Annotated in this window: 240 protein-coding genes, 1 tRNA gene, 3 pseudogenes and 1 riboswitch (1 of these 245 cut by a window edge); of the genes and pseudogenes, 178 read left to right on the forward strand and 66 right to left on the reverse strand. The window is 37.0% G+C overall.

The window, feature by feature from the left end:
* Window positions 1-368 carry the 3' portion of a molybdopterin-guanine dinucleotide biosynthesis protein B gene (mobB, locus tag R4Z10_RS05180; RefSeq protein WP_338472142.1) on the forward strand. Its footprint begins 142 nt before the window's first position, so 368 of the gene's 510 nt are visible here — the last part of the coding sequence; its start codon lies off the left edge, out of view; it ends in the stop codon at window positions 366-368.
* Between the two features lie 39 nt (window positions 369-407).
* Here mobB and R4Z10_RS05185 read toward each other — a convergent pair whose 3' ends face one another.
* Entirely contained in the window at window positions 408-1,103 is a 696-nt protein-coding gene (locus R4Z10_RS05185) for a Crp/Fnr family transcriptional regulator (protein WP_338472143.1), read from the reverse strand.
* 306 nt (window positions 1,104-1,409) lie between these two features.
* On the opposite strand from R4Z10_RS05185, the gene argC reads away from it, so the two are divergent.
* From argC to clpB, 9 genes are all read left to right on the forward strand, one after another.
* A complete protein-coding gene (gene argC, locus R4Z10_RS05190; RefSeq protein ID WP_338472144.1) occupies window positions 1,410-2,444 on the forward strand; it encodes an N-acetyl-gamma-glutamyl-phosphate reductase in 1,035 nt (344 codons plus the stop codon).
* Between the two features lie 45 nt (window positions 2,445-2,489).
* Window positions 2,490-3,713 (forward strand): bifunctional ornithine acetyltransferase/N-acetylglutamate synthase, encoded by a 1,224-nt coding sequence (gene argJ / locus R4Z10_RS05195; protein ID WP_338472145.1) that lies wholly within the window; start codon window positions 2,490-2,492, stop codon window positions 3,711-3,713.
* 11 nt (window positions 3,714-3,724) lie between these two features.
* Window positions 3,725-4,486, forward strand: coding sequence for an acetylglutamate kinase (argB, locus tag R4Z10_RS05200; protein ID WP_338472146.1), 762 nt, complete (start codon window positions 3,725-3,727; stop codon window positions 4,484-4,486).
* A 7-nt stretch (window positions 4,487-4,493) separates the two neighbouring features.
* Complete coding sequence (locus R4Z10_RS05205) at window positions 4,494-5,639, forward strand: acetylornithine transaminase (protein ID WP_338472147.1); 1,146 nt, start codon at window positions 4,494-4,496, stop codon at window positions 5,637-5,639.
* Window positions 5,640-5,729: 90 nt separating this feature from the next.
* The gene (locus R4Z10_RS05210; RefSeq protein ID WP_338472148.1) at window positions 5,730-6,809 is read left to right on the forward strand and encodes a carbamoyl phosphate synthase small subunit; all 1,080 of its coding nucleotides are present in this window, start codon (window positions 5,730-5,732) and stop codon (window positions 6,807-6,809) included.
* Entirely contained in the window at window positions 6,802-9,924 is a 3,123-nt protein-coding gene (locus tag R4Z10_RS05215; RefSeq protein ID WP_338472149.1) for a carbamoyl phosphate synthase large subunit, read from the forward strand. Before R4Z10_RS05210 ends, R4Z10_RS05215 begins: the two co-directional genes overlap by 8 nt.
* A complete protein-coding gene (gene argF / locus R4Z10_RS05220) occupies window positions 9,921-10,883 on the forward strand; it encodes an ornithine carbamoyltransferase (protein WP_338473164.1) in 963 nt (320 codons plus the stop codon). The genes R4Z10_RS05215 and argF overlap by 4 nt, the downstream gene beginning before the upstream one ends.
* 80 nt (window positions 10,884-10,963) lie before the next feature.
* The gene (locus tag R4Z10_RS05225; protein ID WP_338472150.1) at window positions 10,964-11,143 is read left to right on the forward strand and encodes a YjzC family protein; all 180 of its coding nucleotides are present in this window, start codon (window positions 10,964-10,966) and stop codon (window positions 11,141-11,143) included.
* 132 nt (window positions 11,144-11,275) lie between these two features.
* A complete protein-coding gene (gene clpB / locus R4Z10_RS05230) occupies window positions 11,276-13,873 on the forward strand; it encodes an ATP-dependent chaperone ClpB (protein WP_338472151.1) in 2,598 nt (865 codons plus the stop codon).
* A 74-nt stretch (window positions 13,874-13,947) separates the two neighbouring features.
* Here the strand turns inward: clpB and R4Z10_RS05235 are convergent, their stop codons facing one another.
* Entirely contained in the window at window positions 13,948-14,124 is a 177-nt protein-coding gene (locus tag R4Z10_RS05235) for a YjzD family protein (RefSeq protein ID WP_338473165.1), read from the reverse strand.
* A 241-nt stretch (window positions 14,125-14,365) separates the two neighbouring features.
* Here R4Z10_RS05235 and R4Z10_RS05240 point away from each other — a divergent pair, with 241 nt between their 5' ends.
* The 3 genes from R4Z10_RS05240 (at window position 14,366) to R4Z10_RS05250 (ending at window position 17,038) form a co-directional block, all read left to right on the forward strand.
* Window positions 14,366-15,103, forward strand: coding sequence for a hydrolase (locus R4Z10_RS05240; protein ID WP_338472152.1), 738 nt, complete (start codon window positions 14,366-14,368; stop codon window positions 15,101-15,103).
* A gap of 86 nt (window positions 15,104-15,189) precedes the next feature.
* Window positions 15,190-15,963, forward strand: a complete 774-nt coding sequence (locus R4Z10_RS05245) for a hypothetical protein (RefSeq protein WP_338472153.1) — start codon at window positions 15,190-15,192, stop codon at window positions 15,961-15,963.
* 106 nt (window positions 15,964-16,069) lie between these two features.
* Window positions 16,070-17,038 (forward strand): BMP family ABC transporter substrate-binding protein, encoded by a 969-nt coding sequence (locus R4Z10_RS05250; RefSeq protein WP_338472154.1) that lies wholly within the window; start codon window positions 16,070-16,072, stop codon window positions 17,036-17,038.
* A 29-nt stretch (window positions 17,039-17,067) separates the two neighbouring features.
* Here R4Z10_RS05250 and R4Z10_RS05255 read toward each other — a convergent pair whose 3' ends face one another.
* Window positions 17,068-17,391 carry a hypothetical protein gene (locus R4Z10_RS05255; RefSeq protein ID WP_338472155.1) on the reverse strand — a complete coding sequence of 108 codons (324 nt, stop codon included), beginning with the start codon at window positions 17,389-17,391 and terminating at the stop codon, window positions 17,068-17,070.
* A 319-nt stretch (window positions 17,392-17,710) separates the two neighbouring features.
* On the opposite strand from R4Z10_RS05255, the gene R4Z10_RS05260 reads away from it, so the two are divergent.
* The 5 genes from R4Z10_RS05260 (at window position 17,711) to R4Z10_RS05280 (ending at window position 22,274) form a co-directional block, all read left to right on the forward strand.
* Window positions 17,711-18,643 (forward strand): beta-ketoacyl-ACP synthase III, encoded by a 933-nt coding sequence (locus tag R4Z10_RS05260; protein WP_338472156.1) that lies wholly within the window; start codon window positions 17,711-17,713, stop codon window positions 18,641-18,643.
* A gap of 36 nt (window positions 18,644-18,679) precedes the next feature.
* Complete coding sequence (gene fabF / locus R4Z10_RS05265; RefSeq protein ID WP_338472157.1) at window positions 18,680-19,918, forward strand: beta-ketoacyl-ACP synthase II; 1,239 nt, start codon at window positions 18,680-18,682, stop codon at window positions 19,916-19,918.
* Between the two features lie 183 nt (window positions 19,919-20,101).
* Window positions 20,102-20,533, forward strand: coding sequence for a Fur family transcriptional regulator (locus R4Z10_RS05270; protein WP_338472158.1), 432 nt, complete (start codon window positions 20,102-20,104; stop codon window positions 20,531-20,533).
* Window positions 20,534-20,629: 96 nt separating this feature from the next.
* The gene (locus R4Z10_RS05275) at window positions 20,630-21,391 is read left to right on the forward strand and encodes a DUF2268 domain-containing putative Zn-dependent protease (protein WP_338472159.1); all 762 of its coding nucleotides are present in this window, start codon (window positions 20,630-20,632) and stop codon (window positions 21,389-21,391) included.
* A 133-nt stretch (window positions 21,392-21,524) separates the two neighbouring features.
* Window positions 21,525-22,274, forward strand: a complete 750-nt coding sequence (locus R4Z10_RS05280) for a YjbA family protein (RefSeq protein WP_338472160.1) — start codon at window positions 21,525-21,527, stop codon at window positions 22,272-22,274.
* A 59-nt stretch (window positions 22,275-22,333) separates the two neighbouring features.
* On the opposite strand, the gene trpS is transcribed toward R4Z10_RS05280, so the two are convergent.
* Entirely contained in the window at window positions 22,334-23,323 is a 990-nt protein-coding gene (gene trpS, locus R4Z10_RS05285) for a tryptophan--tRNA ligase (RefSeq protein WP_338472161.1), read from the reverse strand.
* A 547-nt stretch (window positions 23,324-23,870) separates the two neighbouring features.
* Between trpS and R4Z10_RS05290 the strand changes: the two genes are divergently transcribed.
* From R4Z10_RS05290 to R4Z10_RS05310, 5 genes are all read left to right on the forward strand, one after another.
* Window positions 23,871-25,487 (forward strand): peptide ABC transporter substrate-binding protein, encoded by a 1,617-nt coding sequence (locus R4Z10_RS05290; protein WP_338472162.1) that lies wholly within the window; start codon window positions 23,871-23,873, stop codon window positions 25,485-25,487.
* Window positions 25,488-25,632: 145 nt separating this feature from the next.
* Window positions 25,633-26,568, forward strand: coding sequence for an ABC transporter permease (locus R4Z10_RS05295; RefSeq protein ID WP_338472163.1), 936 nt, complete (start codon window positions 25,633-25,635; stop codon window positions 26,566-26,568).
* A 3-nt stretch (window positions 26,569-26,571) separates the two neighbouring features.
* The gene (locus R4Z10_RS05300; protein WP_338472164.1) at window positions 26,572-27,480 is read left to right on the forward strand and encodes an ABC transporter permease; all 909 of its coding nucleotides are present in this window, start codon (window positions 26,572-26,574) and stop codon (window positions 27,478-27,480) included.
* 10 nt (window positions 27,481-27,490) lie between these two features.
* Entirely contained in the window at window positions 27,491-28,558 is a 1,068-nt protein-coding gene (locus tag R4Z10_RS05305; RefSeq protein ID WP_338472165.1) for an ABC transporter ATP-binding protein, read from the forward strand.
* Entirely contained in the window at window positions 28,559-29,494 is a 936-nt protein-coding gene (locus R4Z10_RS05310; protein ID WP_338472166.1) for an ATP-binding cassette domain-containing protein, read from the forward strand. It abuts the gene before it with no gap.
* A gap of 89 nt (window positions 29,495-29,583) precedes the next feature.
* Here R4Z10_RS05310 and R4Z10_RS05315 read toward each other — a convergent pair whose 3' ends face one another.
* Complete coding sequence (locus R4Z10_RS05315) at window positions 29,584-29,769, reverse strand: hypothetical protein (RefSeq protein WP_338472167.1); 186 nt, start codon at window positions 29,767-29,769, stop codon at window positions 29,584-29,586.
* A gap of 564 nt (window positions 29,770-30,333) precedes the next feature.
* Here R4Z10_RS05315 and spxA point away from each other — a divergent pair.
* The 3 genes from spxA (at window position 30,334) to R4Z10_RS05330 (ending at window position 31,362) form a co-directional block, all read left to right on the forward strand.
* Complete coding sequence (gene spxA, locus R4Z10_RS05320) at window positions 30,334-30,729, forward strand: transcriptional regulator SpxA (RefSeq protein WP_338472168.1); 396 nt, start codon at window positions 30,334-30,336, stop codon at window positions 30,727-30,729.
* Between the two features lie 86 nt (window positions 30,730-30,815).
* Complete coding sequence (locus tag R4Z10_RS05325; protein WP_338472169.1) at window positions 30,816-31,088, forward strand: ubiquitin-like small modifier protein 1; 273 nt, start codon at window positions 30,816-30,818, stop codon at window positions 31,086-31,088.
* 1 nt (window position 31,089) lies between these two features.
* Window positions 31,090-31,362: a hypothetical protein gene (locus R4Z10_RS05330; RefSeq protein WP_338472170.1), complete on the forward strand. Its 273-nt coding sequence runs from the start codon at window positions 31,090-31,092 to the stop codon at window positions 31,360-31,362.
* 97 nt (window positions 31,363-31,459) lie between these two features.
* Here R4Z10_RS05330 and R4Z10_RS05335 read toward each other — a convergent pair whose 3' ends face one another.
* Window positions 31,460-33,268, reverse strand: a complete 1,809-nt coding sequence (locus R4Z10_RS05335) for an aldehyde ferredoxin oxidoreductase family protein (protein ID WP_338472171.1) — start codon at window positions 33,266-33,268, stop codon at window positions 31,460-31,462.
* A 167-nt stretch (window positions 33,269-33,435) separates the two neighbouring features.
* Here R4Z10_RS05335 and R4Z10_RS05340 point away from each other — a divergent pair, with 167 nt between their 5' ends.
* The 5 genes from R4Z10_RS05340 to pepF all read left to right on the forward strand — a co-directional run bounded on the left by R4Z10_RS05340 (window position 33,436) and on the right by pepF (window position 40,585).
* A complete protein-coding gene (locus tag R4Z10_RS05340; protein WP_338472172.1) occupies window positions 33,436-34,467 on the forward strand; it encodes a ThiF family adenylyltransferase in 1,032 nt (343 codons plus the stop codon).
* Window positions 34,468-34,763: 296 nt separating this feature from the next.
* Window positions 34,764-35,426 carry an adaptor protein MecA gene (gene mecA, locus R4Z10_RS05345; RefSeq protein ID WP_338472173.1) on the forward strand — a complete coding sequence of 221 codons (663 nt, stop codon included), beginning with the start codon at window positions 34,764-34,766 and terminating at the stop codon, window positions 35,424-35,426.
* Between the two features lie 96 nt (window positions 35,427-35,522).
* Window positions 35,523-37,037 (forward strand): cardiolipin synthase, encoded by a 1,515-nt coding sequence (gene cls / locus R4Z10_RS05350; protein ID WP_338472174.1) that lies wholly within the window; start codon window positions 35,523-35,525, stop codon window positions 37,035-37,037.
* A 273-nt stretch (window positions 37,038-37,310) separates the two neighbouring features.
* Window positions 37,311-38,507 carry a competence protein CoiA family protein gene (locus R4Z10_RS05355; protein ID WP_338472175.1) on the forward strand — a complete coding sequence of 399 codons (1,197 nt, stop codon included), beginning with the start codon at window positions 37,311-37,313 and terminating at the stop codon, window positions 38,505-38,507.
* 266 nt (window positions 38,508-38,773) lie between these two features.
* Window positions 38,774-40,585, forward strand: coding sequence for an oligoendopeptidase F (gene pepF, locus R4Z10_RS05360; protein WP_338472176.1), 1,812 nt, complete (start codon window positions 38,774-38,776; stop codon window positions 40,583-40,585).
* 522 nt (window positions 40,586-41,107) lie between these two features.
* Here pepF and R4Z10_RS05365 read toward each other — a convergent pair.
* The 4 genes from R4Z10_RS05365 to R4Z10_RS05380 all read right to left on the reverse strand — a co-directional run bounded on the left by R4Z10_RS05365 (window position 41,108) and on the right by R4Z10_RS05380 (window position 43,787).
* Window positions 41,108-41,986 (reverse strand): ClpXP adapter SpxH family protein, encoded by an 879-nt coding sequence (locus R4Z10_RS05365; RefSeq protein ID WP_338472177.1) that lies wholly within the window; start codon window positions 41,984-41,986, stop codon window positions 41,108-41,110.
* The gene (locus R4Z10_RS05370) at window positions 41,983-42,390 is read right to left on the reverse strand and encodes a globin (RefSeq protein WP_338472178.1); all 408 of its coding nucleotides are present in this window, start codon (window positions 42,388-42,390) and stop codon (window positions 41,983-41,985) included. The genes R4Z10_RS05365 and R4Z10_RS05370 overlap by 4 nt, the downstream gene beginning before the upstream one ends.
* A gap of 176 nt (window positions 42,391-42,566) precedes the next feature.
* Complete coding sequence (locus R4Z10_RS05375) at window positions 42,567-43,175, reverse strand: lytic transglycosylase domain-containing protein (RefSeq protein ID WP_338472179.1); 609 nt, start codon at window positions 43,173-43,175, stop codon at window positions 42,567-42,569.
* Between the two features lie 3 nt (window positions 43,176-43,178).
* Window positions 43,179-43,787: a CYTH domain-containing protein gene (locus tag R4Z10_RS05380; RefSeq protein WP_338472180.1), complete on the reverse strand. Its 609-nt coding sequence runs from the start codon at window positions 43,785-43,787 to the stop codon at window positions 43,179-43,181.
* Between the two features lie 127 nt (window positions 43,788-43,914).
* Between R4Z10_RS05380 and R4Z10_RS05385 the strand changes: the two genes are divergently transcribed.
* The 4 genes from R4Z10_RS05385 to R4Z10_RS05400 are packed head-to-tail and all read left to right on the forward strand — an operon-like array spanning window position 43,915 to window position 46,680.
* Window positions 43,915-44,286 (forward strand): hypothetical protein, encoded by a 372-nt coding sequence (locus tag R4Z10_RS05385; protein WP_338472181.1) that lies wholly within the window; start codon window positions 43,915-43,917, stop codon window positions 44,284-44,286.
* A gap of 12 nt (window positions 44,287-44,298) precedes the next feature.
* Window positions 44,299-44,940: a GTP pyrophosphokinase family protein gene (locus tag R4Z10_RS05390; RefSeq protein ID WP_338472182.1), complete on the forward strand. Its 642-nt coding sequence runs from the start codon at window positions 44,299-44,301 to the stop codon at window positions 44,938-44,940.
* A 21-nt stretch (window positions 44,941-44,961) separates the two neighbouring features.
* Window positions 44,962-45,759 (forward strand): NAD kinase, encoded by a 798-nt coding sequence (locus tag R4Z10_RS05395; protein ID WP_338472183.1) that lies wholly within the window; start codon window positions 44,962-44,964, stop codon window positions 45,757-45,759.
* A gap of 30 nt (window positions 45,760-45,789) precedes the next feature.
* Window positions 45,790-46,680, forward strand: coding sequence for an RluA family pseudouridine synthase (locus R4Z10_RS05400; protein ID WP_338472184.1), 891 nt, complete (start codon window positions 45,790-45,792; stop codon window positions 46,678-46,680).
* Between the two features lie 61 nt (window positions 46,681-46,741).
* Here the strand turns inward: R4Z10_RS05400 and prpE are convergent, their stop codons facing one another.
* The gene (prpE, locus tag R4Z10_RS05405) at window positions 46,742-47,470 is read right to left on the reverse strand and encodes a bis(5'-nucleosyl)-tetraphosphatase PrpE (protein WP_338472185.1); all 729 of its coding nucleotides are present in this window, start codon (window positions 47,468-47,470) and stop codon (window positions 46,742-46,744) included.
* Between the two features lie 67 nt (window positions 47,471-47,537).
* Here prpE and R4Z10_RS05410 point away from each other — a divergent pair.
* The 3 genes and pseudogenes from R4Z10_RS05410 (at window position 47,538) to R4Z10_RS05420 (ending at window position 51,397) form a co-directional block, all read left to right on the forward strand.
* Window positions 47,538-49,404 (forward strand): annotated as a pseudogene (locus R4Z10_RS05410) (monovalent cation:proton antiporter family protein).
* 375 nt (window positions 49,405-49,779) lie between these two features.
* A complete protein-coding gene (fabI, locus tag R4Z10_RS05415; protein ID WP_338472186.1) occupies window positions 49,780-50,556 on the forward strand; it encodes an enoyl-ACP reductase FabI in 777 nt (258 codons plus the stop codon).
* 121 nt (window positions 50,557-50,677) lie between these two features.
* Window positions 50,678-51,397 carry a CotO family spore coat protein gene (locus R4Z10_RS05420; RefSeq protein WP_338472187.1) on the forward strand — a complete coding sequence of 240 codons (720 nt, stop codon included), beginning with the start codon at window positions 50,678-50,680 and terminating at the stop codon, window positions 51,395-51,397.
* Window positions 51,398-51,431: 34 nt separating this feature from the next.
* Here R4Z10_RS05420 and R4Z10_RS05425 read toward each other — a convergent pair whose 3' ends face one another.
* Window positions 51,432-51,959, reverse strand: coding sequence for a CotY/CotZ family spore coat protein (locus R4Z10_RS05425; RefSeq protein ID WP_338472188.1), 528 nt, complete (start codon window positions 51,957-51,959; stop codon window positions 51,432-51,434).
* Between the two features lie 156 nt (window positions 51,960-52,115).
* On the opposite strand from R4Z10_RS05425, the gene R4Z10_RS05430 reads away from it, so the two are divergent.
* The 7 genes from R4Z10_RS05430 (at window position 52,116) to R4Z10_RS05460 (ending at window position 55,888) form a co-directional block, all read left to right on the forward strand.
* Window positions 52,116-52,466 (forward strand): DUF1360 domain-containing protein, encoded by a 351-nt coding sequence (locus tag R4Z10_RS05430; protein WP_338472189.1) that lies wholly within the window; start codon window positions 52,116-52,118, stop codon window positions 52,464-52,466.
* Window positions 52,467-52,860: 394 nt separating this feature from the next.
* Complete coding sequence (locus R4Z10_RS05435; RefSeq protein ID WP_338472190.1) at window positions 52,861-53,340, forward strand: sporulation protein; 480 nt, start codon at window positions 52,861-52,863, stop codon at window positions 53,338-53,340.
* A 16-nt stretch (window positions 53,341-53,356) separates the two neighbouring features.
* Window positions 53,357-53,830, forward strand: a complete 474-nt coding sequence (spoVAC, locus tag R4Z10_RS05440; protein WP_338472191.1) for a stage V sporulation protein AC — start codon at window positions 53,357-53,359, stop codon at window positions 53,828-53,830.
* Window positions 53,830-54,840 carry a stage V sporulation protein AD gene (gene spoVAD, locus R4Z10_RS05445; RefSeq protein ID WP_338472192.1) on the forward strand — a complete coding sequence of 337 codons (1,011 nt, stop codon included), beginning with the start codon at window positions 53,830-53,832 and terminating at the stop codon, window positions 54,838-54,840. Before spoVAC ends, spoVAD begins: the two co-directional genes overlap by 1 nt.
* 29 nt (window positions 54,841-54,869) lie before the next feature.
* Window positions 54,870-55,226 (forward strand): stage V sporulation protein AE, encoded by a 357-nt coding sequence (spoVAE, locus tag R4Z10_RS05450; RefSeq protein WP_338472193.1) that lies wholly within the window; start codon window positions 54,870-54,872, stop codon window positions 55,224-55,226.
* Window positions 55,227-55,347: 121 nt separating this feature from the next.
* A complete protein-coding gene (locus R4Z10_RS05455; protein WP_338472194.1) occupies window positions 55,348-55,479 on the forward strand; it encodes a YjcZ family sporulation protein in 132 nt (43 codons plus the stop codon).
* A gap of 154 nt (window positions 55,480-55,633) precedes the next feature.
* On the forward strand, window positions 55,634-55,888 hold the full coding sequence (locus tag R4Z10_RS05460; protein WP_338472195.1) for a stage VI sporulation protein F: 255 nt from the start codon (window positions 55,634-55,636) through the stop codon (window positions 55,886-55,888).
* Window positions 55,889-55,930: 42 nt separating this feature from the next.
* On the opposite strand, the gene R4Z10_RS05465 is transcribed toward R4Z10_RS05460, so the two are convergent.
* Both R4Z10_RS05465 and R4Z10_RS05470 read right to left on the reverse strand, forming a co-directional pair.
* Window positions 55,931-58,216 (reverse strand): ATP-dependent helicase, encoded by a 2,286-nt coding sequence (locus R4Z10_RS05465; protein ID WP_338473166.1) that lies wholly within the window; start codon window positions 58,214-58,216, stop codon window positions 55,931-55,933.
* A 166-nt stretch (window positions 58,217-58,382) separates the two neighbouring features.
* Complete coding sequence (locus R4Z10_RS05470) at window positions 58,383-58,805, reverse strand: GNAT family N-acetyltransferase (RefSeq protein WP_338473167.1); 423 nt, start codon at window positions 58,803-58,805, stop codon at window positions 58,383-58,385.
* Window positions 58,806-59,037: 232 nt separating this feature from the next.
* On the opposite strand from R4Z10_RS05470, the gene R4Z10_RS05475 reads away from it, so the two are divergent.
* The 5 genes from R4Z10_RS05475 to R4Z10_RS05495 all read left to right on the forward strand — a co-directional run bounded on the left by R4Z10_RS05475 (window position 59,038) and on the right by R4Z10_RS05495 (window position 64,398).
* The gene (locus R4Z10_RS05475) at window positions 59,038-60,027 is read left to right on the forward strand and encodes a TAXI family TRAP transporter solute-binding subunit (RefSeq protein WP_338472196.1); all 990 of its coding nucleotides are present in this window, start codon (window positions 59,038-59,040) and stop codon (window positions 60,025-60,027) included.
* 83 nt (window positions 60,028-60,110) lie between these two features.
* Entirely contained in the window at window positions 60,111-60,632 is a 522-nt protein-coding gene (locus R4Z10_RS05480; RefSeq protein ID WP_338472197.1) for a DUF1850 domain-containing protein, read from the forward strand.
* Window positions 60,625-62,580 carry a TRAP transporter permease gene (locus tag R4Z10_RS05485; RefSeq protein ID WP_338472198.1) on the forward strand — a complete coding sequence of 652 codons (1,956 nt, stop codon included), beginning with the start codon at window positions 60,625-60,627 and terminating at the stop codon, window positions 62,578-62,580. The genes R4Z10_RS05480 and R4Z10_RS05485 overlap by 8 nt, the downstream gene beginning before the upstream one ends.
* 198 nt (window positions 62,581-62,778) lie before the next feature.
* Window positions 62,779-64,113, forward strand: a complete 1,335-nt coding sequence (locus tag R4Z10_RS05490; protein ID WP_338472199.1) for a hypothetical protein — start codon at window positions 62,779-62,781, stop codon at window positions 64,111-64,113.
* 66 nt (window positions 64,114-64,179) lie between these two features.
* Window positions 64,180-64,398 (forward strand): hypothetical protein, encoded by a 219-nt coding sequence (locus tag R4Z10_RS05495; protein WP_338472200.1) that lies wholly within the window; start codon window positions 64,180-64,182, stop codon window positions 64,396-64,398.
* Window positions 64,399-64,430: 32 nt separating this feature from the next.
* Here R4Z10_RS05495 and R4Z10_RS05500 read toward each other — a convergent pair whose 3' ends face one another.
* From R4Z10_RS05500 to R4Z10_RS05510, 3 genes are all read right to left on the reverse strand, one after another.
* Window positions 64,431-64,568 carry a hypothetical protein gene (locus R4Z10_RS05500; protein WP_338472201.1) on the reverse strand — a complete coding sequence of 46 codons (138 nt, stop codon included), beginning with the start codon at window positions 64,566-64,568 and terminating at the stop codon, window positions 64,431-64,433.
* Window positions 64,569-64,829: 261 nt separating this feature from the next.
* Window positions 64,830-65,117 carry a hypothetical protein gene (locus R4Z10_RS05505; protein ID WP_338472202.1) on the reverse strand — a complete coding sequence of 96 codons (288 nt, stop codon included), beginning with the start codon at window positions 65,115-65,117 and terminating at the stop codon, window positions 64,830-64,832.
* Between the two features lie 18 nt (window positions 65,118-65,135).
* Entirely contained in the window at window positions 65,136-66,368 is a 1,233-nt protein-coding gene (locus R4Z10_RS05510; protein ID WP_338473168.1) for an MFS transporter, read from the reverse strand.
* A gap of 225 nt (window positions 66,369-66,593) precedes the next feature.
* On the opposite strand from R4Z10_RS05510, the gene R4Z10_RS05515 reads away from it, so the two are divergent.
* Window positions 66,594-67,364 carry a phosphosulfolactate synthase gene (locus R4Z10_RS05515; RefSeq protein WP_338472203.1) on the forward strand — a complete coding sequence of 257 codons (771 nt, stop codon included), beginning with the start codon at window positions 66,594-66,596 and terminating at the stop codon, window positions 67,362-67,364.
* On the forward strand, window positions 67,346-67,891 hold the full coding sequence (locus tag R4Z10_RS05520) for a histidine phosphatase family protein (RefSeq protein WP_338472204.1): 546 nt from the start codon (window positions 67,346-67,348) through the stop codon (window positions 67,889-67,891). The genes R4Z10_RS05515 and R4Z10_RS05520 overlap by 19 nt, the downstream gene beginning before the upstream one ends.
* Before the next feature lie 44 nt (window positions 67,892-67,935).
* Here the strand turns inward: R4Z10_RS05520 and R4Z10_RS05525 are convergent, their stop codons facing one another.
* Together R4Z10_RS05525 and R4Z10_RS05530 are read right to left on the reverse strand one after the other, a co-directional pair.
* Window positions 67,936-69,402 (reverse strand): spore germination protein, encoded by a 1,467-nt coding sequence (locus tag R4Z10_RS05525; RefSeq protein ID WP_338472205.1) that lies wholly within the window; start codon window positions 69,400-69,402, stop codon window positions 67,936-67,938.
* Between the two features lie 178 nt (window positions 69,403-69,580).
* Window positions 69,581-70,195: a YitT family protein gene (locus tag R4Z10_RS05530; RefSeq protein WP_338472206.1), complete on the reverse strand. Its 615-nt coding sequence runs from the start codon at window positions 70,193-70,195 to the stop codon at window positions 69,581-69,583.
* Between the two features lie 276 nt (window positions 70,196-70,471).
* Here R4Z10_RS05530 and R4Z10_RS05535 point away from each other — a divergent pair.
* The 3 genes from R4Z10_RS05535 (at window position 70,472) to R4Z10_RS05545 (ending at window position 73,104) form a co-directional block, all read left to right on the forward strand.
* Window positions 70,472-70,543: transfer RNA gene (locus tag R4Z10_RS05535), tRNA-Val, on the forward strand.
* A gap of 166 nt (window positions 70,544-70,709) precedes the next feature.
* The gene (gene norA / locus R4Z10_RS05540; protein ID WP_338472207.1) at window positions 70,710-71,918 is read left to right on the forward strand and encodes a multidrug efflux MFS transporter NorA; all 1,209 of its coding nucleotides are present in this window, start codon (window positions 70,710-70,712) and stop codon (window positions 71,916-71,918) included.
* A 322-nt stretch (window positions 71,919-72,240) separates the two neighbouring features.
* Window positions 72,241-73,104, forward strand: coding sequence for a fumarylacetoacetate hydrolase family protein (locus R4Z10_RS05545; protein ID WP_338472208.1), 864 nt, complete (start codon window positions 72,241-72,243; stop codon window positions 73,102-73,104).
* A gap of 108 nt (window positions 73,105-73,212) precedes the next feature.
* On the opposite strand, the gene R4Z10_RS05550 is transcribed toward R4Z10_RS05545, so the two are convergent.
* From R4Z10_RS05550 to pxpB, 3 genes are read right to left on the reverse strand one after another with little or no spacing between them, the layout of a single operon-like run.
* A complete protein-coding gene (locus R4Z10_RS05550; RefSeq protein WP_338472209.1) occupies window positions 73,213-73,977 on the reverse strand; it encodes a 5-oxoprolinase subunit PxpA in 765 nt (254 codons plus the stop codon).
* Window positions 73,978-73,979: 2 nt separating this feature from the next.
* Window positions 73,980-74,990, reverse strand: coding sequence for a biotin-dependent carboxyltransferase family protein (locus tag R4Z10_RS05555; protein ID WP_338472210.1), 1,011 nt, complete (start codon window positions 74,988-74,990; stop codon window positions 73,980-73,982).
* Entirely contained in the window at window positions 74,987-75,703 is a 717-nt protein-coding gene (pxpB, locus tag R4Z10_RS05560) for a 5-oxoprolinase subunit PxpB (RefSeq protein WP_338472211.1), read from the reverse strand. Before pxpB ends, R4Z10_RS05555 begins: the two co-directional genes overlap by 4 nt.
* Before the next feature lie 387 nt (window positions 75,704-76,090).
* On the opposite strand from pxpB, the gene fabF (R4Z10_RS05565) reads away from it, so the two are divergent.
* The 4 genes from fabF (R4Z10_RS05565) to R4Z10_RS05580 all read left to right on the forward strand — a co-directional run bounded on the left by fabF (R4Z10_RS05565) (window position 76,091) and on the right by R4Z10_RS05580 (window position 80,068).
* Complete coding sequence (gene fabF / locus R4Z10_RS05565; RefSeq protein WP_338472212.1) at window positions 76,091-77,332, forward strand: beta-ketoacyl-ACP synthase II; 1,242 nt, start codon at window positions 76,091-76,093, stop codon at window positions 77,330-77,332.
* A gap of 210 nt (window positions 77,333-77,542) precedes the next feature.
* On the forward strand, window positions 77,543-78,325 hold the full coding sequence (locus R4Z10_RS05570) for an ABC transporter ATP-binding protein (RefSeq protein ID WP_338472213.1): 783 nt from the start codon (window positions 77,543-77,545) through the stop codon (window positions 78,323-78,325).
* Between the two features lie 13 nt (window positions 78,326-78,338).
* Window positions 78,339-79,295 (forward strand): ABC transporter substrate-binding protein, encoded by a 957-nt coding sequence (locus tag R4Z10_RS05575; RefSeq protein WP_338472214.1) that lies wholly within the window; start codon window positions 78,339-78,341, stop codon window positions 79,293-79,295.
* Between the two features lie 2 nt (window positions 79,296-79,297).
* Window positions 79,298-80,068, forward strand: a complete 771-nt coding sequence (locus R4Z10_RS05580; RefSeq protein WP_338472215.1) for an ABC transporter permease — start codon at window positions 79,298-79,300, stop codon at window positions 80,066-80,068.
* A gap of 12 nt (window positions 80,069-80,080) precedes the next feature.
* Here R4Z10_RS05580 and R4Z10_RS05585 read toward each other — a convergent pair whose 3' ends face one another.
* A complete protein-coding gene (locus R4Z10_RS05585; protein WP_338472216.1) occupies window positions 80,081-80,530 on the reverse strand; it encodes a helix-turn-helix domain-containing protein in 450 nt (149 codons plus the stop codon).
* A gap of 139 nt (window positions 80,531-80,669) precedes the next feature.
* Here R4Z10_RS05585 and R4Z10_RS05590 point away from each other — a divergent pair, with 139 nt between their 5' ends.
* The 6 genes from R4Z10_RS05590 (at window position 80,670) to R4Z10_RS05615 (ending at window position 86,661) form a co-directional block, all read left to right on the forward strand.
* On the forward strand, window positions 80,670-81,200 hold the full coding sequence (locus R4Z10_RS05590; protein ID WP_338472217.1) for a DUF4242 domain-containing protein: 531 nt from the start codon (window positions 80,670-80,672) through the stop codon (window positions 81,198-81,200).
* 230 nt (window positions 81,201-81,430) lie between these two features.
* Entirely contained in the window at window positions 81,431-82,480 is a 1,050-nt protein-coding gene (locus tag R4Z10_RS05595; protein ID WP_338473169.1) for an acyl-CoA dehydrogenase family protein, read from the forward strand.
* Window positions 82,481-82,636: 156 nt separating this feature from the next.
* A complete protein-coding gene (gene htpG / locus R4Z10_RS05600) occupies window positions 82,637-84,517 on the forward strand; it encodes a molecular chaperone HtpG (RefSeq protein ID WP_338472218.1) in 1,881 nt (626 codons plus the stop codon).
* A 140-nt stretch (window positions 84,518-84,657) separates the two neighbouring features.
* On the forward strand, window positions 84,658-84,987 hold the full coding sequence (gene ytxJ / locus R4Z10_RS05605) for a bacillithiol system redox-active protein YtxJ (protein WP_338472219.1): 330 nt from the start codon (window positions 84,658-84,660) through the stop codon (window positions 84,985-84,987).
* The gene (locus tag R4Z10_RS05610) at window positions 84,980-85,219 is read left to right on the forward strand and encodes a glutaredoxin family protein (RefSeq protein ID WP_338472220.1); all 240 of its coding nucleotides are present in this window, start codon (window positions 84,980-84,982) and stop codon (window positions 85,217-85,219) included. Before ytxJ ends, R4Z10_RS05610 begins: the two co-directional genes overlap by 8 nt.
* A 176-nt stretch (window positions 85,220-85,395) precedes the next feature.
* On the forward strand, window positions 85,396-86,661 hold the full coding sequence (locus R4Z10_RS05615; RefSeq protein WP_338472221.1) for an MFS transporter: 1,266 nt from the start codon (window positions 85,396-85,398) through the stop codon (window positions 86,659-86,661).
* Between the two features lie 98 nt (window positions 86,662-86,759).
* Here the strand turns inward: R4Z10_RS05615 and cysK are convergent, their stop codons facing one another.
* Complete coding sequence (cysK, locus tag R4Z10_RS05620; RefSeq protein ID WP_338472222.1) at window positions 86,760-87,683, reverse strand: cysteine synthase A; 924 nt, start codon at window positions 87,681-87,683, stop codon at window positions 86,760-86,762.
* Window positions 87,684-88,140: 457 nt separating this feature from the next.
* On the opposite strand from cysK, the gene R4Z10_RS05625 reads away from it, so the two are divergent.
* The 4 genes from R4Z10_RS05625 (at window position 88,141) to R4Z10_RS05640 (ending at window position 91,422) form a co-directional block, all read left to right on the forward strand.
* Window positions 88,141-88,926: an ABC transporter ATP-binding protein gene (locus R4Z10_RS05625; RefSeq protein WP_338472223.1), complete on the forward strand. Its 786-nt coding sequence runs from the start codon at window positions 88,141-88,143 to the stop codon at window positions 88,924-88,926.
* Entirely contained in the window at window positions 88,910-89,677 is a 768-nt protein-coding gene (locus R4Z10_RS05630; RefSeq protein ID WP_338472224.1) for an ABC transporter permease, read from the forward strand. Before R4Z10_RS05625 ends, R4Z10_RS05630 begins: the two co-directional genes overlap by 17 nt.
* 19 nt (window positions 89,678-89,696) lie before the next feature.
* A complete protein-coding gene (locus tag R4Z10_RS05635; protein WP_338472225.1) occupies window positions 89,697-90,695 on the forward strand; it encodes an ABC transporter substrate-binding protein in 999 nt (332 codons plus the stop codon).
* 121 nt (window positions 90,696-90,816) lie between these two features.
* The gene (locus R4Z10_RS05640) at window positions 90,817-91,422 is read left to right on the forward strand and encodes a class I SAM-dependent methyltransferase (protein WP_338472226.1); all 606 of its coding nucleotides are present in this window, start codon (window positions 90,817-90,819) and stop codon (window positions 91,420-91,422) included.
* Between the two features lie 48 nt (window positions 91,423-91,470).
* Here the strand turns inward: R4Z10_RS05640 and R4Z10_RS05645 are convergent, their stop codons facing one another.
* Together R4Z10_RS05645 and R4Z10_RS05650 are read right to left on the reverse strand one after the other, a co-directional pair.
* On the reverse strand, window positions 91,471-91,758 hold the full coding sequence (locus R4Z10_RS05645) for a YxcD family protein (protein ID WP_338472227.1): 288 nt from the start codon (window positions 91,756-91,758) through the stop codon (window positions 91,471-91,473).
* Window positions 91,746-92,192 (reverse strand): hypothetical protein, encoded by a 447-nt coding sequence (locus tag R4Z10_RS05650; RefSeq protein ID WP_338472228.1) that lies wholly within the window; start codon window positions 92,190-92,192, stop codon window positions 91,746-91,748. Before R4Z10_RS05650 ends, R4Z10_RS05645 begins: the two co-directional genes overlap by 13 nt.
* Window positions 92,193-92,387: 195 nt before the next feature.
* Here R4Z10_RS05650 and R4Z10_RS05655 point away from each other — a divergent pair, with 195 nt between their 5' ends.
* Both R4Z10_RS05655 and R4Z10_RS05660 read left to right on the forward strand, forming a co-directional pair.
* Window positions 92,388-94,433 (forward strand): molybdopterin oxidoreductase family protein, encoded by a 2,046-nt coding sequence (locus tag R4Z10_RS05655; RefSeq protein WP_338472229.1) that lies wholly within the window; start codon window positions 92,388-92,390, stop codon window positions 94,431-94,433.
* A 277-nt stretch (window positions 94,434-94,710) separates the two neighbouring features.
* Window positions 94,711-94,875, forward strand: a complete 165-nt coding sequence (locus R4Z10_RS05660; protein WP_338472230.1) for a hypothetical protein — start codon at window positions 94,711-94,713, stop codon at window positions 94,873-94,875.
* 70 nt (window positions 94,876-94,945) lie between these two features.
* On the opposite strand, the gene R4Z10_RS05665 is transcribed toward R4Z10_RS05660, so the two are convergent.
* A complete protein-coding gene (locus tag R4Z10_RS05665; RefSeq protein WP_338472231.1) occupies window positions 94,946-95,821 on the reverse strand; it encodes a LysR family transcriptional regulator in 876 nt (291 codons plus the stop codon).
* A 254-nt stretch (window positions 95,822-96,075) separates the two neighbouring features.
* On the opposite strand from R4Z10_RS05665, the gene R4Z10_RS05670 reads away from it, so the two are divergent.
* The 4 genes from R4Z10_RS05670 to R4Z10_RS05685 all read left to right on the forward strand — a co-directional run bounded on the left by R4Z10_RS05670 (window position 96,076) and on the right by R4Z10_RS05685 (window position 101,836).
* Entirely contained in the window at window positions 96,076-97,920 is a 1,845-nt protein-coding gene (locus tag R4Z10_RS05670; protein ID WP_338472232.1) for an assimilatory sulfite reductase (NADPH) flavoprotein subunit, read from the forward strand.
* Window positions 97,921-97,954: 34 nt separating this feature from the next.
* On the forward strand, window positions 97,955-99,667 hold the full coding sequence (gene cysI, locus R4Z10_RS05675) for an assimilatory sulfite reductase (NADPH) hemoprotein subunit (RefSeq protein WP_338472233.1): 1,713 nt from the start codon (window positions 97,955-97,957) through the stop codon (window positions 99,665-99,667).
* 150 nt (window positions 99,668-99,817) lie between these two features.
* Window positions 99,818-100,603: an HAD family hydrolase gene (locus R4Z10_RS05680; RefSeq protein ID WP_338472234.1), complete on the forward strand. Its 786-nt coding sequence runs from the start codon at window positions 99,818-99,820 to the stop codon at window positions 100,601-100,603.
* 339 nt (window positions 100,604-100,942) lie between these two features.
* A complete protein-coding gene (locus R4Z10_RS05685) occupies window positions 100,943-101,836 on the forward strand; it encodes a sulfite exporter TauE/SafE family protein (RefSeq protein ID WP_338472235.1) in 894 nt (297 codons plus the stop codon).
* A 114-nt stretch (window positions 101,837-101,950) separates the two neighbouring features.
* Here the strand turns inward: R4Z10_RS05685 and R4Z10_RS05690 are convergent, their stop codons facing one another.
* The gene (locus R4Z10_RS05690; RefSeq protein ID WP_338472236.1) at window positions 101,951-102,577 is read right to left on the reverse strand and encodes a metal-dependent hydrolase; all 627 of its coding nucleotides are present in this window, start codon (window positions 102,575-102,577) and stop codon (window positions 101,951-101,953) included.
* Window positions 102,578-102,781: 204 nt separating this feature from the next.
* A riboswitch (Lysine riboswitch) is annotated at window positions 102,782-102,967 on the forward strand.
* A 144-nt stretch (window positions 102,968-103,111) separates the two neighbouring features.
* Here R4Z10_RS05690 and R4Z10_RS05695 point away from each other — a divergent pair.
* The 7 genes from R4Z10_RS05695 to R4Z10_RS05725 all read left to right on the forward strand — a co-directional run bounded on the left by R4Z10_RS05695 (window position 103,112) and on the right by R4Z10_RS05725 (window position 111,113).
* Window positions 103,112-103,957: a transporter substrate-binding domain-containing protein gene (locus R4Z10_RS05695; RefSeq protein WP_338472237.1), complete on the forward strand. Its 846-nt coding sequence runs from the start codon at window positions 103,112-103,114 to the stop codon at window positions 103,955-103,957.
* Between the two features lie 97 nt (window positions 103,958-104,054).
* Window positions 104,055-104,831, forward strand: a complete 777-nt coding sequence (locus R4Z10_RS05700; RefSeq protein WP_338472238.1) for an amino acid ABC transporter permease — start codon at window positions 104,055-104,057, stop codon at window positions 104,829-104,831.
* 17 nt (window positions 104,832-104,848) lie between these two features.
* The gene (locus R4Z10_RS05705) at window positions 104,849-105,589 is read left to right on the forward strand and encodes an amino acid ABC transporter ATP-binding protein (RefSeq protein WP_338472239.1); all 741 of its coding nucleotides are present in this window, start codon (window positions 104,849-104,851) and stop codon (window positions 105,587-105,589) included.
* A gap of 115 nt (window positions 105,590-105,704) precedes the next feature.
* On the forward strand, window positions 105,705-106,895 hold the full coding sequence (locus R4Z10_RS05710) for a MalY/PatB family protein (protein WP_338472240.1): 1,191 nt from the start codon (window positions 105,705-105,707) through the stop codon (window positions 106,893-106,895).
* Between the two features lie 635 nt (window positions 106,896-107,530).
* Window positions 107,531-109,051, forward strand: coding sequence for a DHA2 family efflux MFS transporter permease subunit (locus R4Z10_RS05715; RefSeq protein ID WP_338472241.1), 1,521 nt, complete (start codon window positions 107,531-107,533; stop codon window positions 109,049-109,051).
* Between the two features lie 136 nt (window positions 109,052-109,187).
* Window positions 109,188-110,531 (forward strand): S8 family peptidase, encoded by a 1,344-nt coding sequence (locus R4Z10_RS05720; RefSeq protein ID WP_338472242.1) that lies wholly within the window; start codon window positions 109,188-109,190, stop codon window positions 110,529-110,531.
* A 270-nt stretch (window positions 110,532-110,801) separates the two neighbouring features.
* Window positions 110,802-111,113: a hypothetical protein gene (locus tag R4Z10_RS05725; protein ID WP_338472243.1), complete on the forward strand. Its 312-nt coding sequence runs from the start codon at window positions 110,802-110,804 to the stop codon at window positions 111,111-111,113.
* 444 nt (window positions 111,114-111,557) lie between these two features.
* Here R4Z10_RS05725 and R4Z10_RS05730 read toward each other — a convergent pair whose 3' ends face one another.
* Window positions 111,558-111,902 carry a hypothetical protein gene (locus R4Z10_RS05730; protein ID WP_338472244.1) on the reverse strand — a complete coding sequence of 115 codons (345 nt, stop codon included), beginning with the start codon at window positions 111,900-111,902 and terminating at the stop codon, window positions 111,558-111,560.
* A gap of 724 nt (window positions 111,903-112,626) precedes the next feature.
* On the opposite strand from R4Z10_RS05730, the gene ftsZ reads away from it, so the two are divergent.
* Window positions 112,627-113,781, forward strand: coding sequence for a cell division protein FtsZ (ftsZ, locus tag R4Z10_RS05735; RefSeq protein WP_338472245.1), 1,155 nt, complete (start codon window positions 112,627-112,629; stop codon window positions 113,779-113,781).
* Window positions 113,782-113,855: 74 nt separating this feature from the next.
* Here the strand turns inward: ftsZ and R4Z10_RS05740 are convergent, their stop codons facing one another.
* The gene (locus R4Z10_RS05740) at window positions 113,856-114,461 is read right to left on the reverse strand and encodes a hypothetical protein (RefSeq protein ID WP_338472246.1); all 606 of its coding nucleotides are present in this window, start codon (window positions 114,459-114,461) and stop codon (window positions 113,856-113,858) included.
* Window positions 114,462-114,637: 176 nt separating this feature from the next.
* Between R4Z10_RS05740 and R4Z10_RS05745 the strand changes: the two genes are divergently transcribed.
* From R4Z10_RS05745 to R4Z10_RS05755, 3 genes are all read left to right on the forward strand, one after another.
* Window positions 114,638-115,171, forward strand: coding sequence for a hypothetical protein (locus tag R4Z10_RS05745; protein ID WP_338472247.1), 534 nt, complete (start codon window positions 114,638-114,640; stop codon window positions 115,169-115,171).
* A gap of 119 nt (window positions 115,172-115,290) precedes the next feature.
* Window positions 115,291-115,509 carry a DUF2187 family protein gene (locus R4Z10_RS05750; RefSeq protein WP_338472248.1) on the forward strand — a complete coding sequence of 73 codons (219 nt, stop codon included), beginning with the start codon at window positions 115,291-115,293 and terminating at the stop codon, window positions 115,507-115,509.
* 214 nt (window positions 115,510-115,723) lie between these two features.
* Window positions 115,724-115,924, forward strand: coding sequence for a cold-shock protein (locus R4Z10_RS05755; protein WP_338472249.1), 201 nt, complete (start codon window positions 115,724-115,726; stop codon window positions 115,922-115,924).
* A 46-nt stretch (window positions 115,925-115,970) separates the two neighbouring features.
* On the opposite strand, the gene R4Z10_RS05760 is transcribed toward R4Z10_RS05755, so the two are convergent.
* Entirely contained in the window at window positions 115,971-116,948 is a 978-nt protein-coding gene (locus R4Z10_RS05760; protein ID WP_338472250.1) for a PHB depolymerase family esterase, read from the reverse strand.
* A 258-nt stretch (window positions 116,949-117,206) separates the two neighbouring features.
* On the opposite strand from R4Z10_RS05760, the gene R4Z10_RS05765 reads away from it, so the two are divergent.
* On the forward strand, window positions 117,207-118,130 hold the full coding sequence (locus R4Z10_RS05765; protein ID WP_338472251.1) for a hydroxymethylglutaryl-CoA lyase: 924 nt from the start codon (window positions 117,207-117,209) through the stop codon (window positions 118,128-118,130).
* A 95-nt stretch (window positions 118,131-118,225) separates the two neighbouring features.
* Here R4Z10_RS05765 and R4Z10_RS05770 read toward each other — a convergent pair whose 3' ends face one another.
* The 3 genes from R4Z10_RS05770 to R4Z10_RS05780 all read right to left on the reverse strand — a co-directional run bounded on the left by R4Z10_RS05770 (window position 118,226) and on the right by R4Z10_RS05780 (window position 119,291).
* The gene (locus tag R4Z10_RS05770; protein WP_338472252.1) at window positions 118,226-118,402 is read right to left on the reverse strand and encodes a hypothetical protein; all 177 of its coding nucleotides are present in this window, start codon (window positions 118,400-118,402) and stop codon (window positions 118,226-118,228) included.
* A gap of 255 nt (window positions 118,403-118,657) precedes the next feature.
* Window positions 118,658-118,783 (reverse strand): DUF4023 domain-containing protein, encoded by a 126-nt coding sequence (locus tag R4Z10_RS05775; RefSeq protein ID WP_338472253.1) that lies wholly within the window; start codon window positions 118,781-118,783, stop codon window positions 118,658-118,660.
* A 79-nt stretch (window positions 118,784-118,862) separates the two neighbouring features.
* Window positions 118,863-119,291, reverse strand: coding sequence for a PaaI family thioesterase (locus R4Z10_RS05780; RefSeq protein ID WP_338472254.1), 429 nt, complete (start codon window positions 119,289-119,291; stop codon window positions 118,863-118,865).
* A 408-nt stretch (window positions 119,292-119,699) separates the two neighbouring features.
* Between R4Z10_RS05780 and R4Z10_RS05785 the strand changes: the two genes are divergently transcribed.
* On the forward strand, window positions 119,700-120,659 hold the full coding sequence (locus tag R4Z10_RS05785; protein WP_338472255.1) for a bile acid:sodium symporter family protein: 960 nt from the start codon (window positions 119,700-119,702) through the stop codon (window positions 120,657-120,659).
* Window positions 120,660-120,766: 107 nt separating this feature from the next.
* Window positions 120,767-121,180, forward strand: a complete 414-nt coding sequence (locus R4Z10_RS05790) for a hypothetical protein (protein ID WP_338472256.1) — start codon at window positions 120,767-120,769, stop codon at window positions 121,178-121,180.
* A gap of 59 nt (window positions 121,181-121,239) precedes the next feature.
* Here R4Z10_RS05790 and R4Z10_RS05795 read toward each other — a convergent pair whose 3' ends face one another.
* The 3 genes from R4Z10_RS05795 to R4Z10_RS05805 all read right to left on the reverse strand — a co-directional run bounded on the left by R4Z10_RS05795 (window position 121,240) and on the right by R4Z10_RS05805 (window position 124,112).
* A complete protein-coding gene (locus tag R4Z10_RS05795; RefSeq protein WP_338472257.1) occupies window positions 121,240-122,037 on the reverse strand; it encodes a Cof-type HAD-IIB family hydrolase in 798 nt (265 codons plus the stop codon).
* Between the two features lie 56 nt (window positions 122,038-122,093).
* Entirely contained in the window at window positions 122,094-122,837 is a 744-nt protein-coding gene (locus tag R4Z10_RS05800) for an NADPH-dependent oxidoreductase (RefSeq protein ID WP_338472258.1), read from the reverse strand.
* A gap of 138 nt (window positions 122,838-122,975) precedes the next feature.
* Entirely contained in the window at window positions 122,976-124,112 is a 1,137-nt protein-coding gene (locus R4Z10_RS05805; protein ID WP_338472259.1) for a CapA family protein, read from the reverse strand.
* Window positions 124,113-124,372: 260 nt separating this feature from the next.
* Between R4Z10_RS05805 and R4Z10_RS05810 the strand changes: the two genes are divergently transcribed.
* From R4Z10_RS05810 to R4Z10_RS05825, 4 genes are all read left to right on the forward strand, one after another.
* Window positions 124,373-124,822 (forward strand): winged helix DNA-binding protein, encoded by a 450-nt coding sequence (locus R4Z10_RS05810; RefSeq protein WP_338472260.1) that lies wholly within the window; start codon window positions 124,373-124,375, stop codon window positions 124,820-124,822.
* A 121-nt stretch (window positions 124,823-124,943) separates the two neighbouring features.
* Entirely contained in the window at window positions 124,944-126,302 is a 1,359-nt protein-coding gene (locus tag R4Z10_RS05815; protein ID WP_338472261.1) for a citrate/2-methylcitrate synthase, read from the forward strand.
* A gap of 182 nt (window positions 126,303-126,484) precedes the next feature.
* Window positions 126,485-127,669, forward strand: coding sequence for a CapA family protein (locus R4Z10_RS05820; RefSeq protein ID WP_338472262.1), 1,185 nt, complete (start codon window positions 126,485-126,487; stop codon window positions 127,667-127,669).
* Between the two features lie 171 nt (window positions 127,670-127,840).
* A complete protein-coding gene (locus tag R4Z10_RS05825) occupies window positions 127,841-128,464 on the forward strand; it encodes a hypothetical protein (RefSeq protein WP_338472263.1) in 624 nt (207 codons plus the stop codon).
* 71 nt (window positions 128,465-128,535) lie between these two features.
* Here R4Z10_RS05825 and R4Z10_RS05830 read toward each other — a convergent pair whose 3' ends face one another.
* Both R4Z10_RS05830 and R4Z10_RS05835 read right to left on the reverse strand, forming a co-directional pair.
* Window positions 128,536-129,111 (reverse strand): hypothetical protein, encoded by a 576-nt coding sequence (locus tag R4Z10_RS05830; RefSeq protein WP_338472264.1) that lies wholly within the window; start codon window positions 129,109-129,111, stop codon window positions 128,536-128,538.
* Window positions 129,112-129,527: 416 nt separating this feature from the next.
* Complete coding sequence (locus R4Z10_RS05835; protein ID WP_338472265.1) at window positions 129,528-130,898, reverse strand: S8 family peptidase; 1,371 nt, start codon at window positions 130,896-130,898, stop codon at window positions 129,528-129,530.
* Between the two features lie 204 nt (window positions 130,899-131,102).
* Here R4Z10_RS05835 and R4Z10_RS05840 point away from each other — a divergent pair, with 204 nt between their 5' ends.
* On the forward strand, window positions 131,103-131,375 hold the full coding sequence (locus R4Z10_RS05840) for a hypothetical protein (RefSeq protein WP_338472266.1): 273 nt from the start codon (window positions 131,103-131,105) through the stop codon (window positions 131,373-131,375).
* A gap of 51 nt (window positions 131,376-131,426) precedes the next feature.
* Here the strand turns inward: R4Z10_RS05840 and R4Z10_RS05845 are convergent, their stop codons facing one another.
* Together R4Z10_RS05845 and R4Z10_RS05850 are read right to left on the reverse strand one after the other, a co-directional pair.
* Window positions 131,427-131,600: an asparagine synthase gene (locus R4Z10_RS05845; protein WP_338472267.1), complete on the reverse strand. Its 174-nt coding sequence runs from the start codon at window positions 131,598-131,600 to the stop codon at window positions 131,427-131,429.
* Window positions 131,601-131,681: 81 nt separating this feature from the next.
* Window positions 131,682-132,302: an RraA family protein gene (locus R4Z10_RS05850; protein WP_338472268.1), complete on the reverse strand. Its 621-nt coding sequence runs from the start codon at window positions 132,300-132,302 to the stop codon at window positions 131,682-131,684.
* 269 nt (window positions 132,303-132,571) lie between these two features.
* Between R4Z10_RS05850 and R4Z10_RS05855 the strand changes: the two genes are divergently transcribed.
* Together R4Z10_RS05855 and R4Z10_RS05860 are read left to right on the forward strand one after the other, a co-directional pair.
* Window positions 132,572-132,739, forward strand: a complete 168-nt coding sequence (locus tag R4Z10_RS05855) for a hypothetical protein (protein ID WP_338472269.1) — start codon at window positions 132,572-132,574, stop codon at window positions 132,737-132,739.
* 22 nt (window positions 132,740-132,761) lie between these two features.
* A complete protein-coding gene (locus R4Z10_RS05860) occupies window positions 132,762-132,908 on the forward strand; it encodes a hypothetical protein (RefSeq protein WP_338472270.1) in 147 nt (48 codons plus the stop codon).
* Between the two features lie 456 nt (window positions 132,909-133,364).
* Here R4Z10_RS05860 and R4Z10_RS05865 read toward each other — a convergent pair whose 3' ends face one another.
* On the reverse strand, window positions 133,365-133,544 hold the full coding sequence (locus R4Z10_RS05865; RefSeq protein WP_338472271.1) for a small acid-soluble spore protein H: 180 nt from the start codon (window positions 133,542-133,544) through the stop codon (window positions 133,365-133,367).
* A gap of 398 nt (window positions 133,545-133,942) precedes the next feature.
* Between R4Z10_RS05865 and R4Z10_RS05870 the strand changes: the two genes are divergently transcribed.
* Window positions 133,943-135,163 (forward strand): ATP-binding protein, encoded by a 1,221-nt coding sequence (locus tag R4Z10_RS05870; RefSeq protein ID WP_338472272.1) that lies wholly within the window; start codon window positions 133,943-133,945, stop codon window positions 135,161-135,163.
* Window positions 135,164-135,299: 136 nt separating this feature from the next.
* Window positions 135,300-135,425: pseudogene (locus R4Z10_RS05875) on the forward strand (DUF421 domain-containing protein); the annotation flags it as partial.
* Window positions 135,426-135,759: 334 nt separating this feature from the next.
* On the opposite strand, the gene R4Z10_RS05880 reads toward R4Z10_RS05875, so the two are convergent.
* Window positions 135,760-135,933 (reverse strand): hypothetical protein, encoded by a 174-nt coding sequence (locus tag R4Z10_RS05880; RefSeq protein ID WP_338472273.1) that lies wholly within the window; start codon window positions 135,931-135,933, stop codon window positions 135,760-135,762.
* 95 nt (window positions 135,934-136,028) lie between these two features.
* On the reverse strand, window positions 136,029-136,190 hold the full coding sequence (locus R4Z10_RS05885) for a hypothetical protein (protein WP_338472274.1): 162 nt from the start codon (window positions 136,188-136,190) through the stop codon (window positions 136,029-136,031).
* Window positions 136,191-136,429: 239 nt separating this feature from the next.
* On the opposite strand from R4Z10_RS05885, the gene R4Z10_RS05890 reads away from it, so the two are divergent.
* Window positions 136,430-137,149 (forward strand): AzlC family ABC transporter permease, encoded by a 720-nt coding sequence (locus R4Z10_RS05890; protein WP_338472275.1) that lies wholly within the window; start codon window positions 136,430-136,432, stop codon window positions 137,147-137,149.
* On the forward strand, window positions 137,139-137,444 hold the full coding sequence (locus R4Z10_RS05895; protein WP_338472276.1) for an AzlD domain-containing protein: 306 nt from the start codon (window positions 137,139-137,141) through the stop codon (window positions 137,442-137,444). Before R4Z10_RS05890 ends, R4Z10_RS05895 begins: the two co-directional genes overlap by 11 nt.
* Before the next feature lie 66 nt (window positions 137,445-137,510).
* Here R4Z10_RS05895 and R4Z10_RS05900 read toward each other — a convergent pair whose 3' ends face one another.
* Both R4Z10_RS05900 and R4Z10_RS05905 read right to left on the reverse strand, forming a co-directional pair.
* A complete protein-coding gene (locus R4Z10_RS05900; protein WP_338472277.1) occupies window positions 137,511-137,888 on the reverse strand; it encodes a VOC family protein in 378 nt (125 codons plus the stop codon).
* Between the two features lie 159 nt (window positions 137,889-138,047).
* Window positions 138,048-138,338 (reverse strand): HesB/YadR/YfhF family protein, encoded by a 291-nt coding sequence (locus tag R4Z10_RS05905; RefSeq protein ID WP_338472278.1) that lies wholly within the window; start codon window positions 138,336-138,338, stop codon window positions 138,048-138,050.
* Window positions 138,339-138,571: 233 nt separating this feature from the next.
* Between R4Z10_RS05905 and R4Z10_RS05910 the strand changes: the two genes are divergently transcribed.
* Together R4Z10_RS05910 and R4Z10_RS05915 are read left to right on the forward strand one after the other, a co-directional pair.
* Window positions 138,572-139,630, forward strand: a complete 1,059-nt coding sequence (locus tag R4Z10_RS05910; protein WP_338472279.1) for an LLM class flavin-dependent oxidoreductase — start codon at window positions 138,572-138,574, stop codon at window positions 139,628-139,630.
* Between the two features lie 449 nt (window positions 139,631-140,079).
* Window positions 140,080-141,540, forward strand: a complete 1,461-nt coding sequence (locus R4Z10_RS05915; protein ID WP_338472280.1) for a DHA2 family efflux MFS transporter permease subunit — start codon at window positions 140,080-140,082, stop codon at window positions 141,538-141,540.
* Window positions 141,541-141,610: 70 nt separating this feature from the next.
* On the opposite strand, the gene R4Z10_RS05920 is transcribed toward R4Z10_RS05915, so the two are convergent.
* The gene (locus tag R4Z10_RS05920; RefSeq protein ID WP_338472281.1) at window positions 141,611-142,090 is read right to left on the reverse strand and encodes a CBS domain-containing protein; all 480 of its coding nucleotides are present in this window, start codon (window positions 142,088-142,090) and stop codon (window positions 141,611-141,613) included.
* Between the two features lie 185 nt (window positions 142,091-142,275).
* Between R4Z10_RS05920 and R4Z10_RS05925 the strand changes: the two genes are divergently transcribed.
* Window positions 142,276-143,442: a DUF4317 domain-containing protein gene (locus R4Z10_RS05925; protein WP_338472282.1), complete on the forward strand. Its 1,167-nt coding sequence runs from the start codon at window positions 142,276-142,278 to the stop codon at window positions 143,440-143,442.
* 395 nt (window positions 143,443-143,837) lie between these two features.
* On the opposite strand, the gene R4Z10_RS05930 is transcribed toward R4Z10_RS05925, so the two are convergent.
* The gene (locus tag R4Z10_RS05930) at window positions 143,838-144,044 is read right to left on the reverse strand and encodes a hypothetical protein (protein ID WP_338472283.1); all 207 of its coding nucleotides are present in this window, start codon (window positions 144,042-144,044) and stop codon (window positions 143,838-143,840) included.
* Between the two features lie 267 nt (window positions 144,045-144,311).
* Here R4Z10_RS05930 and R4Z10_RS05935 point away from each other — a divergent pair, with 267 nt between their 5' ends.
* Window positions 144,312-144,467, forward strand: coding sequence for a hypothetical protein (locus tag R4Z10_RS05935; protein WP_338472284.1), 156 nt, complete (start codon window positions 144,312-144,314; stop codon window positions 144,465-144,467).
* Between the two features lie 63 nt (window positions 144,468-144,530).
* Here the strand turns inward: R4Z10_RS05935 and fabI (R4Z10_RS05940) are convergent, their stop codons facing one another.
* On the reverse strand, window positions 144,531-145,310 hold the full coding sequence (gene fabI, locus R4Z10_RS05940; protein ID WP_338472285.1) for an enoyl-ACP reductase FabI: 780 nt from the start codon (window positions 145,308-145,310) through the stop codon (window positions 144,531-144,533).
* Window positions 145,311-145,467: 157 nt separating this feature from the next.
* Here fabI (R4Z10_RS05940) and R4Z10_RS05945 point away from each other — a divergent pair, with 157 nt between their 5' ends.
* The 7 genes from R4Z10_RS05945 (at window position 145,468) to spx (ending at window position 150,132) form a co-directional block, all read left to right on the forward strand.
* Entirely contained in the window at window positions 145,468-147,276 is a 1,809-nt protein-coding gene (locus R4Z10_RS05945; protein ID WP_338472286.1) for a M3 family oligoendopeptidase, read from the forward strand.
* Between the two features lie 182 nt (window positions 147,277-147,458).
* Complete coding sequence (locus R4Z10_RS05950) at window positions 147,459-147,719, forward strand: hypothetical protein (protein ID WP_338472287.1); 261 nt, start codon at window positions 147,459-147,461, stop codon at window positions 147,717-147,719.
* Between the two features lie 186 nt (window positions 147,720-147,905).
* Complete coding sequence (locus tag R4Z10_RS05955) at window positions 147,906-148,088, forward strand: Fur-regulated basic protein FbpA (RefSeq protein WP_338472288.1); 183 nt, start codon at window positions 147,906-147,908, stop codon at window positions 148,086-148,088.
* A 179-nt stretch (window positions 148,089-148,267) separates the two neighbouring features.
* Complete coding sequence (locus R4Z10_RS05960; protein ID WP_338473170.1) at window positions 148,268-148,474, forward strand: Fur-regulated basic protein FbpA; 207 nt, start codon at window positions 148,268-148,270, stop codon at window positions 148,472-148,474.
* Window positions 148,475-148,595: 121 nt separating this feature from the next.
* On the forward strand, window positions 148,596-148,862 hold the full coding sequence (locus R4Z10_RS05965; RefSeq protein WP_338472289.1) for a DUF1292 domain-containing protein: 267 nt from the start codon (window positions 148,596-148,598) through the stop codon (window positions 148,860-148,862).
* A gap of 170 nt (window positions 148,863-149,032) precedes the next feature.
* Entirely contained in the window at window positions 149,033-149,665 is a 633-nt protein-coding gene (locus R4Z10_RS05970) for a TetR family transcriptional regulator (RefSeq protein ID WP_338472290.1), read from the forward strand.
* Window positions 149,666-149,718: 53 nt separating this feature from the next.
* Window positions 149,719-150,132 carry a transcriptional regulator Spx gene (spx, locus tag R4Z10_RS05975; protein ID WP_338472291.1) on the forward strand — a complete coding sequence of 138 codons (414 nt, stop codon included), beginning with the start codon at window positions 149,719-149,721 and terminating at the stop codon, window positions 150,130-150,132.
* A 51-nt stretch (window positions 150,133-150,183) separates the two neighbouring features.
* Here spx and R4Z10_RS05980 read toward each other — a convergent pair whose 3' ends face one another.
* Window positions 150,184-150,495 carry an antibiotic biosynthesis monooxygenase gene (locus R4Z10_RS05980; RefSeq protein WP_338472292.1) on the reverse strand — a complete coding sequence of 104 codons (312 nt, stop codon included), beginning with the start codon at window positions 150,493-150,495 and terminating at the stop codon, window positions 150,184-150,186.
* Window positions 150,496-150,736: 241 nt separating this feature from the next.
* On the opposite strand from R4Z10_RS05980, the gene R4Z10_RS05985 reads away from it, so the two are divergent.
* The 7 genes from R4Z10_RS05985 (at window position 150,737) to R4Z10_RS06015 (ending at window position 157,203) form a co-directional block, all read left to right on the forward strand.
* Window positions 150,737-152,185: a GMC family oxidoreductase gene (locus R4Z10_RS05985; RefSeq protein WP_338472293.1), complete on the forward strand. Its 1,449-nt coding sequence runs from the start codon at window positions 150,737-150,739 to the stop codon at window positions 152,183-152,185.
* Window positions 152,186-152,421: 236 nt separating this feature from the next.
* The gene (locus R4Z10_RS05990) at window positions 152,422-152,859 is read left to right on the forward strand and encodes a MarR family transcriptional regulator (protein ID WP_338472294.1); all 438 of its coding nucleotides are present in this window, start codon (window positions 152,422-152,424) and stop codon (window positions 152,857-152,859) included.
* An 81-nt stretch (window positions 152,860-152,940) separates the two neighbouring features.
* The gene (locus R4Z10_RS05995; protein WP_338472295.1) at window positions 152,941-153,885 is read left to right on the forward strand and encodes a ring-cleaving dioxygenase; all 945 of its coding nucleotides are present in this window, start codon (window positions 152,941-152,943) and stop codon (window positions 153,883-153,885) included.
* A gap of 67 nt (window positions 153,886-153,952) precedes the next feature.
* Window positions 153,953-154,930 carry a ring-cleaving dioxygenase gene (locus tag R4Z10_RS06000; protein WP_338472296.1) on the forward strand — a complete coding sequence of 326 codons (978 nt, stop codon included), beginning with the start codon at window positions 153,953-153,955 and terminating at the stop codon, window positions 154,928-154,930.
* Between the two features lie 194 nt (window positions 154,931-155,124).
* Window positions 155,125-155,508: a DoxX family protein gene (locus tag R4Z10_RS06005; RefSeq protein WP_338472297.1), complete on the forward strand. Its 384-nt coding sequence runs from the start codon at window positions 155,125-155,127 to the stop codon at window positions 155,506-155,508.
* A gap of 357 nt (window positions 155,509-155,865) precedes the next feature.
* Window positions 155,866-156,192, forward strand: a complete 327-nt coding sequence (locus tag R4Z10_RS06010) for a putative quinol monooxygenase (RefSeq protein ID WP_338472298.1) — start codon at window positions 155,866-155,868, stop codon at window positions 156,190-156,192.
* A gap of 24 nt (window positions 156,193-156,216) precedes the next feature.
* A complete protein-coding gene (locus R4Z10_RS06015) occupies window positions 156,217-157,203 on the forward strand; it encodes a Gfo/Idh/MocA family oxidoreductase (protein WP_338472299.1) in 987 nt (328 codons plus the stop codon).
* 165 nt (window positions 157,204-157,368) lie between these two features.
* Here the strand turns inward: R4Z10_RS06015 and cdaS are convergent, their stop codons facing one another.
* Window positions 157,369-157,980 (reverse strand): sporulation-specific diadenylate cyclase CdaS, encoded by a 612-nt coding sequence (gene cdaS, locus R4Z10_RS06020; protein ID WP_338472300.1) that lies wholly within the window; start codon window positions 157,978-157,980, stop codon window positions 157,369-157,371.
* Window positions 157,981-158,236: 256 nt separating this feature from the next.
* Between cdaS and R4Z10_RS06025 the strand changes: the two genes are divergently transcribed.
* Entirely contained in the window at window positions 158,237-159,349 is a 1,113-nt protein-coding gene (locus R4Z10_RS06025; RefSeq protein WP_338472301.1) for a Gfo/Idh/MocA family oxidoreductase, read from the forward strand.
* Between the two features lie 199 nt (window positions 159,350-159,548).
* Window positions 159,549-160,148, forward strand: a complete 600-nt coding sequence (locus R4Z10_RS06030; RefSeq protein ID WP_338472302.1) for a nitroreductase family protein — start codon at window positions 159,549-159,551, stop codon at window positions 160,146-160,148.
* A gap of 238 nt (window positions 160,149-160,386) precedes the next feature.
* Here the strand turns inward: R4Z10_RS06030 and R4Z10_RS06035 are convergent, their stop codons facing one another.
* The 4 genes from R4Z10_RS06035 to R4Z10_RS06050 all read right to left on the reverse strand — a co-directional run bounded on the left by R4Z10_RS06035 (window position 160,387) and on the right by R4Z10_RS06050 (window position 163,542).
* Window positions 160,387-161,115: an amino acid ABC transporter permease gene (locus R4Z10_RS06035; protein WP_338472303.1), complete on the reverse strand. Its 729-nt coding sequence runs from the start codon at window positions 161,113-161,115 to the stop codon at window positions 160,387-160,389.
* Between the two features lie 26 nt (window positions 161,116-161,141).
* Entirely contained in the window at window positions 161,142-161,834 is a 693-nt protein-coding gene (locus R4Z10_RS06040; protein WP_338472304.1) for an amino acid ABC transporter permease, read from the reverse strand.
* A gap of 90 nt (window positions 161,835-161,924) precedes the next feature.
* Complete coding sequence (locus R4Z10_RS06045) at window positions 161,925-162,773, reverse strand: transporter substrate-binding domain-containing protein (RefSeq protein ID WP_338472305.1); 849 nt, start codon at window positions 162,771-162,773, stop codon at window positions 161,925-161,927.
* Window positions 162,774-162,789: 16 nt separating this feature from the next.
* Window positions 162,790-163,542: an amino acid ABC transporter ATP-binding protein gene (locus R4Z10_RS06050; protein ID WP_338472306.1), complete on the reverse strand. Its 753-nt coding sequence runs from the start codon at window positions 163,540-163,542 to the stop codon at window positions 162,790-162,792.
* Between the two features lie 204 nt (window positions 163,543-163,746).
* Between R4Z10_RS06050 and R4Z10_RS06055 the strand changes: the two genes are divergently transcribed.
* From R4Z10_RS06055 to R4Z10_RS06065, 3 genes are all read left to right on the forward strand, one after another.
* Window positions 163,747-164,907, forward strand: coding sequence for an acyl-CoA dehydrogenase family protein (locus tag R4Z10_RS06055; protein WP_338472307.1), 1,161 nt, complete (start codon window positions 163,747-163,749; stop codon window positions 164,905-164,907).
* Between the two features lie 127 nt (window positions 164,908-165,034).
* Complete coding sequence (locus tag R4Z10_RS06060; protein WP_338472308.1) at window positions 165,035-166,147, forward strand: 5-methyltetrahydropteroyltriglutamate--homocysteine S-methyltransferase; 1,113 nt, start codon at window positions 165,035-165,037, stop codon at window positions 166,145-166,147.
* Window positions 166,148-166,564: 417 nt separating this feature from the next.
* Window positions 166,565-167,581 carry a pirin family protein gene (locus R4Z10_RS06065; protein WP_338472309.1) on the forward strand — a complete coding sequence of 339 codons (1,017 nt, stop codon included), beginning with the start codon at window positions 166,565-166,567 and terminating at the stop codon, window positions 167,579-167,581.
* A 119-nt stretch (window positions 167,582-167,700) separates the two neighbouring features.
* Here R4Z10_RS06065 and R4Z10_RS06070 read toward each other — a convergent pair whose 3' ends face one another.
* From R4Z10_RS06070 to R4Z10_RS06080, 3 genes are read right to left on the reverse strand one after another with little or no spacing between them, the layout of a single operon-like run.
* Window positions 167,701-168,573, reverse strand: coding sequence for a TetR/AcrR family transcriptional regulator (locus R4Z10_RS06070; RefSeq protein ID WP_338472310.1), 873 nt, complete (start codon window positions 168,571-168,573; stop codon window positions 167,701-167,703).
* A 50-nt stretch (window positions 168,574-168,623) separates the two neighbouring features.
* On the reverse strand, window positions 168,624-169,133 hold the full coding sequence (locus R4Z10_RS06075; protein ID WP_338473171.1) for a LysR substrate-binding domain-containing protein: 510 nt from the start codon (window positions 169,131-169,133) through the stop codon (window positions 168,624-168,626).
* A 32-nt stretch (window positions 169,134-169,165) separates the two neighbouring features.
* Entirely contained in the window at window positions 169,166-169,339 is a 174-nt protein-coding gene (locus R4Z10_RS06080; RefSeq protein WP_338472311.1) for a hypothetical protein, read from the reverse strand.
* A gap of 951 nt (window positions 169,340-170,290) precedes the next feature.
* On the opposite strand from R4Z10_RS06080, the gene R4Z10_RS06085 reads away from it, so the two are divergent.
* On the forward strand, window positions 170,291-170,758 hold the full coding sequence (locus tag R4Z10_RS06085) for a pyridoxamine 5'-phosphate oxidase family protein (protein ID WP_338472312.1): 468 nt from the start codon (window positions 170,291-170,293) through the stop codon (window positions 170,756-170,758).
* Between the two features lie 87 nt (window positions 170,759-170,845).
* The gene (locus tag R4Z10_RS06090; protein WP_338472313.1) at window positions 170,846-171,517 is read left to right on the forward strand and encodes an MBL fold metallo-hydrolase; all 672 of its coding nucleotides are present in this window, start codon (window positions 170,846-170,848) and stop codon (window positions 171,515-171,517) included.
* Window positions 171,518-171,602: 85 nt separating this feature from the next.
* Here the strand turns inward: R4Z10_RS06090 and R4Z10_RS06095 are convergent, their stop codons facing one another.
* Window positions 171,603-171,761, reverse strand: a complete 159-nt coding sequence (locus R4Z10_RS06095) for a hypothetical protein (RefSeq protein WP_338472314.1) — start codon at window positions 171,759-171,761, stop codon at window positions 171,603-171,605.
* Window positions 171,762-171,823: 62 nt separating this feature from the next.
* Between R4Z10_RS06095 and R4Z10_RS06100 the strand changes: the two genes are divergently transcribed.
* The 40 genes from R4Z10_RS06100 (at window position 171,824) to R4Z10_RS06295 (ending at window position 215,423) form a co-directional block, all read left to right on the forward strand.
* Window positions 171,824-172,228: a thioesterase family protein gene (locus R4Z10_RS06100; RefSeq protein ID WP_338472315.1), complete on the forward strand. Its 405-nt coding sequence runs from the start codon at window positions 171,824-171,826 to the stop codon at window positions 172,226-172,228.
* 259 nt (window positions 172,229-172,487) lie between these two features.
* Window positions 172,488-173,201: a CoA transferase subunit A gene (locus R4Z10_RS06105; RefSeq protein ID WP_338472316.1), complete on the forward strand. Its 714-nt coding sequence runs from the start codon at window positions 172,488-172,490 to the stop codon at window positions 173,199-173,201.
* Entirely contained in the window at window positions 173,198-173,860 is a 663-nt protein-coding gene (locus tag R4Z10_RS06110) for a 3-oxoacid CoA-transferase subunit B (RefSeq protein ID WP_338472317.1), read from the forward strand. Before R4Z10_RS06105 ends, R4Z10_RS06110 begins: the two co-directional genes overlap by 4 nt.
* A 784-nt stretch (window positions 173,861-174,644) precedes the next feature.
* Complete coding sequence (locus R4Z10_RS06115; protein WP_338472318.1) at window positions 174,645-175,844, forward strand: MFS transporter; 1,200 nt, start codon at window positions 174,645-174,647, stop codon at window positions 175,842-175,844.
* A gap of 210 nt (window positions 175,845-176,054) precedes the next feature.
* Window positions 176,055-177,149, forward strand: a complete 1,095-nt coding sequence (gene dctP / locus R4Z10_RS06120) for a TRAP transporter substrate-binding protein DctP (protein WP_338472319.1) — start codon at window positions 176,055-176,057, stop codon at window positions 177,147-177,149.
* Window positions 177,150-177,247: 98 nt separating this feature from the next.
* The gene (locus R4Z10_RS06125; RefSeq protein WP_338472320.1) at window positions 177,248-177,739 is read left to right on the forward strand and encodes a TRAP transporter small permease; all 492 of its coding nucleotides are present in this window, start codon (window positions 177,248-177,250) and stop codon (window positions 177,737-177,739) included.
* Window positions 177,732-179,030 carry a TRAP transporter large permease subunit gene (locus R4Z10_RS06130; protein WP_338472321.1) on the forward strand — a complete coding sequence of 433 codons (1,299 nt, stop codon included), beginning with the start codon at window positions 177,732-177,734 and terminating at the stop codon, window positions 179,028-179,030. Before R4Z10_RS06125 ends, R4Z10_RS06130 begins: the two co-directional genes overlap by 8 nt.
* Window positions 179,031-179,140: 110 nt before the next feature.
* Window positions 179,141-180,493 carry an MmgE/PrpD family protein gene (locus R4Z10_RS06135; RefSeq protein ID WP_338472322.1) on the forward strand — a complete coding sequence of 451 codons (1,353 nt, stop codon included), beginning with the start codon at window positions 179,141-179,143 and terminating at the stop codon, window positions 180,491-180,493.
* Window positions 180,494-180,777: 284 nt separating this feature from the next.
* The gene (locus R4Z10_RS06140; protein WP_338472323.1) at window positions 180,778-181,623 is read left to right on the forward strand and encodes an alpha/beta hydrolase; all 846 of its coding nucleotides are present in this window, start codon (window positions 180,778-180,780) and stop codon (window positions 181,621-181,623) included.
* 135 nt (window positions 181,624-181,758) lie between these two features.
* On the forward strand, window positions 181,759-182,385 hold the full coding sequence (locus R4Z10_RS06145) for a GntR family transcriptional regulator (RefSeq protein WP_338472324.1): 627 nt from the start codon (window positions 181,759-181,761) through the stop codon (window positions 182,383-182,385).
* Window positions 182,386-182,422: 37 nt separating this feature from the next.
* Complete coding sequence (locus R4Z10_RS06150) at window positions 182,423-184,246, forward strand: XylR N-terminal domain-containing protein (RefSeq protein WP_338472325.1); 1,824 nt, start codon at window positions 182,423-182,425, stop codon at window positions 184,244-184,246.
* A gap of 270 nt (window positions 184,247-184,516) precedes the next feature.
* The gene (locus R4Z10_RS06155) at window positions 184,517-185,356 is read left to right on the forward strand and encodes an alpha/beta hydrolase (protein ID WP_338472326.1); all 840 of its coding nucleotides are present in this window, start codon (window positions 184,517-184,519) and stop codon (window positions 185,354-185,356) included.
* A 132-nt stretch (window positions 185,357-185,488) separates the two neighbouring features.
* Window positions 185,489-186,475 (forward strand): hypothetical protein, encoded by a 987-nt coding sequence (locus tag R4Z10_RS06160; RefSeq protein ID WP_338472327.1) that lies wholly within the window; start codon window positions 185,489-185,491, stop codon window positions 186,473-186,475.
* A gap of 37 nt (window positions 186,476-186,512) precedes the next feature.
* Window positions 186,513-188,003, forward strand: a complete 1,491-nt coding sequence (gene tcuA, locus R4Z10_RS06165; protein WP_338472328.1) for an FAD-dependent tricarballylate dehydrogenase TcuA — start codon at window positions 186,513-186,515, stop codon at window positions 188,001-188,003.
* 51 nt (window positions 188,004-188,054) lie between these two features.
* On the forward strand, window positions 188,055-189,248 hold the full coding sequence (locus tag R4Z10_RS06170) for an acyl-CoA dehydrogenase family protein (protein WP_338472329.1): 1,194 nt from the start codon (window positions 188,055-188,057) through the stop codon (window positions 189,246-189,248).
* Window positions 189,249-189,299: 51 nt separating this feature from the next.
* A complete protein-coding gene (locus R4Z10_RS06175) occupies window positions 189,300-190,493 on the forward strand; it encodes an acyl-CoA dehydrogenase family protein (protein ID WP_338472330.1) in 1,194 nt (397 codons plus the stop codon).
* A gap of 67 nt (window positions 190,494-190,560) precedes the next feature.
* On the forward strand, window positions 190,561-191,547 hold the full coding sequence (locus R4Z10_RS06180) for a VOC family protein (protein ID WP_338472331.1): 987 nt from the start codon (window positions 190,561-190,563) through the stop codon (window positions 191,545-191,547).
* A gap of 210 nt (window positions 191,548-191,757) precedes the next feature.
* The gene (locus R4Z10_RS06185; protein WP_338472332.1) at window positions 191,758-191,898 is read left to right on the forward strand and encodes a hypothetical protein; all 141 of its coding nucleotides are present in this window, start codon (window positions 191,758-191,760) and stop codon (window positions 191,896-191,898) included.
* Complete coding sequence (locus R4Z10_RS06190; RefSeq protein ID WP_338472333.1) at window positions 191,895-192,164, forward strand: hypothetical protein; 270 nt, start codon at window positions 191,895-191,897, stop codon at window positions 192,162-192,164. Before R4Z10_RS06185 ends, R4Z10_RS06190 begins: the two co-directional genes overlap by 4 nt.
* Window positions 192,165-192,407: 243 nt before the next feature.
* Window positions 192,408-193,961 carry an ABC transporter substrate-binding protein gene (locus R4Z10_RS06195; protein WP_338472334.1) on the forward strand — a complete coding sequence of 518 codons (1,554 nt, stop codon included), beginning with the start codon at window positions 192,408-192,410 and terminating at the stop codon, window positions 193,959-193,961.
* A 27-nt stretch (window positions 193,962-193,988) separates the two neighbouring features.
* A complete protein-coding gene (locus R4Z10_RS06200) occupies window positions 193,989-194,933 on the forward strand; it encodes an ABC transporter permease (RefSeq protein WP_338472335.1) in 945 nt (314 codons plus the stop codon).
* 16 nt (window positions 194,934-194,949) lie between these two features.
* Window positions 194,950-195,789, forward strand: coding sequence for an ABC transporter permease (locus R4Z10_RS06205; protein WP_338472336.1), 840 nt, complete (start codon window positions 194,950-194,952; stop codon window positions 195,787-195,789).
* Window positions 195,790-195,808: 19 nt separating this feature from the next.
* Complete coding sequence (locus R4Z10_RS06210; RefSeq protein ID WP_338472337.1) at window positions 195,809-196,837, forward strand: ABC transporter ATP-binding protein; 1,029 nt, start codon at window positions 195,809-195,811, stop codon at window positions 196,835-196,837.
* Window positions 196,812-197,792, forward strand: a complete 981-nt coding sequence (locus R4Z10_RS06215; protein WP_338472338.1) for an ABC transporter ATP-binding protein — start codon at window positions 196,812-196,814, stop codon at window positions 197,790-197,792. Before R4Z10_RS06210 ends, R4Z10_RS06215 begins: the two co-directional genes overlap by 26 nt.
* A gap of 172 nt (window positions 197,793-197,964) precedes the next feature.
* Entirely contained in the window at window positions 197,965-198,804 is an 840-nt protein-coding gene (locus tag R4Z10_RS06220) for an FAD synthetase family protein (RefSeq protein ID WP_338472339.1), read from the forward strand.
* A 53-nt stretch (window positions 198,805-198,857) separates the two neighbouring features.
* Complete coding sequence (locus R4Z10_RS06225; RefSeq protein WP_338472340.1) at window positions 198,858-199,727, forward strand: oxaloacetate decarboxylase; 870 nt, start codon at window positions 198,858-198,860, stop codon at window positions 199,725-199,727.
* A 42-nt stretch (window positions 199,728-199,769) separates the two neighbouring features.
* Window positions 199,770-200,228, forward strand: a complete 459-nt coding sequence (locus tag R4Z10_RS06230; RefSeq protein WP_338472341.1) for a heme-binding protein — start codon at window positions 199,770-199,772, stop codon at window positions 200,226-200,228.
* A 15-nt stretch (window positions 200,229-200,243) separates the two neighbouring features.
* The gene (locus tag R4Z10_RS06235; protein WP_338472342.1) at window positions 200,244-201,620 is read left to right on the forward strand and encodes a flavocytochrome c; all 1,377 of its coding nucleotides are present in this window, start codon (window positions 200,244-200,246) and stop codon (window positions 201,618-201,620) included.
* A gap of 65 nt (window positions 201,621-201,685) precedes the next feature.
* Window positions 201,686-202,540 (forward strand): aspartate/glutamate racemase family protein, encoded by an 855-nt coding sequence (locus R4Z10_RS06240; protein ID WP_338472343.1) that lies wholly within the window; start codon window positions 201,686-201,688, stop codon window positions 202,538-202,540.
* A gap of 67 nt (window positions 202,541-202,607) precedes the next feature.
* Window positions 202,608-203,405, forward strand: a complete 798-nt coding sequence (locus R4Z10_RS06245; RefSeq protein ID WP_338472344.1) for an electron transfer flavoprotein subunit beta/FixA family protein — start codon at window positions 202,608-202,610, stop codon at window positions 203,403-203,405.
* A gap of 12 nt (window positions 203,406-203,417) precedes the next feature.
* Entirely contained in the window at window positions 203,418-204,398 is a 981-nt protein-coding gene (locus R4Z10_RS06250) for an electron transfer flavoprotein subunit alpha/FixB family protein (protein ID WP_338472345.1), read from the forward strand.
* A gap of 310 nt (window positions 204,399-204,708) precedes the next feature.
* Window positions 204,709-206,130, forward strand: a complete 1,422-nt coding sequence (locus R4Z10_RS06255; protein WP_338472346.1) for an FAD-binding protein — start codon at window positions 204,709-204,711, stop codon at window positions 206,128-206,130.
* Between the two features lie 274 nt (window positions 206,131-206,404).
* Window positions 206,405-207,133, forward strand: coding sequence for an SDR family oxidoreductase (locus R4Z10_RS06260; protein ID WP_338472347.1), 729 nt, complete (start codon window positions 206,405-206,407; stop codon window positions 207,131-207,133).
* A 93-nt stretch (window positions 207,134-207,226) separates the two neighbouring features.
* Complete coding sequence (locus tag R4Z10_RS06265; RefSeq protein ID WP_338472348.1) at window positions 207,227-207,997, forward strand: electron transfer flavoprotein subunit beta/FixA family protein; 771 nt, start codon at window positions 207,227-207,229, stop codon at window positions 207,995-207,997.
* A 14-nt stretch (window positions 207,998-208,011) separates the two neighbouring features.
* Entirely contained in the window at window positions 208,012-208,989 is a 978-nt protein-coding gene (locus R4Z10_RS06270) for an electron transfer flavoprotein subunit alpha/FixB family protein (protein ID WP_338472349.1), read from the forward strand.
* A gap of 202 nt (window positions 208,990-209,191) precedes the next feature.
* Window positions 209,192-211,252, forward strand: coding sequence for a (Fe-S)-binding protein (locus R4Z10_RS06275; RefSeq protein WP_338472350.1), 2,061 nt, complete (start codon window positions 209,192-209,194; stop codon window positions 211,250-211,252).
* A 128-nt stretch (window positions 211,253-211,380) separates the two neighbouring features.
* Entirely contained in the window at window positions 211,381-212,361 is a 981-nt protein-coding gene (locus tag R4Z10_RS06280) for an SMP-30/gluconolactonase/LRE family protein (RefSeq protein WP_338472351.1), read from the forward strand.
* A gap of 42 nt (window positions 212,362-212,403) precedes the next feature.
* Window positions 212,404-213,711, forward strand: coding sequence for an MFS transporter (locus tag R4Z10_RS06285; RefSeq protein WP_338472352.1), 1,308 nt, complete (start codon window positions 212,404-212,406; stop codon window positions 213,709-213,711).
* A gap of 498 nt (window positions 213,712-214,209) precedes the next feature.
* Complete coding sequence (locus tag R4Z10_RS06290) at window positions 214,210-214,770, forward strand: TetR/AcrR family transcriptional regulator (RefSeq protein ID WP_338472353.1); 561 nt, start codon at window positions 214,210-214,212, stop codon at window positions 214,768-214,770.
* A gap of 203 nt (window positions 214,771-214,973) precedes the next feature.
* On the forward strand, window positions 214,974-215,423 hold the full coding sequence (locus R4Z10_RS06295; protein WP_338472354.1) for a YhcH/YjgK/YiaL family protein: 450 nt from the start codon (window positions 214,974-214,976) through the stop codon (window positions 215,421-215,423).
* A gap of 314 nt (window positions 215,424-215,737) precedes the next feature.
* On the opposite strand, the gene R4Z10_RS06300 is transcribed toward R4Z10_RS06295, so the two are convergent.
* A complete protein-coding gene (locus R4Z10_RS06300) occupies window positions 215,738-216,919 on the reverse strand; it encodes a YeeE/YedE family protein (RefSeq protein WP_338473172.1) in 1,182 nt (393 codons plus the stop codon).
* Window positions 216,920-217,587: 668 nt separating this feature from the next.
* Here R4Z10_RS06300 and yiaA point away from each other — a divergent pair.
* From yiaA to R4Z10_RS06325, 5 genes and pseudogenes are all read left to right on the forward strand, one after another.
* The gene (gene yiaA / locus R4Z10_RS06305) at window positions 217,588-218,058 is read left to right on the forward strand and encodes an inner membrane protein YiaA (RefSeq protein WP_338472355.1); all 471 of its coding nucleotides are present in this window, start codon (window positions 217,588-217,590) and stop codon (window positions 218,056-218,058) included.
* Between the two features lie 158 nt (window positions 218,059-218,216).
* Window positions 218,217-218,651 carry a VOC family protein gene (locus R4Z10_RS06310; RefSeq protein WP_338472356.1) on the forward strand — a complete coding sequence of 145 codons (435 nt, stop codon included), beginning with the start codon at window positions 218,217-218,219 and terminating at the stop codon, window positions 218,649-218,651.
* Between the two features lie 319 nt (window positions 218,652-218,970).
* Window positions 218,971-219,735 (forward strand): annotated as a pseudogene (locus R4Z10_RS06315) (aldehyde dehydrogenase family protein); the annotation flags it as partial.
* A 433-nt stretch (window positions 219,736-220,168) separates the two neighbouring features.
* Window positions 220,169-222,151 (forward strand): LTA synthase family protein, encoded by a 1,983-nt coding sequence (locus R4Z10_RS06320; protein WP_338472357.1) that lies wholly within the window; start codon window positions 220,169-220,171, stop codon window positions 222,149-222,151.
* Window positions 222,152-222,457: 306 nt separating this feature from the next.
* The gene (locus R4Z10_RS06325) at window positions 222,458-222,697 is read left to right on the forward strand and encodes a spore germination protein (protein ID WP_338472358.1); all 240 of its coding nucleotides are present in this window, start codon (window positions 222,458-222,460) and stop codon (window positions 222,695-222,697) included.
* Window positions 222,698-222,735: 38 nt separating this feature from the next.
* Here R4Z10_RS06325 and R4Z10_RS06330 read toward each other — a convergent pair whose 3' ends face one another.
* The 4 genes from R4Z10_RS06330 to R4Z10_RS06345 all read right to left on the reverse strand — a co-directional run bounded on the left by R4Z10_RS06330 (window position 222,736) and on the right by R4Z10_RS06345 (window position 224,483).
* Window positions 222,736-223,434: a DUF421 domain-containing protein gene (locus tag R4Z10_RS06330; protein ID WP_338472359.1), complete on the reverse strand. Its 699-nt coding sequence runs from the start codon at window positions 223,432-223,434 to the stop codon at window positions 222,736-222,738.
* A 261-nt stretch (window positions 223,435-223,695) separates the two neighbouring features.
* Complete coding sequence (locus R4Z10_RS06335; RefSeq protein WP_338472360.1) at window positions 223,696-223,914, reverse strand: hypothetical protein; 219 nt, start codon at window positions 223,912-223,914, stop codon at window positions 223,696-223,698.
* An 81-nt stretch (window positions 223,915-223,995) separates the two neighbouring features.
* A complete protein-coding gene (locus R4Z10_RS06340) occupies window positions 223,996-224,229 on the reverse strand; it encodes a hypothetical protein (protein WP_338472361.1) in 234 nt (77 codons plus the stop codon).
* 11 nt (window positions 224,230-224,240) lie between these two features.
* Window positions 224,241-224,483 (reverse strand): hypothetical protein, encoded by a 243-nt coding sequence (locus R4Z10_RS06345; RefSeq protein ID WP_338472362.1) that lies wholly within the window; start codon window positions 224,481-224,483, stop codon window positions 224,241-224,243.
* A 485-nt stretch (window positions 224,484-224,968) separates the two neighbouring features.
* Between R4Z10_RS06345 and R4Z10_RS06350 the strand changes: the two genes are divergently transcribed.
* Both R4Z10_RS06350 and R4Z10_RS06355 read left to right on the forward strand, forming a co-directional pair.
* Window positions 224,969-225,442 carry an Hsp20/alpha crystallin family protein gene (locus R4Z10_RS06350; RefSeq protein ID WP_338472363.1) on the forward strand — a complete coding sequence of 158 codons (474 nt, stop codon included), beginning with the start codon at window positions 224,969-224,971 and terminating at the stop codon, window positions 225,440-225,442.
* A 53-nt stretch (window positions 225,443-225,495) separates the two neighbouring features.
* Window positions 225,496-226,575, forward strand: a complete 1,080-nt coding sequence (locus R4Z10_RS06355) for a hypothetical protein (protein ID WP_338472364.1) — start codon at window positions 225,496-225,498, stop codon at window positions 226,573-226,575.
* 137 nt (window positions 226,576-226,712) lie between these two features.
* Here the strand turns inward: R4Z10_RS06355 and R4Z10_RS06360 are convergent, their stop codons facing one another.
* The gene (locus R4Z10_RS06360; RefSeq protein WP_338472365.1) at window positions 226,713-226,967 is read right to left on the reverse strand and encodes a hypothetical protein; all 255 of its coding nucleotides are present in this window, start codon (window positions 226,965-226,967) and stop codon (window positions 226,713-226,715) included.
* Window positions 226,968-227,321: 354 nt separating this feature from the next.
* On the opposite strand from R4Z10_RS06360, the gene R4Z10_RS06365 reads away from it, so the two are divergent.
* Both R4Z10_RS06365 and R4Z10_RS06370 read left to right on the forward strand, forming a co-directional pair.
* The gene (locus R4Z10_RS06365) at window positions 227,322-227,420 is read left to right on the forward strand and encodes a YjcZ family sporulation protein (protein WP_338472366.1); all 99 of its coding nucleotides are present in this window, start codon (window positions 227,322-227,324) and stop codon (window positions 227,418-227,420) included.
* Between the two features lie 38 nt (window positions 227,421-227,458).
* Window positions 227,459-227,593 (forward strand): YjcZ family sporulation protein, encoded by a 135-nt coding sequence (locus R4Z10_RS06370; protein WP_338472367.1) that lies wholly within the window; start codon window positions 227,459-227,461, stop codon window positions 227,591-227,593.
* 120 nt (window positions 227,594-227,713) lie between these two features.
* Here R4Z10_RS06370 and R4Z10_RS06375 read toward each other — a convergent pair whose 3' ends face one another.
* Window positions 227,714-228,484 (reverse strand): DUF2268 domain-containing protein, encoded by a 771-nt coding sequence (locus R4Z10_RS06375; protein WP_338472368.1) that lies wholly within the window; start codon window positions 228,482-228,484, stop codon window positions 227,714-227,716.
* Window positions 228,485-228,688: 204 nt separating this feature from the next.
* Between R4Z10_RS06375 and R4Z10_RS06380 the strand changes: the two genes are divergently transcribed.
* The 4 genes from R4Z10_RS06380 (at window position 228,689) to R4Z10_RS06395 (ending at window position 230,682) form a co-directional block, all read left to right on the forward strand.
* The gene (locus tag R4Z10_RS06380) at window positions 228,689-228,904 is read left to right on the forward strand and encodes a YppG family protein (RefSeq protein ID WP_338472369.1); all 216 of its coding nucleotides are present in this window, start codon (window positions 228,689-228,691) and stop codon (window positions 228,902-228,904) included.
* Between the two features lie 65 nt (window positions 228,905-228,969).
* Window positions 228,970-229,683, forward strand: a complete 714-nt coding sequence (locus R4Z10_RS06385) for a class I SAM-dependent methyltransferase (RefSeq protein WP_338472370.1) — start codon at window positions 228,970-228,972, stop codon at window positions 229,681-229,683.
* Between the two features lie 71 nt (window positions 229,684-229,754).
* Window positions 229,755-230,186: a GNAT family N-acetyltransferase gene (locus tag R4Z10_RS06390; protein WP_338472371.1), complete on the forward strand. Its 432-nt coding sequence runs from the start codon at window positions 229,755-229,757 to the stop codon at window positions 230,184-230,186.
* Between the two features lie 145 nt (window positions 230,187-230,331).
* Entirely contained in the window at window positions 230,332-230,682 is a 351-nt protein-coding gene (locus R4Z10_RS06395; RefSeq protein ID WP_338472372.1) for a hypothetical protein, read from the forward strand.
* The last annotated feature ends 4 nt before the right edge of the window (window positions 230,683-230,686 follow it).

A 230,686-nucleotide genomic window follows, 5' to 3' on the forward strand; every position in this document is an offset into this window, starting at 1 on the left:
AACCTGCTATAGCAAATGAAAAAGACTCGACCACACATATATCCTCAGGAGCAATTGCTTCTTTAGTAGAAGGTGGTGGTAGACTACTTCTACAGATTGAAAATAGTGAAAGCTCTTTGGAAGATAAAATAAAGTTAATTTCGATAACAAAACCGGATCTCATTCTGATCGAGGGGTATAAGCGTGAGGCCTATCCAAAAGCCGTCTTTATTCGTAATGATGAGGATGTTGATCTCTTAAATGACTTGAAAGAGATTGAGCTTGTTTTATATCGAGATGAGGCCCCAGAAACAGAAATTGTTTCTTTCCATCGAGAAGATGAAGAAGCCGTTAAATGGATGGTAGATTACTTCCTCAAAATGATATAATAGAAGGGCTGATCCTTGTTAGGAGGATCAGCCCTTCTATTATTCAATCGTACATATATGTGTTGGACAGTTTTCACAGTTAATTTCTATTTTCAAATAATCCAAATCATGAACGGTAATCATTCCTTTATCTACCGAAATGACACCTAATTTACGCAAGTCGCTTAGTAAACGGTTAATGACTTCCCTTGAGGTCCCACAAAAATTAGCAATTTCCTGATTGGTTAAAGGGTGGTCGATTAAGATGCCATCATTTGTATTCAATCCATAACTATTTGTAAGCCGAATCAGTGTCGAATACAAAGCCCCTTTTTTTCCTTTTAAGACTAGGTCGCGGAGCTTACTCTGGGTGATCTCATTTTGTGTACTCAACCATTTCATAAATTCAAGGGCTAATTTACTATCAGAGAGAAGATGATGTTCTAGATCATTTTTATAAATAACTCCTACTTTTCCATCCTCTAACACCTTTGCATTTAAGTTATGCTTTGTATGAAGACAACCTAAAGTTAATTCACCAACAAGATCATTCGTAGAACATAATCGTAAAGTGAGTTCATTGCCATCGGGTGTTAATTTACCAACTTTAACTTTTCCACTGTGAATGATATACAGTTCAGAAGCTGTCTCGCCTTCTTGATATAAAAAGCTTCCTTTCTCAATTTTAGTTTCATGATGAACATAAGGTTCTAACAAATGAGAAAGCTCTGCATATACTTCTTGAGTAGGTCGCATTTTATAACCACCTTTTTTGCGGAGAATACCACTTTATATTAGTATGATTCTCCGTTCAAAAATAATTTTTTCTAAAAGTTTTTGTAATATAAAAATAACTATCACTATTCACAGAATATTATATAGAAAGAAAAACTCTTTATAATTAATATTATACTATTTTTATAGTGTTTTGTATGCAAAAAAATATTTTGTAAAAAAACATTGATTTTATAGTTACATATTTCTATAATGAGAGAAATAAAACTTATAAATATAAATAATTATGATTAAATATTCATTTTTGTATATGGAGGTAGAGTTAAAGTGAAAGTTTCTGTGATCGGTACAACGGGTTATGGAGGAATCGAATTACTGAGAATTCTTCATAACCATCCTATATTTCAAATACAATCTATCCACTCATCAAGAGGAGAGTCTCCTATTTGGACGGAATACCCACATTTATTCGATATTAATAAACAAAAATTAGAAAAAATTGATCCAGAAAAGATTGCTATGAATGCAGATTTGGTCTTTTTTGCAACCCCATCAGGAGTTTCAAGTGAACTTGCAGCTGCATTTGCAGACTATGATGTAAAGGTGGTTGACTTGTCTGGTGATCTACGTTTAAAAAATCAAGAAGATTATAAAAAATGGTATAAACAGGAACCAGCGCCACAGTCGCTTTTAGATAAAGCAGTATATGGATTATCTGAATGGAACCGCGAGAACATCGAAAATGCTGAATGGATTTCAAATCCAGGATGCTATTCAACCGCATCGTTACTTGGATTGGCACCGATTGTTAAAGAAAACTGGGTAGTGCCAACATCAATTGTGATTGATGCTAAATCGGGCACTTCTGGTGCGGGGAGAAAACCATCAAGAATGCATATGATGGCAGAGATGACGGAAAACTTTAAAATTTATAAAGTAAACGAACACCAACATATCCCTGAAATTGAACAACAATTAGTCGATTGGAATAAAGATATTAAACCAATTACATTCTCAACACATTTACTTCCAATATCTCGGGGAATTATGGCCACTATCTATGTGCAATTAGGAAAAGAAAAAAAACTTACGGAAATTCATGAGCTATATCAACATTATTATGAAAAAGCTCCTTTTGTAAGAGTTCGTCCGATTGGAAATGACCCTGCTATAAAGGAAGTAGCCGGTTCAAATTATTGCGACATTGGTATTCATTTGGATGAGAGAACAGGAAGATTAACGATTGTATCGGTTATCGATAATTTAATGAAGGGTGCCGCAGGTCAAGCGGTACAAAATGCAAACATTATGAATGGGCTAGACGAGAAGACTGGAATTGACTTTATTCCAATGTATCCATAAAGAGGATTATATGTCTTGAGCTAACCACTGGAGGAGGAAACGCGCGTGCAGGCGGAATCGAAAGTAAAGGAAATAAAAAATGGCGGTATTTTATCACCAAAAGGTTTTTTGGCCGACGGAATTGCAGCTGGAATTAAAAAAGAAAAAAAAGATATTGGTTTGATTCTAAGTGTTGTGCCAGCAACTGCTGCTGCTGTGTATACAACAAACCAGTTTCAAGCAGCCCCCCTCAAAGTAACACAAGATAGTATCTCCCATGAAGGCCTGATTCAAGCGGTTGTAGTGAATAGTGGCTGTGCAAATGCCTGTACAGGTGACCAAGGGTTAAAGGATGCTTATGAAACGAGAGAATGGGTTGCTCAGAAGTTTAATATCCCTCAACATTTAGTGGCAGTTGCCTCAACAGGGGTCATTGGAGTTACCCTGCCTATGGAGAAAATAAAAGCTGGAATTGAGAAGTTAAGTCCTTTAGCAACGAAAGAGCATGCGAATTCCTTCCAAAAAGCAATTTTAACAACGGATACAACAATGAAAGCTTGTTGTTTTGCCACAGAAGTAAATGGAAAGACAGTCACAATGGGTGGAGCAGCAAAGGGATCTGGGATGATCCATCCAAATATGGCTACCATGCTTGGATATATTACAACCGATGCAAACATTTCACAAGAGGCTCTTCAATTAGCATTAAGAGAAGTGACCGAAAAATCATTCAATCAAATTACCGTCGATGGGGACACCTCAACAAATGATACGGTTTTAGTTTTAGCGAACGGGCAAGCAGGGCATGACCCTTTAACACCTGCACATCCAGACTGGTCCAACTTTATGGGGATATTAACCTTAACATGTGAAAGTCTTGCTAAGCAAATTGCAAAAGATGGCGAAGGCGCTACAAAGCTAATCGAAGTAGAAGTGCAAGGAGCTCTAAATGAGCTTGATGCAAGAATAATTGCTAAGCAAATAGTAGGTTCCAGCTTGGTAAAAACGGCAGTCTACGGTGCTGACGCGAACTGGGGAAGAATTATTGGAGCAGTTGGTCAAACGAACGCCTATCTAAATCCCGAGAACGTGGATGTCTCAATTGGGTCGATTGAAATGTTGAAATCCAGTGTACCCGTTTCATTCTCGGAGGAAGTGGCTTTAGACTATTTAAAGCAGGATTTTATTCAAATTTTTGTTCATTTACATTGTGGTGAGGCAGTTGGTAAGGCATGGGGCTGTGATTTAACCTATGACTATGTAAAAATTAATGCAAGCTATCGAACTTAAGGGTGATAAAAGTGGGGAAAATTGTTATTAAATGTGGAGGAAGTATTCTCGATGAATTAACCTCAGAATTCTTTACTGGTTTAAAGCTTCTACAAGAACAGGGAAATCAAATCATTTTTGTCCATGGCGGGGGGCCAGATATTAATCAGATGCTCACCATGTACGAGGTTGAACCTGAATTTTATAATGGCCTAAGAAAAACGACTGAACAAACATTAGAAATAGCTGAGTTAGTGTTATCAGGACGAACCAATCGTAAACTTGTTCAGAAACTAACTATGCATGGTTTTCAAGCGTTTGGAATTAATGGAAGTGATGTCGGTTTACTGCAAGCAGAATATATTGACCAGGATTCCCTTGGTTTTGTTGGTGAAATTGTCTCAGTAAATAATAAAATGATCACGAACTTTATCCAGGATGGAATCGTTCCTGTCATTACGCCAATTGCAATTCATCGAAGCGGTCAAAAATTAAATGTCAATGCTGATTATGCAGCGGCAGCTGTTGCTCAGTCAATAAAAGCGGATCAATGTATCTTTGTAACTGATGTTGCAGGAATTATGGTGAATCAACAAGTCGTTGATTCATTAGAAAAAACACAGGTAGAGAGATTAATTGAGGATGGTACGATTTACGGTGGAATGATTCCGAAAGTAACATCTGCAATGTCAGCCCTTGAAAAAGGGCTGTCTAGTGTCATGATCGTTTCAGGAAAAGCTACATTTTTTGATGGCAATGGGTGGAAAGGCACTAAAATTATCGGAAAAGAGTGAAGATGATATGAGCAATTTATTCCCGACATACAGTAGATGGGAAGTTGAGCCTAAATGGGCTGAAGGTAGTTTTCTATACGGGAAAGATGGGAAAAAGTATTTAGACTTTACTTCTGGTATTGGTGTGAATAATTTAGGACATCGCCCAAAGGCTGTCCAAGAAGCGGTTCAAGAACAACTGAATAAATTTTGGCATGTGTCCAACTTATTTCCTGTGGAAATTCAAGAAACGGCTGCAGAAAAATTAGCACAAGCTGCTGGAATGGATCTAGTCTTCTTTGCAAATAGTGGTGCTGAGGCTAATGAGGCTGCTATAAAGCTTGCAAGAAAAGCAACAGGAAGGAAAAAGATTATTACTTTTTATCAATCCTTCCATGGTAGGACATATGCTACTATGTCTGCTACAGGTCAGGATAAAATTAAAAAAGGTTTTGGTCCAATGCTCGAAACCTTTACATATGTCCCTTACAATGATTTGGAAGCATTAAAAGCAGAAATAGATGATGAAGTAGCAGCAGTCATGTTAGAAGTGATTCAAGGTGAGGGAGGGGTGATCCCTGCCAACAAGGAATTTCTAAATGGGGTTGAAACTCTTTGTAAACAATACAATTCATTAATGATCATCGATGAGATTCAAACAGGAATCGGTCGTACGGGCAAGCCTTTTGCTTTTCAACATTATGGATTAACACCAGATATCGTTTCGGTGGCCAAAGGGTTAGGCAATGGTTTCCCAATTGGTGCTATTATTGGAAGAGATGAATTAAAGGATGTATTTGGTCCAGGGAGTCATGGCACGACATTTGGAGGGAATCCACTTTCAGTTGCATCCTCTATTGCAACGATGAATATAATATTCGACGAGGATTTCCTAGCCCAAGTAAATGAGAAGGCAGACTTTTTAAAGAAAAACTTAGATGAGCAGCTTTCAGGTCTTTCAAATGTTAGTGGAATTAGGGGTCTTGGTCTCATGGTTGGAATTGAAGTTAAAGGACAGGTTTCAGAACTGCTGCAAGAATTAAGAGTCAATGGATTGATTGTTTTATCAGCAGGTGAGAATGTTATTAGACTTCTCCCGCCATTAACCGTGACAATTGAGGAACTTAGAAGTGGAGTGGAAGTTCTCGCTCAAGTTCTTACAAAAAATAGTTAAACAGCCGTCTTGGCTGTTTAACATTACGGTTGACTGCATAAATATGAATAAAGTATAATAATTATACAAATTTTCGTGGGGTGGGGCAAAATGGAAGGATACTTACAGTTAAAATGTGGGGATCGTTTTAAAGGGAAATGGCTAACCAATGTTCCTGAAAAAACGATAAAAGGTGAAATTGTATTTTTTACAGGAATGACTGGTTACCAGGAGGTATTAACAGATCCGTCTTATAGAGGAAAAATTGTTGTATTTACTTACCCATTAATCGGTAATTATGGAATAAATGAGGCAGACTTCGAAAGTAAAAAATCACATGTTGCTGGTGTGGTCGTTTATGAAGCGAAGGAAGTATCATTCCATTATGAGGCAAAGAAGTCCTTGAAAGAATATTTACAAAAATGGGGAGTCCCAATGTTGGGTCATATCGATACAAGAGCAGTAGTTAAAAAAATTCGTAGTATAGGAACAATGCCAGCTGTTTTATCGAAATCATCTGAAGTGGAAGAAAATGAGTTTATTTTGCCAGCAGAAGGAAAAGTGGAACAGGTGACAAGTACTATAAATAAAACGGTGGGAATGGGTAAGCATCATATCGTATTACTTGACTTTGGTTCCAAAAAATCAATTGTTGAAAATTTAGTAAAACGTGATTGCAAGGTAACAACGGTTCCATCGAATATAACCTACGAAGCTATTAATCAGTTAAAACCAGACGGCATTTTATTATCAAATGGACCTGGGAACCCAAAAGAATTGGAATATGCATTGCCTACCATTAAGAAGCTAATACAGCTATATCCAACTTTGGGAATTAGTCTAGGTCACCAAGTGGCAGCATTGGCTTTAGGGGCAGATACAGTAAAACTGACTTCTGGTCATCATGGAGCCTATCCGATTATTGATTTAGACACAAACAAAGTTTTGATGTCTTCACAAAGTCACAGTTATGTAGTAGATAAGGAATCGGTTAAAGGAACAGGTCTTGTTCTACGATATACCAATTTACATGATCACTCGGTTGAAGGGTTCATCCATGAAACTTATCCACTTCATACCGTACAGTTTAATCCTGAATCACATCCTGGACCATTAGAAAGCAACTATGTATTTGACGAATTTATAGAAACAGTAAAAGCAAACAATGGGAGAGTATATGCATATGCCTAAAGATACAACCATCCATTCAATCCTTGTTATTGGCTCTGGTCCGATTGTGATCGGGCAGGCGGCCGAATTTGACTATGCCGGAACGCAAGCATGTTTGGCGCTGAAAGAGGACGGCTACGAAGTTATTTTAGTTAATGATAATCCTGCAACCATCATGACGGATCATAGTTTTGCAGATCGAATTTATTTTGAACCTTTAACTGTTAATGTATTAGAGAAAATCATTGCAAAAGAAAAGCCAGATGGATTGCTCGCAACACTTGGGGGGCAAACGGGGTTAAATTTGGCGTTTCAATTAAGTGAAAATGGAATTCTTGAAAAATACGGGGTGAAGTTGCTCGGCAGTTCAATTGAGTCAATCAAAAAAGGAGAAGATCGAGAGGCATTTCGCGCTCTTATGCACGAGTTGAATGAACCCGTTCCTGAGAGCACCATTGTGCACGAATTACAAGAGGCTCTTGATTTTGCAGAAAAGATTGGATTTCCGATCATTATTCGCCCTGCCTATACTTTAGGTGGAACAGGGGGCGGGATCGCTTCAAATAAGGAAGAGTTCATCAAACTTGTATCAGGTGGGTTAAAGGAAAGTCCGATCCATCAATGCTTAATCGAGAAGAGTATTGCTGGATTTAAAGAAGTTGAATACGAAGTCATGAGAGATGCCAACAACACTTGTATCACGATCTGCAACATGGAAAATATTGACCCAGTGGGGATTCATACTGGAGATTCAATTGTTGTTGCACCAACACAAACATTAACAGATGTTGAAGTGCAAATGCTTCGGTCGGCATCAATAAAAATTATATCGGCACTAGAAATTATCGGTGGATGTAACATCCAATTTGCTCTTGATCCAAACAGCAAAAAATATTATTTAATTGAAGTTAATCCAAGGGTAAGTCGTTCGTCTGCACTTGCGTCAAAGGCAACAGGGTATCCAATTGCGAGAATGGCTGCCAAGTTATCTGTTGGATATTTATTAAATGAGATCATTAATCCAGTTACAGGGAATACATTTGCAAGCTTTGAGCCTGCGCTTGATTATGTTGTTGTGAAGGTTCCAAAATGGCCGTTTGATAAGTTTACTTCTCTTGAGCGTAAGTTAGGAACACAAATGAAGGCAACTGGCGAGGTAATGGGAATTGACCGCAATTTAGAAAGGGCTTTACTAAAATCGATTCAATCACTTGAAATTGAAAATAATGATTTAAAATTTATGGCTCTAAACAAGTTAGATACAGACCAATTACAGGAACTTCTTCTTCAACAAACGGATCAACGCTTTTTTGTGATTATGGAATTGTTAAGAAGGGGTCAATCAGTGAAAGCTTTACATGATGCCACAAAAATTGACTTATTTTTCCTTCAAAGCTTTTATGAAATGATCCAGCAGGAAAAGGAGATTTCGTCTACATCTTTAGAAAATGTAACGAAAGTACAATTTCATTTGTGGAAGGAAAAGGGATTCAGCGATCAGTTTATTGCTTCCGAATGGGGAGTTGAAGAGAAGAAAATTCGTCTTAAAAGACAAGAATTGGGCATCCTGCCTGTTTATAAAATGGTGGACACATGTGCGGGAGAGCTAGAGGCTGTATCAAACTATTATTACTCTAGTTATTTTGGTGAGAATGAACAAACTCCAAGTAATCGAAGAAAAGTAGCAATTATTGGAAGTGGTCCAATCCGAATCGGGCAAGGGATTGAATTTGATTATTGTTCTGTGCATGGGGTACTGGCTCTAAAAGAGGAAAATGTTGAAACGATTTTAATCAATAACAACCCGGAAACAGTAAGCACCGATTTTACAACGGCAGATCGATTATATTTTGAGCCTTTAATTTTAGAAACGATTTTAAATGTCATTGAAAGCGAAGGAATCTCGGAGGTTATTGTTCAGCTTGGAGGTCAAACGGCCCTAAATTTAGCTAAGCAATTAGAGGATTATGGTGTAACCATTCTTGGAACCAATTCACAAACGATTGATATTTTAGAGGATCGCGAATTGTTTTATCAACTATTGGATCAATTGGAAATTCCCCATATTCAAGGGGATATTGCATATGACAGTGCTGGAATAACCCAATTAGTTTCAACATTAGGATTTCCCGTGCTAATTAGACCATCGTATGTCATTGGTGGTAAAGGGATGGAACGGATTAATAATGAAATAGAACTGGAAGCTTATTTGCAAAATGATGATATTCCTTATCCTGTATTGGTTGACCAATTTATGCAAGCTTCAGAGGCTGAATTGGATCTTGTCGCAGATGGAAGTCAAATTCAAGTGCCGGCAATTATGGAGCATATTGAAAAAACAGGTGTCCATTCTGGAGACAGCTTATCTATTTTACCTGCTCAGAATTTAACTGAAACTGCAAAATTAAAAATGAAAGAATATGCTTTAAAGATCGTTCAAAAGCTAGGTTATAAAGGGCTTATGAACATTCAGTATATCGTAAATGGGGATGAAGTTTATTTACTTGAGGTCAATCCGCGTGCAAGTCGTACGGTTCCGATTGTAAGCAAGGTTACAGGGATTCCGTTAGTACAGCTTGCTACAAAAATTTTAATAGGAAAAGATCCATTGACACCATTAACAACCGATATCCTAAATCAGGAAGAAGATATCCCTTACGTATGTGTCAAGTTCCCTGTATTTTCAAACTATGCATTAAGTGGTCTAGATTCAAAAGTAAGTGCAGAAATGAGATCAACAGGAGAAGGGATCTCCATTGCAGATAATTTAAACGAAGCTCTAAATAAAGCATTCCATGTATCCTTGAAAAATAAACAAGGAAATGTCATCCTTGTCAGCACAATGGAGGACTTGGAACCTTTAAAAGAACTAGCCGCCCAATCAGGCTCAAAGCTCGTCTTAATTGGGAACGAGGAAACCTACCTAAAGGATTCACAAACCATTGCTTACTATAATCCAGGCGGCCATGAAGAGGATAAAGCCTTACGTGCTGTTGCTACAAAAAACCGTGTCATTACCTTTACAGAAAAGGAAAGCTTACAGGCATTTTTATTAGCATTAACAATAAAAGATTTTACTGTTCATTCCATCGAAGATTGGTACAATATGAAGAAAGAGGACGTGAATGCAATATGATGTCACAACATACTACTGAATATAATTTAAATCTAAAAGGGAAAGACCTATTAACTCTAGCTGACCTGAGTCAAGATGAAATTTTAGGGTTGCTGGCTAAGGCAAAGAACATCAAAGCACTTCATCTTGCTGGTGAAACGTACCATCCTTTAAAAGGGAAAACATTAGGGATGATTTTTGAGAAATCTTCAACGAGAACACGAGTATCTTTCGAAGCAGGAATGTACCAATTAGGTGGTCATGCATTGTTCCTCAGCAGCAATGATCTTCAAATTGGAAGAGGAGAACCTATTTCAGATACAGCACAGGTACTATCTCAATATTTAGATGGAATCATGATTCGGACATTTGAACATGAAAAAGTGGAAGAACTTGCAAAATATGCAACTATTCCAGTTATTAATGGACTAACTGATTTGTTTCATCCATGTCAAGCATTAGCGGATTTATTGACGATCCAAGAAAATAAAGGCGAGCAAATGAAAGGTTTAAAAATGACCTATATTGGTGACGGAAACAATATGGCCCATTCATTGATGATTGCTTCAGCTAAAGTGGGTATGGACTTTTCAATTGCTTGTCCTGATGGGTATAAACCAGATGAAAAAGTTGTTAAGATGGTTGAGGAATTTGCAAAAGAGACAAATTCAAAGATTGAGATTACACATGACCCCGTTAAAGCGGTAAAAGATGCCGATGTGATTTATACAGATGTCTGGACGAGTATGGGCCAAGAAATAGAAAATGAAGAACGTATGAAAGCATTTGCTGAAATTTATCAAGTCAATGGGGAGCTTGTCAAGCATGCGAAGCAAGATTATATTTTCTTACACTGCTTACCTGCACACCGCGGAGAAGAAGTAACAGCCGAGATCATTGACGGCAGTCATTCTGTTGTGTTTCAAGAAGCAGGAAACAGACTTCATGCGCAAAAGGCATTAATGGCTGAATTAATGTAGGCTGGGTTTCCCTTATTTTCCTTTATAATGGTTATGAAAATAGCCATAATAATAGGGACCACAAATAAGGGGGAATTAATATGGGCCAAAACCGACAATTTCGTCCAGGTCAAAAAGCTCCGAATAATGGAATTTATATTGAAATTGGAGATACTGGAAGCAATGTCAATAACCCGAAATTGATTAAAATGAAGGCTGGCGATGCTTTCCCAGAAAATTCAAATGACGAACGTCTGTGGACATATCAACGTAAACCTTAATAAATACGAATAGGCCATCCTATAATGGGGTGGTCTTTTTGCGCATTTTATGATGTAAACCTTCTGTTATTTTGCCGAAAAAACGGGTATAATAAAAATAAAGGTCAAATTAGGTCAAAGGAGGTCGTTGTTATGGACATTAACTCAATGACTGAAAAGGTTCAAAAAGCCATTATGAACGCCCAAAACATTGCTGTTAGAGAACAGCACCAAGAGGTCGATGAAGTCCATTTATACGTTGCACTGGTAGAAGATCCAGAAAACCTGATTATCTCCATTTTGGAAAAAATGAACGTAGATATCAAGGAAATCCAGAAAGGGCTGCAGTCATTATTATCCAAAAAGCCTCAAGTGTCCGGCAGTGGAGTTGAACAAGGTAAACTTTATATAACAAATGGACTACAGAGAGTTTTTGCTGAGGCAGAAACATTTATGAGGCGATTTAATGATGACTACTTATCTGTAGAGCATATTATGATAGGATCGATTTCTCTTCCGTCTGAAATCGGAAATTATTTTAAATCAAAAGGAATTGCGTTAAAGCCTTTATTAGAGGTGATAAGAGAGGTTAGGGGGAATCAACGAGTGACATCACAAAATCCAGAAGGTACATATGAAGTATTAAAAAAGTACGGTAGAGACTTAGTCGCAGAGGTTCAATCTGGAAAGGTAGATCCTGTTATTGGCAGGGATAGTGAGATCCGCAATGTCATCCGAATATTATCTAGAAAAACGAAGAATAATCCCGTTTTAATTGGCGAACCAGGAGTTGGGAAAACGGCGATTGTGGAAGGATTAGCACAGCGAATTGTCCGCAAAGATGTTCCAGAGGGGTTAAAGGATAAAACAATTTTTTCCCTGGATATGAGCGCATTAATTGCAGGAGCAAAATTCCGTGGAGAATTTGAAGAACGTTTAAAAGCGGTTTTAAACGAAGTGAAAAAAAGTGATGGTGAGATTATCCTCTTTATTGATGAAATTCATACGATTGTCGGTGCTGGTAAAACAGAAGGAGCGATGGATGCAGGGAATATGTTGAAGCCGATGCTAGCACGCGGGGAACTTCATTGTATCGGTGCCACAACTCTTGATGAATACCGGAAGTATATTGAAAAGGATCCTGCATTAGAACGACGCTTTCAACAAGTTCTCGTACAAGAACCGAATGTAGAAGACACGATTTCAATTTTAAGAGGACTAAAAGAGCGTTTCGAGGTTTTTCATGGCGTGAATATCCATGACCGGGCTTTAGTTGCCGCTGCGACATTGTCTGACCGGTATATTACCGATCGATTTTTACCAGATAAAGCGATTGACTTAGTTGATGAAGCGTGTGCGATGATTCGTACAGAAATGGACTCCTTGCCATCCGAATTAGATGAAGTCACGAGAAGGGTCATGCAGCTAGAAATTGAGGAAGCTGCTTTAGAGAAGGAAAAAGACGATGCAAGCAAGGAAAGACTTGAATCTTTACGAAAAGAACTGGCTGAATTTCGTGAACAAGCCAATTCGATGCGGGCTAAATGGCAGGTTGAGAAGGAAAGTCTTCATAAAGTTCAAGAAAAACGTGAGCAATTAGAAAGACTTCGACGGGAATTGGAACATGCAGAAAATGAATATGATCTAAATAAAGCGGCTGAACTTCGGCATGGACAGATTCCAGCTTTGGAAAAAGAATTGAAACAGTTAGAGGTCGAGGTTAATGAAAAACAAGGAGAGCGATTATTAAGAGAAGAAGTGACAGAAGAAGAGATCTCTTCAATTGTCGCTCGATGGACGGGAATCCCTGTTACGAAATTGGTTGAAGGGGAGCGGGAAAAACTTCTTCGTCTAGAAAGTATTTTACATGAAAGGGTTATTGGTCAAGAGGAAGCTGTTGGTCTTGTCTCAGATGCCGTTTTAAGAGCAAGAGCTGGAATCAAGGATCCAAAACGCCCGATTGGTTCATTTATCTTCTTAGGCCCTACAGGTGTTGGAAAAACAGAACTAGCTAAAGCATTAGCTCAAAGTTTATTTGACAGCGAAGATCAAATGGTTCGGATTGATATGTCTGAATATATGGAGAAACATTCTGTCTCAAGATTGATTGGAGCTCCTCCGGGATATGTAGGCTATGAAGAAGGAGGGCAATTGACAGAAGCTGTAAGAAGAAGCCCCTATTCGGTTATTCTGCTAGATGAGATTGAAAAGGCTCATCCTGAAGTCTTTAATATTTTATTGCAAGTTCTTGATGACGGAAGAATTACCGATTCTCAAGGAAGGATGGTCGATTTTAAAAATACAGTCATTATTATGACCTCGAATATTGGATCTCATCATCTATTGGACGAAAACCAAGGGAATGAGGAAATTGCTGAGGAAACCCGTGATCTTGTTATGGGGCAATTAAGAAATCATTTCAGACCAGAATTCTTAAATCGGGTGGATGAAATCATTTTATTTAAACCACTGACATTAAATAATATTAAAGAAATTGTTATTAAATTGATTAAAGAATTGCAACTTAGATTATCAGAACAACAAATAAAATTAAGTATAAATGATGAGGCAAAAGAATATATTGCAGAAAATGGATTTAATCCTGTCTATGGGGCGAGACCATTGAAAAGGTTTATCCAACGAAATCTGGAAACGAAGATTGCGCGTGCGATTATTGCTGGAGATATTCACGAAAACCAAACGGTCACGATTGTCGTGAATCAAAATCAAATTGGATTTGATATTGAGTAAAGAAAGGCCCTAATCGGTCAAAAATAAAAACAAGTCATTCTGTCGGAACGGAATGACTTGTTTCAATTATTTTTTTACTGATGACTATCTTGCTCTGCTGGATTTGGCAGGATAGCAGGAATCACATAAACTAATACGGTTACACCGACACCTAATAAAAGGGCTGTTTGGAGATTAAAAGCGACACCAACCATTGAACTAACTACATATGTAAGCATTAACATTAAAAGTAAAGCCCAAATTAAAGTCATAATATAACGCACAACATTCACCTCAAAGTATAGTCTCTCTATCTATGTTACCATATTAGACATAATTAATAAATCATCAATTCCAAGTTTTCTACTTTTCAATAAATAAGTTGGCATAATTAGGCTATTCCCTATTCACTTTGTTCTTTTATCACATACATTAATCATAGAGAATTAGTCAGCTGAGCTTTAACTTTCAGCAGGGCAAATTGATCCGAAAGAGTTAAAGGAGAGTCATTCGATGGAGATCCGGAACTTTCAATTGGATACCGAATGGAATGTGATTCACTATCCTGAAAGGCCTCAAGGTTTCGGTATCCTCATCATTGGGGACGAAAGACATTTTGTTGATAGTAACACAAGCTTTTGGCTACAAAATGAAGGGAAATCAATACTATTACATTCACTATTAGATGCGGGTTATACCGTTTTTTATAGCAATTTGTATGGAAAAAATTGGGGGAGTCAAAAAGCGGTACGGTTATCGAAAAGAGTATATCAACATATCATCCGTTCAGAAATTCTTAATGAAAAAATTCATATTCTTGCCGAAGGAATGGGAGCATTAGTCGCCTTGAAGCTCATTCATGACATGAAGGATTGTATCCGATCTGTCGTTTTACTAAACCCCATTCTTTCGTTAGACCATCAATTAGAGTTAGAAAAGGATCGGAAGTTTTTTTACAAAAAGATGGTTAGAGAGCTTTCTCAATCCTTCAATCAAGATGGGGAGCAAATGATCAAAATGATCCGAGAAGTAGATGCCCCTTGGAATGAAAAAACGTCAGTCCCAATGAAGATCATTCATGTTCTATCGGATGGTCGAGCTTATAAGCAATCCCAACTCTTGAATCAACTATCAGCGAAATGGGAGAATGAAAAAGCACCTGTTTCATTATGTTATATGGTTCCTGAGAAAAGGATGCAAATGTCAGTCCCTATTCAAGAATTCTATAAAAGGCACGAAAATCTTTTGTGAAAAAATTCAAACCTTTATTTCGACAGTAAATAAATAACCTCCCTATGCATATGATGGTGTTACCGAATAGCATAGGGAGGTTTATTATGGACAAGGCTGTCATCGTTGGTATTTATGAATTTATCGGGTATCAACTCTGTGAAGCTTTACTACAAGAAGGAATTCAAGTATATGGAGTTCATATCCCATCAAATACTCCCGCACAGATTGTGGATGAAAAGCGCCTATTAATCGGAAGAAACAGTAATTTTATTGAAAAGGATGATACGTTTCTGTCAACATTAGGTTATTTAGCAAATGATGCATTTATTTTTTTTGATTACTATAGTTTTTATATGAATAGAAAAGAAGACATATTCATGAGAAAGATTCAAACATGCTTGGAATATGACTTAGAAGCGGCCGTCATGTTGCCCGTTCAAAAACTTGAAACTGAAATTGATCACAATACTAGTTCTGTACTTTCTCAATGCAAGTTCCACTTTTATTTACCTTGTATATATGGACCATGGCAGCCTTCTAACTATTTCTTCCATAAGGCTTTATTAGAACCTAATCAGACTCATCCTCTTGAAGAGAGGGAGTGGACGAAAGATACGATATTTGTAGAAGATGTGGTTGAAATAATGATAAAAACCATTGAGGAAAAAAATACAAAATCTGCTTTATTGAAAAGCAGTATTGAAGATCATTGGCAAAAAGTTGCCACAGAACTCTCCCAACATATACCTAGATTCAATCCGCAACGTCATATTGAAATCGGAAAGAATTTAGCAGTCATAAACGTAAAAGGGGTTCCATACAAGGAAGGAATACAAAGACAAAAAAAGTATATCACGCAAATAGAGAATTCTAATTAATAATAAATGAAGAATAATAACCTTTCATCTATTAGAACAAAAGGGTAGAATAATAGTAAATTTAATGAAAACGTCTTGTCGTATAGTTGTGAGGGAGTGCAAAGTATTGAAACGGGTTATAACATGGCTATTATGTCTTCTCCTTTTCCTAACATCATGTGAAGTAGCAGGAAAGCAAGGGGAACTAAAAAAGGTGGGGCTTTTAGTACCCGAAACCATTATTGATCAAAACTGGGGAACTAAATCGTACAAAGGTTTATTGCAAATTCAATCTGAGTATGGGGTTGATGTTTTTTATAAAGAGGGTATGGACTCTCAATTAGTCGTTGAACGGGCTGTTGAGGAATTTAAGCAAAAAGGGGTTAACTTAATATTTGGGCATGGTTTCGAATATGCTCAATATTTCTCTACCATTTCTTTAAACTATCCGGAAATCCATTTTATAGTTTTTAATGGTGACGCTAAAAATGACAATATAACTAGTCTGAATTTTGAAGGGTATGCGATGGGGTTTTTCGCAGGGATGGTGGCTGCACATACGACAGAAACCAATCGTATTGGCGTAATTCCTGCATACGAGTGGCAGCCGGAGGTTCAGGGCTTTTATGATGGTGCGAAATTTGAAAATCGTTTCGTTCACGTTGAGATACAGTATGTAAATGATTTTGATGATGTAGAGAAAGCCCTCCAAATATTTGAAAGCATGAAAGCTCAAGGAATAGATGTCCTTTATCCAGCTGGTGATACTTATAACGTACCTATAATTGAAAAAATCAAAGAAAATGGGTTATATGCCATTGGATACATTTCCGATCAATCAGATTTGGGAAAATATACAATTTTAACAAGTACGGTCCAGCATATAGGAACCCTTTATAGTTGGGTGGCTGAAAGACTTAATGAAGGAAAACTAGAATCGGGAAATTTATTTTTTGACTTTCAAGATGATGCGATTTCCCTTGGTACGTTCAGCTCGCTTGTTGACGAAGCATATGTTAACAAAATAAATGGTTATATTGAAGAGTATAAAGAAACGGGAAAACTTCCGAATCAATCGTTAAATAAAGAAAGCTGACCTTTAAATACAGGTCAGCTTTCTTTCAATTACTTTTTAAATTTATCAAGATAAGGTGTGATTTTTTTCCACAACGGTTTAAATTCTTGTGCTGTTTCAACCAATAAATCAATATTTTTCATCAGTTTTTCTGTATCAATTTGATTTAATAAATCATTGATGCTATTTTGTTCGGCTCCCGTTTCTTTGCTATGTCTCCTTCCAAAAAGCCAATCGTTATTTAAGGTTGAATCCTGCCCCTCTTTTTTTCTTTCATCGCTTTCACTTTTATCTATTGGTTTACCAAACATAAAGGCTGTAAAAGGATCAATCTCCTCATTGAATGTAGTTTCTTTCTTTTCATTATTATCCATGATAATCCCCTTTCTCCTATAATACGAGCTGAATTTTATTTTTCCATTAAATCTTGAGTGTGAATTTATGGATGTGTTCTTACAATAAAATATGATCTAGACACAAAAATGTATGGACTTTTTTCAAAACGATTAAAGGTTAATGTCGATGAGAATGTATTGCACAATGCTCCTACTATTTGATAAAATTGGTACCAAGTCATAATATTTGATAACAAGCTTAAAAATTAATTTGCTAGTTTCTAATTTGGCAGGTCAATTCAACTTATGTATGAGAATATAAGAAGAAAATAAATCATGATATAAAGGAGTGTTCATGATGAACGCAGGAATTTTGGGAGTTGGTAAATACGTACCCGAGAAAGTTTTAACGAACCAAGATTTGGAAGAAATAGTAGATACAAACGATGAATGGATTCGAACAAGGACGGGTATTGAAGAGCGCAGAATTGCTGATGACCATACAGATTCATCTGATATGGCTTATGAAGCTGCTGTTGAAGCTCTAAAACATGCAAATATTAAGGCTGAAGAATTAGATATGATTTTAGTGGCGACTGTAACACCTGATCATCCATTTCCTTCTGTATCGTGCATGTTACAAGAACGCTTAGGTGCGAAGAAGGCAGCCGCAATGGATGTAAGTGCGGCTTGTGCAGGATTTATGTACGGGGTGATTACTGCAAAACAATTTATTGAAAGTAATGCTTATAAATATGTTCTAGTCGTAGGAACAGAGAAACTTTCAAAAGTGACAGACTGGAATGATCGGAACACAGCTGTTTTATTTGGAGATGGTGCGGGAGCGGTTGTTATGGGAAAAGTTTCAGAAGGACGTGGAATCCTATCATTTGAGTTAGGAGCAGACGGCACCGGAGGTAAGCATTTGTATCAGGATGAATATATCATCATGAATGGACGTGAAGTATTTAAGTTTGCCGTTCGCCAAATGGCTGACAGTTCTGTACATGTGATTGAACAAGCAGGTCTAACGAAAGATGATGTAGATTTCCTCATTCCACATCAGGCAAATATTCGAATTATGGAAGCGTCAAGACAACGACTAGCATTACCTGAAGAAAAAATGGCTAAAACGATTAGAAAGTATGGAAATACCTCATCTGCATCGATTCCAATTGCTATGGCTGAAGAATTACAAGCCGGGAAAATTAAAGATGATGATGTTGTCGTAATGGTAGGATTTGGCGGCGGTTTAACTTGGGGCGCTATTTGTATGCGTTGGGGTCGCTGATTTTTTAAAAGTAAGGAAAAATAAGGAGATGTTAATATGGAAAAACGTCGAGTTGTTGTAACAGGAATTGGTGCTGTAACTCCACTTGGTAAAGATACAGAAACAACTTGGAATAATCTAGTTGCAGGTGTTTCAGGAATTGGTCCTTTGACAAGAGTAAATGCAGATGATTTTCCTGCAAAAGTAGCAGCAGAAGTAAAGGATTTTGATCCAAGTGAGTTTATGGAGAAAAAAGATGCTAGAAAGATGGATCGGTTTACCCAATTTGCTGTAGCTGCATCCATTATGGCAGTGAAAGATGCTAACCTTGAAATTAACGAGAAGAACTCAGATCGTGTGGGTGTTTGGATTGGTTCGGGTATTGGGGGAATGGAAACATTTGAAAATCAATATCAAAACTTTTTAAATAAAGGATATCGCAGGGTGAGTCCATTTTTTGTTCCGATGCTCATTCCTGACATGGCAGCAGGACAAGTATCCATTACTTTAGGGGCACGAGGAATCAATTCATGTACAGTTACAGCATGTGCAACTGGTACGAATTCAATTGGAGATGCCTTTAAAGTCATTCAGCGCGGAGATGCAATTGCAATGATCACAGGTGGAGCAGAGGCGCCGATTACAAATATGTCAATTGCTGGATTCTGTGCCAACACAGCGTTAAGTACAAATCCAGATCCTAAGACAGCATGTCGTCCATTTGATGCAGATCGTGATGGGTTTATTATCGGTGAGGGTGCTGGTATTGTTGTATTAGAGGATTTAGAACATGCATTAGCTCGCGGAGCCCATATTTATGCAGAAATTGTTGGTTACGGTTCAACAGGTGATGCTTATCATATAACAGCACCAGCTCCAGCAGGTGAGGGCGGCGCTCGAGCGATGAGAATGGCAATCAATGATGCAGGTTTAACTCCAGAAGAGATTGATTATATTAATGCACATGGGACAAGTACGGGTTATAATGATAAATTTGAAACATCAGCCATTAAAGCAGTATTTGATGATCATGCATATAAGCTTCAAATAAGCTCAACTAAATCTATGACAGGTCATTTATTAGGTGCCGCTGGAGGAATAGAAGCAATTTTCTCCGTGTTAGCCATACAAGAAGGGATTATCCCTCCAACAATTAATTACCAAACTCCTGATCCAGATTGTGATTTAGATTATGTTCCTAATGAGGCAAGAAAGCGTGAGATTAACACTGTGTTAAGTAACTCACTTGGATTTGGTGGACACAACGCAACCATTGTCTTTAAAAAGTATCAATAGAAATAAAAGACAGGCTTGATTCAAGCCTGTCTTTTATATTTAAATAATAATGATTTTAAGTTAAAATTGACTTTAATGAGGAAATGTCTATAATAAAGTTATAGAAAAGTACTAATTCAATGGGTTGTGTCAGATAATTTAAGGAAAAGTTATTATTATTAATTAGAAAGTTGTGGGTGTAACATGGAGAAAATTATAGAAATCTTAAAGAAGGAAAATATTCGAATTACACCACAAAGACTAGAAATGATTTCGATTTTAAAAGGTACAAAAGAACATTTTACAGCTGAAGATATTTATCAAAAGCTCATTAAACAATTCCCTTCAGTCAGTATTGCAACCGTCTATAATAATTTAAAGTTATTTGTAAAATTAGGTTTAGTCAATGAACTGCAATTTGGAGAAGGGCTTAGTAAGTTTGAATGGATTGACAAAGAACATTACCATATTATTTGTACAAGTTGTGGTGAAATTGAGGATTTCCATTATCCTCAATTAAAAGAAGTAGAGTCCTTTGCCCAAGATTTATCTAAATTTAAGATTAAAGATCATCATTTATTATTTTATGGGTTATGCCAAGACTGCAATAAATTGGAAAAGGCAAGAGAAACATAATAATGAGTCTCCACATCCGTTAATGGATGTGTTTTTTTATTGATTAATACACGAATATATATTTTCCGCCATATTCTTATTCTAGGGGGGATATAGGTGGGAATTGAAAGAACAGACATATGGCTTAAGGAAAATTTTAATCGACCTCTTAAACTTCTCAGAGAGAAGGTGTTATCAAATGAACAGGAAGATGAGAAGAGGTTATATAATCTATTACGTTCATTTGGAATGTATAGCCCAAATCGATTAACAAAAAGAAGACTAGGACAGTTAAACGAACAAAATTTTTGGTCAAAAGCCGAAAAAATATTTGATTCCTATCAAAAAAAATGGCAGGGGCCAGATATTCCAATTTATATTTTTCCTATTCATACAAGTTTTAGCCAGGAATTGTCGGGAGTATCTTTTAATAATAAAATGTTTTTGTTTATATCACCAGTAGAAAAACTAAAGAGATTAGAGGCCCTTATTGTTCATGAATATCATCATGTTTGTCGATTGAACAAGAGCTCCAAATTAATGATAGAATACACTTTGCTTGACTCTGTGCTTATGGAAGGTTTTGCTGAATGGGCTGTTACTAAATTCTGTGGAGAACAATATAACGCAAAGTGGATACATGAATATACGGATGAACAACTTGAACGGTTTTATAAAAGGGATATAAAACATCATTTAATGGCAAAAAGAACGGAGCGAATTCATGATGTTTTGCTTTTTGGAAAAGGTTTGTATCCTGAGCTAATAGGATATTCAGTTGGATATTGGTTGGTCAAAAAGGCGAGTGAAAAACATAAATTTTCCATAGAAGAAACCTTTACAGTTACATCAGAGGAAATTAAAAAGATTATTGAATAAAAATCAAATTATTCCCTTTTCCTAATCCCCAAAATCAACAAAAATTGGATGGAATCCATCACTACAGGAATATTTTAACTATGAACTGCCTATACTGAATGACAAATAGTTAGCTGAAGTGAGGGGTAAAAAAATGATGTATCTTCATGATGTTTGGGTAAATTGGTTTGAAGGGGAAGAGAACGGTTATAATGTGTGCCATTTTCACGAGTGGCGAAAAGATGACAGCGTAGAATTACTTGACCAAGTGCCGTTATTAAAAATAGATTCTGTTCTTTATAACTACATTGAAAATGATTTATCAGAGTTACCACAGCAATTATTGGATGATATTTATCAAAAAGCATTTTTACGAAAAAATCATGAACGTTGCCAATTGGATTATTGTTTCGTTGTTTCGGACGGGGTTGGAATTTTGGCTGTTGATACAATTGGTTATAATATTCCAATTCGTAAGAGTAGGCTAATTCCGCGTCAAGAACAACTTGCCTTTGATATGCTTGAAAGTCAAGAAGTGCAAATCTATTCATTCCAGCCATCTTCTATCAGCAAGAAGGAATTCCATATTCTATCTCCAAAGCCAGAATTGATGAACGGATTAACCCGTAAAGAGAGACAATTAAAACAGCTTTTATTCATGGCATTGGATCAATTATATACGTCTAAAAATACAGCGGAAATCCGTTATTGGTTTACAGAATGGAGTCCAGATTTGTATGAATACATCCAAATGCTTGACATGGAAGAGGCTTGGCAGCAATTATTTGAAAATGTAAAATACGGTTGGACAAGTAAACATGAACAGTTTTGTGAGAATTTAATTAAAGGCCAGCCATTCTTTGAGAAACTATGGGATATGGAGCAAGGGCATAAAGTTAATTAAGACAAAAAGGGAGCTGAATATATTTCAGCTCCTTTCTTCTATTTAGCTTGTCTAACTTGTTATCTTCTTTTTCGTCCTAATCCCATGGCGTTTTCCATCTTCTTGAGCATTTTAGAAGCTACTATATTAGCTTTTTCCGCTCCCTTATCAAGAATTTCATCTAGCTCTTGTGATTCCATTAACTCGTTGTATCTGTTTTGAATTGGAGAAAGAGTATCAATCACGACTTGGGCTAAATCCCCCTTGAAAGCACCATACCCTTTTCCTTCGTACATCGCTTCCAATTCCTTAATTGATTTTCCTGAGAAAATCGAATAAATAGAGAGAAGGTTTGATAAACCTGGTTTATTCTCAACATCGTATCTAACAATTCCTTCTGAATCAGTCACAGCACTTTTGATTTTCTTTTCAATTTGTTTAGGTTCGTCCAACATTGAGATGAATCCTTTTTGATTGGAATCAGACTTGCTCATTTTCTTTGTAGGATCTTGGAGAGACATAATCCGTGCTCCTACTTTTGGAATTCTTACCTCGGGAATGGTAAAAATTTCTGCGTACTTTTTATTAAATCGTTCAGCCAGATCGCGTGTTAATTCAAGGTGTTGTTTCTGATCTTCACCAACTGGTACAAGGTCCGCACTGTATAATAAAATATCCGCAACCATTAATGGTGGATAAGTTAATAGTGCAGCTGATACGGCATCTTTTCCAGAAGACTTATCTTTAAACTGAGTCATTCGTTCAAGTTCACCGATATATGAAATACATTGCATCATCCATGCTGCTTGAGCATGTGCAGGGACTTCTGATTGAATAAATAATGTGGCTTTATCCGGGTCTAAACCGACAGCTAAATATAGTGCCGCTAAAGAACGAATATTTTTTCTCAGTACTTGTGGATCTTGTGGGACTGTAATTGCATGTTGGTCAACAATACAGTAAAAACAATTAAATTCATCTTGTAATTCCACAAATTGTTTTAATGCGCCGATATAGTTGCCAAGTGTAATGGTGCCGCTTGGCTGAATACCAGAAAAGATCGTTTTCATTGTTTATCCTCCGTTTATAAGCTAAATTCATAAAAAAAACCATTCACCCCTTCAAATAGGGACGAATGGTCCGCGATTTTACCCTATTCTTTTTAAAAGCTACTATAGTATGTACATTTTAACTATAAAATAGCTTAATTTGTAGAAAAAATCAAGTTTAGGGGATTAATTAGTACATCGATCAACAAAAAACTTGGTTCATGAATAAAAATAAAAATATGTCAGAAACCTCTTTAATAAAGCTTTCAACAGGATGAATTTTTTTAACAAAATATTTACAAAAAATTTAAGGTATTGAAATATAATTAATTACATTTATAATAAAATTTATTAAACAGCGAACCATTGATAAAATATATCTCTTTAAAAATATTTTTCTAATGAAAGTTATTTTATTTTTCTCGTAAAATTATGGTAAAATAACTTATATTGAAGAATGAGGAAATGACATAATGTAAAGTGTCTGACTATTTCGATACAGAAACACAAATGTTTTTTTAGAGAATACAAAAAATGGTTTTGTTAGTAAAAATTAGGAGGGGGAAAAATGAAAAAGAGATCATTACTTGTCATAAGTATGATGCTTGTTTTAAGCGTGTTCCTAGCTGCATGTGCAGGGAACAGTGAAGGTGAGAAAGATGGGGAAGTTGCTCAGGATCTTCGTATTAATATAAATACGGAACCTCCAACTTTACACCCTGGTTTAGCAGAGGATTCAACATCAGGAACTGTGCTTCGTCAAGTGTTTGAGGGACTTTCTCGAATCAACTTAGAGGGAGAGGCAGAATTAGCGGCTGCTGAAAAAGTGGATATCTCTGATGATCAAAAAACTTACACATTCACACTACGTGAAGCAACATGGTCTAATGGAGACCCTGTTACAGCTAAAGATTTTGAATATGCATGGAAATGGGCGTTAGATCCTGCTAATGCATCAGCCTATTCTTATCAATTATATTACCTAGAAGGTGCACAAGCATTTAATGAAGGTACTGGCAGTGCAGATGAGGTTGGAGTAAAAGCACTTGATGATAAGACTTTAGAAGTTAAACTTGTTAATCCAACACCATTCTTCTTAGAACTTACTGCGTTCTATACTTACTTACCAATCAACAGTAAGATTGCTGAAGCAAACCCTAACTGGGCAAATGATGCTGGTGAGAGTTATGCAACAAATGGACCTTTCAAATTAACCGAATGGTCACATAGCGATAAAATTATCCTTGAGAAGGATGAAAATTATTGGGATGCAGATGCAGTTAAGTTAAATAAAATTACGATGATCATGGTAAATGATCCAAATACAGAGTTATCTATGTTTGATAGTGGCGAACTTGATTGGGCGGGTATGCCGACTGGAAACCTACCACAGGATGCATTATCAACGTTAGAAGATGCAGGGAAATTAAATACAGAACCGATTGCAGGTATTTATAACTATAAACTAAATACTACTGTTGAACCTTTCAACAATGCAAATATTCGCAAGGCTTTTGCATTGGCTATTAATCGTAAAGAGTTAATTGATAATGTAACACAAGGTGGCCAAATGCCAGCAATGGCGATTGTGCCTCCGACAATGATACCTGAAAATGAAAAAGGTTATTTCAAAGATAATGATGTTAAAAAAGCTAAAGAATATTTACAAAAAGGTTTAGAAGAACTTGGATACAGTGATGTATCTGAACTTCCAACAATTGGTCTTTCATATAATACAAATGAAGGCCACCAAAAAATTGCCCAAGCTATTCAAGATATGTGGAAGCAGAACTTAGGGGTCGAAGTAACATTAGATAACTCTGAGTGGAAAGTATACATTGATAAAGTACAATCTCTAGATTATAACATTGCCCGTATGGGTTGGTTAGGTGACTTTAACGATCCAATTAACTTCTTGGAAATGTATTATTCTGCTACTGGTGGAAATAATGACACCGGTTGGGAAAACCAAGAGTTCCAAAAGTTATTAGATCAATCTGCTACAGAACAGGATGAAGAAAAGCGTCTTGAATTATTAAAACAAGCTGAAGAGATCTTCATGGAAGAAATGCCTGTTATCCCGATCTATTTCTATACAAATAACTGGGTACAAGCAGAAAACTTAAAAGATGTTGCAGTATCAGGACTTGGTGATGTTCAGTTTAAATGGGCTCACTTTGAATAAGAAGTCATCTTATGAAAGGTATATAGGGGTTCCCTATATACCTTCATTTCTTTAAAGTAATTTTTAATCAATTTCAAATAATCTTGTAAAATAAGAAATTTATATTATGTACTTTTTTAATAAATAGAAAATGGAGGTGTTGACATTGGCTAAATATATTGGAAAACGCTTGTTGTATATGCTGGGCTCATTATGGCTCATTATTACGGCAACCTTTTTCTTAATGCGAATGGCACCAGGTAACCCATTTACATCTGAAAAAAAATTACCACCTGAAATTGAGGCGAATCTAAATGCTTTTTACGGTTTAGATCAACCTTGGTATGTTCAATACTGGGATTATTTAGTAAGAATTGCTAATTGGGATTTTGGTCCATCATTTAAATATAAAAGTCAAACAGTCAATGATTTAATTAGCGATGGTTTTCCTGTTTCTTTGGCATTAGGCTTAGAAGCAATTCTTATTGCCATTGCAGTTGGGGTTTTGCTAGGGGTTATTGCTGCACTAAATCATAATAAATGGCTTGATTATAGTTCAATGGTTATAGCTGTATTAGGTATCTCAATGCCATCATTTATTCTTGCTACTTTATTACAATATTTCTTAGCAATAAAATGGCAAGTTTTTCCAGTTGCACTTTGGGAATCTCCGATGCATACTGTTCTACCTGCCCTGGCACTTGCTGCCGGTCCTATGGCGAATATTGCAAGGCTAACACGTTCATCCATGCTTGAAGTATTAGCGAATGACTATATTAAAACAGCAAAGTCTAAAGGATTAAGCAGAGGAGTTATAACAATCAAGCATGCTATACGAAATGCTATGTTACCTGTCGTATCATATATGGGGCCACTATTAGCTGGAATCATTACAGGTAGTTTTGTTATCGAGCAAATATTTGGTATACCTGGACTTGGGTCCCACTTTGTAACGAGTATTACAAATCGTGATTATACCGTTATTATGGGTATTACGGCCTTTTATAGTATTCTATTACTTGTTTGTGTTCTCCTTGTCGATATTGTATATGGACTAATCGATCCTCGAATTAAACTATCTGGGGAGAAGAAAGGAGAGTAGAACATGGTGAATGATCAATTTAAAGTTGTCGGAATAAGACAAAAAGATACGGAGAAAATATCAAAACCTAGTCTTTCGTTCTGGAAAGATGTTTTTATGAGATTTCGAAAAAACAAGCTTGCTATGGTAGGGGTAGTTGTTCTATTCTTATTAGTTTTCATGGCTATCTTTGGACCATATATGACAGGCTATGATTATGCAACAAATGATTTAGCAAATAAAAACCAACCGCCTTCTTCCCAACATTGGTTTGGTACAGATGATTTGGGACGAGATGTATTTACACGTACTTGGGAAGGTGCTCGAATCTCTATTTCTATCGGTCTAGCAGCTGCACTTATTGACTTAACAATTGGTGTGTTCTGGGGTGGTATTGCAGGCTATAAAGGTGGACGTATTGATGAGTATATGATGCGGATTGCAGACGTATTAGCGGGTATCCCTTACTTGCTTTTAGTTATCTTACTAATGGTTGTTTTAGGGTCAAGTGTAGGAACGATGATTCTAGCAATGTCAATTACTGGTTGGGTTAGTATGGCCAGAATTGTACGTGGACAAGTTCTCTCGCTAAAAGGTCAAGAATATGTACTGGCTTCTCGAACACTAGGTGCGAGTACATCAAGAATTATGTTAAAGCACTTAATACCAAATTCAATGGGGCCGATTTTAGTTACGATGACATTAACGGTACCATCTGCAATTTTTACTGAAGCGTTCTTAAGTTTCCTTGGCTTAGGGTTAACACCACCAATTGCAAGTTGGGGAACCATGACTTCTGATGCATTACCCGCATTAAGATATTTTCCATGGCGGTTATTCTTCCCAGCAACCTTTATATGCTTAACTATTTTTGCATTTAATGTGATTGGTGACGGTTTAAGAGATGCTTTAGATCCACGATTACGTAAATAGGAGTGAGAGTATGGAAAAGTTATTAGAAGTAAAAGATTTACACGTCTCATTCCAAACGTATGGGGGAGATGTACAATCTGTTCGGGGTGTGACCTTTGACCTTTATAAAGGTGAGACATTAGCCATTGTAGGTGAGTCAGGTTCTGGAAAAAGTGTTACCGCTCAATCATTGATGAAATTAATTCCGATGCCTCCCGGTAAAATTACAGCCGGACAAATTCTCTTTGATGGCGATGATATTGTAACTAAAACAGAAAAGGAAATGGAAAACATACGCGGCAAAGAAATCAGTATGATCTTTCAGGATCCAATGACTTCCTTAAACCCAACGATGAAAGTGGGGAAACAAATTATGGAAGTGTTGGTTAAACATCAAAATATGTCCAAAGCAGAAGCGGCAGTTAGAGCGACTGAGTTGCTAAAATTAGTTGGGATTCCAATGCCAGAAAAACGTGTAAATCAATATCCCCATGAGTTTTCAGGTGGGATGAGGCAGAGAGCGATGATTGCGATTGCATTAGCAGCGAGACCAAAACTGCTTATTGCAGATGAACCAACAACGGCATTAGATGTAACGATTCAAGCGCAAATTCTTGATCTAATGAAAGAACTTCAAGATCAAACGGGAACTTCAATTATTTTTATTACACATGATCTCGGTGTAGTAGCAAATATTGCGGACCGAGTGGCAGTTATGTATGCAGGACAAATCGTTGAGTATGGTACCGTAGATGAAATTTTCTACGATCCTAGACACCCTTATACATGGGGATTATTAGCTTCTATGCCAAGTTTAGAAAACAATGATGAAGTTGAATTACATGCAATCCCGGGCACACCGCCGAATTTAATTAATCCTCCAAAAGGAGATGCTTTTGCTCCTCGAAATCAATATGCACTGGCCATTGATTTTGAGCAAAAGCCACCAGTTTATCAGGTATCTGAAACACATTTTGCACGGACGTGGCTTCTGCATCCAGATGCACCAAAAGTGGAGCCGCCAGAATCAGTAAAAAGACGTATTCGTAAATTACCCTCTAATTTTGAACATCCGATTCTAGTAGAGGAGGGGAAATAAGTGGCTGAAAAGTTAGTAGAAATTAAAAATTTAAAGCAATATTTTAATGTAGGCAGATCAAATATGGTTAAGGCTGTTGATGATGTTACCTTTGATATTTATAAAGGTGAAACATTAGGTTTAGTTGGAGAATCTGGCTGTGGAAAATCAACGACAGGACGTACGATTATCCGACTTTATGAGGCAACAGGCGGCCAGGTTTTGTTCAATGGTGAAGATGTTCATGGTAAGAAGTCTAAAGCTGATTTAAAGAAGTTTAATCGTAAAATGCAAATGATTTTCCAAGATCCATATGCATCATTAAATCCTAGGATGACGGTAGCGGATATTATTGCAGAAGGCATTGATATCCATGGACTTGTAAATAATTATAAGGAACGTATGGAACGTGTCTATGAATTATTAGAAACAGTAGGATTAAACAAAGAACATGCAAACCGTTATCCCCATGAATTTTCTGGTGGTCAAAGGCAGAGAATAGGAATAGCTAGAGCTTTAGCTGTAAAACCTGATTTTATTATTGCAGATGAACCTATTTCAGCGCTTGATGTTTCCATTCAGGCACAGGTTGTGAACTTATTAAAGAAATTACAACGTGAAAATGGGTTAACCTATTTATTTATTGCTCATGACTTATCTATGGTGAAATATATTAGTGATCGTATTGGGGTCATGTACTTTGGAAAACTAGTTGAATTAGCGCCTGCTGATGAACTGTATAAGAATCCAATGCACCCTTATACACAATCACTTCTATCAGCAATTCCAATTCCTGATCCAGAAATTGAACGGACAAGGAAGAGGAAATCATATGATCCAACAATCCACCAATACTCAACAAAGGAACAAGTGGAAATGCGAGAAGTGACTCCAGGTCATTTTGTTTACTGTTCTGAAAAAGAGTTTAAGGTATTGAAAGAGAAGTATTCAAGTTAAAAAAAACGATCTCAAGAACGAGATCGTTTTTTTATTGTGATTTTGTAAGTCACTGCTTGAATATAAATAAGCTCCAGGCTATCAATGAATTATTTACTTTTTCCACCAATCTCTTTCCAATTCGTTTGGATAGAAGCGGACTTGTTTACAAATTGACCACGCTTTCTTCTGCCAAATACCTTATTTCCAATCCCATTTGTAATCACACCATTTAGGGCAGTTAAGCCGATAATAAGACCAACGACAATCAGAAAGTCAATTAAATAAGCAACCATAATAATACCCCCGTTTCAAATTGAATAACTAAAGAGGTTAAATGAGTCTAAGTCTATTGTATATAATATTTGAAAGATTGCAAAGTATTTCTTCTGATCGTTATGTTTTCATTCCATTTCCTTTAATTGAGAATAAAAAGATATTCTTAAATAGTTTAATAGGGAACCGTGTTTCTAAGCTAGAAAGATATCTCGCTATTTATATGAAATAAATAGTAAACTTTTATATATAATAAAAGGTACAATTAATGAATGTTGAAAAATCAAGATCTTATTATGAAGGTTTTTAATAAAAATGTGACAATATTTATAATAAATAATGAAAATATGAAACTTTTCTCATGGTAAAACGTTTTATAAGTGAAAATTCCAGAGGAAAAAGAAAAGTCAAATAATTTAATTATTTTTACTGTTTTTTTAAAAAAAGGATACCAAATTATATTTTATTGGTGTATAATAAATAATATAAATTACTTATTTAAATTCATTTTAATTTAATACAGTTATTTACTTACTGAACCTTTTAATAATTAGATCCTTCACAGATTAAGGAGTGGATTTCAAATGGTTACATTATATACGTCACCAAGTTGTACATCTTGTCGGAAAGCGAAGGCTTGGTTAGAGGAGCACGATATTCCGTATACGGAAAGAAATATTTTTTCTGAGCCATTATCTATTGATGAGATTAAAGAAATTCTGCGCATGACAGAAGATGGAACGGATGAAATTATTTCTACTAGATCAAAGTCTTTCCAAAAATTGGATGTGAATCTTGAAACATTACCATTACAAGAACTATTTCAATTAATTCAAGATAATCCAGGATTGTTACGCAGACCGATTATCATTGATGAAAAGCGTCTTCAAGTAGGATATAATGAGGATGAAATTAGAAGATTCCTTCCTCGAAAAGTTCGTACTTTTCAATTATTAGAAGCACAAAAGCTTGTTAATTAAAAGCTGGCCCTCACTTTGAGCCAGCTTTTTCTTATATTCGATTATCTCCAATAAAAATATGTTTATGAAGAAAGGGTTGAACTACATTGATAGTCAAAGTATTTGCGAATCTTCGAGAGATATGTGGCGGGGTATCTGTTGAAGTTCATCCTGACGGGGATAGGGTGATTGATATTTTAGAAAGAATGATCACCATGTTTCCTGCCCTAGAAGATGAAATTTTTACTGAAGAGAGAACGTTAAAACCGTTTGTTGCGGTATATATAAATGGACGAAATATTATTCACGCAGAATATCTTGAAACGAAAGTATTAGAGACGGATCAATTTGCGCTATTTCCACCAGTGGCAGGTGGGTGATTTGTTTGAAGAAATCTTGGAGTTCAGAGGGGTTGCCTTACAACAAATCCAACTGTATTTAAAAGAGTTAGGTGGAGAGCGTCTGAATAATCATTTCCCGATTCGTTATCAGGCAGAGAATTGGATTGTATTTATTTTATGTGAAGAGGAAATCTCCTTTACAACTGCCTTTAAAGTGAACAGTGTTAAAATCAAGTTTAGTGCAAATAGTGAAGAACAATTAAACGATGTCATCACCAATTTCAGAAAAAAATCTTTTAGAGCTGGCGGTTAATATTGAGGTATCCTTTGATACAAAGAAAAGAGGTTTTGTACGAGGAATTAAAATCCTAGAACAAACCTCTCTTTTTATTTCTATGAAGGACGTTGTATTAAATGATTTCAAGTTCCCGTAATTTTTCTTCAGGAACAATGCCATCTGCCCAACCGCGAGCTTTGTAATATTCATCAAGCATGATATCCATACGGCTGACATAGCCTTTACTATTTCCTGTAGCTGCTTCTTCTGTAAATCGTTTTGGCAAGAAATCATCCTCGCGATTGTTATAGCCTGCTAGATTGTTATAATAACGTTCTAAGTTGTAAATTCGTTCCCCAGCTTTCATAATATCATCCGCAGTCATTGGAATTCCTGTCATTGAACTGTATTGTTCTGCATAATGCTCCGCATTTTCTGAGAAAGAAGAGAATTTACAAATATCCATTGAATCTCCAAATGAATGGAGGTCTTGGAATACTTTTAATAATTCGCCTTTACCCTCTGGAACAAGTCGGTCTGTCGGTTCTGGAATTCCAGCAATTTCACTTGCTACTGTATAACCACGTAAATGACATGCACCACGGTTACTTGTCGCATAACCTAAACCAATACCTTGTATCCCTCGTGGATCGTATGCAGGAATCGATTGCCCTTTAACTGACATAGAAAGTTCAGGTACTCCCCAAGAGGCTGTTGCACGAGCTGGTCCGTCTGCAAGAACATCTCCTAAACCATTACGGAAGGCAATGTCTTTTGCGAGCTCGATCATGGCGTCTGCATCTCCCCATACTAGTTTCTCGGAGATAATGCCTTTTTCATAAGCTTCCATTGTAACTGAGAAACAGTGACCAAGTTCGATCGTATCGTATCCATATTCATTACAGAGGTTTATCAAATAAGCGATGGCTTCTGAGTCACTTAAGCCGCAGTTTGAACCGAGCGACCAACCAGATTCAAATTCAAAGCTTTCGACTTTTGTTTTGTACTTGCCTGACTTGACCTCAACTTCAATTTTACAAGCAACTGGGCAAGCATGACAGGCATTGTTTTTTGATAAAATATTGGCATTTACCCATTCGCCACTATGCTTTTCCGCTTCATCCCAATGTGTCTCCTGTGAGTTGCGAATTGGTAGTGCACCGACTTCATTAATCAGGTTTGCTAATACGTTTGTACCGTATACAGATAAACCACCTTTTCTTGGTGCTGTTAAACCGCCATCCATAATTGCCTTTGTTGCTTTTTTTGTTGCCTCTTTATAATCATCAGCTAGTGCTGGCTGAGGCATATTCCCTTTTTGTGCTGCTTTAATAACAATTGCTTTTAAATTTTTATACCCAGCAACTGCTCCTGTACCGCCACGACCGGCTGAACGATCATGTTCATTCATAAAACCGGCAAATCGTACTAAGTTTTCACCAGCCTGTCCAATTGTCATAACAGATAAATCTTTTTCACCATATTTTTCTTGCATGGCTTTTACGGTTTCTCTCGTACCTTTTCCCCAAAGATCCATTGCATCACGAAGTTTTGCTTGGCCATTTTCGATATATAAATAGACTGGGTGATTGCTTTTTCCTTTGAAAATAATATTATCGACCCCAGCCCATTTTAAGCGGGCAGCTGTCCATCCGCCCATATGTGAATCTGTAACCGTTCCTGTTAATGGTGATTTCGTTACGACACAAAGGCGTCCGCTCATAGTTGTACGAGAGCCTGTCACAGGTCCAGTCATAATACATAATATATTTTCTGCTGATAAAGGTTCTATTTGCGGACCATTATCAAGGACATATTTTACACCAAGGCCGCGGCCGCCTATGTACTTTTTAACATCCTCTTCTTTTATTCCTCTGTAATCAATCGTACCTGCTGTTAAATCAACGACAACTTCTTTGTTGTTTAAACCGCCGAGTGTCATGTTTCCCACCTCTTTTAGTATTTTTAAAATTTACTATACTTTAAATCTCATGATATATGAAAATATTTATAAAAAGCTGTACATTAATTTTACAGCATATCCCATATATTGAAAACAATTTTGCTTTATAATAAGTGTTATAGGTCAGAAGAAGGGGAGGGGAAGATATGGAAAACGGGTTGCAACGGTACTCAAGGCAAATCCTTTTTGGGCCCATTGGGGTAGACGGACAAAAGAAATTAATGAACAGTCGGGCTGTCATCGTTGGAATGGGGGCACTAGGAACTGTAATAGCGAATCATTTGGTGCGTTCTGGAGTAGGGGCTATTCGTATCATTGATCGTGATTTTGTTGAAGTATCTAACTTACAAAGGCAATCTTTATATGATGAAGAAGATGCCAATAATGGGTATCCTAAAGTCATTGCAGCTAAGAAAAAGTTAGAAAAGATTAATTCTACGATCTCGGTTGAGGCTGTGATTGCCGATTTAAATTTGGATAATGCCGAAGATCTCCTCGCTAGTTTTGATGTGATTGTCGATGGTACGGATAATTTCTCAACTCGATATTTAATAAACGATGTAGCAATTAAATACAATATCCCATGGGTTTATGGCGGGGCCGTGAGTTCAAGGGGAATGTTTACAAGTATTATTCCTGGAAAAACCCCTTGTTATCGTTGTATTTTTCCTCAGGTACCATTAGGGTTAGGGGAGACATGTGATACAGTAGGGGTGTTATCACCATTAACAGATATTATCGGTTCTTATGAGGCGATGGAGGCTATAAAAATTTTAGTTGATGCTAAAACCAATCCTCATTTGGAACAAATTGATATTTGGCATCATACAAATTTTCAAATGGACATTTCAAATGGTCGCAATGAAAGTTGTCCTGCTTGTGTTGGGCACAAATATGAGTTTCTCGATCGGTCATCCGAGCAACAAGTGATTTTCTCTACGCTATGTGGTCGTGATACCGTTCAAATCAACCCTCGACTTAAAAATGAAATTAATTTAGAAAAAATGGCTAAACGGTTAAGAAATAGTGGGGATGTAAAGGGAAATCCATACTTATTGCGTTTTTCTCCGAATGAAGATTTGACGCTATCGGTTTTTAAAGATGGAAGAGTGCTCATTCATGGGACTGATGATCCTGTAAAAGCCAAATCCTACTATACAAAATATATTGGAACTTAATGATAGTCTACTTGTTAAACGGTAATATTCCTGTTAAATAGGTAAAATAATTTGTAATAATATATTTCGTTCTAAGTCTTTTCAAACCTGGATGTGTTTGTTACAATATAGGGTAATATAATAGGCATTAGATGGTTTAAGAAAACGTAGTACATTTTAATTCCCTTTATTGTCTTTTTATCATAAAATAAGAGTACAAGGTACAAAATAAATTTATCACATAAAATTTAACAGGATTTTGTATCTGTATGGGGGTATTTTGTCCCTTCAACCAATCCGGAAGGGAGTGTTGCGAGATGGAAATCGAGCGTATTAATGATCATACCGTAAAGTTCTATATTTCTTATATTGATATAGAAGAGCGGGGTTTTGATCGGGAGGAAATCTGGTACAATCGCGATCGCAGTGAAGAACTTTTCTGGGAAATGATGGATGAAGTTCACCGTGAAGAGGAGTTTTTAGTGGAAGGACCTCTCTGGATTCAAGTTCAGGCACTTGACAAAGGTTTAGAGATTTTGGTGACAAAGGCTCAACTTTCAAAAGATGGACATAAATTTGAACTTCCAATTCCAGAAGATAAAATGAAGGACTTAGCTGGTGATGGGCAAATAGATGATTTGTTTGACCAACATTTCAGTTCATTAGTTGATGATGACTCCATTTATGAGGATCAGCTAGATTTTGTCATTAAATTTCAAGATTTCGAAGATGTCATTTCTCTTTCAAAAGAAACATATTTGGATGATTTAACAACTAAATTATATTCTTTTGAAGATAAGTATTATTTATATATAGAATTCTCTGAAGACATGTATGAAGAGAATGAAATTGATAATATATTAAGTATTTTGCTTGAATATGGTCAGGAAACAAATGTAACGATCCATAGAATTCAAGAATACGGAAAATGTATTTTAGATAAAGACGTTTTTCCAAATTTAAGAAAGTATTTTAACTAATATACCGATTTCCCTTGTGAAATCGGTTTTTTCAATATGTATCATTAACTGCAAGGAACAACCTTTACAGAAGTTGTCTTGATTTTGGAGGTTAGAATGAAAAATACGGTGAAAGTGCTTCTGTTTCTTGGCATTCTAGCACTTATCTTTTATTTAACTGATACTTATAAGTACATGATTAGCGGTTTTTTTGGGTATGTAAGTATTATTATCACATTAACGGTCATTGTTATTGGGTTTGTCATTTTTCTGGAAAATCGTCATCCAACACAAACTCTCACTTGGCTTGTGGTTCTCGGCGGTTTTCCGTTACTTGGATTTATTTTTTACCTATTGTTTGGTCGAAATTATCGTAAGGAAAAAATGTTTCGAAAAAAGTATTTTCTTGATCGACAAGCATTTTTACAATATGAAGGTCAGGATCCTGTTAGTGAGGAAAAGTTAAATCGAGCCGGAGAACATCAAAAAAAACTTTTTCATTTAGCGCAGCGCTTAGGAAACAGTCCGATCTCCTTTGGCACTGATACGACTGTCTTAACAAATGGAGAGGAAACATTCCATCATATATTAAAAGAACTAGAAAAAGCCGTACATCATATCCATTTAGAATATTACATAGTCCGCCACGATGACATTGGCTCTAGGATTAAACAGATCTTAATTGAGAAAGCTCGAGAAGGAGTAAAAGTCCGTTTCTTATATGATGCGGTTGGTTCCTGGAAGCTTTCCAAGCAATATATTGAAGAATTAAGAAACGAAGGAGTTGAAATGATCCCCTTTGGACCTGTTAAACTCCCCTTTTTAAATAGTAAGTTTAACTTTCGAAACCATCGGAAAATCATTGTGATTGATGGAAGTATCGGATTTGTAGGGGGATTAAATATTGGCGATGAGTATTTAGGGTTAAGTCAAAATTTTGGTTTTTGGCGTGATACTCATTTAATGCTTAAAGGGGAAGCTGTTCGGTCATTGCAATTAATCTTTCTGCAGGACTGGTATTATATGACGAATAAAAGTTTTTTGACATCAGAGTATTTATCTCCGGTTCTCGAAGAAAACAAGCATGGCGGGGTCCAATTAATTGCGGGTGGGCCGGATAATGAATGGAGTGCAATTAAAAATATTTTTTTTGCCATGATCACATCTGCGAAAGATTCTGTTTGGATTGCCTCTCCTTATTTCATTCCTGATGAGGATATTTTTACAGCACTGAAAATTGCTGCATTTAGTGGGATTGATGTTCGTTTACTCGTTCCCAACAAGCCAGATAAGCGAATAGTTTTTCATGCATCACGCTCTTATTTCCCAGATTTATTAGAGGCAGGTGTGAAAATTTATGAATACGAAAAAGGATTCATGCATAGTAAAATAGTGATTGTTGATCATGAATTAGCCTCCATCGGCACATCCAATATGGATATGAGAAGCTTCCACTTAAATTTTGAGGTAAATGCGTTTTTATATCGGACAATCAGCACGGAGAAGTTAGTTACGGAATATTTAAATGATCTTCAAGATTCTAGAGAAATTAATGGCTTAGAATTTAAGAAAAGACATCTTGGCTATCGCTTGCTTGAATCCACCTCAAGACTACTTTCCCCGTTATTATAGTAAAATTAGCCGATTGGGGAAAAGTCCATGAACTTTCTATGGACTTTTCTTTTTTATGCAGGAAAATGAATCTCCGTAACGAATGATATCCATAGATTAATAGCTAATTCGACATGAAAAAGTTGACTAACCTGCTTGAGCAAGCCTTTATTAGCTGAATAGTCAGCCAGAATGGTGGAGTGAACGATTAAAAACAATGCCAAATGAAGATTATCCTTTTATCGTTCAATTTTTGTTAGTCGTTTTTTCAGCATAACATAGGAGGTTGCAAACATGTTAAAAGCTTTACGAGAAGATGGGACACCGTTACAATTACTGCCGAGACTTTCAAAGGAAGTGTTAAAAAAAGAAAAAGAGGTAGGGAGGTTTTATTGTCCAGAATGTAAAGAGAAAGTGATAATGAAAATCGGAACACAACGAATCGAACATTTTGCCCATGAGGCAGGAAGCCAATGTGTTGAAAGTTATGAGCGAGAGTCTATGTATCATTTAAATGGAAAACAGCAATTATATCATTGGCTTGAAACACAAAGACTTCAACCGAGATTGGAACTTTATTATGAAAAATTGAAGCAAAGGCCAGATCTTAGCATCAAATATGCTGCTAAAGAACATGCCATAGAGTATCAGTGTTCGACTATTCCACCGGAACTCATGAGCAAGCGTACAAACACTTACTTTAAAAATAATATCAATTGTATCTGGATATTAGGTGGTAGTGGAATTAAGCGAAAAGCGGAACAGAAAGTGACATTATCAAAATTCGATTATTTATTTCTCAATAAGAACCTCGCTGGAAATTGGTATATCCCCTATTATTGTTCAGTTTCCAAACAATTCATCTTCTTAATGGATATTATTCCTATTGCATCAAAAAAAGCCCTTACCAAGTTAACGATATATCCTTTACAAAGATTCTCTTTTCAACAGCTTTTATCTCCTAACGGAAGTAGTTCTATTCATACTGAAGATTGGCGGAACGAAGTGAGAGCACAAAAGTTAGGAATCGCGATTAACGGGAAGTATTATCCCAAATTTTTAACAGAACTATATAACCATGCCTTAAATATATCATTGCTCCCTCCATTTATTGGTCTTCCGATTTATAACGCCCCTATTATTGAAACATCACCGCTTATTTGGCAAACTTATCTGTTTATCGATCAACTGTTACATAAAAAAGCGAATGATCTCATTACTTTTAGTGAGGTTTATCGGAGTTTTATGCATCGAATTCAAAAAGATCAAATCAAACTCCGGTACCTTCCTTTAATACACAATACAAGTCCTACGTTACCACTAGCAGAATATCTACGATTATTGGTGAAATTAGAAGTATTAGAGGGGGTGAATCTTAATACATTTAGGTTAAGAAGGGGCATAGAACTTCCAAACCATGTTGTTGAAGGGCAAAGGTTAGAGGATCAATTATATAAAGACTTTCAGCACGTATTGTTTCAGCATAAATGAATTATGCTTCTAAGGCATATATTAATAAGGATTGTATAATTAAATTAGCTCCGCCGATAAAAATCTGACACATCCGCTGGAGCTTAACCCTCATTCAGCCCAAAGGTTGAAGCCCCAATGAATGGGGAGTTTTATATACAAGCCTTACTTTCTTAGAGGATAGGAACTTTGGCTGAAAGAAGTTAAAATAGAAGGAATTTCGGATAAATAAGGAGAAGAAGTTATAAGGTTCCTTAAATGGAAAAATAAAGTTGTGGAGGAGTAAAATGACAAACGATTCAAACGTTAATAAACTTCCAGCAAGAAGTGAAATTAAAGTTGAAGATACTTGGAGACTCGATGATATTTTTACAAATGATGATGCTTGGGAAAAGGAATTTCAAGAAGTGAAATCATTACTTCCAAGAGTACAAGAATTTCAAGGAAAACTTGGTGAGTCTGCGGATACTTTGTATGAGGCATTACAATTTCAAGATCATTTATTAGAAAGATTAGGAAAGTTATACGCTTATTCGCATATGCGTTATGATCAAGATACAACGAATTCCTTCTATCAAGCTCTGGATGATCGCATGAGAAACTTATATGCGCAAGCTGCAAGTAGTTTAGCTTATATCGTTCCGGAGTTGTTATCGATTGATGAGGAAAAGCTCAATAAATTCTTAAAGGAAAAAGAGGAATTAAGGCTTTATGAACATTCCTTAGAAGAAATTAATCTACAACGGCCACATGTTCTGCCTGCTGAACAAGAAGCATTATTAGCTGAAGCCTCAGAAGTATTTGACTCTTCAGAAAATACATTTGGAATGTTAAATAATGCAGACCTTGAATTTCCTTCCATTAAGGATGAAAATGGTGAAGAAGTAGAAATCACACATGGAAGGTTTATTCGGTTTCTTGAGAGTCCTGATCAGAGAGTGCGTCAAGATGCCTTTAAAGCAGTGTATGAAACATATGGAAAGTTTCGTAATACCTTCTCTAGTACTTTAAGTGGAAATGTAAAGAAAAACAATTTTAATGCCAGAATCCGAAAATATTCATCTGCACGAGAGGCCGCACTTTCAGAAAATAATATTCCTGAAAATGTTTATGATCATCTTGTTAGCACGATTAATAAACATTTACCGCTCCTTCACCGTTATGTGAAATTACGTAAAAGAGTATTAGGGCTTGATGAACTACATATGTACGATTTATATACTCCACTTGTAAAAGACGTCAAAATGGAAATTAATTATGAAGAGGCAAAAGATATTTTATTAAAAGGCTTGGCCCCCTTAGGTGAAGAATATATCTCTGTTTTAAAAGAAGGCTTTGATAACCGCTGGGTAGATGTTCATGAAAACAAAGGGAAACGAAGCGGTGCCTATTCATCGGGGTCCTATGGTACAAATCCGTATATTTTAATGAATTGGCAAAATAATGTGAACAACCTATTTACATTGGCTCATGAATTTGGTCACTCTGTTCATAGTTATTACACACGTAAAACGCAGCCTTATCCATATGGGAATTATTCAATTTTTGTTGCTGAAGTAGCGTCAACAACAAATGAGTCCTTATTAAATGATTATTTATTGAATACAATAGATGATGAACAGAAACGAATTTATCTACTTAATCACTATTTAGAAGGTTTTAGAGGCACAGTTTTCCGTCAAACGATGTTTGCCGAGTTTGAACACATGATTCATCGAAAAGCGCAAAATAATGAAGCCTTAACAGCAGAAGCCTTAACAAATGATTATTATGAGTTAAATAAAAAGTACTATGGTTCAGATATTATTGTGGATGATGAAATTGGACTTGAGTGGTCTAGAATTCCTCATTTCTATTACAATTACTATGTGTATCAATATGCAACAGGTTATAGTGCTGCCCAAGCTTTAAGCAAGGGAATCTTAACAGAAGGGGTACCTGCCGTGGATAGATATATTAATTTCTTAAAAGCCGGCAGCTCCGATTATCCAATTGAGGTTCTGAAAAAAGCGGGAGTAGATATGACAAGTCCAAAGCCTGTTGAAGATGCATGTAAAGTGTTCGAAGAAAAACTAACAGAACTTGAACAATTGTTGTAAGATAGATAGAAAGCTGGCTTCCGACAGAAAAGGAAAGCCAGCTTTCTCTTTATAATCCCTTAAACCGATTTCGATTGTTCAGATAAAAAAAGATTAGAAAAAGGGCGAGAAAGAGAACGGGAGAGGTCAAATAAATGGGTAGTATCTTCATCAGACCGAACAAATTGAGAATGAAGGAAAAAAGGGCAAACAGGATCAAGAAACTAACATAAAGTTTTTTATTCATCTTCTTGTTCCTCCTAACTATGTGGTAAGTAATAAACATCACATTATATACATGGATATATGCAAGAAACGATAGAATTAGGACGTGAATTTGACAAAAATGTGAAATAAGGTACAAAGCCATTGTTTTCAGCTATCTGACGTGATATATTAAGGGCGTGAAGTTGATCACAAGCAAACATATACCCCTTTGTTTGACCGTGAAAAATTTCTCCCATCCCCTTTGTTCGTATTTAATTGAAAAAGACCTTGCATATGCAAGGTCTTTTTCGTTATTCAATTTAGCTTGAAGGTACATCAGGATTGGATATACTTCCAAAATGCACCATGTTTAACCGGAATCTTTTCAACAATTTGCTTGAGTTGTAATTTTTTTAAATCCTTTTCTGCTTCTTGAATTGTTTTATTATAAACAACAGCTACTTCCTTAGAGGCAACAACATGATAATGTTTTAGAAATGTTTCTAAAGGGGGTGGAGATGTGCGAATTGGCTTATCCTCCAACATTTCCGTGATAATTTGTTCATAAATATTATAAGGATAATACCCTGTAATTTTAATTCCTTCGTCCTCAATGTTTTGATTAAAGAAAACCAATGTTGGAATTTCGGTTACTTCCATTTCTGAAGTCACCTTTAGGTCACATTGAAAGGCCTTGGCCGCACTATTCGAATGAATATCCGAAAGGAACTCTGAGACATCTAATCCGCTTCTTTTCGCACAGACTTGTAAAACTTCCAGTGTGGAGATGTTTTGCTTTTCAAGAAATAGCATCTCTTGTAGTTTACGAAGAAATCGAATCCCTGCCTTCCTACCTTGAAGTTCCGCAGCTTTAATGGCGATAGAAGCTAAATAGGGTGAAGATATTGGATTTTCCAACCATAGACTACCATCACAAGACATTCCTGAACGGCATGCCGTTTTATCCCATAACTCTGCGATACTTTCAAACTTATGTTTCCTATCCAGATTAAGTGTAGCGATTTTTCCACTTATCACATGCTTTAAAGTAAAATACTTTCCATATTCAATGGAGAGCTTCTTTAAAATGGGTTCAAGTGCCCAACATTCAGCGCTAAGTGGATCGAAGAACATATAAATTTCTAACGGCTTGTTATCATTACAGTGACAGGGATAGGAAGCGTAATTTGTTCCCAGTGCTTCTAGATTTGTCACATTCTCTCACCTTTCATGCTTTGATTTTCATCCGTATTAATCATATGTTGAGCGGTTAGGACGAGCCGTGAAAAGAAATTCTCACGAAAGCTGCCGCTTAAACCAATTTCATCCATTGCTTCATTCATACATTGTAGCCAAGCTTTTGCTCGAGTTTCTGTAATTTCAAATGGCAAATGTCTTGCCCTAAGCATCGGATGCCCATGTTCCATCGAATATAGTGGGGGGCCTCCTAAAAACTGAGTCAAAAATTGTTTTTGTTTACGTACAGTCTCTGTTAAATCCTCTGGAAATATCGGAGCGAGATCTGGATGAATGCTAACACGACGATAAAAGTCATCTATGAGTTCGTGAAGTGTTTCCTTACCAATCAGGTCAAATGGTGTAGGGATATTCTCAACCATAAAAAAACCCCTTTACGTTTAATAAGAAAGAATTCTATAAGTTTAATAGTCATAAACTTAAGCAATTTCTTTAGTAAATTCTCTTATATTTTAACAAGCAAATTTCTATATCACAAACGAAAGAGCTTGGGGACATGAAAAACTGTGTTAAAACAGATAAAAAGGGGCTATTAATATTAGACTGAAAGATGCTGTTTCACCTTTTGTACATATTTGTGTGTTTCTTTAAAAGGAGGAATGCCTCCATATTTATCGACATTCCCTGGTCCAGCATTATAAGCAGCAAGCGCAAGCTCAGTATTGCCATGATATTTGTTAAGCATTTGACTTAAATATTTCGTTCCAGCCATAATATTTTCATAAGGGTCAAAAATATTACTAACCCCTAGTCCAGCTGCTGTACTAGGCATCAACTGCATAAGACCTCTAGCTCCAGCAGGACTTACTGCATTGGCATTAAAGTTAGATTCTTGTGTAATGACCGCCCGAATTAACTTAGCTGGTACTTGGTATCGTTGTGAAGCTTCCCCAATGATTTTATCGTAACTGCCTACTCCAGGAATAGAATGGGATAACTGAATGGGAAGCTGGCCCGTTGATGGGAAGACTTTTGGCAATGGTAGATTTGGTTGTTGATTTGTGGAAGATAGCTTACGGTCGGAATCGATTGCACTAGTCAGTAAGTCCGTAAATAACGTATTCGAATGTAGTTGGTTATGTTTTTTCTGATTAAGATTTTGCAATGCTTCTATTTCTAGTAACATTTTTAATGGGCTCACATTCATGAATCAATGCTCCTCATTCGTCTCTTTGTTTTCTAATAGCTGTTGTTGCTGCTCGTAAAATCGTTGAATCTTATTTTTAGTTTGGCGAATAGGGATATGCAATTCTGTCAGGAAAGATTTAAATACTGACAATCCTTGTTTTCTATTCGTCACTTCAAATTCTACTTCATAATCTACGGTATTTAAATAGGAGCTCTTATCCAAGACAAGTAACCCGTTTTGATAGGTTAGTTCGGCTCGTTCAGTTGTGAGAGATCCAAAATAGATTAATCGAGTAACATCGATTCCTAATCGAGTGATTTGCGTCTTTACAACGCCATCTTTAATCAGACCCCCTTTTAAAAAATCCTGAGCTTCTTGGGCCGTTAAGTTTTGATTGGTTTCTAATAAACCATCAGGGTGGGGCTGTTTAAGGGTCATTTCAAAATGGGTCTTCTTTTCGCGAATGCGAAGCGCACAACCTTTATTTTTTAAAGCAAAATCATTTGTATCAAAATAATGATTCATTTGCGTGAAAATCTGATCCTCAGTAAAATGAAGCTTTTCCTTGATTTTATTGAATTCTTCTATATTTAGGAGGTTTTTAAATTCAATTTCGATGGTTTGAGACATGTCATATAATTCCTTCCTACCTTCATTTTATCCTAAGAATAACTTGTATTTTTATTGAAAGCAATGCTTAGTATAAGATGTCACCATATGATAAAATAAACAATGGAAACGAAAGGAGAAGATCAACATGAGTGAAAAATTAATCATCCAAGAAAGTACCATCATCAATGAAAAGGAAGTCGTGTTGGAAGTAGAGGAGCAAGTAACAATAGAAAATTTTAAAGCAAGCGGTCAAATGCTTGTTGATTCCGATAATCTTTCATTTGTTTATTTAATGGAAAACGAAGAAGGGTATACATATATCGTCCTTCCAACCAACAATTGGAAGGATTTGAAAACGATTTTAGAGAATAACGGTTCTGTCTATTTATCAAACAAGAAAGAGCGGTTATTATTAACTAATTTTCAAGAGGAATTATCTTATTTAATTGATAATATTAAAGGAAATAGCAATTACGGTGAAAAGATGGTTACTGAAGTAGAAACTGTATTCGCGTAAGGTGGTTGTTCTATGGAAGACTGGGAAACATTTTTGTCACCATATAAACAAGCAGTAGATGAGTTAAAAGTAAAACTAAAAGATATACGCAGGCAATATTTATTGCAATCGAATTATTCTCCGATTGAGTTTGTAACAGGTCGAGTAAAACCGATTGCTAGCATCTTAGATAAAGCAAAGCAAAAAGGGATTCCTCTTCATAAAATTGAAGATGAGATGCAAGATATCGCTGGTATTCGAATGATGTGTCAATTTGTAGATGATATTAATAAAGTGGTCGAGTTAATTCGTAAACGAAATGATCTTGAAATTGTAGAGGAAAGAAACTATATTTCTCATAAGAAGTCAAGTGGCTATCGGTCTTATCATATTGTCATCCGTTATCCAATCCAAACCATTAATGGTGAAAAGAAAATCTTAGCTGAAATTCAAATTAGAACTTTAGCAATGAATTTTTGGGCAACTATTGAACATTCACTAAACTATAAATATAAAGGACAGTTTCCTAAAGATATCCAAATGAGATTAAAAAGAGCAGCAGAGGCTGCTTATCAATTGGATGAGGAAATGTCAATCATTCGTGGTGAAATTCAAGAGGCTCAAGCCTTTTTTAGCAGTAAAAAAGAATCTCAGCAAAATGGGGATAGGAAATAGAGTGGAAGGGGTGAGAAAAATATGAAGTTTGCGATCCAATCAAAAGGTGACGATAGTTCAAACACATTAATGCATCGTATTAAAATGTATTTACTTGATTTTGACTTAATCTATGATGAGGATCAACCAGATATTGTCATCTCCGTTGGTGGAGATGGGACATTACTCTATGCGTTCCATCGCTATAGTAGCCGATTGGATAAAACAGCTTTTGTCGGTATTCATACAGGTCATCTAGGGTTTTATGCTGATTGGGTGCCGGAAGAAATTGAAAAGCTGGTCATAGCAATTGCCAAGACACCCTTTCAAGTCATTGAATATCCGCTGCTGGAAGTCATTATCCGTTACCAAAATGGTGGGCGTGAGTCGAAGTATTTAGCTTTAAATGAATCCACTGTCAAAAATATTGAAGCAACACTTGTGATGGATGTTGAAATACGCGGAGAGCACTTTGAGCGTTTCCGGGGGGATGGTCTCTGTGTCTCTACACCTTCTGGAAGTACAGCTTATAATAAAGCTCTTGGTGGTGCGATTATTCATCCGTCCATTTCGGCCTTTCAAGTGACCGAAATGGCATCTATCAATAATCGAGTATTCCGGACCATAGGTTCCCCGCTCGTATTACCTGGACACCATACTTGCATGCTTAAGCCTGTGAATCAAACTGATTTTCATATCACCATTGATCATTTAACCTTGCTGCATAAAGATGTGAAATCGATTCAATATCGGATATCAGACAAGAAAATCCGTTTTGCAAGATTTAGACCATTTCCATTTTGGAAAAGGGTACATGATTCATTTATTTCAGATGAATAAGAAAATTTTAAGTAGTTAGAGGGAATTAGAATGGCGGGATTTACACTGCAATGGACGGTTTGTTCGGAGGATGCTGGAAGAGATGTTAAGACGTTTCTAAAAGAACAGAATGTCTCTAAAACAGCATTAACCGATATAAAGTTCAAAGGTGGAAAAATATCAGTTAACCAACAAGAAGTGACCGTTCGTTATCTTTTACAACATAATGATGTATTAACGGTTATCTTTCCGGTGGAACAACCAAGTGTAGGGTTAAATCCTGAAAATATACCTTTAGACATTCGCTATGAAGATGACTATCTCCTTGTTGTGAATAAGCCATCCGAAATGAATACGATTCCTTCTCGGGAGCATCCGACTGGAAGCCTAGCAAATGGTCTCATACATTATTTTAATCGATTAGGCCTCCAAGCAACCGCTCACATTGTAACAAGGTTGGACCGTAATACTTCAGGTTTGGTACTTGTTGCCAAGCATCGCCATATCCATCATTTATTAAGCGAGCAGCAAAAGAATGGCGGCATTGAAAGAACCTATGAAGCATTTGTAGAAGGTCAGCTCAAACAGAAGAGCGGAAGGATAGAAGCACCCATTGGCAGGAAGGAAGACAGTATTATTGAGAGGGAAGTTCGGGATGATGGTCAATATGCGTTAACCCATTTTCAGGTACTTCAACAACTGCCATCTTTCACTTGGATACAATTAAGATTAGAAACAGGAAGAACCCATCAAATTCGTGTGCATCTATCTCATATCGGACACCCGTTAGTAGGGGATGATCTTTATGGGGGCAAGCTTGATTTAATGGATCGTCAGGCTTTGCACTGCAAACGTCTACAGTTTCGCCATCCGCTTTTGGAAAAAACGCTAGTGTTAACAGGAGAACTTCCTGAGGATCTGAAAAGATTAACGTTAAACTAACAAGAATACGGATCTTATTTTTATATGTATAATGATAAGATCCGTATTGTTATCACGTTATTTATCGGAATTTTTCTTCAATATAAGGCATGGTCGATGGAACGGATACAATCTCAAATTCAGGGTAACGAAGACAAGAAAGTTTACCGCCAAACACAGCCCCTGTATCAATATTATACGTATTACCAACTTGTCTCACTTCTTTAACAGGGGTATGTCCATAGACGATGAAAGGTTTACCTTTGTAATTTAAAGCCCAATCTCTTCTAACAGGCGAGCCATCCGGGTGCTTTTCACCGGTTATATCACCATAAAGCACAAACGTTTTTACCCGTGAGTTTTGTTTTCCGATCAATTCTTCACTGATCCCGGCATGCGCAATAATAAGCTTATGGTTGTCAAGACTTGCATAGAGAGGAGCATTTTCATATAATCTCATAAAAGAACGACGGATTTTCTGTTGTTCTTTTTTGTTTAATGCTTCATATTCAGCAACTGTTGTTTCTAGACCATGGCTTATCTGGACTTTATTGCCAAGAAAGAAACGGTATAATTTATTGCAGTGGTTGCCAGGCACATAGTAAGCTAAATCCATTTGAATTAACTCATGGACAACTTCTATTACTTTTATTGATTCGGGACCACGGTCGGTTAAGTCTCCCACAAATCCAAGCTTTCTACCTCCGGGATGAATCGGTATACCGGTTTGCCATTGGTAGCCAAGTAATGTTGTTAATTTCTGTAACTCTGTAAAACAGCCATGGATATCGCCAATAATATCAATACTCATATATAATAAGCTCCTTTTTTTGAATAGAAATATTTTATTAAATTGCGAGTTTTTAAAGGAGGAAAAAATGGAACATGGTTTATCAGTTACATCTTTATTAATTGTTATTTTTGCTGCGTTTTTAACCCCTCTTATTTTACACAGATTGAAATTAAATATGATACCAGTTGTCGTTGCAGAAATTTTGATCGGTTTAATTATTGGGAAAAGCGGTTTTGATCTTGTAAAAACGGATATGTGGCTTGAAACACTTTCTACACTTGGATTTATCTTTTTAATGTTTTTAAGTGGCCTGGAAATTGATTTTAAGGCGTTTTCTGGTGGGAAAAAACGAGCAAAACTGCCAAATGGTAAACTTGAGCCCAATACATTTTTAACGGCAACGATTATTTCTATCGGAATTTTTATTCTATCGCTGCTATTATCTTATTTATTTGTTTTAGCTGGGTTTATCGATAATGTCTTTTTGATGACCATTATTATATCAACAATCTCCCTTGGAGTGGTTGTCCCGACCTTAAAGGAAGCACATCTTATGCAAACTTCCATAGGACAAATCATTTTATTAGTTGCTGTTATTGCTGACTTAGTAACAATGATTTTGTTAGCTGTATTTGCTTCGCTTTATGAAGAGGGTGGAAATACATGGCTGCTACTTATCTTATTTGCTGCAGGGGTACTTCTATACTTATTGCTACGTTCATTCAATAATAAGAATACTCCATATCTAGATTCAATGGCTACGGGTACGATTCAAATTGGAACTAGAGGCGTTTTTACACTTATTATTTTTCTTGTTGCGATTTCCGAAACCGTAGGAGCGGAAAATATACTAGGAGCTTTTTTAGCAGGGGTACTTGTTTCTTTACTGTCACCAAATCAGGAATTAGTTCATAAACTTGATTCTTTTGGGTACGGCTTTTTCATTCCGATCTTTTTCGTGATGATTGGTGTTAATTTAGACATTTGGACACTTTTCAGTGAACCGAAATTACTCCTGTTGATCCCATTATTATTGATAGGACTGTTGTTATCAAAGCTTATCCCGGTTTATCTTTTAAAGCGCTGGTATGATACTAAAACAGTAATTGCTTCCGGGTTTTTTACTTACATCTACGTTATCCCTTGTAATTGCCGCAGCTACGATCGGTGAGAGTATGGGGGTCATTACGAATGAAATGAGTGGAATGTTTATTTTAGTTGCTGTTATTACTTCTGTATTTACACCAATCGTTTTTAAAAAAATGTTTCCGTTGGATGGCGAACATATGAAAAAGATAGAGGTTGCTATTATCGGGGCCAATCAGTATACTTTACCCGTTTATCAAGAATTAAAAAAGGGGCTTTATGAACCAACAATTTATCATAAAAAACAAGAAAAATTAGAGAATCAATCAACGGATAAAGTATTTGAGATTTTCGAAATACCTGACTTTTCAATAGAGTCTATCAATAATACCAAGATTCACGAGGCTGAAATTGTGGTAATTTCAACAGGTGAGGAGGAAATTAATGCGATCCTTGGAAAAGCATTAAAAGATCAGGGAGTCGAACGCGTGATTTGCCGGGTCGAACGACCGGAAACAGAGATCGCTTTAAAAAGTTTGGGAATTGAAGGTTTTTCAACCTTGTTATCTACAAAGACTTTATTGCGTGCGTTGATAGAATCTCCACATATCCTTAATATCCTGACAAACGTTGAAAACTCATTATATGAGATTCAATTATACAATCGTAAATATGACGGTGTTACGTTACGGGAATTTCCTTTTACGGGCGATGTGATTTTCGTTCGTATTTTCAGAGGAAATGATTCCATAGTTCCACATGGTGAGACCGAATTGCAACTTCATGACACCTTAATTGTTACAGGAACGAAAGAGTATGTAGAGGAATTAACGCAGGAACTTCAATATGGAAATTATTATCTTTAACTTCATTCAGTAAATGTTTTTGTACCGATAGCTTGCGATAGGTAAAGAAGTCCTTGACTTTTTATAAGTGGGGGCTGAATGCAAAATGTTTGTTTGATTCAGTAGGAGTTTAAACCACAGCTGAATGAAGTTAAGCCACCGGTGGATGCCTCGGAATTTAGGATATTTTATCAGGGCATCTTAGTCCGGCGAAAGGCACAGGATTTGGCGTTTTGAAGGTGATTAAAATCCGGGCGCAAATTCGACGGGGCGAATTTGATTTTCTGTGGTGCTAGTGTTATTGATAATTGAGTTCATTTCTTTTCTTTTTAATATGATTATAGTAAAATTAAGACTAGGTACTAATAACTTGTGGTAACAGTGGAGGTTAAATAAATGACAATTAGTCTAGCAGGCAAAACATTTGTCGTAATGGGAGTAGCAAATAAACGAAGTATTGCTTGGGGAATTGCTAGATCTTTGCATGCTTCAGGGGCACGCCTTATTTTTACATATGCGGGAGAGCGTCTTGAAAAAAGTGTGACTGATTTGGCTCAATCTTTAGAAGGAGCGAGTGACTCGCTAATTCTGCCTTGTGATGTAACAAGTGATGAAGATATAGCAAAATGCTTTGCTCAAATTAAAGAAAAAGTGGGCACCATTCATGGAATTGCCCATTGTATCGCATTTGCGAACAAGGAGGAGCTAGAAGGCGAGTATATGAATACAACCCGTGAAGGCTTCCTGTTAGCACATAATATTAGTGCTTATTCTTTAACAGCTGTTGCGAAAGAAGCTCGTCCGCTAATGGCTGAAGGCGGGAGCATTGTAACCCTCACATATCTTGGCGGTGAGCGCGTCGTGACGAATTATAATGTCATGGGTGTTGCAAAAGCGTCTCTTGATGCAAGTGTTAAATACTTAGCAGCAGATCTTGGTAAAGAAGGGGTTCGGGTAAACGCAATTTCCGCTGGACCAATTCGAACTTTATCTGCCAAAGGAATCAGCGATTTTAATTCTATTTTGAATGTTATTGAAGAACGAGCTCCGTTAAGAAGAACAACAACACCAGAAGAAGTTGGAGATACAGCTGTCTTCCTATTTAGTGATATGTCTAGAGGAATCACAGGTGAATTCATCCATGTGGATTCTGGATATCATGTATTAGGTTAAGAATTTGACAATAAGAACCCACTGCTAAATAAAAGGCAGAGGGTTCTTATTTTTTTAGAAACAAATTCTGCAATTGCTGCATAGATATATGGGGAGATGCCCTAATAAGGAGGAGACTCTTATGTCCACAAATCAATCACGAGAACCGCTCTTATATATTATGCAGCCTGCAATTAAATTTCCGAAGGCGAATATGCAGGAAACGTTTACTGTGGCGAAACCCGGTAAACAAAAACCTTTATTGAATGGTGAAGCGAAAGAAAGGTTTGATTCAACGAAAGAAGAACCGGTACTTATTGAAAATAATGAAGTAAATAATGATGAAGGCGAGATCAAGGTAGAAACAAAGAAACAGAGTCCTGAAAAAAGGGCTTCAAAAAAGTTTGATTCAAAAAAAGAAGATCCGGTACTTATTGAGAGAAATGAAGTGAATAACGATGAAGGAAATATCAAGGTAGAAACAAAGAAACAGAGTCCCGAAAAAAAGGTTTCAAAAAAGATAGAAGCTGAAGAAGTTCGAGAAATCATTGAGCAATATCATCAAGTTCAAAGTGTGGAGGAAGATCCATCACCTTCGCTACCGCGAACAAAAAAATCTTATTCCTTTAAACCAGTGAAAAGCTTTAAGGAAATGGCAATACCAGATAAATTGAACTATTTGTCTAATTTCCCAAAACAATTACCGCCTGTTCCATGTATCTTTATTACGCAAAACAGTTCGATTAAAGGGTTTTTACTTCACTCAGCGGAAGACTTCATTGAAGTAAAACAGTTTAATAATAAGAAAATTGAATTATACACAAGTGATCTTATTAATATTAAAATGATCGGTCTTAAATAAAAAGGCCAGCTTGTGCTGGCCTTTTCTATCACAATTAGCAAACGTTTGGAATGAATACATCCTTGAGGCATTGAACCGCACAGAAGCAACTAAGGTCAACTGTTACACAATCTTCTGTTGCAGCGAATCTTCTTATTTCCATTTCACAAATTTCCTGTAAGTTAATGCAGCAATCCTCTACCATATCGTTTGAGTCACAACTAGCTGTTCCAGTTCCCTCTATTGGTCTCAGTACACGAAGGGTCGCACAGCAGTTATCGAATACTTCTTCTACTCTAAAGAAAATCGAAGTACAAAAACCAAAGCCGGGATCGTTTTTACTTTTGAAGAATGCATGGAATGGGGAACCATCTGCCGTTTGTAATACAATAACCCTTGTGTTTTTTCTATTATTTTCTGGTTGTGTTGCCCCTAGTGTTCCAAGTGGCTCACGGAAGCAACTTTTTGGACATTCACAATCCTCTTCAACAGCATTATCTTGAATATCTTTAATCGCACGAACAACGTCACAAATGCAATTATCATGAGAAAAAGCATCTTTATCTTTTTTTCCACAACCCATATTATTTCCTCCTTGTAATTCTAGTGATATTACACTAATAACATATTGAAAATGGGGCAAATGGGTAACGGACAAACGCCTTTTTTTTGAAAAATAGGCGGATAACAGCAACACTTTGACAAGGAGTTTCAAGGTAAATAGGAGAGTGGATCGGAGATGGATATTACCTTTCTAGAATTACTTTTGTTAGGATTAGCCTCGTTTCGGCTGACCCGGTTATTTGTTTATGATAAAATTACCGCTTTTATTAGAAATGTATTTATAAAAGAAATAGAAGAAAAAGATGAAAATGGGGAAGAGACTGTTTATTTAATTCCAAAAGATGGCGTGATCAAAGGATTTTTTGGGGAATTATTAAGCTGTTATTGGTGTACAGGAGTATGGTCATCGCTTGGTTTGTACGGATTGTATGTGAGTTTACCAACTATAGCTGTACCCGTAATCATTATTTTAGCAATTAGTGCTGTGGCCGCTATTATTGAAACTGTTATTCAAAATTGGTTATAAGTTTCCTTTTTTTGACCTCCATTTCTAGACATTTGTTTTACACAAGCTATCTATTACAGCATATAATACAATAACTTTGATGAAATGGAGGGGTATTATGAATCAAGATAAACCTAAAAAACAGTCAGCAACTTCTGCCCCAACTCAAGTGAATTACCGAAAAAAGGCAAAGAAGAAAAAGGGCTGCGGATGTGGAAAAAGAAAGGCATAAGTGGATGAAATATCATGGATATTATAAAAAAGCGTAGGATCGATTTAATGAGATGCTACGCTTTTTTGTTTGTCGATTTACAGTGGAAAATAATAACTTTTAGGAAATCATTCATAAATTACTATTAAAAGCAGAAAATAAACGTTGTACAAATTACGTAACTTTACATAGGAAGGGTAGACTATGAAGAAATTAACGAAAGCCATTATGATGATTTTTCTGTACTTAGGGATTGTTACTGGTTGTAATAAAAATGAGGTTCAAGGAAATCAAGATTATATGACCTTAATGCAGACAACGAATCCAACGCCAACAAATATTGTCTCTGGAAAGAATCATGTAACAGCAGAAGAAATTAAAAAAGATGTAGAAAAGAAGAGAGAGTATATTTATGATGTAGCAGTTATTAAAGGGGAAAACGAAGACCTTGTCGTCTACAAGGTAAAGCACCTTCAAAGGTTTCGGATGAATAAGATTGAAAAAGAAATAACAGAGATGCTTGAGAAAAAATATCCCGATGAGAACTTTGTTGTTTCGAGTGACTATAAAATCTTTTTAGAAGCGGTTCGCTTAGGGGAGAAAATGAAGGACCCTCATTTTTCTAAAAAAGATGCACAAAAAAGATTGGATGAAATCATTAAATTAAAGAACGAGTTGACTTAGGAAAGGGGTAAGCAGCATGGCTAATCAAGAAAATAAAACTCCTGAACAAAAGAAATATGATCAAATCCAGCAAAAGCATGAAATTAAACGGCCTGTTTTTAAAAATTGTATAAAAGCGTTTTTAGTTGGAGGAACGATTTGTGCCATCGGACAGGCCATTAGTTATTTTTATATTTATAATTTTAATTTCACTGAACAAACAGCGGGGAATCCAACAACAGCAACACTTGTCTTTATTTCCATGCTGTTAACAGGTTTTGGTGTTTATGACCGAATTGGACAATTTGGGGGTGCAGGAAGTGCAGTTCCGATTACGGGATTTGGTAATGCTGTTGTTTCAGCTGCGATTGAACATCGTACCGAAGGATTTGTTTTAGGTGTTGGTGGGAATATCTTTAAGCTAGCCGGTTCAGTAATAGTATTCGGGGTGTTTTCGGCTTTTGTTGTTGCTTTAATAAAAACGTTGCTCATCATGTGGGGGGTGATTTAATGCATATCGGAAAACAATCATGGGTTTTTGAGAACCAACCAGTCATTGCTGCAACAGGAGTTACAGGAGGACCTTTTGAAGCAAACGGGAAGTTAGCTGCGGACTTTGATCTCCTCCATCATGATTTATGGATGGGGCAGGATTCGTATGAAAAAGCGCAAAGAACTTTAATGGAGGAAGCCATTCAAATAGCGTTGCAGAAGGGAAACTTGCAAAAGGAGGATATTGAGTTCCTTATAGCAGGTGATTTAATTAACCAAATGACACCATCAAGCTTTGCAGCACGAACGGCTCAAATTCCTTATTTAGGAATTTTTGGGGCTTGTTCGACCTCAATGGAAGGCCTTGCCTTGGCATCTTTTATGATTAATTATAACGGTGCAAAAAATATTATTACAGGTGTTTCCAGTCATAATGCAACTTCTGAGAGACAATTCCGTTATCCAACTGAATATGGAGGCCAAAAACCACCAACTGCACAATGGTCGGTCACAGGGGCTGGCGTTGCCCTTGTCACTGCCAACGAAAATCAGGACAATCTTCCTTATACCACATCTGCCACCATTGGGAAAGTGATCGATATGGGCTTAAATGATCCATTTAATATGGGAGGAGCGATGGCACCAGCTGCTGCTGATACAATAATTGCTCATTTCGAGGACCTTGAACGTGACCCCTCTTACTATGATTTAATTGTGACGGGGGACTTAGCGAAGGTTGGAAGAAGTGCCACTCTCGAATTATTGGAAGATAAAGGCTTACAGATAGATGAGGAACGTTTTCAAGATTGCGGCATGATGATTTATCAAGACGATCAGCCTGTTCAAGCTGGTGCCAGTGGACCGGGTTGCTCGGCTACCGTTGTATATGGCCATTTATTAAATCAAATGAAGAAAGGTGTATATAAGCGTATCTTAGTTGTGGCTACAGGTGCGTTATTATCACCGCTGTCTGTTCAACAAAAGGATAGTATACCTTGTATTGCTCATGCCGTTTCAATCGAAATTTAGAATTTTGTTTAGAAAAGGGGTTTTAGAAAATGTTATCGATGTTTTTTTGGGCTTTTGTCGTTGGTGGACTTATATGTGTGGTAGGTCAGTTGTTATTTGATGTGGCAAAATTAACACCAGGTCATGCGTTAAGTCTATTAGTGGTTATCGGAGCCTTACTTGATGGGTTAGGGTTGTATGAGCCACTTATTGACTTTGCAGGAGCTGGAGCGACTGTTCCGATTTTGAGTTTCGGAAACTCCCTTGTTCATGGTGCCATGCAGGAAGCGGAGCAACATGGAATTATTGGTGTATTGACAGGAATGTTTGAAATTACAAGTTCAGGAATCTCAGCAGCAATCGTCTTTGGTTTTCTAGGGGCACTCATCTTTAAACCGAAAGGCTGATTGTATATCCTATTTATGCCTGTTTTTAGATTGAAGAGGCCTAACTTCAGAAGCCTGCCTCACAAATTGACATCTTGTTCATATTCTATAATGACTCAAGGAATAAGTGAGGTGAAAAAATATGGGCTTCTGTGGTGGATACGGCTATGGTGGCGGCGGCGGTTATGTCGGCGGCTATGGCGGTGGTAACACTTTTGTGTTGATCGTCGTACTGTTTATTTTATTAATCATCGTTGGTTGCAGCTTCTGTTAATTTCTAATCTCCCCTCCTGAAATAGAAAGCCGCTCAATATGGGGCGGCTTTTTTCGTTTATTTTTTCCTCACCAATTCCCAGCCTTTTCATACTATATAAGAGATTAAGACAGCTAACTGAAAGGTAGTTGTGACTGAAGAGGGAGGCCTATAAATGGATAATCATTTCTTTAAAAATCTTGAGAAGAAAACAGGCGTAAATATGAATGAGATTTTAGAGTTAGCGAATTCATTACAAAATGCTAATTTTAAGGATGAAAAAACAGTACGTCATGTCATTCAACGTGTTTCAAAAATAGCAAATAAACCAGTATCGAAAGAAACGGAAAATAAAATTGTTGAATCAATTGTTAAAGATGGGAAACAATTAGATTTTAATACGATTTCGAAAATGATGAATAAGAAGTAAGAAAAAAGCTGTCAGATTTGACAGCTTTTTTAAATGGTAATTTTAATACCGTACAGAAGATAAAAACCTTGATGGTTTTGCTTTTTTCCCTCGCCAATGATTAGGAACTGAAAGGTATAAAGCCTCTTTTGCCCGGGTGATCGCAACATAAAGTAAACGCCTTTCTTCCTCAAGTGGTTCGCGGTCGCCTTCACGTAACGAATCCAAGGCAAAGTCATGGGGCAAACTGCCATCTACCGTTCCGATGATATAGACTGTTTTATATTCTAATCCTTTTGATCGATGAATGGTACTTAATGTAATTCCGTCTTTACGTTGTTTGCTTTGCATTTTGATTTCCTTGTTCATAGCTGCCATATGGTTTGTGTGTTGGAGAAACTCTTGTATGGATGTAAAGTTCTTGGCAGCCACCTTTAAATCCCGAAGATCATCTGAACCTTTATCCCACTGATTCCCTTCACTTCCTCGTTTTTTAATAAACTCCCCAAAACCAAGCTCTTTCTCCACTTTATTAATGGCCTCAAGAGGTGAAAGGGAAGAGAGGGAACGAACGACGGGTAAGACCTTCTTTAATTTTTTCTCTTGAAAAGCAAAATTCGTTTTAACATCATTTAAGCATTGTAGCAATGTGGTATCGTTTAAAATGCTACTAGCCTTCATATCGGTTAAGACACTTTGTTTCAGAAATAAAGCCGGAAAAATATCAGACATGGCAGACGGATCATCTTCATTCACACTTAGTTTTAAAAAACCAAGCATACTTCGAACGATAAATCGTTCATAAAAAGATTCAATATCTTGATCGATGATGAAAGGAAGGCTTGAGTTGGTGAGTCTTTCAAAAATCGCTCGACTGGAAGTATTGGTCCGGAATAGGATCGCAAAATCATTTGGATTAGCACCTTCCGAGATTTTTTCTCCAATATCAGTAACAATCATTGTCGCTTCCTCTTCTTCATCATAAGGAAAAAATAAAATCGGTTTTTTTTCGATTGTATATTGTGCGTGCATTTTTTTCGGGCGCCTTTGTTTGTTTTCTAAAATAATTCCATTAGCTAAAGAAACAATTTCATGGGTTGAACGATAATTTTCATTTAACAGAACGACGTCTGCATAGGGAAAGTCTTTTTCAAACTCACGCAAGTATTGTGGATTGCTGCCTCGAAAAGCATAGATCGCTTGATCATCATCTCCAACGGCAAAGACATTTTTGTTTTTGGCAGAAAGTATTTTGATTAGCTCATACTGAACTTTATTAATATCCTGAAACTCATCAATGAGAAAATATTGAAATCGATTTTGATAGAGTTGTAGTAATCGATCATCTTCCCGAAATAGTTCATAACATCCTGTTAACATGTCATCAAAATCGAATAGTTCTTGACGGTGTTTAAATTCCTCATATTTTTTATATAAAAATACTGTTTTTTCTTCCCAAGTTGATATTGGCTTTACCTCATCCGGTGAAAGGAGTGAATTCTTCCAAAGGCCGATTTGTGCGATCGCCGCATCATAGGCAAACTCTTTTTCATCGAGATCTAGTTGTTTACCAGCTTCCTTCAAAATTTGTCGTCGCTGCCATTCTTTATTTAAAAGCTTTTGACTGTTCCATTTTTGGGGCTGGTGATGACTAAGAATCCGATAGAATAAGCTGTGAAAGGTACCTGAGACGAGTTGTTGAATGTCACGATTATGAATAGATGGATAGTTTAGTAGTCTTTGTTTCATTTCTTTCGCCGCTTTGGCCGTAAATGTAACGAGCATGATCTGATTTGCTTCAACACCTAGCTGTGTCATAAGGTAGGCCGTTCTTGCTGTTAATACTCTAGTTTTGCCGCTACCGGCTCCGGCTAAAACAAGCAAAGCACCATTTGGGTGAACGACCGCCTCTATTTGATTGTGATCCAAATAGATTTTATGCTGCTGAAGTGCTTCAATATAAGGGGAGCGAGCAGTAGGTAATTCTTTATGGTCCGATTGAAAGTCAGAGATTCCTTTAATCGTTTTTGCTGACTTGAAAGGTTTTCGTATCTCCATTGGCTCAGAGATTGCTCTAGATTTAGGAAGTCGAAACCCATTTAACTCCTGGTCTGATACAACCGATACAGCGACTTCATTTTGAGTTTGTTCGAATTGACAAATTTTCGTTTTATGTGAATGATGCTGGAAATAAGGATCCTTTTCAATCCCTAAAATAAGCCGTACATTCTCTGAACAAACAGGACAAAGCAATTGTCCTTTTTTTGCTTCTTCATATAATCGTTGATAAGAGGAACGATCGATCATTTCTAAATGGATGAGCTGATCCCCTTTAATCGCTGTTTTCATTGTCATTTATGATTTCATCCTTTGTACAATACTCATATGTTAATAGTTTCAATTAGATATGGAAAATAGACATTCATTATCATAACAAAAATTTAGTAGTTTCTAAAGGATGCATTGAAATGATTCAATTAATGGGTAAATAGAAAAAACTCCTTTCACAGGAGCTTTACAGTTGTTTGATCATTGTTTTATGGGGGATTCCGGCATCAAGAAATTCTTCTGAGACAACTTTAAACCCAAGCTTTTCATAAAATGGAATTGCATAAGTTTGAGCATTTAACTTTAATTTATTTAAGCCTTCTTCACTGGCAAAAGCTTGTACTTTATCCATGAGGGCTTTTCCAGCACCTGTTCCACGGGACTCTTTTAAAATACAAATGCGTTCCACCTTTCCATAACCGTCTACTACTCGAAAACGACCGGCACCAGTAGGTTTTCCGTTATTTAATAGAAGAAAATGAGTTGCCTCTGACTCAAGGGAATCAATTTCTTCTTCCTCAGGTACTTGTTGTTCGTCAACAAATACTTTTTTTCGAATGGAAAATGCGTCATTTAATTGCTCTTCGTTGGTTACAATCTTCACTTCAATTGTGTTTACATTCATAGTGTATTATTCCTTTCCAAGACGAAATGTTTCATGGACTGTCTAAGTAATATTGTAGGATATATGGAAAATATTATACCAAATTGAATGAAAAGCTGAAATAAGAGATTGAGAAACTAATAAGTAGTTGTACTAAAAAATCAGTACAAACGTATGATGAATATAGAGTGTCAGGGGAGAAAAAGAACACTCGATTATATCAAAGGGGGAACTTTCTTTGAAAAAGAAACACTCTTTATTAATGATTTTTCTACTTGTTTTAGGGACGATTTTAGCTGCTTGCAGTAGTTCTAGCTCAAGCTCAAACGAGGACTCAAGTGGTTCAAAAGAGTTGAAATTTATTAGTATTTTAACAGGGGGAACAGGCGGTACATATTACCCGCTTGGAGGAGCCTTTGCTAATATCATTACAGAAGAAACTGGAATTGAGACAAATGCAGAAACATCTGGTGCCTCTGCAGAAAACATGACCACTCTAAAAGCCGGTGATGCTGAAATTGCATTTTCACAAACAGATATCTCATCCTATGCAGTTGATGGAACGATGATGTTTGATGGAAACCCCGTTGACAATATCCAAGCCATTGGAACCCTCTATCCAGAAACAATTCAAATTGTTACAACCGAAAAGTCAGGAATCAAATCGGTTGAAGATTTAAAAGGGAAAAAGGTTTCAATTGGGGCGCCTGGCTCAGGTACCGCTCTTAATGCAGAACAAATTTTAGAAGTACATGGCATGACATTAGAAGATATTAGCAAACAAGACCTTTCATTTGATGAATCAACGACTGGAATTCAAGATGGTACGATTGATGCAGCCTTTGTAACCGCAGGGACGCCAACGGGGGCTGTTGAAGGTTTGGCAGCAACCGAAGGAATTGTAATCGTACCTATTCAACAAGATAAAGTCGATGTATTAATAGAAAAGTATCCTTTTTATATTAGTGATGAGATAACAGCAGGAACTTATGGTTTAGAAGAAGCTGTCTCAACCGTTGCTGTCCAAGCAATGTTAGTCGTTCGGGCTGATTTATCTGAAGGTCTCGTCTATGATATAACGAAAGCGCTTTTTGAGAACATGGATGGAGTACAGCATGCAAAAGCTAAATTAATTAAGGTTGAAGATGCTTTAAATGGTGTTGGGATTGACGTTCACCCTGGTGCCCAGAAGTACTTTGATGAAATTGGTGTAACGGCGGATCAATAATTGAAGAAAATAGAAAAGATGACCGGCCAAGAGATCATGGGTCGGTCATTTTCCTAACAAAATTTACAGATGGTGCAAATACAATGATTATAAAAAAACGTAAATTACTTATTGTGTTATTTTCTGTTCTATTTGTCATCTCTATTTTTATCCTGATTCCTTATCAAAGATGCTTAGTTTTTCAGTTTCAAAACAGTGGGCAAGTGATCGCCTATATGCCAATCTCATCTAGTGAAAGTTTTCGTATAAAGTACACCCATTCTATCCATTTATCCGATGTCGTTGAAAGTTATAAGTTAACAAAAGATGGAGAAATAAAACTATACGAAATGGAGTATGAAGATTTTTCTATCGGGATGCCTTCCCATGCATCAGACGGTGAACGATTTGAGCAAATAGATGGAAAATATTATTTGAAAAATATGAATCAGGTCTTTCCTTCATTTGATTTAAGAGTAGGAAAAGTGCGTGCGGATCACACACTCATTTTTAAGGGAAAAGAGTATCCTTTAAGCCATTCTATTGAACCAGGGACCTGGACGCGAATAAAGATCGAAAAAATTAATTTATGGCAGCAATGGAAAGGAGTGAACATCATTGAGTAAACGATATGAAACCTTATCAGAGGAGGAACAACAGGAATTACTACAAAAATATGATCCAGAGGCTGGCACGAGAAAGTTAATCGGGATCGTCGGATGGATTGCTTTTTTTGGTTTGTTAGCCTTTTCGCTTTTTCAAGTATATACTTCCGTGTTTGGTGTGCTTACTGCACAGCTTCAGCGTTCCATCCATTTAGGTTTTGCCTTAGCACTCATTTTTTTACTTTTTCCAGCGAGAAAAAAGGACCGTGGTAAAAAGCATCGTGTTGCTTGGTATGACTTAATTTTTGCAGCGGCTTCTGTAGTAGTGGGAGGGTATTGGCCACTATTAATCGATCAGCTAGTTAATCGTGTGGGGCGCTTAACCGATACGGATTTCCTCATCGGATTACTCGCGATTGTTTTGGTATTAGAAGCTACTCGTCGTACAGTTGGATTACCAATTATGATAATCGCGATTCTGTTTATCATTTATGCTTTATTTGGTCCTTACATGCCAGGCAGTCTAGCTCATCGCGGATTAGATCTTGATCGGCTTGTTCAAACGATGTTTTATACAACGGAAGGAATTTTGGGAACACCACTTGGGGTGTCGTCCACGTTTATCTTCCTATTTTTACTCTTCGGCTCTTTTTTAATTAAAACAGGAGTTGGGGAATATTTTAATGATTTAGCGATTTTGGTTGCAGGGAGGCGAGTAGGGGGACCTGCGAAGGTTGCTATTTTCTCCAGTGCCTTACAAGGAACGATCAGCGGGAGTTCTGTGGCAAATGTAGTTACCTCAGGAGCCTTTACGATTCCAATGATGAAAAATTTAGGGTATCGGAAAGAGTTTGCTGGAGCGGTGGAGGCATCCTCATCAACAGGTGGACAATTAATGCCGCCGATTATGGGGGCAGCTGCATTTTTGATGGCAGAGTTTATTGGCATCCCTTATGCGGAAATTGCTTTAGCAGCAGCTATTCCTGCGATTCTCTACTTTTCTGGGGTTTGGATCGTTACCCATTTTGAAGCGAAGAAAACAGGGTTGCGTGGATTAAGTAAAGAAGAAATGCCTGATCGTCATGTAATTATGAAAAAACTCTATTTGTTAATCCCAATTCTTGCGATTATTCTCCTCTTAATGACAGGAATGAGTATCATGCTCGCGGCACTTTATTCGATCGTTATTTCGATCGTCGTGAGCGCATTTAGTAAAGAAACGAGGATGAGTTTTAAGGATATTATTGATGCATTAGTTGATGGAGCCAAAACGGCATTAGGGGTAGCGGCCGCAACTGCTTGTGCAGGGATTATTGTTGGCGTCGTGACGAAAACAGGACTTGGTTTAAAGTTGGCCAATGGATTGTTAGATATTGCTGACGGGGCCTTACTGCCTACTCTATTTTTAACCATGATTGCGTCTTTAATTCTTGGAATGGGGTCACCGACGACGGCTAATTATGTTATTACTTCAACAATTGCCGCACCGGCAATCATCATGCTTGGAGTGCCAGATTTATCGGCGCACTTGTTTGTCTTTTATTTTGGAATTATTGCTGATATTACACCGCCTGTAGCCCTTGCTGCCTTTTCTGCAGCCGCTATATCCGGAGGGGAGCCAATAAAAACTGGGTTTGACTCGACGAAATTAGCAATAGCAGCCTTTATTATTCCGTACATGTTTGTGTTCTCACCAGAGTTATTATTAATTGACACTACTTGGTATTATGTCATCTGGATGTTCTTGACAGCTATGTTTGGCATGGTCGCTGTTGGAGCAGGCGTCGTTGGTTATTGGTACAGAAAGATTTCGTGGATAGAACGAATTCTTGCCGTTGTTTCAGGATTATTGTTAATTTACCCAGAAGGATTTTCTGATTTAATCGGACTCGTCATCTTTGCGGGGTTAATTGCTTATCAATTTATAGTTAAAAATCATAATCATCCGAAGCCACAGGTGTCGGGATAAACTTAGTCATGGTAACTTTTTTGGTTGCCATGGCTTTTTTGTTTTGTTGAGTCTATGTAAATGTCAGTAACAAATATTAGACTCTTTTACATTTGCGGAGTAAACTATATATGAATTATTATTTTTGATTTTTCAATATTTTTATCTTTTTGACTATATAACCTGCGTAAACGTAATTAGTTTTTGAGGGGCGATTACATGAGAAGCTATCTCATATTAGGAATGAGTTTGTTATTTTTAATCCAATATTTTGTCGGGGAGCAATGGCTTCAATATGTTGTTGTTGTATTTGCCTTGTTAGCTTTTCTCGGAAGTATAACCAAAGCGGATCCCTTTCCACGAATCATTGGGCTCCTCATGATGACGTTTGGATTTGTTATTGAGTTAAGCAAAGGAACTGGAATGAAGGGGATTAGTGAGGGAATTTTCCTTATTTTGCCTTTGCTTTGCCTATTGACCCTCGTCCCACTTTTATCTATTCCATTAAAGCTGGGAGGGCACTTTGAATCCATTTCCATTTTGTTAAGAAAGTTTTTAAATCAGCCTAAAAAGTTATATGCTGGGATTACTGGAATTTTATTTGTCTTAGGTCCGATTTTAAATTTAGGTTCGGTACGAATCATTCATGACTTTCTGGAAGAATTGAAGCTACCATCAGCAATGTCAGCTAGAAGTTATGTGGTGGGATTTTCAACAGCGATGCTATGGTCACCTTATTTTGCCTCTGTGACATTGGTATTGCATTATCAAAATGTTGCATACAGTGACTATTTCTTCTATGGAATTGGGTTATCAATTTTATCCCTTATTTTGGGAAATGTTTTATTTGCCTTTTGGGCTAAGAAAAACACCTTAAATGTTGAAGTGACGGAATCCTCAATCCCTTTTACTAATAATCACAGAAGAAATCTTTACAAACTCATCCTATTTGTGATTTTATTAATTTCGGCATGCTTAGCGATCGAAAAAGTGACTCAATGGTCGATGGTGGTTATCGTTTGTTTACTGTCAATCATGGTTCCCCTATTAATGGGAGCTTTTGCACAAGATTGGAAAGAGTTATTGCCGCCACTCATTGATTTTAAGGATCATACGGTGCCATTGATGAACAATGAAATCATGCTCTTTATGAGTGCCGGAATGTTAGCGTATGCCTTAAAAGGCACGAGTATTATGAACGGGGTTAGCTCATTTCTTACAGTTTTATCACGGCAGTCGTTCATTTTATTTGCCATTGCAATTGTTCTAATTGTTTTTTGTATTACCTTTATCGGGATCCATCAAATTGCTGCGATTGGTGTTTTGGCAATGCAATTAGATCCTAGTGAGTTAGGTATTAGCAACTTGGCGTTAGCCTTAACCTTATTGTTAACTTGGACAACAACAACCGCATTAAGTCCTTTCTCTGGGTTGAACTTAATGGTAAGTCGATTTAGCTCTATATCAGGAAATAAACTTGGTCTTCGTATAAACGGACCTCATCTGTTGGCCGTAGTCTTTATAGGGATCGCGTTAATTGCATTTATTAAATAAAACATCTGTAATGGATGTTTTATTGTGGACTAAACATACTAATTAGAGAAAAAAGGGGGGAACAAAGTGAAGCAATCCGAGCACAGAGCCAATGAAGCAAATTTAAAGTTAGACGAAATCATGAATCCTGATAACAATATTTCAACAAATGAAAGTCAGTCTGTTACAGATACCAATTTAGAACTTCAAAATGCTTTCTATGGTGATAGGTCACAAGATGATGTTGTACCAACTTATGTAACAACTGAAACAGCTGCCATTAAGATTCGAGGCGAAGAGAAATAACTAAAACCGGTCAAATATGACCGGTTTTTCCTTTAAACTATCCCATCGGTTTTATCCCTTTTGTCTTTATTTCTCTTATTACCTTTGCTGTTATCACCACTAACGGGAGCTTTTCCGTGTAACTCAGGTGCATTTTGATTTTTACTGCCTTTGTTATATTTCTTCGTCATAATAAACATGCTCCTTTCTTGTTTTCAAATTAACTAAAATCTTTTTGCTTATTACTTTCGCGATAACTTTATCAGACTTGACGGTCAGTAAGACCCCGCCTCTAGATTCTGAGTACAATAAAAGGGATCAACTGCTTGTAAAGCTCCGAAATAATGAACATAGACTAAACGCCTACGGCAAAGTCTGCGTGACCAGCATACTGTGGCCGCGGGCTTTCCATCAGTGGGGGATGAAAGACCCCCCACTGATGAAGTTTCACTTTATTCTTCTTCCTCTTCGTCTGTGTTGAGGGTGATCTTTTTACAGCCAATATAAAGACAAGAATAGACTTCGATCCCCGGCTTTGCCTTCGATAGGCCTTTTATATAAGGGGTTACAATATCTTTAAAGTCAGCCCCAACTTCCTCATCTTCCAATATTCCATACACATACATCTTTTTTTCATCAAATAAAAATGCAACATTTCCAAGCGCCTTGTCTTTTGAATCAACGATATTTAAGACGTGAAATTCTGGTGTAATGACCTCGGGTGAAAAATAAACAGGCATTGGGAATCCTCTCTCCTTCTAAGTAAGTTGTAATTTATCAAATAACGTATCTTTTTTCTTATTGGGCTCGGGTGATTTTTCCTTTTTGCCTACCTGAATTAGGAAGATACAAAGGATTCCAACAAAAAGCGTTAAACCGGCTGTTGATAGAAACATTCCTGGTCGAGACCAATTCATAAGAGCGCTGTATACCGGTGGTCCAATTGCAACCCCTAAAAATCGAACAGAGCCGTACAAAGAAGTAACAAACCCACGTTGGTCCGTAGATACAGAGCCAGTAATAAAACTATTTATACAAGGCAAAGCAAGACCTGTCCCTATTGAGCTAATGACTAGAATGGAGAAAAAAGGAATTAATCCTTTAACAAGGATTAACGATGCAAATGAGATAGACATTAAAAATAACCCGAAAACAATTAATTTCTTCATGCGTTTCATCTTTTTTCCAATATTACTACCGGTTATATATGAAGTTGTCGTCATAAATAATAGTGGAATCGCTAAAATTGCTCCTTTTAAAACTCCGTCAATAGCATAGTCCACCTCGAGAATATCCGAAATATAAAATAAAATCCCAAATAAAGTAAAAAGGCAGGTTGCTCCAGCTAAATAGGCAACAAGCAGCCATCGTCCTTCTGTTTTAAAGACAGAAACGAGCCCTTTAACATATTCCCCTAGAGGTGTGCTTTCTTTGTTGGACTTTTTTTCCTTAATAAAGAATATGGCTAGCAGTATAGAGACTAAACAAAAAATTGGGAAAGCAAAAAACACTGCATACCAGACAAGAAGGGCAAGTAACGATCCAATAATTGGGCTCACCACTTTTCCGAATCCATTAGATGCTTCTACAAGACCCAATACTTTACTTTGTTCTCCTCCTTTGAATAAATCACCTGTTAAAGCCATAGCCATGGAGGTTGTTCCTGCAGCCCCAATCCCTTGCATGATTCGGCCAGCAAGAATCCAAGTATAAGCACTGTCAAACCATGCGGCTGCAGCCCCAGCTAAGATTCCGCCACATCCATACAAAATAAGAGCTGGAATCACGATTGCTTTTCGAGAAAATCGATCTGATAGATACCCTAAGATTGGAATCATGATCGCAGCACTAATGGAAAAAACGGAAATCAGTAAGCTAGTCTGAAATTGAGTAATGCCTAATTCGCTTTTCATTTTTGGCAAAATTGGGATTAACATGGAGTTTCCTAGTACAAGAATAAGCGGAATTGATCCAATTGCGGCTATGGTCATGCCTTTATTTTTTTGCTTTGGCACTGATGACACCTCTGATCCTTTTTAATCTAAAAATGATAAAAGTGAAAATCCTATCGATGGAAGTTTCATTATATTGTTTGATGGGGGTTCGACGATTATTCATAAACAATTTTTCAAATTTTTTTGGTTTCTGATCCAAAATCTACACAATCACCCAATTCTTGAATAATCTATTTTAGGGTATGTAGAGGAGGGTAATTGATGGATTTTTTAGTATTGCCAAAAAGGATAACAGGGACAAGGGAATATGGTCTCACTTCAATTATTGATTTAGGAATTTCTGTTGGAGAGTTAAGAAGTATTTTACATGATTATCATACATTTATAGATATTGCCAAATTAGGAATTGGCTCAGCTTATATTACGCCGAATCTAAAAGAAAAAATCCAATTATATCAGGAATATGGTATTAAAACTTACTGTGGTGGTACTTTGTTTGAAAAATCATACATGCAAAACAAAGTGGAAGAATATTTACGATGGTTAAAAACGCTAGGGTTCCAATGGGTAGAAATTTCAAACGGTACATTCCCTATTTCGTTAGAAGAACGATGTGAAATTATCTCTAAGGTTAAACAAGATTTTAATGTTTTAGCTGAAGTAGGATCAAAGGATACAGAATCTGAGATGTCTCTTTCTCAATGGAAAAATGAGATGTGCCAATTATTTGAAGCTGGAAGCAAATATGTGATTACAGAAGGAAGAGATTCAGGGACATCAGGAATTTATCAAAAAAATGGAAGCATTAAGAAGAATTTAATTCGAGAACTCTTAAATGGATTGGACGTAAATAAAATTATCTTTGAAGCACCAACGTCTCAACAACAAATGTATTTTATTAATGAAATAGGAGCAAATGTGAATTTAGGAAATGTCAAAATTCAAGATGTGTTACAATTAGAAGTTCAGCGTTACGGTTTAAGAAGTGAGACACTATATTTGGAGGAAGATGGATGCAAATTACCTTTATAAGACATCTCCCAACAGAATGGAATGCCAAGACTTGGTTACAAGGACGGCAAGATATTGATATTATTCCTGTGAATAAAGAAGTCCAAAGGAAAATTAATAATAATAAACAACAATTAGAAAAGCTAGCTCCTTTCGAGTTAATATTAGCTAGTACATTAAAGAGAACTCATCAAACGGCAGAACAATATGGATTAGAAGTATTGACTGAGCCATTGTTAGATGAGTTGAATTTTGGACCTTATGAAGGACGACCGAAGGCGGAACTAATCAATGACAAGGGTGAAGACTGGCTCGAACATCCGAAAGATTTAATTCTGGGGGAAAGTTTAGTTCACTTTGAAAACCGGATTCTTAAGTTTTTGGAGAAATATAAAGACAGCCATCAAATACTTGTGTTTGGTCACGGATCATGGATTCGAGCATGTATTTCTATTGTACAGGACGGCAATATTAATGGAATGAATCAACTAGTAGTTGAAAATAATGAATGTATAACATTGAATATTGATACGCATGCCATACTATAAAGAAGAGGCACACTCCATAATAAAAATGGTGGGTGCCTCTTGTTTTAACGATCAGGATCTTTTGGGTTCAGTATTCGTGGACGCCTGTTTTTCAAAGGGATCGGAGCGCGAATGAGTACATCACGAAATGAACGGAAGTTAAACGGAATGAACGGCCATAGATAAGGGACACCGAAAGATTCCATTCTGGATAGGAAAATAATGAATAAAGCAGTACCAATCACATATCCAGGGGTATGGAAGATTGCGGTTAGTATCAATAAGAAAATTCTTACAAGTCGGTTTGCAAGCCCGAGTTCATAACTTGGTGTTGCAAATGTCCCGATGGCTGCAAGGGCGAAATACAAGATGACTTCATTCGTAAACAAACCAACTTCAACCGCGATTTGCCCAATCATTAGAGCGGCAACTAGCCCGAGAGCTGTGGCTAAAGATGTTGGTGTGTGAATCGCAGCCATTCGCAGCATATCAAGACCCATTTCTATTAGTAGGAACTGGAGAATTAGAGGGATCGTACCCTCTTTATTTGGACCAATGAATTCCAAACCCGCTGGTAATAGTTGTGGATCTATTACGAATAAATACCATAGCGGTAATAAAAAGATCGATGCAAAGACAGCTAAATATCGGACAAAACGTAAGTAAGCACCTGAAATCGGATTGTTTCGATATTCCTCAGCATGCGACAAATGGTGCCAATAGGTCACAGGTGTAATCATAGCAGAAGGTGAGCCATCTACAAAAATAATGACATGCCCTTCAAAAAGATGAGTGGCAGCTGTATCAGGTCTTTCCGTAAACCGAACGACAGGAAAAGGATTCCAATAACTACCTGAAATATATTCTTCAATCGTTTTATCGGCCATCGGAAGACCATCTGTATCAATTTTTGAGATTGTATCTTCTAAATTTTTGACCATACTTTCGTCGGCAATATCCTCTAAATAACAAAGCACAACATCTGTTTTGGACCTGCGCCCAACTTGCATAAACTTCATTCGTAAAGAGCGGTCTCGAACCCTTCTCCTTGTTAAAGCCGTATTAAACACAATTGTTTCAACGAAACCATCTCGAGAACCACGAACAACTCTTTCTGTATCTGGCTCTTCAGGACCTCGAACCGGATATGTCCGAGCGTCAATTAAAATAGCTTCATCGATTCCATCAATGATGAGCGCAGTAGGTCCAGCTAAAACCCCACTAACGACTTCGCTTAAGTCATCTGTTGTGCTAATTTCGATATAAGGAATATAAGTTCTAAGAAGTTTTTTTAGTAAATCCTTTTCGAGCTCTTCCTTTTTTACCTTGGCTAAAAATTTCATTAGTAGATGGAGAAGATCGTCTTTTACTAATCCATCTACTAAAAACATTGCCATCTTATGTTCTGCATACTCCACATCTAAATGGATAATATCAAAACTCTTTCCGACTCCGAGTTCTTCACGTAAATAGTCGACGTTATCTTCAATATTATTCTTAACGAGTATTTTTTTCTCTTTTTTCTGTTCCATAATTCACCTTCACCATATATCCATTATTTTCATTAGGCTATCCCCATAATAGACACAAGGAGGAAAAAACATACATTAAAGGAAATTGTTTTCTTTTTTAGAGGGTGAGGTGAAGGAAGAGGGAGAATCAATAATAAATAGGTTGTCTGTATAATGGGTAAAAACCAAACAGACAACCTTATCGTTTTCTCCAACTAGGAGATAAAAAGTTATATTTATGAAATTTAAATTTATGAATTAGATCAATTATATTTGTTGAGATAAATTGGCAAATAACCGCATAGGCCACAATTTTATAATCAATGACAACGGAAGTTAACAAAAATATAAATAGATTGATAACCATCATAACTTGTCCTGGTCGCCAGTTTCGATAAGAGGAAATCATTAGGGCTGGAATCACCATGCCCCCACTTGAAGCTCCTTTTCGAATAAGTAGACCGACACCGATTCCGAAACCAAGGCCGCCAATTAATAGCTCTATAAGGATATGAAAATGAAAATGTGGGATCAAAGGTGTGATAATACTGACTGTTGTGGAAGTAACGGCTACAGAAAATAAAGTTCTAAATGTCCATGTAAAACCAAAATAATTGAGAGCAAATACTAAAAAGACGGCATTTGCGATCCACAGGGCAAAACCGAGTGGCAAATGAAAGAAATGATTCATTAGAATGGCTAGTCCTGCTCCTCCGCCAGATGGGATAGAATGTGGGAATAGAAATAATGACATTGACATGCCTTGTAAAATCGCACCAAAAATTAAGAAGAAATATGTTTCAAGAATTTTCATAGATGGCTATAACCTTTTCCACATAAGTCAGATCCCCCTTAAAAAGCTTTCTATCCCTTGTCCATTTTATGTTAGAGGCGAGGGCAATATGACCGGTGGATTTTATAAATGATAATAGTTAAAAAAAGTTCTTGAAAATAATTTATTAACCTGTTGACAAAGTGTTTAAAGTATACTATATTAGTATTTGTCTGATACAAGATAATATTAAATTTGATTTTGTGATTCGGGCGGGAGAACGATCCCTTGACAGGGAATACAATAGAATCTTAATATGGGGCATTAGCTCAGCGGGAGAGCACTTGGTCGACAACCAAGGGGTCACTGGTTCGATCCCAGTATGCCCCATCCATATTTTGATCTTTAGTAAAAAGAGACTATTTAAAAGTAATACTTTTAAATAGTCTCTTTTTTTATTTGCTCAATAAAGAAAAACAGTTATAATCTCTTTAGCAGTATAATAAAGTTCGACATCAATTGAAAAGCGACACTCGCTACAAAGGAGAAATTATAAATGGTGCTTCAAAAAAATAAAAAAGTCACCTTAACTATTTTATTAGGCAATTTATTTCTTGCCTTTTTAGGAATCGGTCTTGTAATTCCGGTTATGCCGACGCTCATGCATGAACTTCATATTAGCGGTTCGACTATGGGGTACTTAGTTGCCATGTTTGCGTTATTTCAATTAATTGTTTCTCCGTTGGCTGGTAAATGGGTGGATCAATATGGTCGTAAAATCATTATCATTATTGGGTTAATCATTTTTGGGATATCCGAATTTATTTTTGGAGTCGGTGAAAGTGTTCCTGTTTTATTCTTTTCTCGAGCTCTAGGTGGAATTAGTGCGGCATTTATTATGCCAGCGGTAACGGCCTTTCTTGCTGATATTACAACGAGAAATGAAAGATCAAAAGCTCTTGGTTATATGTCTGCGGCCATTAATACTGGATTTATTATTGGTCCAGGGATTGGCGGTTTTTTAGCTGAAGTCCATACACGGCTTCCTTTTTTTGTAGCCGCGATCCTCGGGGTTGTAGGCGCGATCCTTTCTTTTCTGTTATTAAAAGAGCCGGAAAGAGTTCAACACAAAGAAACCCAACTATCCAAGCGTTTGGAGAAAAAGGATACAGTTAAAAAGGTTTTTCAACCCTTATATTTCATTCCTTTTATCTTAATTTTGATTTCGAGTTTTGGGCTCGCTGCTTTTGAATCTCTAGTTAGTTTATTTGTCGATGTAAAATTTGCATTTACTCCAAAAGATATTGCCATTGTTGTTATGGGGGGTGGCCTGTTTGGTGCTATTGCCCAATTGTTTTTATTTGATCGAATGGCTAGGAAATTTGGAGAAATCTCAGTTGTCCTTTATTGTCTTATTTTATCTTCAGCCCTCACTTTTATTATGACAATGGTTCAATCGTATTGGGGCGTTGTTTTAGCGACGTTTATTTTGTTTGTGGGATTTGATTTATTTCGACCGGCGATTACAACCTATTTATCAAAAATTGCCGGTAATGAGCAGGGGTTTGTCGGTGGAATGAATTCGATGTTTACTAGTATAGGAAATATTTTCGGTCCCATTTTAGGTGGAGCTTTATTTGATATAAATGTGAATTATCCCTATTATTTTGCTACAGCGGTCCTAGTTTTAGGAATCTTTATCGCACTTTATTGGAAAAAAAGGTCCACAACCAACCCGTTCAATGTAAGTATAAATGAAGCATAAATAACTTTCTGGAAGTGCCTAGCATTCGCTTGTTATATAAGGTGATGCTAGGCATTTTTTGTCCAGAAAAACTCTTTTTTTGATCTAATTAAAACTTTTACTAACTTTTTAAAACTATGTTTTTCTATTAGTTATTAAGATAGAGTGATGGATAAAAATATTAGCAGGATAAAGGGCAAATAAGTAAAAAAACAGAAAGCCTTAATTCATAAATGGAGGTTTCACTTTATTTTAATTAAAACGAATTGGCAATATAAAGGAAAATGGTTGATGATAAGAGAATTAATAGTAGGAGACTTTATAAAATAGGAGGTTAGTGAAGATGAGATTGATTCAATTTAAATTAGAGGATGAAATTCGCTTAGGGATTAAAACAGAAAAAGGTGTGATCGATGTTAAACAAGCAGCAACCTTATTGTCAATAAACGCACCTTCTAGAATCGAGGAAGTCATTGCAGAAGGGGAAAAGGCTCTTTTACAATTAAAAGAATTAGCAGCGAAAGAGGTTTCATATCTATCGGAAGATGAAATCATTTATGCTCCATGTTTAACACAGCCTGAAAAAATTATTTGTGTTGGTTTAAACTATGTGGATCATGCGAGAGAATCCAATATGGAGATTCCGAGTTCACCTGTTTTATTTAGTAAATTTAACAATGCTTTGTCAGCTCATAATCAAACGATCGCACTTCCTAAAAATGCAGAAAAGTTTGATTATGAAGCGGAATTAGTGATTGTCATTGGAAAAGAAGCAGTGAATGTTTCAAAAGAAGAAGCATTGTCTTATGTTTTTGGTTATACAGTCGGGAATGACTTATCTGCCCGTGATTTGCAGTTCCGTACAGGACAGTGGTTACTCGGAAAAACATGTGACGAATTTGCACCAATTGGCCCAGAGTTGGTGACGGCTGATGAACTAGATCCTACAAATTTGGATATTCAATGCAGAGTCAATGGAGAAATACGTCAATCTGCGAACACAAGTGATATGATTTTCGATTGTGCAACGATTATTAGTTATTTATCCCAACATCTTACGTTAAAGCCGGGTGATATCATTTTCTCAGGCACACCTGATGGAGTGATTTTAGGTAATCCAGAAGATCAACAGGTTTGGCTGAAATCAGGGGATGAGGTTCAAGTTTATATTGAAGAGATCGGTACTTTAGTGAATGTTTTAGAATAAACACAATGAAAAAGCTGTCTTTTGAAAAGTCTTATAAGACAGCTTTTATATTTTAGAGGATTTTTCTACTGGCTTACAATAGTCATTATTTATTAATATTAGTCACGTTTAAATATTTTCAGCCTTCACGACGATGATTTTTTCACTTAATAGGGAAGACACTAGGTGTTTTGCAAACTCTAAAGCGTGTTGACCATCTCCATGTATACAGATGGTGTCCGCATTTATGGGTATATCTATGCCTTGTTGAGAATAGACTTTCCCCTCTTTAATCATCGTAATGACCTGGTGTACAGCTTCCTCTAGTTTGTTTATTAATGCATTTGAATTTGTTCTTGGAGTCAATGTGCCATCCTTTTGATAAGTGCGATCCGCAAACACTTCATTGGCACAACGCAAACCAACTTCTTCGCCAGCTTTAATGAGTTCACTTCCAGCTAAACCAAAGAGAATGAGTTCTGGATCAATATGATAGACGGCCTTTGCAATGGAAAGTGACAATTGATAATCTTTAGCGGCCATATTATATAAGGCACCGTGAGGTTTAACGTGCTGAAGTTTTCCCCCATCTGCTTTAACAAAGCCAGATAAAGCACCTATTTGATAAAGAACAAGGTCATACGCTTCATCTGGTGTAATCTGCATATTCCTCCTGCCAAACCCTGCAAGATCCGGTAATCCAGGGTGGGCGCCGATGGCCACATTTTTTTCTAAAGCCATCCTAACTGTTTTTCTCATAGTAGTTGGATCTCCTGCATGGAAACCACAAGCAATATTAGCAGAAGTAATAAAATTTAAGATCTCCTCGTCGTTTCCTAGTTGGTAGGTGCCAAAGCTTTCGCCCATATCACAGTTTAAATCGATTTTGTACATATTTAAGCTTCCTCTCGATACTTTTGTATAATTCCTTGTTTGATGGATCGAAGGTTTTGCTCCCTATTTAAATAGAGGAGCTGTGAGTCTTGATGACTAATTTCTAAAAAGGACAAAGAATCACCCGGTTTAGTTTGAGCAATTAAAGGTAGATCGACAGTTGCAACTTCCCCAATAATCGGGTATCCACCCGTTGTTTGTCGATCAGCCATGAGGATAATTGGATTGCCCTCAGACGGAACTTGAATACTTCCAAATGTAACTGCTGCTGAAATCATTTCTTGTAGTTTATCTAATTTTAATAAAGGCCCAAGTAAGCGATAGCCCATTCGATCAGAATTGGGCGTGATCGAAAAGGGTTGGTGAAATAATTGGTATTGAGATTCTTTAGTAAAAAAATGATAATCACGCCCTTTGACGATTCGAATGACTGGATGAGAGCTGAAATTAGGAATGTATTTAGTTGAAATGGACCATTTTGCTTCAATGAAGGCCCGGTTTAGTAAGTTTTGACGCGCATATTCCATAAATGGAATCACATGTTGTTTCGGTGGATAAATAGATAGTTGATCCCCCGCTTTTAAGGGTCTTCCTTTAAAACCTCCAATATTAGCACGAAGGTAGGTTGAAGTACTTCCCAACACCTCTGGAACGACAAAACCTCCTCCGATTGCTAAATAAGCTCTGCAGCCTGTCTGTGCTTTAGAAAACGTTAATTCAGTCCCTTTTTTAACAAAAATCGCCTTCCAAAGCGGAATGAGAGTTTGGTCAATCATCGGAGATAGATCTCCTCCTGTAATAGCAATTAATGAATCATGTTCAAATCGAATATGAGGTCCTTGTATCGTCATTTCTAGAACAGGTTGATTTTCTTCATTTCCAACTAACAAGTTTGCTAGTCTTAGTGAGATAGAATCCATGGCTCCGCTCGTAATCACACCGTATTTTTGATACCCGTATCGACCTATGTCCTGTATGGTTGTTAGAAACCCTTGCTTAAGAATAGTAATCATACTTGCAGCTTATCCTCCCATTGGTGAAATTCCTCTTTACTTATCGATTTAAAGATGATTTGATCTCCCGCTTTTAATAGGCACGGTGGATCTTCCATTGGGCGGAATAGTTGAAGAGGTGTATTCCCAATAATTTGCCAACCGCCAGGAGTTTCGAGGGGATAAATGCCTGTTTGGTTGCCGGCAATTCCAACAGATCCTGCGGGAATGGCTAGTCTTGGCGATGACTTTCTAGGTGTCGCTAATTCCTTGGGTAATCCTCCAAGATAGGGAAAACCTGGTGCAAAACCAATCATATAGACTTGATAACGTGTAGATGTATGAATCCGAATAACCTCTTCAACAGATAGATGATTCCTACTTGCAACAATTTCAATATCGGGCCCCCATTCACCGCCATAGCAAACAGGTACCTCAATGATGCTAGGTGTTACTCTTGCATATGATTGTAATAGGTTTAGCATCTTACTAACCTGTTTTTTTACATAATCAAATGGCAGTGTATGTGGACTATGATGCAAAAGTATGGTTTTCGGGTCATAATAAATGGTAACCGTTGTAAAAGCAGGTACATATTCAATCATCCATTGAAAAGGCTGTTCTTCTAGGTAGGTAGAAATAACTTGAACATGTGAAAAGGTCTCAGTATTGATTTCTTGGCCTAGTTCTATAATAATTCCATGATCACTTAATGGTGTTAAATGATAATTCATAAAACCCCTCCATTTTCACTATTATAATCATACTGAAAATTCCGCTATAGATAAAGCGATGAAAGCTTGCCACGTCATAACAGGCAGTAAGACCCCAAACTTAAGGCTTGGAGTATAATGAATAACGGTAGGATAGGAGATAACTGCCTGTAATGCCCTGATTGGTTCAACTAACCATCAGTGGAAACCCCCACTGATAGAAGTTTCACTTTATGTTGGATTTTATCGGTTAATCACATGTATAATTGAATACATACGAATTAAAACAACAAGATTAATGTTGACATAAAGGAGTATAATAGATTTACTCCCCCCTTATTATGGGATGAGCATGGATTAAATGGATGAATCATGAAGGATATAATTTTTAGGAGAGAATAAATTTTTATGAAAAAAAGAGTCGTAATAACTGGTATTGGAGCGTTAACTCCATTAGGAAATAACACTGAGTCAACGTGGGAAAACATTAAAAAAGGGGTTTCAGGAATCGGAATTGCTGAGTCCCTTGATTTAGATAAAGTAGATGTGAAGTTGGCTGGAGAGGTAAAGGGCTTTAAACCTGAAGAATATCTTGACCGTAAAGAAGCGCGAAGAATGGGACGGTTTAGCCAATTAGCGGTTGCTGCTAGTAAAATGGCAGTTGCCGATGCAGGCCTGCAAATTGGTGAAAATATCCCCCCTGAACGAGTAGGGGTTTGGATTGGTTCAGGAATTGGTGGATTAGGAGAATTTGAAGAGCAGCATAAGAAGTTTTTAGAAAAAGGGCAGAGAAGGGTTAACCCTTTTACGATTCCAATGCTTATACCAGATATGGCTGCTGGAAGAGTATCCATTGAGCTGGGAGCAAAGGGAATTAACAACGCTTCTGTGACGGCATGTGCGTCAGGGGCTAACTCTATTGGCGATGCATTCCGTGCAATTCAATATGGGAATGCCGATGCAATTATTGCGGGAGGTGCGGAAGCAACGATTACAGAAATGACCATCGCAGGATTTTCGAATATGACGGCTCTTTCTACAAATCCTGATCCCGAAACTGCATGTCGTCCTTTTGATAAGAATCGAGACGGATTTGTGATTGCTGAAGGTTCTGGAATTTTAATCTTGGAAGAATTAGAACATGCGAAGGCCCGTGGTGCTAAGATTTACGGTGAAATAATTGGTTACGGAGCAACAGGTGATGCTTATCATATTACTTCTCCGGCACCAGATGGTGATGGCGCTGCACGTGCAATGCAAGAGGCATTAACAGATGCTGGAATTGATCCAACCGAAGTCGATTACATTAATGCCCACGGCACATCCACTCCATTAAATGATTTATATGAAACAATGGCGATTAAAACGGTTTTCAAAGAACATGCTTATCAATTAGCGGTAAGTTCAACCAAATCAATGACTGGCCATATGTTAGGTGCAGCGGGAGCCGTTGAGGCGATCTTTTCGATCCTAACAATTCGAGATTCGATGATCCCTCCAACGATTCATTATGAAACACTTGATGAAGAATTGGATTTGGATTATGTACCGAATGTAGCAAAAGAGAAACAAGTCAATGTTGTCGTTTCGAATTCATTAGGATTTGGCGGACATAATGCGACATTGGTGTTTAGAAGATTTTCTGAGTGAGTTTTTATAAAAAAATAAACAAGAATGAAGAGAAAACAAGGTTTACGTTATTGTAATCCTTGTTTTCTTTTTTTAAAAAAAAATAAGGAAGTATTTTTCCGAAATTTCATGAATTAGAAAGTTGTTTTTTTGAATGAAGTATAATAAAATAACCAATAAAACATATTAATTTAATGGGAATTGGTTAGGTTGGAAAAGGGGGGGCATGGTATGTCTAACAATATGATTGAAGTAACGAATGTAGATAAGAAATATATAAATGGAAAAGAGTCCAATCATGTACTTGATCAGGTTTCTTTTCATGTTAAAAAAGGCGAAATCGTTACGCTGTTGGGAAAAAGTGGATGTGGAAAAAGTACTTTATTAAATATGGTAGGCGGCTTTGAAAAGGCAGATGTTGGAAGTGTTATGCTTGATGGCCAAGAGGTGACACGCCCGACGAGGAAATGTATAATGCTGTTTCAGCAAATCAACCTTCTTCCATGGCGAACTGTATTAAAGAATGTGGAACTGGGACTTGAAGGAGAAAAAATGGGGGAAGAAGAAAAAAATAAACGTGTCATGGATGCGTTAAAGCTTGTGTCTCTTGAAGAACATCTTCACAAATTTCCGCATGAATTGTCTGGTGGAATGCAGCAGCGTGTCTCGATCGCAAGGGCTTTAGCCATGCAACCAGATGTGATTTTGATGGATGAACCCTTTGCGGCGCTAGATACTTTTAATCGCTACCTTTTGCAGGATGAGCTTTTGCGAATCCAGGAAAAGATGAAGACGACGATTTTAATTGTAACCCATGATATTGATGAAGCGGTCTATCTGTCTGACAGAATCCTAATTATGAGTTCTCATCCAGGGAGAATTTTTAAAGACATTTCTATTAAGCTAGCCAAACCTAGAGATAGGGCTGGGGAAGATTATCATTATTACCGAAAAAGAATATTACAAGATTTCGAGTTAAGCGGAAATCGTCAAGAACCTGAATATACGATATAAGGGGAAATGAAAGTTGGGGGAAAAGAGAGCAAGGTTGCTTATATTATTGATTATTTTTGTGATGACAATAGCGGCATGTGGGCAGCCTGTACACCAAACGGCAGAAAAGCCAACCGTTAAAATCGGTTACCTTCCTATTACTCATGCAGGGCCACTGTACCTGGATGCCCATGTTTATGGGGGTCAATTTGAGGATTATCAAATTGAGATGGTTAAATTTAACTCATGGCCGGATTTAATGGATGCCTTAAATACAGGAAGAATTGATGGTGCTTCTGTTTTGATTCAACTTGCCATGAAGGCAGTAGAAAAAGGAATTGATTTAAAAGCCGTAGCACTTGGTCATAAAGATGGAAATGTATTAATTTCATCACAAGAGATTGATCATGCTAGAGAATTAAAGGGAGAGACATTTGCAATTCCTCATAAATTTTCAACTCATAATTTATTATTATATGAAACATTGAAAAAAGAGGGTTTAACTTATAAGGATGTAAATGTGGTCGAAATGCCACCTGCAGAAATGCCTGCTGGTTTAGCGGCCGGGCAAATTAGTGGGTTTGTGGTGGCCGAACCATTTGGTGCGTTAGCAGTTAAACTCGACAAAGGACATGTTCTCCATCATTCAGATGATATTTGGCCTAATTCCTATTGTTGTGTTCTTATATTAAGAAATGATTTTATTCAAAATCATCAACAGGCTACACAATCCATGGTCACGCAATATGTTAAATCAGGTGAGATTGCGAATCAAAAAGGCGAGGAATTATATGCTTCATATGATCAATTTATGAATGTGGAGAAAGAGGTCTTGGATTTATCTCTTGAATGGATTTCTTTTGATGGATTGCGAATTGAAAAGCCAGAATACGAAAAGTTACGTGACCTTGTCATTGAGATGGGGTTAATGGAGAACCCTCCAGAGTATGAGGAGTTTGTAGATAATACATTTATAGATAAAGCGATGTGAGTATGTTGAAGATAGGAAACAAGTTGTTAAATTTTTTCATTGGTATGATCATTCTCGTAATCATTTGGCAAATTGTAATATGGGTAGGTAACTATCCGGAAGCGCTTCTTCCGTCTCCCTATAGTGTTGGGAAGGCAATTCTCACTTTGGTTGTAGAAGGAACTCTGTTTGAACATTTAAAGGTGAGTCTAGGTAGATTTGTTGCCGGCTACTTTTCAGCGATTATTCCGGCCATTCTTTTAGGAATGGTTTTGGCTAGGCTTCCATTAGTATGGCAAGTGATTGATCCGATCGTACAAGTGTTAAGACCAGTATCGCCAGTAGCTTGGTCCCCTTTTATCGTTTTGTGGTTCGGGATTGGCAATATGCCCGCGATTGTGATTATTTTTATAGCTTCCTTTTTTCCAGTTTTATTAACTACCGTTGCAGGTGTCAATAAAATTGATCGTTCTTACCTGAAAATAGCGGAGAACCTTGAAATAAAGAAACTGCCGTTTATGTATAAATTTATTTTTCCAGCCGCCTTTCCATCGATTGTAAGTGGTTTAAGGCTAGCGGTAGGAACGGCTTGGATTTTTCTTGTTGCTGGAGAGATGGTTGGGGCTCAGTCAGGCCTTGGATTTTTAATTGTTGATGCTAGAAATACGTTAAATCTCGATTACGTCCTGGCTGGTATTATTTTTATCGGTGTCAGTGGATTTATATTGGATCGTTTAATTGGAATATTTGAAAGATGGGTTGGAAAGCATTGGGGAATGGTAAAATCAACCTAAAAAAGCTGGAGGTTATTGATCTCCAGCTTTTTCTAATACTTCTATTGGAACCACTTCAATGTGTTCGACAAGCTCACCTGTTTTTTTATTATAGTAGGCAATTTCCACTTCGTCACCTGTTTCGCTATCGATTAACTTTTTATAACATTTTTGCAAGTTCCTACTTCCCCATAGGACCAAGGTATTAAAAACATGTTCTAATTCTTGTCCGCTTTTTGTTAATGTATATCGATAACGGGGAGGATGTTCAGAATAAAGATCTGTTTTAATCACCCCTTCTTCTTCTAAATAACGCAGTCGCTCAGATAGGAGATTAGAAGAAATTCCAGGAAGTGCTTTTTTTATTTCGTTAAATTGATGATTTCCGTTCATTATTTCATGGACAACTAATAAGGTCCAGCGATCGCCAATAATATTGAGGGATTGCGCAATATTGCATGGCAAATTATACGTTGATTTCATACGTTTCGTCCTTTCAGTGTTTTCCCCATTTTACCATAAAAAAATAAAAGTAAATAAATTGAGTTGATTTTTTGAACTGAGTATAATAAAATAACCTTAATTAATAAATTAATAATATCATATAAAGCGAGGGAATCTCATGTCATTATATTTAATCGAATCATCATTAAAAGAAGTGGTTTCAACAAAAGAAGAATTCGACGCTAAGGTTTCTGCACTTCAGTCAAAATTAAATGAAAATAATTCAGGTTTAATTGAAGTTCAAGCAGCAAAAGACTTTTCACGTGTTTTCTTTATTGTTGAGGGTGAAGATCAAAACACGGCTTCTGAGACAGTAAAAGGGGCAGGAGTACCAGTTGAATTAGTTAAAGAAGTTCGTCTTGTTGGTAAAGAGTTAGACGAAGTGAAGAAAAATAATGATGGAGTAAACTACTTAGTTGAGTGGAATATCCCATCTGAAATTACAATGGATCAATACTTAGCTCGTAAACAGAAAAACTCAGTTCATTATGCGGAAGTTCCAGAGGTAGCTTTCTCTAGAACTTATGTATGTGAAGATATGACAAAATGCCTTTGCTTCTATGATGCTCCAGACGAAGCAGCTGTTAAACGTGCACGTGAAGCAGTTCAAACACCAATCGATTCCATTACAGAATTAGCTGGTGAGTAATTCAATAATCGTTAAAAGAGACTAAATCAAAAGAGTTTAGTCTCTTTTTTTACACTTTTTTAAAAAGTTTAAATTGTAGTTGATATTTTATACAAAGTATAATAAAATAACTCATAACCAAGTAAACGAATTGGATTAACTAAAATAATGAGATTAAATAACTTATAGAATAATGATCTGTTAATATCATAGACGAATGGGGAAAAAGGGAGTGGGGAGCGGTGAGTGTAGTGACTGAAAATCGAACAGCTGTACTTCAAACAATTATTGAAAAGGAATTAAAGCCCTATGTTAGAAAAATTGATACAGAAGCTTTCTATGCGGAGAGCTATTTAAGAAAACTAGGGGAGGAAGGCTTTTTTTCTTCTGAAAATAAATCTGTAACACAATATATTGTGAATGAAATGGAACTCGTTGGGGAAACAGCTAAAGTATGTATGACTACTGCATTTTGCGTATGGTGTCATCTCGCTGCTTTAACTTATGTACGGAATACAAAAAATGCTGGATTGAAAAATAAATTATTGCCTTCATTAGAAAAGGGAGAAATCTTAGCTGGAACAGGTTTATCTAATCCAATGAAATACTATGCTGGATTTGAGAAGCTACACTTAAGTGCAAAGCCAACCGATGGGGGATATATCGTTTCAGGTGTTTTACCATCTGTGTCAAATTTGGGTGAAGATCATTGGTTTGGTTTTGTTGCGGGAATCAATGAAACGGAGCAAATTATGTGTATTGTACCTTGTAATGCCGAGGGGTTAAAGCTAAAGGAAAGAGTCGATTATCTTGGCCTGAATGGAAGTGCGACTTATGCATGTTCCTTTACAGATGTATTTATATCGAATGAATGGGTAGTTTCTGAAGATGCAAAAGGTTTTATCGAAGAAATCCGACCGGCATTTTTATCTTATCAAATCCCACTTGGCCTTGGTGTGACTCAAGCTTCTGTTACGTCCATTGAAAAGGTTTGTCAAAGACAAAATGGCTGTAATCAATATTTAACTAAGCAACCTGAAGATTTAAAAGAAAAGGAGCAACTTATTCAGAAAAAATTAGATTCCATCTATAGTAGTGACCGTTTGAACTGGAAAGACATTGCGGCTGTTAAACTTGAAACATCCTATTTAACACTTGATGCGGCCCAAGCAAGCATGCTTCATAATGGAAGTGCAGGATATATACAAGATAGTCCACCATCAAGAAGACTTCGTGAAGCTTATTTCTTTGCTAACTTGACGCCGACAATTAAACACCTAGAGAAAATTTTAAATGGATAAGAACACTAACTGAGATCCTAGAATCGTACTGGGATCTTTTTTGTTGACAAAACGGAAGGAAATATGATAATTAAATTCATGTTGGTTAGCACTCGTGTTGAGAGAGTGCTAATGATTTGGTATACTAATCATGCTAAATAAGAAAGGAGAAACGATATGGAAAAGAAACAATTCCAAGCAGAATCAAAAAGATTGTTAGATCTGATGATTAACTCTATTTATACGCACAAGGAAGTATTTTTAAGGGAATTAATCTCCAACGCAAGTGATGCGATTGATAAAATCTATTATAAAGCATTAACTGATGACAATTTACAATTTAATCAAGATGATTATTACATAAAGGTCATTCCGAATAAAGATGATCGGACATTACGAATAATCGACACAGGTATCGGAATGACGAAAGAAGAGCTGGAAAACAATCTAGGAACGATTGCCAAAAGTGGTTCTCTTGCTTTTAAAAACGAAAATGAAATCAAGGATGGCTATGATATCATTGGTCAGTTCGGAGTCGGATTTTATGCGGCCTTTATGGTGGCGGATAATGTGACAGTAATCAGTAAGGCGCTAGGTAGTGATGAAGCTCATAAATGGGAATCCGAAGGTGCGGAAGGGTATACAATTGAGCAAGCGGAAAAGGTTTCCGTCGGTACTGAAATTATTTTAAAAATAAAAGAAAACACTGAAGACGAAAATTATGAAGAGTTTTTAGAAGAATACCGATTAAGGTCGATCATTAAAAAGTATTCTGACTTTATTCGTTATCCAATTAAAATGGATGTAACGAAAAGCAGACCAAAAGAAGATAATGAAAATGAATTTGAACAGTATAGCGAAGAAGAAACCATTAATAGCATGGTTCCAATTTGGAAGAAAAATAAAAATGAACTTACAGACGAGGATTATGAAAAGTTCTATCAAGAAAAACGCTATGGTTTTGATAAACCATTAAAACATATTCATACGAGTGTTGATGGGGCGATTCGCTATCATGCAATTCTTTACATTCCTGAAAATATGCCATTTGATTATTATTCTAAGGAATATGAAAAAGGATTGGAGCTATATTCAAATGGTGTACTCATCATGGAAAAATGTGCAGATCTTTTACCGGACTACTTTAGTTTTGTTAAAGGATTAGTAGACTCGGAAGATTTATCGCTAAATATTTCCAGAGAAATGCTTCAGCATGACCGTCAATTACAACGAATTGCTAAAAATATTAATAAAAAAATTAAGAGCGAATTACAAAGTTTGTTGAAAAATGAACGTGAAAAATATGAGAAGTTTTATGATGTCTTTGGCAGACAATTAAAATATGGTGTCTATAGTGACTTTGGACAACATAAAGATGTGTTACAAGATTTATTAATGTTCTATTCTTCTAAAGAGAAAAAACTTGTCACATTAGATGAATATGTATCGAGAATGCCGGAAGAGCAAAAGTATATTTATTATGCAACAGGTGAGTCAAATGAGCGGATTGATAAATTACCGCAAACGGAATTAGTAGCAGATAAAGGGTATGAAATTTTATACTTTACAGATGAAATTGATGAATTTGCGATTAAAATGCTGATGTCCTATAAAGAGAAAGAATTTAAATCAGTCTCTAGCGGTGACCTTGGCATTGAGGCGGAAGATGAAAAGGAAGCAGAAGAGGAAAATAAGGAAAATAAAGAACTTTTCGAAGCGATGAATGACATTTTAGCTGGAAAAGTAAAAGATGTACGTATATCTAAACGACTTAAAAATCATCCAGTCTGTTTAACTGCTGATGGAGAGATTTCGATTGAAATGGAAAAAGTGTTAAATGCAATGCCGAATAATCAAGAGGTTAAGGCCGATAAAGTCTTAGAAATCAATGCTAATCATGAAGTATTCCAAGCGTTGAAACAGGCACATGATGCTGATAAAGACAAATTAAGTTTATTTACGAACCTTCTTTACAACCAAGCATTGCTGATTGAAGGATTGCCACTACAAGATCCTGTAGAGTTTACGAATGATATTTGTAAGGTGATGACTTCTTAAAAAGTTCTAAGGGCTAATTGGTGAGTTACTTATAACTCATCAGTTGGCCTTTTTTTAGTAGAGCAAAAAAATAGTGATTTCACTAATGATATGTTAATGTATGGAAAGAAAATAACCGTTGAAATGAAGGAGTGTTCATCATGACTGTTAAACAGTTACATAGCATTGAAGAACTGCATGAATTTGTGGGACAACCCGGCAAGCAATTCTTATTTAAGCATAGTACTACATGCCCGATTAGCGCGAAAGCATTTGAGGAGTTTAAAGGATTTCTGAGTGAAAATCCTACTTCGTCAGCAATCGTTCATGTTATAGAGGATCGACCTGTATCCAATCAAATTGCTGAAGAATTTGGAATTAAGCACGAATCACCACAAATTTTCTTAATTGAAAATGGGGAAGTACTATGGAACACCTCGCACTGGAAAATTAAAAAGGACGCGATTAAGGAGGCTTTAGCCAATGAGTAATCCGGTAATCGTTTATTCAACAGCAGATTGTGTAGAATGCGACATGGTTAAAAAGATGCTAACTGAAGAAGGGATTCCTTTTGAAGTCCGCGATGTACTAAAGAACGAAGAGTATCAAGAAGAAGTAGAAAAGTTTGGCTTTCTAGGTGTACCTGTTACAGTTGTAGGAGAACGCGCAGTTAAAGGGTTTAATCCTGAAGTGATCGAATTCATTCAGTCTTTAAAAAAATAGGGAACACGCCTGGCTATGTCTGGGCGTGTTTTTTTTATGTAATAAATAGTTTATGAAGTTTTTTTCATAAACTATTAATAAAAACCTCTAAATTCATAGTAAACTAAAAGGGAGATACATGCATAATAAATATTTTCAATTTTTAAAAATATGCGTCTGATCCTGGAGGAGTTACGATGAAAAAAATGACAGCATCTGAACGAGGCTGGGCTTTCTACGATTGGGCAAATTCGGCCTATACGCTGATTGTAGTAACAGCCATTTTGCCATTATATTTTAAAGCTTCAGCAGCAGAAGCTGGAATCGATGCAGCAACATCAACCGCGTTTTGGGGTTATGCGAATTCATTTTCCACTTTGATTGTATCCATTTTAGCACCAATATTAGGAACGATTGCAGATTTCAAGGGCTTTAAAAAGAGGTTTTTCATTATTTTTGCCGCTTTAGGAATTGTTTTTACACTCTTGCTTGCTGTCGTACCAAGCGGTCAATGGATGACATTGCTGATTTGTTTTGTTATTACGTCGATTGGCTTTACAGGTGCGAATATTTTCTATGATGCGTTTCTTGTTGATGTAACCTCAGAGGAGCGGATGGAGAAAATTTCTGCAAATGGCTTTGCTTTAGGGTATGTAGGAAGTATTATCCCCTTTGTTATCTCGATTGGACTAATCATGACATCTCAATTAAACATCCTTCCATTATCTGTATCAATTGCAAGTCAAATTGCTTTTGTCATAACTGCTCTATGGTGGGGATTATTTACCATTCCAATGCTGAAAAACGTAGAGCAAAAGTATTATGTTGAGCGTGTTCCAAATCCAGTTTCAACTAGTTTTAAAAAGTTATATAAAACCTTTAAAAATATTAAAGAATATAAAACGATCTTTTTGTTCTTGCTTGCATATTTTTTCTATATTGATGGTGTCCACACAGTAATTAATATGTCGACGGCCTTTGGTACAGATTTAGGAATTTCATCTACGACTTTATTAATTGTTTTATTTGTGACACAAGTAATCGCCGCGCCATTTACCATTTTATTTGGAAAGCTAGCGGGTAAATTTAATGAAAAGACGATGATTATGATGGGGATCATTGTGTATATTATCGTATGCATTTATGCTTATTTTCTCGATTCTGCTTTGGATTTCTGGATTTTAGCGATGTTGGTTGGTTCTTCACAAGGTGGAATTCAAGCGATGAGCCGTTCTTATTTTGCAAAAATAGTCCCGAAAGAATCATCGAATGAATTTTTTGGATTTTACAGTGTGTTTGGAAAGTTTGCCGCCATCCTTGGTCCGTTGCTTGTCGGGGTGACAGCTCAGTTTACTGGAAGCACAAATAGCGGAGTATTTAGTCTAGTGGTTCTGTTTATTATTGGTGGCATCCTATTATTGCGAGTTCCAACTAACGAACGTTCTGTCTCAGCAGCAAAGTAATTTGTCTTTGGACAGTTTAAAGAGAAATAGATAGGAAGAGTCCGAAACAACTAGTGGTTTCAGACTCTTTCTCTCCTTCATGATATCAAAATTAAATCTTACTCTGGGAACAGATCAGATGATAAATAACGCTCACCTGTGTCTGGCGCTAGACATAGAACTCTTGCAGTTGAAGGCAGATCTTTTGCGACTTTAATAGCAAAATGAGCAGATGCGGCTCCAGAAGCTCCTACGAAAATACCTTCTTTTGCTGCAAGTTGACGTGCCATGACTTGGGCATCTTCATCTTCAATGTGAAGGATCTCATTATATACTTCTTGGTTTAAAATACTTGGAATAAATCCCGGACCTGTACCAGGAATTTTATGCGGTCCCGGCTTTCCTCCTGATAGAACAGGGGAGCCTGCTGGTTCAACCACATAAATTTTTAGATCGGGGATATGCTTTTTCAATTCTTCACCTGTACCTGTCACCGTACCGCCTGTCCCAGCTGTAAGGACAAGTGCGTCTAACTTCCCATCAAATGCCTCCATAATTTCAACAGCGGTCGTTTCCCTGTGTGCATCAGCATTTGCTGAGTTTTCAAATTGCATTGGAATAAAGCTATTTGGTGTTTTTTCTGCAATCCGATTTGCTTCATCAATTGCCCCTTGCATCCGTAAGCTTCCAGGCGTCAGGATGACTTCGGCACCGTAAGCCTTCATAATTTTAACACGTTCTTTTGTAGCGTTATCAGGCATTGTAATAATACATCGGTATCCTTTGACTGCACTAACCATACAAATTCCAATCCCTGTGTTCCCGGAAGTCGGCTCAATAATCGTACTTTGACCAGGAATTAATTTTCCTTCTTTTTCCGCTTGTTCAATCATATTTAGCGCAGCTCGATCTTTAACACTGCCTCCTGGATTAAAGGATTCAAGCTTCATAAAAACCTCTGCTCCATTTTTTTCGGGTAATTTATTTAGCTTGACAATTGGTGTTTTTCCAATTAAATCAATGATGGATTGATAAATTTTCATGATGATTCACCTCTTCATATACCTTTAAAGATAATTTTTTTTAGATTCAATGAATCTATATAAAGTGAAACTTCCATCATTGGGGGGTTCTATTATCCCCCAATGATGGTTAGTCACGCAGAGCCTGATTGATTTATCTAAGGGCTTAAGCCCAAAGATAAATCTTATTTCACCAATCGGAGCTTTACGGGCAGTTGATCTCCCCACCTATCTTCTTTTATTATACTTAGACTCATGAGGTGGAGGTCTTACTGCCCGTTAAGCCTGATAAAAATAATAGGATTTGTATTATTTAAAATCATTTTAAACCATTTAACACAAGATCACAATTGTAGCTTATCTAATTTGATTTTTGTAAAAAAGATAATTGACATTTTAGATAATAAATATATAATTAATTGTAATTAATCCTATTAAACAACTATGTTTTATGTAAATAATAAAGGTGGGGAGAGTCTTGTTTCTATCAATTAAAAATGTCCAAAAGAGTTTCGCTAACCGAGGAAAAACGGAACAAGTCTTAAAAGATATAGATTTAGATATAAAAGAAGGAGAATTTGTTTCTCTTTTAGGTCCATCTGGATGTGGAAAATCAACACTACTAAATATTGTTGCGGGGTTGTTAACTCCGAGTGAGGGTAGGCTTATATTAGATCAACAACCGATCACAAAGCCAGGGAAAGACCGTGGGATGGTATTTCAACAAGCAGCTTTATTTCCTTGGTTATCTGTCGAAGAGAATGTAATGTTTCCTTTAAAAAAAGAAATGTCAAAAAAGAAAGCGCGAGAGGTGGCACAAAGATACTTACAACTTGTGCAATTAAGTCCATATGCAAAGCATTCTCCACATGAACTTTCTGGAGGAATGCAGCAAAGAGTTGCAATTGCAAGAGCTTTAGCGATGAATCCAAGAGTATTGTTAATGGACGAACCCTTTGGAGCTCTGGATGAACAAACGAGAATTCGCCTTCATGGTGAACTTGAAAAAATATGGATGGAAACTAAAAAGACGATTTTATTTGTGACACACAGCATTCAAGAAGCGATTAAGTTATCAGATCGAATTATCGTCATGGGTACTCACCCAGGCACGATATTAAAAGATATTAAGGTAAATATAGCAAGACCACGGGAAAATCATATTCATGAAATAGCTCAGTATGAAGAATTGATTATGGAGTTGCTAAAGTCAGAGATTGATAAAGTCGCAGAAGAGGAATTACAATATGCAGTTAGCTATTAAGCGAATCGTCTTCTATTTATTGTTAATTGGCCTTTGGGATTTATCAATTCGAATTTTTGATATTCCTAAAGTGATCTTGCCATCACCAACCGATGTTGTACTGAGCCTACAGGAAAGTCTGGCTGATGGATCCCTATTAGTTGATTTAGGAGCAAGTTTTACAAGATTAATGGTTGGTTTAGTCATTGCCTTAATCATTGGGGTTTTGCTAGGTGTTTTATTAGCAAAAGTAAAAATTGTTGATGAGACACTGGGTTCACTCATTATAGCCTTACAAAGTATTCCGAGTATTGTCTGGCTGCCACTCGCAATCATGTGGTTTGGATTAAATGAGAAATCAGTTATCTTTATCATTGTTTTAGGTGCAGCGATTGTAATGACGATTAATATGCGCACAGGGATTAAAAATGTAATGCCGCTCTATATAAAAGCTGCACAGACCATGGGTTCGGGGGGAATTGATTTGTTTTTCCGAGTGATTATGCCTTCTTCGATCCCATATGCAGTCACTGGTGTTCGATTGGCATGGGCTTTTGCTTGGCGCGCATTAATGGCCGGTGAACTTCTAAGTGCAGGCCCTGGACTAGGCTATACACTAAAATATGCATCTGATTTTGGGCGCATGGATATGGTTATAGCGATTATGATTGTAATTGGTGCGATTGGTGTGATTGTCGACATTCTTATTTTCCAGCGAATTGAAAAACGAGTCATGATTAAATGGGGACTTGAACAAAAAGAAGCAGCATAAAGAATAGGGGGAAAAGATGATGAAGAAGTGGCTTTTATCAATAACATTCGTATTAGTAATTGGTATTTTAGCAGCTTGTGGCGGAAGCTCTGAAGAAGCATCAGGAGAAACTGCAAAGGATAAAGTGGTCATTGGATACTTTCCAAATATTGACCATGCTCCTGCAATGGTAGCGCGTGAAAAAGGGTATTATGAAGAAGCCTTAGGAGAAAATGTGGAGATTGAATATAAAACATTCCCTGATGGCGGAACATTCATGACAGCTCTTAAGTCTGGAGAAATTGATGCCGGTCTAGTAGGACCTGGACCAGTGTTAAATAACTATTCAAATGGTGCAGATGTAAAAATCATAGGTGGTGCTTCTTCAGGCGGTACCGTTGTCGTTGCTAGTGAGCAAAGCGGAATTGACAGTTTAGAAGATATGACAGGGAAAACGTTCATTACCCCAGGAATTGGTTGTACACATGATGTACAGTTTGAAGCGTTTCTTATGGAACAGGGAATTGAAGAATTATCTTCAGCTCGAATCGGTGGATCGCTGAAACATGTAACTGGAAATCCTGCTACTTATCAAGGAATGTTTGAAACAGGGAAGGTTGATATGGCGGCAGTTCCTGAGCCGTGGGCATCAATCTTAGTAGAAAATGGTGCTAAAGTGGTAGTAAGCACGGAAGAAATTGCCTATGGTGAAACTCTGCCGAATGTTGTGTTAGTTGCAAATGGCTCATTAGTAGAGGAAAAGAAAGATATCGCTCAAGGCCTTGTTAATGCACAACAAAAATCAGTAGATTTTATTAACAATAATAAAGAAGAAGCTGTCGACATCGCGATTAAAGCAATTAAAGATTTAACAAAACAAGAAATGGACAAGAATATTGTCGCAAAGGCGATGGACCGGATGACATACACAACAGAAATCGATGAAGAAGTACTAAAAGAATTTGGCCAAGCTTCTTTTGAATTAGAGTTTCTTAAAGAAGAACCTAATTTTGATGGCTTAGTTCAAGCGTCATTATAAAAAATAACTCTGTAATAATGGCTGTCCATAAGGTATAAGCAACCTTGTGGGACAGCTTTTTTTGTTTTAAAATGTGGGATGTTATAAGATAGATTCATATATCAATGAGGAAGTGGATGAATTGAACGATCAAGATTATGATTTATCTCTTAATATTAAAACGGGGGAAGATTTTTTGCATGCCCATGATTCTATTCACTACCATCCATATGAGCCAACGCCTTATCATGGGTTGGAGATTTTATTTAATGAGTATGAGGTAAATAAGCAGGATTGTGTAGTCGATTTTGGATGTGGGAAAGGGCGATTGAACTTTTATGTCCATCATCGTTTTCAAGCAAAAGTCGTTGGCATTGAAATGAACAAACGCTTTTATCAACAGGCTATCAAAAACCTTCAATCCTATAGAAAGAAACGCAAGGTAAAACAAGGGGATGTCACCTTTCATTGTTGTTTGGCAGAAGAATATCCGATTGAAGTGGAGGATAATAAATTTTATTTCTTTAATCCATTTTCAATTAAGATTTTTCGAAGAGTGATAAATCATATTTTAATGTCAAAGGAGAAGGTAGATCGAGAAATCGATTTGATTATGTATTACGGAGCAGATGAATACATTGACTTTTTAGAGAGGGAGACGCTATTTCAATTACATCAGGAAATTATCATCCCAGGTTTTTACCCACGTAATCCATATGAAAGATTTTTAATCTATCGCTTAAAATGAAAAAAGAGAAGAAATGATCAACATTTCCTCTCTCTCTCTCTTCTTTCATTAACCGATGTGAGCAATGATTCCTTCGTTATCATCTAAAACCAATTCAATGCCAGTATAGGGATCCCTATTTAGATACTCTTCTAACCATAATCTTATGGCTTCGATCATATTGACCATGACCAACACTTGCTTGCGGTCATTCCAATAGGCTTCAGCAGAAAATCCATAATCATCGTCATACATTAATTCAATTTCTACTTCTTCAGGCTTAATCTGCTTTTTTCGAGCAATATAAACACAAAGAGCGTTAATAATGTCTTGTTCTAGAAGTGTTAATTTCCCCATGGATTCGCTTCCTCTTTTTTCTTTTTCTTAAAGAATTGGAAGATTCTACGGATCAAGGCGATTACGAAAATAATAGCTAGTACATTAATGAACAACCCTAAAATTTGTCCTAAAAATCCCATGTTGGCAAATAACCCACCGAATAATAGACCAGCAAGTCCCCCAAGCATAAGCCCTTTCATTAAACCGCCAGAGAAAAATCCGCCATTTTTCTTCGTTGCAGCAGACTTATTAGTATTTGTCGAGTTGTCTTGTTTCTTTTGGAAAAATGAATTGTTATTATTTGTACTGCTATTGTTGTTGTTATTGAAACCCCTCTTGACTGATTTGTACCCTTTAGCCTCTACCGTTGTTGGTTGATCTTGAAATACAACACTTCCCACTGGTGTGAAAAGAAGGACAGCAGTTAGAACGGCTGTTAAAATTTTCTTCATGAACTAATTCCCCCTGAAATAAAATAGATTTTAGTGTGTAAAGTTCAATTTACACAATCTCTAGTATACTGGATATTAACTACGAAGGAAAACGAAAAAGGTTTCACTTTTAAATGAATTTCTCTGGTATAGTATAATTAAAATTTACTAATTTAATCTTTAAATAATAGAAATATTCTAAGGGAGGAAGCATCCTTGAAATCATATATTGATCAGGAAAATGGAATTTTTCCATCTGTATGCTCGTTAGATTGCCCAGATCAATGCGGTTTGTTGGTGCATAAAAAGGATGGAAAAATTGTCAAAGTAGAAGGCGATCCGGAGCATCCGGTTACACAAGGGAGTATTTGTAATAAAGTTCGTAATATGCCAGCTCGAATTTATGATGCAAATCGCCTCAAATATCCATTAAAAAGGATTGGAGCTAAAGGTGAAGGGAAATTCACTAGAATTAGTTGGGATGAGGCCATCGAGACCATCACCTTAAAATGGAACCAACTAATTCAATCCCATGGAGCGGAAAGTATTCTACCTTATAGTTTTTACGGGAATATGGGGAATTTGGCGGCGGAAAGTATGGACCTTCGATTTTTCAATCGATTAGGTTCCTCCCAACTAGATCGCACGATTTGCACTGCTGCTGGTAAAGTTGGATACAAATATACAATGGGAGCGAATGTTGGGACAGATCCTGAAGATACGATTTATTCAAAACTATTCATTTTTTGGGGGATAAATGCAGTAAGTACGAATATGCATCAAATTGCACTCGCTCAAAAAGCACGTAAAAATGGAGCGAAAATTATTGTCATTGATGTACATAAAAATCAAACCGGTCGATTTGCAGATTGGTTCATTCCGATCTTGCCTGGGACAGACAGTGCATTGGCCTTAGGAATGATGCATATTTTATTTGCAGAGAACATGGTAGATTATGAATTTCTGCGAGAGTATACCATTGGATATGAAGAATTAAGAGAGCATGTGAAAGCCTATGACCCAGAAACTGTTTCAAGGGTAACAGGAGTTCCGGTTGAAGATATTTATAAGCTTGCTCGTATGTATGGGGAAACTTCTCCGACTTTTATACGGATCGGAAACGGCCCGCAGCATCATGATAATGGTGGAATGTTTGTTCGAACAATTTCATGTCTTCCTGCCTTAACTGGCCAATGGTTAGTAAAAGGTGGCGGAGCGATAAAGGGGAATTCAGATTATTTAGCTCATCATGCTGGCCGATTACAACGACCTGATCTATTAAAAGACAAAGGGACACGTGTCATTAATATGAACGTAATAGGAGAGGCTTTATTGTCAATGGAACCTCCGATTAAGTCCATGTTTATTTATAGTTCCAATCCAGTAGTTGTAGCACCGAATGCAAATAAAGTTAAAAAAGGATTTTTAAGAGAGGACTTATTTACCGTTGTCCATGATTTATTTTTAACCGAAACAGCCAAATATGCAGATATTGTATTGCCCGCTACTTCTGCTTTTGAGAATACGGACTTTTATGCTTCTTTTTGGCACCTCTATATGCAAATTCAACAGCCGGTTATCAAACCCTATGGAGAGTCCAAATCAAATGTGGAAGTATTCAGACTGTTAGCGGAAGCCATGGGATTTGAGGAAGACACCTTTAAAGAAACCGAGGAGGAAATGATTGCTGATGCGCTTCAAAATCCAACGAATCCTTATTTAGAAGGGATTACATTAGAAAGGTTACAAGAGAAGCAGTATTTGAAAGCGAAGGCTAAGCCTTTATTGCCTGGTAAGTTAAAAACACCAAGCGGTAAAATTGAGTTATATTCCATAAAAATGAAGGATGAAGGACATCCGCCATTGCCAACCTATATTCCGCTAAAAGAGGATGGCGACTATCCACTTCAGTTTATTCCAGCTCCAAACCATAACTTTTTAAATTCTACCTTTGCCAATAATGAAAAACATCAATCACTTGAAAAAGAGCCGAGTCTCTCTATGAATAAAAAGGATGCACTAGAAAGAGGAATAACAGATGGTGAGATGGTAAAGGTATGGAACGATCGTGGTGAATGCATGTTGAAAGTAGTGGTTGGTGAACAAGTTCTTCCTAGTGTTGTTGCTACTCAGGGCCTTTGGGAGGATCCAAATGGAAAGCAGCAATTGGTGAACTGTTTAACCCCGGATCGTCTTGCTGATATGGGCGGAGGAGCTACCTTCTTTTCTGGCCGAGTAGCAGTAGAAAAGGCATATAAATGAGCAAAAAAAGAAGGAAATTATAACAAATTTGTGAACTGATTAAAAAGAATTTTTTTATTATAATAGAAGTTTAACATGAAAGACAATATTTAGTGTTAGAGATGAGATCATAACACTAAATATTGTTTTTTATTAATTTGATAGAATTCCAGTCAACATAGCAATTAAAATTAAAAATTAGAATTATGGTAAAATAAAATTATAGGAATAAATAAAATGCTTTGATAACTGCCCGGTGGTTAAGGATGAATTTGTTATATAAAGGGGTGCAATTCAAATGTCAGAAGAGCGTTTGATTATTAAAGTACTTAATAATGAGTTCAGTATAAAAAAAGCGCAAAAAGAAGCAATCAAGGCTAAGAAAAAGGGATTGCAATATGCATTTGACTTAAGGGATATCAAAGATCGTGAAATTAAAGAAAACTTTTATATGTATTTATAATTATTGATAATCCTGGTAACTTTCAGTAAGAACACCAGGATTTTTATTTTACCCAGGTAAGCTAATGTCCTTACTTAATTAAATAGTTAATAAAAAGGTTTACTTTCTTTTTATCTTCCATAATTGGGGAATAGACAAAGGATAAAGTTCTAGAAAAAGAAAGGTCTTTAACCGGTATGGTAGTAAGATTCCCATGTCTAATATCTCGACGGATCACACTTTCTGATAAAAGGCTTAACCCATAGCCATTCATTAGGGTTTCCTTAATTCCTTGGTTGCTGCTGATGGATAGCAGTGATTTCAGCTTCAGTCCATTGGCGCTAATGACATGATTAAAATATTCCCTTGTACCTGAGCCGTCTTCTCTTGTTATCCATATTTGATTTTGAAGGTCCGAAATCATTACCTTATCTTTTTGCGCCAGCGGATGTTCTGGTGAGGCTACGATAAACAATTCATCATTCATGAAGGCTTTAACAGAAATATCCTTTACATTTGTTTGTCCCTCAATTAATCCGATATCCACTTCCAATAACCTTACCAATCCGACAATTTCTTCAGTATTCCCAATCACCACATGGATCTCCAATTCAGGAAAATCAGTTTGTAGTTTGATTAAAATGGCAGGGAGGATATATTCCCCAATTGTAAAGCTGGCTCCAATGTTTAACTCACCTTTAATGATTTGATGGTGCTCAAGGATCTCTTGTTTGGTTTGCTCATAAATCGTAATGATTTGCTTGGCTCTGTCGTATAGTAAATCGCCAGTTGGCGTAATTTTAATAAATTTGGGAGATCGCTCAATTAATGTTGTTTGAAACTCTTTTTCTAAGTTTTTAATATGTAAACTAACATTTGGTTGTGACATGTTTAATATTTCAGCTGTCTTTGTAAAGTTTTTAACCTCAACAAGGGTTACAAATGTTTGAAGGGCATCATAATTCACATTATCTCTCCTCTAGACTATGTTAACTATTAGAAATCCTGATGATAATGATAAGTAATATATATTTTACTAATGTTTACACGTTTGGTAAAGTGTAAATAGTTATAATTTATAAAAATAAAAATCTGTTAATCCCTACTTGACTTATATGATTAGTAAAACTATTATTATAGTAACTTATTTTTTCATTATGTTTTGAACAAAATTTAAATAAATACTACAACAATTAGTATTCCTTTGAGAGGTGGATATCGGTGCAACTTCAAGTAATGAACAGTCCGTTTAATCAAGAACAGGCAGATCTTTTAAATCGTTTACTGCCAACCTTGACAGAAACACAAAAAATTTGGCTTTGCGGATTTTTAGCTTCAGCGAAAGTAGAATCCCCTGCTGCATCCCTTTCTGCGGTTGCTTTAGAAACAAAAGCGGCTCCAGTCCAGCAGAACGTAGTTCAACAAGCAATTTCAAAAGACTTAACCATTTTATATGGTTCACAAACTGGTAATGCACAAGGCATTGCAGAAAAAGCAAAAAAGACATTAGAAGGTCAAGGCTTTAAGGTTACTGTGGCATCCATGAGCGATTTCAAACCAAACAATTTGAAAAAGCTTCAAAATATTTTGATTGTCGTTAGTACGCACGGAGAAGGGGAGCCACCAGATAATGCAATAACTTTCCATGAATTTCTTCATGGTAAACGTGCACCAAAACTTGATGGGTTGCGTTATTCCGTCCTATCTCTAGGCGATAGTTCTTATGAATTTTTCTGTCAAACAGGAAAAGACTTCGATAAGCGACTTGAAGAACTAGGGGGAAATCGAATATATCCACGTGTTGATTGTGATCTTGACTTTGATGAGCCGGCAGCTAGTTGGGTAGATGGAGTGATCCAATCCTATCTGGGAGCGGGAGAAGAGAATTCCGCTTCTGAATTGACATCAACAGAAAACGTTGCAGCAGCTTTAGTTGGTTCAGAAATTGAATATACTCGAAATAATCCTTTTTACGCGGAAGTATTTGAAAATATTAATCTCAATGGTCGGGGTTCAAATAAGGAAACTCGTCATCTTGAAATTTCGCTTGAAGGGTCTGGTATTAACTATCAACCAGGTGATGCCCTTGGAATTATCCCAACGAATGATCTTGAACTAGTTGGTGAGCTTCTAAAGGAATTGGCATGGAATCCAGATGAAAGTGTAGTCGTTGATAAAGATGGTCAGAATTTATCTTTTAAAGAATCACTTACATCTTATTTTGAAATTACATTGTTGACAAAGGGGCTAGTGGAGAAGGCAGCTCAACTTTCAACAAACAAGGATTTTCAAGAATTAATTCAGGATGAAAGTAAATTAAAAGAATACGTGAATGGCAGAGATTTGCTTGATTTAGTCCGTGATTTTGGAACGTGGGGAAATTCTCCGCAAGAGTTTGTTTCGGTTCTTAGAAAAATTCCAACTCGTTTATACTCCATTGCAAGTAGTATAGAGGCAAATCCAGAAGAAGTTCATTTAACGGTGGGTGTGGTAAATTATGAGGCCCACGGTCGTGAACGTAAAGGAGTTTGCTCTAACTTAGCGGCAGCACTCGAGTCTGGAGATAAAGTTCCTGTCTATGTTCATCGCAATCCTAACTTTAGGTTGCCGGAAAATCCGGATGCACCAATTATAATGGTTGGACCTGGAACGGGTGTTGCCCCTTTCCGTGCGTTTATGCAAGAACGTGAAGAAATAGGCACAACAGGAAAGTCTTGGATGTTCTTCGGTGATCAACATTTCGTAACTGATTTTCTGTACCAAACCGAATGGCAAAGTTGGTTAAAAGATGGCGTTCTAACGAAAATGGATGTTGCTTTCTCGCGTGATACCGATCAAAAAGTGTATGTGCAGCATCGCATGCTCGAACATAGCAAGGAGTTATATGAATGGCTTCAAGAAGGTGCTTATTTCTATGTTTGTGGAGATAAGGACCATATGGCAAAAGATGTCCAAAATACATTAATTGAGATTATTGAAAAAGAAGGCAATTTAACTCGTGATCAAGCGGAAGAGTACCTAGCAAACTTAAGACAAGAAAAGCGTTATTTACGAGATATATATTAATTAGCACGTATTGGGAAGGGAGTTCGATGAAACAATGGTGACTAAAATTTTAACAGCCCCTGAAGGCCCACCAAGTGATGTTGAACGAATAAAGGAAGAAAGTGATTATTTACGCGGCACGTTAAAAGAATCAATGGAAGAGAAACTAAGCTCAGGAATTCCAGATGATGACAATCGTTTAATGAAGCACCATGGCAGCTATTTACAGGATGATCGTGATCTTCGTAATGAGCGTCAAAAACAAAAATTAGAACCAGCCTATCAATTCATGTTACGTGTTCGTCTCCCTGGAGGAGTAGCTACTTCAGAGCAATGGCTAACTTTAGATGAGCTAGCTGATACTTACGGAAACGGAACATTGAAATTAACAACACGTGAAACTTGGCAGATGCACGGGATTCTCAAATGGAATATGAAAAATGCAATCCAAGCTTTAGATAAGGCGATGCTTGATACTATCGCTGCTTGTGGGGATGTGAACCGTAACGTCATGTGTTCATCAAACCCACATCAATCGGAAGTACACGCAGAAATCTATGAATGGTCAAAGAAAATAAGTGAACATTTATTGCCTCGTTCAAGAGCGTATTATGAAATTTGGCTTGATGAAGAAAGAGTAGCAGGAACACCTGAAGAAGTTGAACCTATCTATGGACATCTTTATTTACCGCGTAAATTCAAAATTGGAATTGCTGTTCCACCAAATAATGAAATTGATGTTTTTTCACAGGATTTGGGTTTTATTGCGATTATTGAGGATGAAAAGTTAATTGGCTTTAATGTGACAATTGGTGGTGGAATGGGAAGCACTCATGGCGATAAAGCGACATATCCACAACTTGGAAAAGTCATTGGCTTTGTTACACCAGATCAAATTCTCGATCTTTCTGAAAAGGTTATTACGATTCAGCGGGATTATGGAAACCGCTCTGTTCGTAAATATGCTCGTTTCAAATACACCGTTGACCGTCTTGGTCTTGAAAATGTGAAAGAAGAATTAGAGCGCCGCTTAGGTTGGAAATTAGATGAAGCAAAACCATTTCATTTTGACACGAATAATGATCGTTATGGCTGGGTAGAAGGATCAGAAGGCAAATGGAATTTCACGTTATATATTCAAAACGGTCGTATAGCTGACTTTGATGATTACAAGTTAAAAACAGGATTGAGAGAAATTGCTAAGGTTCATACAGGCGAATTCCGTATGACTGGAAATCAAAATGTGATGATTGCAAATGTCTCTAGTCAGGAAAAGAAACAAATCGAAGCGATTATTGAACAATACGGATTAACGGATGGCGCACATTATAGTGCAATTCGTCGCAGTTCTTTAGCTTGTGTTGCTTTGCCAACCTGTGGATTAGCCATGGCTGAAGCGGAGAGATATTTACCATCTCTTCTTGATAAAATTGAAGAAATTATTGATGAAACAGGACTTCGCGATAAGGAAATTAATATTCGTATGACTGGTTGTCCAAATGGATGTGCCCGTCCAGGTTTAGGAGAAATTGGATTTATTGGTAAAGCCCCTGGTAAATATAACATGTACTTAGGTGCAGCTCATAATGGCACACGTCTCAATAAAATGTATCGTGAAAATATCGGAGAAGAAGAGATCCTAAAGGAATTGAAAGTGATTCTTCCGCGATATGCAAAAGAACGTGAAGAAGGCGAACATTTTGGAGACTATGTTATACGAGCTGGTATCATAAAAGCAACGACAGACGGTACAAATTTCCATGATTAATAACTAGAAGTAAGCGAAACGCACATAGCTGAATGTGCGTTTTTCTTTATTGTTGGCCAGTAGGATAACTAATAGATGTCCATTCGTTTAGGGTAGCGTAACATGATATAATACTCAGAGTTTGAATACAAAAGAAAAGAGGAGTCAGCGATGGATTACAAAATTGTGTTTTTGGATATAGATGGAACGATATTAATGCCTGACCATACATACACAGAGTCAACGAAAGAAGCGATTGGCCAACTAAAAGATCAAGGGATAGAGGTATTTATTGCAACAGGAAGACCTATTCATGAAATAAAAGAGTTAGCAGAAGAATTAAAGGTTACCTCCTTTATTGGTTATAATGGAGCGCTAGCCATACATAACAATAAACCAGTCGTTGATGAACCAATGAAACGAAGTCTTGTACTTAAGTTATTAGAAACTGCTAGGGAACTTCATAGTGAAATGCTTTTATATACTTCTGGGAAAAATTACTTTACGAATCTGGAACATCCAGATCTTCAGAACTTTGCTGATACGTTTCAATTCAAAAATAACTATTTATTAACGGATGAGGTATTAGATCAAATATTAGGGATATCGATTATAAATGTGAAGCCGTCTGAAATCGCTCATTTTGAAATCGATGATACGCTGCGTTTATCGGAAATCAATGTAGAAGGGATTGAGGATGCGGTTGACGTGATTCGTACCCATGTAAATAAAGGAGAGGCAATAAAGAAAATATTGCATCGATTAAATATAAACAGAGAGCAATCAATTGCATTTGGAGATGGAATGAATGATAAGGAAATGATCGAGGTAGTAGGTGAAGGGTTTGCTATGGGCAATTCGCATCCCGACCTATTTCAGTATGCTAAACATACGACAACAAGTGTAAGCGATTCAGGTATTTATAACGGCTTGAAAAAATTAGGAATAGTTAACTGAACAGGAGGGAAAGGTGTGGGCACCATCTGAAATTTGGATGGAGTCCACACTTTTCTTTTTTATATTGTCAAACGAAGAGTGGGCGGGGAGGACAGGAACCCATCTATATTAGGATCCATAAGATAAAGTGAAAAATAGGAAACTTTTGACATAAAAAAGGTGGTTGAGGTTAATTAGATATTTTTTATAAAATATAGTTGACTACTCGGAATAGTTTGGATTAAAATAAATAATAATTACAAAAATATATCCAGATTAGCACTGATCGGTCAACCGAAGGTCTATCTCTGTCATAAACGAACGTTTGTTTACTAATGATTTAGTCTTAGGAGGTTTCCCGTGAAAAGGTTGTTGGTTTTTGCGTTTATTGGCTTTTTAGCTCAGTTGATCGATGGTGCATTAGGAATGGCATATGGAGTTACATCCTCTTCATTATTACTCACATTCGGGATTGCTCCAGCCGTTGCCTCAGCTTCTGTTCATTTATCTGAAGTTGTGACAACCGCGGCATCAGGTGTATCCCATGTGAAATTCGGTAATGTAGATAAAAAATTAGTTTATCAACTCATTATCCCAGGTTCAATTGGTGCATTTTTGGGAGCTACTTTCCTAAGTAATATTCCAGGAGAATTAGCTAGACCCTATGTATCTATTTTTCTTTTATTATTAGGAATCTATGTTTTAGTACGATTTTTATTTAATTTTAAGCCTGTGGTAGAAAATAAAACGATGAATGTGCCTAAAAAACAATCGATTCCGTTAGGTTTTTTTGCAGGGTTTATGGATGCTACGGGCGGAGGTGGATGGGGACCAATTGCAACACCTGTATTAATGAGTAAAAAAGGGATGAGTGCAAGGAAAGTAGTCGGAACAGTTGACACCAGTGAGTTTGCGATTGCCGTATCCGCTTCTTTAGGATTCTTTATCTCGCTTGGGTGGTCACAAGTCAATTGGCTATGGGTGTCTGCTCTCATCATTGGTGGTGTGGTCGCAGCTCCGATTGCCGCATGGCTTGTCCAAAAACTACATCCCCAGTTAATGGGTGTTTTAGTCGGTGGTTTTATAATCTTAGTTAATTCAAGGACTTTATTTACTACATGGATCGATAACTCCTCAATCTATCCTTATCTATATGTATCCATTTTTGTAGGCTGGTTTGCAGCCATTGCCTTTACAGTTAGTAAATTGTATCGTGTTTCTGCGAAAGGGATTAAACAGACCAGACGAATATGATATAGATTGATATTGAGTGATATGGTCTCATTTGGTTTGAAATCTTGAAGTGATCTTGAAACGAAAAAAGTGGTGTGTTAACCAATTGAACAAACTGGGACAAAAATGTCCCAGTTATATTTCTTTAGAGGTGAAGGGCAAAAATAATTTGATGCCGCGTTTGTTGAATGGGAATACTTTCATATCAAACACTAAATGACTAATATAGCCAGCTAGGCAAGCATAGTAAACGCCATTGATACCAAGAGACTCTTCAAATCTAACGGCAATGAATCCATAGAAAATGATCCCTAATATGGAATGAGTATAGCTACGATGAGAAACAAACGAGGCGATAATCATATAGATACCAAGAAGGATTAACCAACTTTCATGTAATGAAAACCCACCAATGATTACTCCCCCACCTGTAATGACTAGCATATGTCTTTGTTTAATAAATGAGCTTAGCAGAAACATGATCACACCCACAGCTATGCCCATCCATTTCTCAGAACCAACTCCCCTTAAAAAACTATATAGTATTAACAAAATGCTAATCAGTTGTGCTGCATATTTTATGACTTTATGGGACAAAGTGATTTTATTTCTGAGCTTTCCGTCTACATCTAAGTCTGGAATAAGCCCTGAAATTCCCCCAATCCCTATAAGTAAAATGGAAGTAGGTAGGTCTGTTTGGTATGTATTTGCGACAATAAATCCGGCAGCAGCTCCAACTGCAGCATGTGCGGTTCCGTTCATTTTAATCTCCTTTCAAAAGAAGTAATATTTTTCCAATATAATAAAAAGGGTATGTAGAACTTTATTGTACATTAAAACATTTGTTCTGTTTAGTGAAAAGCTAATATTAATCTTAAAAAATTAATATCGCTTCAGGTAGATAAAATTGACAGATTGGAGATGTTATTGTACTATAGAAATAATTTAATAAGGCCTCACTTTAGATGGTGAGGTAGAGGTGCGATATTTAACAGTCTTTAGTGGAGCTTGAGGAATGCTATGAAACTATTGAGAAGGAAATTTCGCCGAAGCTTGTAATACCCCTCATTATTACTTGCTGGGCCTGCGGTTAATAGCTGTAGGACTGTCTCAGTAAGCTCCCCAGGCTTGTTGAGTTGTGCTATCTCATTCGGGATAAAGAGAGGGATATCGGATACCTACATATATTAGGGCCTGAGACCATCTCAGGTCCTTTTTTGACTTTTGCAATAATATGAATTATTCGTGTTAGGTATTTTTTTCGAAAATATAAAAACAAAGGGGAGACAGGTAGAAATGAAAGGAAAATTACTTTTATTTGTTGCAATGGCTTTGACAGCTATGATTCTATTAGCTGCATGTGGCTCAGATAACTCTACAGAAAATGGGAAAGGTTCAACTGGTGGGGACAATACATTTAAAGTAGGTCTTGAAGCGGGGTATCCTCCATTTAACTGGACGCAAATGGACGGTTCAAATGATGCTGTGAAAATTGAAGGTCAAGCAGAATATGCCGGTGGATATGATGTTGAAATTGCTAAGAAAATAGCTGACGGTTTAGGAAAAGAATTAGTGATTGTCAAAACAGAATGGGATGGACTTGTACCAGCTTTAACATCTGGTAAAATAGATGCGATTATTGCGGGGATGTCACCAACTGCTGAACGCAAGAAAACCATTGATTTCACGGATAATTATTATAAATCCGATCTTGTTATGGTTGTTAAAAAAGGTGGAAAATATGAAAATGCCACATCAATCCAAGACTTTAAAGGTGCGAAAATTTCAGCTCAATTAAATACGTTCCATTATTCGGTTATTGATCAAATTGAAGGGGTACAAAAACAACCAGCAATGGATAACTTTACAGCTATGAGGGTTGCTCTTGAGTCAGGAGTTATTGATGGATATGTTTCTGAACGTCCAGAAGCAGTAAGTGCCTCTGCGGCAAATGAAAACTACGCGATGGTTGAATTTACAGAAGGCTTCCAAACATCTGATGATGATACTGCTATAGCGGTTGGAGTTGAAAAAGGCAGTGAGTTAACAGACAAGATCAATGAAATCCTCGCTGGAATTTCAGAGGAAGAACAAACTCAAATTATGGATCGAGCCATTCTAAATCAACCTGCAGCAAAATAATAGATGAATCATGTTAGACCGATTGTACTTATATAGTACAGTCGGTCTTGTAATTTAAAGGAATAAGCTGAAAATTAAAATTAAAGGAGTCGTAAATATGAGTTTTGAGTGGTTAGTTACTATCGTAACAGAAAACTGGCCAATGTTCTTGCGTGGGGCAGGAATGACACTTCTAATATCGATCATTGGTACAGTAGTTGGGTCGATCATAGGGTTGTTAGTGGGAGTAATACGAACCATTCCATTACCAGAAAAAGGGACAAAAAGAAGGTTCTTAAAAGTGATTAATGCACTCCTATCAATCTATATAGAATTTTTCCGTGGCACCCCAATGATTGTACAAGCAATGGTTATCTATTATGGGTCGGCAATGGCGTTTGGGATGGATTTGGATCGTACGATTGCAGCCATCTTCATTGTTTCGATTAATACAGGAGCATATATGTCTGAAATTGTCCGTGGTGGGATTGTTTCCATTGATAAAGGTCAATTTGAAGCCGCGCAAGCCATTGGTATGAATCATTTTCAAACAATGATCAATGTCGTGTTACCACAGGCAATCCGTAATATTCTACCAGCAACAGGGAATGAATTTGTCATCAATATTAAAGATACATCTGTATTAAATGTGATCTCTGTGTCTGAACTGTTTTTCCAAACAAAATCAATTGCCGGAAACAATTTCCGTTATTTTGAATCCTTCTTTGTAGCGAGTGTCCTCTATTTAATTATGACATTTACGGTCACTAGGATTTTACGATACGTTGAGAGAAAAATGGACGGTCCAGATAATTACGATATGATTATGATGGGAAATCAAATGCAAGTGGAAACACCGGATGATATTGCCAAAAAACAGGGACATCACCGATAAAGAGGGAGGAGAAAGGAATGGATACGGTAATAGAGGTACAACATCTAAGCAAATCTTTTGGTCCGCGTGAAGTGTTAAGGGACATTGATTTTTCTGTTAAAAAAGGAGAAGTTGTCTGCATCATCGGTTCCTCTGGTTCTGGTAAATCAACTCTTCTTCGCTGTATTAATTTATTGGAGAAGCCCAGTGGTGGTCAAATCATTTATCATGGTGAAAATATTTTAGATGATCAACATGATGCGAATGCTTACCGAACAAAGTTAGGAATGGTGTTTCAGCAGTTTAACTTATTCAACAATCATAATGTTTTAAATAATTGTGTCGTTGGGCAAGTGAAAGTATTAAAACGCTCAAAAGAAGAGGCTGAGAAGATTGCGATGAAGTATTTAAAAGTCGTGGGCATGGATCAATTTATTAACGCTAAGCCTAAACAGTTATCAGGTGGTCAAAAGCAGCGTGTTGCAATAGCCCGAGCTTTATCAATGGAACCAGATGTCATGTTGTTTGATGAACCGACTTCTGCACTTGACCCAGAAATGGTTGAAGAAGTATTAAAAGTCATGAAAGAGTTGGTACAGTCAGGACTTACGATGTTAATTGTGACTCATGAAATGGAATTTGCCAAGGAAGTATCAGACCGTGTTGTGTTTATGGATAAAGGAGTAATTGCTGAGGAAGGAACACCTCAGCAGATTTTTGAGAATCCTATACAGGAACGGACGAGAGAATTTCTGAAACGGACATTAAAACATATTTAACTTTTGATAGGTCCCCTAGATAGCTTCTAGGGGACCTTAACTAGTTTCTGGTGATTAATTTTGTTAAACTTATTGGGAAAGCCTATGTCTATAAGAAAAATATGAGGTGACATAAATGAAATACAATTTTGATGAAATGGTGAATCGCAGGAATACCTATTCTGTGAAATGGGATGGTGGACAATACATAAAAGCAGCTGGAATTACGGAACGATATGATGAAGAAACACTTCCTTTATTTACCGCTGATATGGACCTGCCTGTACCTCAACCCGTTATTGATGCCTTACATAGAACCGTTGACAACCGCATTTTTGGCTATTCTGTCTTTCCAGACGAGTATTATGAAGCCATTCAAAATTGGTTTAAGAGAAGACATAATTGGGACATCCAAAAGGAAGAAATTATTTATTGTCCTGGAACCGTTTATGCTACAGATGTTGCGATTAGAGCGTTTACAGCCCCTGGAGACGGTGTAATCATTCAACGTCCCGTCTATCCGCCCTTTACAAGATCGATCATCGAAAGTGGACGGAAGGTAATTAATAATCCTTTACGGTATGATGAAAATGGGTATTATTCCATTGATTTTGAAGACTTTGAAGAAAAAGCAAAAGATGAAAATACAAAAATGTTTATTTTATGTAATCCTCATAACCCAACAGGAAGAATTTTTAAAACGGAGGAACTGAAAAAAATATCGCAAATCTGTGCCGATCATAATGTTCTTATTGTTGCTGATGAAATTCATGGGGATTTAATAAGACGGGAACAAACCTTTGTTCCGATTGCAAAGGTGGCAGAACAAAATGATCATATTATTACGTTCACAGCTATAAATAAAACATTTAATTTGGCTGGACTCCATACAACCAATGTGGTCATTTCAAATCCAGAACTTCGAAAAACGTTCAGTAACCATATCGATATCAAGTCACCTACCCCTTTTGCCATTTCAGCTCTTATAGCTGCTTATAATGAAGGAGAAGACTGGTTGGAACAATTATTAGATTATTTAGATGGAACGATGGAATGGGTTGTTCAATTTTTAGCTGAAAAGATGCCTAAAGTTAAAGTTCGGATTCCAGAAGGAACGTATGTCATGTGGATGGATTTTAGTGGATATGGGATTTCTCCGAAGGAAGTTCATGATCGGATTTACAACCGTGCCAATGTTTTATTACAAGACGGTCGGATGTTTGGAGATGAAGGTAGAGATTTTCAACGAATCTGTATCCCTTCGCCTAGACCAATGATTCAAGAGGCTTTCGAAAGGATCGTTAGGGAATTTGAAGATCTTCAATAAGAAACTTCAAAATTTCACCTTCTACCCTTTTCTCATTTTTGGGAAAAGGTTTTTTTATTTTTGATTTATCAGGTTTAACGGGCAGCCAATTAAGAAGCACAGCTTTATCAACAAGGATGAAAATGGGTTGGTTTATTTGTCCATACTGATGCTACGGCTGGGAGAGGAAGGTCGACTTACTGTGATACTTTGAGTCAATCGGGCTTCTGACACCAACGACCAAGGGCACCAAAAATTATCGCTAATTTTCATGGGAGGAAGACCCTCATCAAGATTCAGAGTAAAATAAAACAAGATAGGTGGGGGGAACTGCTCGTAAAACTCCGGAAGTTGAACACGACTAAATACGCCTAAGGCAATGTCTACGTGACCAGCATGCTGTGGCCTAAAGCTTTCCATCAGTGGGAGATGAAAGAAAACCCCCACTAATGGAGGTTTCACTTTATTAGAGTTGAACTGAAGGTATAAAAGCCTAAACAATTAATATAGAGACTAAACAATGATGTTTAAATGTTTATTTGTTGCCAAAGTTGAACCGAGGGTATAAAATAAATTTTGCTGCACGAAATTGGAGTGCAATAGGAATACTACGGAAATACAGATTGTATCTTTACTATATAAGGGGAGATGGATAGATGGAACAGTCGATAAAAAAAACCAATCGACCGCCATACGGGGTTATTTCCATTTTAATGATCGGTGCGTTTATTTCGTTTTTAAATAATACGCTAATGAATGTTGCGTTGCCCTCTATTATGAGGGATTTAAACGTAGGGCCATCAACTGTACAATGGTTGACAACCGGATTTATGTTAGTGAGCGGTATTTTAATTCCAACAACCGCTTATTTAATTCAAAAATATTCAGTGCGTCATCTGTTCTTAGTGGCTATTGGTATGTTCACAGTAGGTACGATTCTGTCAGGAATAGCTCCTACTTTTTCTGTTTTATTAGCTGGACGTTTATTACAAGCGGCAGGTACAGCGGTTTTATCTCCACTGTTGATGAATGTGATGTTAGTCAGCTTTCCCATTGAAAAAAGAGGATCTGTTATGGGGATTTTTGGCTTAATTTTAATGTTCGCTCCTGCCATTGGACCGACTTTATCTGGCTGGATTGTAGAGCATTATAATTGGAGAATGCTTTTCTATTTTGTTGCTCCGATAGCGATCTTAGTATTCTTAATAGGTTTCTTTTTACTGAAGGATAAGAAAGACAAAGTTGAAATGAAATTGGACGTCGTATCCCTTATCCTGTCAAGCTTAGGTTTTGGAGGGATCCTTTACGGTTTCAGTTCAGCAGGAAATGCCGGTTGGGATAGCCCGATCGTGTATGGAACGATTATCATAGGGCTTATTTGCTTGACAACTTTTATTTTGCGTCAGTTTAAGAGTGAAGAGCCATTATTAAATTTTAATGTATATCAATATCCGATGTTTGTGCTCTCGTCAGTCATTTCTATGGTTGTAAACATGGCGCTGTTTTCAGGGATGATTCTTTTACCAATTTATGTTCAAGACATTCGTGGGATCTCTCCAATGGATGCGGGATTACTAATGCTTCCAGGGGCGATTTTAATGGCGTTTATGTCCCCATTAACGGGTAGGCTGTTTGACAAGTTTGGTGGCCGTGCTCTTGCGATTACTGGTCTAACGATAACGGTTGTCACAACTTTTGCTTTCAGTCAACTTAGACTGGATACCCCATATATGTATCTTTTATTGATTTATTCGGTCCGTTCGATAGGAATGTCCATGGTCTTTATGCCCGTATCAACAAATGGTTTAAATCAATTACCAAGAAGTCTTTATCCACATGGTACAGCAATGAATAACACATTAAACCAAGTGGCAGGTGCAATTGGAACCGCATTGATGGTTACAATTATGACAACGTATTCTGCCTCACGAGCTAAAGAATTGGGTGCGACTGTCATGCAGAATTTGACTGCTCAACCGTCAGAAGCGGCATTAGCTCAAATTCAAGAGCAAGTAATGACACAAGCAACATTGGATGGAATTAATTTCTCCTTTCTATTTGCGACAGGGATATCTTTTGTTGCGCTAGTTTTAGCTTTCTTTATTAAAAGAGCGACACCAATGGAGGAAAAACCAGCTAAAGTGAACGTAGTAAAAAAGGTAGCAACAGGACATTAATACGAGCTAACAATGGAGTTTCCTATGGATTCTCCATTTTTTTACGCCTTTTTTACTTTTCGTAGGACAAGCACCGTCCCGTATTTTCTCTTCTTACATAAATATGTAGGAAAAGTTGAGAAAGGAAGGGATTAAATTGTTTGGTTTTTCAATGGTTCAAATGGTGCGTAGTCATTCAGATAAGCTAGATCGTCATTTACGAGACATAATCTTGAATCAGTATAAACCTTTAAAATGGACACCGTGCTTTTTGCATAATGTTTTTGAAAAAACGATTAAAGCAACGAAAAAGTTATCTGTAATCATTGAGTTTAAGGAAGGTTATTATGAGACTGGTTGTAATGAGGTTCATCATGTAACGAAGAAACATATGAGAAATAAGGTTCACCATTATTTTGATAGAGTGTCTTGCTGCAGTGCAGATCTAACTCCCAAAGGGTTAGATGATCTGTTAACAAATTGTACACATATTAAACGAGTCTATCTAAATAGAGAAGTGAAAGCTTTACTTAATGTCGCTGTTCCCTCAGCAAAAGCTCATCAAGTTGTTAGAAATGACATAAATTTAACAGGAAAAGGTGTAAAAATCGCCATTGTTGATACAGGGATTTATCCTCATAAGGATCTTGCTGGGAGAATTACCGACTTTGTCGACTTTATCAGTAATCAGACAGACCCGTATGATGATAATGGTCATGGAACTCATTGTGCGGGAGATGCTGCTTCTGCCTCTTTAAAGTATATGGGACCTGCCCCGGAAGCAAGTCTTGTAGGGGTTAAAGTATTAAATAAGATGGGGGCAGGATCTTTGAATACGATTATGCAAGGCGTGGAATGGTGCATAAAATATAATGAAGCGAACCCAGAGAAAAAAATTGATATTATTAGCATGTCACTAGGTGCACCTGCACAAAACTATGCAGATGAAAATGATGATCCGATGGTTCAAATTGTAGAAAAAGCATGGGATGCTGGAATTGTTGTTTGTATAGCTGCTGGGAATGAAGGTCCGAATAAAGGGACGATTTCTAGCCCTGGGATAAGTGATAGGGTAATCACCGTTGGGGCATCAGATGATAGAGACACCGCCGACACACGAGAAGATGATGATGTCGCTGAATTTTCAAGCAGAGGGCCAACTAAATATAGCGATAAGGGTGGAACGCCTGTTATCAAACCAGATCTATTAGCACCAGGGGTAAATATTATTTCTTTAAGATCTCCAAATTCATATATAGACAAGCTACAAAAATCCGCTCGGGTGGATAATGATTATTTTGTTATGTCGGGTACATCAATGGCTACTCCGATTTGTGCAGGAGTAGTAGCTTTAATGAAACAATATGATCCCAACTTAACTCCTGACCAAATAAAAACGATGTTAAAGAGCGGTACAGATTTATGGAAAGATGATAAGGTATATGATCCGAATACGTATGGTAGTGGCTACTTAAATGCCGAAAGTAGTATTCCCAACTAACTAATAGCATAAAAAAAGTCTTCTGTGATCGTACAGGAGACTTTTTTATGTTTGGTTTTGGAAATAAATTGCAAAGGAATAGAGATTTGAAATAAGGTTTCTACTATTTAGCTAAGATAACAGTTTGGTTAAGATAAAATGAATATTTTGTAAATCGACAATTATTGCAAAAAAGCTTGTATATAATAGCCGTAGCCTTGAAGAAAGGAGTTGAACTTTTAGTCAACTAAATTTCTGTATAACTACTAAACATTTTAGGGAGGAATCACAATGAAATTTAAAAAACTAGCGAAATGGTCAGCACCAGTATTGGCTCTATTGCTTGCAACAGCTTGTAGTGGTGAACAAGATGAAGTAATTCCTGATGAAGAAGTGAATACGGATGTAAATGTAGAAGAACCAGTAAACGGTAGTGTTGAAACTGAGGATCCAGAAGATGAGGAATTAGAAACCGAAGATCCGGCAAGTGGTGAAATGGAAACCGAAGATTCCTTAGGTGATGAACCAACTGAAGAGGACTTAGAAAGCAGTGAATCAACAAGTGAAGACCCTGAAGCAGAGGAAAGTGAAATACAAGAATAATTTTTCACATAATTCGTTAGGAGCCTAATACTTAAGTAAAAAAGGTACAATTTATCAGCCTTACCAGGCAGCAGTCCCCCTATCCTACTATTCTGAATGTAATAACAGAAGAAAGGATGGGGGATCAACAGCATTTAAAGTATCGAAAGTTGAATGCAGTATATACCTACGGCAACGTCTCTGTGATCACCTATTGCTTTCAATCAGTGGGGATGAAAGAAAACTTCCAATGATGGAAGTTTCATTATTGTATAAAATTTGGAAGGATGATCAAGCGAGTTGAAAAGCATAATCAAACAGGTCATTATTAAGAATATCGGAAGAATACAGCGAATCTTTTGGATCGTAAAAAAGTCTATAAATTAAGATGAACGGTCTCCGATTTTCATAAAATGATAAAAAGAGTCTTGAGTGATAAGGCTCTTTTTATCATTTTATTAATTACTAACAATCTTCAACCATTTGAGATCGGATGACATAATACTTTTTGAAAAACTTAATTGCTGCTTGTGCTGAATTAATGTTGTGTTTTTTACATAGGGAAGCTAATTTTAATAATTTCTGAGTACCCAATCTTTTTTTGCTTGTCGCTAAAACGTAATAAATTAACGTGTTTTTGACTGATTGAGGTAATTTTAATTGATTTAATTTGTAAAAAGCATGTGATTGGGTACGAAGGGATGGGATATGCTTTTGAACCTCAATAAACACTTCTTCAGTTGTCGAGGATTCTAAATAGTTGGCTAATTTTCGTTCCTTTTCCTCTAAAACAATTGTTTCTAGATGCAAATTATCTTCTCCTTTCTTACCAAATGATGTATGTAGAACAAGTGATACTTGTTCGAATCTCCTCCATTTTTATAAAGGTTACTACCCATTCTTACTGTAAAAACTGATCAAATGCAAGATCAATTAGCCATAAGGAACTAACAGCAACTGTTACATAAATTCCTATGGTAATTAAAGTATCCATTATTATTCCTCTTTCTGTTAAATTTTATCAGGCTTAACGGGCAGTAAGGTCCCCACCTAAAGATTCTAAATAAATAAAGAAAATAGGTTCGGGGGTCAACTGCCCGTAAAGCTCCAATTGGTTTAACTAACTCAGGGGGGAAGAAAAAAAACCACTGATAGAAGTTTCACTTTATCAGGCTCTGTTAGATATTATAGTTAATGTAGTTAACAATTTGTGTCGAAAAAGAGAAAAAAACATTTTTTAATGTAATTGTAAAGTTTAATTAATAAAGGAAATATGCATTGATTTGATCGTAAACGAGGGCAGTCTTAATTTTTTTTCGATTAGGCCTTTTGACTAGCAGGATTCTTGTGATATGATATAGAATTCTCAATATCTATAGTATAACTGTCTCCTAGTATAGGAGAATGAATTATTTTGTTATATCACCTAAAACTGTTTAACCACCAAAAGGGGAAAAGTGGAGCAATACGATTTTCGATTAATTATTGCAATAGAGGAAGCAAGGTGACTTATATAGATATAGGAGGGATTTTTTTGTTTGATTACTCATTAGAGATCGATCAAAATGCCAGAATTAAGGTCATTGGAGTTGGGGGCGGCGGAAATAATGCAGTCAACCGGATGATTGAGGAAGGAATCGAAGGCGTTGATTTTATTGCTGTAAATACAGACGCTCAATCATTAAGACTATCAAACGCGGGGATTACCATGCAAATTGGGTCGGATTTGACAAGAGGATTAGGAGCGGGAGCTAATCCGGAAGTAGGTCGCCAAGCAGTTGCAGAAAGTCAAAATCAAATTAGAGAGGTATTACAAGGTTCAGATATGGTATTTGTTACAGCCGGTATGGGGGGAGGAACAGGTACTGGTGCAGCCCCTGCCATCGCGCAAATTGCTCGTGAATTAGGGATTTTAACAATAGGGATTGTCACGCGTCCGTTTTCTTTTGAAGGTCGCAAGCGTGCAAAAAATGCAGAAGTGGGCATCGAAGCAATGAGACAAGCCGTTGACACATTAATTATTATTCCTAATGATCGTTTATTAGGTGTCGTTGGTAAAAAGACACCTATGCTTGAAGCGTTCCGAGAAGCAGATAACGTTCTTCGTCAAGGGGTACAAGGTATTTCTGACTTAATTGCCGTTCCGGGATTAATTAATCTCGATTTTGCTGATGTCAAAACAATTATGTCTAATCAAGGGACTGCATTAATGGGAATCGGGGTTGCTGAAGGAGAAGGACGTGCTGTAGAGGCAGTAAAACAAGCCATTTCTAGTCCGTTATTAGAAACCTCCATCTCTGGAGCAAAAGGGGTTCTAATGAACATTACGGGTGGAAATGATCTAAGTTTATTTGAAGTTCAAGAGGCAGCTGATATTGTTGCATCCTCTTCTGATGAAGATTTAAATATGATCTTTGGTTCGATTATTAATGAGAGTTTAAAAAATAAAATCGTTGTCACAGTTGTAGCAACAGGATTTGATGAAGCGAATGTACCATCACTTGAGCAAGTAAAAGCACCCGTATCAGAACGGATTCTAAATCGTAGAAAAGAAGAAGAAAAAACCTATCAACAAATTTCATCACAACGTGAACGGGAAGAAGTCAACCCATATCGTGGTTTTAATCGTCCGTCAGAGGATTCATTGGACACACCTGCATTTTTAAGAAACCGGAGAAGGCGATATTAGAAGAAAGAGACTGATAGATAAAGTCGTACATGGAATGACTTTTCATTATCAGTCTCTTTCTTTTTTGTGTGAAGTTACCGTTTGATCTTTTTTCGGATCAAATCATAATCAGCCTTTATGTACTGAAATAATTTAGCGTTACCACCACGGTCTGGGTGGGATAATCTTAATAGTTCTTTATAAGTTGATAAAACCTCTTGATTACTAGCTATCTTTGAGAGTCCCAATTTTTGTTTTTCTTCAATAGACAAGGATGTAGGATCCGATTTTTGAGTATGATTACTTTCTCCTAATTTAATGATCCGATCCCTTAACGATATATTTTCCTTTAATAAATCGATTATTTCTTGTTGTAATTTTTGATTTTCCCTTTTTAATAGGAGTATTTCTTTATTTAACTGTTCTTTTTGTTTAAAATAATGTTGAGTTGTGGATTCATGAAGGGCTTCTATCCCTGTTATGTGGTTATTTTGCATGTGAATTTTGGCTTTTAATTGGTTAATGATGATATCTTTGTCTGGGTTCTTGAAATCTTTTATAAACTTTTCTAAGGAATGATCATCGATGAAGATTCCTCCGATCGATTTTATCCTGCCCTCACTTACCCATTTTCTAAAGGTGTCAATATTGTCAGTTATACCGGCTTCTTGTAAAAGCGCAAATGCTTTGTCGGATCTCAATTAATTTCACCCCTTACATATGGAAGAAACCAGCAATATACTGGGTTGATTCTTTTGTTTTTTAAAAAAAGATTAATATTAGCATGATGATATTACTTTATGTTGGGTATTTCTACTATTCTTGTTATGATTTAATCAAATGGTAAAATAAGTAATCATTCTAATTTTCTATTAACATGATTGAAATAAAACGAGGTTTCTTAGGTGATCGTATGATTAAGATAAAAGAAGTCAAAATTGATGGGGAATCTATTTTTGTATTTAATAGTGCGATTTATATTTTTGAGTCCAGTGAAGGCTGTACGTTAGAGTTGGATCTCATCGTTAGTGAAGTAGCGATTAGAAAGTATCAAAAGGAAGAAACATTAATTGTTGAAATTGAATTGGAAGATAATCGTTTGATCAGTTCCATCATGCATGTGAAAGTGGTGCCAGGAAAATTACCGATTATAAATTTATCTTATGAGATAGACAATCCCGATGAATTTCCTGATCTTCTGTGTGTTAATGAATATGATTCTAATTTTCCAAGAATTGATGAAAGGATTACAATAGAAGAAATACGAAAAATTGAAATGCCCAACGAAAAAATAAGTTTAAGGCTGAATCTTCCGATTGATCAAGTGGAGTGGTTGAGAGAGCAAAAAGGCAAAGATTTAAATCAAATTTTTAAAGATTTAATTTACGAGTATTGGGTAAAACAAAATTAGGAACAGTAAAGTAAATGATTCATGACAATTGTACATAGACACTATGTTTGATGAATGAATGTCCAAAAAAATAGGCATGCTTATGTAGTATAAGGCTGTATGAGTAAGGAGGAAAAGATATGTCTGAAGAACAAGTAGATGAAGTGAAGAAGCCAACTATGAAAAAAGCGATGGAAGGAGATATGATTGTAGTAAAAAAAGGTACTCAAGCTGGAAAAAAGGGAAAAGTGGTTGTTTCGCGTGAAAATTCAGTTATTATTGAGGTAGGCATTAATTCTAATACAGGAGAACCTATAAAAACCGTCGTTAATCATAAAAACTATAAGATTGTATCGTAAAATAAATTTTGACAAAATAAGGAACTATGTTTAGCAATCGAACATTAATTAGTAAGGAAATTTGCTTTCTTCATAACTTATTGGTATGATGGACATGAAATTATTTTTGTTCAATCAATAGATTAGATTAGTGACACATAAAGTTTTTCGTCTAAATCATCGAACAAGGATAGTAATAAAAAAGTGTTTAATACGCATTAGGAGGCAACAATTAATGGAACAAGGTAAAGTAAAATGGTTTAACTCAGAAAAAGGTTTTGGATTTATTGAACGCGAAGGTGCAGATGATGTATTTGTACACTTTTCAGCTATCCAAGGCGATGGATTCAAAACATTAGACGAAGGCCAAAGCGTAACATTTGAAGTTGAACAAGGTCAACGTGGACCACAAGCAGCTAACGTTCAAAAAGCTTAATAAAAGAGTGGCAGGCACCTTCCAATGGAATGTGCCTGTTTAGTTTTTAATTATTTATCTTTTTAAAAAACTCCCAAATGATACTTGAGGCATCGGGGCCAAGCGGGTCACAAAATTGGCCTTTTTTTCCCCCAGACCAAGCATGCCCCATTTCGTGAATTTCCCAATATTCAATGAATGTATTCCCTTGTGAATCTTGGTAAAGATGGTGCGTGTAGTTTCTTCCGTTCTTGGAACGATCCATTTTTACTTGTGAAGGGATGACATTGACTCTCCCTTGACCTTTTTCTAATAAATGATGCATTTGTGCCCATTGAATCACGAGCTGTTCACTATTAATGGGATTTACGGTCGTGTCATTCATTCCATGAAAAATAATAATTGGAAGTTTTTTTCTGATATTTGTTCGTGAAAGGGCTTTCTTCATTTCGAGAAAAGCTCTTTTGCCTGACTCATAAGGATCTTTTACCCCTTTTTTCATAACATGTTCGGCTTCTCGATTCCACGGGTCTTTCCACAAGTTAGTATTTGCAGCATCATAAGGTAAGCCGGCAAAAACAGCAATCCCCCTAAAGGTTTCAGGATACGTAACCCCTAAAATAGCAGCCATGGCTCCTCCTGCCGAAAAGCCGGCAACATAAACTTTCTTTCGATCGAGGTTAATGTTGTGTCTTTTTATTAATATTTTTTCAACTGCCGAAATCATATCCGTAATAACTTTCGGAAGTCCGGTGTCACGATGCTGGTTCTCATCTAAAAACCAGTTCCAACATCCAGCAAGATTGGATTTATGAGGCTCATCAAAAAGGGGATTAAAAAAGCGATTCATCGTGGGATAGAGGCAAATAAATTGCTCTTTCTCAGCAAGTTCGTTCATTCTTGTTTCCTCAGCAAATTGATCTGAATCTTGTTCACACCCATGTAGCATCACTACCATAGGTAAGGGGTTTTCTTTAGATGAAACATTCGGTATATAAAGTTTATACATAAACCCTTCAAATACCGATTCTTTAAACATTCCCATTCTCCACCCTCCTTATCCATTCGATCAAACATACTATTAAGGAGTAGGTTGTTGTACGGCAGGTAAATCTTTTAACATGTTATTATAACTTATGTTTAAGGTAGGCGTTTTGCCACACTTATCTGAAATTTAAACATAAATAGAAAATAGATATAGACAATAAATTCTGTTCTAACCAATCATTCCAACCCGTAATTATTTTATAAGGGGAACATAGCATCTTTACGTTTTACGTGGATTCCCATAGGAGGGATTAAAATGTGTGCTAATCGATTCCATTATCCGGATTTTGTTACGGTTTGTGAAGTAGGTCCACGAGATGGTTTACAAAATGAGAGGATATTTGTTTCTAGCGAAGATAAGATCGCATGGATCAATCAGCTATCGCATAGCGGGTTAAAGTATATAGAAATCACTTCATTTGTAAATCCTAAATGGATCCCTGCCTTGAAAGATGCGGAAGTAGTGGCGAAAGGAATCGAAAGGGTTTCAGGAGTAACATATTCTGCTCTAGTTCCAAACTTGAATGGCTTAGAAAAGGCAATTGAAACAAATATTGATGAAATTGCACTTTTTATTTCTGCGTCAGAAACCCATAATCGAAAAAATCTAAATAAGTCAATTGAGGATACTTTACCTCTAATAGAGGAAGTAGCAAAAGAAACAATATCAAATGGAAAGACCATTCGAGGGTATATTTCAACTGTATTTGGCTGTCCTTATGAAGGTAAGGTTGCAATGGATAAAATCATCAGAATTGCTGACACTTTATTTGAGATGGGAATTAGGGAATTATCGATTGGAGACACGGTTGGAATTGCTACACCATTACAAGTCGAAGAGGTTCTTGATGCTTTACTAAGAAGATTTCCTGCTGAGAAGGTGGCGATGCATTTTCATGATACAAGAGGGATGGCAATCGCCAATGTCCTGAAATCATTGGAAATGGGTATCACAAAATTCGATAGTTCGCTTGGAGGACTTGGTGGTTGTCCATACGCTCCAGGGGCTTCCGGTAACTTGGCAACCGATGATTTACTTTATTTGCTTGAGGGAATGGGCATAAAAACAAGTGTAGACTATGACAAAATGATAGAGGCAGCTAAATACATTCAAGATAAATTAAAAAAGTCTTTATCGAGTCACACAATACAAGCATTGTCAGCAGGAATGGGTAAATAAAAAAGCGAATAGCTTTTACGCCATTCGCTTCTGAGTTAAGTATAATTTAAAGAGTTTCTTTCCTTGCGGCTTTAGTTGAATGAGATCTCCCCAAATCACATATCGACTAAATTAGCATATTCTTCAACAATTTCCTGGTACGTACCAGTAGTAGTAATAAATCCTTCATTGTCGTCGTAGCAAGCTTCATGTGTTACTTTACTGAAGATATCTAGTACGACTTGATCCTCTTCCGTGAATTTTTGTTGACATTTTGCGCAAACATTTTCCATTTTAATTTCTCCTTCCCATTATTAAGAATTCACCTATATTCTACCATGTAAGCGTTGACAAAATATTTCAAACTGTGAACTTTTTGTGATTTTTTTAGAATCTTTGTAATAATATATCTATTTAATGTAAAAAATGTCTAATAAGTAAAAAAAAGACCCATTGAATAAGGTGGCAACCTCAAAACGTTAGAGTAACAATTCTAACTTTGGAGGTCGCCACCTTATGGGTCTATCATGTATGGTTCATGTTATCGGTTAACCTTTATTTCGATTTGTTGGCAACTTTGAACTTGGATCGTTATTGCCTTGTCGCTTGCGATTTTGTTCATCTTTCTTTTGCTTTTCATGTAATTTTTGAACAAACTCATTTGTGTTATCCATGCTAACTCCTCCTCATGATGTACTGCTTTTACTTTCTCCATTTTACTGAAAAACATGCAGGAATATGAGTGTATTCCTACTATGAGTTAGTTGGTTTATTTATAATAGCCATAATTGATATGGCTTCACCCGTTTTTTGATTTTCTTGTGTCATCGTTGTCGATAAATAAGAGATAAAACTCCCAAACTTTTGCACTTTTGCTTCTATTTCGACCAGTCCAAGCTGTAAAGGTTGATGAAAGGTGGTAGCAATATTAATAGATGAAAAGGTTTGGTTTTCGTTTATTAGAGTGGTAATGGCATAAGACATCATAATATCTACTGTTGCGGTTATAAACCCACCTATCACAATCCCGTTTGCATTCAGGAGATGTTCTTCAATTTTCCAATGTCCAATGGCCTGACCGTCTTTAGCCTCAATTAGACTTATTCCAAGCAATCTGTCACATTTTGGTGGTTCTATCTCTTTTGAGATCACTTTATGTAAATTAATCAAATTTACGATCATTCCCTTCTTTTCTTTAGAAAATTGAATGCTCTCAAAAAAGAGTCGAGACAATGGTTTTAATGTTCAAATCACATCTTACCTTATAGAAATTAAATTTGGTAGAATTTTGTGTTAATTACTATTATCTGAAAATTAACTGACAGGTAAGCTCCGAAAGTTTCACTTCATCTTAACAAATGATGAATTCTAATGAAATACCAATTGTCATGGGAGGGGAATCTTAGTAGAAAGGCTGAATTGTTCTGTATATATATTAATAGTTATTAGTTAATATCAATCTAATCGTTTTATTTTGTGTCTCTCCTAAAAGTACAATAGTTCACCCTGGGTAAAAAATATATTGAAAATTACTATTTTTGCAGTATAATGAACCTCATATCTTTTTTAAAAAGCATAGGGGGATTGCAAATGAAAGCTTTAGAGAGAGCAAGTACGTTTGCGGGTAACACGTTTGCCTATTGGGTAATTTTGTTTGCCGCATTAGCATTATTATTTCCAGGGGGATTTACTTGGATTGGATCTTATATTAGTTTATTGTTAGGAATTATTATGTTCGGAATGGGGATGACATTATCAGCTTCTGATTTTAAGGAAGTTATAAGTGCTCCTAAAAAAGTTCTCGTTGGGGTTTTGGCTCAATTTACTATTATGCCTTTTACTGCTTTTGGTCTCGCTTATCTCCTTGGGTTACCGCCTGAAATTGCTGTAGGGGTTATCCTAGTTGGTTCGTGTCCAGGAGGTACATCTTCCAATGTAATGACATTTTTGGCAAGAGGGAATACTGCATTATCCGTTACGATTACATCCTGTACGACTCTTTTAGCACCGTTAGTCACGCCTGCCCTTACTTTAATGTTGGCAAGTCAGTGGTTACCAGTCTCAGCAGGTGCGATGTTTAAATCGGTTGTAACCATTGTTCTGTTGCCAATCATCCTTGGTTTAATTGCAAAGTCTTTATTCAGCAAGCAGGTTGAAAAAGGTGCTAAAGCTTTACCTTTAGTTTCAGTTATTGGGATCGTTGCGATTGTGGCAGCTGTTGTAAGTGGAAGCAAGGAAAAAATTCTTGAAAGTGGTTTGCTTATTTTAGCGGTCGTTATTTTGCACAATGCACTTGGATACCTACTTGGGTTTTTCGCTGCAAAACTATTAAAAATGAATTATGCTGATCAAAAGGCTGTATCAATTGAAGTTGGAATGCAAAACTCTGGTCTTGCTACAGCGCTTGCGATGGCTCACTTCTCACCACTTGCTGCCGTACCAGGTGCTATTTTTAGCGTTTGGCATAATGTATCTGGCTCTCTATTAGCTAACTATTGGGGCAAAAAAGCTAAGAAGATGGAAGAAGAACAAAATACAACTTCTCCTTGAGATTCAATAAAGACTTAGTAATATCGTTTTTTTAAATCATGTTTGAAAGTCTGTCATTTCGTTCATAAAGGTAATAGAGAATTCCATTTACTTAAAGGAAGTGCCTTATGAACGATTGGTTGTCAGGACTAGCAAATTCCAATGAGCAGTTGGTTGGACTTGTGTTAACGATAGTAGCGATCGTTTTCTTAGTATCGATTTTACGTTCTGTTTTCCGCATGCTGATGCCTGTGTTGGTTATTGGATTAGTGATGGTAGTGTTTCTAGGGTTTACTCCCGCTCAAGTGATTCATAAAGGGAAGCAAACGGTCATGGACGGAGGCCAGTTCCTTTTAAATGGAATAGCTTCTTTTTTTGAACCAGATGTCAGTGGACCGGATATCTATGAGAAAAAAGATGGACTAGAAATCCCTCCTGAACATGATCCATTCAAGGACGGAGAAGAGATTCCAAGTGGAAAAGAAACAGATATCGATATTTTTCGAAGCCAAGAGGATGAGGATTTAGTCAATAAGCTATAGCGATTCAAACGAAAAGCCGGTTTTTCACTTAGTGAAAACCGGCTTTTCGTTTTACTTTTTTAGTAACTAATCAATTCGCGGACCGCGTAGGCAAATCCATTCTCATTGTTTGTCATTGTAATGACATCTGCTTCTTGTTTAACTTGAAATGGGGCATTTTCCATAGCTACTGATGTAGTAGCGACTTTAAATTGTTCCACATCGTTTCCGCCATCCCCAAAAGCAAAGATCTCTTCGAAAGGTTCTTCGGCTAATTCTTGATAACGTAGTAAAGCTGCTCCTTTATTCGCTTCAATCGAAGTAAATTCGACATTATTTGGATGAGAGGAAGCCATAGATAACTCTAGCTTTCCATGGATTGCTTCTTTAGCAGCATCTATTTTTTCTAATTGATCTTTGCGTGAGACAGCCATAACTTTGTAAATTTTAATGCCTTCATTTTCAAGAATTTGATCATAATTGTAATTGGCAAAAATCGGCTCAATTTCCTCAGGGCTCTTATCTTGAATTTCTGGATTCCGACAAGGGAAACCACCTTGATTCGTATAGACCATGACCCATAATCCCAAATCTAGTAAAATTGGAAGCAACTTTTTGTACATATCTACTGGTAAGGAAGCTTCAAAAAGCACCTCTCTGTTGCTTGAGTAGATAACCGTTCCATTAATGCTGATAATGGGTGTTTGTAACTGTTGGATTTCAGAAAATTTAATCACATCTTCGATAGCGCGTCCAGTATTAATAATAATTCGGTGTCCTTGAGCTTTTAATTCTTGAAGAACTTGAAAGTTTTCTTCAGGAATTTGATGGTTTGTGTTTAATAAAGTACCGTCTAAATCAATTGAGAAGCATTTCATTGTATGTAAGTTCCTTTCAGTGATGCCAGTTTGTAATTTTGATTAAGTGTTTTATTTTATTTCTTTCCACCAGGAAATTTTTGTTGCTCAAGCATATCTGCTGTTTCATGGTAGTAGGATTGATTAAAGAAAGTTGCAACAAATTCTGTCCAAGTACCTGAACGGTTATTTCCGGATCTTTCTTGTAAGTATTTTGCATAGATTTCGTTATATTCCTCTAAAATAGGGAGCAATTCATGTTGATAGGCTTCCTCATGATAAACAGACTGCTTAGGCAGACGTGGTTTTAGCCCGGGATCTTGAGCAGGATGTCCAATGCAAAGGCCTGAAACCGGAATGACATATGGAGGAAGATTTAGTTCTTCAATAACCTGAAGTGCATTTCTGCGAATCCCTCCGATCGCTACTGTACCAAGACCGAATGATTCAGCAGCAGCAACCGCGGTTCCAAGTGCAATGCCAACATCAGTAACTCCAACAATAAGGGAGTCGATATCATGAATTGCTTCCATTGATTTATTTTCCATTTGGCTTGCTAAATATGTACGATAAAAATCAGCGCAGAACACAAAGAAAACAGGTGCTTCCTCAATATGTTTTTGATTTCCACAAAGCTGAGCTAACCTTTTCTTCCGTTCCGGATCTTTAACAGCAACAATAGAGAATTGTTGTCCATTAATCCAATTTGGCGCAGCTTGGACAGTCTGAACAATTTGTTCCAACTGCTCGTCTTCTACAGGTTTATCTTCATAGGCCCGAATTGAACGGTGGGATAATAATGATTTAATTACTTCGTTCACAAAGATAGACCTCCTTAATAATTAATTCTATTGTAGATTCTATCATAAACAACTGGAGTTTTCACAAAACCAACCTCATTAGATGAAGGACAAATCATTAAAGAGGATGAAACATATAGTTTCACCCTCTACTGGAAGCTACCTTCCATTATTATTGTACACAGTCCAGCCTGTCCCATTAATTTGTTGGGATGAGTGAATGATTTTTTCCATTACCCGGTCCGCATCACCCCCGTTTAGTGGGACAGGTTGATAATTATTTCTATCGGAAACAGAGGAAATTGAAAAGGGAATAACAGTAATATTTTTTTCAGTTGTTAGATTATCATCAGTAAAATGAAAGGTTTGTTGGAAGACAAACGTGTCTTTATCACTAGGATTTCGGTTTCCTCCAAACATAAAGTTTCCTAGGCTATAGACAATAAATTTTCCCTCGTATTCTTCTATACCTTGAATAACGTGTGGGTGGTGACCAAGGATTAGATCTGCACCAGCATCAACCGTAAATCTGGCCAATGATTTCTGAGATTCGGTTGGAACATATTGCCGTTCAACACCCCAATGATAATGGACTAGAACGATTTGCACACCCTGATCTCTTAATAATTTTATATCTTTCTCTATTTGACTGCGAATCTCAGGAGTGTCATACCATCCTTCATAACCTAATGCTCCAATCTTAATCCCTTTTATTGTGGTGACGTATCTGTGTTCGTAACCGAAGTAACCGATTTGATGTTTTTTCAATACAGAAAGAGTATCTTTGTAACCTGTTTCTGAATAGTCATGAATATGATTATTTGCTAGATTGACTGCTTCAATTCCGCCTAACTGTAAGATTTCAGCATAGGAGGGATCGCCTTTAAATCTAAACTTTTTCTGAGCCTTTTTAGTAGACGTGGTCAAAGTGGTTTCAAGGTTGACCGTCGTAAAGTCATCCTTTAGAAAAATATCTTTAACCCCTTTAACAAAATAAGAGTAACCATTATTATCAGCTTCTTCAACGAAAGAACCTGAATAACCAAAGGATTCATCTGTGCCAATTGTAAAATCACCTGCTGCACTTATTGTAATGCTTGTTTCCTGCTTGATTGGTGGTTTATTATAAGACTGATTATCGTTACTAGCAGGTAGTTCCTTTGAATGAAAATCGATATAAAAAATAATCCCTAATCCAATAATGAGCGGAAGTCCGGTCCCTAATAGAATAAAGCTAAATCGTTTTAATCTTTTGTGCCTGTACTTGTTTTTCCTCGATAATTGATCATTTGCCACTAATATCTCCACCTCTTACAGAATGAATATAAAGCTATCAACCGAGCAATCGTCAAAAAAATGTTTTCATCCTACGATATGAAGGGAAGATAACGAACATGCTATATAGAATGAAATAACTCGGATAGATGCACAACCAAAAGGGGGAGGATCCATTATTTTTTTGCAAAATGGACTTTTTTGGTGTAGAATAGTTCTGTAACGAACAGTTCAAAAATGAACAGTGTAAAATATACAGAATATTCAGGTTGGATATTGTAATGGAAAATAACTTAGAAATATTGTTAAGTGGTAAGCATTTTAAAAAATTGTATGAAAAAAAATACTTTCCTATTTTCAAGAAGTATGACATCACAAAAATTGAAATTGAAATATTATTATTCTTGCAACATAACCGATCCTATGATACGGCTAGAGACATTGTTGAGTTAAAATCTTATACGAAATCACACGTTTCTAAGGCAATCGATTCTTTAATTAAGAATGGCTATTTAATAGGAAAGCTAGATGAACATGACAGAAGGAGTATTCATTTAGAAATTCCTCCTAGAGCGCAACCGATTGTCCAAGAGGCGTTGCAATTACGTAACAGTCTTTTAGACATTCTATTTAAAAATATGAGCAATGAGGAAAAATTATTTTTAGATCAAATTGCTAGAAAAATAGATTGCAATATTAAAGAAGCCTTAGAAAACGAAAAAATTAATTAAAAAATTCAACCATTTTATTTAAAGGTATTTTTTTACAAGAGAAGAAATATACACTATAGACAAACATAGACTTAGGACAAAGAGAATCAATAAAGAGGACGAAAGGGAGGAAAAAGATCTGATGAGTAAAGAGGAAATGATTGAGAATTACACAAAAAAGTATAGTGAAATTACGACTGAACATAGCTCCATCGAGAGTCAGCTGTATGATGACTTTGGAGTAAAAAGGGGACTGAGAGATAAAAACGGAAAAGGGGTACTTGCTGGATTAACGAAAATTTCTGACATTCGTTCGAATGAGGAAGTTGATGGCAAGCTAGTTCCATGTGAAGGACAACTCTATTATCGTGGATATAATATTTATGATTTAGTTAGTGGATTTGAATCACATCGCAGATATGGATTTGAGGAAATTACTTACTTGCTATTATTTGGCGAACTTCCAACACAAGATCAACTAAAAGAATTTTCACAAATTCTTTTAGAAAGCAGCCATCTGCCTAGAAATTTCACTAGAGACGTTATTATGAAAGCCCCAAGTAAAGATATTATGAATTCTTTAACAAAGAGTATATTGACACTAGCTTCTTATGATAAACAGGTAGATGATTTGTCTTTAGATAATGTATTAAGACAATGCTTAAAGTTAATTAGTACGTTCCCAAGATTATCTGTATATGGTTATCACGCTTATCGCCATTTTGATTGTGATGATAGTCTTTATATCCATAGACCAGATCCGAACTTATCAATGGCGGAAAATATTTTGCGCATGTTACGACCTGATATGAAATTCACAGATCTTGAAGCACGTGTGCTTGATATTGCTTTAGTCTTACATATGGAGCATGGTGGTGGAAATAACTCTACATTTACAACAAGAGTCGTGTCTTCAGCAGGTTCGGATACTTATTCGGTCATTGCAGCAGCATTATCTTCATTAAAAGGTCCAAAACATGGCGGAGCTAATATCAAAGTAGTTGAAATGATGGCAGACATTAAAGCCAACGTGAAAGACATTAATGATGAAGATGAAGTTAGAAATTATTTAACGAGAATGTTAAACAAAGAGGTATTTGACAAACGTGGTTTAATTTACGGAATGGGACACGCAGTTTATTCGATTTCTGATCCACGAGCTCAAGTGTTTAAAGGATTTGTTGAAAAATTAGCACTTGAAAAACACCGCGATAATGATTTCGGACTATACTCGATGGTTGCAAAATTAGCGCCAGAAGTGATTGGTGAAAAGCGTCGTATTTATAAAGGAGTTAGTGCAAACGTTGACTTTTACAGTGGTCTTGTCTACAGCATGTTAAATATCCCAGTTGAGCTCTACACACCAATTTTTGCGATGGCAAGAATTGTCGGCTGGAGTGCACACCGTTTAGAAGAATTGATCAATGTAGACAAAATTATTCGCCCAGCCTATAAAAGCATTATGGAAGAAAAAGAATATAAGGATGTTAGCGAACGCTAATAAATGTAGTGCCAATTACCATTCAATTTGGATGGTAATTGGCACTTTTTATATGAAAAAATTGCTATATTAGACAAGTAAAGGTTCCCTCAAAAGTGTTAAAATGATAATATATTACACAGTTTGGTAAAAAATAAATAACATATTTTTGTTTATGTCAAAAAGAATTGAGGGATTTATGTATGAAATGGGGCAAGCTTTTTTATTGGCTACTACTACTAGTAGCGGTTTTGATGCTTTCTGCTTGTGGTTCTTCTTTAAAAAGTCAAGAAGAAAAAGAGCAAAATAATGGAGGCCAACAGGAAGTAAAGAAGTCGAATACAGAAGAACCATCTAAAGTAGAAACCACTCCACCTGAACCAATAGTGCAAACGATACAATTATCAGCAGTCGGTGATATTTTAATTCATGAAGATCTTTACAATGCAGCAAGTGTAGGGAATAACCAGTATGATTTTACCCCTATGTTTGAACTAGTAAAGCCGTATATGGAAGGCGCTGATATTACGTTTGCAAATCAGGAAACGATGATTGGGGGAGTAGAGCTCGGCTTATCAACCTATCCTGCCTTTAATAGCCCAGTTGAAATCGGAGATGCCTTAAAGAATTCAGGGGTTGATATTGTTTCAATTGCCAACAATCACACTTTAGATAGGAGAGAACAGGCCGTACTAAACTCAATCGATCATTGGAATAAAATTGGTATGCTTTATACAGGTGCCTATTCTTCTTTTGAAGACCAAAAATCTATTCGTGTAATCGAAAAAGATGGGATCAAGGTTGCATTTATCGCGTATACATATGGCACAAATGGGATCCCGGTACCAGAGGGGAAAGAATATCTTGTAAATCTTATTGATAAACAAAGAATAAAAGACGAAATTGACAGGGCAGAAGAAATTGCAGATGTTGTAGCGGTAAGTCTTCATTTCGGCAATGAATATGAAAGAATGCCGAATGAAGCTCAGAAGGAATTGGTGCAATTTTCCGTTGATGAAGGAGCGGATCTTATTATTGGAACACATCCGCACGTTTTACAACCTTTCTCATGGGTTCAAGGAAAAGATGGAAATAGAGCTTATGTCATGTATTCGCTCGGGAATTTCTTTTCTGGTCAAATCGGTGAATATAAGCAAATGGGTGGCATTGCTTCCATAGAAATTGAAAAAGTAATCGATGGAGAACAAATAGATATTACATTAAAAAATCCAAAGTTTTTACCAACCTATGTAAGACGGCAGAAAGATTTTAAAATTATCCCGATGCACTTATTAACGAATGATGATGTTAAAAATCCACAAGGATTACTTGAAGATTTAAAAAGACACATGTCACAAGAGGTTCCAGAGTTGGAGTTTGTTAGTTAAATTCCCTAATTTTTTCCTACAATAAGACACTATCTGTCCTAAATCTTTATTGATATTAAAAGGTTTTTCATCAAAATGATGCAAGAAGCTAATATTTCAAAAATTTCTAGAGGAAGATTTCTGAAGATATGGTCATAATAAAGTTGTTCACATTGAAAAGGGGGATTTGGGATGAATATAGAATGGTTTGACAGAGTTTGTGGAGAATTACAGGACAGTCTTGAGTCCATTTGTGATAAATACGATGAAAATGGCGGAATGACTGTAGAGCGAGGAGCAAAACATCCTAGAATCGACTTTTTTATTGATAGCGAAGAGACAGAAAGAGAGTATTTTTGTTCGCTTTATTTTGATCCGCGAAATGAAGAATTCTATATGGAGTCTGTAGATCCAGAGCTAGGCTTTTCCAGTAAAGTGATTTTAGATGACATAGATGATATTATTGATGCTGTTCACGAAAGCTTCCATTTTTATATTGAGGAAGACGATGAAGAAGATTTAAACGTTGATGATTACGACTCAGTATATGATGATATAGAAGACGAAGAGGATGACTTGATTTTAGAAGAAGTTGATGTTGAATGGGAGACTTCTGAAGTAACTGCTTATTACAAGGAGGATGAAGTCGAAGTTACTTATCAGTTCGGAATTGTTCAAGAAACAGGCGATGGTGTCCTAAAACGGATAAATCGAATACGTACTGAAGATGATGAATTGTTACTAGACGAAACCAACTTTATCTTTGGTCGAGAAGAAGCAGGTACCATCATTTCATTAATTGCTAGCCATATATAAGGAGAGAGGGAGGTTTATTATGGTTAAACCAAAAGAGCCTCCCTCTATAAATGAATTTTTACAATAAAGAACTATTTCTCAAATATTTTTTGCCAATTTCCTTTAAGTTTTTTATCCTCTAACTTGCTAGAGATATTAACTACTTTTTCTTCGATATATAGCAAGCTTTTATAAACATTAGTAAACGAATGATATTCTCTTTCGTACTTCTCATCTTGCTCCTGTTTTATTTCATTTAAAGTTTGCTTTATTCCATTTATTTCATTTAAAAGCTGCTCGTTTTGTTCTTTCATATTTTTTTGCTGCAGTCGTGATTGTTCGTTTTGCTGAACTAAAAAGCTAAGGAGCTTTTTGATGTCAGTTAGTTCATGATCGATGGATTGGAGTGATCGATGATCTTCACTAAAACCTTCAAAGGTATTAGGAATTCGCATATCTATTTCATGCTGTTTTTTTCCGTCCGAATTCTTTTTAACAGAAATAGATGTGGAGATTCGCTTTAATTTCTGTTTATCCAAAGCATTTATTTTATATCGATTACCTTTCTTTTTAAGTTTTAAGTACTTACGACGTTTATGAAGAACCCTTTTTAAACGATTCACAGAATTAAGGCTTATTTCCCTATCTATCGTTAAATACTGATTCATCATGTTTCAGCACCTTTCTTTATAATAAACAATTCGAACTAACAACAAAAAACTAATATATTTTATTATCTTATCAGTAATTTATATTTTAACATAATTCAGAAATTATTTGATAACTTGTGTAATATTTTATAAAACAAATATTCAAAAAAGTAAATGTGGAATTTAGAAAAGCACTAAAAAAGCAACCTTACAATAGGTTGCTTTTTTAGTTATTCCTGTGTTGTTCCACTCTTTTTCTTTATTTCCGGTTGATGATTTACAAGATTTTTGTTTACGATGGGCTGAACATTGTGAGTTCTAGTTTCCCAAATACTGTACTTAATGCTACCGGACCTATTATGATCGTTACGATCCAATTTATATTCGCCACCTTTATGAATAAAATGAAAGACGATGTAAGGCTAACTATCTAGTTATGAACTCTTAGCTTGTTCTAGGGCATGCTGGATATCAATTAATCCACTGCCAAAATCAATATCCTTTCCAGGTCTGCCAAGATCGTAGGCTGTATTTTCAATAATATCCATGACCTCTCGGTTCGTTAAATCAGGATTTACAGCCAATAAAAGCCCAGCTAAACCTGCTACATGAGGTGATGCCATTGAGGTACCAGATAAGGCTGCGTATTGTTGGTTAAAGTAAGTGCTTGCTATGATATCACCAGGAGCACTGACATCAATGTAATCTCCGAAATTAGAAAATGAAGCTCGATTTCCTGTATAATCAATCGCTGCAACACTCAATACTTGAGGATAAGAAGCAGGGTAACTAGGTCGACTCGTATTTTCATTTCCCGCTGCAGCAATTAAAACAACATTTTGGTCGTACGCATAATTGATCGCCTCTTTTAACAGAGAAGATGATTGGTAGTTCCCCAAACTCATGTTAATCACATCAGCTCCATGATCAACTGCCCAGATGATTCCTTTGGCGATATCAAAGGAAGTGCCATACCCTTCAGCACCGATTGCCTTAATTGGCATAACTTTGTTATACCAAGTTAATCCAGCAACACCTTCACGGTTGTTTGTCTCAGAGGCAATGATTCCAGCCACATGGGTACCGTGTCCATTGTCATCATCAGCAAAATCATTGTTTTCTACTACATTGTATCCTTTTGTTAACCGGCCCTTTAAATCAGGATGATTCAGATCCACTCCTGTGTCTATTACGGCAATAATGACATCTTCTTTTCCTTTTGAAATGCCCCAGCCTTCCTCTGTACGAATAACAGGAAAATTCCATTGATATTGTTCCTGATACAACAAATCGTTCGGGAGGTCAATTTGGTTTTGCATATACAAATAATGGGGCTCTGCATATTCTACATTTGCTTGCTTCGTAAAGTATGCCATTAAATCCGCGGTTGAAAGGGTATCGGATTGAAAGGTAATGATTGAATTTAACTTATTTACTTTTTTTCCACGGATCTCATTTGAGAGGTTTTCTAGTTCCTGCTCCGTAGGTTCAACCTTAAATTTAACAATGACTTCATTCTCTTGATAGTGGCTCTCCGTTTTTTCATCATGTTTAATTAGATAAACGGAAGGATCATTTCTTAAATGATTCTTGATCGTTTCTCCCATAGCAAGACTATTCACTTGTAGAATATGTTTGTCATTGTTTTTTAATTGGACCGGGCTAGCCATTGGGGTAACTGATCTATCGCCAATAGGCTCACTGGCCTCCTGGTTTGATGATCTGTTTTGAAAAAGTAATATAGATGCTACTGATAAAAGAACAATAAATGAAATGAGATAAAGTAAGGGTTTCGAATTTTTCATAACATTCCCCTAACATATTATTTTAAAATTTAAAAGTTTCTTCTTAGATAGTCTCAACTAAAAAATAATTAATATTCCATGTAAGTTTTTTAATAAAAAGGAGGAGATGATTGTTCAATTTTTTGTGTAGAACACAAAATACTTTTTCAAAGGAAGGGGATTCTAATTTTAACCATATTGTTTTTTAGTAAAGGAGGGGTTTTTATGGAAATGGAACATATAGAAAAGGTTTCTTTTCATATGGAGAATGTAAAAGGAGAACTTATTGTAAAAGGAGAAATTAGCGGTAAAAGTAACTTCCCATTTCACGATGATTTAAAGTTTAAGGGGATTATTGCATTGCTAAATTCCATTGATAAAAAAAACTTCAAAGAAACAAATAATGGGTCAAAATTTAATTCCTACATAAAGGAAATCGAAGAAACGATTGATGAAATGAAAAAGTTTGAACAGTTTCAAGGAGAGGTAATTGAATAAAAAAAGGAGATGTCCGCTTTATTAGACGGACATCTTTCCTTTGCGTCATACCTAACGTCGATGTTGGATTAAGTCAATTGTACCGAGGACAACATGGGCTAAACCGAAACCAAAGACCGTGTTTGCCACCATTTTGTTGGAACCACGTTTTTGTTTTAGCGCATAGCCGGTTGTAGTAACGACAGAACCTAATACAGTTGGAATCATACCTTCACGAATATTCATGAGTATCCCTCCACATCTAAGTTAGTGGGTGCATATACACCGATTATTATCGTTTCCAAAACGACAGAATCTATGTAACATCTATAAACCTTTAAGGAAGGTATTTAAATATTGAAGGGCTTTTTCGCGACTTCCTATATAGGTTTGTTCTCGAATTTCGTCTTTTTTTAGTTTTTCTAAAGTGGCTTTCAGAATTTCTTCTTCCCTGCCTTTTGGAATGACAATGACTCCGTCTTCATCTCCTATAATTAGGTCACCTGGGCTTACGCTTACACCACCGCAGGAGATAGTTACCTGTAATTCCCCTCTTGCTCCTTTTGCGCTTGCTGAGACCGTAGCAGCACGACAAAAGACTGGAAAATCTAGGTCTCGAATTCCTTGGATATCACGGATGGCACCGTCAATAATAATTCCTTGCAAACCTAAGGATTTGATTAGGGCGATGACAAAATCCCCTGCAACGGCCCGTTCTGTAAAACCTTTCCCGTCTACAACCAATACGTCCCCCGGCTTCGCTTCTCTCATGCCCCTTAAAATACCTGTATTATCTCCTGGTGGAATATTAACAGTAAATGCCCTGCCAGCTATTTTAGAGTTACTTTTTAACGGCTTAATTCCAGTATCCATATGGTTATAACCTTTTAGTGCATCTGAAATTCCTGTTGTTGGTAAAGTTGAAAAAAGTTTTTCAATCGATGTCATCCTTGTATCTCCTTCCGAAAATTAATTCTATTCTTATTTATAATCTTAAGAAATGGGGGATATGACAAGTTGATCAATGTTTATCCCAAAATTAACCCAAGTAAGACTGGCCCAAAAGTTGGACATAGACTTAATCCACTACTGAAAATGTCTGGGGTGACCAGCATGCTCCTGGAATCAGTAAGCCTCGACCAAGGAAGCTTCGGTTATGTAATGTATGTTTCATCATTATTAACAAATAATAAGAAAAGTGAGAAAGGAGAGTTGGAATGGCACAAAACAGAAAAAATGCTGATCTTGTTGAACCATCTATTATGTCAACAGATGAACATGAACCTAGAAATGAAAAAGATACGAAAAATGAAAAACTAGCAAGTAAACCAAAAGTAGAAGGCGGAATTCTCGGGGACGACGGAATTACCGGTCGAATTCGATAAAAAAACTTAGGAGATGAACCATGTGGCAAACAAAGATAAATTTAAAGAGGGCGCACAAGTAACGGCAGATAATCAAATTTATGGAACACCCAATAGTAAAAGCAAAAACGGAACAGGCGATTCGCCAAATGATAATGTAGGTAAGTTTCAATCCCAACGAAAACTATAAAAGACATATACGTTCGATCATGGATGGTTCTTTCGTTTACAAACGGAAGAACTGTCCGTATTTTTAAGCTGTGTTAACCATGAAAACAGCGACTTGCTCCAAGCGGCTATAGAAAAGTCTCCAACATTGGGCTCGTGTGGGTGTTATTTTAAAGGGAAGGTGTCTTTGTCTCGTGGCAGGTGGTCCAAGTTCCTTATCTATCCTTTATAGCTTAACGGGCAGTAAAGCTCCGATTGGTGAAATAAGATTAATCTTTGGGCTTTAGCCCTTAGATAAATCAATCAGGCTCCGCGTGACTAACCATCAATGGGAAAAAGCCTCCACTGAAGGAAGTTTCACTTTATCAGGCTTAACGGGCAGTAAGCTCCCCAACTCAAGGTTCTGATTAAAATAAAAAAAGGTAGTTGTGGATCAACTGCCCGTAAAGCTAAAGCCCCCACTGAAGGAAGTTTCACTTTATTGTTCAGTTAGGTTTGTAACTGGTACACTTTGTTTTTGGTTCGGGTCATTAAGGGGATGGATGGTTGCCACTCCATTTCCTTGGTCCACATGCTCAATATATATACTTTTTCCATTATACGTTACATTTATCATCTGTTGTGAAGAAACAATTTCTTGAGCTCGCTTTGCGTCCATATGTTTCACCTCCTAGTTATGTTCCAAACATAATATTTACCGTAGGAACGTTAGTTATACTAATCCAAAAGGAAGTTAGCATTAAATTAAATAAATGCTATAATTAATGCTAATAATCATAGAGAAACAGGTAAACTAGTTTTTCGGATTATATAAAGTGTTTTAGAAAAATAACATATTCATATTTTAAATGATATAATGCGTGTATCCTTATAATTAAATAGAAAATTACTCATATTCTGCAATAATGAATATATTTATAGTAGAAGCCAAGTTTAAACCGTAAAATCTATCAATATTTGATTTTAATTGTGAATCTCACATGTTATACTTATAAAATGAATAAGTTTACTAGGTTTTAATTCATTGTTAAAACTACAGCTTAAGAGGAATAGATGATGAAAAAAACAGGACAAGTTAGTGCATTCATAATAGTGATAATTTTTACCTTCTTTCATATATTTCCGTTTAAAGGAATTTCTCTATGGAATTTCATTATTTCCTTGACAATTGTTACGACCATTGCTTGGATGATTGGAAGGCAATATGACAAGATTAAATTTTACATGGTACGAATGAATGAAAGTGAAAAGAATTATAGACAATTAATTGATACAATGCCAAATGCTATTCTCATTTACTATAAGGAGAGAATCCTTTATGTAAACAATTCAGCTATATCATTGCTTGGGGCAGTCGATCAAGAACAAATTCTTGGTCAATCGGTTTATCGCTTCATTCATCCAAATTATAGAGAAAAGGCAAAGGAACGATTAAGTAAGCTTCGTAAAAAACATGAGGTAACGAATCATGCTGATCAAAAAGTTGTGAGACTTGACAATAAAACCATATATTTAGAAGTTTCAAGCCGATTAATAAATTATGAAGGAAAAGAAGCTATCCTTTCTGTATTTGAAGATGTTACCCATAAAAAAGAGGAAACTGAAGGATTATTACAAAAGTCAGATAAGCTAGCAGTTGTTGGCCAAATGGCTGCAGGGATAGCCCATGAGATTCGAAATCCATTGACTTCAATTAGAGGGTTTATTCAATTATTTGAATCAAAGTATAAAGATGATCAGCCATACTTTCAACTTGTTTTATCGGAATTAGATCGAATTAATCTGATTGTCGGCGAGTTTCTAGTGTTAGCCAAACCAACTGCTGTTGAGTTTAAGGAAAAAGAAGTGAATAATCTTATAAAAGAGGTTGTCACTCTAATCAATACACAAGCGATTATGAATAATATTCAAATCTCTGTAGAATATGAGCAAAACTCACCCATTATTGTTTGTGAGGAAAGTCAATTAAAACAAGTATTTATTAATTTATTAAAAAATGCAATTGAAGCTATGCCAAATGGGGGCTTAATAGAAGTTAGAGTAAAGGAACAGACAAAAGGGTCAGTTTCGATTTATATTTCAGATCAAGGGGTTGGTATTCCTGAAGGTCGGATTCCTAAGCTAGGAGAGCCTTTCTATACTACGAAGGAAAAAGGTACTGGGTTAGGTTTAATGATTAGTTATAAAATTATAGAGAGTCATAATGGTGAAATTAACATTTCAAGTGAAATAAATAAAGGTACTACAATAGAGGTTACTTTACCTACTAAAACTTAAGGGGACAGTTCTTTGCAGTTTTATTGCTGCAAAAGGACTGTCCTTTTTAAACTGTAAAGAAACCGAATTTCCAAGAATATATTATTTTTTTAAACAAAAAATAGAAAGGAGAATTTTTTCCTGAGGAGAATATCGAATGGGATTTGTTAAAGATACATTGCTTGTATATGGAAGAATTATTACCATTTTACCGCTAGTTCTATTTATAATGCTTTTTATGGGAAAGCGTTTCGATGGAGAACTACCTGTTTTTGATTTTTTAACGGATTTCCAAAAGAAGTCTCCCATCCTTAAGGAACGACAAGTGAGTAGGTGGGAGATGAATTTCGGTTAGGCGTTAGCCTAAAGGTTCTCGACATATTGGCAATTATTATTGTGATAGAAAATCTCGCAATCCTTCAGATTGATCTGTTTGTATGACTTACCAGGATACAGATCCTACGATTCTTCATTAGCAGGATGTCTTTTTCTAATATGTATGATCTTGGCTAGAAAAACAGAAAATCATGAAACACGGAAGAAACGCTTCTTATCTTTTTACTATGAAAACGGAAATCCTGCTCATAGTAAATAATAGAAGAAACGTTTCTAAATGGCTAGTTATCCTGATCCTTAGGGTCTTCTCCATAATGTTCATTCAAATATGGATTTTCAGCAGTAGCAAAGTTCACGGATAATAAACTCTCGTCAGGATTTAATCCATATAAGCCTTTAAAGAGATCGTTTACTAATTCACCACTTTCAAACATCGGTTCTTTTTCCTTTGACATCGGCAACACCTCCAATAGTTATTGTTAATTAGGAGAATTCCCGATGTTAAAGAAAAAAATGTATAGTAATGAATTTAATTTGGTCGTTCCTAATCTCAGAGACGTTGAGAGCCTTTTTGCTTCATGGCTTGATTTGTAAGTTCAAGATTTTCAAGTCCCTTTTCACTAAAGGCGTTGTCACTTTCTAACTGACCTGGAACTGGACCTCCGTCAATGTCTTTTCCATCAATACGCTCTTTATTATTTTCTTTTGCCATTATACTTACCTCCTTTATCATTCATTGCGCTTATTATTTGTTGTTTTATTTTTCCTATTCTAAAACAAAGTTTGTTTAAGAGCTTCGACAATTGACCAAGAACTTGATAGTCTATCTGTCCTATATACATTTTGCTAATATAATTTCTTTATGGTAGAATCATAGAAATATTCTGTCCCAAAGAGTAGACAACGAATGTAAAAATATATATTTTAAGACAACATAGGAGGAAATGATAGATGAGGACGAATTTTATGGAATGGCGAAGTGGGGTAAAACATGGGATCCCCATTGCACTTGGTTATATGGCCGTTTCCTTTACGTTTGGAATCATTGCGAAACAATATGGACTAAATCCTTTTGAGGCTGTTTTTATGTCCATTACTAACTTTACTTCAGCTGGACAATTTGCTGGTCTTACATTAATAGCTGCTTCAGCTGCTTTTATGGAAATTGCTCTTACCCAGCTAATTATTAATTCAAGGTATTTCTTAATGTCTGCTGCTCTTTCACAAAAAATAGACCCAAATGCGTCATTGCTTCAAAGGTTAATTATGGCGGCTGGAATATCAGATGAGGTCTTTGGTTTATCCATGACGGTCAAGGGGAAATTAAATCCTTATTATACATATGGGATCATCAGTATGGCAATGCCTGGCTGGGCTTTAGGAACGCTACTCGGAATCATTTCGGGAAATATATTACCAGATAGGCTGGTAAGTGCACTGAGTATCGCTCTCTATGGGATGTTATTGGCGGTTATTATTCCTCCTGCTAAAGGAAATAGGATTTTAACTGGACTTATTTTAATTTCGATGTTGGCAAGTTTGTTATTTGCACAACTGCCATACTTAAATATGATTTCATCAGGAGTGAAAATCATCTTATTAACTATTGTGATAGCCGGGATTGCGGCTGTTCTATTTCCTGTAAAGGAGGAAGCAGAGCATGGAGCTTAAGGTCTTTTTATATATAATGGTCATGGCAATTGTTACATACCTCATTCGAGTGTTACCACTGACCCTCATTAGAAAGGAAATAAATAATTCATTTATAAAGTCCTTTTTATATTATGTGCCTTATGTAACATTGGCAGTTATGATCTTTCCGGCTATTTTGGACAGCACAGCATCACCTTGGTCTGCTTTAGTTGGCTTCATCGTTGCCATTATTATTTCCTATATTGGCGGGAGCTTGATCACAGTTTCTCTGCTAGCATGTTTAGCTGTTTTTGTTGTGGAGTTAGTCATTTGAAACTAAGATGTAGGTTTTTGATGGATCGGAGAAGGGATAGAAAAACTCCCTCCTCCTCTAAACAAATTATTTATCTTCGCGTAATAAATAAGTATTCCCATCCTGATCCTTGAATTTGAACATATTACCATACGGCATCCTTAATAAGTCTTCAACTTCTACACCATTTTGTTTCATTTTTTCATAAGCAGCATCAATATCATTTGTACTAAAAAGAATGGTTGGATGTGCAACTGCAGATGGATTTTGCTTTTCCATTAGAGCTTTATTATATATAACTAATGTTGTGAACTCATCTTCACTTGGTCCCACTTCGAGCCAAGTAGCGTCTGGACCCATTGGATATTCACCTTTAACAACAAACCCGAGTTTATTTACCCAGAAATCTTTTGCTTGTTCTTGGTTATGTACGTATATTGTGATTTTTCCAATTGTATTAATCATAAACTAATCTCCTTTTTGTTATATTAGACCTCGTTTTAATTTTAACCGTTTAGGTAGTAAAAACAAAGTAGGAATGAAGAAAACGCCATGACTCATTCATGACGTTCTGTAAATAGGGGGAATTGGGATAATAATGGATGCCTATATGATTTGCATATATTAGACCGCTTGTAGAAATTCTGGTTCGCCTAATTTTTCATTAAATTTAACAACTAGATCTTTATTATCAAAATACCATGTATCGCAATCTTCAATATAGAAGGTAATTCCATCTTTTTCAATTTTTGTATGTGATTGTTCAGGTAAATCTTTATTCATCCCTAATGAGAAGCCTTTTACAAAAGAGTTAAAACCACCATATCTGATATAAAAACGAATGCAATCTCCTCGATTTAAAGCTAGCTCTTCTTTGTACCATTGAAATACTTTATCAGACATTTCTATTTTCATGATGATTCACCTCATAATTAATTTTGTGAAACAATTCACAATTAATTTCATGGCTTTAGTATAACACGAATTCATTATTAAAAAAATGAATAGATTGTGAATGATTTATAAACAAATTAATAATTATTTGTTGGAAGCCTTGTTTGAGATTATTTATATGAAGAAATGATAAGATAAAAGACAGAGATACTTACATAATTCAAACAAGTTAACCATTTAAGGGGGGATTTCCAATGGAAATTGGAATTAGTACATTTGTCGAAACAACTCCAGATGTTCATACAGGAAAAGTCATTAGTCATGCTGAAAGAATAAGGGAAGTGGTTGAGGAAATCGTGCTAGCGGACGAAGTAGGGTTAGATGTTTTTGGTGTTGGAGAGCATCATCGTGAAGATTATGCCTGTTCATCCCCAGCAGTTTTACTAGCTGCAGCAGCTTCACAAACTAAAAGAATTCGACTATCCAGTGCCGTAACCGTCCTATCTTCAGACGATCCTGTCCGTGTTTTTCAGGACTTTGCAACCGTTGATGCCATTTCCAATGGACGAGCAGAAATAATGGCAGGAAGGGGTTCTTTTATTGAGTCGTTTCCATTATTTGGCTATGATTTGAAAGATTATGACGAGCTTTATAATGAAAAGCTTGATTTATTGTTACAAATTTGTCAATCAGAAGTAGTTAATTGGAGTGGAAAGCATCGTCCTGCCATTCATAATCGAGGGGTTTATCCAAGACCTGTTCAAGATCCATTACCGGTTTGGATTGCCAGTGGTGGGACCCCTGATTCAACTGCTCGAGCAGGACACTTAGGTTTACCATTAGTGCTAGCGATTATTGGCGGAAGTCCTTTACATTTTGAGCCGTTAGTTAGACTTTATAAAAGGACAGCTGCTCGAGCTGGTCATGATCCAGCAAAATTAACCGTTGCTTCACACTCGCATGGGTTTGTAGCTGAAAGTGATGATGTGGCAGCAGAGAAGTTTTTTCCACCTACTCAATATGCGATGAACAAATTAGGTCGTGAACGTGGCTGGGGTCCTTATACACGTGAAACGTTTGATGCTGCTAGCAGATTAGAAGGGGCTCTTTATGTTGGTTCTCCTAAGACAGTAGCCGAAAAAATCATTTATCTTCGTAAAAATGTCGGGATTACCCGTTTCATGCTACATTGTCCTGTTGGCACAATGTCACATGAAGATGTGATGAAATCAATCGAATTACTTGGTAAAGAAGTTGCGCCTATCGTACGAGAAGAAGTGGCGAAATGGGAAAGCAGTCAAGAAGGAATATAAAAAGGTTAAAAGCGGTTTCTTCTACAATCGGAGAAACCGTTTTTAATTTTTAGAAATATTGTAAGCTTTGGGATCAGAAATTGGCAAGGATAATAGGTTGGAAACGCTTTATTGTCACGTAAACTGTTAATTGTTACAAATTATTGAAAAATAGTTCTTGACTCATATAAATTTTTTTTGATAAAGTAACAACTAGACCGCTTAGTACGTGGAGGTATGCTAAGGGATGAAAGAACTAGCGTTACATCATAACGCACGCTTTCAATAAAACGGATAATAAGTTTTATAAAAATAAAGAGATGCTTTGTGTTTGAATATATTATCTGTATGAATACAAGGCACTTTAGCAGTTGTATTAGCTTTATCTATACTGATAGAAGTTAACTTATACGAAAAACTGTTATTGATTTATACTAAAATAAATATGAAAAGGGAGTTTTTTGATCTAAATGAGTACACAAACTAAAGTAAAAAGTCCAAAAATAATGGCAGCAATCTTAATGCTAGGTGCCTTTATCGGGTTGTTCGGTGAAACGGCATTAAATATGGCATTAACAAATATTATGGATCAATATTCAATTGAAGCATCTACTGCACAGTGGTTGACAACAGGGTATTTATTAACATTAGCTATTTTAGTTCCTATTTCTGCTTTATTAATGAAATGGTTTTCGACAAGACAATTAGTGATCGGTGGACTCATTATTTCACTGGCAGGAGCACTGCTGGCAGCCGCTTCACCAAGTTTTGCTTTATTGCAAACTGGACGTGTTGTTCAAGCGATAGGTACAGGTATTCTCATGCCTGTTATGGTAAGCGTACTTTTAGTTATTTTCCCTGTCCATAAACGTGGGGTTGTTATGGGGGTTATGGGGCTTGTTATTACACTAGGTCCAGCACTAGGGCCGACTCTTTCGGGGGTTGTTATTAGTGCTTTAAGTTGGAACTATATTTTCTGGTTTAGCGCTATTTTTTATGTGTTCTTGACTTTAGCAGCTTTCGCTAAAATTGAAAACGTTGGAGAAATTACAAAGCCTAAAATTGATGGGTTATCAATTGTTTTATCTACAGTAGGATTTGGTGGGTTAATTTATGGATTAGCTTCTCTGGCTGGTGCTTCTTTTACAGCTCCGATCGTATGGATACCATTACTAGTAGGAGTTATCGCTCTTGTATTATTTGGACTTCGTCAAGATTCAATGGATAAACCAATGATCAATTTAAGTGTATTTAAACAGCCGATGTTTTCATTAGGTACAGCGATGATGTTCTTAAGTATTTTAGTGATTTTATCAACTGGTATTTTATTACCTATGTATTTAAAAGGATCATTATTATTTAGTGCGGCGGTAGCTGGTCTATTATTACTTCCAGGTAATGCTGTAAACGTAATAATGTCACCGATTGTAGGATCACTATTTGATAAAATTGGACCGAAGAAATTAGCCTTTACTGGATCGATCATTGTATTAATTGGAAATATTATATTTGTTACATCAATTTCAGCAACAACGCCAGCTTGGCAAATTGTTGTAGCGTTTATGGTTTTATTCTTTGGGTTAACAATGGTAACCATTCCAGCACAAACCAATGGACTAAATGCGTTGCCTCGTGAGTTATATGCAGATGGATCAGCAGCTATGAATACATTAAACCAAGTAGCTGGTGCTGCAGGTACAGCCATAGCCATTACATTGCTTACAGCTGGTTCTACTAGTTTTGCAGCAAGTAAACCTGGTGTTATGGAAGGTGAAATTTTAGCTGCTGGTGTCAAACATGCCTTCTACTTTGTTACAGGTATTTCAGTTGTTGCATTAATCTTGTCTTCATTTATGAAAAAACCGAGGACAGTACAGGAGAAAGCTCCGATAACAGTGAAAGCAGCAGAACCTGTACGCGTGCGAAATTAATTCTTTATACGTAAAAAAACCGTTAGAGCTCATTCGTGAAATATATATTTCCGAATGAGTTCTTTTGAATTTAGATCATTTTAGGGTAGCCTTCTTTATTACGGGAAATAATGATTTTTGAAATGCTGTCGATAATATCTCCTCGGCTAAGAACCCCAACTACACGGCCTGCTCGATTAATTACGGGAAGTTTTTTGTAATGGTGTCTAGAAAGGGAGCGGAGTGCTGTTTCAAAGTCATCATCAGGTGAGACAGAAAGGATGTTTTTCTTAGTCATAATTTCTTTTACAGGCGTATCCAACTTTTCTATTATGACATCCTCCAATTCTCCATCCTCCATGATATATACGAGAGCTGCAAAACCAAGTGGCTTTGGAGATAAATAGCGTAATACATCTCCATCTGACACCATTCCAACTAAATTCCCTTTAACATCAACAACTGGAACACCGCCAATTCGATTGCTATTAAGAACTTTTAATAATTCTTCAACTGTATTTGTAGCTTTAACAGTAAATACTTTGTGAATCATGAAGTCTCTTACCTTCATCATGTATCCCTCACTTCATGTGTGTAACCGCATACATTTGTTTTCTTTTAATTTTAACATAATTGGCTCTGTTATTTCATACGAAATCTTTCTTCCAAATTTCTCTTTCTGTAAAAAAATAGTGAATATCGAGTATTACTATTTCTCGTTCGTAACAGTATAATCATGGGTAGGAGTTGAAGTAAATGAATAAAAAGGACATCGCAAATATCCGCAAAGAATTTAAATTAGATAATTATCGCATGAGGATTTTGGAAATTTTCAATGTTTATGTACAGAAAGAATCTGGGGAAATCTACCATCATGTGGGTCAACCCTTTCAAATGTTAGAGCAGGAAACCCAAGAATTGTTTTTGACGAATTTTAAAAAGGTTTTGACGGGTAATCTTGACTCAAAGCTTTTTGAATTGAAATTTAAGTCAGATGTGGAAGACAGTACGCAAACCATTCTTTTTAATGGATTACATGTGGCATCAACCGATTGGAGAGAACTTATGCTCCAAATCGTTGAAAAGATGTTTGCTCATTCAGTCTATGAGTTTGATACGGTCGTGACCTTTATACGCGGGGAATATCGGCAAGCAACGAAGAAGCGAGATTTAGAATCAGAAGACGGTGGAGATGATGAGGTTTCTTCTAATCATTTTATTCTCTGTAGTCTCAATAAAACTGACCAGCCAAAAAAGACATTGTTATTTGATTATGTGGAGAAGGAATTCAAACCGAATCATGCGGTGGATCCCATTATTAATTTAGCCTCACCGTTGACAGGGTTTCTGTTTCCTACTTTTAGTAATCATGCAGCAGATGTAAACCATATTCTTTACTGTGCAGGAAAGCCAAATCAACCCGACATAACCTTTATTGAAGAGGTCCTGAATTGTGAAGATACGATGACCGCAGTGGAAGATAAGGATAGCTTTGAATTGATATTAAAAAATGTCATTGGGGATGAAGTAGATTCTCAAGTAATTTCAAATGTTTACGAAGAGATTGATAAGCTGGTTCAAGAAAATAACGAGGATAAAGAAAGTGAAATTGAATCCCCAATGTTGGATTATCGTGATGTTGAACGCATCTTAACTGTTAGTGGTGTGGAGGACGTGAACAGTGATCGAGTGGAGCATGCCTTTAAAGCCGTTGTTGCCGATGAAACTCATGAATTCAAAGCAAGCAGTATTGTTCCGAAAACCATTAAAATTGAAACAAAGATAGCTACTGTATCAATTGATCCGAAAGAGTTGAGAAACGTTAAATATGTCAATTTCAATGGAAAGAAATGCTTGCTGTTGGAAGTGAATGAAGACATCATCGTAGAAGGATTCAAATTAGAAGAATCCGAAACTTTTTAATAGAGGATTATTGTTTAATTAAGGACAGGTTCAATTAAATGAATGTAGTCTTTAAAAAAGAAACTCGGGACCAATATAAGTTCCGAGTTATTTTTTAAGATTTGAAATATTTCATATTACTATAGGCAAAAACCATCTAGGCTTCTGAGGCCTAATAAGGGTTATTAAATGTTTATCAGGCTTAACGGGCAGTAAGACCCCCACCTCAATATTCTGAGTACATAAAAGAAGATAGGTAGGGGATCAACTGCCCATAAAGCTCCGAAATAATGAACACAGACTAAATACGCCTCCGGCAACGTCTGCGTGACCAGCAAGTCTGCTGGCCTCAACTAACCATCAGTGGGGGATAAAGCCCCCCACTGATGGAAGTTTCACTTTATATAAGAGCCTCATTATACATTCAGTAATTCTTCTTCACTCATGATCTGGTTACAATAGTCTGGCTTTTTTAATGTAATTCTTCTTTGATGGGCTACATCGAAAATAAGACCTAATTCATCATACAGACTTTTTGTTAATATCTCATTTTCAATTTTCTTCATAATTTCTGTATAAAATGCAATTAATAAGTCATCTGGAAGCTTACTATAAAAATTCATATAAACCCCTCTCTGAGAATTATATTTGCCGTTATTCCTTTACACCCACTTCTCTACTCCCCATATGATATACAAATGATAATAAAAAAACTGTCGATTCATCATGTTTATTAGGTTTTAATGAAAATGTTAAGTAACAGTAATGTAATCGTAATATTATGAGATAAGATTAAATACATACTGATTCATCCCTATTAAGGATAACGTAACCAAAAAAGTAAATAATAAAAAGAGAAGAAAATCATAAATGAAAGGTAGATATTTATAATGAAAAAGGAAACTGAAAAAAAGGATCAGCCCACGATCGCTACTGGCTTGGATGATCAAGAAGAGTTAGAGAAGAATGCAACAAACGAAGAGGTTCGAAAAGGGGAGTATACACAAGTATATACTCTTTCATATGATGAGGTGGATCCCAGTTAAGCGAGGTTCCGTTTTAAAAAAGAGATTGGATAGACCAATCTCTTTTTTCAAAGAATAAAAATGTTATCCTACGATATTGTAACCAGAGTCCACGTAAATCACTTCTCCAGTGACACCACGTGCAAGGTTACTCAATATCGCTAATGTCATGTCGCCAACATCATCTTGAGTGACATTTCGCTGTAATGGGGCCTTTTCTTCAATTGTTCTTAAAATATCATTAAATCCAGAAACCCCTTTTGCAGCAAGTGTCCGAATCGGACCAGCTGAAATGGCATTCACACGAATATTATTTTTACCTAAATCAAGAGCTAAGTACCTTACACTCGCCTCTAGTGCAGCTTTGGCAACCCCCATCACTCGATACGTTTCAATCGCTCGTTCTGCGCCTAAGTAACTCATCGTAACGATTGAGCCGCCTTCTGTCATAAATGGTGATGCTTCTCTTGCTACAGCAACTAGGGAATAGGCACTTGTATCATGGGCAAATGAAAATCCTTCACGTGATGTTTGAAGAAATGGATTTTTTAAATCTTCCGCATGAGCAAAGGCAACGGAATGTACAATCCCATGAATAACATCGAACTTTTCACCGATTGCTGTAAAAGCTTGTTTAATACTTTCATCATTATTAACGTCACATTGGAAAATATTTTCAGTCGAAAGGTTATCTCCTTCTAAAAGCTTAGTCAATTTTCCTAAAGAGCGCTCTAAACGGTATGTATAAATGACATTAGCTCCAGCTTTATAAAGAGATTTAGCCACTCCCCATGCGAGGCTTCTCTCGTTTGCTACCCCCATGACGACAATATTTTTTCCTTTTAATTTTAATAAATCTTCCATTTCGTCCTCCCAAAAATCTTTTTTACTAATACTATCATATATTATAACATTCTATTTGGAAATCCTACTTTCCTCTAACAACAAGCGGGCTAAATTTTCACTTTTAAGGGCTAAAAAGGTAATATAGAAAATAGAATAGGAGAAGGAGTGAGCGATAGTGAAATATAATGATACGTGGGATTTAGATATGATTTTTCCCGGCGGCACGAAGTCACCACAATTACAAGCTAAATTACATATGATAAAAGAAGAAATCGAGCAATTTCAGAACGTTATTAAAAATTGGAATGCAGTTGAATCTCAGTCGGCTAAGGCCTTAAATGATATTTTAATTAAACAAGATAGCATTGAGAATGGGATCGGGCAGTGTCGAACATTTGTGCAAATGTGGCATGATGCTTACATGGATGACGAATATGCGAGTGTTGTTATGGGGCAAGTAATGGATTTATCAAGTGAATTAGAAAATCTATCGACCATATTTACAAAAAAGCTCGTTTCCATTTCGGAAGAGGGATGGAAAAGCCTCTTGGAGGATTCAGAACTAAAGGAAGTATCATTTGCCTTAAATGAAATGCGTGATCAAGGGAATCGCTTGTTATCAGAGGCAGAAGAAAAGATTATTACTGATTTAAATAAGGACGGGCTAGCAGGCTGGAGTCAATTGTATGATACAACTGTTTCAGTTATGACGATTCCATTTACCGATAAAGAAGGGAAGACGACCCATTATTCAGTTGGTCAGGCCATGAATCGTATGTACTCTGATTCAGATCCATGGGTCCGAAAACAACTTTTTGAAAAATGGGAGGAGGCGTGGACGAAATTTGCTCCTATTTTTGCGGATACATTAAATCACTTAGATGGATATCGGATTACGCTGCAAAAAGCCCATGGCCGTGAAGATTTTATGGAAGAACCGTTAGAGTATAATCGTATGTCGCAAGAAACGCTTGATGCGATGTGGTCAGCTGTTTCTAAACGTAAACAGCCGTTTATTGATTTTTTAAATCAAAAAGCGAAAATTTTAGGAATGGAAAAGTTAGGATGGCAAGATGTTGATGCTCCTGTTACATTTGGGGATGCAAAGCCGCCTCAATATACGTATGATGAGGCTTGTGACTTTGTTATTGACCATTTTTCCAGTTTTGGGTCTAAACTAGCTTCTTTCGCTAAACATGTTTTGGAGAATCGCTGGGTTGAAGCAGAGGACCGCGCAAACAAACGGCCAGGTGGGTATTGTGAGGAACTTCCAGAGTTCAAAGAGTCACGAATTTTTATGACGTTTTCAGGTTCTTCTTCAGATGTTGGAACACTGGCACATGAATTAGGGCATGCGTATCATAGTTATGTGATGAGGGATTTACCGGCGCTTAATCGTCAGTATGCAATGAATGTAGCCGAAACAGCCAGCACATTTGCTGAAAATATTATTGGGAATGCAACTGTAACGAATGCGAAAACAAAAGAGGAAAAGGTAACTTTATTAAATGCAAAAATGGAAAATGCAACAGCGATGTTTTTAAATATCCATGCACGGTATCTATTTGAGAAAGCGTTTTATGAAGAGCGGTCGAAAGGAATTGTTTCCGAGCAGAGAATCAGTGAATTAATGCTTCAGGCTCAGAAGGAGGCTTATGGTGAATCGTTATCAAGCTATCACCCGCACTTCTGGTGCAGCAAACTGCATTTTTTCATTGATGACGTGCCATTTTATAATTTTCCATACACATTTGGTTACTTATTCAGTTTGAGCATTTATGCCGAATATTTAAAGGAGCCGACTGGTTTCGAAGATAAATATATTTCTTTACTTCGAGATACAGGATCCATGTTAGTCGAAGAGTTGGCAAACAAACATTTAGGTGTGGATATAACAAAGCCAGCCTTTTGGGAAGCTGGGATTAAATTAATGGAAAAGGATGCTGAAGAATTTATTGAATTAACCAATGACATGTTGAAATAGCTCATAATTTGATGATGGTTCATGGAATAGTATGTGAACCATCTTTTTTTGGGTGCTTATAGCCTATTGTTGAAACTATTTATTCTAATTTTAAAAAATTCTAATAAAATACATAAATTCGACAGTAAAAGCGCTTACAAAACGGGTATGATAGAGTTAAATAGATTTGGGGGTGCTTTTAAATGTATAAATTAGAAATTTATAATGCTCTTACCAATGAACTTTTTCGCACAAAATATTTTAAGAAACCTGATTTAATTATGAGTTTAATTCAATCCGCACAAAAAGGACAAACATGCTACCTTTTTGATGAAGAAGGTCGGACATACACTGGAAATTATGTAACACATGCAACTTATCCAGAAACATCGGATTCGCGGGTGTATAAAATGTTTTTTCAAATAAACTTTTCAGAGATTCAAGCTCGATTAGTAGCTAATTAATCTAAGTAAGAAAGCGGTTGGTTCGACCCGTTAGGTATTGGACCAACCGTATTTTTAATAAAACATACTTGACTTATAGGAATTATGAGTTTAAAATAAAGACAACTAGATTAGGAAAACTTATTGATTCCAAACATGAGAACTTACGTTAAAATACAAACTTACTTTTGATAAGGGGTGTTTTGAATGAGAAATAGCATGGAACAAAGACGCCAAAAGTTAATTAATAAATTAGTAGCCTTAAATGTCTATAAAGAAGAAGATGCAAGGTTAATTCAATCTTCGTTTTCAAAATTACAATATGAATATCAACAATTTAAAGCACAATATCATCCACATGGTGAAGTGGGATCCATTCATTGGACATAAGTATTGATCGATCAAAAAAATTTTCCCTAAGTCCTAAAAGATAGAAATGGACTATTTTTTTAATTATAATTCATACTTAACTAATATGAATTAGAGGGATTGCTCGCTAGTCCAACTTTAAGGCTCTCTATATCAGGATGAAATTTTAATCCTGAATGGGGAGCTTTTTGTTGGATCGAGTGGTTTATAAAGGAGAAATGGTAGTGGACAGGAACGACCTTGAAAAGACAGAAAAGAAAAAAGGGGAGCTTATTGAAAAGTTAATTAGCCGTGGAGTGTATAAAATAGACCGAATTCATTTGTTTGAATTAAATTTAACAGAGTTAGAGAAACTATATCAAAAGGTTTGCATGGGACATGAATGCTGGAATATAGCTAAAGACTAAAAATCTTAATGAGAATATATTTTGGTGATAGTTCCTTTCCTGTCAAATGCATGAATCCCTTTATTTATGGTAATAAAATAATAATGAATCAAACAGTAACCTAAAAGGAGAGGATTAAATATTGAATAAGATTGAAGTTGGCGAAGTCTTTACCATTAATGATGAAGAGGGTCAAGAACAAGAGGTTGAAGTATTAGCAGTTGTATCCATCGAAGAAAATGATTATGTAGCAGTGGCTTTTGCGGAAGATGTAAAAGAAGATACAGAAGACGACATTGATATCTTCTTTTTAAAAGTCGATCAAGACGGGGACTTTGAAGCCATTGAAAGTGATGAGGAATTTGATAGAGTTTCCGCAGTGTTTGATGACATGATGGAAGATGATTAACTTACTTATTTTGCCGAATAGATTAGAGACGCTTTCTTTAGGAACAGCGTCTTTTTATATTTTAAAAACATGTCTATGCACCTTAATTCTTGACAAGTGACACGGTGTCATATATTATAGAAATTACCAGGTGACATTGTGTCGCTTTAGTGTAACTTGGAGGAAGTTAAATGCCCAAACAAACGTTTTTTAACCTGCCTGATGTAAAGAGGCAGAATTTGATTGAAGCTGCTAAAAAGGAGTTTTCGCAAGTTCCATTAATGAAAGCGTCAGTAGCCCATATTATTAAGATGGCTGGAATTCCGAGAGGTAGTTTTTATCAGTATTTTGAAAACTTAGAGGATCTATATAGCTATTTACTTGAACAGGAGACCAAAAAGAGAAAGGAAGACTTCATCTCCTTATTGAGAACAAAAAATGGTGATCTCATTGAAACGGTAACGGTAATGTACCATCATTTTCTCGTTGAAATGCCAGATGAAGAAGAGCGAACATTTCTAAAAAATGCTCTGCTTAATGTCACAAATCGGGATGGATTTTCTCTTACAGATGTGTTTGATATGGAACAAGGGAAAGAACATGAAAAAGAAGTCCTGAAATTAATTGATCGTGATCGTTTGAATATTAAGGATGATCGAGAATTACTTCATATTTTACAAATTATTTCAGCCGTACTGTTTCGCAATTTTATCGAAAAACTATTAAAAGGGCTTTCTGACAAAGAGGCAATTGATAACTTTACAATTGAGATGAATATATTAAAACGCGGTATTTACATAAGTGAAACAGAAAACCACAAATAACAAAAAATGATCCAACTAGGATGGAAAAATATAAATTCAAAGGAGAATGATAGATGACAGCAACAATAATGACAGGATCTTCTTGTTTATCAACAAAGAAGGCGAAACAATGGTTTGATAAACATAAATTTCCCTATAACGAACGAAATATTGTAAAAGAACCGATTACATTAAGTGAATTATTAAATATTCTTCAAATGACCGAAAATGGTACGGATGAAATCCTATCAAAACGATCAAAAGTATATAAAGAATTACAAGTGAATTTGGATGAACTTCCTTTAACAGAGTTGCTTGAATTATTTCAACAAAATCCCGGACTGATTAAAACTCCTATTATTATGGATGAAAAAAGACTTCAAATTGGTTATCACGAGGATGAAATTCGCCAGTTTATCCCAAGAAAAGAACGGAAAAACCAGTGGTTAAAATGGCGCTTAAATAACTTTAGTTTTGTTGAAGGTTAAAAAAATTTTTAAAAAATCATCTCTTAAAAATTAGGAGATGATTTTTTTGCTTTATTTTTTAACGACTTTCAGATCATATCTTTTTACTTCCTGACTAACAATGTAATCTGGTTTCGGTTTTCCAAGATTTGCTTTGTGGCCTGCGATATGGGCATCGCTTTTTTCCCATTGTTTCCAGTGTTCTTCTGATTCCCAACGAACGATGACAACGATTTCCTTTTCACCTTTACGAGTTTTTTCTTCTATCACTGAAAGATCAATAAAGCCCTCTTGTTTCTCTAGTAAACCTTCCTTTTGGAATCTTGCCAGAATCTGCTCTTCACTTCCCGCTTTGATCACCATTTTACGTAAGATTACTAACATTCGTTTCTCTCCATCCCTGATAGTTTTGTTTCCATTATCATTAGTTTAATTGATAATAATTATCAATGTCAATTAAAATGAATGAATTGCAAGAGTAGTGAATTATTTATTTACAGTGAAATGGTTGATTTTAAAAAATACAATAAAAAGTTGTCATGGATACTCTAGACGATCCGTACATGTAAGACAGGCAATACAGCATATACATGAATGAACTTAATCATGGGGAGTGGGTATATCGATGGTGATAAGATATGCGAACAATTGGATTCCAACTAAATCGCTTAGTGAGATGTCAGAAACTGAATATGATGTTCTTATCGTAGGGTCAGGTCCAGGAGGGGGCGCTGTTCTACAAAGACTTTGTCAGCTATGGAAGACCAGAGGGGCGAAAAAGATTGCAATTTTGGAAAGAGGAGATAAATTATTTCATTCCCATGCTCAGAATATCCCTACACAAAATGTAAATACATCACGTGACCAACTCGTGCCGTTCAATTCCACTCCTTTAGGAAAGCGTCTTCCGCAATTTTCAGGGGCAACAATGGTATATGCGCTAGGAGGAAGATCATTGTTTTGGAATGCGGCAACACCGAGACCGATTGCTGAAGAATTTAGTAATTGGCCGATAAATCGCCGAGAATTAGATGTTTATTATCGGATGGCAGAAAGGTTACTGCATGTAACAACGGATTGGGCAAAAGGTTCATCGTTACAAGAGCGGATGTTAAGACGGCTCCATGGTGCAGGAATTTTAGAAGCGCAAGATATGCCACTTGCCCTTGATTTAACCCCATCAAGGCAGGGGGAGGTCCATTCCAATGCTTGGTATAGTTCCATCAATGCCTTGGCTGCAGCGCTGTTTGATCGCCCCTATGATCTAGCTGTAGATGCCTATGTTTATCGAGTTAGAACACAGGGAGATAGAGTATCTGGTGTGGATGTTTATGATGCGAATAAGAAATCACATCGGATTCGGGCCAAAAATGTGATTTTATCTGCAAGCACTTTAGAAACTCCGCGTATCTTACTTAATTCCAACATTAAAGGAGAAGCAATTGGCCGTTATTTAACAGGCCATGTATCGATGATCGGAATCGGAACGGTAAGTCGTAGACAGTTTTCTGATCGACTTGGGAATGTATCCATATTGAAATTTGAAACGGGAGAGGATCCTTATCAAATTCAGATTCTTGGTCCTGACCAATATTGGTCTTACCAGCAATTCGAAGATAAAGAGTTGAAAGACCAGTTGATGATTGTTTATGCATCCTTTGGAAGAGTAGAACCTCGACGGGAAAATCGGGTATATATTGAACAAAATCGAAAAGACGATTATGGTGTACCAATGCAGCAAGTGCAATATTCATTAAGTGAAAAAGACAGACAAACAGCCCAACAAGTGGAACAAGGAATTAGAGAATCAGCGAGAGCGATGGGGGTGACTCTTGATGAGTCATCACTCGTACTTCGACCTCCAGGTGCTGATATGCATGAATCTTGTACATGTAGAATGGGAGATGATCCTGCAACCTCAGCAACAAACCGTAATGGTCAAATTCATGGAGTCCAGGGCCTATTTGTTGCCGACAACAGTGTTTTACCTACTTTAACAGCAGCTGGTCCCGTTCTATCAAACACTGCACTAGCGATTCGCTTAGCTGATCATATTTTCCGTCAATCACAATGATGTTTGCATAATAGTTATATTCTATTTTTCAAGATGATTTATGATCATTTAAAAAGGTATAGGAAGAGAATTGGTTAATAAACTGATTCTCTATTTTTATATTTAAATAATATAAAAGCGCGTAATGGTCAGCATGAAGTTAAGAGATGCACGAAAATATCTTTAATTCGAGATATTTTACTTGCGTTATTATCACTTGTGGTGTAAAGTGATAGTAACGAAGGGAAATGAGTCAAATGAAAAAAAATACACTTGGTTCACTAATATGGTTGCGTATTGCTCGATTTACACATCAAAGTAATTTATTATCAAATGATTTCTTAAAACAGTTTGAGATCACAACGGCACAGTTTGATGTATTAAACCAGGTTTCGACTTATCAGCCGATCACACAAAGTCATCTTGCCACAAAAGTAACCGTGTCAGAGGGTGGAATCTCCCGAATGCTCACTCGATTGGAACAAGATGGTTATATACAACGTAAGCAGGAATGGAAAACCAAATGGAAAACCCTTACTTCAAAAGGGGAAAATAAGATGAATGAGGTTTTTGAACATCAACTTTTTTTCCAAACGTCTATTGTCAATGAGTCACTGACAGAAGAAGAACAGCGAACATTATATAAGCTCATGACTAAGTTACAAAAACATACTGAAAGTAAAATGGAAAATTAAAATCCGATTACTAGTGGCAAATTGATGCTACTAATTTTTTAGACTTATCACTTGACTTGTTAACTGAATGGAGGAGTGACTATGTATAGAATTCCAGGACATCATCACATATCGATGATTACTAAAAACGCCAGTGAAAATAATCATTTTTACCGAAATGTCCTTGGTTTACGCCGTGTGAAAGTCACGGTGAACCAAGATGATCCATCAATGTATCACCTGTTTTATGGAGATAAAACAGGTAGCCCAGGGACTGAACTTTCCTTTTTTGAAATTCCAGTAGTTGGACATACACACCGCGGAACGAATGCTATCACAAAAATTGGTTTGCTCGTCCCTTCAGTAGAAAGTCTGTCTTATTGGAAATCCCGATTTGAGGAACATGACGTAGAGCATAGTGAACTAACAACCTATGCTAATCATCCAGCTCTCCATTTTGAGGACTCCGAAGGATTACGTCTGGTACTTCTAGTCTCAAACGGTGCAAAAGTTGAACACTGGGAAACTTGGGAAAAATCCGATGTCCCTGCTGAGCATCAAATCCAAGGCATGGGCTCTGTGGAAATAACAGTTAGAAGACTTGATAAACTAGCAAGCACACTGATAGACATGTTTGGCTATACAGAAATAAGCCGTAGTGAGGATGAAGCAATCTTTCAATCCATCAAAGGTGAGGTATTTGGAGAAATCGTTGTGAAATATTTAGACGGCCCGCGGGAAAGACCTGGTCGAGGCAGTATTCATCACTTAGCGATTCGTGTAAAAAACGATGAAGAGCTTGAATTTTGGGATAAGCAAGTACGAACACGTGGGTTTCACTCATCTGGTATCGTGGATCGTTTCTACTTTAAGAGCCTTTATTTTCGTGAATCAAACGGCATATTGTTTGAAATAGCAACAGATGGACCAGGTTTCACGGTCGATGGAGATATTGAAACACTTGGTGAAAAATTAGATTTACCCCCATTTTTGGAAAGCCGTAGAGCAGAAATTGAAGAAAAACTAAAACCTATTGAGGAGTTCTAATAAACTAGCAGAATACAGTGATCAAACTAAATTTACGACTAAATATCAATTTCTAGGAGGAAATATAATGAACGAATTAAAAGGAATTCATCACGTAACAGCAATTACTAGCAGTGCAGAAAAGAACTATGAGTTTTTCACTTATGTTTTGGGGATGCGTTTAGTTAAAAAGACAGTCAATCAAGATGATATTCAAACGTATCATTTATTCTTTGCAGATGATAAAGGAAGCGCAGGGACAGACATGACCTTCTTTGATTTTCCAGGCGTTCCAAAAGGGGTACACGGTACAAATGAAATTTCAAAGACCTCTTTCCGTGTACCAAGTGATGCAGCATTAGAATATTGGGTGCAACGTTTTGATCGTTTAGAAGTCAAGCACATGGGAATTAAAGAGCAATTTGGCAAGAAAACTCTCTCTTTCGTCGATTTTGATGATCAACAATATCAATTGATTTCAGATGAATTTAATAAAGGCGTGGAATCTGGTACACCTTGGCAAAAGGGACCAATCCCACTAGAACACGCGATTACGGGTTTAGGTCCTGTCTTTGTTCGTATTTCAATGTTTGATTATTTTAAAGAAGTGCTGGAAAAAGTTCTCTTATTTAAAGAGACAGCCCAAGAAGGATCTTTCCATCTATTTGAAGTAGGGGAAGGCGGTAATGGTGCCTCAGTAATTGTCGAACATAATACCATTCTTCCTCAAGCACGACAAGGATATGGAACAGTTCACCATGCCGCATTCCGAGTAGAAGACCGTTCCGTATTAGAAGAATGGATTAAACGCTTGGATCAATTTGGATTCCCTACATCTGGTTACGTTGATCGTCACTTTTTTGAATCTTTATATGCGAGAGTGACACCACATATTTTATTTGAGTTTGCGACAGATGGTCCTGGCTTTATGGGAGATGAACCTTACGAAACACTAGGAGAAAAATTATCATTACCCCCATTCTTAGAGCCTAAACGTGAGAAAATTGAAAAATTAGTTCGTCCAATTGATACTGTGAGAAGCAACAAAGTATTTATCAAAGAATAAAGAAAATAAAGGAACAGATTCCTCGCCCTAGGTTATAAAAAGTTTTTGTTTCAACTTCTACTTAACTAGAATCTGTAACGAGGAGTCTGATCTCTGCCTTTGACTATTAATAAATTAATAGACGCTAGCAAACTAGCGGAACAAACTTAATGATTTAAAAGGATAAAAATAAAACAAAAAAGGAGTTATCACAAATGATGGATTTAGGAATATTACTTATTAGAATTATGATTGGAATTGTCTTTATCTTTTATGGAACACAAAAATTATTTGGCTGGTTCGGAGGCTTTGGAATTAAAGGAACAGGTGGCTGGTTTGAGTCCATTGGGATTAAACCAGGGAATCTAGTTGCAGCTGTTAGTGGCATCGCTGAGTTAGTTGCTGGAATTCTATTCATTCTTGGGATTTTATTACCTCTAGGAGCAGTTCTCATTACAATGATCATGCTTGGTGCCATCGTAAAAGTTCACGGTTCAAAAGGGTTCTCAAATACAGCAGGCGGATATGAATACAATTTAGTCCTTATCGTTGTTTCCATAGGGTTAGCCTTAATAGGCCCTGGAGTTTACTCGCTTTAAGCATAGTTTCAATTGAACTTAATAAACGGTAATTAAGAATTTATATTCATATGAGTGAAAATGATTGGCTGAACTTAGTTTAATAGTTTCTTAATTACTACTAAAGGAATTTTACATTAGTTTCTAAGTAACAAAAAGCTGAAGGAATTCGACTTCAGCTTTTTGTGTTAACTTGTACTCTATCTAATTTTTCATTATTAAAGTGAGTGGTCGAATTCACACTGCGAGGTTTATCTATTAAATAATAGAAGGTACTATTCGTTTTAAGTTTGTAATGCAAAAGCTATCGTTCGGATTTTTTAGTATTAATAGGAAAATGGGAAGGATACTATTAAAGCTATGGTGAGCTAGACCAGTATGTTAATACTAAAAGATGTAGGTGTGATTAAAATTATTAGAGTTGTATGTAAAGCCAAATTAAAATCAGATGTAAAGGTTGAAGAATATTTAAAAATAGCTAGGGAAGTTGTTTTGGAAACAAGGAAAGAAAAGGGTTGTATCATGTACACACTTCATGAAGATATTAATGATCCGTCTATCCTTACTACAATTGAGGAATGGACGGATGAGGACTCATTAAATCAACATAATAAAAGTGAGCATATTATAAAAATGGTTCCAGAACTTAGAAAAAAGCGAGAAAGTACCGAAATTAATATTTACAAAGAAATTAAGTTCATGTAACACGTTAAAAGGAGAAAAATTACAATGAAATTTGAAAAGGTTCGTTGGGGAATTATTGGATGTGGGGATGTGACGGAAGTGAAAAGTGGACCAGCTTTTCAAAAAATAGAAAACTCTGAGTTGGTCGCTGTTATGCGGAGAACGGGGGAGTTGGCGAAAGACTATGCCGAAAGACATGGTGTGGCTAAATGGTACGATGATGGCGATGCGCTTATTAAGGATCCTGACGTTGATGCGATCTATATTGCGACACCTCCTGGTTCTCACAAAGAATATACGATCAAAGCAGCTCAGGCTGGGAAACCCGTTTATGTGGAAAAGCCAATGGCACGTAATTTTGCTGAATGCCAAGAAATGGTTAATGCTTGTAAAGAGGCAGGAGTGCCTTTGTATGTAGCCTATTACCGAAGGGCAATGCCTCGATTTATGAAAATAAAAAAACTTTTAGAACAAAAAGCAATTGGTGATGTCCGGTTTATATCAACGATTCAGTATCAAAAAGCTTCAGCGGACGTAAAGGATCACAACAAACTTCCGTGGCGGGTTGAACCTGAATTAGCAGGCGGAGGACTGTTTTTTGATTTAGCTAGTCATACCCTTGATCTGTTTGACTTTTTACTTGGCCCAATTAAGGAGGTAAAGGGTTTTGCCTCTAATCAAGGCGGCTACTATCGTGCGGAAGATATCGTTACTGGTACATATTTATTTCAGTCTGGTATTCACGGTGTAGGGAGTTGGTGTTTTTCTGCTTTTGAAAATGTCGATGTGAATGAAATTGTAGGAAGCCAAGGGAAAATTACCTTTTCAACCTTCGGGAATGAGCCAGTGGTTTTGACAACAGCCAATGGCACCGAACAATGGAGTTTTGAACCGCCACAGCATGTCCATCAACCCCTAATAGAAACCATTATGGCTGACTTAACTGGAAAAGAAGCCCATTACTTGAGTACAGGAATGAGCGGGGCAAGAACGAACTGGGTGATGGATGAAATGGTGAAGAATTATTATTGACTTCTGATTAGTAACTGTACACAAAGCCATTAATGGAAGAGAAGAGAATCAGGTTGTCTACTGGTTCTCTTTTTATATGATAAATGAGTCTGGGGCTATTGAATCATGGAATGCATTTTTATTATTAATTAAAATGCGAACAAATTTATCAGTAGTTATAATAATTTAAAAAGTATTAATCGGATAGAATTTTCCGTTTAATGCGAAGGATATCTTACCCGTCTCTTCTGATACGATGAGGACAAGGGCATCACTTTGTTCCGATAATCCTAATGCAGCACGATGTCGAGAACCTAGCTTCTTTCCGCTTATTACTTTAGAGGTAAGTGGTAGGAAATTTGCCGCAGAAACGATTTGATTAGCTCGAATAAGCACCGCTCCATCATGAAGTGGATTACCAGGATAAAAGATCGTTTCTAACAATGCAGGAGTTAAAAGGGCATTTATAGCCGTTCCTTTTTGGATTAAAGATTCAAGAGGGTCACCTCGTTCTACTGCTATTAATGCACCATAACGATTTTTAGATAACCATTGAACCGATGTGGATAGGTCCTCATATTTATCTGTAAAAGCGGATAAATAACAGTTTAAATAAAAGGAAGACGCGATTGATTCCATGACAATAAACTTTTCCTTAATCGACTCTAAGTTGCCTAAAAGGCAATAGTTATCATTTCCTAATACCTCTAAACTATGATTAAGTTCATTTGTAATTTCCTTGATTCTAGATGACAATTGTTCTTTCATGGGTGAAAAATCGCAATTAGCATCGTTCATATCATTCATCACCTTATTAGTTAATTTTTTAAATTAAATGAAGGGACCTTTCCCATATATTTATTAATCTTATGTTGAACATTAAATAGGAAATCATTCTTTATAAAAACAAAAAGATAGTCTCGTCTAATTAATTATGAAGAAACAGAAGATAATAAGCTTAGTTAGACATTATGATCGGATCGCTACAATCGATTGCTGAGGGTTAATTTAGCTAAAATGAAAAGCTTATAAAAAATAAATGAGGGGGAGCTCTATGAGGGTCGTTAAAGTAGGCATTATCGGTATGGGGAATATAGGAAAATCACATAGTATTCCATTAGACAAAGGTCTTGTAAAAGGAGCTATATTAACAGCCGTATGCGGTCGAGAACATCAATTAAATTGGATAAAAGAAAATCTGTCCGAGCAAGTGCAATTTTATCAAAATGAGGAAGCTTTTTTACAAGAATCAAATATTGATGCAGTGATTATTGCAACACCACACTTCAGTCATCCAGAATTAGCTATTAAATCGTTTCATAATGGGTTGCACGTTTTACTAGAAAAACCGGCTGGCGTCTTTACGAAGAATGTAATAGAAATGAATGATGTCGCTAAATCTAGTGGAAAAGTGTTTTCAATAATGTTTAACCAACGTACAAACCCTTTATTTCAAAAACTACGTCAGCTAATTCAATCAGGTAAACTTGGCGAGATTAAACGAACAAACTGGGTAATTACAGATTGGTATCGCCCGCAAAGTTATTACGATTCGGGGAAGTGGAGAGCGACTTGGAAAGGGGAGGGTGGCGGTGTTTTATTAAATCAAGCGCCTCATCAATTAGATTTATGGCAATGGATAACAGGATTGATGCCAAAGCGTGTACATGCCTTTTGTCATACTGGGAAATACCACAAGATTGAAGTAGAAGATGATGTCACCGCCTATGTTGAATATGAAAATGGAGCGACAGGGGTATTTATAACATCAACAGGAGAAGCGCCTGGGACCAATCGTTTTGAAATTGCAGGTGATCTAGGGAAAATAGTGGTTGAGAATGAAACGCTGATCTTTTATCAGCTAACGCAATCAGAACGGGAGTTTAATTCAACCTTTACAGGTGGATTTGGAGCACCTGAATGGATCAAAAGGGAGATTCAGATAGAAGGTGAATCCACAGGACATGTTGGAGTCATGCAAAACTGGATTGATGCTATTACACAAGGAACACCGTTATTGGCTCCAGGGGAAGAAGGATTGAAAGGAGTAGAATTGGCTAATGCCATGTACTTATCTACATGGTTGAATCAAACAGTTGAACTGCCGATTGATGCAGGTCTTTATTTAGAGAAATTACAGGAAAAAATTAATCTGTCAACAACCTAAAACCTTTTAATCAATAAAAGATCAGACCTATTCCCATGTTAGTACTGTAGAGATCTAATTTTTATAAAGATTAGACCTTTTAATAGTAAAGTTCATTAGTATTTGATATGTCCTAAAATTAATTAAATTCATCAGTAGATTAGAACTAGTAGGGGAACATTATTTAGAGTAATAAAATTTTTTAGGAGGACTTACACTTATGACAAAAGACTTTTTCGCAGCTTTGCAAGACAGACGTTCTATTTATGGAATCAATAAAGAGGTGAAGGTTTCTGATGAAAGAATAAAAGAAATTGTTGAATTCGCTGTAAAATATACACCTTCTGCTTTTAATTCTCAAACTGCTCGACTTGTTGTTTTAACTGGAGAAGCACATGATAAATTATGGGATATTACAACTGAAACATTAAGAAAAGTTGTTGGTGAGGGTGACTTCTCAGGTACTCAACAAAAAATGGAATCTTTTAAAGCTGGATATGGTACCATATTATTCTTTGAAGATGAAGCCATCGTTAAGTCTCTACAAGAACAATTTGCATTATACGCTGAAAATTTCCCAATTTGGTCCCAACAAGCGTCTGGTATGCACCAACTAGTAGTATGGACTGCATTAGAAGCAGAAGGGTTAGGAGCATCACTACAACATTATAATCCACTAATTGATGATGAAGTAAAAAATGAATGGGATATTCCAGGTAGTTGGAAATTGATTGCCCAAATGCCATTCGGTAATCCAACTGCACCAGCTGGAGATAAAGAGTTTAAACCATTGGAAGATCGTGTTAAGTTTTATAAATAATAATGTAAGTAGGAAAAGAATCGGACCAAATTAACTCTTTCTAATTCAAAAAGTCTTGTTAAGGATATTGCTAACCAGACTTTTTGGTATTCATAATATACCGGATAAAAGGGCGTTGAGGAATGCCTTCTCATAATATAAAAAGGGACTATACATTTGAAAAGGGCTGCAAACGTTCTGTTGGCAGCCCTTTTTTTCTAATAATATAGTTTCATAGTAGGGGCTGCTTTTTACACCCCTATACTGCTTTAGCTTCCTGATGCACGGAACTTTCAAAGCGGCCTACTCTTTTTTCGACCCGTGTAAAGATAATTTCAAAGAACCAGCTTAGCAACCAGTAGAGTAGAGAAGCAACCAAATACATTTCTAAAAAACGGTAACCGTCATTTGCTATGATTCTAGAAATAGCTAGGATTTCTACAACCTTTACTGCAAAGGCTACAGAGGTACCTTTAAGTAAATTAATAAAAGTATTTCCTAGATCAGGTAAGGCAACCTTAAAGGCTTGAGGAAGAATAATTCGATATAAGCCTTGTGCAGTGGTCATTCCTACAGAGTGAGCCGCCTCCATTTGTCCTGCTGATATTGCATTTATCGAACCTCGTACAATTTCAGCCTGATAGGCTGATGTATTGATGGTATAAGCGACAAATGCAATTAGTAGCGGATGAATGCTATCGGCATTCAAATTCCAGCCGAACTGAGGATTTAGAAAATCAAATAAAACGGGAAGTCCATAAAATAGAACATATAATTGAACAATCAACGGAGTCCCGCGGATAAATGAAATATAAAGAATTGATAGTTGATTTAGAACAGGCGTCTTATAAATCCTGCATAAAGCGATAAGCAGTCCAAAAAACAACCCGAATACCATGGCTACAAATGCAATGGCAAGAGTGGCAGGCACTCCTTTTAACACTTCTGGTAAATGTTCTAAAGCAAAAGAAAAATCGATGATAGCCACAAGTGATCACAGTCCTTAACCATTTACTATAAACTTACGCGTCCTTTTTTGAACGACTTTTCAGCATATCCTATGAGTATTTCTATTAGGATACATGTTACCCAATAGACAATTGAAATCACAATATAAACTTCAAATATACCAATGCCATAATTGTTACCAAGAATAATCCTGACCTGTCCCATAATATCTATAATTCCGATTGTAAAGGCGAGGGATGTATCCTTTAATAATTCAATGGTATTATTACCAATATTAGGGAGAGCAATGACAAATGCTTGTGGTAGGATAATTCTTCGTAGAGCTTGTGTGTAACTCATCCCTACACTATAGGCTGCTTCTAATTGATCTTTCCCAACCGCTATGTAAGCAGAACGGATAATCTCTGCTAAATAGGAACCAGTATGAAGAGAAAAGGCCATGATGGCAAAGAATAGTCGATTCCAATGATTAATATCAATTTGAAAGATGAGCAATAGTTGTGGAAGCCCAAAATAGATTAGGAAAATTTGCACTAACAACGGAGTTGAGCGTGTAAATGATAAATAAAAAGTTGCCAAGGCCGATAACACTGGTATTTTTTGAATACGAATAATCGCAATCAAAACAGCTAAAATTAGTGCAAAGAATAAGGATGTAATCATCATAAATAATGTTACTGGAAGTTTATCTATGACCTTAGTAAAAATATCCAGCCAATAATTGACGTCGGTATTCATTGAATTCACCACCTAATAACTAATGGACAAAAAAAGATATAAGATACCGTATTGGAATTTAAACTCCAATACGGATTTAGATTGTTTTGCTTATTGCTGATGTTCAAACCCTTTTTCATTTATATAATCAAGGTCTTGGAAAATGTCGGTTCCAAACCATTTCTCTGATAGCCTGGAAAGTGTTCCATCTTCAATTAATTCTGTTGTAGCTTGATCAAATTGTTGGGCTAATTCGGTATGTTCCTTTTTAAATACTACAAAGATCGGTTCCTTTGAAACCACTCCGCCCACCTTTAAATCTAAGTTCAGTTGCTCTTGAACTGCATCAAAAGTTGTTTTGTTCAAGAAAACAGCATCTGCCTTTCCTTCAGCTACACGTTTTAAGTTATCTGCATTCGATGGATGGTCAATACTTTCAATGGCGACAGGATTATCAGGGTGCTGTTCATTATAGGCATTTAAAATGGCTCTTAATCCACCACTTGGTGACATAGGGGCAAGTTTTTTATCAACCATATCATCTAATGATTGAATATCATTGCGATCTGATTTAGTAATTAGAGCGGTAAGAGAATATCCGTATTCTTTTTCTGGGTAAAGAAACTTTTCTTCTCTCTCAGGGTTTTTGAAAAACCAGTTGATGGCAAGATCAAATTTTCCTGTATCTACCCCAACTAAATTGGTTTCTTCTTCTCCCCACACATATTCAAAGTGATAATCTGGTAACTTCTTTTCTATTTCTTTTAAATAGTCCATATCATAACCAATGGGATTATTTTGATCATCCGCATGTAAGAAAGGTGGATTCACTTCATCACTTAATGCTACTTTAATGATTTTTTTTCCATCCGAAGTTTCATTAGTAGTCGTATTAGAGCAACCTGCGATAATAAAAATAGAAACTAGTGCTAATAGTGCTGTTAACCATAAACGTTTCATATTTTGTTTCCTCCTATTAAATTGTATACTCTGGTTCATGTACTAATCTTCTTAAAAACTGTTTCGTACGTTCTTGTGTAGGATGAACTAACACTTCTTTAGGTGTTCCTTGTTCAACAATCACTCCGCCATCCATAAAAACAACACGGTTGGCTACCTCTCTAGCAAAATCAATTTCATGGGTAACGATCACCATGGTAATTCCTTCTTTGGCAATATCTTTTATAATTGCTAACACTTCACCGACCATCTCAGGGTCAAGTGCAGAGGTGGGTTCATCAAATAAGATGACCGAAGGATTTAAAGCAAGTGCCCTTGCAATGCCAACCCGTTGTTGTTGCCCACCGGATAGTTGGGCTGGATATTCATTTAACTTTTCCTCTAACCCAACTTTTTTTAGTAATCCAGTACTAATCTCTTTTGCCTCAGTTTTATTCATTTTTTTGGAGACAATAAGTCCTTCCATGACGTTTTCCAGAACTGTTTTATTTTTGAATAAATTATAATGCTGGAAAACCATCGCAGACATCCTTCTTAATGTGAGGATATCTTTTTTTGAGGCATGTTTGCCATCAACAGAAAATCCGTCAATTGAAACGATCCCCTGATCTGGTTTCTCTAAATAATTCATACAGCGTAGAAGGGTTGTTTTCCCTGAACCACTAGGGCCGATAATCACTAAAACATCGCCTTTATTCACTTCCAGGTCAACGCCCTTTAGGACTGTATTATTCTTAAAACTTTTATGAATGTTTTTGAGTACAATCATGATAACACCTCGCTTTTTTACTATATTTATAATGTAAATATGAATAACAACACATTAGCACACAGTAATCCTACTTGTCTAGTAAGATTTTTGCTGGTATAATAAAAATTATTAAATTGCGGAAATATTATTCTATAATATTAATTTAAATTGAAAAAAGCCATTCAAATGGATTGGAAAGCAATAAAAGAAGGAAGTGTATGCATGTCAAAATCATTATTTCTAAAAACTAATACCCAAAAACAATGGGTGGATAAATTGTTATCCCATAAGGAATCTTTTCAAAGCTATTCAAATGAAGTGGATAAAAAATCACGGTTTCCAAAAGAAAATGTAAAAGCTCTCGTTGAAATGGGTTACACAAAGCTAACTCTACCAAAAGAATATGGTGGCGAAGGGATTACTGTAACGGATATGGTTTTATTCCAAGAGACGATCGCCAGTTTTGATGGTTCAACAGGGTTAGCAATTGGTTGGCACCAAGGGGTTGTCGGAGAATTATACGAACAAAAGCTCTGGAAAGAAGAACAAATGAAAGCCTTTGCAAAGGAAATCGTTAATGGGGCTCTTGTAAACAGAGCGGTTAGTGAGGCAATTACAGGAAGCCCTACTCGCGGTGGTCGTCCAGGAACAAATGCTGCTAAACAAAATGGAAAGTGGGTGATTACAGGTCAAAAGACGTTTACAACCATGTCACCCGCTTTAACTCATTTTCTTGTATCTGCATGGGTAGAAGAGAAGGAAGGAATTGGCTTTTTCTTAATTGATCGTGAAGCAGATGGGTTATCGATCAAAGAGACATGGGATGTTATTGGCATGCGTGGAACGGAAAGTCATGACCTCGTTCTTGATAAAGTTGAGGTAGAAGAAGAGAATTTTGTTGAGTTAAATAAGGGGCCAAGAGGAAACAAAGTGAATGGCTGGATTTTACATATTCCGGCATGTTATTTAGGTATTGCCCAGGCTGCCCGTGATTATGCAGTCGACTATGCGACACAATATTCGCCAAATAGTATTCAAGGAACCATTAGTGAATTGCCAAATGTCCAAAATTTAATTGGTCAAATCGATTTGGAATTAATGAAAGCACGCCATTTTCTTTATAGTGTAGCAGAGTCATATGATGATGAGGCACGCCGTCCCTACATTATTAATGAATTAAGTGCTGCGAAACATATTGTCACAAACTCAGCGATTTCCATTGTCGATAAATCCATGAGAATCGTAGGAGCGAAGAGTTTACAGTTGTCTAATCCACTACAAAGATATTACCGTGATGTTCGCGCAGGCCTTCATAATCCACCAATGGATGATATGACCATCTCAAAAATAGCTCAAACGGCTATAAATGAGTTTAAACAATAATAGCTAATAAAAGTAATTTCATCATTTAGTAGAATAGGTAGATAAATCAATATAAATTTGATAACCTTTAAAATATTGGTTTATAGTGATAAGGAACATTTTCCAACTTGAAAGGGGCAAATGAAAGATGGCAATAAAATTACCATTGAAAGCAGATCATGTGGGAAGCTTTTTAAGAACCGAACCGATTAAAGAGGCGAGAAAGGCTTTTGCAAACGGGGAAATTGATCAAGCAGCATTAAAAGCGGTTGAGGATCAAGAAATTACAAAACTGGTTCAAAAAGAAATTGAGGTTGGACTTAAAGCGATAACAGACGGGGAGTTTAGACGTAGTTGGTGGCATCTAGACTTCTTATCAGGATTAGACGGTGTAGAATTTTTTGAAACAGAATATGTCAGCAACTTTAAAGGGGCAAAAACGAAGAATAATGCGATAAAAGTAACGGGAAAAGTAGATTTTAATAATCATTATATGATCGAACATTTCCAGTTTTTAAAAGAAGCGGTTGAACAATATGGTGATGGAACACAAGTAGCGAAATTCGCGATTCCAAGTCCAAATATGCTTGCAACAAGAATGCAAGGTGATGAATACTATAACGGCGATAAAGAGGCACTATTAAACGATACAGTTACAGCTTATCAAAAGGCAATTCAAGCATTCTACGATGCAGGCTGTCGTTATTTACAATTAGACGATACTTCTTGGATCGATTTTGTTTCAGAAGACCGTATTAAAGCGGTTGAGGAAAAAGAAGGCAAGAAAGTCGATGAGATCATCAATGACCGAGTGCGTTGTTTAAATGAAGCAATTGCAAACAAGCCTGAAGATATGCTTATCACCATGCATATTTGTCGTGGAAACTTCCGCTCTACTTATATCGCTAGCGGCGGTTATGATCAAATATCCGATGCGATTTTTGATCAATTAAATGTGGACGGGCTTTTCCTTGAATATGACGATAAACGCTCAGGTGATTTTGAACCATTAAAAAGCTTTGGTCAAAATAATAAAGTCGTTGTTCTAGGATTAATTACGTCTAAATTCCCTGAACTAGAAGATCCAGAAAATATTAAAACGAGAATAAAAGAAGCAAGTCAATATATTCCATTAGAAAATCTAGCGTTAAGTCCTCAATGTGGATTCTCTAGTACAGAAGAAGGAAACGTATTAACGGAAGAGGACCAATGGAATAAAATTAAACATGTGATCAAGATTGCCGAAAGCGTGTGGGCATAATTAAATAAACCATTGGATTTTTAAACCTAACCAAAACGATTATATTTGGTTAGGTTTTTCTTGTTTTAAAATTCATTAGTATGGCAAATATGGAAAAATGACTTCTATATTAAATGAATCTTAATTCACTAGAAGGGTTAAATACTTTAAATCCTTATAAAAATTGTGCATAATGATATATATAATACTATATTCAATTCAAGATAATTTAAGTGAAGGGTAATAACAACTTTTTTTAGTGAAAATTTTAGAATAACAAAATCAATGGTTTGAGAAGTGAATGGTTATAAAACTACAAAGGACCGGAATCAAGTTCGGATCCAATTGCTCGAGCCAAGAGTTGAGTCAATTTATTATTGCAGCAAAGAAGCCGGGAAAAAGAGCTATGTAATATGATATTAGTGGAGGGTCAAGAATATGGGGAATAAGAAGATCATTCAAATACAAAATTTAGGTTTTCAATGGCAAGCTGAGAGTCCATTCCTTTTCAGTGTGCATCATAAGGATGCCTATCCAGCTGGGAATGATGAACAAGGGCCGGATGTTTCATTAGCAGGCAGGAATCTAGGAGAAGACTTTGCCATAAAAGACGGTTTCAGAATGTATCATGGAAAAACAGTGCCAGGCTTTCCTTATCATCCACATCGCGGATTCGAAACCGTTACCGTTGTCTTGGAAGGCTTTGTTGATCACTTTGATTCAACTGGAGCAGTGGGGCGCTATGGGAATGGAGATGTACAGTGGATGACAACAGGGAAAGGGTGCCTACACTCAGAAATGTTTCCCCTTGTACATGAAGACCGAGAGAATCCACTAGAACTCTTTCAAATTTGGTTGAACCTGGCTGCTGAGAATAAATTTTCCCAACCTGTATATAAGATGCTATGGTCTGAGGACATTCCAGTTATTGAAACGATAGCACATAATGAACGGAAATCAACGGTTAGGATCATTACAGGAAGTTGGGAAGGGAAGAAAAGTCTAGAGCCTAGCAATGTATCTTGGGCGAAGGATCGGAACCATCATGTTGGGATTTACCTTATTAAAATGGAGGCAGAGGCATCTATCACGTTGCCGTCTATCTCTAGTACTTTAAATCGAAACTTGTATTTCTATGAAGGGAAAGAAATTAACATTGATGATAGGACGATTGAGAGTTCTAATCGAATTAAACTTGCAGGTGACCAGGAAATTAAGATTAAAAATGGATCACAAGAAAGTCAACTACTCGTATTAGAAGGGGAGCCGATTCCAGAACCGATTGTCCAATATGGACCTTTTGTTATGAATTCTGAAGAGGAAATTCGCGAGGCCTATAAAGACTATCAAATGACACAGTTCGGTGGCTGGCCTTGGGGTCGACCAGATCCAGTAAACGAGCGTAACGCTGGAAGGTTTGCTAAACATGCGGATGGAACCGTTGAAAAAAGATAAGGTACTAAGGAAATCAGCAGGTACTTTTAATAATAAAGGTTTCTATAACTAATAAGGGCCCGAGCATTTATTGTCGGCAGCCCTTTAACTTTGATTTTTTCTTATTTTTGCAAATTCCGTTATTGTTCTCTTAAGTAAAACCATACCATATTTATAAATGTATTCACCTGTAATTCAATAGGGGTTCCTTTAAATACCTTTTGAAAAGGTTCTAATAAAGGTTTGATAACCACTTTACGAATGCGACTCAGCCCCAATTCCGATTGGATGGCATCATATAAATCTTGCTGTTCTTCATTAAAGACATATTGTTGTTTCAGTTGATGGAAGTGTTCCATGATCTCTACTATCGATATGTTTTTCCTTTCACCCTTTTGACGCAATAAATGGATGGCTGAATGATTTAGCATCGGGCTTCCGTTCTTAATCATTTGAGGAATAATTAGCTCTACATAGGTCAAAATGTTCGAGATTAAATCATGTAAGGAATAAGAACGATTCGTAATACGCAACGTAAAAAGCATATGTTGAAGCATGCCATAAAATAGGACAGTTCCTTCAAAAGCATAATCCCGAATTTCCTCCCCCATTAATTCAATTAACCTATTTTCCAGCCATTCCATTTCAATCACTCGGTGTTGCAGAACTAATTTTCTAAGTTCTTTCTCATTTGAATATAGAATTTCCTCAAATAGCGCATTCAGATTACGTTCTTCGTTTAAGCGAATTAAAATGGTAATTTGCTCAATGAACACTTCACGATCTTGTGCATTTTTACTTAATTGGACTTGGATTCGCTGTTGGCTTGCATCGTAACGAAGATATTCTAAAATGTCAGCAATACAATCATTTTTTGAAGTGAAATAATTATAAAAAGTCCCTTTTGAAATCGCTGCATTTTCTATAATCTCCTGTATAGATGTTCGAGCAATTCCTTTTTCTACAAATAATTTTAAAGCAATATCTGCTACTTTTCTTTTACGATGATTCATGTACTCCTCCTAACTTCCAGATGGTGTCTACTGCCTCATTAGACATTTCTTCAAACATAGTGTCGAGTTCTTCGATAAATAAAGAGAGATGGGTTTTGATTTATTTTCTTCCATGAAGCTAGAATGTCTACTTCATAATTGTACCCTTCAATGTTAATAAATGTGAGGGAAGGTGGTGGTGCGTAGGATTCAAAGTATTTTGGAAGCATCGTACTGCCCATTTCCGAATCAACCATCATCAACACAGCTTCGATGTGAGAGGCCGTATGGAAAATCTTTGGTGAAATCCCGTTATTCGAGCATGCGGCTAATAACAGATCAAAACCTAGTGAAGATTTGTCTCTTTCCAACATCACAAAAGATTCATCCATCAAATCCGAAACATGACCACTTGTCCGATTTGCTAGTGGGTGGTCACAATGCATGATAATGGAATGAAAATGTTTCCATAGCGACTTTAATTTCAGCCCACCAATACTATGTATTCCAAGGGAGAGGGTGAAGGTGATATCTAGTTCATCAACTCTAGCTTTTCTAATAACTGACCTACATGATGTAATTTAATTTAATGTCTACCTTTGGATATTTCTATCTAAATCTTCGTATTAATTTTCGGTAATAATTCCCGAACCGGGGTACTTAACAAACCAATATTAATTATACCGATGTATCCATCTTCAGCTTGTTGGACCTGTTCAAGAGACTCATCTAGCTTTTTTATAATTTCCCGTGCATCTTTTAAAAAAACAGTACCTGCATAGGTCAACTCAACAGAATGTTTCGTACGATTTAATAGTTTTGACCCCTAATTTTTTTCTCTAGTCTAGATAGGCAATTTGCTGGCTAAAGGCAGGTTGGGCAACATAGAGATCCCCCCATCCATTTACAGGTGATTTTTATGGTTATTATAATCTGAATGTTAAAAATAGACAATTGTTATAAGGGAATTCTTATTACTAATATGTTTTTTAGATATTTTCAAAAATATTAAAAACTATTTATCATATCTAAGGGCTTAACAAGGTTAAATAAAAGGGGTTTCTTACAGGTCTGGTTGATGGTACTAAATGAAAAATACAGCAAGAATGGCAGAGAATTAAATTTCAAATAGATGAAAAGTCTTACTAAATAAAGGGAGGAAAGGGTATGATTCAGTTGGCAAAAGCATTAACTCATGATGAAGCCGTCCAATGTGCAAAAGAGTTAGCAGCCAAAATTAAACCGTGTTTTAAGATAACAGAGGAAATAAGTTGACAACCTATGATCTTAAGAATCATCGGATTATAAATTCAAAATTACCAAGAATTACGTAAAGTCTGTTCGAAGCTCTATTTTACTGCTTATACACTTGTTTTTTGACGACAAGTTTACTGGCGATCATGACTGGGAAGACCAATTCTTTTTGTTTATAATAAGTTTTTCGCTTTTGTGATTGCGATATTTGGTTAACTGGCAGGGAAAAAAGAATGGAACGATGGCGATTCAAGCAACTAGTAGGGGGGGATTTGTTCTTATATTGGGATAATTTAAGTAATTTTAATGACAAGCAAGTGGAATCTGTCTATAATTAGTAATAAATACAATCTTATATTATGGTTTATACCAATAGTAATTGGTGCCATGGTGATAGGTTGGTTATTGAAAAGAAAAGACAGAATTTTGAAATAGGAGAGCAGCAGATTTTTAACGCAAAAAATGACTAAGGGGGAAATGTAACATGGCAAAAGAGAAAATTGAATTTGATTTTACCGAAATCTTTAAGAATGAGCGAATTGGATTTCTATCAACCATTCACGAGGAAACAGGGGCCATCCAACAAAATGCAGTATCATGGGTTCATGGGCACAAGCCAGATGTCCTTCGAATTGCGGTAGGAAGCAAGGCGCAAATTGTTACAAACATTGAAGCGAACCCAAATGTTAATTTTAGTTTTTTCTATAATAAATCAATTGTTTCTTTCCAAGCAAAGGCAAACGTTATTACGAAAAAAATTCCAGGTGTTCCATTCCCATTAACGTTAATCGAGCTAGAGACTGATGAACTGCATGATATTATGTTCTATGGAGCCGAAGTCACACAAGAGCCTGTATATGAAAAGACATATAATGTGAAAGCTGCAGAAAAATTAGATGTTCAAGTATACGAGGGAATGGCATTAGATTTTGAAGAAATTACTTCCAATTAATTAAACCGTCTGTTTTTGATGGATAATAATGGTTGAATCAACATGCTCGGGTTGGAATCCGTTCTATTTGAGAGAGGAGATTGGGGCATGGCTGTAAAGGTAAATGAAGGAATTCAGTTAATAGAATTGCATGACGTCATCAATGATGTAGAGATGGTATTTAGACCAACAATCATCTGGGATGATAAGGATGTCGTACTTATTGATACGGGTTATCCTGGGCACTTAGAGGATATTAAGACTAGTTTGGAGAAACTTCCAAATGGTAAATTAACGAAGATTATTATCACTCACCACGATTATGATCATTTAGGGAGCTTGTATGAAATCATTCAAGGCTTTGATCATAAAATTGAAGTGTATGCCCATGAATTAACGAAACCATATATACAAGGGGAAAAACCCCTTATTAAAACGGGGATTAATGTTCCAAAAACATTGGTTGATGTAACGGTTGAAGATGGGCAAGTTTTGCCATTTTGCGGGGGAATTACTGTTATATTCACACCAGGTCACACGCCAGATCACATAGGTTTATATCATCAAGATACCAAAACCTTGATCACAGGGGATGCAATGACTGCAGATCAAGGTCAATTGCAAATTCCGAATCCTAAATTTACATTAGACATGGACCAGGCTTTAGTGTCTTTAAATAAATTTTTGGATTTTGATATTGAAACGGCTATTTGTTATCATGGCGGGGTTTGTCGAGATGGAATTAAGGAGCGTATTTCTACTTTAGCAGCTGGAAAATAGTAGTTTCTAATCAATAGAGGGGGGTGATAACACTATTAAAATGTTGTCACTCCCCTCTATTATTCTAGTTAATTCGATATTTTAATTATTGCATGAACTCTTTCATGACAAGCGGTAAATGATTACTATTCGAAAGAACACTTAATAAATAGGTTTTGCTATAATTTTTTTTATGATCTACATAGGGAATGGCAATGATATCTCTATTTAACACTAACGGGTCATTTAAATAGAAGATTTGCATTGTGAATGGAGTTTTTCTAAACTCATTTATGGAATGATTAAAAATATGAGGGGGGAGCAGCAATGATTACAAAAAAGATTCGAATTCAATTTGTTGACACGGATGCGTCTGGAAGAATTCACTACAGTGCAATATTTCGTTATTTTGAGATTATGGATCATGATTTTTTTAGAAGAATTGGTTATTCCTACAAGAAGATTCTTCAACTAGGGTTAGATATGCCGAGAGTCCATGTGGATTGCAGTTATCTAGGGGAAATTAACTACGATGATGAGTTGGAAGCACAAGTTTCAATTTCTAAAGTAGGAAATTCATCCTATACACTGGCTTTTGGTTTTTACAAAGGAGAGACACCTGTGGCAAAGGGAAGTCTAACCAATGTATTTATTGATCGAAATACAGGTAAATCAGTTAAAATACCAGAATCAATTAGAACCGAATTAGCTAAACATCTTGAACCCGTATAAGCTCAGTAAGGAATAGAGATCTTTAGACAGATTTGCCATTTGAGGTTGTCCTTTAAAAACAAGGACAACCTCATTTTTAGCTTAAATTACAATCGGATAAACTCAAATTAGTAGTTATAATTATTCAACATTGTAAGTATTACTTAATATATATGTAAGTAATGTTAACTTTACTAACGAGAAGAATAGTTATAAAATTATGATAAGTTAAATAATTGAAAACGTTATCTTACTTATTTCTAGATTGGAGGATTTAAACATGGGCAAGATATTTGATTCCATACAAGATGCGATTCGCGATATCCATGAAGGCTCAACATTAGTCGTTGGTGGATTTGGAATATGTGGCATACCTGAAAATTTAATTATCGCACTTAGAGATCAAGGCACGAAAAATCTAACGGTCGTCAGTAATAACTGTGGAGTGGATGGCTGGGGCCTAGGGTTGCTGTTAGAAAATAAACAAATTAAAAAGATGATGGCCTCTTATGTAGGTGAGAATAAAACCTTTGAAGCTCAATATTTGAGTGGAGAGATCGAAGTAGAACTGATTCCTCAAGGAACTTTGGCAGAAAGAATTCGTGCTGGTGGTGCAGGAATCCCTGCTTTTTATACCGCAACAGGTGTGGGTACGCCGATTGCGGAAGGGAAAGAAATGAAAGAATTTGATGGTCGAAAGTATATTCTAGAAAGGGGAATTGTTGGTGATTTCGCCTTGGTGAAGGCGTGGAAAGCAGACCCATTTGGAAATCTTGTCTTTAGAAAAACATCACGTAACTTCAATCCATTAGCAGCTGCAGCAGGAAAAACCACGATCGTTGAAGTAGAAGAAATGGTTGGTATCGGTGAATTGGATCCAGATGAAATTCATACACCAGGTATCTATGTACAACGAATCGTCAAAGGACCTGTTTATGAAAAACGAATCGAACGTCTAATGGTTCAAAGTGCGAAAGGAGGAGAAGCAAGATGAGTAATAGCCGTTTAGCGATCGTAAAAAGGGCTGTGAAAGAAATTAAAGACGGAATGAATGTCAATCTTGGGATTGGAATGCCAACATTAATTGCAAATGAAATACCAAGTGAGTATAGTGTAATGCTGCAATCAGAAAATGGCTTGCTTGGAATCGGTCCTTATCCATACGTTGGGGAAGAGGATCCAGATCTTATCAATGCTGGTAAGGAAACAGTAACAGCCGTCCCTGGAGCCTCCTTTTTTGATAGTGCTGAATCTTTTTCCATGATTAGAGGTGGTCATATTGATTTAGCGATCTTGGGAGGAATGGAAGTTTCTGAAACTGGGGATTTAGCCAATTGGATGATCCCGGGAAAGATGGTTAAAGGAATGGGCGGTGCAATGGACTTGGTTCATGGTGCCAAGCGGGTCATCGTGATCATGGAACATACAAATAAACATGGAGAAACAAAAGTAAAACGTTCATGTACGTTGCCATTAACAGGTCAAGGAGTGGTTCATTGCTTGATTACAGACTTAGCTGTATTCGACTTTACCCCACAGGGAATGGAGCTTGTTGAGTTACAAGAAGGAGCAACCCTTCAAGAAGTTCGTGAAAAAACAGAGGCACATTATATTGTGAGTCCGAAACTTCTTGAAAATTTAAAGATAAAATAGATTAACAACTTCAAGTTAGAAGGATTTTTTCATTATGGGCAGTTTTTCTCCTACCATTTAAGGATGGAGCCTGACTGCCCCTAAAATCAAAAAGTGGCGAGAATATAAATAGTAAGAATTTGAACCAGAAAATGACAGGTGCTATGCATCTGTCATTTTTTTGCGAAATTAATAAAAGCATTTGTTAATTTAATAAAAAGGTATTTCCGTTTGACTAACTTTTTTTTATGAATATATCGATACTATAATTTTACTTGTTGTTTTTTTCTATTTAAATAATGCTAGACATTGTTCTAAAGTTGTTAGCTATAATTCTATTCGTCGCTTTCTAATAGGTCTATAAATATTGAGTAATATAATACTAATCTAAAATAGACAAAAGTATTTATTAGAAATAAATTATGTTAATAACTTTTTAATTTGTTCATTACGATAAAAATGTCATGCTGATTACGATAATGAAAGGCTTCTAAATAAGGATTTAATAGAAAAATTATAATTAGTATGTTCAATAAATATTAGGGTAACCATTTTTTAAAAATAACATTATAATAGTCTCTTAAAAGTTAATATAATTAATTTTCAGAAAATATTGACAAATATAATCTCCACGATTAATATTACAGTATGTTGTTGAAAGCGCTTCTAACAATGGGAACTAATCTATCTATAATGTGTTAGTAAAATTTTAGCTCGGGTTTAAGCCTTTATTTTTTGACGGCCAACAAAAAATAAAGGGGAAGGCCAAACAAAGCGATTGATCTTGATATGAGGGGGAAAAGGTTTGAGAAGAAGTGTTGGGAAAAAAATGCTTATGTTTCTGGTTGTCATAATCGCGTTTCAGGATGTAGCAGCAGGTGTAGCAGGTTCAATCATGGCTGATATCATTAATGCTTATCCAGATTATGATCCCACTATTGTCATGATGGTTGCTACGTTTCCTGGGTTAATTCAAATTATTCCAGCTCTATTTTATGGAAAACTATCAAATAGATTTAAAAAGAGAACATTGTTATTTACAGGTTTAACACTGTTTATTATCGGTGGTACACTTCCAACATTTATTGATAGCCTGCCGTTGATTATCGCAGCGCGGGGGATTTTAGGGCTTGGTGTTGGAATTACTATGCCGCTTTCTATTGATATCATCACGGATTTCTTTGAAGGAAGAGAGAAAGACTTTTTAATAGGGTTTGGAACTTCGACGGTTGCTTGTATTGGGGCCATTTTCTTCCAACTTGGAGGCGGAATGCTTGCCGATGCTTTCGGATGGCAATACGGCTTCCTAACATACCTATTTCCTATCTGGATTCTGGCTGTTACTATTCTTTATTTGCCTGAGCCTGAGAAGAAAGAACATGCTCATACAGCAAGTCTTGAAGGACAGAAAAAGGTTAAAATGCCAAAAGCGGTTTACTGGACTGTATTGGCTCAAGTTTTCTATTCTGCTTTAATCTTTGGTTACGTTACAAATATTTCTGTTGTAATCCAAATGGATAACCTTGGAAGTGCCACCGAAGCCGGTATGGCAATTTCGGTCTTTACATTTGGTACCTTACTTGCAGGATTTGTTTTTGGAAGATTTAAGCATATGCTGCCAAGAATGTATATGCCTGTTGGAATTTTAATGACGGGAATTGGAATGGCCATCTGCTATGTTTCACCGAATTTAACGCTTATTTTTATTGGAAGTATTATTGGGGGAGCTGGAATGGGAATTGGGCTTCCAGGAATCTTTGCAAGGGTTTCTGACCTTACTCCTGCCGCGGTTACATCTGCTGGTGTTGGATTAGTTGTTGCGGCTCAAGGGGTTGGCGGAATTATGGGACCATTTGGTTTCCAAGTTGTTCAAAATATCTTCAATCAGGGCATTGGTCGTTTCCCATTGGCTGTAAGTGCCATCGGTTTAATTTTATTGGCCATTGTTTGGGTAGTAAGTGGAACGAGAGCACCAAAGCAGGATTTAGAAGTTACGTTAAATTAATAGGATAGACTGATCGGTAAAGTGAGGATGTTGCCCATTGAGTTCTCTATTTAGTTTCAGATGAATCTTCCTTCATGACTAGGACTGAGTTGGTCTTTGATTGAGGAACAATAGCAGGTACAAAAATAGTCGAATAGAAAAACTATTTTATATAATTAGAATATTCAGTCTATTAAATGATAATAATTACAAGAACTGAGGGGGGTTAAAATGAGGTCTGTAAGAAAAAAACGGTCAATATTATTTATTGTAATGACTAGTCTAGTTTTATTTCTCGCTGCATGTGGAGGCTCAAACCAGAGTTCTTCTGAGGCAGGGGAAAAAGATGGGGATGTCATTGAATTAGTGGTAAATAGTTGGTTTTCAAGTGATGCTGACGTTCCAAACAATGTTTGGAAACCGTGGGCAAAATATGTGGAAGAAAAAACAGATGGACGAGTTAAAGTTAAGATTCATTATAATGGAGCTCTTGCTTCATCAAACGAAATTCTTGAAGGTGTACAAAGTGGACTATTTGATATGGGACTGGCATTAGCACTCTATTATGAAGACTCTCAATTGTTCCCACTATCAATTGGGGAGCTGCCATTTACGGCAAGCGGCGATCCTGATAAAGCAGCCCAGATTATGCAGGAATTCTCCGCTGAATATGAGGATGAGATTTGGGACGGTGTTGTTAAAGTTGGTGTAGGCTCGCCGCCGCCTAACTACATTTATTCAACAGAACCCATTGATAGTATCGACTACCTGAAAGGGAAATCTGCTCGTGTTTCTACAGAAATGGAGGCCTTGCTCGTTAAGAGTATGGGAGGGACACCTACACAAGTTACTTTTGAAGAACTTTATAACTCTCTTGATAAAGGAATGATCAACTCCTTCTTTAGTACTCACGATGTGTATTCAAATTTACAATTAGTAGAAGTCTCTCCACATTACCTAGGGGATCCAATGAAATTTGTTGTAGGAACAGCGATTATGAATGAAAACTTCTTTAATTCTTTGCCTGAAGATTTACAAACTCTATTTGTGGAAGATTTGAATCCAAAATGGGAAGAATTATTCGAAGGAAATGCTCGGAAAATCATGGAGAACGATCCTGGAATCGAAAAAATGGCTAAAGATACTGGTGGAAGTATGACAAAATTCTCTGATAAAGAATTACTAGAATTCCAACGCTATGCGAAACCGGTTTGGGAGCAGTGGGCGGAGAATGCTAATAAGAGAGGGTATCCAGGAGGTGAAATGCTAGAGCGTTATATTGAAATTTCTAAAAAACACGGTGTAGAATTAGAATTCCTTAAGTAAATAGCAAATGAAGGTGTATGTAAAATCGGTGCATACACCTTCTTCTAAATAATCGCAGTTCTTTTTCCGTCTAGCAAACTAATAGAAAAGGTGATCTAATGAACGTATTTTCTAAAGGCGTGTTCTATATTATGAACATTTTAAAGATCATTGGAATGATTTGTTTGGGGTTAGTGATGTTGATTGTCACGATTGGGGTTATTTCACGATTAGTGGGTTATCCACTATTAGGTGTGGTTGAGTTGGCTGAAATTATCCATTTTGTTGTCATCCTATTTGCTTTCGCGTATACGCAGTTTAACAAAGAGCATATTTCGATTGGCCTTTTAGTGGATCGATTTTCACCAAAGGTTCAGTTGATTTTTGACAATATTGCCCATGTATTAACCGTTTCTGTTTGTATGGTCATTAGTTACGTATTTTTTACAATTTCAATGGAAGAAACGAAAACGTCTTTATTGTTCGACTTTCCTTTTCAAATTTTAAAAATCATTGTTACGATCGGATTTTTTGTTTGGGGACTGGTTTCCCTGAGCCAAGTCCGCTTTAAAACTCCTCCAGAACAGAAGGGAGTGACATCAGATGTCTAGTACCATGATTGGAATTATTTTTATTATCGTCATGTTTGTGTTGTTGGCCATTCGGGTACCGGTCGCGATTGCAATGGCCATTCCAGGGATCGTGGGAATCTTGTACTTACGAGATTGGAATGTTTTAGTGAATGTCGTTGACCAAACCATTATGAATAACTCACTCAGTTATACGATGACGACTATCGCGATGTTTGTTCTGATGGGTGAATTAATGAATTCCTCTGGGATCAGTAGTAATTTATTTAGTTCTTTTAAAATATGGTTTGGAAAAATTCGTGGTGGCTTGGCACTGGCAACCGTTACTGCGGGTGCGCTATTCGCGGCTTCTTCAGGATCCAGTATAGCAACAACAGCATCGCTTGGCACAGTTGCATCAAAAGAAATGATGAAAAGCAACTATAGTAAGCCGCTTACGAGTGGATCGATCATCGCAGGGGGGTCCTTAGGTATCCTGATTCCACCAAGCACCTTTATGGTCATGTATGGTGTGTTAGCGCAGCAGCATATTGGAAAGCTGTTAATGGCAGGACTCATGCCAGGACTTTTGTTGACGCTTCTCTATATTTTAACGGTCGTGATTTATGTAAAAATAAAACCAGAAGCAGCCGAAAAAGGGGAAGGTCATTCCTGGGCTAAACGCTTTAAGAGTTTATCAAGTACAGTTCCAATTGTAGTCCTTTTTGTGTTTGTGATTGGTGGTCTTTTCATCGGCCTATTTGGACCAACGGAAGCAGCAAGTATGGGTGCATTTGGTGCGGCCATCATTGCGATCGTTAGAAGAAAACTTACACTAAAAGTAATCGGTGAAGTATTGGAAAGAACATTGAAAACAGTCGGGACTTTGTTTGGAATTCTATTATCTGCGATGCTTTTAAATAGCTTCATTGTTCAATCAGGGTTGCCAACGTATCTTAATGATTTTTTAACAGGTTTAACATTAGCGCCGGTTTATATTTTTATTTTAATTATAATCATGTACATTATTTTAGGCGCCTTTATGGATTCGATGGCAGCGATGCTTGTGACGTTTCCCATTGTGTTGCCGTTAGTGGAAACTCTAGGATACGATCTGATCTGGTTTGGGGTGGTGATGTGTATTTTAATGGAATTGGCACTCATTACACCACCAATTGGAATGAGTTCGTTTGTATTAAACGGGGTCGCACCTGACTTAAAGTTAAGCAATATTTATAAGGGTGGATTGATCTTCTGCATCCCGATTCTAGCATTAATCGTTTTAATTTATGTGATCCCTGAAATTGTACTATTCTTGCCGAGCAATTTATAGAGAAGATTACTGAATGAATCGACTCTCTTTAGGAAGTCGTTCCCAAAACTAGATTCTATTAAATTGGTAGTCATTTAAACAGAGTCCTTAATCATAAGGAGGAAAGTATTTTGTCCTTAAGCAAAGAGATCGTACGTGCTGTTCGACAAAGGCAGAATCAAGGTTTGCCAGAGGAAATCCGCGATAAGGTGATTCTTCATATTACGGATACAATCGGGATTTCGTTAGCCGCTTATAAAGGTGCTCCGGTCGCATTTCGTGCAATAAAGGGGATTTCGGTTGGAGTTTCGGGTGGCACTGGGAGAGTGATCGGAAGTGAACATTGCTTGCCACCTGCTTATGCCGCCTTCGCAAACACCGCTTTAGCACATGCGTTAGATTATGATGATATCAATGATTTAGCAAGAATTCATCCTACTCCCGTAACTTTAGCCGCGGCTTTAGCAGCGGCAGACGCGGGGCCATCAAGAGGAACCGATTTAATCACGGCGGTTGGGTTAGGCAATGAGTTGTTGTGCCGGCTTGGGTATGCGATTGAGCCAAAGGGGACTGGTGCAGATTCTAAATGGTTTTTAAGTCAACTGTTTGGTTATTTGGGTGCAGCCATTACGGCTGGACTTGTTCTAGGGTTAGATGATGATGAATTGGTACATGTACTTGGACTAGCTTATATGCAGGCTGCAGGTGGGAAAGAGCCTGGAGTCGGGATTGGTTCTCAAGCAAGAGCGATTTATCCAGCCTTTGCCTCGATGGGAGGGGTGCAAGCTGCATTGTTGGCCAGTAAAGGGGTAACAGCACCTGCAAGTTGCTTAGATGGAAAAACGGGTTTTTTTAAGAACTATCTTGGTGAAAATTTATCGGAAGCACAGCGCAACGCATTCCTAGACACAGGAACATGGGCATTCGCTCATACATCAATCAAACTTTTCCCTAGTTGTCGTTACTCCCATCCTTTTATCCAATCAGCTTTAGAGCTTAGAGAGCAGTTTCGGTTGGACGAAATTGAGGAGGTTGTTATCGGGGTAAATCATACAGCGAATATGCTATGTCAGCCTCTTGAAAGTCGCTTGCACCCGACAACCATACAAGATGCCAAATTTAGCATTCCTTATTTGGTTGCCTTTTCTTTTATTCATGGAAGGGTGAATTTGAATAATTTGAGTGAAGAGTCCCTAAAGGATCCGCAAATTTTTGCGTTTACAAGTCGGATCAAAATTGAACAAACGCAAGAGGATACACCAGGAATTCCTTTAGGAGATCTTAAAGTAATTAGTATAAACGGAACAAAAAGAGAGATTAAACGAATCAATGCTGAAACATCCGTTCATGAAGTAAAACAGAAATTCATAGAATGCATGCAGTTTGGAAAAATAGGAGACCCAGTAGAGTATTGGGAATTATTAAGTAATCATTTACATTACGATATGATTAAAGAATTACCGATATTGGATTCAAGGGTGTGATGAACACTCTTATAAGTGTTTTCGTATGATTAGGATTGGGTAGAGTCATTCATCTATAAAATACTAAACTTTAGATAGTGGATCATGTTTTTAATGCGTATAGATTGTTAACTTGAGGAATTTTCTCAAAATATTGACTTTTACAAAAACAAATACTAGAATTATAGTTGTGTAATGATAACGTGAATATCAAGGAGTTTATTACGAAATACACGGAAAAAGTGACACAACTAAAATTTTAGTTAAAGAATCATTGGATATTAAATAAAAGTGAGGGATATGTGATGACAGGAATTAGTACTCTTAAAGTTCAAACAGGAAATTATCAAACATTCATTAATGAAGGCGGTGATCGCTCTTCTGAAACCATTATTTTTCTTCATGGAAGTGGCCCAGGGGTTAGTGCACAAACAAACTGGCGTCATATCTTGCCGCATTTCGAGGATAAATTTCGTGTCATAGCACCAGATATTTATGGGTTTGGGGACACAGACCATCCTGATGATCCTCCGAAAAACGGAGCGCAATGGATGAATGAAAGGGTCAAACAAATTCTAACCTTGATGGATAATTTAGAAATTGAAAAGGCCCATTTAGTAGGAAATTCACTTGGCGGAGTTATATCACTCTTTTTAATCATGTATGCACCAGAGCGCTTTGATCGAGTCGTACTTATGGGAGCAGGCGGGGGTTTAAAAGAACCAACACCAGAACTTGCTAAACTAGCAAACTTTCATAGAGACCCAGATCCGGTTAATTTTAAAAACTTGTTGAGATGGTTTGTAGCAGATGAAAGGATTGTAGAAAATGAACTTGATCAAATTGTTCAAGAAAGAATGGAAGCATTTAGTAGACCAGAAGTACGCAGATCATATGAAGCCAACTTCTCTGTGACCCATTTATCTGATATGCTCGTGCCACCATCTGCATTAAAGAGAATGGACAATCCATTTCTGCTCATTCATGGACATGAAGACCGTTTTGTTCCGCTGCAAAGCAGCCTTTATGTGATGGATTACCTGCCAAATGCACAGCTTCACGTGTTTAAAAACTGTGGACATTGGGCGCAGATTGAGCAAAAAGAAAGATTTCTAAAACTAACAAGAGATTTCTTCACCGGTGAAATTTAAGCTGATAAAACAGTAACATGTTTATGCACGGTTCGATTCTCTTATTGGCTTTTAGCGATAAGCTTCCATCTAGAAGTTTAAAAGTAACTATCATATGATTAGACTAGCAAAATAAGAGAATCGGGGTGCATATTGATGAAAAAGGAAAAGGCATATGCCTATATTAAAAGATTAATCATAGATGGAAAATGGGATGTGGAAGAGCCCATTAATGTTAATGAAATTACTGAACATCTTCAAATGAGCCGAACACCTGTTCATAAGGCTTTAACACAATTGCAACAAGAGGGGTTTCTAACGATCATTCCACAAGTCGGTGTTTTTGTTAAAAAACCGAAGAAATCTGAAGTCATGGAGCGCATTTTGGTGTGTTCCAATTTAGATGTTCTTTTAACAGAACAAGCTGTACCAAAAATAAGTGAAAAAACAATCGTTGATCTTGAAGAACTATTAAAAAAGATGGATGGCCTAGTATTGTCTTCAGAAGACTATTCAACGCTCAATATTGAATTTCATTCAATCATATATGCCGCTTCAGAACTTACATACACCATGGAATTAACGAGACAAATTTGGGATTATTTACAATATATTGGAGATCCAGACATTATTTTTTCAAGAGAGAAAAGAAAGCGTTCTCAGCGTGAGCATTGGATGATTTATCAGTCTATAAAGGACCGGGATAGTCATTTAGCTAAAATCCTTATGGAAAAACATGTCCGCCGTATTGCTGAGTCGGTTGAGGAAAGTTTCAGTAACTAGTAAAAGTATGGATTTCCTTATTCTCGAGGTGAAAAGGATGAAAATTCAAGACGTTGTAGCAGATAATAGTAAAAAGCTCTTATCAACGACCGATGCTTTTGGTGTTTTAAGAAGTGGATTAATAAGAAATTTAGGGAAAAGAAGAGCAACAGGTTTTTTACTGCGTTATGGGTGGAATTTAGGCGTAAATGATGCGACAGAAGCGATGAAAATAAGCTCCTCTCTTAATGACCTGATTGATCAAGCGTCCACATTTCATTTAAATACAGGATTTATATCAGATATCGAGTCTGAAAGACATACAGAAATAGACGATTCTGGAAAAGTAACCTATATTCGTGCGACAGGTAAATGGAAGAACTCCATTGAAGCACGGGAACATGTCAAGCATCTCGGCCAATCAGATACTCTGGAATGTCTTACATTAACAGGCTATGCCACGGGGTATATGACGACTGTTTGTCAAAGACCTGTCTTTGCAAAGGAAATTAGCTGCATTGCCAAAGGCGATCCCGAGTGTTGTTTTGAAGTGAGATTACAAGAGGATTGGGGAAAAGAAGTTCAAGACCACCTGAAGATGTATCATGAAATGAATATTATTGAAGAATTAGAGGGTACTTATGAGCAACTTTTAGAACAACGCAACTATGTAGAAAAGCTCTCAACTTTTCAAAAGAAATTGACGGATAGCATTTCAAACGGCAGTAATTTGCAAGATATTGCCGATACCACTTATAAATTTCTCCAGATTCCCATTGCGATCGAGGATTTGGGCTTTCAGAAAATCGTCATAGCAGGAATAACAGAGGAAGAATACTTTGAGCTCAATACCGAGATGGTAGAACATTGCACACGGGAAAATAAACACTTGTTACCGGACTACGACCAAACAACAAAATTAGTATCGGGCAATCAAGTTCGCTTAATCACCCCCATCACGGTTCAAAAGAAGATTATTGGATATTGTACATTTATTTACCACAACGATGAAGTGAATTATACAGACAATGACATGATGTTTATTGAAAGAGTGGCAAACGCAGCCTCCCTTAATCTATTGAATGAAAAGGTGAGTTATGAAGCGCTTGAAAGAATGAAGGGCGATTTTTTACAACTTATTTTAAGAGGCGAATTTAACTCAAAAGAAGAGATTATTAAACGCGGTAGTTTTATGGGGTATGATTTCCGATCTCCCTATCGAATCGCTGCTATTGAATATGTTAAAAAAGGTGCAAAGACCCAAAAGAAAGATTTTAAATTACAATTGTTAGAAACGATCACGAAGTATATGGATATTCAAGGCTATAAAGCGCTTTTTTGTACATATGAGGGACGAGTTATTTTCTATATTCCGTCAGTAGGGAGTCATACAGTAGATTTGGGAAAAATACTAAAGCACATTGAAAGTACAAACCCTTCCTACTCTTTTAAAATCGGAGTCAGTGATGAATCGGACGATATTGGGAATATATCCGAATATGTGGATGAATGTCTAATTTCATTACGAATGTCTACGGACAAAAAAATGATCCACTTTAGTGAATTAGGAATCGTTGGTGTTCTTATTAATTCTAAAAATATTAATGGAATCAAAAGAATGGTTAAACAAGAACTTGGTCCTTTATATCAATCTAATGATGCAAAAACGAAGGAACTGATTAAAACCTTATATGTATTTTTAAAAAATGGCGGGAAGCTGCATAAGACGATGGAGGATCTTGCTTTATCGATGAGCGGACTAACCTATCGAATCAATAAGCTAGAAAGTCTCCTAGAAAAAGATTTGCGAGACTCTTCCCAAAGCTACCAGTTGCTCCTTATTTTAGATTCAATGATCGCGATGGGTGAATTAAAAATATAGGCAATCCTTTAAGAGCATTCAATTCTTGGAATGCTCTTTTTTCTATGAAATTTAAATGACTGCGTTTATAAAAAGAGTTGGAAACTCTTGGTTTTTCTTTAAGAGTGTCAAAAAACCAATAAATATCATTTAAAATGAACTGAATAATCAAACAATTTTTCCTCTAGAATTAATAGCTTGAATTTTCTAAAATTTAATTATGAAAAGGTTTCCAAAGAAGAGTTTAAGAGAATACCAACTTTGGACTTAAAGGGAGGAGAAGATTTACAAATGGCTGAACTTACACAACAACTAATCAATACAGGGAAGTACGAAACATTTTTAAATCGTTCGGGTAAAGGAAATTCAGAAACTATTTTGTTTCTACATGGCTCTGGTCCAGGGGTATTTGCTTGGGCAAACTGGCGTTATGCGTTAGATGACTGTGGAGAGACATATGATTGCTTAGCTCCAGACTTGGCAGGGTTTGGAAAAAGTAGTCATCCTGATACATTGCCGAAAAATAGACAAGGGTGGATGGATCATTGGGTAGCTCAAATGATTGAACTTCTTGATGAACTAGGGATTCAAAAGGCCCACCTTGTAGGAAATTCACTAGGGTGCTCCATTGCACTAGAACTACTACTAGAGCATCCAGACCGGTTTGAAAAAGTGGTATTAATGGGACCTGGTGGAACACCAAACACAAAACTAAGTTTAGAGCTTGGTCGTGCCAAAGGCTTTTACGACAAACCTTCAGAAAAGAAGATGCGTCAAATTATGAGCTGGTTTGTCTATGATGATGAAAAGCTTGCACCGGAAATCGATGCATTGGCAGAAACTCGCTACGAAACAGCGATGCGCCCGGAAATTCAAGCTTCTAATAATTCTATATTTGCTACTGCAGCGGTTCCAGTTCCTGTAACAGCTCTTAAACGAATTAAGCAACCTGTACTGTTAATTCATGGACGTGACGATATGGTATGTTCGGTTGAGTCCAGTTATTACCTCTTGTCTCATCTGCAAAATGTTCAAATGCATGTATATGGACAATGCGGTCATTGGACCCAAATTGAAAACAAAGACAGTTTTAATTCATTGATCTTAAATTACTTTAACAATTCGATTTAACTTCATTGAGCAAAAGCCCTTTTACTATTTAAGTTAAGGGATGAATACAAAAGTAAGTTGGTTATTAGATAAAGCAGGACGAAAAAACGCGAATTTGATTTATAAACATACCTAAAAAGGAGTGGAGCATAAATGGCTGAAATCGTTGCGGGTGTGGCAATCTCTCATAGCCCATTAATTATGTCGAGTGAGGAACGGGGCGGAGAGAAGGGACAAAGGTTTTTACAAAAATCGAGGGAAATGAAGGAATGGTTAGAAGAGGTAGGAGCAGATGTATTAGTACTCATTTCGGATGACCACTTTAACGAATATTTCTATAATCATATGCCAACCTTTACGATTGGAATTGATCAATGCGATGGCTTAGGGGATTGGCTGCTGCCAAAATACAAAATTCCAGTTGAAAAGGATTTAGCCAAACATATTCTTCATACAGGGCTGAAGAATAATGTTGATTTTTCGTTTACGATGTCGATGAAAGTGGATCATGGTCATACACAAGGAATTTACTTTTTAAACCCAGATCTAGACATTCCAGTTGTACCAATTGCGATTAATACGGTTGCCCCGCCGCTGCCGACAATGGACCGTTGTTTCCAGTTAGGTGAGGTGTTACGAAAAGCAATCGGCTCGTGGGATGCTGATAAAAAGGTCGCGATTGCAGCTTCTGGGGGTCTGTCCCACTGGGTTCCCGTTCCGAAGGTGGATAGCGAAAAACCTGAAGAACAGGAAATGATTCATTTAATGAAAAATGGTCTAAGTGTTGTCGACATCCCAATAGAGGAATTCTATCAAGGTCGAATTGAACGAGTCACGAAAATTCAATCTGGACCTGTAAATGAGCAATGGGACCGCGAGTTCTTGGAGCTTATTAATAATCGTGATTTTGAAACATTGAGAAATTGGAGTTCAGAAGAAATTGAAGAAAATGGCGGAAATGGCGGACAGGAAATTCGAAACTGGATTGCATTGCTTGGAGCTGCACAAGACTTAGAAGCTAATGTTGTCTATTATGAACCAATTCCAGAGTGGGTAACAGGGATGGGAATTGTTCAGTTCAAGCAACCTGTCAAACTTAATAAACCTAAAAATGAGACTGCAACAGGGATAAACGGCTGAGAAAAAGATTGAAACGTGTATGAAAGGAGGATTTAGTTTGAGCAATCATTATGAAACCGACATCGTTGTTGTTGGGGCAGGTAATGCAGCGATGTGTGCGGCGATAGCCGCAAGGGAAAATGGGGCCAATGTAATCGTTTTAGAAAAATCCCCAGAAGCAGAAAAAGGTGGAAATAGTACGTATACACATGGGTCGATTCGTTTCGCCTATAACGGGGTTGAGGATTTAAAGCAAATTATGCCCGAATTGACTCAAGAAGAGCTAGATATGTCCGATTTTGGTTCTTACACAGAGGAAGACTTTTTTGAAGACATGTGCAAGCTGACTGATTATCGAACAGATCCAGAATTGGCTTCGATCTTAACGGGTAAAAGTTTTGAGACGATGAAATGGCTTCGAGATCATAAGGTAAGGTTTGTGCCGATTTATGGGCGACAAGCCTTCAAAATCGATGGAAAATTTAAATTTTGGGGTGGAATGATTGTTGAATCTGTTGGAGGCGGCTATGGTTTGATCGATTCCTTACACCAAGAAGCGAAAGATTTAGGTGTCATCGTATTATATGAAGCGATGGCGACTGAACTCATCCAAGATGATGAGGGTGTACATGGAGTGATTTTTAAGCATAAGGGCAAAACAACAGAAGTACATGCTAAATCCGTCATCCTTGCATCAGGTGGTTTTCATGCGAACACAGAAATGAGGACTCGCTATTTAGGTCCAAAGTGGGACTTGGCAAGACCAAGGGGGAGTCGCTATAACACGGGTGAAGGAATTCAAATGGCCTTAAATATAGGGGCCATGCCACATGGAAACTGGTCTGGTGCACATGCTGTCGGCGGTGACCGTTATGCTGAATCATTAGGGGAAGGGTTCCAAAAACTGAGCTATCCGTTTGGAATTATTGTCAATGGGGATGGACAACGATTCGTTGATGAAGGAGAAGATTTCCGGAATTACACGTATGCAAAATTAGGCAGATTGATCCTTGAGCAACCTAATCAATTTGCTTGGCAAATTTTTGATTCCAAGGTGACCCATTTATTACGTGAAGAGTACAAATTGAGAACGGTAACAAAGGTGAAAGCTAAAACACTGGAAGAGTTGGCCTCCAAATTAGATGGAGTTCAACCAGACAAGTTTTTACAAACGGTTAAAGAATACAATGAAGCCATTCGTAAAGATATCCCATTTAATCCAAATATTAAAGATGGTCGCAGAACAGATGGCTTAGCCATAAATAAGTCTAACTGGGCAAACCCGCTTGATGAAGGACCATTTGAGGCTTATGCCGTGACTTGCGGAATTACGTTTACTTTTGGTGGTTTAAAAATCAATACAGAAACGGAGGTCCAGGATTTAATTTCTCAATCGATCCCAGGTCTTTATGCAGCAGGTGAATTGGTTGGCGGATTATTCTATTTTAACTATCCTGGTGGCGCCGGATTAATGGCAGGATCTGTGTTTGGAAAAATTGCTGGAGAAAATGCAGCCCAATACGTAAAAAACACTTTAATTAATCAATAGTTTAATAATAATAAATGAAAACAAACTTTGGATGAAAAGGGAGAGATAAAAATGGCTAAAGTGGCTCAAGCAGAATCTGTATTTCTAGAAAAAGCCCGCGAGCTAGTCCCGAAATTATGGGAACGCGCACCAGAAACAGAAAAAATCCGCCGAATACCTGAGGCAACCATGAAGGAATTAAAAGAAGCAGGGTTGATTTCAATGCTTCGCCCCAAACAGTATGGTGGTTATGAAACAAATATGAGAACGTATACAGACGTTATTGTCGAGATTTCCAAGGGCTGTGCTTCTACCGGATGGATCTTGGCACTATGCAGTATCCGCGAATTAATGGTAGCTGAGTCATTTTCTGAAAAAGCCCATCAAGAAATTTTTGGCAGTGGAGAAGATGTTGTATTTGCTGGTGTATATGAGCCGAGAAAGTGTATTGCTCGGAAGGTGAATGGCGGCTATTTAATAGAAGAAGGATATTGGGGATTTTGTTCAGGTTCCTTACATGCCAGTTGGGGATATTTTGGGATGGCGATTGTGGATGAAGAAGGAAAACTTGTCGACCAGGCCTTAATGACCGTGCCGTTTGACGAGATGGAAATTCTCGACGATTGGCACACATTGGGACTACGAGGAACGGGTAGTAACAGTGTGAAAATGCATAATGTGTTTATCCCAGATCACCGGGTTGTATCATTTGATGAAGCTTTAAATGGAAACTTTCAATCCACTCATTTGCGCGATATTCCATTATACAATACGGCTCTTTTCCCAGCACTGATTTTATCGTTAGGTTTACCAGGTTTAGGAGTTGTAAAAGCGGCATTGTCGTTCTTTCAAGAGTTTCTTCCGAACAAAAGAGCCGCTCATATTGGGGTTGAGTATTTAAAGGATTCTCCAAGTTTACATGTACAACTCGCTGAAGCTGCTTTAAAGATTGATTCAGCCGAAATGCACTACTATCGAGTTGCTGATGAGCTTGACAAGTGGGCAGAAAGCGGCGAATACATGGATCGTCCTGCACGAGTTAAAGCTTTAGGGGATATTGGCTTTGCCAATCAACTGTGTAAAGAAGCGCTTGACATATTAATGCTTGCTAGTGGTTCAGGGTTCGCTTATGACGGCCATCCGCTTCAAAGAATATTCCGAGATTTTTGGACACTTTATTCTCACCGTTCACTATCACCATCAATTACGAAAGAAAATTACGGCAGAATTTTATCCGGTTTGCAATCAAATGCAATGAGGTATTAAGAGTTTCCTAGATATACATTTGAATCATATTTTAGCAAAGGGGGATTTACTATGAGTCAAAGCGTTTTGGAGATAAACAAGGAATTGGTGGACAGAGCGCGAACGATGATTCCTGCTTTACGTGAACGGGGAGAAGAAACAGAAAAATACAATCGTATACCTGAGGCGACGATACAAGAGCTAAAAGATAATGGTTTGTTAAAAGTATTGCGTCCGAAAATGTTTGGTGGGCACCAAACAAATATGCGTACCTACACAGAGGTTGTAACAGAAATTTCACGTGGAGATGGATCGGCTGGATGGTTCGTTTCACTTAGTAACATTCGAGATTATATGGTTTCCTACGCATTTGGTGAAAAAGCATTAAATGAGATCTATGAACCTGGCAAAGAAATTGTGCTAGCCGGTAATTTTAAGCCGATTAAATGTGAAATTCGAAAAGTAGAAGGCGGATATTATATTGACGAAGCTCAATGGCCGTTTGTTTCTGGTGGACCACATGCCCATTGGTGTTATTTTGGATTCCCTGTCGATGACGGCAATGGTGGAATGGAAATGGCCATCATGGTTGTTCCACAAGAAGATATCGAAATTCTTGATGATTGGCATGTAATGGGATTAAAAGGATCTGGCAGTAACAGTGTAAGAATTAAAGATGCATTTGTGCCAGAACATCGTGTTTCTTTGGACAGGCTGGCAACAAAAGGCCATTACATGATTGAACCTCTTCAATCGGTTCCGTTATATCAGACGCCATTTGTTCCATCACTGACGTTATCGATTGTCGGTCCGGCACTCGGGCTTGCACAAGCTGCCATGGATCTTCATATGGAACGAGTGAAACGAGCTGGCATTGGGAATACCTTCTATACAAAGATGAGTGAGGCACCTGTTACTCACTTACAAATTGCACAAGCTCAGTTAAAAATTGATTCTGCCGAACTTCATTTATATCGCGCAGTTGATAGACTTGATGCATTCTCAGAAGCAGGACACAAGATGACAATGGAAGAAATTGTCCAAATGAAAGCTGACTTTGGTTATGTAAACCAATTATGTAAAGAAGCCATTGAACTGTTATTAGCAGGAGCTGGATCTGTATTTACGTATGAAAACAACGCCTTCCAAAGAGTATATCGTGACTTCACAACGATGCACTTACATGGATTTATCACACCGTCTAGCTTAATTGAAACATACGGAAGAGTGCTGTGTGGTCAAGAGCCGAATACGTATTTTGTTTAAGAAAAAGAGGTAATGAACGATTGAATTTTCTTAATATTAAAAATTTTAATAGATGGAGGAGTATAAAATGATATTACCAGAAATCGCTAAATTAGGACACGTTGCATTGGTTACACCAGATCTTGAGAAGTCTTTATGGTTTTTTAAAGAATTAATTGGTTTAGAAGAAACTGAAACTGTAGATGGTACCGTCTATTTACGAGCTTGGGGAGACTTTGAACATCATACCCTATCCTTAACCGCAGGCGACAGGGCATATGTAGATCACATCGCATGGAGAACAAAACGCCCAGAAGATGTAGAAGGATTTGCGAAATTACTAGAAGAAGCAGGCACCGAAGTAGAATGGGTCGAAGCAGGAGTCGAAGCGGGTCAAGGGAGAGCGATTCGTTTCCATTTACCAAGTCAACACCGTTTTGAAATTTATTATGATATGGAAAAAACATTGGCGGATCCTGCAAGACGTTCTGTGTTAAAAAATCAAACGTATAAAGCATGGGCACGTGGGGTATCACCACGAAGAATTGATCACGTGAATGTGATGACATCAATGGATGTAAAGATCATTACTGATTTCTTACATGAAAAATTAGGATTTAAAATGCGTGAATATATTAAGGCACCTGATAATTCCTATTTAGCAGGATGGATGAGTGTGACGCCACTTGTGCACGATATTGCGGTTAGTGGGGATCCACATTCACCAACAACGCACCAGATCCACCACATTTCTTACTGGTTGGATAATGCGCAAGATTTACTTCGTGCAGCAGATATCCTAAAAGAACACGGTCTAACATTTAAAGGACCTGGTAAACATGGAATTTCCCAAGCGATGTATGTCTACGTTTGTGACCCAGGAAGCGGCCTACGTGTTGAGTTATTTACAAATGGCTATTTAATCTTTGAACCAGATTGGGAGCCAATTGAGTGGACAATTGATGAGATGGATGTGGGCTTTACATTCTGGGGTGATCAAACGGATACGAATCCAGAAAATAATCCAACTATTGACGCTTCAGGGGGAATTACTGAACCAAAAATAAAAATTTAAGGTTAGTTATTGAGTTAAGAAGTAATCAAGAACTTTTGCCTTACGTATCATCCGACCATCGAAGCCTGATGGGAATGAAACGAATAATAGTTTTTTAAATAAGCCATCAGTGGGGGATTGAAAAAGGCTAACATCGCGGAATTCGATGCGTAGTAAAGCCCCCTGCTGATGGAATTTCTATTTTTTGCTTGATTTAGATTTTGCTTCACATTGGAAAAAACTAAGGTGAATGATTGGATTAGTATCGCCACATTTGGCGGGGTGTTATTGTCAATCATACTTTTATTAGAGGCTGGGCTTATCGGAGTGCTTTTTGCCTTATTTTTGTTATCTCATGTGTGGGAGTTGTGAAAACCTCCGTTTTTTCCTTAGCGATGGAAAGTCAAGGGAAATCGGCAGGAAGTGCTGCAGACTATTTAGGACTCATGCCTTTCGTTTTAGGTGCAATGACAGCTCCATTAGAAGGCATAGGAAACGGACTTTTAGCCTGGCCAATGGCGTTCGTGATCTTTTTATGTGAAGTGATTGCTGTGATTTCCTATCTATCTCTTGTTAAAAAGGAAAATAATCAATGGTTTATAAGGTCTGCTATGTTTATGTGCATGAGGACCCTTTAATGTTTAAGGAGGAATGTAATTGAAAATTAGATCTCCCCCCTTTTTTCTTTTGGAGTTATGTTTTCGGAAATCTTATTACTAGGAGAGCGGAAAGATTTAAAGGTAAATCTTACTAGTAATACTAGAATAGAATGATGTCTAGTAACATTTCCATCTAAAATTGTAGAAATATTCACATAATTATGTTTCAGAAAGTTAGTTTAATAATCTTTATCCTATTTTAGGGAAAGAGGTGGAGTAAGTATGAAAGTTAATTCGTTAAGATTCTTCTTAATCCTGTTATTTTTGCCCGCATTCTTTCTAGGAGCATGTTCTCCAAAAACAGATCAGACGGTGGTCGAACAAAGAGGGGGTGAGGAAGATGGAGTCCCGCAAAAAGGGGGAGAAGCCACCTTTGCCTATGAAGCAGACGCAGGTAATTTTGACCCAATAAAAGCAAGTTCTGGCATAAATTTTCCTTTACTTCGTCCGGTGTATGATACATTGGTAGAATTTACCCCTGAGCTTGAACCTGTACCAGGACTTGCAGAGTCATGGGAATTTCAGGGTGAGAAAACATTGGTGCTTACATTGCGGAAAGGAGTTACGTTCCAAGATGGCACACCCTTTAATGCGGAATCCGTTAAATTTAATATCGAACGCGTCAATTCAACTGACTCTACTGTAACAGAATTAGCAAATGTTAAAAGTGTAGAAGTTGTGGATGAAACAACCGTGAAATTGCATTTGTCACAGCCGGATTCATCCCTGTTACTGGCGCTCTCCTACACCGGTGGGATGATGGTTTCTCCATCAGCTGTGAAAAAATATGGTGAGGACTTTTCCCAAAATCCAGTTGGTACGGGTCCGTTTAAGGTAGTTAACCACATTCCAAATGGAGAAATCGTTTATGAAGCAAATGAGAGTTATTGGAAAAATGGACAGCCTTTTTTAGATAAAATGACAATAAAAATTATGCCGGATGAAACGACTAGAATCAATGCTCTAAGATCAGGTGAGGTTGATTTTGCAGAAAATATATCGCCTGGGAATGTTGTGAGCTTGGAAAAAGATGAAAAAATCAATTTTGAAAAAATAACATCTGTTCCATTTAAAGTCATTTATCTTAATGCCCAGAAACCACCTCTTAATAACAAAGCGGTAAGGCAGGCCATTAACCACAGCATTGACCGTGAAGCCCTTGTTCACGCTATTAATTTTGGAAGTGGGGAGCCTGCATATCAGCCTTTTCCAAAGGGGTATTGGGCACACGATGAAACAGTAAAAATTGATTATGATCCAAAAAAGGCAAAGAAAATTCTCAAAGAAGCAAAAGTTGAAGATGCTTCATTTAAAATGATTCACCTTTCCAATGCCTATGATTCAAGGTTAGCAGAGGCAGTTAAGGGGCAACTTCAAGAGGTAGGTATTGAAGTTGAATTACAGCCTATGGAATACCAAGCAGCGATTTCGACTTTCTTCGCAGAAAGGAAAGAGACAAGCTATTTAAATCGCTGGTCAGGACGCCCTGATCCTCAATTAACAGCTGAAGGTGTATTTTCGATTGAGAGTTATTTTTCTTCCGGTCATTCAACCGATGAAATTGAAAATCTACTTTACAAAGCTGGTACTACCTTTGATCAAGAGGAGCGTAAAAAACTATACGCTGAACTTAACAGACAGGCCGTATTAGAAGAAGCGATCGTGATTCCGCTGTTTTTTACTCCAAGGACAGCTATTATGAATCATTCTTTAAAGGGGTATGAGCCAAATATGCTGGAAAGGCCAATGTTTTCAACTGTTTGGAAATCCCAATAACGACAATGATCGAGGGAGAGGATTAGAATGTTTTTAAAATTCTTACTGAGACGCTTTTTATATGTGATTCCGATGTTAGTGATTACAACCTTTATTGTTTTTTCGTTTATTCTTTTAATTCCAGGGGATCCTGTTCTGGCATTGTTAGGAGAAAATGCAACACCTGAAAAAATTGCACAATTACGGAAGGAATTAGGTCTTGATCAATCAGTCTTTTTTCAATACTTTGATTGGATAAAAAACGTGTCACAGGGGGATTTAGGGCGTTCATTACTTACAGGGGAATTAGTCCATGAAGCAGTGTTTGGACGATTAGCAGTCACATTTCAACTTGTGGTTGTCGCAATGATTATTTCGATTATAGGTGGAATGTTCTTTGCGATTACATCGGTATACTTTCCAAATAGTTGGATGGATTACACAGCCCGTTTTTTTGGAACGCTTGGGACAGCGATCCCAAATTTTTGGCTTGCGATGCTCCTGATTTTATTCTTCAGTCTTAAGCTCGGTTGGGTTCCTGCCACCGGTTTTACGAGTATTACGGAGGAGCCAGTTGCATTTTTAAAAGGAATTTTGCTGCCAGCTTTTTCACTAGGTGCAGCTGGTACGGCTCAAATTACGAGACATTTACGATCATCGCTAATAGAAGTGATGAGTACTGACTATGTGCGTACGGCTTACTCTAAAGGGGTTAATCGCATGCAGGCTATTTTCCAACACGGCATTCAGAATGCAATGCTGCCTGTTGTCACAACAATTGGTATTTTATTTGGGAATTTACTGGGAGCAACTGTTGTTGTTGAAACCATTTTTGCTATTCCTGGGGCAGGCCAGCTTGCAGTCCAATCCATCTTACAACGCGACTTCACGATGCTACAAGGTGTTGTATTGATTATGATTGTGATTGTCATCTTGATTAACTTTATTACGGATATATTATATGCCGCCTTAGATCCCCGTATTGAGTATTAAGGAAGGAGCTGAAAACATGCGTTTAAAATTTCTATTTAAACAATTAATGTCTGAACGACTTGCTTTTGTCAGCTTTCTCTTTTTACTGTGTCTTGCTGTTATTTCACTGATTGCTCCCTATATCGTTCCATATGATCCGTTAAAACAGGATTTAATGAATGTGATGGCAGCGCCCAGTATGCAGCATTGGTTAGGGACTGATGAACTTGGAAGGGATATTTTCAGCAGATTATTAATGGGGACGAAAGCAGCAATCCAAGCCGGTTTATTTGCAATTCTCATCCCCCTTTGTATTGGTGTGCCAATGGGGATTCTATCTGGTTACTTAGGTGGAGTCGTTGATGACATTTTTATGAGAGTCGTAGACGGAATTATTGCGATTCCGACTATTTTGCTTGCGTTAGGGATTACAGGTGCACTGGGTATTAGTTTGTGGAATGCGATGATCGCAATTGGTATTGTTTCAATCCCTCAGTTTGCGAGACTTGCAAGAGGACAAACCCTGCAGGTTCGTTCTGAGCCATATGTAGAAGCTTCGAAAATTTCCGGTGCAAATGCCGTCTGGATTATGTTCAGGCATATCATTCCGAATATCACGCCAATGATCATCGTACAAGCATCCTTTAATTTAAGTTATGCGATTCTTGTTGAAGCATCGCTAAGTTTTCTAGGCATGGGAGCGCAATCCCCTCAAATCAGCTGGGGAAATATGATTCAACAGTCTTATAGTTTGATTAATATTAATGCTTGGTTAATTGTTTATCCAGGATTGGCGATTATTCTAACAGTACTTGCCGGAAACTTCCTCGGGGACGGCCTGCGTACAGCGCTCGATCCGAAATATAAAAAGGCCTAAAAAAGGAGGGCGAGTAGTTATGAAGACAGATGATATTCCATTACTTGAGGTAAAGAATCTGGAGACTTTCATCCCAACACCAAAAGGGGAAATCAAACCTGTAGGCGGTGTCTCATTCTCGATAAAAAAGGGTGAAATTGTTGCATTAGTAGGAGAATCAGGAAGTGGAAAAAGTGTTTCCTCCCTCTCCATTATGGGGCTTAATTCAAGTGCGATTCAATATAAACCTGAAAGTGAAATTCTATTTGAAGGAAAGGACTTACTAAAGTTAAAGGAAAGGGACATGAGGAAAATACGAGGTAATGATATTTCAATGATTTTTCAAGATCCAATGTTCTCCCTTAATCCTGTTCATCCGATTGGTAAGCAAATTGCCGAAACCATTGTTCTGCATAAAAGAGTGAAATATAAAGAGGCGGAAAAAACAGCACTAGATTTATTAAACAAAGTCGGCATCCCCGATCCGAAGAGACGATTAAAAAATTATCCTCATCAGATGTCAGGAGGGATGAGACAAAGAGTGATGATCGCTATGGCGCTTGCCTGTAATCCTAAACTGATTATTGCCGATGAACCGACTACTGCACTTGATGTAACGATACAAGCTCAAATTCTTACTTTACTACGAAATTTGCAACAGGAGTTTGGGATTTCGATTTTGCTAATCACACATGACCTTGGAGTTGTAGCTGAAATAGCAGACCGTGTCCTTGTCATGTATTGCGGGAAAATAGTTGAAGAGGGAACGGTGGATGAAATCTTTGAACATCCGATGCATCCATATACAAAAGGGTTAATGGCAAGTGTTCCAGAGTTATATGGTCCGTCAAGAGAAAAATTAGAAACGATTCCGGGAACTGTACCGAACCCGCTAGAATTGCCGTCCGGATGTAACTTTGTTAATCGCTGTGAATATGCAATAGACAGATGCAGACAGGAAGAACCCTCTTTGATCCAGCACAAGTTAGGTAATCAAGTATCATGCTGGAATCCACTTAAATATGAAGGAGTGGGAGAACAAAATGACAAAACCTATAGTCTCTCTTAAAGGAGTTAAAAAATATTTTCCTGTCGGTAGCGGCCTTTTTGGAAAAAAAGATCAGTTTGTGAAGGCAGTGGATGGAGTAAGTTTAGATATTTATCCTGGAGAAACGGTTGGTTTGGTTGGAGAGTCTGGGAGTGGAAAGTCTACTACAGGAAGAATGGTTGTCGGGCTATCCAAGCCAACAGACGGTAAAATCTATTTCGAAGGTAAAAAAATAAGTGAATATCGAAATAAGAAAGAATTAGGGAAGCATTTACAAATGATTTTTCAAGATCCCTATTCCTCATTAAACCCTAGAATGACAGTAGCCGATATTATTGCGGAACCACTAGTCCTTCATAGAATAGGGTCAAAAAAAGAAATAAGGAAGAGAGTCGATGAACTGTTGGAAAGAGTCGGCCTCGCTTCGTATCATGGCAGTCGTTACCCAATTGAATTTTCCGGTGGGCAGAGACAAAGAATCGGTATTGCTCGAGCACTTGCATTAAAGCCTAAACTTATTGTTTGTGATGAACCTGTTTCCGCCTTAGACGTTTCTATTCAGGCTCAAATCTTGAATCTCTTAAAAGAAATTCAAGAAGAAATGGGGATATCATATCTTTTTATTGCGCATGGAATTCAAGCCGTAAAACATATAAGCGACAGAGTTGCTGTTATGTATCTTGGCAGAATGATTGAGGTAGCAGAAACAGAGGAATTATTTGCTAATCCACGTCACCCATATACAGAGGCGTTGTTGGCCGCTGTACCACTACCAGATCCGAACTTGAGGGAAAGGGAGAGGATCATTTTAAAGGGGGATCTGCCGAGTCCAACAAATCCACCGCAGGGTTGTCATTTTCATACACGCTGTCTAGCCGCGATGGAGAAATGTAAGAACATCCAGCCTATTTTAACACCTTTATCTCATCAAAATTTAACGGCTTGTTTATTGTACGAAGAATCTTTATTTCAGTAAAAATTGAATATATTTATTGACTTATGATCTCAGGTTAAGTAAAAACCAATAAAAATCATTGAAAATACAGAGAGAAGTTAAGGGTTTTTTCCTCTAGAAAAAATATACGGAATTTTCTAATATTTAGTTAAGGTCATGAAAAGGAAAAATAAAAAAGGAGGGCTGCAACTGCATGGAAACGATTTATCTGAACCAAGACAATCTCATGCTATGGCAGAAAAAGGCAGACCTGAGTGTCATGGCGTTAGGATTTTTTGATGGGGTTCATAAAGGTCACTTAAAAGTCATTGAGACCGCCTATCAAATAGCCAGAGAAAAAGAACAGCTACTGGCCGTGATGAGTTTTTTCCCTCATCCAAAATCCGTTTTATCTGACGGAAGAAAAACGATTGATTATTTAATGCCTCTTTCTTCAAAGGAGAAATTGCTGAGTGATTTAGGTGTGGACAGATTCTATATTGTTCAATTCACGAAAGAATTTGCAGCGCTTTCACCAGAAAGGTTTACAGCCCAATATTTATTGGGACTTGGTGTCACCCATGCAGTTGCAGGCTTCGATTATACGTATGGATCAAAGGGCATTGGCAATATGGACCGGCTGAAAGACGATTCCGGTGGTCTTCTAGAAGTAACAAAAGTTTCCAAAGTAGAGTGCCGAGGAGAAAAAATTAGTTCAACCTCTCTGCGTGAGAAATTAGCACAAGGAAAAGTGGAAGAGGTTAGTAAATTACTAGGACGGCCCTATGAAGTAGAGTGTGAATGGAACGGTGCTTCCCTTAAGGTTCAGCCTTACTATACGCTGCCTCGACCAGGTAGATATGCCATCACAATAAAAGGGGACCCCAGCAATCAAGAGGTCGAAGTGATCGTAAATGAACAAAAACGGTTAATCCCATTAAATCGTATGACTACATTTCTTACTAGTTATCGTGGCCCACTTACCATCAAATGGCATCAACAGATTTATGGAGAAACCGCCATGGTTGAAAAGAAATTGATTCATATTATCTAAGAATTTAAGCATACAGTCGAAATTAAAATTTTGTAAATAGGTGGCTATCAATCATGTCAAAAACGAAAGAATTTCAGAAGCTTTTAACAGAACCAGGTGCTTTTATCCTGCCAGGTGCCTATGATGCGATGTCAGCAAGATTAATCGAGGAAATTGGATTTAAGGCGATCTACGCGACAGGTGCAGGAATTTCAAATGCTCAATTAGGATGGGCGGATGTAGGTTTAACAAGCTTAAAAGAAGTAGTTGATATTGTTACTCGTATGGCAGACGTGACTTCCATTCCGATTGTAGTAGATGCGGATACGGGGTTTGGAAATGCCATTAATGTGATGAGAACAGTAAGAGAATTTGAAAGAGCAGGAGTCGCTGCGATTCAACTGGAAGATCAAGTTTCGCCGAAGAAATGTGGGCATTTCAATGGAAAAGACGTGATTTCAAAAGAAGAAATGGTCGGCAAAATTAAGGCTGCACTGGATACAAGACAGGATGAAAATTTGGCGATTATGGCTAGGACAGATGCTGTAGCCGTCCATGGAGTGGAAGAGGCAATTGAAAGGGCTCATGCTTATGCAGAAGCTGGAGCTGACATCATCTTTGTCGAAGCTCCAACCACACTTGAGCAGTTACGACAAATCACTAGTTCATTAAAAGGAATTCCACAAGTTCTTAATTTAGTAGAAGGTGGAAAAACTCCACTTGTTTCATTAAATGAAGCGGAAGAGTTGGGATTTAAGATTATGTTATGTGCAAATACAGCCCTTCGCTCAGCTATTAAAGGAATTACTGATTCTTTAAGAGTGTTAAAAGAAGAGGGATCTCATGATAATGTATTGGACTTTATTTGTACTTGGGAAGAAAGACAGTCCCTTTTCAAGCTAGATCAAATAAAGCAATGGGAAAAAGAGTATTCACACAGTTAAGAAGTCGTTTCTAATGACTGGATATAAGGTGGTTAAATAAAAATGGAAAAGGTGGTAAAACGAATGGAAAACATCGTAACAACAGTTGAATCGAAAAGTATTAGTCTTGATTTAGCCAATAAAATGATTGAAGCAGCCGTAGCAAAAGGAAAAGAACTTGGAATGCCATTTAGCATTACAATTGTTGATAAACCAGGAAATTTAAGAGCATTTGCAGCAATGGATGGTGCTCTTCCATTAAGTATCGAAGTCGCTCAAAATAAAGCCTTCTCTGCAGCTGTATATAACCGAGCAACGCATGAATGGTATGACAGAATTAAGGATGATCCGCCATTGCTACACGGAATTGTTCATACAGAAAGATTGGTCATCTTTGGCGGAGGCTACCCAATTAAAATCAATGGAGAGCTAATCGGAGGCATCGGCGTTAGCGGCGGTCACTACACACATGATATGCAAGTATGTGAAGCGGCATTAGAAGTGTTAAAAAACCTAGAATAAGGAAGATGAGAGATTATGGAAACTTTTGACTTAATCATATTGGGTGGCGGATTAGCTGGAATGTGTGCAGCTGTTGAGGCAGGAGAAGAAGGCGCAAGCGTCCTTCTTCTCGAAAAACAGGATGAGCTTGGCGGCAGCACCGTTCTTAGTTCGGGATATATGGCGTTTTCTGGTACAGATATGCAAGAGAATGCTGGAATTACAGATTCAGTTGAATCACTAATGAGCGATTTGATTGAGGTTGGCGGGGGCGTCAATAACCCTGAGTTAATTAAAACTTATGGTCAGTATCAATTTGAAACGTATCAATGGCTTAAAGACCATGGAGTCGAATTCCGAACACTGCAAGCCGTAAGCGGACATAGTGTACCGCGCGGGCATACGATTGATCCGCATCAAGGAATTCAGGCGTTATATAAACGAGTGAAGGAGCTTCCAAATGTAACGATCCGCTTTAATTCTCCTGCAAAGAGGCTTTTAAAGAACAAAGAAAACATCATTGATCGTGTTTTATACGAAACAGAAGCTGAAAGCGTTATTGTTGCGGCAACAAAAGGAGTTTTACTATCTTCTGGTGGATTTGCGAATAGTGAAGAACTACTCCAAAAGTTTGCGCCCCATCTTGATGGCGCATTAAGAATAAGCGGGGAAGGAAATGTTGGAGAAGGGTTAAAGATGGCATGGGAACATGGAGCCACGATCCTTGACCGTCAATACTTAAGCGGAACATACGGATTTCACCCATCGGCCAGCAGCGCAGTCAAGTCGCAAGGACTAGCTTTTTATAAGGGCGGGATTATCGTCAATCAAGATGGAAAGCGCTTTATCGATGAATCCCTTTCTTATAAATTATTAGGAAATGCCGCGCTGAAGCAGGCTGAAGGGATTACTTATCAAATCTGGGATCAGAATGTGATGGATCAAGCGGTCCATGATGATCCGTTGTATGATTTTCAATTATTAAAACGCCGTCGTCTTCTTTACCAAGTCGATACATTAGAGGAACTAGCAGACTGCATTGATGTACCAGTTGAGGTGTTATCAAAAACCATAACTACTTATAATAACGGCGTTCGAAACGGGGCAGAACCTGAATTTGGCCGTAAATCCCTTACACATAATTATGGAATGCCAACTCCGATCGAAAAAGCGCCATTTTACGCGTTTGAATCAACCGTTGCGATGTTGGCCACTTATGCTGGAGTAGCTGTAAATTCCGATGGACAAGTTCTCAACGCTTTCAATGAGCCGATTTTAGGGCTTTACGCAGCGGGAGAAGTAACAGGTGGATTCCATGGTGCTGGTTATGTAACGGGTTCATCCCTTGGCAAATGTGCTGTATTCGGAAGACTGGCTGTTCGTAACGCATTAAAAAAGGAAATCAAAGTTTGATTGAAAGTTATAGGGCAGTTCGTTTATATAAAAATTTGAAATAATGATATAGAGGAGGGAAAATGTTGAAAATTTGGCATCAAAGCTTAACAAGTATTGAAGAAGTAGTTGCATACCGAGAGGCTGTCATCAATCATATTGATCGGGTAGCACGTCCTGGGGTAGAGGTTGTTCTACATGGAATGTCAAAAGGTACGTATCCTAGCCAATATCCTGGTCACTTTATTACGTATTCCTATCTACAAAATCTTCACCGCGAGCAATTTGTTCGTGCCGCGTTAATGGCTGAAAGCGCAGGATATGATGCCATGTTTATCGGAACAATCCCGGATGTCGGGCTGCTTGAAGCACGTACACTTGTCGATATTCCGGTTGTGGGATATGGTCAGGCTTCTTTTCATATGGCATCCATGCTTGGGGACACCATTGGGGTTGTCAATTTCTTGGCCCCGCTCGCTGATGAACTCCGCCAAAATGCCGAACGCTATGGTCTCGGTGGAAAATTAGGACCGATTGTTCAAACAGAAGTTGGTTTTAATGATATTCTAGGTGGATTCCAAAACCCAGAACCGATTATCGAGGCGTTTAAAAAGGCAGCGGAGAAGGCCATTTCCCAAGGAGCTGATGTCATCGTTCCAGGGGAAGGACCGATGAATGTATTCTTGGCCACACATGGGGTGTCAAGAATTGAAGATGTTCCAATTGTTGACTCGTTTGCGTCAGGAATCAAAATGTGTGAAGCCTTAGTTGATTTGAAAGAAAACTCTGGGGTCTATATGACACGTAAGGGATACTATAATGCCAAGCCGCCTGCAGAAGCAGTTGCAAGGCTTCGAGAATTGTACGGATTAGAACCTGTACCAGATCCGAAAAATGATCAAGGCCTTCCAGTTAGAGGAGAACAAAAAGCATCCATATAGTTATAGTTCGCCTTTAAAAATTTGAAATATTCCTAATTTAAACACATATGTGAGAGGTGAATCATACATGCATATCGTTGTATGTTTAAAGCAGGTCGTTGATCCGGAGATCCCACCGCGTTATTTCAAAATCGATCCTGCAACGAACCGGCCTGAGGAAGGAAGCGGAGATATGGTAATGGATTCCTACGCTGAAAATGCTCTAGAAGCTGCGATTCAACTCAGAGACAAGATCGATGGAGCAACGGTGACAGCCCTTTGTCTTGGGGATGAAGAATCAGATGATGTACTCCGCAGAGCATTAGCCTTTACTGCTGATCAAGCGGTTCGTATTTGGGATGATGAATGGGAAAATTTAGACGGACAAGCAGTCGGGTATATCCTTTCTCAGGCGATTAAAAAATTAGGTGATGTGGATTTGGTTTTGACTGGTTACCAAGCAAGTGACATAGAAGAGGGTCTAGTTGGAACGGTAATTGCAGAGGAGCTGAACATTCCAAGTGTAACACTTTCCTCCCAATTTGAGACAGACGGTACCAGAATTCAAGCAGTTTGTGAGACAGAAACGAGCCATGCAATAAAGGATGTTCCAATGCCTGCAGTGATTACGATCGTTAGCTCTGAAAACAATGTACCACGCCTTCCAAAGGTAAAGGATATTCGTTTAGCGAGAAGTAAACCAATTAACGAACTTGGAATCGATGATTTAGATGGCTTGAATTTTGAACTTTGTCAGCCAGCGGTTTTACTACAAAAGGTTTTTGTTCCCGATCGGGAAGTGAATTGTGAAATCCTAACTGGCAGTGATGACTCTCAAATCGCTAATAGCCTAACACATAAGCTACTAGAATTAAAAGTTTTATAGGAGGTGATCTAGATGGTCAAAGTGCTCATTTATGCAGCCCAAAAAGAGGGAAAATTGGACTCCAATGCAATCGAGGCGTTATCCTTTGGCACACGCTTGGCTGAAGCCGCTTCAATTGAAATGGAGGCGGTTCTTGTTGGTACAGGTGCAAAGGAAGGTGCGAAAGAAGCCATAACCTACGGAGCACAGCAAGCTTATACAATCGATAATCCTTTATTAGATGAGTATCAGACTGAATTGTATTCCCATGCAATTACTTCCGCTTTTCAACAGGCTGAAGCTGATATATTCATTCTTCCTTTTGATAAAAAAGGTAAGGATTTGCTCGGACGGGTTGCAACACGTGTTTCGGCAGCTGCCATAACCGAAGTGGTTGATTTTAAAGCAGAGGCTGACGAAATAAACTGGATTCGTCCAATTTATGGGGATAAAGCTTACGGAGAATATACGGTTAATCGTAAAAAAGTCGTAGTTGGCCTTCGTCCGAAGTCCTGCGAAAAAATCGAAGCGGATGATAATAGAACAGGAACGATCACTGCTATTGATTGTGAATTATCCCAAGAGATGGTTGTGACAAAGCTGGTTGAAAAAATTGAATCCAGTTTATCTGGAATTCGCCTAGAAGATGCACGTGTCATTGTTTCCGGTGGAAGAGGACTTGGCAGCTCCGAAGCTTTTGATGAAATCCAAGAGTTAGCAGATGTTTTAAATGGTGCAGTTGGTGCATCAAGAGCAGCCTGTGATGCAGGATGGGTGCCATCCCAATATCAAGTCGGCCAAACAGGAGCGGTTGTCGCACCAGATCTATATATTGCGATTGGAATATCAGGGGCAAGTCAACACCTTTCAGGAATTACGAATGCGAAAACGGTAGTAGCCATCAACAATGACGCTGAAGCTCCTATTTTCAAAAGAGCAAACTTCGGGATCGTGGCTGATTATAAGACGGTCATCCCTGCTCTAACGGAAGCACTAAAGCAGAAGATCGGCTAAATTCGTTTATCCTATAATGCTAGATTTTAAGATAACTACATTTCAGCAGAAGTCTGCTCATTTAAAGCTAATGGCTGAATGTAAAATATTCTTCCGATTCAATGGGGGGTCAAACCAGGCTGAATGTAGTTAAGCCTCCGGCGGATGCCACGGATTTTTTAAAGGTATTTATCGAGCAAGCTCGACGACGGACAGGACGTCCTAGTCAGGCGAAAGCCACAGAATGTGGCGTTTTGAAGCGTGATAAAAATCCGGGCGCAAATTCGGCGGGGCGAATTTGATCATTTTATAAAAAACGGAGGTTATATATATGGGAAGAGAAGTGGATTATGACATTGTTGTAATCGGTTGTGGGGTTGCAGGGACGTCAGCAGCGTTATCTGCAGCAGAAACAGCTAAAAAGCAAGGAAAAAAATTAAAAATTGCCATTTTAGAACGGTCTGATTTTGATCATAGAGGCGGAAATTCCAGATGGACAGCGTCCTACATGAGAATGAAGAATATTGATGAAATTGCTGATAATTTTGTGGATGATATGATGGCTTTCTCGGATAACTATTCGGATCGAAAGTATATTGAGACACTCGCTGAGAACGCAGGAAGCACGCTTCGCTGGGTAGAAGAAAAAGGGGTCGCATTCGACTATTTACCAACGATGTTTTTAACTTCTAATCGTCCGCGTTTGCTGCCAGTTGGTGGAGGCCGTGCCATCATTGACACATTATCTCAACGTGCAGCAGGTCTTGGAGTTGAAATTATCTATGAAGCAACAGCGTGGAAAATCCTTCTCGATGATGAAGGGGTTGTGGACGGACTCATGATTCGAGTAAAAGGAGGAACCTCTGTTCAATTAAAAGTTGGCGCTGTAGTCTTAGCTTCAGGTGGTTTCCAAGGAAATCAAGAGATGATGGCTCAATATATTGGCAGGGACGCCCACAAAATTCGCACAGTTTGTGAAGGCGGACTATTTAACAAAGGAGAAGCGATTCGAATGGCATTGAATATCGGAGCGAAACCGGCTGGTCAATTTGATGCCTTTCATGCTGAACCAGTAGATCCAAGAAGTAATCGCGAAGAAGCAGCTGTCATGACCTATCCATATGGAATTCTTGTTGATAAAAATGGCAAGCGTTTCGTTGATGAAGGGAAATCTACTGTAGACGAGCAATATGAAGAAGTGGCCCGAAAGATTTTCTACGATCTTCCAGATCATATTGCGTATATGATTAGTGATCAGAAAATGTATGACATTCCGAATTATGAACAGGCGTTGGAAACGGATAAACCTGCGATTACGGCTGATACTCTTGAAGAATTAGCAGAGAAAATTGGCGTGCCGGCACAGCAACTTGTGGCAACTGTTCAAGAATTCAATGCTGCCGTACAACCGGGAGAATTCCAAGCACATAAAAAAGACGGCAAACAAGCGGTTGGAATTACACCGCCAAAATCCAATTGGGCGATTACCATTGATCAAGGTCCATTTATTGCTTACCCAATTGTTTGCTCAAATGTTTTTACAAATGGCGGGTTAGCAACAGATACAAATGGCTCTGTCCTTTCACAGGATGATGACGTGATCCCTGGATTATATGCTGCTGGTGAGGCAGCTGGTCTTTATTATGGCAAATATCCTGGTGGGACATCTGTTTTAAGAGGCCTTGTATTTGGGCGTCAAGCGGGTGAACATGCGGTTTCATATGTTGCCAACGTTGAGAAAATGGGTGTGTAAAGACAGTTGATATCACCACAAAATAGATAGAATAACGTACATGAAAAGGCAAAAGTGAAAGAGTTTCTCTCCCATTTTTGCTTTTTCATAAAATGTAAGTTTAGCCTCCGGTGGATGCCTCGGATTTTTTAGGGGAAGTTTATCGAGCGAACTCGACGACGGACAGGGATGTCCTAGTCAGGCGAAAGCCACAGGATGTGGCCCTTTGAAGCGTGATAAAAATCCGAGCGCAAATTCGATAGGCGAATTTGATTAGAAGAAAAGGGTGATTTAAGTGGATTTACAAGGGAAAGTGGCTTTCGTAACAGGCGGTGGCAGAGGAATTGGCCGTGAGACTTGTATATTATTAGCCAAACATGGCGCAAAAGTGGCGGTTTTCTCTCGCAGTCAAGCTGAAGTCGCGGAGACTGCTAACTATATCATTGAAGAATTAGGTGGAGAAGCCATTTACGCAACAGGGGATGCGTGTGTAGAAGAGGATGTAAAAAGAGCGATTCAACAGACGAGATACATGTTAGGAAACATTGATATTCTCGTAAACAATGCAGGCACCATGCTTCTAAAGCCATTTGATGAAACCACCATCGAAGAATGGGACTTTGTTCAAAACATTAATAGCCGTGCGCCTTTTCTTTTTGCTCGTGAGGTTGTTCCAAATATGAAGGAAAAACTAGATGGGGTCATCATCAACATTTCATCGATTTGGGGAACAAAAGGAGGACCAGACCGGAGTGCCTATATCACATCAAAATATGCGGTAATGGGCTTTACAAAAGCGTTGGGTGAAGAGCTCAAACCTTATCGCGTAAGAGTGAATGCAGTATGTCCGGGTCCTGTCGACACGAAAATGACCGATGATTTAGGACCGAATGTGAATAAGGAAGGCTGGCTGAAGCCAATTGATATCGCAAACATCATTGTTGATTTATGCTTGCCTAAATCCGTTGCGATCACAGCAACTGCGATCGAAGCATTTGGAAGTGGCAGACCTGTTAATACGTGAAAAACATAAGTGTGACCTGCTAGAACGGGAATTTATTTGATAGAAAACTAGAGTAGGTTCTTTTTCCATAGAAAATAGCGAAGGAGAAAAGCGATGAATATTATTGTTTTATTAAAACAAACCTTTGATACAGAAGAAAAAATCGTTATAGAAAACGGTCAAATTGTAGAAGATGGTCCAGAGTATGTAATTAATCCTTATGATGAGTATGCAGTCGAAGAGGCCGTTAAGTTGAAGGAAGATCAAGGTGCCCAAGTTACGGTCGTCACATTTGGCCCATCGCGTGCAGAAAGTGCGTTACGTACGGCTCTTGCCATGGGTGCAGACAAAGCGGTCTTAATTGAAGATGACGATTCACTTACGTTTGATGAATATTCGATTTCCAAAATATTAACTGCTGCAATTAAGGATCGTGACTACGACCTTATTTTAACAGGCAGCATGTCGGTCGATAACGGCGCCAGTCAAGTGGCTGTAAGAGTGGCAGAAGAACTAAATCTGGCTCATGTGGCCACAGCCGTTGAATTAACAATCGATTCAGATAAGGTTACCGTTGTTAAGGATGTAGAAGGGAATTCAGAAGTGATTGAAGCATCTCTGCCTTTACTAGTAACGGCACAGCAAGGCTTGAATGAGCCTCGCTATCCTTCTCTCCCTGGGATTATGAAGGCGAAAAAGAAACCAATTGAGCGTGTAAGTATCGAAGACCTTGAGGTAAATCTAGAAGAAAGTGCTGCAAAGTCAGTCAATCTAGATCAATTCCTTCCTCCTAAGAAGGAAGCCGGAAAAGTATTGTCAGGGGAATTGTCCCAGCAAGCACAAGAATTAGTACAGCTGCTTCATCAAGATGCCAAAGTCATATAAGGGAGGAATGGAAGATGAAAAGAACATTAGTGTTAGTAGAAGTAAGAGATGATCAAATTAGAAACGTATCTTTTGAAGCATTGTCTGCAGCTCAGAAAATAGATAGCGCTGAAATTACCGCCGTTGTTCTAGGAAGCTCAGAACCTCATTTTGTTACCTCTTTGGCTGAGTATGGTGCCGATAAAGTCTACATGGTTCCGGATGAAAGACTGAAACAGTATACTCCGGATGGATATCTTCAAGCGTTATTCCAATTAGTAGATCAGGTGAAGCCGGATGTCATTTTGATGGGGCATACAGCAATTGGGAAGGATGTGTCTCCTCGCTTAGCAACAAAGCTTGGAGTTGGCTTGATTTCGGATGTTACCCGTATCGAGCTAGAAGAAAACGAGATTATTTTTACCCGCCCAATCTATGCCGGTAAAGCGTTCCAAAAGAAGAAAATCGTATCTGGTACAATATTTGCTACGATTCGTCCAAATAATATTCCATTAGTAGAAGCAGATTCTAGTCGAACTGCTGAATCTATCCCTTTTAATCCAACCATTAAAGATATTCGAACCGTCGTAAAAGAGATTGTTCAAAAGTCTGTTGGCGGAGTCGATCTGACTGAAGCAAAAGTAATCGTTTCCGGCGGAAGAGGAGTGAAAAATGAAGAAGGATTTAAGCTGCTTGATGAACTGGCTAAAGTGTTAGGTGGTGCAGTTGGGGCATCTCGGGGCGCATGTGATGCAGGGTACTGTGATTATTCCATGCAGGTGGGGCAAACAGGAAAAGTAGTGACCCCAGATCTATACATTGCCTGTGGAATTTCCGGTGCGATTCAACACTTGGCAGGGATGTCCAATTCAAAGGTCATTGTAGCGATTAATAAAGACCCAGAAGCCCCAATTTTCTCGATAGCTGATTATGGAATTGTCGGTGATCTGTTCGAAGTCGTGCCATTGTTAACAGAAGAATTTAAGCAATTGACGGTTGCAACAGGCGTCTAGTGAAGACAATGGGAGGAATTTAATTTCTCCCATTTCGTTTTAACTTGCATAAAGACCCATTGCTTGAATGGGAGTTTGCTAGGGGGCAATCGGCAGTAAAGCTATAAAAATTGAACACAGACTATAGTGCTTACAGCAATGTCTGTATGACCAGCATCTCGCTGGCCTCAACGTAAGAATCAACAAGGGAGGTTGAAGAAAGATGATGACATTACTGAATTTATTGGCTTTTCTAGCTGTAGCTGGATATGCGGCTTATTTGTTTATTAATCTAGTATATACGCGCTATTTGTTTATCAAACTTGGGAAAAAAAGTGAGTTTCAGCCAAACTTAAAGGAACGAATTACTACAGTTGCTAGTAATGCTTTAGGTCATAAAAAATTATTTAAAGATAAGAAAAGCGGTCTTATGCATTTAGTCTTATTTTATACCTTCTTCATCATTCAAATAGGACTTATCGAATTAATCATTAAAGGTTTTATTAGAGGATATGAATATCCTTTAGGGGACACCCATAAATACTTTAGTCTTTTACAGGAGTGGGCAACATTTCTCATGTTTTTAGCGGTTGTATATGGTTTTTATCGTCGTTATGGTGAAAAATTAAAGCGATTGCAATGGAAACGTGATGGGAAAGCAGCTTTTGTTTATATCGCTTTAAGTACGCTTACTTTATCGATTTTAATTACATTAGGTTTTGAAACCATTATGGTTGGTCGCGAACCAAATCTCGTTTATGCTCCGTTCTCTAGTATGATTGCTTTATTATTTTCTGGTATCGGAACAACCGCAGGAACGGTCTTGTTTTACGTATTTTGGTGGGTTCATATGCTCGTCGTATTTTCTTTTCTTGTATTTGTTCCACAATCCAAACAATTTCATGAACTATTTGCGATGGTCAATATCTTTTTCAAAAAACAGGGCCCTGTTGGGAAACTAAGTAAAATCGATTTTGAGGATGAAGAAGCAGAAGAGTTTGGTGTAGGAAAAATTGAGGATTTCACTCAGCATCAATTAATTGATTTATACGCTTGTGCCGAATGTGGACGTTGTACGAATATGTGTCCAGCATCAGGAACGGGTAAAACTCTTTCGCCAATGGATCTAATCGTCAAGATGAGAGATCACCTCACAGAAAAAGGGGCAAGTGTAACATCACGAAGTCCTTGGCTGCCTGCTAATGTTTTTGGATCATCTGCTTTAGCGGTAGATGTGGCACAAAAAGAATCAGCAGCTACGGTTGAATTGCCTAGTTTAATTGGCGATGTCATTACAGAAGAGGAGCTTTGGGCTTGTACAACATGCCGAAATTGTGAAGATCAATGTCCAGTAGGAAATGAGCATGTCGATAAAATCATTGATTTAAGACGTTATTTAGTAATGACTGAAGGCAATATCCCAAGTGATGCGACTCGTTACTTTCAAAACATTGAAAGACAAAGCAACCCATGGGGAATTAACCGTAAAGAAAGAATTAAGTGGCGTGAAGAGCGTGAAGATATCACGGTTAAGACGGTAAAAGAAACAGATGAATTTGAGTACTTATTATGGGTAGGTTCGATGGGATCTTTTGATAAACGCAGCCAAAAGGTTGTCCAATCTCTCTCTAAAATTATGAATCTAGCAGGAATCGAATTTGCAATACTTGGCAATGAAGAGCGCAATTCTGGTGATACTGCTCGCAGAATGGGGAATGAATTCTTATTCCAACAGCTTTGTGAAAAAAATATTGCTAATTTTCAAAAATATAACGTCAAGAAAATTGTGACGATTGATCCACATGCCTACAATACCTTTAAACACGAATATCCTGAATTTGGATTGGAAGCTGAAGTGTATCATCATACAGAGTTAATTTGGAAATGGATTCAAGAAGGCCGAATTAAGCCGTCGAAAGATGTTTCAGAGTCGATTGCTTATCATGATTCTTGTTATATCGGACGTTATAACGATATTTACGATATTCCACGCCAAATTCTTAAGTCGATTCCAGGTGTGAACGTGTTAGAAATGGAACGAAATAAATCGGATTCGATGTGCTGTGGCGCTGGTGGCGGGATGATGTGGATGGAAGAAACGCAAGGGAAACGGATTAATGTGGAACGAACAGAACAAGCTCTTCAACTTAATCCAACGATGCTTGGAAGCAATTGTCCGTACTGTTTAACAATGTTAAGTGATGGAACGAAAGCGAAGGAAGTTGAAGATACGGTGGCAACGATGGATATCGTAGAGATCGTTGAGCGTTCATTGGTTGGATAATCGTTTTTAAAGTGAGGTTAGAGATTTAGTAGGATAAGGTGTGATGTCTTTTCTAACAAGAATGTTTATTCTCATAAATGGGGTTTCAAAAGGTTGTTTTTATTATTAAAAATGGAGGAATGTAATCAATGAAAAAAAGAAATTTAGTCGTAATAGTATCTATATTCATCTTCCTCATTACCGCGAGCATTGTAGGAGCTAAGGCGAAGTATGAAACAAAACCTGTTCCAAAAGGAGAAAGGCATAACATTTCAGAAATCATTCATGCTAACGCCAAATGGGAAAAGGTGGTTGTAAGTGAAGGTGACACGGGTAGATTTATGGAGGGAATTAACTTCGATCGAAAAGGGAATATTTGGATGGTCAGCCCTATGTCAGGAGAACTTCTTACTATTGAAAAGGACAAGGTGGTTTCAGTTGTAGAAGAAGGTATAGTGCCTGTTGGAGCAAAAATTCACAAAGATGGACGCATTTTTATGACGGATCTAAATGGAAAAATTATTGCTTATGACCCAATAGCAAAGAAAACAGAAACGGTTGTCAATACCTATGAAGGGAAACCGTTAAATGGATTGAATGATTTAGTATTTGATGAAAAAGGCGGGTTGTACTTTACAGAGCCAATGGGATCGAGTGCGACTCATCCAGTTGGTCGGGTTTTCTACTTGCCAGCCGATAGTACTGAACCTGAACTATTCGCTGAGAATATTGCTTATCCAAATGGAGTTGTAATCTCCGCAGATGGGCAGCGTGTGTACATTTCTGAATTTGACAAAAACCGATTACTTTCTATTCCTTCTAAGAAAGCAGAAAAATCACCTGAAACGCCATTTGTTTTCGGTTCCTTTGAAGGAGGAATTGGTCCTGATGGATTAGCGGTCGATACGGATGGGAATGTATATGTCGCCCATTTCCAAGCAGGAGAAATTGTGGTTCTTGATGCGAATGGGTTTAAATACGGAACTATTCGTCTGCCAGAAGATGCTGGAACCTTTACAACCAACCTAGCGTTTAACGATGGATACTTGTATATTACCGAGTCCTCAAAAAATGAGGTATGGCGCATTAAAGTGAAAAAAGAAGGATTAACTCCATACGGTTTGCAGTAGAAAATGAAGAAATAATACACATTTAGTAAAGGGGTGTTGCGTATGGTAGCAGATAACATCAGGATCCAATCAGAAAAAATGGATAAGAAAAAATATAAAATATTCTTTGGAGCCTATATCGGCTGGATCTTTGACTATTATGAAGTTTTTTTATTAAGCTTCTTAGTCATTCCAATGGCAGCTGCCCTTTCACTATCAACTGCACTAGTAGCCTCCGTCTTCTCAGTACAATTGGCCTTTTTAGCCATTGGTGGAGTTGTATTTGGCTATTTAGGTGACAAGATTGGGAGAAAGAAAATCCTCATTGCTACATTAGTAATCTTTTGTTTAGCTACTTTCATGCGTGCCTTCACTTTTGATTATGAATGGCTCATCTTTTGGACGGCGATAGCTGGTTTCGGTTTAGGGGGAGAGTATGGTGCTGCACAAGCATTAGTTAGTGAAACTGTTCCATCCAAACAAAGAGGATTTTGGAGCTCTATGCTATATGGAGGCGCTTATGTGGGAATTTTTATAGGTGCGACTGTAGGAGGCTTTATTTTACCGTTAATCGGTTGGCGCTGGACATTTGTCATTTCGTCCCTGCCTGTTCTATTTGCTCTCTATCTCCGAAAAGATGTTGAAGAATCAAAGGTTTGGGAAAAAGAAATAGGCAAAACCGCAAAGGTAAAAGTAAATGTCCGTGAAAAATACGGATTGAGACGATTTTGGAAGCCTTTTACCATTGCGTTAATTGCGGCGGTACTACAATATTTCGCTTACTACGGAATTACAAATTTCTTGCCTACGTATTTAGTCAAGTACGAAGGGTTTGAAATGGGAACAGCGGGTTGGTGGTTATTTTTTACGGCTTTTGCTGGGTTAGTAGGTTCGTTTATTGCTGGATATACTGCAGATAAATGGGGAAGAAGAATTACGCTTTCTTATTTAGGGTTTGTGGCTGCAATAGGTGGAATTGCCCTTTTCTTCACTTGGTCAAGTTTAATCGATTCGTTGTGGATCTTATTACCGATGTTTTTCTTATACTTCGGCTCAAATGGGGCCTCTGTGTTCGGATCGTTATTTAGTGAAATTTTCCCGACAGATGTTCGTTCAACGGGAATTTCATGGTCCTTACAAATTGGTCGTGGATTATCTGCATTTCCTCCGCTCATAACAGCTGCTGTATTCCCAGTATATGGGTACAGTCCAATTATTTTAGGAGGAGCGGCCTTATTTTTGATGTTAGCCATATGGGCATGGGTATTCCCAGAAACAAAGAATGTACGATTAGATAATGTTTCTAGTACACTATCTAAACCAAATAATGAAGAAGCGACCATAACAAATGTTTCTACAGACTTAAGTTAATGGGGAAAAAAGGTAAAATATCCCATGTTGGCGGATATGATTCGACTGTCTGAAGATGCTGGAACATTCACGATAAATTGCTTTTAATGGTCAGTTGTATGTGTCAGAATCGATCAGTATTCCTCTATTTCCTTCACAGCTAAAAAATGATTTGCTTTCATACAGAAAACAATTAAAGGCCTAATTCAACATCAGATTAATTAGGCCTTTAATTTCTATTTTTCTATTCATTTTAATGCCTCATTATATAACTCTGTTTCTGGGAGGAAGCATCGTTTTGGCCGTTTCCAAGCGTATTTGTGATTATTCCTAATAATCCCGACAGGTGTGACTTCTGTTTATTATAGGGTTATGTTTTTCCAATTATATAACGATCTGTATAAACCTTAAGTATGAATTCCTCTATCCAAAATAATGAGAAAATTTAACCTAATTTATTGAACGTTAAGTACATATTTGGTATAGTAGACCGGCCGGTATGAGGAGGTCACTGCCAATATGGATACGAAAACTTTAATCATTGAAACTGCGACCACTCTTTTTCAACAAAAAGGCTTCAAGAGTGTCGGTTTAAATGAAATATTGAATGCTTGTAAAATTACAAAAGGATCTATGTATCATCATTTTCCAAATGGAAAAGAAGAATTGCTCATTGCTTGTCTCCGCTTGATGAATGAGGCGATTACAGATGACATGCAATCGATTTATTCTCAATATCCTACGACATTAGAGGCGACACGTGCCATGATTGATATCTTAATGGAAAGGTTTGAAAAGGATGGTACAATCACAGGTTATACGTTTACGAGCATTGTCCGGGAAATGGAATCATTGAGTGAACCGGTTCGAAATGCGAGTAATTTATTATATCGACAAATAATAAAGATCTGTTCAGATAAACTAGTAGCAGATGGAATTCCAGAGGATAAAGCTTATTCCACTGCACTTATGATTACAGCTTCAATCGAAGGGGGAATTTTGCTTAGTTTATCTAAAAACGATACGATCCCGCTTCAAACCGTCTCTCAATTTTTACCTAATATATTGAAGGAAATCTAACTGCTCTCAGGGGCAGTATTTTTTTGTTTAAGGGTGATAAACATATTAACCCGCTTTGTTATTAGACCTTGTAAACCATTCTTTTGTTTCAGTGGTTTGATCAAGGAATATAGTGAATCTAACATTATACGTCCTATCTAAATCAACTTTATTATTTTATAATAAAGAACGGTTTACAATTTTACCTAACGGAGGAACTAACTTTGATACTTGATAAATTGTCAAATGCAAAAATGTATGATCAGCTACATCCCAGATTAAAGAAGGGACTTCATTTTCTGCTTGAAAATGATCTAAATTCACTTGAAGTAGGTACATATCCTATTGAAGAGGATAAAGTGTTTGTGATGATACAAGAATATGATACAAAATTACCCGAAGTTTGTCGCTTTGAAGCCCATTATCGTTATGCTGATATTCAATATGTTATTCAAGGGCAGGAGAAAATGGAGTACACTCACATCGGAGAGGCACAGGTCATTGAAGCGCATCAAGAGAAGGATTTAATGTTCCTTGATGCAGAAGGAGAGAGCTTTGTAGTAAAAGAAAGTTACTTTGCCGTCTTCACCCCAAAAGATGCACATAGACCAGGTATGTGTGTCAATAATCCCGAGCCGATTCGAAAAGCAGTCGTCAAGGTGCTGTGGGATTAATCTTTAACCTTGATTTTAATATTTTTATGTCAGCCCTTCAGATGATGAAGGGTTTTTTGCGGTTATGTCAATTTCCTTATTAAGTTAATAAGAATTTAGTATTTCAATAATTATCTGAAAATATTTTAAAATAGATATATATAGGCTACGTAAATAAATGTGTAAACGTTATCAATATAATAGGAGGGTTAACAATGGCGATTACAGGCGTGATCATTAATAGTGATGGTGGATTGGTGTAAGAGGGTTTGATCGGATATCGGGCGGAGACCATTTATAAAAAACGGGATAAGGTTTTTCCTTATCCCGTTTGATTAGCAGAATGTGTCTTTTGAGCTTGGATTTTTCAGCCCGAATAATGGGCGAATAAAGAGGGCTAAGAAGGTTCCAAGTAAAGCCATAATTGCCCAGACCCATCCGTGAAGACTGAAGGACGAAATTCCTCCAAAATAAGCTCCAATATTACAGCCGAAAGCAAGCCGTGATCCGTATCCCATTAGGAGACCGCCAAAAATGGAAGCTCCGGCAATGCCAGGTTTTATTTTCTTTGGTTTAAACGTACCTTGGAAAGAGGAGGCAATAAAGGCTCCTAACATAATTCCAAAGTTCAGTACGCTTGTAGAATCTGCTAACACTGAGTTTTTCAAAGCTTCACCATTTGGACCGGTAAAATATCCCCAGCTTGCAACATCGATTCCAACTGTATTGAGGAATTTTCCTCCCCATAGAGCAAAGGCCGATGTAATTCCCCATGGTGTCCCTCTAACGGTTAAAGTTAAAGCGTTTAGGAGAGCTAAAACAATCGCCGCAACGAATAATGGCCAGGAACCGCGTAATACTTTTCTCCAACCCGTCGTTGTTGCTAGCGGCTTCATCATTGGAGGATTTTTCTTTTTCCCAATTTGAATCGTTATGAAGTAAATCACGGCAAATAAAGCCATTTGAATTGCCCAAGCTCCAAAGTAACCCAGTCCTGTAGAAGTTGCCAATGATATCGGCGGAAGCGTTGGGGTTTCTTCCATCCAAAAGTTGAGATGATAGGCACCAAGAGTAGAACCGGCAATAAAGGAAATAAGGGTTAACACCATGGAAGAAGAGCCCCCACCTAAGTTATACAAAGTTCCTGATGCACAACCATTTCCAAGCTGCATGCCAATCCCGAACAGAAAAGCACCGAAAAGAACGGGAATTCCTACAGGTGAGACATAACCTGCTGGCGTTACACCTGTAAAACTAAATCCTGTACTCAAAATAATTGCAAATAGAGTAGTAGAAACGGCAAACATGAGCATATGGGCTTGGAGTCCCTGCACGTTACCTACGGATACAAGCCTGCGAAAGGCAGATGTAAAACCAAATCGAGCATAAAGCAATGTCGCTCCCAAAGCTAATCCGATGATAAAAAGGGTTCCCTGTACCCAACCAGCCGTATTGACAATTGTCATCAGCAAAATAAGGGAAATAATTAGACCAGCTGAAACATATCCCTTTTGCATCGGGTTAAGATTTGTGACAAACGTAGTCGGGTTCTTAACTAAGGATTTATATTTAAGCTTAGACGTTGATTCTAAAGTTGTATGTGACAATCCATTCACCTCTTAATCTTATGAAGATAGTATGATTTATTTAACATACTATTATAGTAATAGTGAAAAGTAAAGTAGTTTTTGGATTTTCATCCTGTTACATCCGGGAGTACACCGTTTTTTTGAGTTCTAATATCTGGCTTAACGGGAAGTAAGACTCTCACTGATGGTAGTTTCACTTTATAGTATGTTGATGTTGTTAAATCCCTCCTGTTCTATTATAATGTAATTGTTTCAAATTTCTGGAAAAAAGAGAGAGTTAAACGATAAATTAATTTAATACTACGGGAGGATCGTTTATGCCAAACTGGTTACATAACACCATTAATGTTATTTTATTAATCGTTAGTATGGGATGTGTTGCAAGTGGAATTAAGTGGAAGACGAATAAAAGAACGGAAACAAACTAAACAAGAGGACGGATCTTTTAAAATACAAGATCCGTCTCTTGTTTAATAATTAATAAATAAAGAGATTTAATATTTTGAAAGTAACTTTTATATAATAGAGTAAGGTTAGAGGACTATTGTTTATCCTATAATTGACAAATGTTTAATAAAAAGGAAGTGATACATTCGATGTCAAATGAAAATGAGGTTCTATTTAATACTGAGAAAGACAAAGAGCCCAAAATGAAGGTTGAAAGAAAAGAAGGCGAGCCAACATCAGCTTTTAAAGGGGCTTCTTGGGCAGCGTTTATTATAGGTGTTGGGGCATATTTGATTGGCTTGTTTAACGCAATGATGGAACTAAACGAAAAAGGCTATTACTTTGCCGTGTTAGTATTTGGTTTATATGCAGCGGTCTCTTTACAAAAGGCAGTAAGGGATAAGGAAGAAGGGATACCGGTTACGGGAATATATTATGGAATTAGTTGGTTTGCACTCATTGTTTCAATATCACTTATGGCGATCGGTTTATACAATGCAGGGAGTATTGTTTTAAGCGAAAAGGGATTTTATGGGATGGCCTATGTTCTTAGTTTATTTGCAGCCATAACGGTTCAAAAAAATATTAGAGATACAAAGAATGCACGAGAAAGGGAATAATATCTAAACGGATTTATGTGTTACATCTTCCTGAATTATGGAGTTTCTTATAATTGAATTTTCAAAAAGGGGAGTGCTAACTTTCCTTTTTTTTTTGTTTTAGCAAGAATGAGGTATAATTGAAAAATAATCTAAATGACTAAAAAGGAAGTGGCATAGTGGTCGGTGTAGAAATCGATATGGTTGTTACAGACAGCTTGAAAGCATTAGAATTATACGAAAAGGTATTTGAGATTGATCATATTGAGGTTACAAATTTCCCTAAAGGCGAAAATGAGGTTGTTTTCAACTTATATGGAGTTCGCTTTCACATGTTAGATGAAAATCCAAAATTCCATTTAATCGCACCAAGTGAAGAGGATCCTAAAACCATCTGGTTTAATATCACAGTTCCAGATATTAAGGAAACATATTCAAAAGCGATGAGCCTTGGCTGCACGGAAGTACAAGCGGTTACTGAAATGATGGATTTTGGGGTATCAAATGCCATGTTTAGCGATCCTTACGGTTATATTTGGATGTTGCATCAAGTTCATAGAGAAGTGAGTTTTGAAGAACGAGTACAACTGTGGGAAGAGAATAGAGAAAAATAAATGAGATAGGCACGATTCCAGTTCTGGATGGTGTCTTATCATTATTCCTATGTTTAATGGTTTCAATTTTGATTTACATACTGCGAATATGAAACTAGATACGATCATACAAAAAGCGGCATGTTGAGCAGCCTAGATTGCATAACATGCCGCTTTTTGTGGAAAACATTAACACTTTTAGAAACTAATGGAAATTATATAGATAGCTGAGATCAGTTTAATGCTTGTGTTACTTCTTCTGCGGCTTGTTGTACTCGTTTGATTAGCTTTGGAGTTGTTAGCTTGTTGATTCTTTGAACCGGTCCAGCAATTCACAGGGTCGACTCCAGCTGGACGTCATGTAGGAGCGGTCGCTGGCAAGAATTTGAAGCGTGTTGCACTTGAACTCGGAGGCAATAACCCGTTTGTTGTTCTAAAAGATGCAGATGTTAATCAAACTGTTAACGCTGCGGCTTTTGGTGCTTACTTACACCAAGGCCAAATATGTATGAGTATCAATCGAATTTTAGTTGATCAATTAATTTATGATGCATTTGTTACAAAGTTTGCTGCTAAGGTTTCCAAGCTCGAATATGAAGACCCGAAAAATCCAAATGTGATTATAGGACCCATTATTAATGAAAAGCACATAAATAAAATATTAGAGCTCATAGAAACAGCCAAAAAAGAAGGAGCTACGGTTGCTCTTCAAGGGCAACGAGTCGGTAATGTGTTAACGCCTTTTGTGTTGGCTGACGTAACAAATGAAATGACAATTGCTCAAAGCGAAATTTTTGGGCCTGTCGTGTCGATTATTCCATTTAAATCTGAGGACGAAGCAATTGAAATGGCTAATCATACAGAATTTGGTTTAAGCTCATCTGTGTTTACTAGAAATTTAGACAGAGGGATAGAATTTGCTCAACAGATTGAAAGTGGCATGACACATGTCAATGATCAAACGGTCAATGATGAAGCAAATGTCCCTTTTGGTGGAGAAAAAAGTTCGGGTCTAGGTCGTTATAACGGAGAATGGGCATTAGAAGAGTTTACTACTATGAAGTGGATTTCAGTTCAAAAGGAAAACAGGAAATATCCTCTTTAATTCATACAATTATAGGAATAGAATAATTGTCTGTTTGGAGATAAAGTCTATTAAAATGAAACGGCAGGTATTTCAAATATGAAGTACCTGCCTTTCTATTTGCTTTTGAGATGATCAACAAATATCCTATTTTCTGATGACCCTATTCCCATTTCGCTGTATTGAATAAAGAATGCTAGTTTTCAGAATTTGATATTTCTGGTACATTTAATCATAGGAAAACGTCTTCAACTTTGACAAAATATTTTATTTTTGGCATATGTCATGGTAGACTGTATTTTTGAGTTATCCATTATGGGAGATTAGATCTCTTGGGCGAGGTGGTACAAGGATCCTATAGAATCGTTAAATTTAATTTAAAATTGAATCTATAGATATATGAATAGAAGAATGTTTATGCTAGGATGGAGTTTTAATTGGAGTGAGGGTATATATGAATAAAATATTTCAAAAAGGACAGGGGATGCTTAATAAATACGTTGTCTTTTTCTTTATAACGGTTCTTTTTCTATGGATGAAAACGTATTTCATTCAGTTGACACAGTTTAATTTAGGTGTAGAAAGTTCATTCCAGGAGTTTCTATTATTTTTAAACCCTTTAGGTTCAGCGATGATCTTTTTAGGATTTGCTAGCTTTTTAAACGGAAGGAAGAAATACATAGGGCTGATTATTATTGATTTCCTTCTAACTTTTTTGTTATATGCAAATGTGTTATATTATCGTTTCTTTAATGATTTCCTTACCTTACCTACCATTTTTCAGACACAGAATTTTGGGGATGTAAGCAGTAGTATAGTATCACTATTGAGATCATATGACATTTTGTTCTTTGTCGATATCATATTGTTAATCGGCTTGTTGGCTTTTCGGGTTGTTAAAATCGAAGGTAAGAACATGAAACATCGAATGGCTGCGGCTTTGATCCTATTGGGTTTAGGAATTTCAAGTTTAAATTTGGCTTTAGCAGAATCCGATCGACCTCAATTATTAACTAGGGGATTTGATCGTAACTATATAGTGAAATATTTAGGCATGTATAATTACACGGTTTATGATGCTGTTCAAAGTACAAAAGCTTCGGCCCAGCGAGCGTTGGCAGATGGCAGTGACCTAACTGAGGTTATTAACTATACACAATCTAACTATGCTGAACCGAATCCAAAATATTTTGGCGCCGCAAAAGGCATGAATGTGATCTATATTCACCTTGAATCCATACAAAACTTTTTAATCGATTTCGAACTGCACGGTGAACAAGTGACACCATTTTTAAACTCTTTTATAAGAGATGAGAACACGATTTATTTTGATAACTTTTTCCATCAAACAGCACAAGGCAAGACAGCTGATGCGGAATTTCTATTAGAAAACTCCTTATATGGCTTAGCACAAGGTTCCGCCTTCACCATGAAAGGATTAAACACCTATCATGCGGTTCCAGCCATTTTAAGACAACAAGGGTATACTTCAGCTGTGTTCCATCCAAATACAGGAACATTTTGGAATCGGAATGAAATTTATAAATCATTCGGATATGATCGATTCTATGATTCTAGTTATTATGAAATGAACCCGGAAGACCTTGCTGATTATGGGCTGATGGACAAACCATTTTTTGAGCAGTCGATTCCAAAGTTAGAATCATTGCCACAACCTTTTTATTCAAAGTTTATTACAGTAACACATCATTATCCCTATAAGCTTAAAGAAGAAGATGCGACGATTGCGCCTCATACAACGAATAGTAAATCAGTGAATCGCTACTTTCAAACCGCTCGCTATGCAGATGAAGCGCTTGAGCAATTTTTTGGCTATCTGAAGGAGTCCGGTTTATACGATAACTCGATCATTATTATGTACGGAGATCATTATGGAATTTCACAAAATCATAATAAAGCGATGGGACAAGTTCTAGGAAAAGAAATTACTCCATTTGAAAGCACTGGTTTACAACGGGTTCCATTGATGATTCGTGTGCCAGGAATCGAGGGTGGAGTGAATCATGAATATGGGGGGCAAATCGATTTGATGCCAACCCTTCTTCATTTATTAGGAATCGACACAAAGAACTTCATCGTGTTTGGAACCGATTTATTATCAGAAGAACATGATGATATTATTCCTTTCCGTAATGGTGATTTTGTTAGTTCAACCATTACGTCTATTTCGGGTAAATACTATGATTCTCAAACAGGGCTTTTACTAGAAGCAGAGAGATTACCCGAAGCAAGAAATTATCAAGAAAACGCCATGCAAAAATTAGCACTTTCAGACCGGGTGGTCAATGGCGATTTATTACGCTTTTATACACCAGACGGATTCCAACCAGTGGACCGATCAAAATATAACTACAGTAAACAAGAAACTGAAGAACCAAATGAAGAGGAAGCATCCTTTAATAACGAAAATTACTAACTTGCAGACAACCCCAATCTCACTTGAGATTGGGGTTTGTTTGTATTTAGAAACAGGAGCACGATTCTTATTTGAATGAATTAATACTTCGTCTCTCCCGCCTTGAGCAATCACCGCTTCTAGCTCTTTATTACCAGCCCTTTTGATTTTTTGCTTTAGATTTGAATATTTAATTTTCTTGGAGTAAACATGGGAAACGTTCGGTTTTCACATTTCGATTATAAACTCCATGATTGTCCATTTCTTAAACAGGTGTTTTAACATACTTTATATTAAAATCACAAGCTTGTTTAATAGGAGGCAGACATGTCAAATCAAATTAAAATTTATAATCTGATTGTTAACGGTATTGCACAAAATGCCAATGTTGATATTGGTAGAACGGTACAAAATAGTCATACTGCAAATGTAAAATTATATGGAGCAAATTTTTCAATGGGAGATTTTTCGCCTACACATTCTGTAATTGTTACAAAAGTCAAAGATCCCGATTATAGTGATCAAGGTCAAACAGAGAACCCCTCTTCAGCTGACAACAGTCAATAGATATTTATTTTAGATTAAATGGACCGAGAATGGTTTATTCAATGAAGAGCATCATTTTTTGGATCAATGTATAGTGTACCGTCCTTTTGAATTTCAGCATAAAAGACATCCGTTATAGAATTTATACCGTGATCTTTTAATTGGTTCTCTAACCATTGTCGATTTAGGTTTAATTTTTCTAAGTTCTCTTCCTTAATTTTACCATCGGAAATGACAGATGTAGAAATAGGGAATACATGGGCATTTTTCTGGTTTATATTTAAATCACCCTTTGTCAAAGGCTGCTTAGATTCTTTTTTCATAACTGAAAGAGTTCCATCTGTTTCAAAAATGGCATAATTGACTTCTGATAGGGAAAATACGTTTTTCTTTCGTAATAAAGTATTTAAAGCGTCTATGTCTAAACGAACTTTACGGAGTTCATCTTCCATAATTTTTCCCTTTTTCACAAGAATTCTAGGCTCACCTTCAATAGCTACTCGTAACTTTTGAGATTTTAGATCTAAGATGCTTATAAAAATGGTAAAAGCAGTCCAAGCGATAAGCGCTAGTAATCCATTAGTGATAGTGAGGGAAGCATCAATGGCAAGAGAGCCCCCTATATGTCCTATTGAGATTGCAGAGATAAAATTAAAAAAGGTCATTTGGGATATTTCTTTTCTGCCCATAAGTCTGGTTAAAAATAATAAAGTTACGAAAGCAATTGCAAGTCTTAGGATTAATTCTGGAATCGTCATTTTATTAACTCCTTATAGTAAAAAGATACCTACTCCTATCATATTGTTCGCCCCTTTAAATTTAAAATGTATTTTTTCTAATAAAAAAACGTAGACAAACTAAAACAGAAGACAGTTTAGTTTGTCTACGTTTTAATGCACTACCCTTCAATTTCACGCAAAAAAATCCCCCGATTTTGATGAGGTTTTTATCAAATTGGGGATTGTTTATTATTTATGATGTTCTTGACTACAAATATATTATCGAATCTAGAAAGAATTTTATATGACACTGTTTTTAATGGCATTACTATCACTAGCATCGGGGTCAATGACGGCGGCTGCTTGGACCGCTACTGGGGAAAGGTCTCCGTTTTGTTCTCCAAACGCTTGATTTCGCTTATATGTCACAAGTTGATCGATTAATTGCAGAGTCCCCATATTCGCTACGGCACCATTATCAATTGTATTTACTTTGAATCCAAGTATATTAAAGACCATTGGTGAAACAAAAACCATATTTCAACACATCCCTGTCTTTATGTTATTCATAGCCAAACGTACCATCGTCTTAAGCTTGCACTATACAATGCTTGCTTTGATGGAGTTGCTGTCAGAGATATCCGGGTCCAATACCAGAGAGTTTGGCAGTACCGTAGGGGATAAATCTCCATTTTGTTCTCCAAACCCTTGATTTCGTTTATACGAAACAAACTGATCCAGGTGTTGACTAGGGCCGAGATTTACGATTGCCCCATTGTCAATGGCATTAATCTTAATTCCTAAGATATTTATTGATACAGGTGCAAATGGCATGTTATAACTCCTTATGGGTTAGCCGTTTCAAAAGAGGAGTTAGAATCAATTTGGTCTCGGTCATCGACAGCGCTCTTTGTAGCGACAAAATTGGTCCCATCTCCCATGTTTTGGCCTAACCCTTGGTTTTTTTTATCAGAATTATGCCATTCCGCTAATAAATTTTGTCCTACATTTATTGCGGAAGCATTCTCGAATGAATTTACCTTAATGATATTAATATTGATATTAATGTATGGAACAGGACCTCCCATTTAAATCCTCCTAAATAATACGTATTCAGTTACTTTTTTGAATTAGAAAATCCTCGACGTCATGATCAAAAGTCGCGCTTGTTGTGTTGATTCTGAAACACCCGTCAGCTAACTGCTGGCCAAAGCCTTGATTTTTCTTTGCTGATACATTTCTGTTTTGTATTATGGTAGAACTAAAAGATATTGAACTGCAATGATCGATATTATTTAGTTTTATTTCGGTAATATTTACCTTTGTCGGTATAAAGAACATGGGTCATTATCCTTTCTGTGCTTTTATTACGGGTACTTAACTATATGATGGTTATAAATGAAATATGTTTTCAGTTAGTGTGGACGAGCTAAATGGAATGATCGATTTTAAGTTTTAATTTTAGCAGTGAGTGTACATTTTTTTATGAATGATTTAATAAATCGTAAATATCATTATAAATGAGGGCATGTAACGGGATTCATATCGAGCGTTACAAGGGGGTGGATCCATCATGGATATGAATAAGATCTTACAGTGGATGGATTTGGCAAAAAAATACCAAACCGGTGATTTTTGGGATGGGATATTTGATCAATCCTCCTTTGAGGAATTTATGAAAAGCAATGTTGATGGAAATCATTCAGGTGAAACTGCTATGAAAAAAGGGCAGGGAAGAAATTTTCCACAAACAGATATTTACATAACGGATGAGGACGTTTTATTAATAATGGAATTAGCGGGTTACGTAAAAGAAAATATTCAATTATCTGTGTCAGGAACAAGCCTATTAATCAAAGGGAACAATCATGAAATGATCACCGGAGAGCCAGTACAGCAAGAACGATATCATGGCCCCTTTGAACGTGTGATCCAGCTTCCTGAGCCGACATATCCGAATCGAATTCGTGCTAAATTTAATAATGGACTCTTATTTATTTCATATAAACGACAGTTTTTAAAAGAAGAGCGAGTAAATATTGAATAACCGAACGAGTGGAATCATTGGGTTAATAATTTTACTAAGCGTGGGGAGACATGATGTCTATAAAAGGGATGTTCAATCAAAAAGGTCAAAAGAAAAACGAAATTGAGTGGGAAAAACAAATTTTAAGAATCAATGCACTTGAGGTTCAAATTAAAGGCTTATTAGAGTTTGAGAAAAAGTTTCGAACATCAATGTCTATGGACAGAATTGCAGAAAAAAAAGAGCAGAGCCGAGTAAAGAATCAGGGGAAGGAAGCTCAAGTAAAAAGCTTAGAGGATACCCAGAAATTTAAGGAGATCAATAAAAGATTAGCGGAACTAGGACAAAGAGTCTACCAGTTGGAAAACGATAAGGAAGAAAAAGGAACATTGCTCATAAATCCTCTTCCGCAAGAAGAAGAACATAAAGATGATGAACGTTTAATCCATTTAATTCAACAGCTCATTTTAGAAAAGGATACCTTTCATCTCCAAAGGGAAAAAGAATTGATTGAAAAAATCCAGGCTTTAGAAAATCAAATTTCGATAATCAAACTTAAAGTAGAACAATCCAAAATAGATTATAATCAGACACCACCTGAAAATATTGCAACAGTTCAACGTACAAATGAAAAAAGAGACGAGAATGAAGTTTTTTATACGCAGTTGGAAAGGAGAGTACAGATCTTAGAACACAATTTGTTATTGGTTAATGAAGTTCAGGTCAGTTTGTTGAAACGGATGGAGGAACTAATTGAAACAAGCAATGAATTACTGAAACAAATGGACGAAACAGAAGCTTCAATACAGCAGGAAGACCCCATTTGTAAAACATTGTATGTCGATAAACTATATTTAGAAAAATATGAACAAAATAATAACTTCGCACAGCTTGGCATCAAAAATCTTAATGGAGCTTTAAATATTGGTGCAACATATGGGAAAGAAACCATACCGCAGAAAATCACTGAGCAAATAAAAGGGGATATGGCAAAAATGAAGGAAATGAAAGAGGAAATGGAAAATAGTCAATCTAGTATGGACAAGCCAGATGACATGCAGGTTGATGAATCTTCCACCTCAGAGCAAGCCGTCAATCCAACTGAAGAAAATCCTCAATATACTGATATCGTTATTGAGGATGAAGAGACTTAATAGGGCTTCTAAATCCCTGAAGCCCTATTTTTTACCGTATACTTTTGCGATAAGAGTAAAACAATTTGTAACATTAAATTTAGTTAAGGTTGTACATATTTAATCTATAAGGAGTTGTAAATAAACTGAGTTTTGTCTTACCACCAGAAAAATGGGAGCAAAGCTAATCCTACGATTGCCCCTAAAGCGATTCCCCAGCCAAACCCCCCACCACCGTAATAACCATAACCAAAGCCACCTAGATTTCTTCTAGATCTTAGCGGTTGCAGAAATACTCTGTTTGGAGAAACACGATGAATAATTCCTCTATGAACTCTCCCGTCGCGGGTTCTGATCTCAACAGCTCTACCTCTATGTTTGTTACATAAACCATGATAATAACCGAGTGACATAAGTTTCCCTCCATTCTAATTAGTACAAGATATCCTATGCTATTTATTAGAAGTGGTTAAGGACAAACATCCTAGGTTTATAGTGGAAGTGTGTTGTAACTTTATTAATTGATGAGATTAGACAAATGTTTAGGAAACATTTAATTGGTTTCTTACATCATGATCTGTATTTAGACATTTATGCATTGGATTTATTTTTGGGTAGCTCGAGTCAGGCATTAAATGACTCTTTAAAGGGGCTTGTGGATAGGGTGACTTTAGGTTATAGCCCAAAAGTTAAAAAATACGATTTTATCCAATCAAAAAATCGTGTAATGACATAGTCTATTTTATATCGCTTGGAGGTGATTGTATATGAGTGGAGCTGGATACGGATCCGGATCTGGATTTGCTTTGTTAGTAGTGTTATTTATTCTGCTGGTTATTATTGGAGCCTCTTGGTGGGGCTACTAAGACACTAAAAAATCAATAAACACGTTAGGAGCGTTATTATGTTTGGTTGTGGTGGAGTTGGAGGCTATGGATACGGCGGCTATGGCTATGGTGGAGGTTTTAGAGGAGGATTCGCGTTAATAGTAGTTTTATTTATCCTTCTCATTATTGTTGGAGCTACTTTATGGTGTTAAAATAGTCAGAAAGAAAAAAAGATGTCGGGAGTACCGGCATCTTTTTTATGCTTTCTGTTTAATAAATTTTGAGATTATATATAGTGGGAGTTTTGAAAAGATGGGATCTATACGTAACCTTCAAAGAGAAAACTGATTAGAATCGGTGGATAGTAAACCATTTGCAGTGGAATGATTTTTTTCTATATAGTTTTTAACTAAAAAGTAGCCAACAGCGTATCCCGCCAATTTAGGGTATAAAGGGGATCCGTATAATAGCTCGTGGTGTTTAGGGTTTGATTTTAAAATCATTCGGTTCGGAACAATTAAATTTTCCCACATGTGAAGCAACTCTTTGTCCGTATAAAAAGATATCCAAGGGGATAAAAATTCTTCCCCAACCCTTTCACGTACGGTATTTTCAGCTAACCCTTCTAAAATCATCGTATCTAATAATGTGTAGATGCCTTCATGCTTTGGAAAATACGTTAAGCGACAAACATGGTTGTATTCATGTGTTAGCAACGATCTTATTTCCGCCTCGTTATTCTCCTCTGAAATAAACAGAAATAATTTATCCTTAAAGGCTAAACCAGATTTTCCGTTAAACTCAATCTTCATTGTTTCGTTACTTGTATCGGATGGAAAAATAAAAATGGGGATATCTGGACCATTCCACAACCGTTGAAGGTCCTGTGCTTCGTTCTGAACAATCTCCCATACTTGATTATTTTGTAGCTTAATGATTTGATCTTTTCCGTTTGTAAGAGGGGAATACATCCCATGTAGTAATAAATAATCATAAATTTCAGAGGCATAAGCACCATCAAAAAGTCCTCTAACCTTTTCGCACATTTCAACAGGTTGATTATATTCTTCTTGAAGCCAATAATCTGTCCTAATTACTTTCATGCCAATCCCTCCAATTCTTCCTCAATGTAATAAAATATGAAAAGAACAAAAGGGAAGTACCATCTTAATACTAAAAATAAAAAATGAAGTCCAGAGAATATACATAATAAAACATTTAATCAATCCGCCCAAATGCAGGCGGAAGCCCTAACCCAAACCTACTTTTTGAATAGGATATAGCATTAAATAAAGGAGGTATCAATCATGTTTCAGGGGAGACCTAGACGCCCATATCCACCACCACATATGCATCATAGGCGGATCCATCCACGTCAGCAACCAAAAAGACTAAATATTTTGTCCCAGTTTTATGATGCGGAAGGGAAACTAGATATAGAGAAAATGACAAAAACGGCTGAAGATATAAAACAAATTTATAGTCAAATCAGCCCGATCTTTAGCAAGTTGGTTAAAAAGTAAAAACGCATTGTATAGGTGAACTAAACCTTTTTATATAAAAAAATTTACAAGGGTTGGGAGAAAAGGTGAATTACACATATCTAGATTGTTTGGCTTTATTTGGAGTCGGCGGCGCCCATCCAGGTGGTCTGCAATTGACCAAAAAACTTTTATCAAGAGAAAAAATAAATGAACAAACCATTGTACTGGATGTTGGATGTGGTACAGGACAAACTTCTGCCTATATGGCTGAAAAGTATAATTGTAAAATAATCGGTTTAGATAACAATGAAATGATGTTGGAAAAAGCAAGGAAAAGGTTTCAATCTAAAAATCATCCTATTGAAACTAGACTTGGACGTGTCGAAAGTTTGCCGTTTGGTGAGGAATCCTTTGATTTGGTTCTATCTGAATCGGTCGCTGCATTTACAGATGTCTCCAAAACCCTCCCAGAGTTTAGGCGAGTATTGAAAGCGGATGGTGTTTTATTGGCGATTGAAATGGTTCTAGAGGAACAACTACCAGAGGAAGAATTATTCCCAATAACGGAGTTTTATGGAGTTCCTTTGATTCTGACGGAACCGCAGTGGCGTTCCTTTTTTCAAAAGGCAGGTTTCCAGGAAATAAATATAGAGAAATTTCATTTGACAGCCCATGAACCTGACCTTGACAATACTACGGATTTTTCACTTTCTGAGCAGTTGGATGAAGAATTATATAACATCCTGGACCAGCATGAGCAATTCTCAAAAAGATATCAAAATGTACTAAGTTTCCGTGTGTTTAGATGCTGTGTTTGAAGTTCAACGTTCAATTACGTTAAACCATAGCTTTTTTCGAAGTTTAATCCATAAAGGGGTTGAAGCGGAGGATGACAATTAGAAAAGCTACCTACGAAGAGACCCAAGAGATCCTTACCTATTCCCTGGACGTGTTCAAGGAATCCACCATGGGATTAATTGATCTATTGGAAAATCAAGAGCTCACACTGATGGCCTTTTTGGAAGACGGTGGTTATTACCTTGTTTATTCAGAGAATAACGTCTTAAAGGGGTGGATCGGTATTGCCGGTACATGGAGCCACTATAATGGTGAAAGAGTGGGGATGATTTCAGAAGTTTATGTTATTCCCGAATTTCGTAGGGATGGAATCGGGAGACAGTTGTGTTTGGAAGGGATTAATAGGTTGCAAGAACAGGGACTTAATAAAGTACAATTAAATGTATTTGCAGGTAATAAAGCCCGGCAACTTTATCAACAGCTTGGATTCCAAGAAGTTACAACATTAATGGAAAAAAAGTGAATCTGGAGATTACCTTCACCAAAGCAATGGTTAACTTGATCGAGGAAGCGGTTTTTTACTGAATATAGATTTTAACAAATACTGGTAACACAAAAACTTGTCTATGAATAATGTGAAAGGGTAGTAAATTAGAGGAGGGTACGTCATGCAACCATATATGAATCAGAATCCTATTTATGACGAAAGGGACCATGACCATCATCATAAGTGCAAAAAGCATTTATATCAATTTATTCAAGTAGAGTTAAAAGATGGTACCATTTATCAGGGGATTCTTCACAGCTATGATAGAGATAAAATGTATATTCTTATGCCTAAAATGCATCATCAACTTCACCAACACCATCAACACCATCAACATCATCACGAGTCCATTCATATGGAAGATGAGAGCAGCAGCAGACAGTTCTTTCCTTTCTTTGGACCATTTGGATTGTTTGGCTTTCCATTCTTTGGAGTTAGAAGATTTGGCCCGTTTTTCCCGTTTTTTATTTAAATAT

The organism is Niallia sp. XMNu-256 (assembly GCF_036670015.1).
Taxonomy (GTDB): domain Bacteria; phylum Bacillota; class Bacilli; order Bacillales; family Cytobacillaceae; genus Bacillus_BD.

Bases quoted from the DNA above. Each gene is read 5' to 3' on its own strand.
- fabF (WP_338472212.1), top strand. From the start codon at position 76,091: ATGAAAAAAAGAGTCGTAATAACTGGTATTGGAGCGTTAACTCCATTA.
- R4Z10_RS05290 (WP_338472162.1), top strand. From the start codon at position 23,871: ATGAAAAAGAGATCATTACTTGTCATAAGTATGATGCTTGTTTTAAGC.
- R4Z10_RS05610 (WP_338472220.1), top strand. From the start codon at position 84,980: ATGAGTAATCCGGTAATCGTTTATTCAACAGCAGATTGTGTAGAATGC.
- R4Z10_RS05465 (WP_338473166.1), bottom strand. From the start codon at position 58,216: ATGAAAACAGCGATTAAAGGGGATCAGCTCATCCATTTAGAAATGATC.
- R4Z10_RS05905 (WP_338472278.1), bottom strand. From the start codon at position 138,338: ATGAAAATAGAAATGTCTGATAAAGTATTTCAATGGTACAAAGAAGAG.
- R4Z10_RS06060 (WP_338472308.1), top strand. From the start codon at position 165,035: ATGGCAATAAAATTACCATTGAAAGCAGATCATGTGGGAAGCTTTTTA.
- R4Z10_RS06300 (WP_338473172.1), bottom strand. From the start codon at position 216,919: ATGCAAAAGGGATATGTTTCAGCTGGTCTAATTATTTCCCTTATTTTG.
- R4Z10_RS06040 (WP_338472304.1), bottom strand. From the start codon at position 161,834: ATGAATACCGACGTCAATTATTGGCTGGATATTTTTACTAAGGTCATA.
- R4Z10_RS05245 (WP_338472153.1), top strand. From the start codon at position 15,190: ATGGACAAGGCTGTCATCGTTGGTATTTATGAATTTATCGGGTATCAA.
- trpS (WP_338472161.1), bottom strand. From the start codon at position 23,323: ATGAAAACGATCTTTTCTGGTATTCAGCCAAGCGGCACCATTACACTT.
- R4Z10_RS06100 (WP_338472315.1), top strand. From the start codon at position 171,824: ATGATTACAAAAAAGATTCGAATTCAATTTGTTGACACGGATGCGTCT.
- R4Z10_RS05590 (WP_338472217.1), top strand. From the start codon at position 80,670: ATGTCATTATATTTAATCGAATCATCATTAAAAGAAGTGGTTTCAACA.
- R4Z10_RS05785 (WP_338472255.1), top strand. From the start codon at position 119,700: ATGAAAGCTTTAGAGAGAGCAAGTACGTTTGCGGGTAACACGTTTGCC.
- R4Z10_RS05480 (WP_338472197.1), top strand. From the start codon at position 60,111: ATGATTATAAAAAAACGTAAATTACTTATTGTGTTATTTTCTGTTCTA.
- R4Z10_RS06335 (WP_338472360.1), bottom strand. From the start codon at position 223,914: ATGGTCTTTAATATACTTGGATTCAAAGTAAATACAATTGATAATGGT.
- cysI (WP_338472233.1), top strand. From the start codon at position 97,955: ATGGTGACTAAAATTTTAACAGCCCCTGAAGGCCCACCAAGTGATGTT.
- R4Z10_RS06170 (WP_338472329.1), top strand. From the start codon at position 188,055: ATGGCTAAAGTGGCTCAAGCAGAATCTGTATTTCTAGAAAAAGCCCGC.
- R4Z10_RS05210 (WP_338472148.1), top strand. From the start codon at position 5,730: ATGGAAGGATACTTACAGTTAAAATGTGGGGATCGTTTTAAAGGGAAA.
- R4Z10_RS06145 (WP_338472324.1), top strand. From the start codon at position 181,759: ATGAAAAAGGAAAAGGCATATGCCTATATTAAAAGATTAATCATAGAT.
- R4Z10_RS05990 (WP_338472294.1), top strand. From the start codon at position 152,422: ATGAAAAAAAATACACTTGGTTCACTAATATGGTTGCGTATTGCTCGA.
- R4Z10_RS05645 (WP_338472227.1), bottom strand. From the start codon at position 91,758: ATGGGGAAATTAACACTTCTAGAACAAGACATTATTAACGCTCTTTGT.
- R4Z10_RS05570 (WP_338472213.1), top strand. From the start codon at position 77,543: ATGTCTAACAATATGATTGAAGTAACGAATGTAGATAAGAAATATATA.
- R4Z10_RS05520 (WP_338472204.1), top strand. From the start codon at position 67,346: ATGCAAATTACCTTTATAAGACATCTCCCAACAGAATGGAATGCCAAG.
- R4Z10_RS05895 (WP_338472276.1), top strand. From the start codon at position 137,139: ATGGAGCTTAAGGTCTTTTTATATATAATGGTCATGGCAATTGTTACA.
- dctP (WP_338472319.1), top strand. From the start codon at position 176,055: ATGAGGTCTGTAAGAAAAAAACGGTCAATATTATTTATTGTAATGACT.
- R4Z10_RS05315 (WP_338472167.1), bottom strand. From the start codon at position 29,769: ATGGTTGCTTATTTAATTGACTTTCTGATTGTCGTTGGTCTTATTATC.
- R4Z10_RS05305 (WP_338472165.1), top strand. From the start codon at position 27,491: ATGGAAAAGTTATTAGAAGTAAAAGATTTACACGTCTCATTCCAAACG.
- R4Z10_RS05205 (WP_338472147.1), top strand. From the start codon at position 4,494: ATGAGCAATTTATTCCCGACATACAGTAGATGGGAAGTTGAGCCTAAA.
- mecA (WP_338472173.1), top strand. From the start codon at position 34,764: ATGGAAATCGAGCGTATTAATGATCATACCGTAAAGTTCTATATTTCT.
- R4Z10_RS06220 (WP_338472339.1), top strand. From the start codon at position 197,965: ATGGAAACGATTTATCTGAACCAAGACAATCTCATGCTATGGCAGAAA.
- R4Z10_RS05760 (WP_338472250.1), bottom strand. From the start codon at position 116,948: ATGGGAATGTTTAAAGAATCGGTATTTGAAGGGTTTATGTATAAACTT.
- R4Z10_RS06030 (WP_338472302.1), top strand. From the start codon at position 159,549: ATGACAAAAGACTTTTTCGCAGCTTTGCAAGACAGACGTTCTATTTAT.
- R4Z10_RS06390 (WP_338472371.1), top strand. From the start codon at position 229,755: ATGACAATTAGAAAAGCTACCTACGAAGAGACCCAAGAGATCCTTACC.
- spoVAC (WP_338472191.1), top strand. From the start codon at position 53,357: ATGGCTAATCAAGAAAATAAAACTCCTGAACAAAAGAAATATGATCAA.
- R4Z10_RS06275 (WP_338472350.1), top strand. From the start codon at position 209,192: ATGATGACATTACTGAATTTATTGGCTTTTCTAGCTGTAGCTGGATAT.
- R4Z10_RS05925 (WP_338472282.1), top strand. From the start codon at position 142,276: ATGAATAAAAAGGACATCGCAAATATCCGCAAAGAATTTAAATTAGAT.
- R4Z10_RS05215 (WP_338472149.1), top strand. From the start codon at position 6,802: ATGCCTAAAGATACAACCATCCATTCAATCCTTGTTATTGGCTCTGGT.
- R4Z10_RS06085 (WP_338472312.1), top strand. From the start codon at position 170,291: ATGGCAAAAGAGAAAATTGAATTTGATTTTACCGAAATCTTTAAGAAT.
- spoVAE (WP_338472193.1), top strand. From the start codon at position 54,870: ATGTTATCGATGTTTTTTTGGGCTTTTGTCGTTGGTGGACTTATATGT.
- R4Z10_RS06230 (WP_338472341.1), top strand. From the start codon at position 199,770: ATGGAAAAGGTGGTAAAACGAATGGAAAACATCGTAACAACAGTTGAA.
- R4Z10_RS06070 (WP_338472310.1), bottom strand. From the start codon at position 168,573: ATGAATCATCGTAAAAGAAAAGTAGCAGATATTGCTTTAAAATTATTT.
- fabF (WP_338472157.1), top strand. From the start codon at position 18,680: ATGGAAAAACGTCGAGTTGTTGTAACAGGAATTGGTGCTGTAACTCCA.
- R4Z10_RS05870 (WP_338472272.1), top strand. From the start codon at position 133,943: ATGAAAAAAACAGGACAAGTTAGTGCATTCATAATAGTGATAATTTTT.
- R4Z10_RS06340 (WP_338472361.1), bottom strand. From the start codon at position 224,229: ATGCCATTTGCACCTGTATCAATAAATATCTTAGGAATTAAGATTAAT.
- R4Z10_RS06245 (WP_338472344.1), top strand. From the start codon at position 202,608: ATGCATATCGTTGTATGTTTAAAGCAGGTCGTTGATCCGGAGATCCCA.
- R4Z10_RS05300 (WP_338472164.1), top strand. From the start codon at position 26,572: ATGGTGAATGATCAATTTAAAGTTGTCGGAATAAGACAAAAAGATACG.
- R4Z10_RS05985 (WP_338472293.1), top strand. From the start codon at position 150,737: ATGGTGATAAGATATGCGAACAATTGGATTCCAACTAAATCGCTTAGT.
- spxA (WP_338472168.1), top strand. From the start codon at position 30,334: ATGGTTACATTATATACGTCACCAAGTTGTACATCTTGTCGGAAAGCG.
- R4Z10_RS05680 (WP_338472234.1), top strand. From the start codon at position 99,818: ATGGATTACAAAATTGTGTTTTTGGATATAGATGGAACGATATTAATG.
- R4Z10_RS05830 (WP_338472264.1), bottom strand. From the start codon at position 129,111: ATGAATCAGTATTTAACGATAGATAGGGAAATAAGCCTTAATTCTGTG.
- R4Z10_RS06045 (WP_338472305.1), bottom strand. From the start codon at position 162,773: ATGAAACGTTTATGGTTAACAGCACTATTAGCACTAGTTTCTATTTTT.
- R4Z10_RS06215 (WP_338472338.1), top strand. From the start codon at position 196,812: ATGACAAAACCTATAGTCTCTCTTAAAGGAGTTAAAAAATATTTTCCT.
- R4Z10_RS05725 (WP_338472243.1), top strand. From the start codon at position 110,802: ATGAAATTTAAAAAACTAGCGAAATGGTCAGCACCAGTATTGGCTCTA.
- R4Z10_RS06355 (WP_338472364.1), top strand. From the start codon at position 225,496: ATGTCTATAAAAGGGATGTTCAATCAAAAAGGTCAAAAGAAAAACGAA.
- R4Z10_RS05900 (WP_338472277.1), bottom strand. From the start codon at position 137,888: ATGATTAATACAATTGGAAAAATCACAATATACGTACATAACCAAGAA.
- R4Z10_RS06350 (WP_338472363.1), top strand. From the start codon at position 224,969: ATGGATATGAATAAGATCTTACAGTGGATGGATTTGGCAAAAAAATAC.
- R4Z10_RS06360 (WP_338472365.1), bottom strand. From the start codon at position 226,967: ATGTCACTCGGTTATTATCATGGTTTATGTAACAAACATAGAGGTAGA.
- R4Z10_RS05460 (WP_338472195.1), top strand. From the start codon at position 55,634: ATGGATAATCATTTCTTTAAAAATCTTGAGAAGAAAACAGGCGTAAAT.
- R4Z10_RS05615 (WP_338472221.1), top strand. From the start codon at position 85,396: ATGAAAAAAATGACAGCATCTGAACGAGGCTGGGCTTTCTACGATTGG.
- R4Z10_RS05375 (WP_338472179.1), bottom strand. From the start codon at position 43,175: ATGAATGTGAGCCCATTAAAAATGTTACTAGAAATAGAAGCATTGCAA.
- R4Z10_RS06370 (WP_338472367.1), top strand. From the start codon at position 227,459: ATGTTTGGTTGTGGTGGAGTTGGAGGCTATGGATACGGCGGCTATGGC.
- R4Z10_RS05380 (WP_338472180.1), bottom strand. From the start codon at position 43,787: ATGTCTCAAACCATCGAAATTGAATTTAAAAACCTCCTAAATATAGAA.
- R4Z10_RS05795 (WP_338472257.1), bottom strand. From the start codon at position 122,037: ATGAAATGCTTCTCAATTGATTTAGACGGTACTTTATTAAACACAAAC.
- R4Z10_RS06050 (WP_338472306.1), bottom strand. From the start codon at position 163,542: ATGATTGTACTCAAAAACATTCATAAAAGTTTTAAGAATAATACAGTC.
- R4Z10_RS06000 (WP_338472296.1), top strand. From the start codon at position 153,953: ATGAACGAATTAAAAGGAATTCATCACGTAACAGCAATTACTAGCAGT.
- R4Z10_RS05715 (WP_338472241.1), top strand. From the start codon at position 107,531: ATGGAACAGTCGATAAAAAAAACCAATCGACCGCCATACGGGGTTATT.
- R4Z10_RS05400 (WP_338472184.1), top strand. From the start codon at position 45,790: ATGGCGGGATTTACACTGCAATGGACGGTTTGTTCGGAGGATGCTGGA.
- R4Z10_RS05455 (WP_338472194.1), top strand. From the start codon at position 55,348: ATGGGCTTCTGTGGTGGATACGGCTATGGTGGCGGCGGCGGTTATGTC.
- R4Z10_RS05705 (WP_338472239.1), top strand. From the start codon at position 104,849: ATGGATACGGTAATAGAGGTACAACATCTAAGCAAATCTTTTGGTCCG.
- R4Z10_RS06290 (WP_338472353.1), top strand. From the start codon at position 214,210: ATGGATACGAAAACTTTAATCATTGAAACTGCGACCACTCTTTTTCAA.
- htpG (WP_338472218.1), top strand. From the start codon at position 82,637: ATGGAAAAGAAACAATTCCAAGCAGAATCAAAAAGATTGTTAGATCTG.
- R4Z10_RS05970 (WP_338472290.1), top strand. From the start codon at position 149,033: ATGCCCAAACAAACGTTTTTTAACCTGCCTGATGTAAAGAGGCAGAAT.
- R4Z10_RS05780 (WP_338472254.1), bottom strand. From the start codon at position 119,291: ATGATCGTAAATTTGATTAATTTACATAAAGTGATCTCAAAAGAGATA.
- R4Z10_RS06195 (WP_338472334.1), top strand. From the start codon at position 192,408: ATGAAAGTTAATTCGTTAAGATTCTTCTTAATCCTGTTATTTTTGCCC.
- R4Z10_RS06210 (WP_338472337.1), top strand. From the start codon at position 195,809: ATGAAGACAGATGATATTCCATTACTTGAGGTAAAGAATCTGGAGACT.
- R4Z10_RS05390 (WP_338472182.1), top strand. From the start codon at position 44,299: ATGGAAGACTGGGAAACATTTTTGTCACCATATAAACAAGCAGTAGAT.
- fabI (WP_338472285.1), bottom strand. From the start codon at position 145,310: ATGGAAGATTTATTAAAATTAAAAGGAAAAAATATTGTCGTCATGGGG.
- R4Z10_RS06175 (WP_338472330.1), top strand. From the start codon at position 189,300: ATGAGTCAAAGCGTTTTGGAGATAAACAAGGAATTGGTGGACAGAGCG.
- R4Z10_RS05815 (WP_338472261.1), top strand. From the start codon at position 124,944: ATGAGTAAAGAGGAAATGATTGAGAATTACACAAAAAAGTATAGTGAA.
- R4Z10_RS05845 (WP_338472267.1), bottom strand. From the start codon at position 131,600: ATGAATATTCGTGAAGGTATGATTCCAACTGTATTAGGTTCTGTCGTT.
- R4Z10_RS05660 (WP_338472230.1), top strand. From the start codon at position 94,711: ATGTCAGAAGAGCGTTTGATTATTAAAGTACTTAATAATGAGTTCAGT.
- R4Z10_RS05710 (WP_338472240.1), top strand. From the start codon at position 105,705: ATGAAATACAATTTTGATGAAATGGTGAATCGCAGGAATACCTATTCT.
- R4Z10_RS06280 (WP_338472351.1), top strand. From the start codon at position 211,381: ATGAAAAAAAGAAATTTAGTCGTAATAGTATCTATATTCATCTTCCTC.
- R4Z10_RS05370 (WP_338472178.1), bottom strand. From the start codon at position 42,390: ATGGTTGAGAATATCCCTACACCATTTGACCTGATTGGTAAGGAAACA.
- R4Z10_RS06125 (WP_338472320.1), top strand. From the start codon at position 177,248: ATGAACGTATTTTCTAAAGGCGTGTTCTATATTATGAACATTTTAAAG.
- R4Z10_RS05700 (WP_338472238.1), top strand. From the start codon at position 104,055: ATGAGTTTTGAGTGGTTAGTTACTATCGTAACAGAAAACTGGCCAATG.
- R4Z10_RS05545 (WP_338472208.1), top strand. From the start codon at position 72,241: ATGAGATTGATTCAATTTAAATTAGAGGATGAAATTCGCTTAGGGATT.
- R4Z10_RS05550 (WP_338472209.1), bottom strand. From the start codon at position 73,977: ATGTACAAAATCGATTTAAACTGTGATATGGGCGAAAGCTTTGGCACC.
- R4Z10_RS05585 (WP_338472216.1), bottom strand. From the start codon at position 80,530: ATGAAATCAACGTATAATTTGCCATGCAATATTGCGCAATCCCTCAAT.
- cdaS (WP_338472300.1), bottom strand. From the start codon at position 157,980: ATGAACGATGCTAATTGCGATTTTTCACCCATGAAAGAACAATTGTCA.
- R4Z10_RS06325 (WP_338472358.1), top strand. From the start codon at position 222,458: ATGTCAAATCAAATTAAAATTTATAATCTGATTGTTAACGGTATTGCA.
- R4Z10_RS05810 (WP_338472260.1), top strand. From the start codon at position 124,373: ATGGAAAATAACTTAGAAATATTGTTAAGTGGTAAGCATTTTAAAAAA.
- R4Z10_RS05850 (WP_338472268.1), bottom strand. From the start codon at position 132,302: ATGACATCGATTGAAAAACTTTTTTCAACTTTACCAACAACAGGAATT.
- R4Z10_RS06395 (WP_338472372.1), top strand. From the start codon at position 230,332: ATGCAACCATATATGAATCAGAATCCTATTTATGACGAAAGGGACCAT.
- R4Z10_RS06140 (WP_338472323.1), top strand. From the start codon at position 180,778: ATGACAGGAATTAGTACTCTTAAAGTTCAAACAGGAAATTATCAAACA.
- R4Z10_RS05630 (WP_338472224.1), top strand. From the start codon at position 88,910: ATGCAGTTAGCTATTAAGCGAATCGTCTTCTATTTATTGTTAATTGGC.
- R4Z10_RS05835 (WP_338472265.1), bottom strand. From the start codon at position 130,898: ATGAAAAATTCGAAACCCTTACTTTATCTCATTTCATTTATTGTTCTT.
- R4Z10_RS05255 (WP_338472155.1), bottom strand. From the start codon at position 17,391: ATGGATAATAATGAAAAGAAAGAAACTACATTCAATGAGGAGATTGAT.
- spoVAD (WP_338472192.1), top strand. From the start codon at position 53,830: ATGCATATCGGAAAACAATCATGGGTTTTTGAGAACCAACCAGTCATT.
- R4Z10_RS06345 (WP_338472362.1), bottom strand. From the start codon at position 224,483: ATGGGAGGTCCTGTTCCATACATTAATATCAATATTAATATCATTAAG.
- R4Z10_RS05420 (WP_338472187.1), top strand. From the start codon at position 50,678: ATGTCCACAAATCAATCACGAGAACCGCTCTTATATATTATGCAGCCT.
- R4Z10_RS05500 (WP_338472201.1), bottom strand. From the start codon at position 64,568: ATGACGAAGAAATATAACAAAGGCAGTAAAAATCAAAATGCACCTGAG.
- R4Z10_RS05755 (WP_338472249.1), top strand. From the start codon at position 115,724: ATGGAACAAGGTAAAGTAAAATGGTTTAACTCAGAAAAAGGTTTTGGA.
- R4Z10_RS05695 (WP_338472237.1), top strand. From the start codon at position 103,112: ATGAAAGGAAAATTACTTTTATTTGTTGCAATGGCTTTGACAGCTATG.
- R4Z10_RS05505 (WP_338472202.1), bottom strand. From the start codon at position 65,117: ATGCCTGTTTATTTTTCACCCGAGGTCATTACACCAGAATTTCACGTC.
- R4Z10_RS05865 (WP_338472271.1), bottom strand. From the start codon at position 133,544: ATGGACGCAAAGCGAGCTCAAGAAATTGTTTCTTCACAACAGATGATA.
- R4Z10_RS06380 (WP_338472369.1), top strand. From the start codon at position 228,689: ATGTTTCAGGGGAGACCTAGACGCCCATATCCACCACCACATATGCAT.
- R4Z10_RS05260 (WP_338472156.1), top strand. From the start codon at position 17,711: ATGAACGCAGGAATTTTGGGAGTTGGTAAATACGTACCCGAGAAAGTT.
- R4Z10_RS05270 (WP_338472158.1), top strand. From the start codon at position 20,102: ATGGAGAAAATTATAGAAATCTTAAAGAAGGAAAATATTCGAATTACA.
- R4Z10_RS05635 (WP_338472225.1), top strand. From the start codon at position 89,697: ATGAAGAAGTGGCTTTTATCAATAACATTCGTATTAGTAATTGGTATT.
- R4Z10_RS06015 (WP_338472299.1), top strand. From the start codon at position 156,217: ATGAAATTTGAAAAGGTTCGTTGGGGAATTATTGGATGTGGGGATGTG.
- R4Z10_RS06270 (WP_338472349.1), top strand. From the start codon at position 208,012: ATGAAAAGAACATTAGTGTTAGTAGAAGTAAGAGATGATCAAATTAGA.
- R4Z10_RS05340 (WP_338472172.1), top strand. From the start codon at position 33,436: ATGGAAAACGGGTTGCAACGGTACTCAAGGCAAATCCTTTTTGGGCCC.
- R4Z10_RS06065 (WP_338472309.1), top strand. From the start codon at position 166,565: ATGGGGAATAAGAAGATCATTCAAATACAAAATTTAGGTTTTCAATGG.
- R4Z10_RS06150 (WP_338472325.1), top strand. From the start codon at position 182,423: ATGAAAATTCAAGACGTTGTAGCAGATAATAGTAAAAAGCTCTTATCA.
- R4Z10_RS05355 (WP_338472175.1), top strand. From the start codon at position 37,311: ATGTTAAAAGCTTTACGAGAAGATGGGACACCGTTACAATTACTGCCG.
- prpE (WP_338472185.1), bottom strand. From the start codon at position 47,470: ATGAGTATTGATATTATTGGCGATATCCATGGCTGTTTTACAGAGTTA.
- R4Z10_RS06365 (WP_338472366.1), top strand. From the start codon at position 227,322: ATGAGTGGAGCTGGATACGGATCCGGATCTGGATTTGCTTTGTTAGTA.
- R4Z10_RS05910 (WP_338472279.1), top strand. From the start codon at position 138,572: ATGGAAATTGGAATTAGTACATTTGTCGAAACAACTCCAGATGTTCAT.
- R4Z10_RS05765 (WP_338472251.1), top strand. From the start codon at position 117,207: ATGTGTGCTAATCGATTCCATTATCCGGATTTTGTTACGGTTTGTGAA.
- fabI (WP_338472186.1), top strand. From the start codon at position 49,780: ATGACAATTAGTCTAGCAGGCAAAACATTTGTCGTAATGGGAGTAGCA.
- R4Z10_RS05385 (WP_338472181.1), top strand. From the start codon at position 43,915: ATGAGTGAAAAATTAATCATCCAAGAAAGTACCATCATCAATGAAAAG.
- R4Z10_RS05770 (WP_338472252.1), bottom strand. From the start codon at position 118,402: ATGGAAAATGTTTGCGCAAAATGTCAACAAAAATTCACGGAAGAGGAT.
- R4Z10_RS06375 (WP_338472368.1), bottom strand. From the start codon at position 228,484: ATGAAAGTAATTAGGACAGATTATTGGCTTCAAGAAGAATATAATCAA.
- R4Z10_RS06055 (WP_338472307.1), top strand. From the start codon at position 163,747: ATGTCAAAATCATTATTTCTAAAAACTAATACCCAAAAACAATGGGTG.
- R4Z10_RS05840 (WP_338472266.1), top strand. From the start codon at position 131,103: ATGGAAATGGAACATATAGAAAAGGTTTCTTTTCATATGGAGAATGTA.
- R4Z10_RS06180 (WP_338472331.1), top strand. From the start codon at position 190,561: ATGATATTACCAGAAATCGCTAAATTAGGACACGTTGCATTGGTTACA.
- R4Z10_RS06225 (WP_338472340.1), top strand. From the start codon at position 198,858: ATGTCAAAAACGAAAGAATTTCAGAAGCTTTTAACAGAACCAGGTGCT.
- R4Z10_RS05490 (WP_338472199.1), top strand. From the start codon at position 62,779: ATGAGAAGCTATCTCATATTAGGAATGAGTTTGTTATTTTTAATCCAA.
- yiaA (WP_338472355.1), top strand. From the start codon at position 217,588: ATGTCAAATGAAAATGAGGTTCTATTTAATACTGAGAAAGACAAAGAG.
- R4Z10_RS05515 (WP_338472203.1), top strand. From the start codon at position 66,594: ATGGATTTTTTAGTATTGCCAAAAAGGATAACAGGGACAAGGGAATAT.
- R4Z10_RS05820 (WP_338472262.1), top strand. From the start codon at position 126,485: ATGAAATGGGGCAAGCTTTTTTATTGGCTACTACTACTAGTAGCGGTT.
- R4Z10_RS06090 (WP_338472313.1), top strand. From the start codon at position 170,846: ATGGCTGTAAAGGTAAATGAAGGAATTCAGTTAATAGAATTGCATGAC.
- R4Z10_RS06005 (WP_338472297.1), top strand. From the start codon at position 155,125: ATGATGGATTTAGGAATATTACTTATTAGAATTATGATTGGAATTGTC.
- R4Z10_RS06265 (WP_338472348.1), top strand. From the start codon at position 207,227: ATGAATATTATTGTTTTATTAAAACAAACCTTTGATACAGAAGAAAAA.
- R4Z10_RS05885 (WP_338472274.1), bottom strand. From the start codon at position 136,190: ATGGCAAAAGAAAATAATAAAGAGCGTATTGATGGAAAAGACATTGAC.
- R4Z10_RS05280 (WP_338472160.1), top strand. From the start codon at position 21,525: ATGATGTATCTTCATGATGTTTGGGTAAATTGGTTTGAAGGGGAAGAG.
- R4Z10_RS06330 (WP_338472359.1), bottom strand. From the start codon at position 223,434: ATGACGATTCCAGAATTAATCCTAAGACTTGCAATTGCTTTCGTAACT.
- R4Z10_RS05555 (WP_338472210.1), bottom strand. From the start codon at position 74,990: ATGATTACTATTCTTAAGCAAGGGTTTCTAACAACCATACAGGACATA.
- cls (WP_338472174.1), top strand. From the start codon at position 35,523: ATGAAAAATACGGTGAAAGTGCTTCTGTTTCTTGGCATTCTAGCACTT.
- R4Z10_RS05335 (WP_338472171.1), bottom strand. From the start codon at position 33,268: ATGACACTCGGCGGTTTAAACAACAAAGAAGTTGTCGTTGATTTAACA.
- R4Z10_RS05185 (WP_338472143.1), bottom strand. From the start codon at position 1,103: ATGCGACCTACTCAAGAAGTATATGCAGAGCTTTCTCATTTGTTAGAA.
- R4Z10_RS06235 (WP_338472342.1), top strand. From the start codon at position 200,244: ATGGAAACTTTTGACTTAATCATATTGGGTGGCGGATTAGCTGGAATG.
- R4Z10_RS05235 (WP_338473165.1), bottom strand. From the start codon at position 14,124: ATGACTTTAATTTGGGCTTTACTTTTAATGTTAATGCTTACATATGTA.
- R4Z10_RS05435 (WP_338472190.1), top strand. From the start codon at position 52,861: ATGAAGAAATTAACGAAAGCCATTATGATGATTTTTCTGTACTTAGGG.
- R4Z10_RS05955 (WP_338472288.1), top strand. From the start codon at position 147,906: ATGAGAAATAGCATGGAACAAAGACGCCAAAAGTTAATTAATAAATTA.
- R4Z10_RS05950 (WP_338472287.1), top strand. From the start codon at position 147,459: ATGTATAAATTAGAAATTTATAATGCTCTTACCAATGAACTTTTTCGC.
- pepF (WP_338472176.1), top strand. From the start codon at position 38,774: ATGACAAACGATTCAAACGTTAATAAACTTCCAGCAAGAAGTGAAATT.
- ytxJ (WP_338472219.1), top strand. From the start codon at position 84,658: ATGACTGTTAAACAGTTACATAGCATTGAAGAACTGCATGAATTTGTG.
- R4Z10_RS05790 (WP_338472256.1), top strand. From the start codon at position 120,767: ATGAACGATTGGTTGTCAGGACTAGCAAATTCCAATGAGCAGTTGGTT.
- R4Z10_RS05915 (WP_338472280.1), top strand. From the start codon at position 140,080: ATGAGTACACAAACTAAAGTAAAAAGTCCAAAAATAATGGCAGCAATC.
- R4Z10_RS06010 (WP_338472298.1), top strand. From the start codon at position 155,866: ATGTTAATACTAAAAGATGTAGGTGTGATTAAAATTATTAGAGTTGTA.
- R4Z10_RS05425 (WP_338472188.1), bottom strand. From the start codon at position 51,959: ATGGGTTGTGGAAAAAAAGATAAAGATGCTTTTTCTCATGATAATTGC.
- R4Z10_RS05750 (WP_338472248.1), top strand. From the start codon at position 115,291: ATGTCTGAAGAACAAGTAGATGAAGTGAAGAAGCCAACTATGAAAAAA.
- R4Z10_RS05775 (WP_338472253.1), bottom strand. From the start codon at position 118,783: ATGGATAACACAAATGAGTTTGTTCAAAAATTACATGAAAAGCAAAAG.
- R4Z10_RS05650 (WP_338472228.1), bottom strand. From the start codon at position 92,192: ATGAAGAAAATTTTAACAGCCGTTCTAACTGCTGTCCTTCTTTTCACA.
- cysK (WP_338472222.1), bottom strand. From the start codon at position 87,683: ATGAAAATTTATCAATCCATCATTGATTTAATTGGAAAAACACCAATT.
- R4Z10_RS05225 (WP_338472150.1), top strand. From the start codon at position 10,964: ATGGGCCAAAACCGACAATTTCGTCCAGGTCAAAAAGCTCCGAATAAT.
- R4Z10_RS05930 (WP_338472283.1), bottom strand. From the start codon at position 144,044: ATGAATTTTTATAGTAAGCTTCCAGATGACTTATTAATTGCATTTTAT.
- R4Z10_RS05855 (WP_338472269.1), top strand. From the start codon at position 132,572: ATGGCACAAAACAGAAAAAATGCTGATCTTGTTGAACCATCTATTATG.
- R4Z10_RS05525 (WP_338472205.1), bottom strand. From the start codon at position 69,402: ATGGAACAGAAAAAAGAGAAAAAAATACTCGTTAAGAATAATATTGAA.
- R4Z10_RS06255 (WP_338472346.1), top strand. From the start codon at position 204,709: ATGGGAAGAGAAGTGGATTATGACATTGTTGTAATCGGTTGTGGGGTT.
- R4Z10_RS05825 (WP_338472263.1), top strand. From the start codon at position 127,841: ATGAATATAGAATGGTTTGACAGAGTTTGTGGAGAATTACAGGACAGT.
- R4Z10_RS06025 (WP_338472301.1), top strand. From the start codon at position 158,237: ATGAGGGTCGTTAAAGTAGGCATTATCGGTATGGGGAATATAGGAAAA.
- pxpB (WP_338472211.1), bottom strand. From the start codon at position 75,703: ATGAATTATCATTTAACACCATTAAGTGATCATGGAATTATTATAGAA.
- R4Z10_RS05580 (WP_338472215.1), top strand. From the start codon at position 79,298: ATGTTGAAGATAGGAAACAAGTTGTTAAATTTTTTCATTGGTATGATC.
- R4Z10_RS06130 (WP_338472321.1), top strand. From the start codon at position 177,732: ATGTCTAGTACCATGATTGGAATTATTTTTATTATCGTCATGTTTGTG.
- R4Z10_RS06320 (WP_338472357.1), top strand. From the start codon at position 220,169: ATGAATAAAATATTTCAAAAAGGACAGGGGATGCTTAATAAATACGTT.
- R4Z10_RS06285 (WP_338472352.1), top strand. From the start codon at position 212,404: ATGGTAGCAGATAACATCAGGATCCAATCAGAAAAAATGGATAAGAAA.
- R4Z10_RS06110 (WP_338472317.1), top strand. From the start codon at position 173,198: ATGAGTAATAGCCGTTTAGCGATCGTAAAAAGGGCTGTGAAAGAAATT.
- R4Z10_RS06105 (WP_338472316.1), top strand. From the start codon at position 172,488: ATGGGCAAGATATTTGATTCCATACAAGATGCGATTCGCGATATCCAT.
- R4Z10_RS05890 (WP_338472275.1), top strand. From the start codon at position 136,430: ATGAGGACGAATTTTATGGAATGGCGAAGTGGGGTAAAACATGGGATC.
- norA (WP_338472207.1), top strand. From the start codon at position 70,710: ATGGTGCTTCAAAAAAATAAAAAAGTCACCTTAACTATTTTATTAGGC.
- R4Z10_RS06205 (WP_338472336.1), top strand. From the start codon at position 194,950: ATGCGTTTAAAATTTCTATTTAAACAATTAATGTCTGAACGACTTGCT.
- clpB (WP_338472151.1), top strand. From the start codon at position 11,276: ATGGACATTAACTCAATGACTGAAAAGGTTCAAAAAGCCATTATGAAC.
- R4Z10_RS05980 (WP_338472292.1), bottom strand. From the start codon at position 150,495: ATGTTAGTAATCTTACGTAAAATGGTGATCAAAGCGGGAAGTGAAGAG.
- R4Z10_RS05430 (WP_338472189.1), top strand. From the start codon at position 52,116: ATGGATATTACCTTTCTAGAATTACTTTTGTTAGGATTAGCCTCGTTT.
- R4Z10_RS05995 (WP_338472295.1), top strand. From the start codon at position 152,941: ATGTATAGAATTCCAGGACATCATCACATATCGATGATTACTAAAAAC.
- R4Z10_RS05240 (WP_338472152.1), top strand. From the start codon at position 14,366: ATGGAGATCCGGAACTTTCAATTGGATACCGAATGGAATGTGATTCAC.
- R4Z10_RS05690 (WP_338472236.1), bottom strand. From the start codon at position 102,577: ATGAACGGAACCGCACATGCTGCAGTTGGAGCTGCTGCCGGATTTATT.
- R4Z10_RS05510 (WP_338473168.1), bottom strand. From the start codon at position 66,368: ATGACCATAGCCGCAATTGGATCAATTCCGCTTATTCTTGTACTAGGA.
- R4Z10_RS06200 (WP_338472335.1), top strand. From the start codon at position 193,989: ATGTTTTTAAAATTCTTACTGAGACGCTTTTTATATGTGATTCCGATG.
- R4Z10_RS06250 (WP_338472345.1), top strand. From the start codon at position 203,418: ATGGTCAAAGTGCTCATTTATGCAGCCCAAAAAGAGGGAAAATTGGAC.
- R4Z10_RS05880 (WP_338472273.1), bottom strand. From the start codon at position 135,933: ATGTCAAAGGAAAAAGAACCGATGTTTGAAAGTGGTGAATTAGTAAAC.
- argF (WP_338473164.1), top strand. From the start codon at position 9,921: ATGATGTCACAACATACTACTGAATATAATTTAAATCTAAAAGGGAAA.
- R4Z10_RS05395 (WP_338472183.1), top strand. From the start codon at position 44,962: ATGAAGTTTGCGATCCAATCAAAAGGTGACGATAGTTCAAACACATTA.
- R4Z10_RS05745 (WP_338472247.1), top strand. From the start codon at position 114,638: ATGATTGAAATAAAACGAGGTTTCTTAGGTGATCGTATGATTAAGATA.
- R4Z10_RS06095 (WP_338472314.1), bottom strand. From the start codon at position 171,761: ATGCAAATCTTCTATTTAAATGACCCGTTAGTGTTAAATAGAGATATC.
- R4Z10_RS06160 (WP_338472327.1), top strand. From the start codon at position 185,489: ATGGCTGAAATCGTTGCGGGTGTGGCAATCTCTCATAGCCCATTAATT.
- R4Z10_RS05935 (WP_338472284.1), top strand. From the start codon at position 144,312: ATGAAAAAGGAAACTGAAAAAAAGGATCAGCCCACGATCGCTACTGGC.
- R4Z10_RS06155 (WP_338472326.1), top strand. From the start codon at position 184,517: ATGGCTGAACTTACACAACAACTAATCAATACAGGGAAGTACGAAACA.
- R4Z10_RS05530 (WP_338472206.1), bottom strand. From the start codon at position 70,195: ATGAAAATTCTTGAAACATATTTCTTCTTAATTTTTGGTGCGATTTTA.
- spx (WP_338472291.1), top strand. From the start codon at position 149,719: ATGACAGCAACAATAATGACAGGATCTTCTTGTTTATCAACAAAGAAG.
- R4Z10_RS05920 (WP_338472281.1), bottom strand. From the start codon at position 142,090: ATGAAGGTAAGAGACTTCATGATTCACAAAGTATTTACTGTTAAAGCT.